A 230,686-nucleotide genomic window follows, 5' to 3' on the forward strand; every position below is an offset into this window, starting at 1 on the left:
TTGTCTCAGGATCAAGTAACCACATCCCGACTGTTCCTTGGGGGGCTAATGTATTTACCCGAGCTGTTTCCCCAACTTGCAGCACATTTTTACCCGATGTCTCAACAAAACCACCATCCCCACCCAACTGTCCACCCCGGGCCATAATCGTGCCATTAAAGACCGTGCTATTATCCGCCCAATTAATCACTGTGCCGCCATCCCCTTGGGTCAGCGCATCCGCTGTGATCACGGTGTTGTTGTCCACATACAGGTGTTGGGCATTCAAACTACTATCTAGGCGACCTGTACCTGCACTACCCCCTAGGTAATCCCCACCTCCCAGGATCGTGCCACCACCCGTTTCACCATCGGCTCTCAACTGGGCATTAATCATTGCTACATTTTGACCGAGGACATTGATCTGTCCGCCCATCCCCTCAGGATTCGAGACATCCATTGTGCCACTGGCAACGGTCGTTGCTCCGTCCACTGGCACATTCACCTTACTGGGGTCATGAACCAAACTAATCGAACCATCGGCATTGTGTACTACACTATTGACCCGTGGACGATCTTCTCCTCCAGTGATCAATCGCGGTAAATCCACCGCTTCAATCACCCCATCTTCCGGTATCCGATCCGCCGGAATCTCTAAACTAAGGATCATTCCCTCCTGGGAAATCCGTACCATGCCCGTTTCTGGAACCGCCTGAATTGTGATCCGTCCCCCCGGAGCCGATAGGGTTCCTGTATTGAACACCTGATGACCCATCAATGTTAAATTTTGCCCTGGGCCAACGGCTAAATTCCCTTCATTGACGATAATTCCCGTGCTTAAAAACTCAAACCTGGTGGGGTTCCCGACGAGGTTGGCGTAGTCATTAAACCCATTAATATCAAAAACGCCGCCGTCAAAATGTACTTGCTGAGCCGTTGAGGCATGGAATGCCGCTGGTACGTTTAACTGGGCGTTGGGGCCAAAGACAATTCCTGCCGGATTAAGGAGATAGAGATTGCTGTTACCTCCCATCACCTGAATCAGACCATTGATATAGCTGACATCGCCACCATTCACGCCCGCCAGGATATTTTGAACCTTGGAATTGGATAAAAAATTAGCAATCTGACCATCACTTAGACCAAATTGCTTAAAGAGATGAAATAAATTTTTGCCATCCCTGGAAAATGCACCACCGCCAATGTCAAACTGCTGACCATTTACGGTAACGGTTGTACCTGTACCCCCAACCGCTGGTGTAATCTGGGCGAGAACAGGGGAGGGAAGAAGGCAACCCAGAATAGCAACTGAAGGGAACCACCGACGAATTGTTTTGAGCATTTATTTAGGGAAAGGAACGGGAATACCCCCAAACATAACGATGAAATCCCTGGCTGTCAAGGATTTTTTACATTTCTTTTGGTTAATATTGATGGTTTACTAACTTACTCTCTGAAACCACTGCTCTAGGTCATTCATAGCCCTGAAATCTAGGAACACTTTTCCGAGTTAGATTGAGCCTAGGTACGCTAATACCTTAGAAAAATGTTGGGGTAAGGGGGCCTCAAATGTTAGCTCCTCCTCGCTGATGGGATGGATGAGCGTCAAGGTTTGGGCATGGAGTATTTGACCGGGTATTTTAACCCGTAGGCGTGGACTATGACCGTAGAGAGGATCGCCGACGATGGGCCACCCCATGTGGGCTGCATGGACGCGAATTTGGTGGGTCCGTCCAGTTTCTAGGCGAAAATGGATCAGGTGGTAGGGGGCAAAGGAGGCCTTAATCTGCCAGTGAGTCACGGCCGATCGCCCCTTTTCTGGGGGAACAACTGCCATTTTCTTGCGATCGCCGGGATGACGGCCAATGGCTAAATCAATTGTGCCCTGCTGAGTTTTAGGGGTTCCATAGACGACACCAAGGTACTGCCGCTGCATGGTTCGGGTTTTCAGTTGTCCCTGAAGATGGCCGAGGGCGCGATCTGTTTTAGCGACGACCATAACGCCCGTTGTATCTTTATCCAGGCGATGGACAATCCCTGGCCGCTGCACCCCGCCAATCCCCCCTAGATTAGGACAATGGGCCAATAAGCCGTGAACTAAAGTCCCTTGATAATGACCTGGGGCAGGATGAACTACTAAACCGGCGGGTTTATTCAAGACTAATAGCTGTTCATCTTCAAATAAGATATCCAGTTCCATGGTTTCGGGTGCAATATCCAGGGGGACGGCCGCTGGTACTATTAACGCTAGGCGATCGCCCCGTTGGAGAATGTGCTTTTTCGTTTGGCAAACTTGGTCATTAATCTGCACCTGCCCCTCACCAATGAGTTGCTGAAGCCGCGATCGCGACAAATCTGGACACTCAGCCGCCAGAAAGCGATCCAACCGCTGGCCTATGCCATCATGATTAATTTCAAAAAAACGAGAATTGCTCACCTTCAAAGATTTAAGTTCATTTTAAGTTTATGTAAGTTCGCCATGAATGAATTGGCATAGTATTTAATTATTTGACATTGACCCGATCCAGTTGCGATCGTAGGGCCGTAAAACCACCTCCGAGACCAATAATAATCGCTAACCCCCAAAGAACCTTGGGCAGTCCCACCCATGTTTCCGCTAAACCCGCTAAGGCTAAGGGAACCGTCAAGGCAATATTGACAAGGTTATTTTGCAAACCAAAGATTGTCCCCCGCTGATCTTCGGGAGTTAAGGTTTGTAGTGTCGTCTGCATGGGAATGGCAATTAGGGCGGCAAAGAAACCGAGGCCGGCAATTAAGCCTAAACTAGCCCCTAAAGAACTGTAGAACAGTCCCAGGGCTGTCAGCATGATCGCCATGCCAAAACAACCCACCAAGCTCCAGAACCGATAGGCTAACCGTTGACCCAGCAAATTAAGCAGGACAATACCCATCCCCATGCCCACCGCCCCCGCCGCCAGCAAAAAGCCAAATTGATCCGTATCTAGGGCGGGAATAATTTCTGCCAGTCGAATCAGTAAAACCGACAGGGCCGCCAACACCGAAAAGAGAACCACTAACTGGATTAAGGCATTACTGAGAAGGGGTTGCTTCTTGAGGAGACGAAAGCCAAGCCGTAGGTCTTTCCAAACCTGACCATAGGTGAGGGAGGGAAGGGGACATTGTTCTGATGCCGAGAGAAATTGCAATCCTAGGGCGGCTCCACCATAACTAGCGGCCACTAACATGGCTCCCCCCCCATCCCCCAGACGACTGGCCAGGGAGAGGAGGGGTTCTCCGGCCGCAAAGCCGACAATAACGGCTGCCATCATCGTTAAGGTATAGAGGGAATTGGCACTGAGCAACTGTCCCTTGGCCACTAATAACGGTATGGCTGACTGCTCCGCGGGGGAGAAAAACTGGGTGAGGGTGGAAATCCCGAAGGTGAGGGCCAAAAGCAAGACAAAGCCAACCATCTGCCCGGGCCAGAGCCAAATACTCAAGGGTAAAAGGGTGACAAAAACCGCCCGACCTAAATTCGTCCACACCAAGGTACGTTTTTTGGGCCAGCGATCGACGAATACCCCGGCCAAGGAACCAAACAGCACTGCTGGAATCGTAAAAACCACCATGATCGCAGAGACCCAAGGGCTAATACTTTGATGGGGAGGCTGAAAAAACTCCGTGGTCAGGGCAATGACGAGAACCAGATAAATTTTATCCGCCAGTTGGGAGAGAACCTGGCCCAGCCACAAAATAATAAAATTGCGATTTTGCCAGAGGGGGGGATCCTCCAGATCGGGCAAGGATGCAATCTCACTGGGACGCAGTTCTGGCTCAACGGTCATGGGGCAAACCAACGGAAATCTGGGATATGGGTGAAAAACAGACATCGAATAGGGGAGCGACCCGCAGCGGTTTTTCCAGGTGAAATTGAATATAGTGGCGCAAAACCTTCTCCAGGGCTAACCATACTGCCAAGGAGTAGGGGGGGCGCTGATCCAGAAAATCCTTTATTTCTAGGTTCTGGATGGTTCTCTGAGCTAACCACTGTCCTAGGCACACTTCCGCCACTGTGAGTTGAATATCCATGGACTGATAGGCCGTCCCCCCCCCGCGCTGATCTGGGCCATCCAGCAATCCCAGGGGGCCACCCGCCGCAAAACTAAAGCCCACACGCCAATCAATATCCGCTGTTTCTGTTTCTAGGGGACGACCCGTTTGCAGGCAAATATCCCATCGTGGGGCAATGCCCGTTAGCTCAAGGATCGAAAAGATTGCCCGCAACAGTATCGCTAGGGCATCTTCAGGAAAAACCTGCTCTAAATGGGCTAGGGTTTGGCAAATCAGGGTAAATAATTCCCCTTGGGGATGGTCACTGAGGGCTTGATAGAGGATCAGTTCCCCTAGGTATTGGCCCGCCGTTAGATTCGGGAGTTGCCGCATCAGTCCTGGATAGGAAGCGAGGGTTTCCGCTTGGGAAATTTTATCTAAACTGCGGCCTTCAATGACGAATAACTGGTTAACAACAAGTAAGGCGGTACGTCCCCCCAATTTGGATCGGGGTTTCCGACAGCCGGGGGCCACTAAACGGATCAGGCCCGCTTCCGGGGTGAGAATGGTCAATAAGCGGTCTGCTTCCCCTAGGGGCATAGATTTTAGGTTAATGCCCGTGGTTGTGTAGGTGCGGCCCATGGTGATGCAACATAGTTAAACGGGGAGTTAGTAGTCCGTTTCCTCTCTTTTCAGACTATCGCGGTTTTGGATGAGATCAATGCCTCGGGAGGTACCTAGGCGAGTTGCCCCGGCTGCAATTAATTCTAGGGCCTGTTGTGGGCTGCGAATGCCCCCCGATGCTTTAACACCAATGCGATCGCCCGCCACCGAGCGAAGTAACTGGACATCTTCTACCGTTGCGCCGCCCCGCCAACCCGTACTGGTTTTGAGAAAAGCAACCCCGGCATCTAAGCAAATTTCTGCGGCCAGTTTCTTTTCTGCCGTACTTAAGACCGATGTTTCTAAAATGGCCTTGACAGGAATGCCCGTTCCATCACAAATGGCGGCAATATCTTGATACACTGCTTCGCTATTCTCAGCTTTGAGCCAACCCAGATTAATCACCACATCAATTTCCGCCGCACCATGATCGACGGCTTCCTGGGCTTCGTAGAGTTTCGTGGCAGAACTATGGGCCCCTGTGGGAAAGCCAATGACCGTACAGACCTTGGTGGCTTTGTGGTGGAGAGTCTCAGCAGCAAACTTGACCCAGATGGGGGCAATGCAAACCAAGGGAAATTTCCACTGATCAGCTTCGGCACAGCACTGGGCGATCGCCGCTTCCGTGGCTAGGGGATCTAGCAGGGTATGTTCAATATAGGTTGCCAGGTCAATGCTGTCGAGATTCTTGGGACTCATAAATTCATTCTTCTGCGGAAATGTATAGTACACCCGTCAGGTGATTTGCTATTTGTCATCTTAGACAGATGTCGTCAAGATCGTAGTCCATGTTGGGGCTAAGGTGTACGATCTTCACAGATGCGATCGCGAATTTCCCGCGAGTCTTGTTGGGGAGGACGCAGGAGGTCACTAGAATGATGGCTAAAATTTAGATGCGTGGCCCCTGATTAAAATAGATAGGATAATCAGCAGCGATGATTTTGCGTGTACGAATAATATTTAGATCAGAAAGAGCACCGACGACTGGCCGTGTTTCGTCTCGGTGCTCTTAACTGGTTCGCTCCTCACACATTAAGAACCATAGCAGAATTGATCAGGTTTGTCATCATTCGTGATGGTTTTTATTATATTTTCTCAAAGTATTTCTAAAAAAGTCTGGTCAATGCGTATTGTTGCGTAACTGATGCCTTAAAACTTTCCCTTGAGCATTTCGGGGCAATTTCGGGAGGGGAATCCATTCCTTGGGGCAGTTATGGGGCGCGAGGCGTTGTTTGAGTTCCTGGGCAAGGAGATCGCCCGTAACCATTCCAGAATCTTGAACCGGTACATAATAGGCCGTGACCTGTTCTCCCCAATGGGGATGGGCCTGACCGCACACATAGACATCTTGAACCAGGCCCGTGTCATAGAGGGCCGCTTCGATCGCCTCTGGATAAATATTTTCCCCGCCACTAATGATTTTGCGACTTTGGCGGCCCACCAGATGTAATTGTCCCTGGAGGTCAAAATAGCCGAGATCGTCGGTGACAAACATAGGTTCAGAAAAGGGGTAGGGATAATAACCCCTCGTCAGGGAGGTTGAGGCAATGGCAAGGGTTCCAATGCCCGTCTCTGGGTCACCATCCAACACATAGATTTGGCCATGGGGTAAGACCCGGCCACAACTGCGATCGCCCCGGAGAAAATCTCCCCTTCCTTGGCAGGCGATCAATGCCGCAGTTTCCGTCATGCCATAACTGAGGCAGAGGGGGAAGTGGGCCGTGAATGCTGCCTCTAATAATCGCGGCCAAGGGGGTGCGCCACCAATAATAATGCTGTAACAATGTTGCAGCCATGGCCATAGCGGTGGCTTTTGTAATAACTGGTGAAGTTGGGTGGGCACTAGGGATAGGAAAAACGCAGAACCATCCAACGGAGTGAGATGATCTAGCTGGGCAATTCCCCCTGGCACTAAAATGACCTGGCCGCCCGTCCAGAGGGCCCGCAATATCTGCATTAAGCCACTCACATGGTATAGAGGCAAGACACAGATCGCGTTAAGAGGTTGATTCCCTGGAAAAAAGTGGGCTTGCATACCCGCGATCGCTGCCCCTAGGGTTGACCATTGGTGCATTGCAAAGCGAATTTGACCACTACTGCCGCCGGTGGGGATGTGGATCCCTGGCATTGAGGGGGGGCGATCTCCCAGAAGGATATTCACCTGTTGCCATTCTTGGTATTGCCAGTGGGGGTTTCCTAAAAATATGGGTCGATTTCCTAGGGCTGCCGCTAAGAATTGGGCCAGAAGGGAGATCGGGTCAGGGGGTGCGATCGCCAAGGATTGTCGAGATACTAGATCGCTTTCAGGGTTCAAATCATGGTTCAAAGCAGCTAATTTTTCCTGGATCAGAGCCTGCAACCATGGCGTTTGATTCATCAACTTGCCCCGGTCGTCTAAAACGAGTAACCAGTCGGCCCGGTTTCCTAAGCACTGGTATAACCTTTCAATCTCCCGATGGTTATCTGTTTCCGGTGGTTGATGACCGTGAGCCATGGCAAGGCTACCTCAGTCTAGGGTTGACTTCCACGGGTTTTGTTTTTAATGCCGGCTGCCATCCCCAAATACCCGCCAAGAGAACCCAAACAGGAAATAGATTGGTGATCTGATCTAGGGTGGGGCGATACATAATGATTCCACAAGCTGATTCTACAAGGGACGGCTGATTGAAGAATCTGAAAATATAGACAGATTTTAACTCAGGGTATAAAATTCGATTATTAATACCATATTCTATATTGCCTCTCTCTTTTTCCAGGAAATTTAAGTAAATTGATCATGTTTGATCCGGATACAATCCAATCCCGCGGCCATCTGCTGACGGAACAAATTAATCCCGCCAGTGTTAACTTAGATCAACTGTCATCCCTGGAATTGGTGGATCTCTTCAACCGGGAAGATGAAAAAGTCCTCGCGGCGATCGCCCAGGCCAGGGAATCGTTGGCCCTCGCCATTGATGGAACGGCTAAGAGACTGCGCCAAGGCGGGCGGTTATTCTACATTGGAGCCGGCACCAGCGGCCGCTTGGGGGTACTCGATGCCGCCGAATGTCCACCCACGTTCTGCTCTTCTCCAGAAATGGTGCAGGGAATTTTAGCCGGCGGTGCGGCAGCCCTAGTGAAAAGTTCGGAGGGGCTGGAAGATCTGCGCGGAGATGGTTCCCAGGCGATCGCCGAGTATGGGGTAACATCCCAGGATGTGGTGGTTGGCATTACCGCCGGAGGCACAACACCCTACGTCCAAGGAGCGTTGGAGACAGCCAAACAGGTTCAAGCTCTGACGATTTTTATGGCCTGTGTACCGCTAGAACAGGTGAGTTTAACCACCGTCGATATTGATATTCGCCTGCTGGTGGGCCCAGAACTCTTGACGGGTTCAACCCGATTAAAGGCAGGTACGGTCACAAAAATTGCCCTGAATATTCTTTCGACGGGCGTAATGGTCAAGTTGGGAAAGGTCTATGGCAACCGGATGATTGACGTGGCCGTGACCAATAGTAAACTGCTTGACCGGGCCCTACGCATGATTATGGATTTGACCGATCTATCCCGGCCCCAGGCCGCCGAGTTGCTCAATGCCAGTGGTCAGCGAGTCAAGTTAGCTCTTTTAATGCACTGGGCCGGTGTTGATGCCGCAGGGGGCGATCGTCTCTTGGCGGAACACCAGGGTCAATTACGTCCTGCCTTAGCTGCGATGCAACCGTGAAGAAACTTCATATCGCCATTTCCACCAATAATATCGAAGCAACCGTTGCTGACTATAGCAATCGCTTGGGGGAAGAGCCATGTTTGCTGATTCCAGGCCAATATGCCCTATGGAGAACGGAGAGCCTAAACCTTTCTATCCGCCAAAACGCTTCATCCAGTCCCGGAACCCTTAGACATCTGGGGTGGGAAGATCCGGCAGCAACTGAGTTCACCCAGGAGACTGATGTCAATGGTATTGTTTGGGAACGGTTCAATGCAGACCATCAAGCTCAGGAAATTAATGAGCTTTGGCCTGGGACGAGTTATTCCTGCAATTGATCAACAGTATCCAAGAAAGGGCCAACCTGGAAATCGCCACAGAATCAGCGGTGTGATCACCGTCCAGGTCACAGCATGAAAAACTGCAATCTTCCCAGATAAGTTCATGGGCAACTGAAAGAGTCCTTGTAGAAGCCACCGATCTAGGGGCATGACCCATACCCACATCAAGCAAATCCAGGCCAGGCCTAACCAAAAAATCAGCCAGCGATAGTTTGTATTAAAGCGTTCAAAAAAGTCAGTCACCACAAACTCATTCAGGCGATTTACCTCTCCCCCCTGATAATGCCCGCCGGTTTGGAGTACGGCTGATTCTAATTCTGGGGCCCTTGAACCAATGACAATGGCATTAATCTTAACGCGATGCTCTTTGGCTTCCGTGATAACCGCAGGATCAATGGCAGCTTCTCCGTCCGTGACTAAAAGTAATTCTCGGCAGCGATTGGGGACTTGGCGCAGTTGATCCGTTGCCGCCGCGATCGCCCCGGTGAGATTAGTGCCATCGGGGTCTACTTGGGGCAGAAGATCTGCACGGCTGAGGGCTTGATCAAGCTGGGATATCAATACATCGGGATTCGTATGAAATTGGGGCGTTAGGTAAACCACATTACGACCAAACCCATGAATCATGATGTAATTGGGCTGGCGTAGTACCTCATTATTTTTGAGAATATAGTCCTTGGCGGCGGTAACCTCTTGGGCGACAATCGTCCCCGGCTGATTAAAGGTATTGATATTATTGTTAAACGTGCTACCACTGAGATCAAGGGATAGGACAACGGCAACATTGGGACGGCCCAGGCCAACCACACTAAATAGCAGTGCCAAAATCAGGCAGCCCACCAATAGAATCAGGGGAATTTGAAAGTGGGGATCATGCCATAGCTGTCGCCGTCGCCCATGCATCAATTTAGGTTTCCAAGTATCAATGCCTATATCAAATCACAGGTGAGCAACCCCAGTCTAAATTTTTATTTATCAGGGACTAACGTTTCAGTCGTTACCGTTTGCGGCTCCGGCGGAGAGGGTTGAATCACATGGGGTAATCGGGCAGCTTTCATTCCCCGCTTAATCACCCGACTGGTTTCCTTAAATAACACAAAGAGAGGGAGTTGCCGACTTGCTCCCTCATTAAAGACATCCCGATGTTGGAGGGGCATATCCCAGCTATAGGCACGACTTAAAATAATTTGGATTTGCCGCCAGCGGCTCAATAATGCGGAAAACGTTTCCCCAGGACGATGGATCAGGATTAGAATTTCCACGTCAGTTTTCACCTTCCACTCTGGATCGCACATCAGGAAAACCAGATCACAGGGCAGGAGGAGAGATTTAACCTGCGATCGCTGGTTAGGAGCCGTTGCCGGTATTTGAATTTCGGCAATGGGCAGGGGAATACTGATTAAACTTTCCTGGGGACGACGCATACTCGGCATCATTTCCAAGTACGGTCGATACTGACGCAACAGATGGGTGGCTTGGGCCGAGTCACTGTAACGACTCAGAACCTCTTCGTATTGGTTGGGGGAGATGGCCATGGACGTTTAGGGTCGGGAAACGGCAGGACTATTCTTAAGATACCAACGCCACGGAATATCTTGCCCTTGTTTCAAGCCGATTCGCGTTGTTTGTACCAGTTCAAGGGAATTTTTGAGATGGGGAGGGCGCGGTTCTAGCCAAAGACCCGTTTCCGGCGCGAGGGGTTGGCCGGATAATTGGCGATCGATGCCCAATACACGACATAATTTACCCGGCCCGGCGGCCAAACGATGAAAATTCTTGGGGCTAATATCTTGGTTCAGGGGTGGGGTGAAAGGGTCTAGGGCCAGGGCGCGAATCAGGACAGCACTGGCAATACCGGCACGATCCGTCACAAGATTCAGACAGTGATGGATGCCATAAATTAAATAAACGTAGAGAAGTCCAGGGGAGCCAAACATGGGGGCATTGCGGCGGGTTTGACGTTGGTGGCCATGACAGGCGGGATCCCCTTGGACATAGGCTTCCGTTTCCACAATCATGCCCCGGTAGATCTGTCCATCGGAACGACGACGCACTAGGATGCAACCAATTAACTCTGGAGAAACGATCTCACAGGGCCGTGCTAACCAGGTGGAATCTAGATATTCCAAGCCAAGAATGTTAAAGGATAATCAGGAAAAATGGAGCGATCGGCATTCCCAGGGCAGCACTCAACCAACTGGTGAGTAGGGTCAACATAATTGAAATAAGAATAGATAGGCAAATGGATAGGAAAATATTCGGTAACAGTTGCCCTAGTCCGTCCAAGAATGGGTTACTCGGTGTCATTAAGCTGTGGCCATTATTGGTGCTTAAGACGGGGTTTGCATACATACATTGAGTCCTCGGGAATTTGGTTACCCATTATACCGATATTTCCATACCGGTATTCGTTGGACTGACGGCCACCGGCGATCGCCAATCTACCTGATGACAAGTATTCCCTTAAGATGGTAAATCAATATGATACTAATATTTGGGCAACTCTTTAGGCCATGACTAATCCTCCGTGGAAGTCCTTTCTGTTGAAACAAATGCCAGCGGCCATGGCTGCTGCTCTGGCTACGGGCATTGTTCTCGGATTAAAGGCTTTGACGGTTCTGGAACCCTTAGAGCTACGGGCCTACGATCAATGGAGTCGCTGGCGGCCCACGTCGGAGGAAGCAAAGCGAATTTTGGTGGTGGAGATCACCGAAGCAGATATTCAAGAACAAAAACAATGGCCCTTGCCCGATGGGGTGCTGATTCGAGCATTGGAGGCTCTGCGGCCCCACGAACCTATGGTGATCGGTATTGATTTGTTTCGGGATTTTTCCATTCCAGATATCTATGGAGCGGCCCCAGAGGCCAATGAGTTATCCCTAGCCCAGTACATGATGACCTATCCCGATTCAATTATTGTCTGTAAGGTGGGCCAGAGTAGTCAAGAGGATATTGCTCCCCCGTCAGGTCTGCTCAATGATCAGGTGGGTTTTGCGGATCTACCCCTTGATCCCGATGGTGTAGTGCGTCGCGCTCTGGTGATTCGGACCCCCAATCCTAATGCGCCCTGTGGTACACCCCAGTCCTTTGCCTTTGCCGCTGCCCAACGGGCCCTCAATTTGCCGGCGGAGTTTGATGCCAATGAACAGTTACGGATCAGTCGCACAAACTTTCCCCGAGTTCAACCCAATTCTGGCGGCTACCAGGGAATTGATGCACGGGGCTATCAGATTCTCATTACCTATCGTCCCCTAGAAACCATTGCAACCACCGTCACCCTAACAGATTTATTAGCAGGCAAGGTTTTACCATCTACCATTCGCGATCGGGTGGTGTTGATTGGCAATACAGCAACCAGTAGTAATGATAAGTTTCTGACTCCATTGAGTGATTCTCGTCAAGAAAATGACCTTGTTCCCGGAGTTGTCATCCATGCCACGATTGCCAGTGAAATTCTAGGGGCGGTGATTGGAAATCGGCCCCTAATTGGTTTTTGGGGTGAGGGTGCTATTCTCCTATGGATCTATGGCTGGTCCTTAGCGGGGGCCGTGATTGTTCTGAATTTTCGTCATCTGGGGGCGATCGCCGGCCTCCTGCCGCTGACACTGGTGGGTTTAGGAGCCGTAACCTTTGGACTTTTCCTACAATCGGCCTGGGTTCCAGTAGTTTCCCCAGGGCTAGGGGTCATCGGTGGCGCAACTCTAATTTTGGCCTATCGTGCCTTTGACAGAAAGAATGACGATAATGTGCCTCAACCTTTGCCTCAAGGGACTTCAACCCAACCTGTTGTGGGGGGAGAGAATAGTGATGCATCTTTTAGCCTGGTTCAAAAAAATACGGGTAGTCCAACTCTCTTTGGCCATCAGACCTATCAAACCCCCTCCCCCATAGATACCGATTCACCTGAATCATCCTTGGTCAATGGCACAGACACTGATTCCACCAAGCCAATTGCATTTACACCAACGGCACCAGAAACCTTCCTAGGAAATAGGGATCGCGAAGAACCGATCCGCCCGGCCCGCTTTAGACTGGAATCCCTGGACACCGTGCTCAAGATTGACCCAGAGACTGAAGCGAAAACGGCCGCTGATCCAGGACAAGGGGGTGAATCTTGGCAGTATGAGCAAACCGTACTTCCCAATTTAGAACCAACGCCAGAGCCACCAACAACTGATGTATATCATTCAACTCATTCAACAGATATAGGGCATGCAACAGATATTGTAGATATAAATGAGCAACGTTATCGCAATGCCCCCGCTTCAGATCAGATTTTGGGTGGACGGTACAAGGTTCTGAGTCAGCTAGGGGAGGGGGGATTTGGGCGTACCTATCTGGCGGAAGATCAACATTTCCCCCACCATCCGATTTGTGTGGTGAAGCAATTGGTACCATCCCGTTCCGATCCCCGCTTTTTAGAGTTGGCCCGTAATTTATTTCGCCGGGAAGCGGAAACCCTAGCCAAGGTGGGGCAACACCCGCTCATTCCCCAATTGCTGGCTTATTTTGAGGAAAACCAGGCATTTTTTCTAGTGCAGGAATACATCTGTGGTAAGTCCCTCAAAGAAGAATTTGAGCAACATGGAACCCTCAGTGAAGTCCAAGTGATCCGCCTCCTCAAAAATATCCTGGAAGTTTTAGTGTATGTCCATGGTCTCAATGTGATCCACCGAGATATTAAGCCTGCAAATATTATTCGTCGTCAAAGTGACCAGGAATTTGTCCTGATTGATTTTGGGGCGGTGCGCCACATTAAACCGGAAGATTTAGTCCGTAAGGATAAGTTTACGATTGGGATTGGAACCCGTGGCTATGCGCCCAATGAGCAGATGGCGGGACGGCCAAGCCTAGCCAGTGATATTTATTCCTTGGGTGTTGTCGCGATCGAGGCCCTGTCGGGTTTAGAGCCGTCAAAACTGAGTCATAGCAACAAAACAGGGGATATTATGTGGCAAACATCGCAGTCGTTACAACCTAAGCTTGTTGAAATTCTAAATACGATGGTGCATTACAATGCCACAAAGCGCTACCAGTCGGCCCAAGCTGTTTTGGATGATTTACTTGCCCTAGATGGCCAGTGATAGTTTCTCGATCCCGATGTTTGGCATATAATTACCCGGTCAAGCCTCAATGGCTCCGGCGTTGATCCAGCCATTGTTGCAGAATAATGGTGGCTGCCACCTGATCCACTAGGGCCTTATCCCTTCGGGGCGATCGCCGATTTTGACGCAGAATTTCTTCTGCCTGGTAGGAGGTTAACCGCTCATCCACATAGTCAATGGGTAGGCTCAAGCTCTCACCAATGCGACTGGCAAGTTTTTGCACCTGACGGGCTTGGGAGCCGATCTCCCCTTCCATGGTATAGGGTAAGCCCACCACTAGGATTTCCACCTGTCGTTCCTGGCAAAGCTCTTGCAATTGGGCTACATCTCGAACAAAGGTTTGCCGGTGCAGGGTGGTTAACCCCGTCGCCAATAAACCGAGGCGATCGCAGCCCGCAATACCAATTCGTTTCCGCCCCAAGTCTAGGCCTAAGGCCGAAACCATTTAGCCTTCAGCGGCCGGATAGACACAGATCCGTTTCCGGGTTTTACCAAAACGCTCAAAGGTGACAATCCCGTCAGCAATGGCAAAGAGGGTATCGTCACTACCACGGCCAACATTGACCCCAGGGTGAAACTTGGTTCCCCGCTGCCGCACTAAAATATTCCCTGCCCGCACCACTTGGCCACCAAACCGTTTAACGCCTAGCCGCTGGGCGTTTGAGTCCCGGCCGTTACGAGTACTACCGGTTCCTTTCTTATGAGCCATGGGTTATTCCTCCTCGGAAGTCGTTGTCGGGCTATCTACAGGTTCGCTGGTTGGGGTACTCACCTCACCAATGATTTTGCCGTTGACCGAAATGCCCGTAATTAACAAACGAGTTAGCTCTTGGCGATGCCCTTGCTTTTTACGGGTTTTCTTTTTCGGCCGCATTTTGTAGACGATCAGCTTGGGGCCACGGCGATGCTCTAGGACGGTTCCTTGAACCACTACCCCAGGGACGTAGGGCTGACCCACTTGAATACTGTCATCATTCAAAAGCAGCACTTGATCAATTTCTACGGTTTCATCAGTGTCATAGGGCAGGCGATCGACATCGTAAAACCGCCCTGGCTCAACCCGTAGTTGTTTGCCACATGTTTCAATAATTGCGTAAGCCATGAATCTTATTTTTTCTCCCTGCCGTAGAGGTGATGAGCCAAACTCACCTTTTCCAAACCTTTTCCGAGCAAAACCAGCAATTTACTATCATAGATAATCATTGAGGGTTTCGTCAAATCCTGGGCAACCCCTAAGCAAACATTGAGCTAAACCATGGTTGAGATTACATTTTTGCCCGATGATATTACAGTCATGGCTGAACCGGGAGAATCCTGGCTCAGGGTGGCTGAGCGGGCCGGTATTGATATTCCCACCGGTTGTCAAATGGGGAGTTGTGGAGCCTGTACAGTGGACATTGAGGAGTTAGGGGAAATTCGCACCTGTATTTCGGCGGTACCGGCCAATATTATGGCCTGTCGGGTTTATTTATTTGCGGATCCAACTTGGTAGGATTCAATCAGTTTAAGGAAGGGCCATGGCTAAAAATGTACTTGGGGGTGAGTTAAAACCCTGCTGTCTGGATCCCCTCACGGGTTTTTATCGGGACGGTTATTGCCAAACGGGAACCGAGGATCAGGGCCGTCATGTTATTTGTGCGGAAATGACCCCGGAGTTTTTGACCTATACCCGATCGCGGGGCAATGACTTAAGTACCCCGGTACCAGCGTTTAATTTTCCAGGATTGAAACCGGGCGATCGCTGGTGTCTGTGTGCCAGTCGTTGGCGAGAAGCCCAAGAGGCTGGGGTTGCGCCCCCCGTTAGTCTGGTGGGAACCAATATCACCGCCCTAGAGATGATTCCCTTTGCCCTGTTGCAGGAGTATAGTTTGTCTGATCTGTCCTAGGGTGTCGCAACATATCACAAATAGGTGCATCACAAATAGGCCATTGGATCCTGGGGATCCCCATTGATGCGTACCTCAAAGTGCAGATGGGGCCCCGTAGACAGTCCCGTGGAACCCACTTCAGCAATGACTTGGCCCTGCTGAACCGTTTGCCCCTCTTGAACCAGTAAACGACTGGCATGGGCATAGAGGGTCGTCATGCCCCCACCATGGTTAATAATGACCGTGTTACCGTAGCCCCCAGACCACCCTGAGAGAATGACCGTTCCGGCATCTGCTGCCCGAATCGGAGTTCCCGTATCTGCGCCAAAATCCGTGCCATTGTGCAAGCGGCGGGTTCCCAGGATCGGATGGGTGCGCCAGCCAAAATTACTGGTGATAGGCGCATTAATGGGATAACTCAGTCGTCCAAGACCGCGAATCAGGGGTGGGTCTTGGGGAACGTAGCCGAGACGATCCCGCAGCAGGTTGGAAATGGCAATATTATCGCGCTCTAGTTGTTGTTCGGCGGCTAAAAGGGCCTGGCGATCGCCCCGTAATTTGGTGACTAATCCCTCTTGGACATTGGCTTCACTGGCATAGGTGAGTTTTTGCTGCTCTAGGCTCTGGCGTAATTGACTGATTTGCTGTTTTTGAAATGAAATTTGTTGGTTTTGGCGATCGAGGCGATCGCGGGCTTGATTGAGTTGCTCTAACTGGGCTTGATCCGCCGCATAGACCTGGCGCAGCCGTTGACGGCGATCGAGAAATTCATTTAAGGTTTCACTGTCAAATAAAAATGCCCAGGTTTGATTCTGGCGATGGCGTTGTAGAAATTTCAGCCGTTCCTGGGTTGCATCCAGATTCGTTTGGTAGGTTGCTTCGGTTACTTGTTGTTCCTGTTCGAGGGCGGCTAAAATCTCTTCGGCTTCCTGGAGTCGTTGATTGACATCCGTGAGTTGGTCATCAGTAATGTCAATATTTTCCTGGAGACGATCGAGACGTTCCTGGGCCGCCTGCTCTAATCGCTCAATTTGTTGCCGTTGTTGTCCCACGCCGGTCTGGTATTCCTGAATGGTTTTTTGCCACTCCTGGAGATCTTCCATGGTGGGTTGCTGATTTTGTGGACTTTGTTGATTTTGCTGACTCAATACCGGCAGAATCACTCCTCCTAAACCCAGGCCAAGGGCCAATAGGAGAGCAAAAATACGATGGGCCCTGTAGACCCGGCGGAATCGGCGGCTCAACCACCTGAAAATCATTGTTACACCCGTTTGATGCCTACACGTTGATGCCTACACGTTGATGCCTACACGTTGATGCCTAGGCATTGATACCTAGAGAGGCTCGGGCGATCGCCCAGTCTTCTTGGGTGCGAATCACCAAGACCCGTACCTGGGACTCCCGAGAGCCAATATCCCCCTTTACGGGCCGCTTTTGATTCCTATCCATATCCAGTTGCAATCCCAGGAAGGATAAACCCGTGCAGACATCGACCCGCACCGTCGCAGCATTTTCCCCCACGCCAGCGGTAAACACGAGGGCATCGAGGCCCCCTAGGGCCGGGAGCAAGCTGGCAATCATACTGCGTAGGCGATAGATATACAGGTCATAGGCCAATTGGGCTTGGGGATTTCCCTGGGCGATCGCCGCCAAGACCTGACGCAGATCACTACTGACCCCGGAGACCCCTAGGAGGCCAGACTGGCGATTGAGGAGGTGATCCAGTTGGGTTTCACTGTAGCCCTGGCGCAAAAGGTAGAGCAAAATTCCCGGATCCACATCTCCACAACGGGTTCCCATCATCAAGCCGGCCGTTGGCGTAAAGCCCATGGTGGTATCAATGCAGGTTCCCCCCTTCACCGCCGCCAAGGAACAACCATTTCCCAGGTGACAGGTGATGAGCCGTAGATTTTGGTTGGAACCTCCCAGGAGTTGGCGGGCCCGTTCACTCACGTAGCTGTGACTAATGCCGTGGAAACCATAGCGTTGAATGCCTTCGCCGTAGAGGTGGTAGGGCAGGGCATAGGTCTGGGCCACGGCGGGCAGTTGGCGATGGAAGGCCGTATCAAAGACAGCCACCTGCGGGCAATCCGGTAGCCATGCTTCGATGATCTCAATCCCTTCCAGATTGGCGGGATTGTGGAGGGGTGCAAAGGCAGCAAATTGAGCGATCGCCCCCTTAACATCGGCATCAATGGCGGTGGGTTGGTGGTAGCGATCGCCGCCGTGAACGACCCGATGGCCAACCACATCAATGGCGGCGGGGTCGGGAATTACCGCCGTTTCCCCCTGCCACAGTGTTTCCAGGAGGATTTTAACAATGGTCGGGCGATCGCCTAGGGGAACAGTATGGGTAAACTCTACAGGGGCCTGGTCTACATCGGGCGTTGCCGTAACCTTCAATTCAGCGAGATCGCCAGTGTGGCCCCAATCAATGAATCCCTCCCAAAGGGGCTGGGGGGGCAGGAGTGGTAAATGCTCCCGATCCAGGCGGTACAGACAGGCTTTTTGACTACTAGAGCCAGCATTTAAGACCAGAACTGTGGCCACCCTTCACCTCCAGTTATTGAATCCAGCTATCCAAAATCATCCAAAATAGGCTTGGGCCCGATGGCTAAGAGCGGTCAAAATATTGCCACTGGCGGCCACATACCCTGACCAATGCTCCACATCACCACGATTGTAGTGGGGTAAGCTTTGATCCAGGTAAACCAATTGGCCCCCCGCCTCTTGAAGAATCAGATCCGGTGCGGCCAAATCCCAATCCTTGGGGGCTGACCGGCTGGGTACACCCAAGTAGACATCCCCTTCCCCTTGACAAATGGCGGCAATTTTACAGCCAATACTACCCATGGGAATGAGGGTGGGGCGGGGTAACTCCTGCATAAATGCCTGGAGGCGATCGCTGGTGTGGGTGCGACTAACTAAAATCCGCAGATCATCTAAAATATTTGCATCTGCATTTACTTCTACATCTACAGGAGGGGTTGGGGGAATGGACAACCGCTGTCGCCCCTGGGCCGTTTCCCGATAGGTTCCTTGGCCGACAATGGCCGTATAAAGGGCCTGCCGTTCTGGCCAGGCCACCACCGCTAAAATGGGCCGGTGTTGATGCACCAAGGCAATGTGAATGGCATAGTCCCCGGTGTGATGAATAAAATCCTGGGTTCCGTCTAGGGGATCAATCAACCATTGGTAAGGCTGGGGAATGGCTGGCCCTGGTTGGTAGGTTTCTTCCGTCAAATAGCCAAATTGTTCAGGGTCAAGTTCAGCCTCTAGGTTTTGCCGCAGAAAGGCATCCACGGTTCGATCCGCTGTTGTCACTGGGCCACCCTGTTTATCTTCAATGTCCAGGGCAATGTCACCCCGATAGTATTGGCGCAGGCGATCGCTGGCCTGCCACGCCAAAGGCCGCACCATTTCCAGTAATGCCTCTAGGTCGCTTGTGTCCAGAATTTTCAGGGGCATTTTAGAGTACCTGGGTGGGAATACCGGCTGGAATGGCTGCAATCAATTTCTTTGTATAGTCGGCCTGGGGATGGCGGTAGAGTTCTTCAGCGGCCGCTAATTCTTCAATTTTGCCTGCGTACATCACCATGATGCGATCGCCCATGAATTTCACCACACTCAAGTCATGGGAAATAAACAAATAGGTTAAATTAAATTCTGCCTGGAGTTCCTTCAAGAGGTTTAAGACCTGGGCCTGAACAGACACATCCAAGGCCGACACCGACTCATCACAGACAATTAACTGGGGTTGTAGGGCGAGGGCGCGGGCAATACACAATCGTTGCCGTTGTCCCCCGGAAAATTCATGGGGATACCGCCTCAAAATCTTTGGATCGAGCCCAACCCGTTCCAGCAAGTATTCCACCCGCTGAATATGCTGCTGTTTTGGGGTTTTCGGCTGATGAATTCGCAGCGGTTCCATCACCGCCTCGCCAATGGTCAAACGGGGATTTAGGGAACTGTAGGGATCCTGGAAAATAATTTGCATTTTTTGCCGGAACTGCCGCAGTTGTTGCCGAGACAGGCCGGTTATCCGTTCCCCTTGAAAGCGAACCTGACCCCCGCTACTGGGGATTAATTGCAGCACCGCCCGGCCCAAGGTGGTTTTACCACAGCCGGATTCCCCCACTAACCCTAGGGTTTCCCCCGGATAAATGTGAAACGAGACATCATTGACGGCGGCCACATAGCGTTTGGGCTGGCCCCAGGCTGACCGCACTGGATACAACACCCGCAGATGCTCTACCTCCACTAGGGGCGATCGCCGTTGCAGTTGGGCCAATCGTTCTTGCTGGTCATCCTCACTGACTTCCTCCACCGAGGGAGGCGAAGCCGCTGCATCCAGAAAATCGGCCACCGTGGGTAAAATCTTCAGCCGTTGATCAAGGCGGGGACGGCAGGCCAACAGACCGCGGGTATAGGGATGTCGGGGTTCACGAAAAATCTGGGAGACGCTTCCCGATTCGACGATCGCCCCTTGGTACATCACCGCCACCCGATCCGCCAGTTCCGCAATAATGCCTAGATCGTGGGTGACAAAAATTAGGGAGAGTTGGTATTTCTTTTGGAGATCGCTCAAAAGTCGTAAAATCGTTGCCTGAACGGTGACATCTAGGGCCGTTGTTGGTTCATCGGCCAAGAGGAGGGCCGGCTGGGTAGCCATGGCCATGGCAATCATCACCCGTTGAATTTGGCCACCGGATAATTGATGGGGATAGCGATCTAAAAAAGCCCGTTTAGTGTCATTGATCCCATGCTGAAGTTGCTCCGGACTGGGAGAGCTACCCCCATTTTCCTGTTGCCATTCCCGAATGTATTGCTCCGATAGGACATCATCCCTGGGAATCAGTTGCACATCCTGGAGGAGGGCGATCGCCTGGCGACGGGCCGCAGCCATGGAAAGGGATTGGTGCTGGCGTAGGGCTTCAATAATCTGAAATCCACAGGTATAGACTGGGTTGAGGGAACTCATCGGTTCTTGGAACACCATGCCAATCTGCGCCCCCCGCACCCCTTGCATCTCCTGGGCAGAGAGTTCCAAAAGATTGATTGGGTCAGATTCCGGCCGGGCCATGAATTCAATCCGGCCCCCCGTCACTTGCCCCGGAGCAGAAATCAACCCCATGACCGCCAAACAGGTGACGGACTTACCGGAACCGGATTCCCCAACAATTCCTAGGGTTTGGCCCCGCTCCACCTGAAAGGAAACCCGATCCACCGCTGTAGACTCGGCATCTCCCCGACCAAACCTTACCGACAGGTCTTGAACCGTGAGCACAACATCAGCCATGGGCAAAATTAACGCAACTGGGACAAAGCCATCGATAATGGTGACATAAACCGCAAAACTTAAGAATTCTGTACATTATTATGCTAAAGATTCGTTTATTATCAAGGGCAAACGACTGAATTGCTCCCTAAAAGAGATTATTACTGTAACCATAGATGAACATACCCCAATAATGTCATGCAAGATCGGCGTACCTCCAGCGATAATGACCAAACATTACACAATAGTCCCTTCTTCCAGGACTTGCCTGCGGGGGTTCTTGACTCTGCCCTAGCCCATGTTGTCACCCGTCAGCATCCGGCCAATCGAGTCATTTTGCTCGAAAATGATTGGGGTACATCCGTTTATTTTATTCTTAACGGTTGGGTCAAGATCCGCACCTACAATATTGACGGCAAAGAAGTGACCCTGAATATTCTTGGCAAAGGTGAACTCTTTGGGGAAATGGCTCCCCTTGAAGAAGTGCCTCGATCCACGGATGTGATTACCTTGACCCCCACCGTTGTTGCTAATATGCCCGCCACGGATTTCGTCCATTTAGTGAATACGGAACCCCAGGCCGGCATACGCTTAGCCAAACTTATGGCCCGACGACTCCGCCAACTCAATCGCCGCTTACGTCTGCGGGAATCCGATAGTACCTCCCGTGTCGCCGATATTTTGTTATTCCTGGCAGATGGTCAGGGTAAGCAGGGCCCCTCCGGTTTAGAAATTCCCAACTTACCCCACCGGGAACTCAGCAGCTTGAGTGGCATGGCCCGGGAAACGGTGACCCGTGTCCTTGGCAAATTAGAGAAAAAGGGGATGATTCGGCGGGATCAGGATAGTCTCTGCATTACGGATATCCGGGCCCTAGAAAATTTATTACTTTAGAAAAAAGTACGGTTTTACCCCTAGTCTGGGGGGAAAGGAACGGGCTATGGTCAAGCTATGGTCAAAAAAGCGGCGTTATAGCAACGGTATCAACGGTTGAAGACCTACGTCCCTTTCGGTGTTACTTCGCCATGGATGGTATCACTACCACCCTAAATTCTGCCTCTGGGCGATCGCCCCAGGGGAGTGATAATCATCGATCTTCGCAGCTTTTGTGGCAGTGGCAGGCGGGAGTCGCGGCATTAACGGATCTCCTGGATCGGACTGGGGGCCACAAGGGTTATATTCTCTCGGGCCCAACCGTCACGATGGAGCGGACTCATTTTTCCGTGGTTGTCCTCAGTCCCCAAAGCCATGGTCAGCGATACCTGCCCAGTTCCCCAGCGGATCATTTAACCTCAAACCGACTAAGTTCAAACCTAGAGATTATTGACGTTCCGCCTAAGACCCCGATTATTCAAATCCCCTTTTGCCTTGTTTTCAGCCAAGAGGTCTCCGTTCTCCTTCGGTTTGTGCCCCAGGAAGGATTACGGTTTTCCTTTGATCCGGCGGACTTGCAGGACTTTTGGCAGGGCCTAGAGGCAACCCTATTACCATCCCGTTCCCATACCCTCGCTCCCCTCACTGCCTGGATGGCCTCAACGGGTTCGGGCACTGGCTTGGGAGTACCAGATTACCGTTGGGTGAGCTATTTTGGCCAACGGCTACTGTACCATAGTCCATCCCCCACCCCCGTAACCACCGTGAAGGGGACCGCCCCCCGTTCTTCGCCGCCATCAACTGATCTAGATTTGCTTCAGGCCCTATCCCATGAAATTCAAACGCCCCTGGCCACGATTCATACCCTGACTCAATTGGTGTTACGTCAGCAAAATTTACCGGCGAAGGTTCACCATTATTTACAGATCATTGCCCAGGAATGCAGTGAGCAAATTACTCGCTTTCGTTTACTCCTGCGGGCCGCAGATATGATCGCCTCGAATCAGGGGGGCTGTCCAACTGCCCTGAGTGCCACATCCCTAGAGGATATTTTGGCCATGAGTGTTCCGCGCTGGCAAAAACAGGCGGCCCGTCGCCATCTCACCTTAACGATCCACTCTCCCCCATCCCTACCTGCGGTAATGAGTGATCCGAGTCATTTAGATCAGGTGCTGACGGGGCTGGTGGAATATTTTAGCCAAACCCTGCCGCCAGGCAGTGAACTACACCTGGAATTTAGTCTGGCGGGTTCCCAACTGAAACTGGAATTACGATCGCCCCAACCGGGTAAACCAGCTAAGTTAGCAAGTCTGGGGAAATTACTGCTCTTACATCCAGAAACGGGGCATTTGAGTCTGAACTTTACTGCCGCTAAACATCTCCTGGAAGCGGTGGGGGCCAAGTTGACGGTACGGGGCGATCGCCACCGGGGAGAAATCCTCACCCTCTATTTACCCTTGGGGATGGATTGATATTGCCGTGGGCGGCTGGCATTGGGGACAGTAATGGCTGGAGCGACCCCCGAGGCGGAGACGTTCAATGGGACTCTGGCATCGCCGACAGGGATTTCCCTTGCGTCCATAGACCCAGGCCTGACCGCTGTAGTGACCATTGACTCCCTCAGGACTGACGAAATTACGGATGGTTGTCCCACCAGCTTGAATTCCTTGGTCAAGAACGATGCAAATCTGTTGATGGAGGAGGGCTACCTCGGTCGTTGTCAGGGATGCTGCAATCCGCTGGGGATGAAGACCACTTAAAAATAATGATTCGTCGGCATAAATATTGCCCATCCCAGCAACAACTCCTTGGTCTAATAAGACCGTTTTGATGGGACGATGGGTAGATTTTAACTTTTGGTATAAATATTCACAGCTAAACCCGGGTTCTAGGGGTTCGGGGCCCAAACGGCTAAGGCCAGAGATAATATGTTCGGGGCGATCGCCGGGGGGAACCCACCACATTCGCCCAAAGGTGCGTTGATCCACAAAGCGAAGTTCATGGCCAGAGACAAAGAAAAGGCGAACCCGCGTATGGGTACAGGGGGGAGATGGTGCCGATAACCACAGGAGTTGACCGGACATCCGTAGATGCACCCCCAGGAAGCCACCGTTACTCAGTTGCCCTAAAAGATACTTGCCCCGTCGTTTCCAACCAGTCAGAGATTGCCCCGTCAATTCCGTCAAAAAGTCTAGGGAAGACACACCCCCAGCGATCGCACGAGCCAGAAGCACATCCCCACCAGTGATGCTCTGGTGCAGGGTAACGGCTTCTAGCCCGCGACGAACCGTTTCAACTTCCGGTAACTCTGGCACGCTCTTAGACGGAGGGTTACAGCCCTAGGGATTATTTACCCTTTTTCGGTGCTGCAACTTCTTGAATTTCATGGAGACCAAAGTTATTGGTATTGACTCCACCGGCGTTACCACTGAAGCCCGTATAGTTGACTTTTTCAAAACGAACGATCACCGGGTATTTGATTCCACTTTGATCAACCGAGGCAACAGTGCCTACTTCGTTGTACCAGTAAGATTCTGGACGTAGAATTTTTACTTTAGAACCGCGTTGCACCATGGATAAAGTCCTACATTGTTAGTTACGGCTAGGGTCTAGGTTACTATGTCTTTACGCCCAAGTGACCATTACTCCACAAAGGTTTACACAAGCAGGCAGACCATGGCGATCGCCCTAGAATGGATTGTTTTTCAAGGTAAATAAAGCTCCTCTTGTCAACCCCCTACTAAAATTCGCCGCTGTTAAAATTCAGCATTCCCAGGACTGCGGGGGAAGGGGATCACATCGCGAATATTTTCCATGCCGGTCATAAACTGCACCAATCGCTCAAAGCCCAAACCAAACCCCGCGTGGGGTACGGTTCCAAATCGGCGCAGGTCTAAGTACCACCAGTAGGCATCCAGTTCCAGCCCTTGGGCGGTGATCCGCTCCTCCAGACCCTCTAGCCGCTCTTCTCGCTGGGAGCCACCAATGATTTCGCCAATTTTAGGAGCGAGAACATCCATGGCCGCCACGGTTTTGCCATCGTCGTTTAAGCGCATATAAAAGGCTTTAATTTCGGCGGGGTAGTCACTGACAATGACGGGGCGTTGGCAATAGTCCTCCGCCAGATACCGCTCATGCTCGGACTGTAAATCTAACCCCCAGGCGACGGGAAACTCAAAGGAACGGTTACTCTTTTCCAGGAGGGCGATCGCCTCGGTGTAGGTCAACCGGGCAAATTCCTGATGAATGATTTGCTCGGCGGTGGCAAGGACGGTGCCATCAATCCGATCCTGGAAAAATTGCATATCCTCTGGGCAGCGATCGCAGACGTAGGCAAAAATATGCTTCAAAAATGCCTCCGCTAGATCCATATCCCCCTGAAGATTACAAAAGGCCATCTCCGGTTCCACCATCCAAAATTCCGCCAAGTGCCGCGACGTATTGGAATTTTCCGCCCGAAAGGTGGGGCCAAAGGTGTAGACATTACTAAAGGCAGTGGCCATGATTTCCGCTTCCAGTTGACCACTCACCGTCAGATAGGCGCGGCGGCCAAAAAAGTCTTGGCTAAAATCAATGTTCTGTTCCGGGGTACGCGGTGGGTTCTCCAAATCCAAATTGGTGACGGTAAAGAGTTCCCCCGCCCCTTCACAATCACTGGCGGTGACAACGGGGGTATGGATCCACAAAAAACCCCGCTCTTGAAAAAACTGATGAATTGCTGTGGCACAGGCATTTCGCACCCGCATCACCGCTCCAATGGTATTAGTGCGTCCCCGCAGATGGCCAATGGTGCGTAAAAATTCAAAACTGTGGCGTTTCTTTTGCAGGGGGTAGGTTTCTGTATCCGCTGTTCCCCAAATCTTCACCGTGGCCGCCCGTAGCTCAACCCGTTGATTTTTTCCCTGGGAAGCGACTAATTCCCCCTTAAATTCAACGGCAGTGCCCGTCGTCAATTGTTTGCTGAGGGGTTCATAGTCCGGTAAATCTGCGGAAAAGACCACCTGTAGCCCGGACAAGGACGAGCCATCATTTACCTCAACAAAGGAAAACTCCTTCAGGGATCGCTTGGTACGCACCCACCCTTTGACTTGGAGGCGATCTCCGGGGGTGCCATGGCGGAGAATTTCAATAATGGGGCGATGGATGGTCATGCTTGCACATTCGATAAAATAGACTCGTGAATCTATAATAATTAAAATTCATTATACAATGGAATAACTGTTCAATTACCTTTAGTCATGGGCTTGACTTAGAGCAGAGCAATTTTTCTGTTTGTAATTTTCCTTTATGTAATTAAAGTCATTAGGTTTTATTCTGTACTCTTCTGTATCACTGGCTGCGATGGATATTCTCATTGTTGAAGACGATCGCGACATTGCCCAACTTTTGCAAGATATTCTTGAAAACGATGGTTTTACGAGTTATGTTTGCCGTGACGGTTTCACTGCCCTGCGCTACAGCCAAGAGCAGCAGCCGGATTTAATTATTCTAGATTGGTTGATTCCCGGATTAGATGGCCTAGAACTCTGTGCCCGACTGCGCCAAAAACCCATAGGCAAGGAACCCTATATTTTGATGCTGACGGCCAAGGCGGAAGAAATTGATCTGGTCATTGGCCTATCTACTGGGGCCGATGACTACATTGTCAAACCCTTTAGTCCAAGGGAATTACTAGCACGGGTGCGGGCCCTGCTACGCCGGAGTTTACGCCACAATAGCCAGACCCAAGCCCACCATACCCCTAGTTTTACCATTGATATTGAGCAACGCCAGGCAACGCGCCATCTCCCCCATCAAGAACCGGAACCCCTGGATCTAACCACCCTGGAGTTTGACTTACTCAGTATTTTTGTGAGTGCCCCAGGGCGGGTATGGCAACGGGGACAACTCATTGAACGGGTTTGGGGGGATGATTACTTTGGAGACGATCGGGTGGTAGATACCCATATTGCCCGACTGCGTAAAAAAGTGGAATTGAACCCATCCCATCCCAGCTTTATTAAAACAGTGATTGGGGTAGGTTATAAGTTTGAAGACGGTTAAGCGTTTACCGTTCCCATTAGCCTGCGGTGATTGCCTTCAATGGTATGATAATAGAAAAGTCCATACACTCTCCCATTGATATATGCAAGTCAAGGATTTAACAGTTGAAGAGCTTAAGCTTTTGATCCAGGAGACTGTTGCCGAAACGCTTCATACTCTATTAGCTGACCCTGACGAGGGAAAGCAACTAAAACCAGAGGTGAAGCAACAACTGATAGCTTCTCTGAAAAGAACTCAAGCTGGAGAGCGGGGGGTTTCGGCTGAAGAAGTGGCAAGAAAACTTGGACTGGTTTGGCAATGAGCTATAGTGTTGAATTTACTCCGGAGGATCTGGATAGTTTAGGAGAGCTTACGCCAACTATTCAAGGGCGTATCTTGCGAAAAATTCGTTGGTTGTCCGAGAACTTTGATGATGTAACCCCTCAAGCCTTAAGTGCAGATTTGAGTGGACTTTTCAAACTCAGAGTCGTTGATTATCGAATTATTTACTCCTTTGGTACTGAAGTACAGATTATCACTATTCATAAGATTGGGCATCGTAGAGATGTCTATAAATTGAGAGGCTGATTTAAGCTTACTCCTACCTTGATCTACAATCCAATGCGTTTCACATTCTACAAATTATGTAAATCCAGCGATCTAATGGTTCTGTTAGACTTGGTAAAAGCTGACTGGGCAAAATAATGAAAAAGCTCAAGGGCTTTATAAACGCTGCATCAAGGCCCATTGAACCAAAATCAAAGCATACGAAATCTAGAACCAGCCAATCTGTCATACAAAAACAGTTTGTAGTTCGCAAGGACATTAGTCATTTACAGCACAAAGAGAGTGGTTAGAATAAGGAATTGGTTCAACAAGTAATTGAGATAGTAAATGCTCCGCAGCAATGGCAAACGCAAGGTAGTCAAGACGACCTCCGATCATAGTTCCAACCACGGAGCTAGCATCTGCTGAGTAGTCTGGCGTTTGTTCCACCCATCTATCTTTAGCACGTCCCTCCCCTTTAAAGTAATCAATAACGTGCTCACGCATATTTCTCAAGTCGATTATCTTTACTTTGTCAAAGCTATCAATTTTACTGAAGTCAACACGGGTGCATAATCCCAGTTCTTCAACCCATTTACGATATTCAATAAGTTTATGTGCTGCAATGACAAAGAAATGATCTTCAGAGTGAGAGTTATGTATTGCTTCTATGCGTTTTTTAAAGGGCCGCATAATCTCTTCAATGTCAAGTTTCTTTTTTGCTGCCGTCACTCTTTGTGCTTGTAAGACAACTGCACGAGTCCATTGAACTAAGCCTTCAAAAGCCATAAATTGCTCTTCATCTAGCGACATGATAGGTATTCGTGAACTCTGTGCCATGATTGCCAAACCTTTAATTGAAAATAAATCCGGTCTAACTAATAATTTACCAGAGTCGTAATCGGCACATCCGGTAATAGGTTGCGCCCATTGAGTTCCATCAGTTCCACAATAAAGGCAAACCCTGTCAACTCTCCCTCGGACTGTTGAATCAGTTGGGCGGCGGCAGCGGCGGTACCACCCGTGGCAATGAGGTCATCGACCACTAAGACCTTTCTGTCTGGTTGAACGGCATCTTGGTGCATTTCCAGGCGATCGCTACCATACTCCAGACTATATTCAACGGCATAGACGGGCGAACAAAGCTTACCGGGTTTCCGCAGGGGAATAAAACCGACACCCAGACGATAGGCCAGGGGAGCACCAAAGATAAACCCTCGGGATTCAATGCCAGCAATATAGTCGATTTTCTGACCTTGATAGCGATCGGCTAATTGATCAATCACATACCTTAGCCCCGCTTGATCTTGGAGCAGAGTGGTTAAATCCCGAAATAGGATTCCTGGCTTGGGAAAATCAGGTACATCACGAATCAGAGCTTTTAAGTCCATAGTAGCCTAAGGGGTATCGGAAGGTTGTCTGCAAAAATCCTACACTCTGACATCCTCTTCCAGCAACCCTAGCGGGGATGTGTTGTATGTGTTTGCTCTATTGTCCATAACAGTTCTGAATCTAGATTTTTGGAGATGCCCTTATGCTGATCATGCAGCTTGACTAAATGCTAACCGCCAGCAACCGGGGGAATAAAGACCACTCGATCCTGATCCTGAATAACACTATCCAAATCTGCAAATTCATCATTCACGGCTACTTTTATTTGATGCTCTAATAAATGAAACTGGTATTTTTCTGCCAAATAGCGATAAAGCTCCCGATAGCTCGTCAACTCTAGGGTTAGGTTTTCTGTGGTGATACCGGCTTGTTCTTGAAGGGCCGCAAAGTACTGCACTGTAATGGTTTTAGGGAAGGTGTTAGAGTTGGACATTTTCGTATTCTTGGGGGGTATTAATATTGGCAATGGATTGGGGGCGATCGCAGGGGATGAGATGGCAATTGGTCATTTGTAGAAGTTTGACGGGGCAATAGATGCCAGCGGCCACGGCTTTTTGAAATACATCTAGGGCTAGGGGAGTATAGATTCCACACAGGGCTTCGGGAAACCCTTTTTCTGGATTTTGGTAACAGGTGGCTACCACGTCTTCACGGTAATGGCTGAGGAGATATTCGATCAAGGGGCCATGAATATAGGCTAAATCACAGGCGACAATGAGCCAATTGACATCTGGATGAGTTTCCAGGGCCGTCAAAATACCGGCAATGGGGCCCACACTAGGATGGTGATCTACGAGGGTCGGTAAGGATTCTAGGGGCGTTCCCTGCCACTGCTGCGATCGCCCGGATAGATAGACCTGCTCGCAATATTGACTTAAAAGATCATAAATATACTGGCCATGGGGTTTGTCGTGGTAATCAATCAGGGCCTTATCCCGCTGCATTCGCCGACTCTCACCGCCGGTTAACACAAGTCCGTAGAGGGGCCGTTCCGCCTTCGTTTTTTTACCGCCACTTTTGGCCAGAAGTTTGGTTTCTTTAATCAAAATATCTGAAGACACCGCTTTACACATGTCGTAAATCGTCAGGGCGGCGATCGCGGCACCATGGAGAGCTTCCATTTCCACGCCGGTTTTCCCCTGGGTCTTCACTTCACAGCGAATCGTCACCACTAAAGGAGTCTCTTGCTGATCCGCTGACGGGTTTTCAATGGATGGATGCCCAATTTGAATCTCAAACTTACAGGAATCAATGGGCAGGGCATGGCAAAAGGGAATCATCTCCGAGGTTTTTTTCACAGCCATTGTGCCCGCAATAATCGCCGTTTGGCAGACGGGGCCTTTTTTTAGGTGGAGATCTTGCCCCTGGAGATAGGGACGCAAGGCTGCGGGTAGTTCAACTTGGGCCTGGGCCACAGCCCGGCGATCGCTGCTGGACTTGGCACTAATATCCACCATGGTGGGTTGGTGATGGTCATCAATGTGATTGAGCATTCCGGCGATCTAGGGTTTTCTAGCCTCCAATTTGATACATGGCATGGGGAACCTCTGAGGGTCTCAGGTAGGGTTTCATCTCCAGTAAGTCCCGATAGAGCCCCTGGCGGTGTGCGAGTGTCGTGTTTTTGAGGGAGCGGCCGTCAGTTTTCAGAAGACAGGCCCGCAGGATGCCATCAGCAGAGAGTCGCCAGCGGGAGCAGTGACCACAAAAGGGTTGGGATTCGGAGGCAATAAAGCCAATCCGGGCCCCGCAATCCGTGACAAAATTAAACGATGTTGAGTCCTCCGGCTGGGATAGGGGGGTGAGATGGTAGTGGGTTTTCAGGCACTTTAGTAACTCCTGGGCGGAAATAAAGCGGTCTCCCTGGGTTTCGCAGGCATAGCCAATCCGCATCAGTTCTAAGAATCGCACGTCAATATCGAGGGCTTTAGCATATTCGACAAACTCGCCAATTTCATGATCATTGATCCCCCGCATCACCACCATATTAATTTTGATCCTAAACCCCTGACTCCGGGCTTGGTGAATATGATCCTTGATTGTGTCTAGGCGATCGCCGTGGGTAATGCGCTGAAAATTATCGGGATTGAGGCTATCCAGACTAATATTGAGATGGTGAATCCCTAGCTGCCACAGGGCTTCCAAATAGCGATCCAGGAAAACCCCATTCGTGGTTAAGCCAATTTTTTTCAGGGGCAGTTGGGCTAATCTCGTGGCAATCTCTAAAAAATCCTGCCTGAGTAACGGCTCTCCCCCGGTCAGACGAATTTCTTCTAACCCCAACTCCACTAATTCTTGGGCAATGGCTTGGTACTCCTGAGGACGCAAATAACTGTCCTTGGCGATAAAGGTGGCATCCACAGGCATACAGTACTGGCAACGCAGATTACACTGATCCGTCAAGGAAATGCGTAGCTTGCGAATGCGGCGGCCGTGGGTATCAATGAGGGTAAGGGTCATGGCGATCGCCAGGGAAAAAATCGATAACAAGTGCCCGCCGGAAAATGGCAGGACTCCTTGGGAAGTTCCAGAAAGCCATCACTCTCTGCTAGGGCAATGAACTCCCCGGAATTTTTAATGGTCAGGGGTTGGGCCCTGATCACTGCGTCCTCACCATAGGTTAGTTTGACGGGCACAAAATAGGTCAGGTCTTTCCTAAAGATGACTTCTTCCTGAAGTTGAGCATAGATCACGGGGGTTTTTAACACATAGCGATGGAGGCAGACCAAACTAGAAACCGGATTGCCCGGTAATCCTAAAACCACGGTGTTGTATTGATGATCGATGCCAAACCAGAGGGGCTTACCCGGCCGTTGGCTGACCCCCTGAATATAGCGAGTTACCCCCGCCCCCTGCCACAGATCCGGTAAGTAATCAAATTTGCCCTTGGAGACACCGCCGGAATAGATTAACACATCATATTTTTGGCGATTTTCCTGGTAATGATCGATCATTCGTGGGCGATCGTCCATGAGATGATCTAGGTCAACACCATCATAGCCATGGCACCGCAGAGAAGCCTTCAGGGCATAGATATTCGATTTGCGCAGTTGGTGGGGTTGGGGCCTCTGGTGGGGGTCAATGAGTTCTTTGCCGGTAGAAATGAGTTTAATGCGTGGGTTCCGGGCACAGTTGAGACTGGCGTATCCCATGGATGCGGCAATTCCCCAGCGGGGGCCATTTAAGACCCTGTGAGACGGTAAGACCTCTGCCCTCAAGGGACAATCACTCCCCTGTAAGTGAATATTATCAAAGGCGTTTCGCTGCTGTTCTCCGACAATGCGGGCAATGCCTGAATCAATCTGGATCTCCTCATAGGGAATCACTAGATCAGCTCCCTTGGGCAAGGGGCATCCCGTCATTACTTCTAAGCAGGAATTAGGGCCCCCTAACTCTATCCTTGGCTCACCGGCCGCCACCACCCCGACAATGGCAAATTCCCGCTGGCCCCGTTCATAGGTAGACCAAGCTATGGCAATGCCGTCCATCATTACCCGGTGTACCGGCGGATAGGGGCGATCGGCAAAAATAGGCTCAGTGGTGGTCAAAGAGCTTAATTGCTCAATAGTCACTGGAACCTCACCCCAGTTGGGCCAATGGGTGTCAATCAGCTTGGCGGCATCCTCAACACTAATCAATCTTAGCCATCCTTGACTCTCTAGCCCTTTCTCCTAAGGATTAATTTTTGCTATCCCCAGTCCATTGAACATTTAGACAACACCAGTCTTGTTTTCGCCACACACTACCCACCTGCCAACCATGGGTTTCCAGGATTTCGGTGAGATCATTGGCTTGTTCTAACAGCAATCCACTAAAAATGGCCCAAGTATGGGGTTTGATAATACGACTTAAGTGGGGAATAATATCCCCAATCACATCTGCCAAAATATTACATAAAATGCCATCCACCGTCACCGGAATTTTTTCATGGCTACCCTGGCTCACAACTAATTGCTGGGCTGTAACTAAATTCAAGTCCCGACTTTTCAGGGTTGCCGTTACCGCTAAGGGATCCGTATCTACGGCATAGACTTTTTCCGCCCCCAACAAAATGGCTGCCACCGATAAAATGCCACTGCCACAGCCAATATCAGCGATCGCCACTGAACCCAGAGGTTCAAAGGTATCATCCAGTTGCATTTCCAGAGCTTCTAGGCACAATTGGGTCGTGGGATGGGTCCCGGTGCCAAAGGCCATGCCCGGATCCAATTTCAATAGTAATCGCTCCCCTAGGGGAGGTGGCTCCCGCCAATCGGGACAAATGATCAGGCGATCGCCCACATTAATGGGATGCCAGTAATCTTGCCAACTATGGGCCCAGTCCTCTTCCCTGACCAGTTGCCAACGGAGTTGGGGGCGCAAATAGCCCTGGGAGACCACATCCTGCTCAATCCAAACCCCTAGGGCGGCAATATCCAGCAGGGTCACTTGCTTTTGGGGAATATAGGCCTGCACGGATAGCTGCCCCTGATGCTGTTGACTTGCCGTTCCCTGACAGCCAAAATCCTGGAGCCGCCAGTAGACAATATCCTCCGCAGCGGCCTGGGTAATAACGGTGACTTCCCACCAGCGATTAATCAAGCCAGCCTGCCTAACAACGGATCCTAGAGATTAACAATGTAGGCATCACGAATTCCCTGCACCTTCGTAATTTCTGCCAGTAATCCTTCCGGGAGGGGATCATCCAAACTAATCACCATCACCGCATTACCCCGTACCATCTTCCGGCCCACCTGCATACTGGCAATGTTGACATTAAAGCTACCCAGGTTAGAGCCGATCTTGCCGATAATACCGGGCATATCGCGGTGCAGCGTCAGCAGCATGTGCCGGGTTGGGGAGACATTAATCGGAAAATCATCAATACTGGTAATCCGCAATTCATGCTCACCCAGTAGGGCACCCGTTACCGAACGGCTTTCTAGGGGCCCCTTGGCGATCAAACACAGGGAACCGGAATAATCCCGCTGGGAGGCATCCCGAGTTTCAATCACCCGAATACCGCGCTCCTTGGCTTCCAGACCCGCATTCACATAGTTGACCCGTTCCCGCAATGCCGGGGACAATAACCCTTTCAGGGCGGCAATGACAATGGGTTGGCTATCATTACTGGCCAGTTCTCCCTGGAGACGCACCTCCAAGGATTCAATCCGACCCCCCGCTAACTGCCCCACTAAATTGCCCAGGGTTTCCGCTAACTGCATATAGGGAGTCAGTTTTTCGAGAATATCGGGGCGGAGTCCGGGAATATTCACCGCCGATCGCGCCGGCAGTCCCAGCAGCACATCCCGAATTTGCTCTGCCACATCAATGGCCACATTGGCTTGAGCTTCCTCGGTGGAGGCCCCCAAATGGGGGGTGAGAATCGCTTCCATGCCTAGGGATCTTAAGGCAGATTCCCCCAGGGGTTCCTCTTCAAAAACATCTAGGGCTGCCCCGGCAATTTGTCCCTCTTTCAGGGCGGTGACGAGGGCCATTTCATCAATGATGCCGCCCCTGGCACAGTTAATAATGCGGGCGGTGGGCTTCATTTTAGCCAAAGTGTCGCCACTAATTAAATGCTGAGTTTCCGGGGTTTTAGGTAAGTGAAGGGTAATAAAGTCAGATTCGGAAAATAAGACATCTAGCTCCACTAAACGACAACCCAATTGATCGGCCCGCTCCGTGGACAAAAAGGGATCATAGGCTAATAATTTCATGCCCATAGCCCGGGCCACGGTGGCGACGTGGGAACCAATTTTTCCAAGGCCAATAATACCTAGGGTTTTTTTATAAATTTCTACGCCAGTGAACCGCTTCCGATCCCATTTGCCTGCTTTCATGGATTCGTTGGCATCAGGAATATGGCGGGCTAGGGACATCATCATGGCCAGGGTATGCTCCGCCGCAGCAATGGTATTTCCTTCGGGGGAGTTCACCACAATGATGCCCTTACGGGTGGCCGCCGGAACATCAATATTATCGACACCGACCCCAGCCCGACCAATGATCTTCAACTGATGGGCCGCCTCAATCACCTCTTGGGTTACTTTCGTACCTGACCGAATCATCAGGGCATCGTAGCCAGGAATCATAGCTGCCAATTCTGCCGGAGATAAGCCGGTATGAATATCAACCTGAGCAACCTGGGCTAATAAATCAATCCCCACCTGCTCAATAGGATCGGAAACAAGAACTTTTGGCATATTTTCTATTGCTAACCTAATTGCCCCAAAGTGAGATTGTAGCAAAAAAGGGAACCACTCCAAGACTAGGAAGGTTGCTCCTTGACGACGGCGGAGTCTCGGGGCTGATGGGGGCACTAATTCAGGTATCTTGGCCCATTCCTGCCCCAATTGTGGATTAGATCGGCAATTCGATACACTAGAGAGCGTAAGCCACCGATGAGCAAGGTTATGACTGAGGCCCCTATTATTCCCTTAATTGTTACCGCTGTTGCTAATTTTTTACAGATTTATCTCGTTATTCTATTGATTCGGGTATTACTGACCTGGTTTCCCAATGTGAATTGGTCGAATCCCCCCTTTAATATTCTCAGCCAGCTAACGGATCCCTACTTAAATATTTTTCGTGGACTGATTCCGCCCCTAGGGGGCCTAGATTTTTCCCCCATCATTGCCTTCCTGTTACTCCAATTCCTGGTGGGGGTTCTGGCTAGCTTTTCCGGTGGCAGTAGTTTCTTCTAGACCCTAGCCCCCCCAGTCCCATTGTCCCCTTCCGATGGCTGATTTTTTTAATACCTATGGCTTTTTGCTGGTCTCCATGACCTTGGGGGCGATGCTGGGCCTATCTCTGTATCTACCACTGATGGCGGGGCAACTCTCTTTGGCTAGTCCAGGATTCTATGCCTTGGGGGGCTATGTCGCTGCCATTATTTCGACGCGGGTTCCGACGACGGCGGGGGAACTCTATCCCCTGGGTTGGGTGATTCTGGAGGTCTTGCTGGCGGGGGCGTTGAGTGCCCTGTTGGGTCTGGGGCTGGGAATTCCGGTCTTGCGATTGCGGGGCATTTATCTGGCGATCGCCACGATTGCCTTTGGGGAAGTGCTGCGGGTTTTAGCCCTGAACTTAGAACTTACCGGGGGGGCGATCGGTATTTTTGGGATTCCCCAACCCTTTCGTCACTCTATCGAGTACCTCTGGCTATCCCTGCCCCTCCTCGTCCTGAGTATGGTGTTTTTATACCGCTTAGAAACGATGCGGGCCGGCCGAGCCATGGATGCGATTCGTACCGATGAATTAGCCGCCACCTGCCTTGGCATTAACCCCATGGTCTATAAGGTACTGGCGTTTACCTTGGGTGCTATTTTAGCGGGGATGGTGGGGGCCGTTAGTGCCCATTTTCTCAACACCTGGAATCCCCGCCAGGGAACCTTTGATGCCGGAATTCTCTATCTGACGGCGGTTCTCATTGGTGGCAACCGCACCTTTTTGGGCCCTGTCTTAGGCGGAATGATTTTTACCGCCTTACCAGAAGTCCTAAGGGCGATCGCCGATCAACCGGGTTTACCCCAGGGGCTCGCTAGTTTTTTTCGGGATGGCCGCCTGATTCTCTACGGTGTCTTGATTGTTCTCGGCAGCTTGTTTTTTCCCTATGGATTAGTACAGCGATCCACGGCGCGGAGATGGCTGGATACCCTGGTGCGTTTAAGTATCAGTTTCAGCAAAGGCCTGCTAAAGCTAGGCCGCTGGAAAGAGCAATAGGACTAATCCCTGCTGACCCACTAGGAGTTCCCGGAGCAGGGTGACAATGCCCACCCAAATAATGGGACTAATATCGACTCCCCCTAGGGGCGGAATCAGGCGACGGGTTGGGGCCAAAAAGGGTTCGGTGGCGATCGCTAGCCAACTCAGGGGAAATTGCTTGAGACTCACCTGGGGATACCAGGTTAAAATAATTCTCATAATAAAAAGAAAGGTCAGGGCCGAGAGGAGAATCCCTAGGCCAATGCTCACCAAAAGGGCAGGGGTCATATAGAAAACGTTACAATTCGTCTAACTTTTAGGATAGCTTATTGCCCTAAGGGAACCAAAAACGATTAAAATCTTAAATGTCGTAACGTTTTGAAACCTCGCCATGCTATCAACGCTATCAACCGGGATTTTACTCTTAACAGTTACACCTTCCCTCAAAGGCTTCTTCATTGGTTTAATTGCCGGGGCCGTTGTCCTCGGTTCTGCGGCGGTGGCACTTTTTCTCTTTAGTCAATTGGATAAAGTTCAACGCTCCTCCTAAGCTTTATTTGTTTTATTGATAGATGAAATCCCACCCTTGATCTGGGTTTGCGGGATTAATCTGGGTAAAATGCTAGAGAAATGTTGGCAACAGTCGTTAACATAGAGAAGGCTGTGGCTGACGGAGGCTATCAATGGTAGAGGGTCTAATCCACTTAAGTGGTGGACTAAATCATCCCCTGTTGGGGCAAATTGTCAACGTTGGTTTAGGGCCAGCGGGGATTATGGGTATTGGTTTAGCAGTGGGTGGAGCGGCTCTCTACTTCTTGCGATCGATGCGCCCAGAATTAGCACGGGATCATGACATTTTCTTCGCTGCGGTGTCGATTCTCTGCGGCGGCATTTTGTTCTTCCAGGGGTGGCGACTAGACCCCATTTTGCTATTTGGGCAGTTTTTGCTCACCGGATCAGCGGCGTTCTTTGCCGTAGAAAGTATTCGCCTTCGCAGTGTCGCTACGGAGCAGGCCCGTCGGAATACCCCGATTGTGGATGAGGATCGGCCCGTGAGTCGCACCTATACCTATCGGGCGGAACTCGAAGAACTTGAGCCCTACGATGACGAGGAAGAGGATGAGATTCCCCTAAGGCGCATTCGCGGTAGCCGTGATACCAGTCGCTCTCGCTACGCCGATGACTATGAACAGGAAGAACCCCCCGTGGGTCGCTTACCCTCCCGTCGCAATCCGCCACCGCGGCCGGAACGGCCAGAGCGGAGCCCATCTCCCCGCAGGTCTCGCCCCGCCCCCAGTACCTATGAGCCACCAGTCAGGGATGCGGATGTCCAGGATGAACCCTACCGTCCCCCCAGTCGCCGCAGTGTCCGCCCAAGCGATCGCCGCCCACCCAATCCAGGGAATCCACTGCCCACCCGCCCCGATCGCCCCACCGAACCCCCAGCAGCAAATCGCCCTCGGCGACGACGGCCCCGGCCCCGCCCAGAAGCATCCAACCAAAATGCCACGGATTACGTCCCCTACCAGCCCATTGATTCACCGGGAAATGATGAAATAGATAATTCCGACAATTTTGACGATAATAATTAACGTTCCAACAACAATAAAATAGTGAAGCCATGAAAGCCTACGGGTTGCTCCTCTGTCTGGGATTACTCATTCCTACCCCCGTTTTGGGCCAATCCCTGGGATCCGATGCCCTTTACCAGGCGATCGCTAATCAAGACTGGGCTAGGGCAATCCAAGTAGTGGATCAAATGATTCAGGCCAACCCAGGTCAGGCCAATGAACTCCGCCGCTATCGCCAGGAATTAATCCAACTCCAGCAGCGTCCCCCCAATGCCCAGCAACGGCCGACCCGTCCCTCAGCGCAAGTGGGTACTGCCCCGATTATTCGTCGCCAAAATGGAATTCCCGTCATTCGGGTATTATTTAATCAGCGACTTGCCTCGGAAATGATGGTGGACACCGGTGCAAGTATGACCGTTATTACGCGACCCCTTGCACGGGCCCTGGGTATCACCCCCGCCAATGTTGTAGATAATGCCGTTTTTAACACCGCCAATGGCCAGACAGTTATGCCGATTGTTTATGTGCGATCCCTGGATGTTGCTGGTCTGAACCAAACCATGATCCCGGTGGCGATCGCCGGCCCAGAATTATCCATGGGACTGCTGGGGCAGGATTTTTTACAGCAGTTTGATCTGAGTTTACGCCAAGATCACATTCAGTTTCATCGCCGCTCGTCGGGCAATTAGGCGTCACGTTTTGCCATTTGTAGAGGTACTATGCCATGCCGACCCTTCTGAAATGGACTATAGAGGCCTACCACCGCCTGATTGACCAGGAAGTGCTGGCTGAAAAAAAAGTCGAACTCTTAGACGGTGATATTGTCATAATGCCCCCGGAAAGTCCACTGCATAGTTACACCACCCGAAAAAGCACGGATTATCTCAGGCAAAAATTTCAGAACACGGCCCTCATCATTGAATCCCATCCCATCACCCTGAGTACGTCCGAACCAGAACCAGATATCACAGTTGCCATTCCACCTCAAGAACGATATAAAGAGCGACATCCCACCCCCAATGACATTTTCTGGATCATTGAAATCTCAAACGTTACCTTAGCTTATGACCTGAACGACAAAAAGCGCGTCTATGCTCAGGCCGGGATTTCTGAATATTGGGTGGTTGATCTAAATGCGCGTCAAGTTTTTATTTTCCGTGATCCGAGCCAGAGTGATTATCAAACTCAGCAAACTCTCTCCACAGGTGTCATTATTCCCCAGGCCTTCCCGAAGTTAGAGTTATCTATTTTAGAACTTTTTCACTGGTAGGTTAGAATTTGTTACACATCTGTCATCCTGGATGTTGATTTTCGTGCCCTTAGGCTTCAATGAGTACCCGTCCCTGGGGATAGGCAATACAGGTGAGAATAAAGCCCTCGGCCTGCTCATCCTCCTCCAGGGCTTCGGGATCAAAGTCCTCTAACTTGACATCCCCCTCTACTTTGCGTTTTTTGCAGGTTCCACAACTGCCCGAACGGCAACTGCTGCGGATTTTTACCCCCTCCTGCTCCGCTAACTCCAAAATGGAGAGGTCACCATCGGCCGTCACTTCCTTGCTGGACTTGGTAAAGACCACCACTAAACCACTATTTGTGGCCGGGGCTGGGGCATTGGCCACTGGGGCAGAAACCTCCATACCCTCGACGGCGGTATTCTCCCCAGAACTTGTCTCCCGATTCCCTAAAATACCCGCTAATCCATAGCCCGATCGGGGGGTTAAGGATGGTGTTGGTGTCACGACGGCCGAACCTGCCGGATTCCCTGGGGATGCACTGGCCGGTTTTGCAGGGGTGGATGGGGCCGGTTTCGGTTTTTTGCCACCAAAACTTTCCTCGTGGTACTGCTCCATGGGAAAATTCAGGCCTGCCAGCAGGGACTTGACCCCCGCCATAAACGGATTGGGGCCGCAAACATAGACGGTGCGATCGCGAAAATCAGGGGCAATGAGTTCCAGCATCGGGGCATTCAGGCGACCCGTCAGGCCGGCCCAGGATTGATGGTCTTGGCGACGACTCAGACTAATGGCTAACTTGAAGCGGGGCATCCGTTGACTGAGGGTTTCTAGTTCTTTCTGGTAAATAATATCTTCAGGGGTGCGGGCATTGTGGAAGAAAATAACATCACAGGGGGCTGCCGTATCGTAGAGCCAGCGAGTCATGGACATCATCGGCGTAATCCCACTTCCGGCGGAAATAAACAGTACCTTTTCCGACGGCTGATTCACGCAGGTAAACTTGCCCAGGGGGCCGCTTATATTGATCCAATCTCCCACGGATAGATTGTCGTGGAGCCAATTGGACACCAACCCAGGGGGCGACAGGGGCGCATCTTCGGGGGGAGGAACTCGTTTAACCGTAACTTCCAGAGTGTGCGGTCGGGACGGGGTGGAGGAAATGGAATAGGAGCGATTAATGGATTCGCCGCCAATCTCTAGGTCAAGGGTAATAAATTGCCCTGGTTTATAGTTAAAGAGAACCGGGGGTTCGGCAATAAAGCAAAAGGTTTTAACGTCAGCGGTTTCTTGAATAATGCGAGCGCAACAGAGTTTTATATCGCCTTTTTTCCAAGGGTTCAGGTTTTCCAAGTCCAAGAGTTCTACGGGCATGGGGGCCACAGCAGGTAAGACCGGATCTGTGTTCTCTAGGTGCAAGACAGTGGGCATACTCACCAAGGGAGATTGACTTTCTCCCTGGCTATTAGACTGCATCACCTCCAAGGAAAAGGAGGACAGTTCAATGCGATCGCCCACGGACAGGGGATAGGCCTGCTGGGGGGTTAGGGCCTGTTGCTTGATACGAGTGCCGGCCCGACTATTCAAATCAATGAACTGGTAGCGATCGCCCTGATAGATGATTTTGGCATGGAGGCGACTGACCTCAGTACTGGGGAGAATTAACTGGCAATCGGGCAGGCGACCAATTAAAAATTCCTGCTGGGGTAAATGGGCAACAATAATATCAATATCTTGATTGAGACTCGCGTCCTGATCATTTTTAAGCTTCAGTTTGAGCATACAGACCCTACGGCCAAAAGCATACCTCTACAGAATAAGCACAGATGATTTTTTCGTGTAAAATATATTTTTTATTTTGAACAATTGGAAATGATTAGAAACAGTCTCGCTCCCTTGGGCCCGTTTCCTTAGGCTTCTTTTTTTGCCGCCTGGGGGTGACGGTGTACCAAGGTTGTACTGGCTTGATCCACGGGCATTAAAACAATTTGATTAATATTCACATGGGCTGGACGGCTGGCACAAAACAAAATGGTCTCTGCCACATCCTGGGCCGTCAGTGGGGTCAAATTTTCGTAGACCTGAGCCGCCCGATCGCCATCCCCATGGAAGCGCACCTGGCTAAATTCCGTTTCCACCAGTCCCGGTTCAATGCCTGTCACCCGCAGGGGGGTACCCAGCAGATCTAATTTCAATCCGGTGGTTAGGGCCTGTACCGCCGCCTTGGTGGCACAGTAGACATGGCCGCGGGGATAGACCTGCAAACCAGCGATGGAGCCGACGTTAATAATATGGCCCCGCTGTTCTTTTAGCATTCCCGGTAGCAGGGCCCGGGTCACATAGAGAAGCCCCTTAATATTCGTGTCAATCATTTCTTCCCAATCTTCAAGACTGGCCTCAGGAAAGGGTTCTAACCCTCGGCTCAGTCCGGCATTGTTGATCAAAATATCAATGGTTGACCATTCTGGATCCAAGGTTTTCAGGACGTGATCCACTTGGGGGCGATCGCGCACATCTAGGGCCAAGCAATGACTAGAAACGCCATAGGTTGTCTCTAGGTGGGCTGCCAGGTGTTCTAGGCGTTCTAATCGACGGGCAACGAGGATCAGTCTGGCCCCAGCAGCCCCAAAGACTTCGGCACAGGCTTGGCCAATACCGCTACTGGCTCCGGTGATGAAAACCGTTGTATTCCTAACATCCATGCCTAACAGCCCAACCTTCCTAGCCCGTTCTCCCGCCAATGGGACAACCTGTTACTTGTAAGCCTTAATGCATTGATCTACCAGGGGTTGCACTTTATCCACATCTTGCCAGCCCAGGATTTCCGTGGCTTTCTTTTGCAGGTTTTTATAGGTACGGAAGAACTCGGAAATTTCCTCTAGGCGATGGGGGGCAACATCCGTCAGGGATTTAACCTGGCTATAGCGAGGATCATCAGCGGGAACACAGAGAATTTTTTCATCGCGATCGCCACTGTCAATCATTTCCAACATACCAATGGGGCGGGAGGCAATCACACAGCCTGGAAAGGTCGGCTCATCCATCATCACCAAACCATCTAGGGGATCCCCGTCATCCGCCAGGGTATTGGGAATAAAGCCATAGTCGAAGGGATAATTCACCGCCGAATACAGCACCCGATCCAGGATAAAGGCATTCATATCCTTGTCAAATTCATACTTATTGCGACTGCCGCCACAGATTTCCACCAGCACATTGATTAAACCAGGCTTGGGTTGGGCAGGAATGCGAGAAAGGTCTAGGCTCATAGTTAGGGATGGTTAATGATAAACAAAATGTATTTACAAGCATAGATCGCCCCTGGCCCCTCGGAGCGAGTTTATCTCGGCAAACCACTCCTGTGATATAAAATTATCGGACAATAAAAAATTTGAAATCGTTATAATTGACTCAAATTTTGCGATCGCCACCTACCCCTGGCTAACCCCAATGCAAGAACCCCATATTCCCACTGCCAGTGAAGACGTTCTGAGGTACGAGTACATCGAGAATGCTATTCGGGCCTATCAACGACAACTCACCTTTGACTTAGCCGTCAAACTAGGGGAGAACATTGGCTGGACACTGGATTCAGATCAAGGCAAGGGTTCCCATCAGTGCCTCAAAAAAAATGGCCAGACCGTTATCCTTTCCCAACCCAATGGTGATACCTACGTCATTGGTACCGCCCGCAGAATTCTTAAGCAGATTTTTCAGCCCCTCGTTGACAGTGGACAGTTGAAAACTCACCAACAAGAACAATTAGTGCAGGAAATTGAAGAGCACCTTGACGAAACCCTTACTTGGTTTAATGCGGAAGCCGTAGTTTCCTTACAAGATCTGCAAGAACGCTATGAAGAAACTATCAGCAATGTTGTTCCTAACCTGGAAGCGGCAGAAGCGTTAGTAGATGAACTTCAGGTCATCATTGAGCAAAAAGATCAACAACTAGCCCAATTAGCCCTTGATGTACAACGGGTTCAAACTGAGCAACAGGGTATGGAACTGACCCAGGAGAATCCTGACCTCACAGAGTTAGGCAATGAGTTAGGTGGAGGGGAGGCACTCCCTGAAAATGTGGATCTAGACCGTTTAATCAGTGACTTGGCGGGAGATCAATCCAGTGGCGATCTCCGGGATATTCAGGGTGGACTGAGCATTGATGAAGAAATTGCCCGGATCAGTGAACTGGCAGGGACAGAGGTTTTTAGCCGTAACCAGGAACTAGAGCAGCAAGTTCAGCAGCTAAATGCAGAAATTCAACGGCTACAGGGGGAACGCCAGGATGTCCAGACCCAACTAGACGCTGCCCAGAACCTCGTCCAAACGCTTCAGGAACAGGTTCAGAATCTGGAAACAACGGCGATCGCCCACGACCATTTGCAACAAGCCCATGGGGAACTCCTAGCTCAAGTTCAACAGTTACAGTCCCAAGAAGTCCATCGCCACGACCTGGAAGAACAGGTCTCCAACTTTGCCATGGAGCAGGCATCCCTTCAGGAGCAACTCACCACCCTTGAGCAGATCAATCAAACCCTGCGGGAACAGTTAGATCAGCAGCCTGATGCAGACGTAGAGCCAGAGGAATCAGAACAATTGCATGGGGCCTCAACAGCGGTGGAACAAGGGATTTCATGGGATAGTGATGATAATAGCGATGATGACGATACTAAGTCCCTCGTGAAATATCTCAGTAAACAGGTTGACTATCTCAATGATCAGGTGAAATATCTCAATGAACAGTTAGATGTCTCCCAGGCGGCGGTGAATCCCCTACAAGAGCGCATTGCCTCTCTCCAAGCCCAACTGGCAGAGGTTTCGACTGGTGAACAATCCTCCACAACGGATATACAGCAGGAACAACAACTCAATCGTCAACTGAAACGCCTGTCCCGCCGTCAAGAAAATGTCAACTGGATCGCCAGTATGGCCGCAGCGGTGGTGGTTGCCTTACCCATGGTTCCCTCCTGGGGGCGACCCTTGGCGGTGTTGGCTATTCCCGTTGCCGGGGCGATCGCTAAGCAATCCTCTAAAAAGTAGGGCAGTCAACAAAAAATAATCAAGCAATAAGCACCGTATTACTATCTGGGAGAGATCCCTTAGTCTTTCTCTGTTTCTCTATCCCTAGCTATTTGTGTTCAATATTGGTCATGTACTTTTTTTGTGGATTCGTATAAGCCTCTGGGTTTCAACTACATACAAATATCCAGCGGTATGGTCGCCTAGGGCATTGAGATATTTTGCCTATTTTGCCCCACTCTGTGTCCTCACCCCTGTTCTAGCCCAATCCCCTGAAACCTCAGCAATTTTTGAGCTAGAGGTAAATCGAGCTAGTCAAGGCGATGTGGTCGTGTACCTACGGGATGATGATATTTGGATTCCCTGGCAAGACCTTCTGGATGCGGGGTTAAAGGATTTTGGTGGAGAACGGGAGATCATTCAAGGGATTGAGCATGTGTCCCTCCAGTCCCTCGCCCCAGACATTACCTTTGAGCGGGATGATGTGGAGCTTGTTTTACGAGTTCGTTCTAGGGCAGATTTTTTAGGGGAAGATGTCTTTGATCTTGGGAGTCGGGTTGTCCCCGCTGGCATTATTTACAGTCAACCCCTCAGTGCCTATTTGAACTATGGGGTGCAATGGCAAGATTTTGAAACCTTAACAGCGGGTACGGAAGTTGCCCTTAGTTTTGGTGGCAATGCCCTCTACTCCGCCTTTAGCTTGGCGGGGGATGGGTCAATTAATCGCGGTATTAGCAATCTCACCCTGGATAACCGCCATAGTTTAACGAGCTTGGTCATTGGGGATACCCAGGTAAGTACGGACTTGCTGGGGGGGGGTGGCCTCCTGGGGGGCATTAGTTGGGGCCGCAATTTTGGTTTAAGCCCCTATCTGGTTCGCCAGCCTGCTTTTAATGTCAGTGGTGTGGCGGAAACGCCCTCCCAGGCAGAAATCTACGTCAATAATCGGCTCATTCGTACCCTAGATCGTCCCCCCCGGCCCCTTTCGCTTAGTCAATCTTCCCCAATCTGGCGGCTTTAATCGAGTACGAGTCATTGTCCGCGGGCTGGATGGCCAGGAGCAGGTCTTTGATTCCGGTTTTGTCCAGTTTTCCAGTTTACTGGAACCGGGCCTGTCGGAATTTAATGTCGCCCTTGGCTTTGAACGCCAAGGTTTGGGCCAGGATAGTTTTAGCTACGATAACGATTGGCGATTTTTAGCCTATTACCGTCGTGGTCTACTCAGTAACGTGACGGCGGGGGGACGCATTGAAGCGAGTTCTCAGGTGGTGAGTGGGGGGCTGACGGTTAGTACGGCCTTGCCGGTGGGCACGATTGATTTGGCCGGGGCCTTCAGTTCTGCCAATGGTGTGAATGGTTCGGCCGCCGCGATCGCCTACACCTATCCCGGTAATTTTCTCTCCTTTAGTGGGGGTCTGCGTCTCCAAAGTCCTGACTATGCCACCACCAGTTTAGACCCTGGCCGCGATCGCCCCCTATTGCAAAGTTTTGTTAGTGCCAGGGTTCCCCTGGGATCCCGAGCCTCCCTCAGTGGCCAGTACAACCTCACCAATCCTCGGGATCAGGGCATTAACAATCGCATTAGTATCCAAACTCAAATTCGTGTTGCCACCAATGTCAATCTCTTCCTCCAAGCCGCCCGTTCCCAATTTCGCCCCAACGATCCGGTGAATGAATTTTCCATTGGCTTAAATTATTTCCTGGGGAATAGTACCTCCCTTAATGCCGGCTGGCGACAACGGGGAGATGAGGGGGTTCCCACCCTATCGGTACAGCGTTCCTTGCCCCCTGGGGAAGGCTATGGCTACCGGGTTGAACTACAGCAACAAGCTACCCAAAGTCGGGCTGCTACATCCTTTTCCTACAATACGCCCTGGAGCCGGTATCAGTTGGGTTATACCCAGTCCGGGGATATTGGTTCCAATCTCATGGTTGCAGAAGGGGGAATTGTTGCCATTGGTGGTGAGGTCTATGCGACGCGGCCCGTACAGGGAAGTTTTGCCCTGATTCAAGTGCCCGATTCGCCTAATGTGCGGGGCTACCTGAGTAATCAAGAAATTGGCCGCACAAACCGCCGTGGAAATTTACTCATTCCCAGTCTCCTGCCCTATTTTGGCAATCAACTCAGTATTAATGACCAGGATATTGATCTTGATTTTGATGTGGGTGAAACCAGTCAACTCATCGCCCCCCCCTTTCGCGGCGGAGCCATTGCCCGATTTAATGTCCGCCGTGTTCAGAATATTATCGGTGCGATCGCCCTGGAAAAAGCCGGGGAAAAGATTATTCCTAGTTATGGTCAATTGATTATTCGGGTGGGCGATCGCCGCGAAGTCTCTCCCCTAACCCAAGCTGGAGAATTTTTCTTTGATAATATCGATCCGGGAACCTACACCGCCGAAGTCGCCTATCAAGAGGATATTTGTGTCTTTGAGATCACTATTCCCGCAAGTGATGAGCTATTTATTACGCTGGAACCCTTAGTCTGTTCTTTAGCGCAACCCTAATAGTTCCTTAAATGAATTTGTCACTGATGTTTCAACTGACTCCGATTATAAAGATTCATTGCCAAGGAAATGATTAAACTCAGGCTCAGGTATGTAACCATGAGCAGGAGCATTACTTCTAGGGCCCGGCCGGTTTGGTTATAGGTGGTCGAGGCAACGGCATAGAGATCGGGATAGCCCACGGCGATCGCCAAGCTAGAATTTTTAGCGAGATTAAGGTACTGATTCCCCAGGGGAGGGACAATGGAGCGCAGAGCTTGGGGCAAAATCACCAACCAGAGGGTTTGAGTAGGAGTTAATCCCAGGGATTGGGCCGCTTCTGACTGGCCCTTGGGCACACTCTGGATGCCACCGCGAATAATTTCGGCAATAAATGTTCCAGTATAGACCGACAGCCCCAACCACAGAGCCGAAAATTCTGGGGATAGATGGATTCCTCCGGGCAAGGTCATCCCCTGTTGATTTAAGGCAAATCCCAAGAAGGACTGGCCCGCCGCCGTAGAACTCAGGAAAACTCCAAAATACCAGAACAATAACTGCAACAGTAAGGGCATATTCCGCAGTAGTTCCACATAGACCAAGGCAATTTGCCGCAGCAGCCAATTACTGGATAGGCGGGCAATCCCAGCCACCAGTCCCAGAAGCGTGGCCAAGACGAGACCTGCCCCAATCACCCGTAGGGAATTGACAAACCCGACGAATAGGGCCCACCAGTAGCTTTGGGTGGGTCGATAGGGAATCACCGTTTCGCCAATGGCAAATCCCGCCTGATACTGGAGGAAACTAAAACTTGGCTGCAAACCCAACTGATCTAGATTAAAAGCCAGATTTTGTCCTAAAAAATAAATCAGTAATCCCACCCCGGCGACCCCTAGGGCCTGGCCTGTCCATTGCCAAAAGCGACGTTGACTCACCAGACCCCGTAGAAAATTAACCATGGCGAACGGGAACCTGATGCTGGGCTAGGTAGGCTTTAATTTGTTCAATACTTAATTGTCCGTAGTGGAGTAAGGAAGCTAAAAGAGCTGCTTGGGCCTGGCCGGTGGTGAGGGCTTGATGGATATGCTCACAGGTTCCCGCTCCCCCAGAGGCAATGACGGGAATCTGTACCTGCTCGGCGATCGCCCGTGTCAAGGCTAAGTCGTAACCGGCCTGGGTACCATCGGCATCCATACTGGTGACCAGCAGTTCCCCGGCCCCTCGCTGTTCCATTTCCAGGGCCCATTTCACCGCATCTAAACCCGTGGCTTCCCGCCCTCCCCGGACAAAGACCTCCCAGGTGGGATGGGTGGGGTCACTATCGGGGCGGCGACGGGCATCGATGGCCACCACAATACATTGCACCCCAAAGCGATCGCTGGCTTGATTGACCAAATTCGGTTCCCGCACCGCCGCCGAATTCAAACTGATTTTATCGGCTCCGGCCCGGAGTAGCTCTTTGATCTGAGCCAGGGATTGAATCCCACCCCCCACGGTCAGGGGAATAAACACCTGTTCCGCCGTGCGGTAGACCACATCTAAAATGATGCTCCGCTCCTCATGGGTGGCGGTAATGTCCAGAAAGACGAGTTCATCGGCCCCGGCCTGGTTATACACCTGGGCCAGTTCCACCGGATCTCCTGCATCCCGGAGATTGACAAAATTGACTCCCTTGACGACCCGGCCGGACTTCACATCTAAACAGGGCAGAATTCGCTTTGCCAGCATCGTTAATCGCGCCTCCCAATAGGCTTAATAGACTAATCGGCTTTGTCTTTGGTTGATTACTGCACCGTCACTCGCCGTCCGCCGCCACCAGAGACAAAAATAATGTCCCGTTCATTGGGCCAGGGTTCCCAACCCACATCAAAACCCTGGTTCCAACCAATGGATCGGGCAGTGCGAAAGCAATTAAAGCTATCGGGGCGAACAAAAAAGATCAGGGAATGGCGATTGGGGTCAAGCCGATTTAGGGTTTGCTGAAACTGGGAACGGGGTTGCTCTAAACGTTGAGAGGTTTCACCATCAATCGTACTCAGGGGGGTAAATTTAGTTTGGACAATGGGACTACCCTGATGGGTCAACACATCTAGATTGACCTGGTAATATCGGGTTCTTGTTTGAAAACCATTGATCTGGGCAAAGAGGGCCTGGGGACTTGTGAACGAATTGGCATCCAGGGAGCGAAAAAACGTCTGCACCTCTTCACTGGCTTGATCTTCGTCTAGGGGTGTGACCCGGTCTTCGCGGCATTCAAAAAAATGACTACTTTTGCTACTTTCCCGGGCGAGGGGAGTCCGCACTAGGGCTGGAGCAACGGCGGCGGTTAAGCTGGCAAACAAGCAGACAAAGATCATCACCCCCACCGTATTGGTCAGGACATCCATAAAGGAATCTAGATTTTGGGCCGGGGGCTTGACCCGGGGCCGCGATCGCTGGGGTTTCATAGGCCGGTGGCAGAGCGTCCCTGTTTGGGTAAACGCACAAAAACAAAATAGCTGAGGTACAGCACGTAGATAATCAGGGCAGCGGCAGCAAAAAAGCCGAGGGTTCCTGGTTTGGCATTCACATGGAGCAGTTCTTTGTAGCTGAGGGGAGCTTCTAACCACACTTGGCAGGCGGCGGTACTTACCTCATCGGGAATAAAGGCACAGCGGAGGTAAAAGGCTTGGCCGAGGGCAGCAAGGACGCAATAAAGGGTGACGGCCCACCGCCAGCTACTAAAGATTTGGCCGAGCAGATCTTTGCGATCGCTAATTTCTTCGTTCAAATCGGCCCAAAACCAGAGACTAATGGGAATGAGAACTAGGGCGGCAAACCCGGTCACGTAGGAGACGGGCCATTGGGGAATCATCAAATAAACTGTGATCACCAGGAGGCTGGCCACCCGCCAATAAATCACGAGCAAATGGGTGATGGCCGGCACATTTTGAATAACCGCCCAGAGTAAAAGAATTAAGGGCAGGACGACGGTAAAAACCACCGCTAACCGATAATCCATCCACACCAGCGATCGCAACAATTCCAAGGACATAGGACTCTGTAGCCTTTAGTAACGCAACTTGATCATGGACAAGAACAGTACCAAGAACAGTACAAAGGCTAGTCTAACCTAATCGACTCACCCCCTATCCCCTCAGTTTATGCCGATGATTCCTGACAAAGACCCTGGCCCGCTAGCCAACCTGTTGTCCAAGCACTCTGAAAGTTAAATCCGCCGGTAATTCCGTCAATATCTAGTACCTCGCCGGCCAAAAATAATCCGGGACAGGGGCGACTTTCCATCGTCTTAAAATTGACTTCCGAGAGTTTAATCCCGCCACAGGTGACGAATTCATCTTTGAAGACTCCCTTGCCCCGCAAATGAAACGTGCCCTTGGAGATGGCAGACACCAGTTGATTTAGGGCTGATTTAGGGAGATTGGCCCAGGTTAGGGTAGGGTCTAAACCCACCTGATGTAGCCAGTAGTGCCATAGCCGCTGGGGAACCTCAAGGGGACAATAATTGGCGATCGCCCGTTTGGGAGACTCCTTTCGAGCGTCTTGTAAACGTTGGCGAAGTTGCTCCAGCGGTAGGTGGGCAAGCCAGTTGATTTGAAGGGTGCCTTGATAACCGGCATCGTGGAGAACCCGCGCCCCCCAGGCGGAAAGTTTGAGAATTACCGGGCCACTCAATCCCCAGTGGGTGATTAGAATCGGCCCCGTTTGAATCAGGGGGGGAACTCCGGGCAGGGATAGTTGCACCCTAACGGAATCCAGGCCAATGCCAGCGAGGTTGTGGAGGTGGGGGTCTGGCACATTGAAGGTAAAGAGGGACGGAACTGGTGGCTCTAGGGTGTGGCCCAGGGATCGGGCAATGGCATACCCCTGGGGACTACTACCCGTTGCCAAAAGTAGGCGATCGCAGCCATAGACCTCTTGGGAACGCAGGATCACCCGAAACTGACCGTCTTGCCGCTCAACCCTTTGCACCGCCGACTTGGTCTGAACCCGAATCCCTAACCGTTGCGCTTCCGCCATGAGGCAATGAATGATTGTCCCCGAATCATTGGTGACAGGAAACATCCGGCCGTCGGCTTCAGTGTGTAAACGAACCCCCCGTTTTTTGTACCAAGCAATTGTATCTTGGGGCTGAAATCGACTAAATGCCCCGCGCAGAGCCTTTCCCCCCCGTGGATAATTCTGCACCAGCAGGGCCGGATCAAAGCAGTGATGAGTGACATTGCACCGCCCGCCCCCAGAAATACGCACTTTTGCCAAGACCTTGGGGGCCGCTTCCAATAGGGTAATCTGGCAATCTGCACAGGCTTCCCCACAGGCGATCGCCCCGAAAAAGCCCGCCGCACCACCGCCAATCACAATAACTTTTTGGGCCAATGCTTGGGGTACGGTTTGGTGTTGCTCCATGGTTTTATCCCCCATGTTTTTCTCCTAGGGGCCGCCAACCAAAACGCTTCAGATCAATACGCCCTTGGGGGTCAAATTCAATGCCTTCGGCTTCTAATCGCCACCGTTGCTGTTCATCGGTTCCATGGCGTTGGGGTGCGGTGGAAATCTTACCCTGGGCATTGATCACCCGATGCCAGGGAATATCCGAATCCAGGGCAACCTGATAGAGAGCATAGCCCACCTGACGAGCGTGATTAGGCAACCCCAATAAATGGGCAATTTGACCGTAGGTGGCTACAGACCCCGGTGGAATTTGCCGCACCAGTTGATAGATGTCCTGCCGGAGATTCATGGAGTTATGGGGATGACGTTAGGCCGAACCCTAGAACCCAGCCTTCAAGACCATCCTGGGTACGGATCCTTTGCCACTCCCCATCATCGCTTTGTTCCAGGAGAATCACCTCTTCGTCAAAACTCACCCCACCCAACGGTTCCCCACTCCGATCCGGGCGATCGCGGATGCGCAGACCTTCGCCATAGCTCACACGGGCAGTGGTATTGTCTGGTTCCGGTGAGGGTTCAGGAGATGGCTCCGGTTCTTCCGTATCTTCCCCCGCCTCAGTCGTTGCTTCTGGGGACTCCGCCATGGCTTGGGGAAAATCATTGGTAAATTCTGGTCGTTCCGGCGGTAGCAACAGACCCTGGGAAAAAATACCTAGGACACTGGCAAACAATAGCACCATGAGACCCAGCCCAAGGGTGGTACCAAGAAGCCATTGCAGGATACGGGATGATTTCATGACGGGTAGTGCGTGTAGGTGATGGGTTAGGAGCGTGGTGGCGACATTGAGGCGGCGCGAGAGGCTAGGCGAGCTTTCCCGGCCGCAGCCCACTCCTGGAGTAAATGAACATCCTCCCGAGCGGTTCGGGCCAGGGGCACAATTTCACTGGCGGCTTGAAGGAGATCCTCCGTCGTAAAGTCCCGATCTTGACTAAAGGCGAGGTGCATGGCCTCAATCAAACATTGTTCAATTTCTGCACCGGAAAAATCAATGGTTTCGTAGGCTAAGCGTTCCAGATCATACTGATTCAGGGTATGGGGGCGAACTCGGGAGATGTGAACCTCAAAAATGGCCCGTCGCTCCTCCTGATGGGGTAAACCCACGAAAAAAATCTCGTCAAATCGCCCTTTGCGAAGCATTTCCGGCGGCAGAGATTTAATGTTATTGGCTGTTGCCACGACAAAAACCGGCGATTGCTTCTCCGCCAGCCAGGTAATAAACGTACCAAATACACGGCTACTGGTGCCCGCATCGCCACGGCCATCCATTCCGGCAAAGGCTTTATCAATTTCATCAATCCAGAGAATACAAGGAGCTAAGGCTTCAGCAATTTGCAGCATTTGTCGTGTACGGGATTCTGATTCCCCCACCAAACCCGCAAATAAACGACCCACATCCAGACGCAGGAGGGGCAAGTGCCAATGGTGGGCAATTACTTTGGCTGTGAGGGATTTTCCCGTACCTTGAATGCCGACAAGCAGCAACCCCCGTGGATGGGGAAGACCGTACTGCCGCGCCCGCTCCGAAAAGGCTCCTCCCCGCCTCATCAGCCAATCTTTGAGGTTATCCAGTCCCCCCAGATCCGCAATGGATTCGGTGGCGGGATAAAAGTCAAGAATTTGGGTTTGCCGCAGGATTTGCCGCTTCTCCTCCAAAATTAAATCCACATCCTCGGGATAGAGGGAACCATGGCTGGCGATCGCCCGGCCTAAGACCCGACGAATCCGCTCTAGGGTCAATCCTTGGCAGGCCCGCACCACCTCATCGAGGGATTGGGGAGACAGGGGTTGACCGAGGCCTTGGCAAAGACGTTCCAGTTCTGCCCGAATATCGCTGCTGCTGGGTAAGGGAAACTCAACCACGGTGATCACGTCACTGAGATCTGCGGGAATGGCCACCTCTGGGGCCAATAAAATTAGATTTTTCGGCTGGGACTTGAGGAGGCGGGCTAAGTTTCGCAGCTTCCGCGAAATGGAGATGTCCTCCAAAAAACGGTGAAAGTCCCGCAGAATGATCAAGGCGGCGGCGGTGTGGGGAAGTTTTTCAATAAACTCTAGGGCTTGGAGGGGATTCCGTTTGGCCGTACCCCCATCATTGGGATTTCCTTGGTAGCCTTCCACAAAATCCCAGACATAGACGGCCCGATTGTTATAGGTTTCGGCAATGTGCTGTAAAACCCCCTCTAGTCGCTCTTCCTCGCGGCTGGGGATATACAGCAAGGGATAACGGGCCCGCAAAAGGAGTTCAAAGTCCTGGGAAAAACTCACCGCCCCCCCCTAATTTTTTTCAACGTTATTCGGTTCAAGGGCTTGGCGAAGTTGGGCCAGGGCGGCCCAGCGATCATCCCAGGATTCCGTGGGTGGGGTAATCGGTTCCGGCTTTAGTTGAATTCCGGGACAGGTGGCTTCACAGCGTTGGGGATGGGGCAAGGCTAAACACAACTGTTGGTAGAGCCAATCCGCTAGATCAAGGGTTCCTTGGGCATCGACTGCTTCCACCAGATCTCCGGCTAGACCATCCTGGGGGGCATCGGGTTCAGTGGCGGTGGCTAACCACAGGAGTTCTTCGGCATCGCAGAAGAGACGATGGTTATAGTTTTGCAGGCAGCGATCGCAGGTGAGGGTAATAATGGTCTTAACTTCGGTTTTAACCTGGATATAGGATTTCAGGTGAGTCACTTTTAGCCACCCCTGCACAGGGGTCAAGGTGGATAATTCACCCCAAGACTCCAGCACCGACCAAATATAGGTTTGATCCGGCAAGGAAAGCAGATCCGTAATGATCAGGGGATGGGCTGGGGCCACTACCCTCCCCCCTGATGAATAACGTATAACTCTTTTAGGAAACTGAGGCATTGCTTGGCATTCATGGCCGCTGGCTCAAAGGTGGCCGCTGGGGAATAGGTTAGGCGTAGGGTTCGCATCGTTTCCGAATCCATTTCCCCTAACTGCACTAACCGCATGGACCAGTTGGTAAAGATGCGGGAATCAATTTCGCAAAACTCAACAATTTCCGCACTGTGGTGGCGGGGATCCTGGAGAATGCGGCCATAGGTGTCACTGATACGGCGGCGATCGCCCTCTAGGGTTTGGACAAACATATTATTGCCAAAGCAGAGCATTCCGGTAATCCCATCCCGCAGGTTATTCGCCTCTGACTTGGCCATAATTTCCCGCAGATCTGGATAACTCAGGCCCTCTGTAGCAGAACTAAGGTATAGCAGACGATGGAGACTCATCGTGACTGATCCTCAATATCCAAAGAAAAAGTAATTAGAGATTAGAAACATTAAATATTTATTTCTGCCTAATTATCCCATAAAATCGAACACCACAAAGTAAGCGAGGCTGCCGCCGGTGTCTAAACGCCATTGACAAACTCGCTCATTTTTTAGATTTTGATTTTAGTTTAGGTGGTGTTTTAGGGATTGCCAGATGATCTCTTGATAACCCTTCTAGGCAACTCAGCTAGAACAGCCCCAGGGTCAGGGATTTATCCAGAGGGAATGCCGCACCCACACCTAACCATAGCGTCACCAAGGTGCCAAACATAAAGACCGCCATGGCAACGGGGCGACGGAAGGGATTTTGAAACTTATTGATATTTTCAATGAACGGAATCAAAATCAAACCGAGGGGAATGGCTCCATTCATCAAGACACCTAAAAGTTTATTGGGAACCACCCGGAAAATCTGGAATGTGGGATATAAATACCACTCGGGTAGGATTTCTAGGGGGGTAGCAAAGGGATTAGCAGGTTCACCAATCATGGCAGGATCCATAATCGCCAAGCCAATTACCAAGGCAATGGATCCCATAATGACCACGGGAAAAATATAGAGGAGGTCATTGGGCCAGGCAGGTTCGCCATAGTAGTTATGACCCATGCCTTTTTTCAGCTTCGCCTTTAGGGCGGGGTCACTGAGGTCAGGCTTTTTCAAAACTTTAGCCATAGATCAAAGGTTCTCCTTATACGAGGATCGGCCAAGGGGGGCAAAATGAGCAATTGGACAATGACTTGCCATGATTTAGAGGGGCCCGGAAATGCCCTGTTTCCGAATCATTAGGAAGTGCATCAGCATGAAGACCGCAATGGACCAGGGCAAAACAAAGGTGTGTAGGCTATAGAAGCGGGTTAGGGTTGCTTGACCCACGCTTTCGCCACCACGCATTAATTCCACCAAAGACTCACCCACTACCGGAATGGCTGCTGGAATACCTGAGACAATTTTGACCGCCCAGTAGCCCATCTGATCCCAGGGCAGAGAGTAGCCCGTTACGCCAAAACTGACGGTAATGACCGCTAGGACTACGCCCGTCACCCAGGTCAACTCCCGGGGCTTTTTGAAACCGCCGGTGAGATAAACCCGAAAAACGTGCAAAATCATCATCAGCACCATCATGCTGGCGGACCATTTATGGACGGAGCGAATTAACCAGCCAAAGTTGACATCATTCATGATGTACTGGACAGAGGTAAAGGCCTCGGCTACCGTGGGTTTGTAATAAAACGTCATCGCAAAACCAGTGGCAAACTGAACCAAAAAACAGGTCAGTGTAATCCCACCCAGGCAGTAAAAAATATTTACATGAGGAGGGACGTATTTGCTGGTCACATCATCGGCGAGGGCCTGTATTTCTAGGCGTTCCTCGAACCAATCGTAAACTTTATTCATAACGGGGATGAATCCTGAAAACCGCATCTTTCTTTGAAAAATGTAACACAGTCCTTCCTCGTCTTTCTATTTTTCTAAGAAACTGGAGCTTCCCAGACCATGACTTCGCCACTATTCCCCCCTGCGGCTAAATAATGACCCTGGGGATGCCAACTCAGGCAACTAAAGTGATCCGCTGCTCCCTCGAGAATTTGAATGGGTTCTTTGACATCCTGCCAGAGACAAATCCAGCCATCGGTGGCCGCAGATGCCAAAATTAGTTGATGGGGTTCAATGGCTAGGGCTTTGACACTGCCCTGATGGAGATCTAAAATTTGTGGTTCCCAGCCCTTGCGATCGCCGGTCAGTTGCCAGGTAATAATCCCTTCTTGAGAACTACTAATGAGGGTGGGGGCGGATTCCCCAGGTTGGAGGGGCAGCCAGTGGAGTTGGCGTACTTTTCCGGGAAAGCCTTGCATTTGCCAGGGGTAGGGATCCCCCCATTTCCAGACAAACAGGGTGTGATCCATATTGCTGGCGGCCAGGTATTCGCCGTCCCGTGACCAGGCTAGACCCACGCAGGCGGACATAAAACCCAGGTTTTGGGGATCCTGATCCCAATCTTCACCGGCCCAGACGCGAATGCCTTGATAGCCACCGACGGCCAGGGAATGTCCCGCTGGATGCCAGGCCAGGGCTAATACTGATGAGGCTTCAAAATTCACCGTGATTAAAATTTCGCCGGCGATCGCATCCCACAGTTGGACATAACGACCCAAACTAAAACTGACCACCGGAAGTTGGGGGTGCCAATGGAGTTGATCAATCCAGGGTTGCTCATAGTCCAGGGTGTAAAGGAGGGTTGGCTCTGGCTCCATGCCCCACACCAAGACCTGGCCGGATTGCCCCGCTGCGGCAATATAGTTTCCGTCTGCAGAGAATCCGAGGGTATCAATGGATTGATCATCTCCAGATCGCAGGAGGCGATGGTCTTGACCCTGGTTGCGGTAGAGAACCACTTCCCCGGAGGCGGCGGCGATGACTAGACTGTTGCCCTTGGGAGACCAGGCGATCGCCGTGATGTAGTCCCCTAATTGGGTTTGCCAAACCTTTGCCCAGGGCATCTTAGCTCAACCCTTCCGGCTGTTTGCTGTGCCAGGGGGTTGCCTGTTCGTAGGCGTAGGCCACATGAAAGAGAACATCTTCCCGGAGGGCGTTGCCAATCAATTGCAGGCCAATGGGTAGGCCCTCAGAATCGAAGCCACAGGGTAAACTCAACCCCGGTAAGCCCGCTAAATTCACAGGGATGGTCATTAAGTCTGAGAGATACATACTCAGGGGGTCGGCGGTTTTTTCCCCTGCTTTGAAGGCCGTTGTTGGACTGGTGGGGCACACTAATACATCCACCTCCTGGAAGGCGGTTTCAAAATCTTCCTTAATCAGAGTACGAACTTTTTGGGCCCGTAGGTAGTAGGCATCGTAGTACCCCGCTGAAAGGGCATAGGTGCCAATCATAATCCGCCGTTTTACCTCTGGGCCAAAGCCTTGGGCGCGGGTTTTGGTGTACATGTCTAGCAAACTATTGGCGGTGTCATCCCGATAGCCATAATTCACGCCGTCATACCGAGCTAAATTTGCTGAGGCTTCCGAGGGGGCAATGATGTAGTAGGTGGGCAGGCCGTAGGCAAAACGGGGACAGGAAATGGGATGGAGGGTTGCCCCTAGGTTTTCCAATTCCTTCAGGGCCAGATCCATCGCTGTGGCTACTGGGGCACTGAGGCCATCGCCAAGGGTTTCTTGAATCACGCCAATGCGAATCCCCTCTAGGCTAGGTTTGAGGTATTGGGTATAGTTGGGAACCGCTGCCTTGAGACTGGTGGCATCTTGGGGGTCATGGCCGGCGATCGCCCCCAAGAGGATAGCTGCATCGGTGACGGTGGTAGCGAGGGGACCAATTTGATCCAGGGATGAGGCGTAGGCCACTAAACCATAGCGAGAAACCAGTCCATAGGTGGGTTTGAGACCAACCACCCCACAGAAGGACGCGGGCTGACGAATGGATCCCCCCGTATCAGACCCCAGGGCGACGGCACATTCCCCGGCGGCTACTGCTGCGGCCGATCCCCCCGAAGAACCTCCCGGTACGCGATCGATGGCCCAGGGGTTGGCGGTGGAACCAAAGGCCGAGTTTTCGGTGGAACTGCCCATGGCAAATTCATCTAAGTTGGTTTTCCCCAGGGAGATCGTCCCTGCTTGTTGCAGTTTTTGGGTCACGGTGGATTCGTAGGGAGGGATAAAGTTTTCTAGGATCCGTGACGCACAGGTGGTTTTTACCCCTTGGGTACAGAGATTATCCTTGAGGGCAATGGGAATGCCTTCTAGGGGGCCGAGGGGTTCCCCAGCGGCAATTTTTTTATCAATGGCGGCAGCCTGTTCAAGGGCCCGATCGCCCGTGATCGTTAAAAAACTATGGAGGCGCGGCTCTAGGGCAGCAATGCGATCCAGATAGGCTTGGGTAATTTCAGTGGCGGAGCGTTCTTTGCCCGTAAGTTGACGATGTAACTCCTGAATCACTGACATGAAGACTACCCATCCTTATGAAAAATTTACGAAATTAATCTAACTAACCTTCTCACTAACCTAATGTATTATCCCTGGAAACCAGCGATCGCACCCGGGGAAATCCAACCCTCAGGAAAGATCGGTGTAGGTTTGGATAGCTTCGGCCCCTTTGGGTAACAGTCGTTCCACTTTGCGGATCTGGGTTTCATTACCGGTGGTGAAAATTAAAATATATTTACCCTGAAGCAATCGCTCTTGGTAGGGGGTTCCCGATCTCCCGGCAATGATCACCTTCAGACCGCCCCCCACCGTTAGGGAGCCGAGGCCACCAGCGATCGCCCCAAAGGCTCCGCCAATCACACTATTATCAATGGAACTTAGGCCCGGCACAATCGTTAATTGGGTAGCTTGGTTAAAGGCAAATCCGGCAAAGAAGCCAAAGGGAACCAGCCAAAGTAGCATCCGTTGCATATCTTGACGGGCCTGGGCAAAGGGATCCAAAATATCCACTTCGGCCCAGGTTTTATAGCCCGTGCCTAGGAGTGTTAGATTCTCTGGGGAAATCTCGGCCCGTTCTAGGTAGGTATAGGCGGTTTCAGCACTGATGCGATCGGGATAGGTAGCAACAAGATAATGGATCATAAATTCCTAGGCAGTCTTAAGTGACTCGAATTGTTCTAGATAAAATCGCTGGGTTGGACTAGCTTGCTGGTAAAAATAGTTTGCCACTGTTGATGGATTGGAAAATCTTGGCTAGGGGAGATCGCCCGAAACACACTTTCAGGGTTAAGAGATTCAAAGACATGATCTGACATTGTGGTGTCCCATCAATACTAAGAGAGCTTATCTAAAGGAGAGACGGATTTATTATCAGCATCAGGATAAAAATTTAGCTCCAGCTTTAGGGTTCCTTTCTGCCAGCCCGCTTTGTCAATGTGCATAACTTCAAATACTATGCCACGCATCAACAATTCAGCAAAGTTAGAATCACGGGCTAAGGCAAGAATAATATCTTTAGGGTGAAAGAGCTTCTGGGTAAAATATTGAGCAAGAACTTTATTAATTTCAACATTATCTTGATTTAAGCGAATCACTTCATCGGGCTGTAATGGGTTCATAGAAATCTGGGGGTTAAGGACTTATCATTTAATACTCCTTCGCCCTCTCTGGGAAGGGGTTTGGAGGTGAGAGCACATCCATATTGTAACGGGATTTTAGTCTTCCGTTAGAAATCATCTAGAGGAGAGCGAAACGACTCTGGATCAGCATCCTCAGCATCAGGGTAAAAATTAAACTCTAACTTAATGGTTCCTTTTTTCCAGCCAGCTTCATTCTGAAACATCACTTGACCGGGAATACCCGAAATTAAAGTATCGATTAATTCCTGGGGACAATTTCCGTTATAGCCGATTGAGTGCAATGCTTGTTGAGATAAGAAAGCTACATCACTGATAATTCTCATATCATTAGTAATTATCGAACGCAGTCTCTTGACATTTTCATCGGCATTATCAAGACGAACAACATCATCAGAACTAAGGGCATAATATTTTGGCTGGGGCATATTTACATCTCACTAGGAACTGGCAGAGCTAAGGGCATGCAAATCTGATTCTAAGATTTCTGGGAGTTTTTGGCGATCGCGTCCCAGAGCTTCCAAGCAGTGGTTAATATGGGTGACGGACTGATTATAGGTGGCGATTTTTTCATTGATTTTCTGCAATTCATTGGCATTCTTCTGGATACTTTCCTCCGCTTCCCGTTCAATGGTTTTGGCCACATTTTCCCGAGCCTGACCCGATTGCTGTAAGATTCCCTGGGAATGTTCCGCTGCCATCATTAAAAGCGGCTCATTAATTGTACTATTAATGGATTGACGAAAACTAACATGAATGGTTTTGGCTAATTTGTGTTCAAAATCCAGTTTCAAGAGTTCAAGTAGATCCTTTTCTGCCTCCTTCATACCCGTCAGATCATAATTGCGGCAGACTTTTCGTAGCACTTCTCGTAATCGGAAAATCCCAGTGTTTTCCTGATAAAAATCCTCTCGCTCTCGCACATAGCGATCGCACTCGATTGTAGCAATACCCGTCATCGCAATCACCCGCTCATAGCAGACCTGATCTAGTTTTTTGTGAATACCGCTATCATTGCCTAGGAGTCGATATAGGTCTCGATAATAGGACTGATCACCAATTTCTTTTTTGAGCCGAACAAAAAGATGCTGAATTAATTCTTCAGAGGCCTCGACTAAGGTTTTCTTAAGACCATTGGCTAGGTAATAAAAGGCCTCCGCCAAAATGCCCATCACGGGAACCACCGAATTACTACGATGGCTGGCTAACGCTTGCTGATACACCTCTTCAATGGAAAATTTATTGAGGAGTGCTTTTAATGCCTCAACCATTTTTTTGCACAGCCGCTCGTAATCTTTTTCTAGGAGAGTATCCTGAGAACCCATGGCCCGATTGAGGAAATCCTTAATGTGATCCGTAAATTGATCACTGGCTTCCTTCAGTTCATGGCTGACATTTTGAAGTTTAATTTCTTTGAGAGCCTCAACATCCGTGGGCTGATCCCGTAAATGACTCCAAGCGGGCAACAGGGTATCTTTAAGGCTAATACAAATGATTTGTAAATCTTCGGCAAGCTGATTTAATAGTTGGGGATACTTTTCTTCTTTGAGATAGCGAGTGATTCCATATCGAAAATCTTCAATACCACTGTCGCTAATCAAATGGCTAATGAGAGGTTTGTGATACTGATTGAGAATTCGCACATAATTTTCATCCTGAGTTTGATCGTTAAAAACTGCAACCTGAAATGTATCACCCGGTAATTTACCAGACTGGACACAATAACGATTAAACGCATCAACAAATTGATGGGTATCCTCCTGATTCGGCATCGCTCCAATACTTTTGGCAAAGATTGAATCTAGGCCATATCGATTTTCCGCATTTGTTTTAGCAACTAGACTGCCATAAAAACCCAATAAACCACTGGTGCGATAGACCCGCTCCGAATCATAAAATTGATCTTGAATAATTCCCTGAAGACGATGGCGAAGCTGGGGGTTGTACCACGTTTCATCAATGCGGTTAAAGACATAGAACACACGATCTCGGATGGTGACACTATTGTTGATTTTTTCCAGGAGTTGGGTTTCTTCACGGGTTAATTCCCCTGATTTTGCTACCTGAAAAACACAAACCACCGCCGATGTTTCCGGATTTTCAATACAGCGATAGGAGAGTTCAGCATGTTCCTTGACCGGAGCATCAATCCCCGGTGTATCAATTAACACATTTCCGCCCGCTAGAAGTGGATGGTGACAGTAGTACTCAATCTTTTTCAAAACCGCGCTATTGGCCCCTTGGCGAGCATACTCAGAGGCATCATTTAAGTGCTGGAAGTTGAGACTCTCCATGGCAAACACATTATTCCGGGTTTCATTAATCCGGGTTTCATTGGCTTTATAGCCCTCCAGGAGTAGCTTCAGGGCATTGGCCTGCTTGGCTTTCTCTGATTTATCCTTACCCCCTTCGTTTTGAATAATTGTGGTGGCGGCGGTGATCCCCTGTTGGATAGAGTCAGAATTTTTCAGGGTAACGTCACTGACCAAGGCTAACCGCTCTAGTAACATTCTGACCTGATATTGAATCTCCACCTGACTCATAAAGGTCAAAATTGCCCGTTCCTCCGTGGGTTCTGCGTAGGCAATACGGCATTCAGTTCCGGTGGCGTGACCTTCCGAACTGTAGAGCAACTCCCGCTCCAGTAGGGCATTGATCAGCATTGATTTGCCCGCACTAAAGGGGCCAGCAAAGACAATTTCAAAGGTGGGAGAAAGGGCCTTATTCAAGGATGTCTGCACTGGAGTGGTATCCAGCACTCTCAGCGACGGTTCCTGTTTCAGTAATTTTAGGAGAGCTGAAACATGATCTTGGAGGTTGGGGCAGGCTTGCTTAAGATCACTCATCAAAACTTACCAGGATTCATGGAAAGATTGTAACCCAATAAAACTGAGAAGCGATCAATGGGTTGCTTTTTATGACCCGTAGAGTCTTCCCGTCCCTAGCCACCATAGCGTAGATACTGCATAATGCCCCGGCCAATGGCTTCTGCCATCCGCGATCGCCAGGCAGGATTCTGAAAATTAGCTGCATCCTCGGCCCCGGTGACAAATCCTGTTTCCACGAGGGCTGAATCCATGGACGTATTCCGAATCACATAAAATCGGGCCGTTCGCACACCGCGATCGCGAATATTGATCGAGCTTAAAACACTATTTTGAATTGCCGAAGCCAACCGACTGGATCGGCCTGGGGCGAAATAGGTTTCAAATCCATTTACATCGGGGCGACTCATACTAATGGCATTGGCATGAATACTCACAAAGGCATTGGCCCGGGCCCGCGCGGCAATACTCACCCGTGGAGCCAAATCAATTTCCCGATCATCGGTGCGGGTCATAATCACCTGCACCCCTTGCTGTTGAAGATACTGGGCGACCTTATGACTAATATCTAAAACAATATCCTTTTCCCGAATACCGCCAATACCCACCGCCCCCGGATCTCGCCCACCATGGCCCGGATCAATGACCACCACATAACGACCACTGGGTACTGGGGTTGACCCTGGTGCTGGTGCGGCCGGCCGGGGCACATTAATTTGGGTGTTTGGACTCGTTGGACTTGGATTGGCTGCTACCGCTGCCCCCGATCGCTGTAAGGGCACAATAAACGACTCAGCATTGATGTGGCGGGGATTGAGGATCTGCACCCCTGGAGCCGGAGTTAATAAAATGGATACGGTTTGATCATCCTCTCGGCGAAATTCAACCTTAGATAGGGGACTACCAGCGGCAAGGCGGGGTTCTTGCACATTGCCCAACTGGGCCGATCTCAGCCGAATCCGATAGGCGCGTCCCTCCCAGCCCACACTATAAAATAGAGTGCGATCGCCTTGAATGAGTAGCTCACTCCCCCCCAAATCAATCCGTTGCACCGTTGCCCTAGGGGGTTGCCCGGCCGCAGGGGTTGGGGTTGTCGCGCTGGCGGTTTGGGCCGTACCGGTGGTGGTATTACGGGGCATCACCATAAATCCACCACTGACATCCGTATTCACTTGCCAGTCAGGACTTCGCCGATCCACATTCAATGTCAACACAACCCGAGGTGGCCGGCCCCGTTGCTCCCGCATCTCCGCCCTCACCCTTCCCATACTGAAACGAGTTAATTCCAGGCGACGGTTGGAAAGCCGGTTAGAAATATTGGCATTGTCTAAGGTGATTTCAATGCGCGTCGAATTGCGACGATTAATGGAGGCAACTTGAGGTTTTTCCCCATTGGTAGCAATAAAAATTCCCGTACTCTCGGCGCGCCAACTGAGGAGTTCCGTTGGGCCACTGCGAGTGGATGGGGTTTGGGTTGCCGGGGTGGGGGATGCCGCTTGAATCCGTTGGGGGGTCGGTAATTGCACCATCCAGTTATTGGCCGCAAAGCCACGAAACTGGACAGCGTTAGGATCAATGGTATAGCCCTCGGCATACTCCACCACAATCCGGGTCACTTGGGGATTAAACTGGGCTACTCGCACTTGGCGAATCGGGCCGTTGAAATTTTGATTAATTTGGGGCCGACCTAAAACCACCCCTGGTAGGTCAATGACGAGACGGGTTGGCCCATAAACCAGTTCAGCCCTTGGTTGAACCCCCGCTTCAGTGCGAATCTCAATTTGATTAGAGGTCGGATTCAGTCGCCAAAATTGGAGTCGAGATGCCTCTGCTGGCAGAATAATCAGGAACGCCCCTAAGGCACCCACCACCGCACCGAGGGCCGTTGCCATGACCGAAAATTGCCGTTGTTGAGCCATTCAATTCCTCCATGTGAGGGGGTAGGACAGGGAAAGGTTTTCCTGCTCTAGGACAGAGTATCTTAAGGGCTGATTCTAAAAAACCAAGGGTAGAGATCAAACCGAAGCAAACTAGGTTAGCTTACTCTAGCAGAGGTAGGTTCGGAAACTGGCACAGCCTATCGTTTAGGATTGCGAAATAGATGGGCGCAAGATTCATATTTTAGCTATTGATTTTAGACGGAGGGAGGGAACAAACAGTTTCCAGCCTGGACTTTTGCCAAGATCATCACAGCCCTCGGTGTCCCCGCCATGTCAGTGGGTTTATTGGTTCTAGCCCATAGGTTCATTGGTTTTAACCCATAAGTTAAACGTGAACAGAAAACGATTATTTTTCTAGACCTATACTGATATAGCTGAGATAGATGATTTACTTTCCCCAAATACCAAACCCCAATACCGAAGGAGTAGCACGTCCCATGGCCGACCTCACCCCCAATCCTAGTTTTAGTGTCACCATGCGGGTGGAAATTCCCCAACAGCCGGGAATGTTGGCCTCCGTACTGCGGGCGATCGCCGAAGTCAGGGGAGATTTAGGGGATATTAATCTGATTCAAAACGGCCGCAACAGTTTTATTCGGGACATTACCGTGGCGGCCTACAGTACAGAACATGCGGCGGAAATTATTCAAGTGGTCAAGGATAAAACCCCCGCCAAGGTACTAGATGTCTACGATCGCACCTTTCACCTCCATGAAGGGGGCAAAATCACCATTACCAGCAAACTCCCCCTCCAGGGTCAAGATGATCTAGCCATGGCCTATACCCCAGGGGTGGGTCGTATTTGTATGGCCATTGCCGAAGAGCCACCCCTCGTCCATCGTCTCACCATCAAAAGTCACACCGTCGCCATTGTCACCGATGGCAGTGCCGTCCTCGGTTTGGGAAATATTGGCCCGGAGGCGGCCCTACCCGTGATGGAAGGCAAGGCGATGCTCTTCCAAGAATTTGGTGGCTTAGATGCCTTTCCCATTTGCTTGGCCACCCAAGATGTGGATGAAATTGTGGCGACGGTAAAGCGTATTGCTCCGGTGTTTGGCGGTGTCAACCTAGAGGATATTAGTGCCCCCCGTTGTTTTGAAATTGAGGCTCGACTACAGCAGGAACTCGATATTCCCATTTTCCATGATGATCAACATGGTACGGCGATCGTCAGTTTGGCGGCTTTGATCAATGCTCTGAAAGTCGTTGGTAAATCCTTGGATACCATTCGCATTGTGATTAATGGGGCCGGGGCTGCCGGGGTGGCGATCTCTCGATTATTGCGAAAAGCCGGGGTGAAAACCATTTTCCTGTGTGACTCCAAGGGCATCGTCAGTCAAGATCGCCCCAATTTACCCCCCGGTAAAGCTGAATTTGCCGTACCGGATGCCGGAACCTTGGCAGATGCCCTCAAGGATGCCGATGTTTTTATGGGGGTTAGTGTCCCCGGTGTCCTCACCCTGGAAATGGTGCAATCGATGGCCAAGGATGCCATTGTATTTGCCATGGCCAACCCGATTCCCGAAATCCAGCCGGAACTCATCTATGATCATGTGGCTGTTTTAGCAACGGGCCGCAGTGACTATCCCAACCAAATTAATAATGTGCTGGCATTTCCCGGAGTCTTTAAGGGGGCCCTGGCCTGCCGTTCCCAAGCCATGACAACGACCATGTTTTTAGAGGCGGCCCAGGCGATCGCCGATCTCGTCTCCCCCCAAGACCTGAACCGTGATCATATTATTCCTTCGGTCTTCGATCGCCGAGTGGCCAATGTGGTTGCCTCCGCCGTCGAGCATTGTGCCCGTTCCCAGGGTTTAGCCCGTTGTTAATTAATTATGTAGGCTCACCTCCCATCTCTCATTTTACTTTTACGGTTCATAGGCTTGACTACGATGGGCGATCGCCACAACAAACACCTGAATCAACTCATCATCCACCGAATAGATCATCCTGTAGTCTCCGATACGATAGCGATAGTAGCCTGCGTAATCCCCTTTGAGAGCTTTGATGTTGGGATGAGATCGGGGAGTTTGCTCTAACTGTTGTAAACATCGGGTAATCTTCTTGGCTAAGGCTTTGTCAGCATTCACATAAACTTTTTGGGCATCGGGATGGAGAAAAACTTCATACATCGGAGCGAAGGGTTCTCCAACTGCTGTACTGGGTTTTAGAGGTTGTTTGATTTTGCTTAACACGCTCTAGCAAGCCAGGAATTGCCAGAAGTTCTTGAGTTGCAGCTTCACTTTCAGCATTTGCCAAGTAAGCCGCAAAATCAGCAAGCACCTGTAAGCGCTCTGGCGATAGTTGCTTGAGTGAGTCATTGAGTTGACGCTGTAACTCGGCTACAGATACCAAAATCGACGACTCCTCCTCTATTGGGGAATTATAATTATCCGTAGTATTCATTGCCTGTTTCACACTTTCAAGGGTTAATATCCATTCTGACATCCTCCCTAATGGTATAATCACTGGAATTTCTCAAACGTCATCATCCACACCAAGGAGTGTCCAGTCTTGCGCTACCTGTTCTCCTCGGAATCTGTTACAGAAGGGCATCCCGATAAAATCTGTGATCAGATCTCTGACACCATTCTGGATCATCTGCTCAGTCAAGACCCTTTCAGTCGTGTAGCAGCGGAAGTGGTCGTCAATACCGGCCTCGTTTTAATTACCGGGGAAATTACCACCAAGGCGATCGTAAATTATGTCGATATTGCCCGTGAAAAAATTGCCGAAATTGGCTATGTGGATGCGGAAAATGGCTTTGCCGCCAATAGCTGCTCCGTTTTAGTTGCTCTAGATGAGCAGTCTCCCGACATTGCCCAAGGGGTAAATACCGCCCAAGAAGCTCGCACCAATCTCAGTGAGGCAGAACTGGATCGCATTGGTGCTGGGGATCAGGGCATTATGTTTGGCTATGCCTGTAATGAAACTCCTGAGTTGATGCCCCTTCCCATTAGCCTATCCCACCGCATGGCCCGTAAATTAGCCGCCGTGCGGAAAACTGAGCAATTGCCCTACCTGCGGCCCGATGGCAAAACCCAGGTTACGGTCATCTATGAGGATGGCCGCCCCGTTGGCATTGATACGATTTTAATTTCCACCCAACATACCCCTGCCATCGGTGATATTACCGACGAGAAAGCCATCCAAGAAAGAATCAAGGCGGATCTCTGGGATAGTGTTGTCCAGCCTGTCTTTGCTGATTTAGCCGTTAAACCCGATGATCACACCCGCTTTTTAGTCAATCCCACGGGTAAGTTTGTCATTGGCGGCCCCCAAGGGGACTCTGGTTTAACGGGTCGTAAAATTATTGTGGATACCTATGGCGGCTATTCTCGCCACGGGGGTGGAGCCTTTTCCGGGAAGGACCCCACCAAGGTCGATCGCAGTGCCGCCTACATGGCCCGCTACATTGCTAAAAATATTGTGGCAGCAGGCCTGGCTGAAAAATGTGAAATCCAGTTCAGCTATGCCATTGGGGTTGCCCGCCCCGTTAGCCTGTTTGTGGATACCTTTGGAACGGGCAAGATTTCCAGCGATCGCCTACTAGAATTAGTCAAAGATCATTTTGAACTTCGTCCCGCTGGCATCATTCAGACCTTTGGCCTTCGCAATTTACCGGGAGAGCGCGGGGGGCGATTCTACCAAGACGTGGCGGCCTATGGCCACTTTGGTCGCTCGGATTTGGATCTCCCTTGGGAGCAAACCGATAAGGCAACCCTATTAAAAACCTCTGCCTAATCGAACCGTTAAGCGGCGCGGAAGCCTGGGTGTAGAAGCGTCAGCTTAACTATTTGTTACATAAAATTCTCTGTTGTACAATGAGTTGTACATATGGAGTTCTGTGCCTATGAATATTCTGAGCTATTCGGAAGTTCGCAGTCAGCTTGCTAAGACAATGGATAGGGTATGTGATGACCATGCCCCCATTGTTATTACTCGCAAGAATTCCCAATCGGTAGTGATGATGTCACTGGACGACTATCAAGCAATTCAGGAGACTGTGTACCTGCTTCGCAGCCCCAAGAATGCCCAACGGTTGATTGAGTCAATGGCAGAAATCAAATCCGGTGGAGGTACTGTACAGAAGCTTATTGAATGAAAATTGAATTTTCTGAGAACGCTTGGGAAGACTATTTGTATTGGCAAAAAACAGATAAGAGCGTACTAAAGCGCATCAATGGATTGATTCGAGATATTCAACGATCTCCCTTTGAAGGCATAGGAAAACCCGAGCCGCTAAAGTATACACTCTCTGGTTTTTGGTCTCGTCGAATTAATGACGAGCATCGCCTTGTATACTCCGTCGAAGATAATGTTCTTTGTATCGTTCAAGTTCGCTATCACTACTAATTAATTTTAATTTAATTTAAGAAATCCTCTATACAGTGACTTGCCCCGGCCTCCTTCAGTTCTAAAAAACTATGGGTTGTCAATACGCCCCAGCAAGCCATACCAGCATTACGGGCTGCTTGCACACCGGCGATCGCATCCTCAAAAACAAGACATTCCTGGGGTGAAACCCCCAAGCGTTCAGCAACCAGTTGATAGCATTGGGGGTCGGGCTTGCCCCGTTGGACATCGGTTTCCATCACCAGCGTATGAAAAAACTGCCGCAGATTTTGGCCGTCTAAAATTGCATCCATATTTTCTTTACAGGCCGATGTGCCTAGGCCAATTTTGTAACCTTCCCGTTGGGCCTGCTTCAAAAACTCAACTAATCCCGGCAATGGGGTAAGGCGATCTCGAATGAGTTCCCGAAAAACGGCCTCTTTCCCCTGGCCCCAGCGTTCTACCTCTGCGGCACTCACCGATCGCCCTAGCAGTTCGGGTAGCAGTTCACTATTTCGCTTCCCCCCCATGGTAGCCAATTGAGCTATATCAATTTCTGAATTGAGTTCGGGAGTTTGCTCCACATAGGTTTTCCAGGCCTGTATGTGGTAGGGCATCGTATGGCACAGCACCCCGTCCATATCAAAAATTAGGGCAGAGAGTCGCGATAGATTGTGGGCTTGAAATCGTTTTTCTAACAAGTTTTTCACCTTTCTAGGAAACATTAAGGGGCCGGTCAATTAAAGAACAAACCTAAACGTCAAGTTAATTCTAGGGCCAACATTTTTCTTGGTTTTAGGAACCTGATGCTCCCAATAATGCTGAGTTTCATCCAACATGAGAAGCAAACTACCATGGGCTAATTGCAGGGAGATTTTTGACGGATTAGGATCAATGGATTTGACTTTTCTAAGCATAAATGTTCGCATATTTCCTAAGCTAACTGAAGCAATAATCGGATTGTTGCCCAACTCTATCTCATTGTCACTATGCCATCCCATACTATCATTTCCATCTCGATATAAATTAATCAGTACACTGTTAAACGCGGTCTGGGCAATGGCTTCAACCTCATTTTTCAAGCCATAAAGGCAACGTGTCCAGGGGATGGGTTCCATCGTGATGCCAGAATAGGTGTAGCTTTTACCTGTATCTCCATACCAAGCACTGAGGCGCGGTACGTTCATTTTCTTGCCATAGATGCGGATAACGTCTTGTTGCCAAGGGGTTTCCTGCTCTAAGGTGCGATACAAATCATTGGCCCTTGTTGTCTCTATAAAATCGGGACAATATTGCACCGTACCCTGATCCTTTAGTACCTCATAGATCGTGTCTTGGGGAAAGATAGGTGTGATACACGGAGTCATAATTCAGCCTGAAAAACCTTAGCTGTCCCTTTTAACCATGAAATTTTAGCCATGAATTTCTCCCCTAGGGGCGATCTCTGGTTGGGACGAAACCAATATATGCTAAGTTTTATTACAGTTTGCCGATTCTTCCTAGTATTTACTGAGTTTTCTATGGACATTCCTGCTCCCCTTCAGCCGATCATTACCTTTGCCCACCCTGTCCTCATGTGGATTTTACTAGGGTTATCCCTCTACGCCATGTATCTGGGAATTCAATCTCGGCGGACTCGTACTGCCAGTGGCGACGAAAAGAAAACCCTCGTGCAAGGTAAATTTATTCTAAAGCACCATCAAATGGGTTCAATTCTATTGGCCTTGATGGTCTTGGGAACCATTGGTGGCATGGGAGCAACCTACATTAACAATGGCAAGCTCTTTTTTGGGCCCCATCTATTAGTCGGCTTAGGGATGACTGGGATTGTCGCTGTCTCCGCTAGTCTGACACCCCTGATGCAAAAGGGAAATGATATTGCCCGCTCCCTTCATATCGCCTTAAACGCCACCCTGGTGGGATTATTTGGCTGGCAAGCGGTGACTGGACTTCAGATTGTGCAGCGGATTCTTAATCCTAGTTAATTGAAGGACTTGGCATACTCTTCACGGATTCAGTGGATCTCTTCAACAATCTCATCTGTCCACTTTGTCGAGACAACATCAAGTACCCTGAAATTCCTGAATAGCGATCCTGGGGGTGAGGGTAACGTGATAGAGCCGTCTAAACCCTTCTTCCAGGGAGGGCGGTGTTTGGGTTAAGTCTTGATACATTTGTTCAATCACTGTTTCAGGAACCTGGCGATCGCGGGCGTGGTTCCACTGTTTGCAGGTCTCTAGATCCGTGAGAAGTTGCCAGCCGATCCAAGGCTCAGGGGTCAGGATTCTGACTTGACGGAGAAATTGGACGCGATAGCGGTGCTGAACATTGGTGGCATCATAAATAATTGTGAAACCCCGTTGGAGCGATCGCTGGATTTGGCCCAAGACTTCCGCTTCAATCTGTGGCCATGCCCCTTGATGCCGTGGGTCTCCGTACAATAGGCGACGAATATCATCCGTGGCAACAATAACAGCATCGGGGAGGTTAAGACACAGATAGTCAGCAAAGGTAGATTTACCACTGGCAGGGGGGCCAATTAAAAGATGGTGGGCCATCCCAACCCCGGTGTGGCGTTATTCAGCGCGGGGAAAGTCAATGCCGATAATCTTGGCATTTTCATCAAAAATCAAAATCATGCTGTCCGTGACTTTAGCAAACTCTAGGCTGACAGCCACAACATTGCCGTTTACCCTAGAGTCGAGGCGACGTTGAAAGTCACCTACCCGCTTCAAAAAGGCACGATTTTTCCGCATCAATACTCGGGGCGGATTTTCGCTCTGAGTGACGGGACCCAAATATTCCCACGCCTGGTCGTAATTAGCGGCAAACAGGTAATCAACAAAGGATTCGGCATTGGCTTGAAATTGTGCTGCAAGGGCCGGATCAATGGATTCCTCGGGCAAATCCTGGCTGAGGATCAATGGTTCGCGATCGCCTAAAGGAGACAGGGGCGATCGCTGTCCCGCCACAGCCTTGATATTCAGGCTAAAAAATCCAGACAGAAGGGCTAAACACAGTATGGGAGATACTGAAGATTTAGGAAATAGAACCATTGCTCTTAATCTCTTGGCTAAAAATATGTGATGTTAGTCTCTTAGGCTTAACGATACAGGGTGAACAGTGATCGGAAATCAAAGATCCGCGCCAACATTGACCAAATTGCATCTAAGCCACTCGGAGCCTTGGGTTTATTCCACCATGTTAGGCCACCGTAGAGCAATTGCACCAATTCTCGGCTGGCCTGATCATCCACTTCTAAAAAGCGTAAAAAGACGTGACACTGGCCATCAGTGGAACTAGAGCGAACAACCGCCGCTTGAACCTTAAAATTGCGCTCTAAGAACCAGAGTTTCCCTTGATCCTGTTTGCCCACGTAGCGGCCGGCGGTGAGAGTAAGGGCAGTTCCCGTTTCCGATAGATCCTGGGTATAGCCCCAGTAGGTTTGTCGTCCAATGCGTAGACAGCAGACGGTGCAAATGGGGAAGCGATCGCTCTGGCGACGTACAGGCTGATCAATGGCTGCTAAGATCGCCACCAAAGCAATCAAGAGATTGTAGGATGTCCATACCAACATCACCTCTAGACCCGTGCGTTCATACTCACCGGGGGGCCAAATCCCCAACCAGTAGCCTCCATAGCGGAGGAAGATACCGATGATTGAAGCCGCAACAAAAAAGACCCAGGGCCAGGTATAGGCAAGATTTAGACTTTTGTGATTCATGAGTGCCCCTTTCCGCGTTACCACACTGCCCAGTTTGGCAAAGGGATTTTTGAGAATGGCAATTAAATGCTTTATGGCTGGAAAGGCAAAGAGAACTTCGTAGACTTCTCCCCAAAGGCTAAAGAAACGACCTTTGGTTGCCCAGCTAAAGGTGGCAATATTGAGAAATGAGTAGGGAACCGCATAGTAGGCATATTCCCAAATGCCCGCAACGGTTAAGGAAACCCCTGTCACCATACTAATTAAGGGGCCAAAAACAAAGGCTACCCGAATAAAGGAATTGAAATTATAGAGCAGTAGAGACAGGTGGCAACTTTTTTGAAACCAGTTTAGGCGTGACCAAATGGGAATATCCTTACCGCAGTAATAGAGTTGCATATTCCCCTGAAGCCAACGCAGCCGTTGTTCTAAATAGTCTTGAAAGTTGCGAGGTGATTCCCCCATACTCAGAATTTCATTCAGGTAAATGAGGCGATACCCGTTGGTCTGCATCCGGGTTCCAGTTTGATAATCCTCCACAATACAGTCGGTGTAGTAGCCGCCACTGGCCTCAATATCTTTACGCCGTACCACGTAGGATGTGCCGCAGCAAATAATTGCATTTCCCGCATCTCTGCCCGGCTGAATAAAGCCAAAGAAATATTCCATATCCCCCGGCATCATAAAATCAATGCCCAAGTTCTGGGAATGGTAATCAGCATTATAAAAATGTTGGGGAGTCTGCACCATGGAAATATTTGGGTTCTGAAAAAAGCCGACGGTGCGGACTAAAAAGTTACGAAAGGGGACAAAATCTGAATCAAAAATAGCAATGAGTTCGCCCTGGGTCTGTTTGAGGGCATGGTTAAGATTTCCGGCTTTACGGTGTTCATTGTTGGGACGAGTAATATACTTGCATCCTAATTTTTGACTAAGTTTAGCGATTTCGGGGCGGCGGCCATCGTCGAGGACATAAATGGTTTTGTTGGGGTAGGCCATCGCTTGGCAACCCACAATCGTTCGCCGAACAATGTAGGCAGCTTCGTTATAGGTGGGAATTAAAACATCCACCGTGGGGCAATAGTCCCCCGAGAGAACCGCTTCCTGGTAGTAGTTGGCTTCTCGACTACGTTTTACGTCAGTGAGCCAACTGGTTTGAATCAGATACAAGCCATAAATTAAAAAGTAGAGAACTTCAAGTCCGTAGAAAATACTACTAAAACCGGCACTAAACCAATGGGCAAAGTTGAGGGTAGCCATGCCGCGCCAAAGAATATACCGTGCCCCTAGGAGAAATACAAACCAACGAACAATGAGCCGAGAAACATTATTGCTGGGGATAAAGTTAAGGGAAATAGCAATGGCGATCGTTGCCACTAGGGGTATCCAGAGACGTTCACTCTCTGCGTCAAAGTCCAGGAATTTGGGTAGGGGACGTAACTCATTGGGGTTAACTAAATGTACTGGAAAAAGAGTCGGCTGCCAGACGGTAGCCAGGAAAACCACCACCATGGTAATGATGCTAAAAATAAAAAATCCCCAGGCCCAGGCAGAAACCAGTTGGGGAGGAGATGATGATGGTTTCGCCATTGATCATTCCAGTTACTTATAGTTGCAATAACCAGCGGGCAAAGCTTAAATAAATAGCTACCCCCAACACATCCACCGCCGTTGTAATAAATGGGGCAGACATTAGGGCAGGGTCAAATTTCATTAGATTAAAGAGAAATGGTAAACTGGAACCCGCCACCGCAGCTAAAACAGCGATCGCAAACAAGCTGCCACCCACCGCAATGGACACTAACCAGTCCCCTTGTAAGAGATAGGCCCAGAGGGTGACAACAACGCCCAGGGCTGCCCCCAATAAAATGCCGGCCATGGCTTCCCGCCCAATAATCCGCCAGACTTGGGCCCCACGAATGTCTTCCGTACTCAGACCCCGAATTACCACCGTTGACGATTGGGCCCCCACATTACCGCCGGTATCAATCAATAGGGGAATAAAGGCGGCCAACGTCACCACTTGCTCTAACACATCTTCTTGGGCCCGGATCACCCCCGTGGTCAAGGTGTTGGTCAATAGAAGTACCGAGAGCCACACCACCCGCTTCCGGGCAACGGTAAATAAATTGGTACGAAAATAACCATCGCCACCGGACTGCACACCCCCTAGGGCATAAATATCTTCCGTGGCCTCATCTTCGAGGATGTCGATCACGTCATCAACGGTGACAATGCCCACGAGGCGTTGCTCGGAATCAACGACGGGAACGGAGAGAAAGTCATAGTGTTGGATGGTGCGGGCCACTTCCTCTTGGTCGGTGTCCGTATGCACCCAAATTACCTCCCGGGTCATGATGTCGCGAATGATGTCGGTGGGCTGGGCAACCAGTAAATTTCGTAGGGATAGGGTGCCGGATAGGTGGCGGGAGGCATCGGTGACGTAGAGGGTATAGATTGTTTCAATGGTAGTGGCAATCTGCCGAATCCGATCCAGGGCTTGGGCAACGGTCATCTCTTCCTTGAGGGAGACGTACTCCGGTGTCATAATCCGACCGGCAGTTTGAGATTTATACCCCAAGAGCAGGGCCGTTGCTTCCCGTTCCTGGGCACTCAGATGCTGCAAAAGCCGCCGCACAATTTTAGCGGGTAGTTCATCGAGGAGGCGCACCCGATCGTCGGGGGAAATGTGATCGAAAATTTCTAAAACATCGGGATGCTTAAAATCCTCTAGAAGAGCTTCTTGGACAGAGGGGTCAAGGTGTTCGTAAACATCGATGGCCTTGTCTTTTGGAAGGAGGCGAAACCCCACCACCTGTAATCGAGTGGGTAAGGACTCAATCACATCGGCAATATCCGCAGGCTGAACCGGAATCAGAATTGCCTTGGCGGCTTCGTAGTTAGATTGGGCTAAAAGGGCCTGTAATTGCGATCGCACCAGTTCTTGTAACTCTTCGCGATCGGGATTTAGGACACGGGTGGTCGAGGCATCCTCAAGCATAGGCGCACCGTAACGGATGAATGATGGGGACTAGCACCCTCAGCTTACCAGCAGGTTGAATATCCGCAAAGAATGGTTGAAAAATTTTTATCGGTTTTATCGACGGATATCAAACGTGACTTGGCCGGTATAGCCCACATAACAAAAGGCGTTTTTGTTAACTGATTCCCCAGGATCAAATTCAACTCGGATTTGACTTTGACGTGGGTAGTTTTCAGGAATAGGTAGGGCTTGAGCTTCCCCAGGGGTGAGGCGACCTAGACCAGAGCGAATGTGGCTAACGGTTCCCCGGAAATGTTGTCGATTCCCACCACCGTAGAGTTCAATGGTGGCTTTGGTTCCTGGTGCTAGTAATTTGATGTATTTCTCATCCACAAAGACATCGACCCAGCGGCGATCGCAATCTAGGACTTGCATAATTGGCTCACCCTGTTGGATGAACATACCGTTGCGGGCATTCGCCTCCCAAACAACCCCGGAGACGGGAGAATCAACCAAGGAGGTTTGTTGCTGCTGAAGTTCTTTTTCAGCCTGCAAAAGGCGGGTTTGTTGGGCCGCAATGGCTTCCTCGATACCGGCAATAACCGCTTCCTGTGCCCCAATTTGCATTTGTAATTCCTGTAGACGTAAGCGGGGATCATAGTTGCTGCGGGTATTCCGTAGGGTTAGTCCCCTTTGGGCAGCCTTGACTTCTGTTTTCAGGGCTTCCACCTTGCGGGCCAGGGAGTCCACAATGCGCTGCTGACTTCTGACTTGGGCCTGGCTTTGCTGAAGTTCGGTGAGGGCAGCATCAGCTTGGGCTTGGCTGACAACCCCTTGGGCGGCAAGGGAAGAAAAACGCTTGTTATTAATGGTAGCCAGACGTTGACGGGCTTGGGCATCTTCTAGCTTAGCCCGGGCTGATTGTAATTCTGCTTGGGCGGCGGCCACTTGGAGATTGCTTTCGATAATCTCAAGGTTACGTTGATTTTCAGCATCTCCCTGGGCCGAGGCTAGTACCCCTTGTAACTGTTGTAGTTTCGCCTGGGCTGCGGCAAGTTCTCCCCGTTGCCGTGCGATCTCCGATTCAATGGTTTGGGGGGTTTCTTCACTGGCACGATCATTCTCAATGACCGCTAAAGGGCCATCCTCGGGATCAATAAAATCGCCAACTCTTGTAATGAGATCAACAATGGTGCCATTTTCCGGGGCCCGCAGCGTTACGAGAACACCATTTACCACCGCATCCCGGCTGCGAACCACTGTCAGATGACGATGAAAAAAATCAGCCGTAAAGGCTAAAACCCCGATGCTGGCTGCCACGACAACCAAATTTGCCGCCACGGATCGCTTGACCCGTACTCGCTGCGGCTCAACACTGTTAGGTTCAAGGCGTTCTTGGGTTGTACTGGAAGTTGGCAGGTTTTTGGGTGAAGACATCGGCAGGGAATCGAGTTTTTGGGTTTTCACAATGTATAAACTCCTGACTTCATAGCCTAGGAAGATGACTGAGTAAGGAACCATCTATCTAGGACATTCGTCGCTTGCTTCCTATTTCGAGAATACCTGTGATTATTGTCACAGCACATCTGTATATTTACGGACATCGCGATCGCCTAGATAGATACATCTGCTCACAAGCGTGACTTAAAAGATCACACATAATGCTTGCCATGGGGTTTGCCGTGGCAGTCGTCAATCAAGGCCTAACTTTAACGCCCTGTGGTCATCCGCTTCAGAATATCCACAAAGCCCTTAACCTCATCCCGGAACATAAAGCCGGAGTAGGCTTCCATGCCATGTTCCCCTAAATCTAGGCCTTCCACCTCTTCCTCTGGGGAAACACGAATACCGATGGTGGAATTTAGGACAATCCAAACAATGGTACTAAACAGTACCGTAAAGCCACCAATGGCTAAAATACCCACGATTTGATACCAGAGTTGCTCAATGCCACCGCCGAGAAGTAACCCCCGCAAGGGGCCGGCCCCTTCACCGTAGAATCGACCGGGGCCATCGGCAAACAAACCCACCGCCAGGGTGCCCCAAACACCATTGACAAGGTGAACCGAAATGGCCCCCACGGGGTCATCAATTTTGAGACCATCAACAAAGATGACAGAGAAAACAATAATCACCCCGGCGATCGCCCCAATGAGGACGGAACTTTCGACACTAACGTAGGCACAGGGGGCCGTAATCGCCACGAGACCCGCCAGAACACCATTGATAATCATGGAGAGATCGGGTTTGGTGAAATAGAGGGTGGAAACCACCGTTGCCGTCACCGCACCAAAAGCGGCAGCCATATTGGTCGTCAGCGTAATGTGGGCGATCGCCATCGGATCCGCTTCCATGGTGGAGCCAGGATTAAAACCAAACCATCCCAGCCAAAGAATCAAACAACCGAGGGTGGCGATCGCAAAGTTATGGCCAGGAATCGCCATCGCCGAGCCATCTTCCATAAAGCGTCCCATCCGGGGCCCTAATAAGGCCGCCCCCATTAACGCCGCCCAGCCACCGACGGAATGCACCACCGTTGAGCCGGCAAAATCCCAAAAACCTAACTCAGCTAACCAGCCCCCACCCCAGACCCAATGCCCCGTCATCGGATAGGAAATACCAATCAAACACAAGCTAAAAAGGAAAAACGCATAAAACTTAATCCGCTCGGCCACGGCCCCAGAAACAATGGTGGCAGCGGTTCCGGCAAATACGAGCTGAAAGAAAAACTTGGCCGCAAGGGGCACAGCCGCCCAACTAATGGAGGTATAGACACCCACATAGTTATCGTCGGTGGCAGGGCTATTGTCAGCACCCGCCAGGAAAAAGCCACTGTAGCCCAAAAATCCATTCCCATCCCCAAACATGATGGCAAACCCGAGGATCCAAAAAGCAATGGAGGATAGGGCAAAGACAATCAGGTTTTTGGAGAGGAGATTGACGGCATTCTTGGAGCGGCAAAATCCCGTTTCCAGCATACAAAAGCCCGCATTCATAAAGAATACCAAGGCTCCGGCATAGAGAACCCATAGGGTGTTGAGGGCAACCTGTAAGTCCTCGGATATATCTTGAGCCGGGGCCTCTTGAGCAAGTACTGCCGTTCCCGACATCAACAAAATAATAGCCGCTAACCCGGCGATCGTTCGCAATCGCGGCGGTTGAGATAAAAAGCGTAGGGGAGAATACATGGGGGAACGATGATGACGGGGCACTATATCTTACCTCTTAAGCGTCTTGAGCCATCATCACAAAATCAGCTTAAAAAGATGTGTATCAATCACTACGAAACTAGAACCTAAGGCTGCCACCACCTACTGAAATAGCAATTACAAGGGAACCCAGGCTAAATTTATTCAAATATCACCTCCACACTCTTGCCCACACCACAAAAACTTTCGGCGGTTAATTCTTCAGGAACTTGATTAAAACTAACCTGAACTTCTAACTCATTTCGCACCAGATCCGGCGGCGGTACGGCCACATCTTCCCCAGCAACTACTTTCCCGGGGCCGCCACGAATAGAACGAACCTGCCCCGAAAATGAACGATTACTGCCATCTAAGAGGCGAATACTGGTGGGCTGACCCATCTCTAAACGGCTACTATCCCGCTCAGATACGAGGGCTGACACCCAACTATCTTGACAATCAATCACCTTGACAATCGGATCACCAGCGGCTAGGGCAATCCCTAGGGGGCCCGATTTATTGGCGATCGACCAAATCACACTCATCACGGGGATATTTATCGGGGCATACTGTTGCAGGGCAATTTGAGCATCAATATTTTCGATTTCCAGTTCCAGTTCTTTTATCAGAACCTCTGCCTCCTGCAACTCTAGTTCCAGGTCGATAATTTCTGTTTGCAAATCCAAAAGACGAATATCGGGAAAACTAAAGGTGCGGGCGGAGCTAAGTTGCAATCCTTCCCGGGAGGCGGCAAGGGCGGTCTGCTGTTGTTGGAGTTCCGCTTGCTTACTGGCCACAAATTCCTGGGCTTCTTTAGCCTTAGAGGCGGCCCCTTCTGCCAACTGGCGGGATACGGCCCCCGATTCCACTAAACTGGCATACCGTTCCGCATCAATTTCGGCAAAGGCGAGGTTTTCTTGGGCTTGACGCAGTTCCTTGAGGGTACGATTGGCGGCTTCTTGATGGTATCTAACCTCTAGGGCCAGTTGACTATTGGCCTGGGCCAGTAACACCGACTGCTGATTTTCGCGGCTGGCAATTTTACGGGCGATCCCTTGGCGTTGGGTTCGGGCCAAACTGAGGCGATTTTCTAAATTTTGGCGATCGGTTTCTAGCTCTGGATTGCGGATATTTTCAATCTGACCAATGGTTTGGCCTTCCATCACCCCTAAGCCGGGCTGCAAATCCATGAGGGTTAAGGTTCCCGGGATGGGGGCATAAAGATTGATCACGGTGGCATTAATATAGCCCACCCGACTCACCACATTGCGCCGCTGCCACCAAAGGGTATAAATAGCCAATCCAATTAAGCTAAGACCTAAGCCGACTCGAACCCAGCGAAAGGCCTGCCGTCGCAACTTTGCATCCTTGGGTTTAGTTGTTGTTAAAGACTCGGCGGGGGAAAGGGAAGATGAAGCGATCATACACAAAATTTAGGCACAACAGGATTTATAAGCTTCAAGGGTACAGGGATTTTAAATGTGCGTCAATTCAAAAAAAGCGTTTGTCCTACCTAATTTCACCCATTTCCGCTTAATTTCACTGTCCCCTTTTTCGAGACAAGGTCAACCTTAGCGTTGATCAATGGGCACATAGGTTTGACCATGATTGCCCGCGTAAATTTGGGTGGGACGATAGATGCGATTGGCTTCCAATTGTTCTTTCCAGTGGGCTAACCAACCCGCCACCCGGGCGATCGCAAACACGGGGGTAAATAAATCACTGGGAATGCCTAGGCGACGGTAAACCAAGCCAGAATAGAAATCAACATTGGGATAAATGCCCTTATGGCCCAGTTCATCACTGACCACCTTTTCCAGTTCTAGGGCAATATCGTAGTAGAGATCGCCACCAAACTTATCAAAGAGTTGCTCCGCCAGTTTTTGTAAAATCGTTGCTCGCGGATCCTTCACCTTGTAGACCCGGTGGCCAAAACCAGCAATCTTGGATTTATGCTGCAAGGATGTTTCCACGAATTCCCGCACCTTATCCACCGTGCCAATGGTTTCTAACATATTGATCACATCTTCATTGGCTCCACCATGGAGTGGCCCGGCCAAGGTTCCCACCGCTGAAGCAACCACCGCATAGGGATCCGTCAATGTTGAAGCCGTTACCCGCGCCGAAAATGTGGAGGCATTCATCGTATGTTCGGCATGGAGGGTCAAGCAGGTATCAAACACCCGGGCGGCAAAGGGATCTGGCTTTTGTTCATTCAGCATATAGAGAAAATTGGCCGCATAGTCCAAATCATCACAGGGCATGACCGGATCATTTCCCTTGCGAATCAGTTGGAAGGCTGCCACCATTGTCGGAATTTTGGCCAGAAGTCGTACTACCGCCGCTCGAATATAGTCAGGATCATCCAAGGCCCGCCGGGAGTAAAAGAGGCCCAGGGCTGCGGCTGAGGCTTGGAGGGCATCCATGGGGTGGCCACTTTCGGGAAAGCATTTCATCATATCCCGGATGCGATACTTCACCCGCCGATGGTAGGTAATGTCATGCTTAAAGGCCGCCAGTTCGTCAGCGGTGGGCCAGGTTCCCCAAATTAGCAGGTACGTCGTTTCTAGGAAAGAGCTTTTTTCCGCCAGTTCATCAATGGCAACGCCGCGATATTCCAGCACCCCCGCCACGCCATCAACATAACTAATGGCAGAATGGGCAGCGGGTATCCCGTCAAGACCGGGGCTAAAATCGCAAACAACCATTGAGTTCTCCCTATACTGGATGCGAATAGAAATGGTTAAACCGTAAAAATCTACATGAAACGTGTGTATAAATTCTAGAGCAGATGTTGCCCTTTGCTTTGTATGTTTTGCTGCACTCTTCTAGGCCGGGCCGTGGTTCCCTGTATCGCCTTCGAGGACATGGAGGCGAATCGATTGGCGATGCTCCTCGCTGCCCAGTTCAATTTGTAGTAAATCCCCGGAAAGGAGATCCAAGGATTCTAGGAGTCTTTGCAGATGGGGGGTACTGGCCCCAGATTCAACGTATAGCTGTTCACTGAGTTGCCCTACCCGTTTCCAGAGACCATGCAACCGGGCGATCGCCCCCTCCAATTGGGCCGCTTGATGAATTAAGTCTGCCGCCGTTTGTAACTGCCCCAATCGCTGGGCTTCCCCTAGGGCCTGCTCTAAATTGACCGCCGAACCCTGAAGGGCCTGAACCTGGGGGGCTGATTCCAAATACCGAGCCAAGTAGCGAGCCTCTGCCGTCACCTGTTTGAGGGTATCCACATTGGGGGAATTGACAATTTCTGCTTGCAAATGTCTCTGATGTTCGGCGGGAAGTTTTTCGAGTTCCTTGACAAAGGGAGCTATATAGCGGGGAGATAGACTGCGATCGCTGGCTTTTTCACGAATGACCTCTGGCAGTAAATCGGAGTGGAGGGCCGTCCATTCATCCTGGAGTTGTTTAACTTCGCGGTAGGTAATGCGATCGCCCTGTTGGGCCGCGTCTGTAATCAGGGTTTGTACTTGCGGATCTGCGGCGGCGGTTTCCATGAAGGCCCGCTTACTAAAGCGATCGATGGCTTCGGCCGGTAAATCCGTATCGGTGATCAGCTGATCGGCCCGATTGGCCAACTCAATAAGACTGTAGGCGCGGGTTTTGCTAATATCTTGATCCTGGAGCCAAGCCAAAAAGCCAGTTCCCTGATGTGCACCTTGGTGTTTCTCGCGATCGCGGACGGTGCGCAAAATTCGCCCCCGCCAGATTTCTGTTTGCAGGTCAAATCGTTCGCACACTTGCCAGGCCTGCTCTACCTTGGTTAGGAACACTTCCTCAGACACCTGAGTATCTTCAGGATGGGGCAGATCTAAGGGAAAATCCCCTCCCAGAGACAACCGTAGATCGGCATCACTGTCAGTCTGGGAAGAGATGGAATCAACTAAAGAATGGGTCATAGTTTGCCGAAGCAACAATCCAAAAAAGAAATCAAAAATTCAACTCAACTGAAAACCTAGAAATTAGGCTTTCGCACCTGCCGTGCCATGTCTAAGAAGCCCACCATATTGGCACCGGGCCGGCGACGGGCAAACTGAAAATAGGGCACAGTCGCCACGGGGGCAGCTTCTTTTACCGCTGGTTCCTTTGTTGCAGGTTGGGTAACGGCGGCCGCCACGGGTTCTTTTTTCTGGGCTGGAGCAGCTTTCTTCGTATCCTTCTCAACCACGGTTTCTACGGCCTGTTTGGGGCTGGCATGATCCGGTGTCGGCTCCATTTCCACAAAGAACTCACCCTTTTTACCAATTCCTACCAACTTGCCAAGACTGGCCAATAGCCCAAAGAGTCCAGCAAAAATCTTTTTTAACAAAACCATAATAGATAAACCTCCCAACGGTTCAGCGATGATTTCAAATAATCGGCCAACTATTTTCCGAGAATCCTAAGACCGTTGCCATCGAATCCCCAAGAAAACAAGACCAGGTCAGCATCCCCATTATCTAGGCTGGTGGGACGGGGAAGCAAGGGCAATGTATTCGATCAAATTCCCGCAAATTCCATCAAAACTGTTGATTCAAGGCCGCAACACACCGTTCACAGATCAATGGATGATCTGCTACTGTTCCCACCTGCTCCGAATAGTTCCAGCAGCGATCACATTTTTGGCCATCAGCATCAGTAACACCAATACCCAGGCTATCCGTTTGCTGGCAATGGCTGAGGGTATCGAGTTCCCTGGGATGATCAATCAAGACCACCTGGGAGGTTAAAAAGAGATAGCGCAATTCGTCTACGCCATTTCCCGCCAGACTGGGGGGATTCATTCCTTCGAGGACCTGACGCAGATCGGGGTCGGGGACATACAGAAGTAATTTAGCCTCCAGAGACGAACCGATCGCCTTTTCGCTGCGGGCCTGTTCAAGGACTTTATTGACTTCAGCCCGAAGGTTTCGCAGGGTTTGCCATTTTTTGCCGAGAGCCTCATCCCGCCAATGTTCGGGACAGGTAATCCAACCACTCTGAAAGACAGATAAATGGGGCGTTTCGTAGGGTAGGTGTTGCCAAATATCCTCCGCCAGATGACATAATACTGGGGCAATGGCCCGGGCGAGGTTTTCTAGGGCAAGGGCGAGAACGGTTTGACAACTGCGGCGGCGATCGCTAGTTTTGGCACTAATATAAAGGCGATCTTTGGCAATATCTAAATAAAAGTTAGACAGATCGAGGATACAAAAACTCGAAATCGTTTGGTAAAAGCGAAAGAACTGATAACTCTCAAAGGCCGCCGTAATGTCGGCAAACACCTCGGTCATCCGGTGCAGGAGATAGCGATCGAGTTCCGGGAGTTGGGCGTAGGGAATGGCATCTTGGCTGGGATTAAAATCATGGAGATTCCCCAATAAAAACCGGGCCGTATTGCGAATCTTGCGATAGGCATCCCCCAGTTGCTTAAGAATGGTTTTACCAATGGGCACATCCGTGGCATAGTCCACCGACGATACCCACAGCCGCAACACATCGGCCCCGTAGGCGGGATCCTGTTTTTGGTTTTTGCCCCCTTCAATGACATCCCGGGGATCCGTGACATTCCCCAGGGATTTACTCATTTTCCGGCCCTGTTCATCTAGGACAAAGCCGTGGGTCAGAACCGAGCGATAGGGGGCCTGCCCCTTTACCGCCACACTGGTGAGCAAACTGGATTGGAACCAGCCCCGGTGTTGATCCGACCCCTCTAGGTAGAGATCCGCCGGATAGCGATCGCCCCCTAGAACCGCTGCCCAGGAGGAACCAGAATCAAACCACACATCCATGGTATCCGTGCCCTTACGGTAGCGATCTCTCTGTTGACGGTAGGGTTCGGGTAATAATTCCGCCACCGAGAGTTCCCACCAAGCATCGGAGCCGCGATCGCCAATAATGGTTTGCACATGGGCAATGGTTTCCGGGGTTAAAAGGGGTTCATTAGTTTCAACATCATAAAAAACCGGAATGGGAACACCCCAACTGCGCTGCCGCGAGATGCACCAATCCGATCGCTCTGCCACCATACTGGTAATCCGATTTTCCCCTTGGGCCGGAATCCACTTCACCTGGGCGATCGCCCCTAGGGCCTGATCTCGAAAGCCCTCCACCGAGGCAAACCACTGCTCCGTTGCCCGAAAAATTGTCGGTTTTTTAGTGCGCCAATCGTAGGGATACTTATGGACATAGGGTTCTTCCTTCAGGAGACAGCCGACAGCTTCTAGGGCTTCAATCACCGCTTGGTTGCCTTCTTTTAGGACATTTAAACCCGCGAAGGGCCCCGCTTCCGCCGTAAATTTACCATCCCCATCCACCGGCGATAGGATCGGCAAGCCATAGCGTTGCCCCACACCGTAGTCTTCTAAACCGTGGCCAGGGGCGGTATGCACAAGACCCGTTCCTGAGTCCGTTGTCACATAATCGCCACCGATTAAAATCTCACTCTGGCGATCAAAGAGGGGATGGCGATAGACCGTATGCTCTAGGGCTGCACCGGCAACTTGGGCTTTGATTTTCAGAGGAATACCCAGTTTTTCACTGAGGGTATCGATTAACTCCGCCGCCACAATCCAATACTTAAACCGACCCAGGGGCTTCTCCAACTCCACCAGGGCATAGGTTAATCCTGGATTAATACTCACCCCCAGGTTCCCCGGAATCGTCCAGGGTGTGGTGGTCCAGATGGCAACCCCCAAGTGCCCTAACGTCTTTTGCCAGGTTTTCTTTTTTTGTAACTCCTTGGACAGGGCAATGACCTCAAAGGCGGCATAGAGACTGCGGGATGTGTGGCCCTCGGGGTATTCCAATTCCGCTTCCGCTAGGGCGGTCTTTGAACTGGGACTCCAATGGACGGGTTTCAGTCCCCGATAAATATAGCCCCGCAGAACCATTTCCCCAAAGACACCGATTTGGGCCGCCTCGTAATCTGTCCGCAGGGTGAGATAGGGGGCATCCCAGTGGCCCCAGACTCCATAGCGTTGAAAACTTTGGCGTTGCTCATCCACGGTCTTCAGGGCAAATTCCGCTGCTTTTTGCCGCAGACTCAGGGCATCTAGGCCCTTGCGCTGCTCTGGTTTCAAATTTTGCAAAACCTTTAGTTCAATGGGCAAACCATGGCAGTCCCAACCCGGACGGTAGAATACCTTACGTCCCTGAAGTAATTGATATTTATTAATAACATCCTTGAGGATTTTATTGAGGGCATGGCCAATGTGGAGCGAGCCGTTGGCGTAGGGGGGGCCATCGTGGAGAACAAAGGACGGCCCTGGGTTCTGGCGGGCTAGATTTTCGTAAACTTGGTTTTCCTGCCAAAATGCCTGAATCTCTGGTTCTCGCTGGGTGGCATTGGCCCGCATCCCAAACTGAGTTTGCGGCAAATTAACAGTATCTTTATAGGCGGCGGTTTCAGTCATGCAGTATTCAGTCGGATCAATACATAAAGTAAATGGGCAAATAATTTGGCAAAGGTCTTCTGGTTGCCCTTGCCCGTTGAGTCCAGAGTTGGCAGCAATTCATTATACCGAATAACCATCCGGGGCTAGTGGTTTCGTCGCTGCTAAATGACCGGCTAAATGATCGGGTTTCTTTGGGGGATCATCACTAAACTAGAGGAAAGGAAACAACCCTTCTCTCAACCTGAATCTGGATCATTACCTGCTATGGCTCCCACCCCCGTGACTGAACATACTTACCTCCCTGCTCAAACCTATCAGTGGCGAGACTGGGCGATCGCCTACCGTCAGAGTGGGGACGCGGGGCCCCCTGTGGTACTGATCCATGGGTTTGGTGCTTCCAGCCTCCATTGGCGGAAAAATTTGCCCGTTCTTGGTGCCACCTTTCAGGTCTATGCCCTTGATTTAATTGGTTTTGGTCAGTCCGCTAAACCCAATCCTGATAATTTTGCCTATACCTTTGATCATTGGGCCCAATTAGTTCTCGATTTTTGCCAAGACATTATTGGTGAACCCGTTTTTTTAGTGGGTAATTCCATTGGCTGTGTCGTTGCACTGCAAGCCGCAGTCACAGAACCTAACCGAGTTCGCGGACTGGCACTCCTCAACTGCTCCCTACGCCAACTCCATCACCGCAATCGCGAAAAACTGCCCTGGTATCAACAGTGGGGTGTGAATTTAGTCCAAAAATTTCTCGCCTACCCACCCTTGGGCCATCTCTTTTTTGCTTCCCTAGCTAAACCCAAGGCAATTCGCAAGATTCTCTGCCAGGCCTACGCCAGTGCTGATGCCGTCAGCGATGAATTGATTGACATTATCTATCAGCCGGCCCGAGACCCTGGAGCCGCCGATGTTTTCATTGCCTTCATCACCTACTCCGATGGCCCCCTACCGGAAGATTTGCTGGCCCAAATCACCTGTCCCACCCTCATTTTGTGGGGGGAAAAGGATCCCTGGGAAGACTACCGCGTCGGTCAAGAATGGGTTAAGTTTCCGGGGGTCAAGGAGTTTATTCTTCTGCCTGGTTTGGGGCATTGTCCCCAAGATCAAGACCCAGACGTAGTGAATACCTATTTGCAGACTTTTTTAGCGGATCTAGCACTTCGTTAATTGCTATAAAAATGAGAATACAAAAATAATTTTACGAGAAACAAAAATACAAGTAGAACTATGACAGTTCGTAAATCTACACTTTGTTTCCCCACGAACTGATTGCTCTCGTTACAGTAAGCGCAGGGAACTAGTTTTTCTGTTAATATCTTGTAATATTAAAACCATGAAAGCAACACACTGGTTGGGAATTGCACTACTGACAGGTTTCCTTGCGGGCCCTGAGATTCCAGCAACGGCTCAAATTACGCCAGCGGTAAACGGTACCGGCACGATCGTTAATTTTAACGGTCATCAGTACGACATTTCCGGTGGTGCAACCTCCAGTGATGGTCGCAATCTCTTCCATGTTCTCAAGGACTTTAATCTCAGCGATCAGCAAATTGCCAATTTCATGGCCAACCCGGGACTTTTTAATATTTTAACAGGGGTTAATGGTGGGCAGCCCTCTTACATTAATGGTCTGATTCAAATTACAGGGGGTTCCCCCAACCTCTATTTCCTTAATCCGGCCGGAATTGTGTTTGGGCCCAATGCCAGTTTAAATGTACCCGCCGCCTTCCATGCCTCAACGGCCCAGCGAGTCCACTTTGATGGTGGCATTTTTGATCTCAATGGGGTCAACGACTATGCCAATCTCCTCGGGAATCCCACAGGTTTTCAGTTTGCCAATACTGGAATTATCATCAATGAAGGAAATTTGTCTGTCCAGCCTGGTCAAAATCTGAGCCTAATGGGCCACCAGGTTCTGAATACGGGAACCCTCTCGGCCCCAGGTGGAAACGTTACGATTGTGGCCGTGCCTGAGACGGGCATGGTGCGGATTTCCCAGGAGGGGATGCTCCTGAGCTTAGAAATTCCCATGGATCGCATTCCCGAAGATGGGGTGATTCGGGCGACAGATCTACCGGCCCTAATAACGGGTGGGGGACAGCGTCCTCGCGTCAATAGCGTGATTCACCATGCCGATGGCTCCGTTAGCTTGATCCATGATCCGACCAAGGTGGCCATGAATCGGAATACGGCCTTAGTGGGCGGGGCGATCGATGTTTCTAGCGGTAGTGGCATGGGGGGAACAATTAATGTTCTCGGTAAAAATATTGGACTCATTAGTGCCAACCTAGATGCCTCCGGTATTTTGGGTGGTGGCACGATGTTGATTGGCGGTGACTATCTGGGGGGCAGTGCCGGAACCCAGCGGTTGGATGCTAGTTTCAATGCCCAGAACCTATTCATTAATCCGGGTAGTGTGATCAAGGCTGATGCCCTCACCCATGGAAATGGCGGAACCGTGATTGCCTGGGCCGATGGTAGTACCCAGTTCCATGGCTTAATTACGGCCCGAGGTGGCCCCCAAGGGGGGGATGGTGGTTTTGTGGAAACATCGGGTCGGCAGGCACTCAGCGTTACCGGCATGGTGGATACCTCTGCTCCCCAAGGGTTAACGGGAACCTGGCTCCTTGATCCCACGGATATTGAAATTGTACCTGGGACGGTGGGGCTTGTTGGTGGAGTTGTGGATGGTGTCTTTGAATTCAAGGAGCTTGGACTAGCTGCTAATGCGCAAGTTGGGGCTGAATCTATTCAAAATGCTCTCTTAACTAACAATGTCATCGTTACCACCCAAAGTGGCGGCCCGTCTCAGGGAAATATTGTCGTCAATGCACCGATTACTTCTGGCTCAGGTAATTTCCTTGAGTTATTGGCCAATAACAATATTGCGATTAATCAATCGATTAGTTTGCAAAATGGAAAACTAATTTTACATAGTTCGGGTACGGGCACAAATGTCACTCAAACGGCCAGTATCACTGCCAATGCCCTAGAGTTAATTGGTGCAGCTAATTTTAACTTGACCAATCCCCAAAATGCCGTCACCACTTTGAGTTCATCTTCAACGAATCCAATGAACTCCTTAGCCTTCGTTAATAACGTGCCGCTGATTATTTCCAATCTTCAAAGTACAGGCAATATTGATCTAACTTCAGGCACATTAACTCTTAATGGAGCAACCATTACGAGTCAATCCGGTGGAATCAGCTTTAACGGAAACACTACTCTTCAAGGGAATAATACGGTCAATGCCATCAATAACAATGTCATTTTTAATAATCTCCTGAATGGGCCCGGTAGCCTATCTCTTTCCGCTAGTAATGCTAACTTCGTGGGGGCGATCGGTTCGACTACCCCTGTGGTTAACCTGGGTTTAAGTATTAGTAATACAACGATTTTTAATAATACCGTTAACTCCCAAACCATTACGACCGGCTCTAGTGGCACAACTCAGATTCGCGGCAATATTGATACTAGCAATAACCAAATTTATAATAATGCTGTTGTTATCAATCCCGTAAATCCTGGTTCGCCCTTAACGATCAATGGTAATCAAATTAACTTCAACTCAACCCTCAACACGGGCAGTGGTACGATTGTCTTATCCTCCGGGGCGGGGGTGAATTTTAACGGCGGTGCCAATAGTGTTTCTGGTACGGGCGGTTTGATTTTTGGGGTGACGGGAATCGGTAACTTTAGTCAAAGCAACTTTACCCCCCTAGCCAATGGTTTTAGTTTTATTGGTGTAGGTGCACCCCAAGGGGTCAATATTACCAGTAATATTACGGTGCAGGATCCCCTAATTATTGGTTCCCTGGGTTCAATTAACACCAATGGCAATTCGATTACTGGGGTCGATAATGCCAGCATTACCCTGCGTAGTGTAACACCACAAACCTTTCAGCAGTTAACCACAGGCACACTTTCCCTGGCAAATTTGAACCAATTACCCATTGGTCAGGGCAGTATCATCGCTGGTAATATCTCCTCATCCGGTGGCTTTATCAATCTGGCAGGTCAAACGATCAGTGCGAATAATATTTTCACGAGTACTAATAATGCCCAAATTCGCCTAGTGTCTGACGATGCCATTAATACGGGTAATTTGACGTCTAATGGCGGGGCGATCGCTTTATTTTCAGCGTTTAGTAGTATTACAACGGGAAATATTTTTAGTGGCGGGGGTTTGGTTTACTTAGATTCCATCGGGGATATTACAACTGGAAATATATTCACCCGTGGCGGCAATATTGATATAGCTGCCTATGGTGGTGGAAACATAGCAACGGGGACCCTTGACACCTCAGGCAGTGGCGGAAATATTAGCTTATTCGGGCAAAATGTTTCTACTGGCAATATCAACACAAATGGCGGCACCTTCATCAGTCGTTCTGGTAATTTCACGCCATTGACCGGCGTTGCGGATATCGATCCCGTTGTCTCTGGCAATCTTTCCATTAGTAGTCTTTTTGAGGGTACTTCTTCCTCTGGAACCCAGGTTGGGAATTTAACCTTTGGAAGTTTAACCACAAATGGCGGTAATGTCTCTCTCACGGGCAATAATATTTTATTTGAATTTATTAATGCGGGTTCTGGAACGATCAATATCAATGCCGGGAATAGTTTACGAGCGACGGGTGGCTTTTTCCAAAATGGTATCTTTACTAGCTTGTTTGGTAGTTCAATTAATCTCTTTATCAACAGTGATACGCCCTTTTTAGTGGGTGATTCCAGTCAAAATGGAGCCGCTGGGGCCTTGTCTACGGGAACGACGACGATTGCCCCCACCAGTCCAACTAGCCCAATTACACTCTCGGGAGTCGTTCAACAGGATACAATCCGTTTTGAAAATCTTGGTCCTCAACTTGCCCAAGGCTGTACTGCCCAAGAATTGGATAATAACGAGTGCGCCCAGATTGAAACGGATTTAATTCCGATTCCACCCGTATCCAGAAGCCCATTCATCGATCCACTTCTCGCCACTGGGCCAGTTCTCTTTAATCCAACCTTTCTGTTGTCGCAGATTGATTTGGCCTTTGCCCAGGGTGATTTAGAACGGGCCCTATCCTTAATGGAGCAGCTTTCGGATCAGGAATTTAATAGTTACTTTGGTCGGGCCTTTTCTGAAGGAGCGATGAGCCTAGAGCGAGTGCAGCAAATCCTGGCATTAATTGCCGAACAAACTGGTCAAAAACCTGCCCTCATTTATGTTCTGTCCCGCCCACAACAGGTTGAGCTACTATTGGTGATGCCAGAAGGGGAGCCAATCCATCGCCCCATTCGCGGAGTAAGCCAAGTTGAACTGACCAGTGTTGTTCAAAGTTTTGCCAATCAGGTGCGAGATCCACGTCTGACCGAAACCACAAGTTATCTAGCTCCGGCCCAACAGCTTTATCAATGGCTGATTGGCCCCCTACGGGAAGACCTCGATGCCCAAGATATTAATACCCTGGTATTTTCTTTGGATGCGACAACCCGTGGTATCCCCATGGCTGCCCTCCATGATGGTCAGCAATTCCTGGTGGAAAATTTCAGTACAGGGTTAGTTCCCAGTATGAGCTTGATGGACCCACGCTATCGGGATATTCGTCAAGGACGTATTTTGGCGATGGGTGCGGAAGAATTTGTGGACCAGTCACCGTTGCCAGCGGTTCCCATTGAACTGGCCCAAATTACCCAGGATTTGGGGGGTGGGGTTGAATTTATCAATGAGCAATTTACAATTCCAAATTTGCAAGCAGAACGGCGGCGGCAATCCTTTAATGTCATTCATTTGGCAACCCACGGGGAGTTTAATCCGGGTTCCCCCGACGATTCGTTTATTGTCTTTTCTGATGGCCGGCTGACTTTGAATGATATGCCCAATTTGCGGCTGGATCGGTCTGATATTGAGCTTTTGACCCTGAGTGCCTGCCGGACAGCCGCAGGGGATAATAATGCGGAGCTAGGTTTTGCTGGGTTGGCGGTTCAATCGGGAATTAAGTCTGCCTTAGCCAGTCTGTGGTATGTGAGTGATGAAGGCACATTGGCTCTGATGACGGAGTTTTACCGGCAACTAAATACAGCACCCATCAAGGCGGAAGCTCTACGGCAAGCCCAGATCGGTATGATTAATGGCACGGTGCAAGTTCGGGATAATGAATTACAGTCTGTGCGGGGTGAGGCCGGTATTCCCTTGCCAGCCACAATTACCCGTGGTGTGAGCGATCGCACCTTAACTCATCCATATTACTGGGCGGCCTTTACAATGATTGGTAGTCCTTGGTAATTTTTAGACCCCTATGTTTCCCACCCACCGCCCCCGCCGCCTCCGCCAAACAGCCCAACTCCGCCGCATGGTTCGCGAAAATATTCTGACAACGGCGGATCTGATTTATCCTTTATTTGCGGTTCCCGGAGAGGCGATCGCCCAGGAAGTGAAATCCATGCCTGGGGTGTATCAGCTATCCATCGATAAAATCGTTGAAGAAGCCAAACAGGTTTACGACTTGGGCATTCCGGCGGTCATCTTATTTGGGATTCCCGATACCAAGGATACGGACGCTACGGGGGCCTGGCACGACTGCGGCATTGTCCAGCGGGCCGCCACGGCAATCAAAGAACAAATCTCGGATTTAGTGGTTATTGCCGACACCTGTTTGTGTGAATACACCGATCACGGCCATTGTGGTTATTTGGAGGTGGGAGACCTAAGCGGCCGCGTCCTCAATGATCCAACCCTAACGCTGCTGCAAAAAACAGCGGTGTCCCAAGCGAAGGCAGGGGCGGATATTATTGCCCCCTCTGGGATGATGGATGGCTTTGTCCAGGCAATTCGGGAGGGGTTGGATCAGGCCGGGTTTACGGATACCCCCATTTTGTCCTATGCCGCCAAATATGCCTCAGCCTACTATGGCCCCTTCCGGGATGCAGCGGAGTCTAGCCCCCAGTTTGGCGATCGCCGCACCTATCAGATGGATCCGGCCAATTCTCGGGAAGCCCTCAAGGAAATTGAACTGGATATTGCCGAAGGCGCCGATATGCTCATGGTTAAGCCCGCCCTCGCCTACATGGATGTCATCTGGCAAGTCAAAACTGCCTCTGATTTACCCGTAGCTGCCTATAATGTCTCCGGGGAATATTCCATGGTCAAAGCTGCCGCCCTCAATGGTTGGATTGATGAAGAAAAAGTCGTCCTGGAAACCCTGATGAGTTTCAAACGGGCTGGAGCCGACATGATTTTGACCTACCATGCCAAGGATGCAGCCCGCTGGCTGGCTGGGTCTTAACTTATCTTGAGTACATAAGTGATTTTTCTACAAGAATTAAAGCGATTGGGACTTTTAGATAGTCTCCATATAACGATCGCCCAGATTGGCTCTCGGAAACTTTCACTAAATGATGATCTAGGCTCCCAAGAATGGCAAATTTTTGCACCTAATTTAACGATCTATGGGTTTGATGCTGATGTCGATGCTTGTGAGGCCGCCAATCAAGACCTGCAAGAACGGGCTCCTAATTGGAACGAAATTCATCTGCCCATTGCCCTAGGAAGAGAAACAACAGAAGTAACTCTGTATGTTACCAAAAATCCTTTTTGTAGCTCCTTATATCCTCCTGATGAAAATTTTGTGAACCGCTTCCCTCGGGTTGGTCATCATTCCTCTCTAGACTTTACAGTTGAAATTGATGTTATGGCCCTAGACGACTTTCTCGATCAGGAAAAGATTAACTCAATTGATGTTCTAATCATTGATGTCCAGGGAGCTGACTTAGATGTTTTACAAGGCGGACAAAAAATTCTAGCTCAGAGCGTTGCTGCCATTCAAACTGAAATTGAGTTTAACTCCCTTTATATTGGTCAACCCTTATTTGCGGATGTGGATCAGTTTTTGAGAGCCAACGGGTTTAGCTTGTTTGATTTTAATCTTGCCTATAGACCACGCACCGAGGTTTTCTTACCACCGCCCTACCGCCGTGGACAATTATTATGGGGAGATGGCTACTATATTCGAGATTTAATCAAAGACGATTCCTCTAACTGGCTTACCCAAGATGGAAAAATTTTTAAACTAGCTTGTATTGCAGACTGTTGGGGATTTTCCGATTATGCCCTAGAACTTTATGCCTATATTCTCAAAAATTTTCCTGAGAGTTCTTTCGTTCAATTGGGAATGAAACAAGCAGTTATAGATTCCCTTTTAGCAATTCCAGATGTTACCGAAATGGGTATTGAATCTCTATCAATCTTAGAAGATATTTAAGACTATTAAAATAAAATTGATTCCAATACCAATATTTATGATTAACGCTGGCGATTCTGTTCCAGTAGAGCTTGGGCGCGGGGTTTATAAAGCAGGTAAAACAGGGACTCAATATAACGCATCATGTCTTCACGGTTTTCGTGGGATACATAATTCCAAAAGCCGTAGATTTTTGCCAGGGAAAGGAGTCGCGTTGTATGAATTTTCCAGGTGTAGGTACTGTAGACTCGCTCAATGGCCGCCTGGGAAATTTTCTGCCAGTAGTTTGTATCTTGCTGGCATTGATCAAAAAATGTGATGACGATTTGAGCCACTTCTTCCGGCAGCGTCGGGTTAATATAAAAACCATTGATTTGGTCTTGGATGATTGACCCTGACTGAAAAAAGTGGGCAAACTCCAAGAGTCGCCAATGAAGGAGAATGTCCAAATGAGCCAAAAACCAAGACGAACATTTACTGCCGAACAAAAAGCTGATTTTTCTGACCATAGGTCAGTAGCTGTGGCAATTGTGCAACAGTCAGGTAAGCCGATCAGCCACGTCGCCCAGGAAATGGGTTTGACAGAAATCATCGACGGAGCAAAATAACTCTTCTAGACTAAGCATAGGGCAAGCAGAGGGATGAGAATTTAGCACTTTCAGCCTATCTGTTCTGCCCCTCTCTTATCCCGAACTCACGTTATTCTAGAAACGGAATTTTTTGATCTCCATCAAAGCTATCGGGTACATCAATAAATAAAGGAGTCACTGTTTTGAAAGAATGGAAACGATCTCTGCGTATTAGCCTCAAGTACGCTAGGAGCCTGCTTTATGGCTACCCTTTTTTTTATGCTCATCAACAAACTCCCCATCGGTCACATCTTTACCCTCATTTATGGTGTGATTCCGTTACAGCCATTCCAAATCGTGGCAATCTAGAAATTCAGGAAAATCGTGTTTTAAACCTGCAACTGGCTACGAGCAAAATTCACCAACTTCAACTCAATTCCGGACAAATCTTCAGCTTCTGTAATTGCGTAGGTGACCCAACTTTAAGTAATGGGTTTAAGGCAGGCCCCGTGTTTGTGGGCGGTCAAGTGCAGACGGGAGTTGGTGGCGGATTATGTTTAATTGCTACCAACCTGTTTCATACGTTTTTGGTTTCAGGCTGCCAGATTCTGGAGCGACATTGTCACAGCATAGATGCTTACGGGAATGATCGCTTTTATCAGCTCGGACAAGATGCTTCGATCTCCTATGGCTATAAAGATTTGATCGTCCGGAATCACAGTGCTGTGGCACTACAGTTGCGATTACAAGTACTGCCAGAGACAGGTCAGGTGATCTCTAGCTTATGGGGGCAGTCTCCTTGTCCCTGGGAGGTGAAAGTTGACTCTATGATTTTGCAAGAGTTGTCATCTCCTTCAACTAACATTTCTGGTTGGATCGTTGAAACTCGACGATCTGTGTGCGATCAGACAGACAATTCAAGAGCAAGGGCTGGATCGAAAACCATGACTGAAGAACTTTTATGGCAACTTGATTACCGCGCCATTAGCGTTTATAAGCCCTGTACTGATAGCAGTTTGGAATCTACTGTTAAGCTCGATAAGATAATATGAGAAATATCTGTGAAGGTGAGTCCATCATTTATAGAAGTCAATGCTTGGAAAAGCCCGCTAACAAGTTGATGAAGCGGACTGTTGAGAGACTCTAGTGGGCACCTCGAAAAATTGCTCGATCTGCTATAAATAGAGGCTGAAATCATTGAAATCCCGTTTGCGATCGCCCCGAATTTTGAATTAATCGAGGTGCCCTCTAGAACCGACGACGATATTCAAAAAGTCCCAGGCTTTGGCCATCCGCGCCCAATTGAGTGCTGACTCCAAAATGTTCCGTAAACTGATACCCCAAATTCAGTCGGGTAGAGGTCTGAGGAGCCGTGAGTAATTGCAAGGCTGAAATTGAAAAGCGATCGGTCACTTGGAAGCCTAATTCAGCACCAACGGCGAGGACGGGAGACTCTTCCCGATCGCCCCGATTTGGGGGAACCAGTGCCGGAAAAATCCGAAAACTGGTTTGACTGCCCACGAGATTATCTAAGGCCGCCTGAACATTATTAAATAGTGCCGATGTGGCTAAATTCGCCAAAATCAGTTCCCCAGAGGCTTGGTTCTGTAGGGGGTTAAAACCACCACCCAGTAAGGATAAAATCTCCGCATTAGAGCGGGGTGGGCTGCTGGAAAGCTCAATCGCCGCCGGCAAGTTGGTTTGGAACTGACTGGCCCGGCCCTCCACTTGGGCAACAACCCGAATGGTATTCAATGACCCTAAAGACGTAGCGGTAACATCTCCAAATTCATTGAGACGATTTGTTCCAGTGGTGAACACCTCCGTCACCGTCGTCACTAAGTTGAGATTGAGTTCTGGATCAAGACCAAAGGCCGGATTAAAACGTACCGTATTGGGTCGATTGGGCATTAAAACAAATAGGCTCGTAAATAAGTTTAATTGGCCCCGGGTGAGGCGGATTTCTCCCTCGGGTTGCAGGGTTCTTAATGTGCCATTGAGGGTGAGACTTCCCTCCGCGGTTAGATTGAGAACTGGTGCGCGGGTAATATTGACATTTTGCCCTAGTAGAATCTGAAAACCATCAAACTCCGGCGGCTGAAATAAGCCATTACCATTCCTGTTTCCGTTTCCGTTTAGGGCTGGAACTGTACCATTGCCAGCTAAGGCTATACCGAGATCAAATTGGCCCTGGCTTAACCTGACCGTTCCAGAAATATCAGGGCTACGCAAGCTATCGGTAATCAGAATCGTGCCATTGACATCGCCGGTATAGACTTCCTTGGCTTGGAGGCGAATTTGATTCAAGCTCAGGGTTAGGGGGGTGTCTCGATCCGGATCATCGCTGCTGAGGGCAATCGCAAGGGGGAGTACACCGGCCATCTCAATTTGACCGGAACTAAACTGGCCCTGAACGCCTTCCACTCGTATGCGATCGCGATCGAAGCGAATCCGCGCACTCACATCCGTTAAGGGGGCATCCAGAGCAGGGGTAGAAAGGGTGGCCTGATCAATACTCAGAATCCCTTCCACAAGGGGCTGGCCAAGAGTTCCTTGTACCTGTACCTGAAGTTCTCCCTGGCCATCTACCCACTTCACTTCATCGGTGAGAAGGTTAACTAACCCCAACCCTTGATCCTTCACCTGCATCGTCAGCAGGAGGGAATCATCCTGGAGCGGGCCTGGACTAAAGGGAGCCTGGTAGGGAAATGAACCGGAAACAGTGACGGGATCCGGTGAATCAAACAGAGCTTGGCCCTGGAAGGCAACCCGATCTTGGCCATAGCTAAAGGTTGCATTTGCCTCCCTGACCGGGTGAGTATTGAGGGTTCCATCCTGGAGAGCTAATTGCCCTTCAAACTGGGGTCGTCCCAGGGCTCCGGTTAGGGTGGCCCGCAGATCTAAATTTCCCTCTAGATCAACATCAGGAAAGGGAATCAGACTGCGAAGGGTTCCCAGGGAAAAATCATCAATGGCAAGACGGGCGGAATGGGTTTGGCCAATGCGACCCTCGGCCTGAATCGTGCCGCCGCCAGCATCAATTTGAAAGGTGTTCAAGGTCAAGGTACGATCGCCAAAGCGGCCACTGGTAATGACGCGCTCAATGGGATACCGACCCCATTGCCAGGACTGACCCTGTAATTCAAAGCTAGTGACAAGACCCGTTCCTGGGTGATTCATTAAGGTGATTTGACCATTAAATTGGCCATTTAGGTCCTGCCAGCGGGGCAACCTCACCTCCTCTGCGGCGGCGATCGCCTCGGCTTGGAGCAATTGAACTTCAGAAAAGCGACGAATTTGACTCAGGAGGGGGGCTTGGGGGATGCCCACGGGTACAAGGTCTAGATCTGCCGCCGTGCCGTACACCGGTGGGTCTAATCCCGGTAGTCCCAGGAGATTCCCCAACGCGACCACATCATTGAGTTCACCGTTATCAATGACCAGTTGGGCCCGGCTCAGACCCCGATCTGGTTGGAGGCGTGCAGTGAGTTGGTAGCGACTCTCGTCCTTGGTTAATTCACTACTGGTTAGGTTAAAAGCTCCGTCGGCATAGTTAAAGGCGGCCTGGAGGCGATCGCCCCGCCAATTTCCCAGACCAGGCTCTTCAACCAAGAGGGTTCCCCTCAGGGTGGGGGTACGCCAATTCAATAGGGCATCGGCGGTCGCCATTCCAGCGGGAATCGCATACTTGGGTAGGTTGGGTAAGCGCACCTCAAGGCTTTCTAGGGGAAACTGGGCCACCTGAATGCGTAAATCCTCTCCCTGGCGTTGTCCCCGGGCAATGGCCTGATCTCGCTGGATTAAAAACCGTTCCGGCTCAAAATTAGCATCTAAGACCACCTGGAGGCGATCGCCCTGGCCGGCCAGGGCTAATTCCACCCCCTGGGTCTGGGAAAGGCTGACCGTACCGGCTAAATTTTGTGCAAAGTCAAAATCATTAATGCCAAAGTTAGTCAGACCCAACTGCCCTGTAAATTGCAGATCTCCCAGATTACCCGTGAGTTGTCCTTGAAAATTACTGGTTCCCGCCAGGGCCACTGGAATTGGCAGTTCGGGCAAGGGAAGGGATGTAAGGGGTAGCTCATCGGCCTGGAGCGTCAAATTCACACCAGCAATGGTCAAGTCGTCGAAATTGAGGCCAATGGTGCCCCGGGCCAAGATTGCCCCAGCCCGACCCTCTTGGAGACGGAGGGTTTGTCCATCCCATTGCAGTCGTGCATTCACCGGATCCGCTAGGGGAGTATTGACCAGTTGAATCTGGGCCGTTGCCAGGGTTGCAGCCGCCGAAAATTCATCTACGAAACCCGTCGCCCGGAATTGGCCCTGGAGTTGTCCCGGTAGGTCTGGATTAAACTGCCGCAGGGCCACATCTTCAGCATTCAGATTAAGTTGCCAGCGTCCTGCGACAACCTGCCCCTGGCCTCGCACCCGTCCCCCTAGGAGTTGACTGTCTAATTGCTGAAGTAATAGCCGCTCCTGATCAAAGACAATGGTACCAACGGTGGGGTACTGGGCCTGGGGAGCCTGAAAATCAAGCCGGCCCTGGAGCGTTTCCGGTTGGGCTATAAATCCGCTCAGTTCCAGTTGGGCGGCAACCGTGCCTAGGGTAATAGGGGCAGCCAGATCATAGCTACGGGCGATCGCATCGGCGGGTATCCCCGTCAAACGCACATTTCCCATGAGTTCTCCCATGGCATCAAGGCGGGCTTCACCGCGAATTTCACCCCCCGCCCGGGGTTGAATCAATAGGCTAGGAATCGTCAGTTGGCTGGTATCCCCCTGAAAGGCCACATCCAGGGTCTCCACCTCTAGGCGATCCAACTGCATCCGATTGGCATTGGTGATGCGGCCGCTAATGTTAGGTTCCAAAAGGGGGCCACGAATTTGTATATCATTGACCCGCACTTGCCCCAGTACCGGAATGGGTAACTCAAGCCCCCAATCTGAAAGGGTCTGGCCAATATCTAGGGGTGCAATTTGAGCCTTCAGATTCCAGCCCTGATCCAGATGGGCCGTTCCCGTTGCCTGCCAATTAACGCGGCCGACGGATCCACTTAAATTCCTAACCCGTAGGAGCGACTCTTGAAATTGGGCCTGGCCATTCACATTTCGTAGAGGTTGGGGGAGCATTTCGGCGGTGGCCCCTAGTCCCCTGAGCCACAGTTGTCCCTGGATATCTGCCCCAGAGTCAATGGGCAAGGGCGTACTCACATGGCCATCCAACTGCCCCTGCTGCACTTGCACCGTCTCCGGCAAAAAGCTATTCAGAATAACTAAATTGAGATCTTTCCCCCGCACTTGGGCGCGACCTTGGGTCTGAGCCTGATCCCAGTCTGCTTCTAATCGCCATGTGCCTCCCACCCCTAATCGTCCGTGAATATTAGCGCGAATTTGCTCCGTATCCGCCTCAATCTCAATGTTGCCCCGAATCTGCTCAAGCCGCTGGGGAGTTTGGCCGTAGGGATCAATGATTAGCTGGGCATCCTGGAGCCTGATGGTAACTAAACCGGCATCAATGGGGCCCGGATCCCCCTCAGGTAAGTTTAATTCAGTGCGAAACCAACGTCCCTCTTCATCTTCCACTAGAGTGAGTTGGGGTTCTTCCAAGGTAATTCCTAGGTCAAGGCGGCGACTCACCAAAACTTGCCAGAGGTTGAAGTTAACTTGAATACCATTAACAGAAACATTATCGGCTTCAAAGATGTCTTTGTCGTTTTCCTGGTAACGGTAGGTGGGAATCGTTGAGGGGCCAAAGCGAATTCCGTTTAAGCTCACCCGCTCCACGTCCCCCAATTCTACGGGGCGATCTAGGGTTTGTTCCAATTGTTGAGATAATTGGGGAGCTAATTCATCATGGATATAGATCCACAATCGCCATGTGCCACCTGCAATGACGGCGGAACTCGCTAAGAGACTTAACCAAAGAGACCGACGGGTTAGAATTTGCCGCAGGAATCTCCGTCCCGATCGTGGCTCGGAATTGGAGGGGTCTACCATAGGAATCTATCTCGCTCACACATCGCTCACATATATGCTATATGCCTAGTGGCACACCTAGCCTAGCGAATTTTGGCACAGGGTGGAACATGACTCTTTATTCCCCCTAGGGCGATCGCTGGGAATGTATGCAACTTTTAGGATCATATTCAAATATTCAAATTCTCCATGGGTCAGGTGCATCGTATGAAATGGCTGTACGGACTGTATATTGCGGCGGGGGTTGCCCTCTTTTTCAAAATGTTATTCATGCCGGATCAGGTCTTCGATGCGGATAATCGGGCGATCGTGGCGGCCATTGTCCAAGATAGTGGCATTCCCAATGCCCTTACGGGGATACTATTTCGCAATCGCCTCTATGACACTATTTTTGAAGTGTTGGTCTTCACCGTTGCCATTATGGGGGTACGGTATTTATTGGCCAATGAGAAACCCCTGAGCACGGTACATCAATTGCCCGATCAACCCTCCATTGTCCTGGCTCGCTTGGGGGCAACGATCGCCGCCATCGTCAGTATTGAACTGGCTCTGCGGGGGCACCTCAGTCCGGGGGGGGGGCTTTGCGGCGGGGGTGGCAGGGGGAACTGCCATTAGCTTGGTGGCTATTACCGCTGCACCGGAATGGATGGAGGCCCTTTATCAGCGATGGCGGGCCGGGACGGTGGAAAAAGTTTCAGTCTTAGTGTTTATTCTCTTGGCCTTCATGCCCCTGATCGGCCTGGAACTTCCCCAGGGGGAAATGGGCCGTCTTGTCAGTGGGGGGATCATCCCCTTGCTGAATGTTTTGGTGGCGGTGAAGGTGGCCCTTGGTTCCTGGGCTGCGATCTTGCTTTTTATCCGCTATCGTGGGCTATTGTGAATCCCCAGTGGAACTAGGGGCGATCGCCCGGCAGTAGGCCTGAACCTTGAGATCAATCCCGGTAATATCCGTGCCCACCACGACGGCAAAGGCTCCCAAATCCAAGGCTTTTCGGGCCATTTGCGGCGATGAGATGCCCCCTTCGCACAATACTGGCACCTTTAAGGTTTGCACTAGGGTCTCTAATAATTCCCAACCGGGGGGCGCGTAGGTCTGGGTTTCTGCGGTGTAACCATAGAGGGTCGTACCAACACAATCGGCTCCGGCGGCAACGGCTTCCTCCGCTGCTCCTAGGGTATCAATGTCCGCCATCACCGGCTTTTCTAGTTCGGTATGGATCCGTTCAATTAAGGACTTTAGGGGTTCGGGGCGCGATCGCAGCGTGGCATCGATGGCAATGATATCGGCTCCGGCTAAGGCCACGGCGGCGGCATCCCCAAATCGCGGCGTAATATATACGGGATAGTCGGCTAAAACCTGTTTCCATAGGCCAATGATCGGCAGGTGAGTCTGATTGCTCTGATGACGCTGTTGCCGCACTGCCTGGATATGGGCTGGCGTATTAATGCGGACACCAACGGCCCCTTGCCCGATCGCGGCGATCGCCATGGCAGCAATGATATTCGGTTCGGCCAGGGGCGATTCCGGTGGAGCCTGACAGGAAACAATCAAACCTCCCCGCAACTGGGGAAAAAATTTAGCCGTCAGATTTTGATTCATGGCATTTGTAACGTATTGTAAAGGAGATTAAGATTTAAGATAGAAGTGAGAACACCCTAATAACATATGCTGCATTCAAACCTGCCGGAACCCCAACTGTTGAAAATTCTTTTAGAACCCCTACTAGATGACTATCAATACTGGTTTAGTCGGGCTAATACCCTCCTGCGCACCGAGGTCATTCCCTTTTTAGGGGTTGAATCCCAGCAAGCCCTACTCCATCGGGTTGAAGAGGCCCAACGCAATGTCACCGCCGCCCAAAGTTTGTTTCAGGCCACGGATGGCCAAGTGGGGGTTGATACCGCAGTTCTAATGAACTGGCATAAATTAGTAACAGAGTGTTGGCAAATTGCGCATCAATATCGTTCTAGTAAATAATTTTTCCGTAAAATGAATGAGGCCACCCCGGCGATTATTCTAGATCATTGCCATTTAGCCCAGCGCTAAGCCCTGCCTACCCCACCCTAGCCCCTCGGAGGATGAGTTCAATGCTACAGTTTCTCTATATTGTTGCCTTTACCATTTTGGCTCTTTTAGCAATGGCTAACCTCATTCGTAATTTACTCACCCTAGGCATTGAAGCCCAGCGCAACTATGGCCAGCCCCGTTCGCCGATGCCCTCCGTTAGTCATCCTGAATTGCTCGATAGCCATGGAGATGTCATTGATGAACCCCTATTGGTGATGCGATCGCTGAGTGTGGATGATGCCCGAGCCCAGTTAGATGCCCTTTACGATGAGTCACCGGGTTATGGAGATGAATCTCGCGGCGAAGTTTAAGGCATGGGCCGGGTTAGCGCCCCTAAAACAATGGTTTCAAGTTGATCCCGATCGCCTAGCGGAAATTCTTAAGGAGGCGCGATCGCGGCTACCGACTACAGAAGTTTTACTCATTGGTAAACCCCAGGCGGGCAAAAGTTCGATCATTCGCGCCCTTACAGGTGCAGATCCTAACATTATTGGCCAGGGATTTCGTCCCCATACCACCCATACCCAGCGGTATCAATTTCCCACCGCTGACCTACCCCTTCTCACCTTTACCGATACGGTGGGCTTAGGGGAAACGGCCGCAGATACCACGGCGATCGTTGAGGAATTAGATCAACTCCTCACTGATAGCCAAAAAGCCCAGATCATTATCCTGACGATTAAGGTGAATGATTTTGCCACGGATCGCCTCTACCAGATTGCCCATCATCTCAAGGAAAAGCAGCCGCGTATTCCCATTCTTTTGGCCCTGACCTGCCTCCATGAACTCTATCCAGCAAATGTAGTCGATCATCCCCCCTATCCGCCAGAACTGGCCCAAGTTCAAACAGCCCTAGACAGCATCCAGAATCAGTTTGCCCCCCTAAGCTCCACCGCCATTCCCCTAGATTTCACCTTAGACGAAGATGGGTTTACCCCTGTTTTTTATGGTCTAGAGGCCCTTGGCTCATCCCTAGAAGCAGCCTTACCGGACGCAGAAGCTAAAGTCATTCATGATCTTCTCCAGCAAACGGATAGGGGGGATCAGTTGGGTTCCCTCTATCGCCAAGTGGGGCGACGGTATATTGCCCCCTTTGCTGTTATTGCCGCTACCTTAGCTGCCGTACCCTTACCCTTTGCCACAATGCCGGTGTTGATTGCGGTGCAGATGACCATGGTGGTGTTACTAGGGCAGTTGTATGGCCAAACCCTTTCTCCCTCCCAGGCAGGGGGAATTTTAACGACCATTGGCGGCGGTTTTATTGCCCGACTGGTGGGGCAACAACTGGTCAAGTTTATTCCTGGGTTTGGTTTGATTTTGTCAGCGTCTTGGTCTGCCGCCTATACCTGGGCCCTGGGGGAAGCAGCCTGTGTCTATTTCGGCGATTTAATGGGCGGCAAAACGCCGGATCCCGATCGCATCCGTCAAGTGTTAGATGAAACTTTTGTACAGGCTCAGCAGGAACTCCGTCAATGGACAACCACCGCAGTGAAGAAACCAGAATAACTATAATCCGAGGAAATTACGGATTTGTGCGACGGTTTGCTTTTGCTGCATTAACGACCCGCGACAAAGGGGATCAAGGGAGATACGCTTACCAGAATCCTGAATGACCAAAATTTCCGGAGAACCTTTAGGGGCAGAGGATGGTTTGAGCTCAATTGCCTGGATGTGATTCAGAGGATACTGGCTTAACTGTCGGCTGAATACCCCTTGATATCCCATCGTCAATGTTCCGAGGGACTGATCAAAATCCACGATTCCAACTTTGCTAAATCCAAGGATCCAAACAATCCCGATACTGGGAAAAAGTACCAAAAATATCCATCCCAGCCAACGATCATCCTGACGAGCAAACAGTTCAGCTTGTCCGGGTTCTTCTAAAAAGAGATTAATTTCTTGGGCTAAATTTTCATGCCACTCTCGAAATCCAGTATGGTCGCCGACATTAATAGAGCCATCACGGGTTTGCAATTTTGTTTGATAACCACGATTCACTCGTTCTGATCCTAGTTGCTCAACCCAAGCTCCTTCAATAATTGCCAAAGGAATCGTGCGACTCTGGCTTCCCCAAAGATGACTGTCCCTGAGGTGACATTCGCCGTCATTGGCCGAGGTACGATGACAGTCGAGTTCATTGGTTCCCATGACCATAAGAGGAATAGTCCCCCCTAGGATCAGGGCACATCCAAGTCCCCAGCTTAACCAGGGGCGATCGCGGAGGATCAGACGATGGGGACGGGAGGTAAAGCGAGCCACACATGCTCCTGCAAGGCAAATTAATATGTCCTAATAATATCCAGATCTGTCGTGATTTATATCAGAACTTAAATTAAGAAATTCACGGATCTTTTCAGCTATTAGGGCTTTGGGACGGCGGCCAGAACTATAATAACTTCGCAGGGGAATATAACCTCCAGAACGCATCACTAGGGCAACACGGTAGGTATCACCATCGGAACAGTCAGATGTTTGTACTATCACTGACGTTACATCCTTCAAGGCATACTTATTGACATCCTGATTCAGAAAACCCTTTTTGCGGATCAGCACGGTTCCTAGGGATTTATCAATCTCAATAATCAGTTTCTTGATACCAAATAAAAGAACCAGGAGTGAAATTCCCGGAACAAGGATCACAATGAGAATGCCAAGCCAAAAGTTATCTTCTTCTTCGTACAGTGTTGATCCAGAGCCAGCAATAAATTGATTAATACGGCGGGCTAAATCACGATGGTAGCCATAATTTGAGGTATAGATCCCACTAAAGGGAAATACCCCTTCTGTTGTCACTAATCGAACTTGGTAGGTTGTGGATCCCTCACTATCCGTACTGCTCTCGACGATCGCTTCTTGGATAGCCGCGAGGGGAATGCGCTTAATATCCCGTTTAATCAAGGTCATCCCCGACATTCGACAATCGCCACTTCCATCATTTTGGCGTTGACAGGTTAGCTCATATCGACCTAAAAAAAGAAGCGGAATAAATGCAGCAAAAATAAAAACCACCCAAATCACAATCAACGTCCAAGGTTGCTCTTCAATCACTAATCGACGATGGGACTCTTCAGTTACTTTCATGGTTAAGTCCTGATTAATTCTTGGTTAGGTGAAGTTTAATTTAATCGGGCGATCGCCCTCGGTATTTATGATCCGCTTGAATAGAATAGAGATGGGCATAGAGACCCTCTTGATGTAATAGGAATTCATGGGTTCCAACTTCTTTAATATAGCCCTGATCAAGGACGACAATTTGATCCGCATCCCGTACCGTACTAAGGCGGTGGGCAATGATAATCATTGTGCGAGTACCGGTAATTTCCTGGAGGGCCTGTTGAATTTCCAGCTCCGATTCGTAATCCAGGCTAGAAGTTGCTTCATCAAACACTAAAACATCGGGGTTAGCCATCAGAGCGCGGGCAATCCCTAACCGTTGCCGCTGCCCCCCAGAAAGGCGGACTCCCCGCTCGCCGACAATGGTTTGATAGCCCATGGGTAAAGAGGTAATAAATTCATCCACCCGGGCAATTTCACAGGCCCGAATCACGTCCCTAGGGTCTGCTTGGGGATTGGCATAGGTGAGATTATCCCACAGGGTACCGTTAAAAACATCCACTTCTTGGTGAACAATTGCCAGCCGTTGACGATAGGCGCGAATATTCAGGTCTTGAATATCCTGACCATCCATGAGAATGCGGCCTGTATCGGTGGAGAAATAACGGAAAAGGAGTTTAATGAGTGTGGATTTCCCCGATCCCGATCGCCCCACTAAGGCAATGGTTTGACAAGGCTCAATGAGAAGATTGATATCCTTAAGGATGGGGTTGCCGTCATGGTAGCTAAACTGAACATTTTGAAAGTGAATTTTACCCGTGAATTTTAGCTGCTGCGTGGCCGTCACCGTCAGGGATCCGCCATCTTGGCCGGTGGATACGTCCATAAATTCATGGAATCGCAAAATGGAGGCATAACGGCGGGCAAAGACTTCAGCCACTTGGCTAATGGGGGTAATTTCGGCATAGGCCATACTTGCCAAGGTATAAATGGTAATGAAATGGCCAATGGACATGCGCCCGGCGATCGTTATCGCCAAAGAAAATCCGAGCAGAATAAATAAACAAAACTGGACAAAGGTGGTCTGCCAAGTAATTAACCACACATAACCTCGGTGAATCCGATTGATCACCACATTGATTTCCCGATCCAGGCGTTTCCGTTGACGCTCTAGTTCCCTTGCTTCACTGGCAAAAGCTTTGACGGTTTTAATATTGGTGATAATTTCCGATGTGCGGCTTTCTGTGTTTTCAATGTAGCTATCGAGGATTTCTTCTTTTTGGATCAGGTAATGGAGCGATCGCAGGGTGAAGATTAAAATCAGACCAAAGGACATTAAAAGTCCTAGGGAAACGGGCCATTCTAGCCACCAGAGAATGACACCAATACCCAAAACTCGCACCAGCTTGGGAATTAACTGTCCGGCAATTTCTGGATAGCTCCAGGTATGATTTGATACCCCTTTCGATACCCGTGAGGCAATCCGCCCCGGATTATTCTCGTCATAAAACTCTAGGGGCAAGGTCAAGACTTTTTCGATGGCCTTGTAGCTGTAATCGCGGCGGGCTTTTAAGGCAATGAGCCAGTGATACCACACCCCCAGCCAGGGCTGCACCGGCGCACGCACAATCGTTGCCAGAAAAATAATACCGCCCAAAACCCCCAGATAAAGTCCTGGGGTCACACTCCAACCAGCAAAATTAGCAATGGTCTTTGCCAGCCATTCCACGGGAAAATCAAGGGACTGATCGGATAAGAGATTGAGGATTTGCCCGATCGCGTAGGGAACTAGGAGATCAACTAATTCAAATAAACTCGAGGCTGCAATACTGAGAATTGCCACCCAGCGATAGTCCCGGTAGTATCCCAAGATGTCCTTAAAGGTTGCCATAAAAACTCAAGAAAGTGAATTAAAGGTACAATGCGGGGCTTCCCGCCGATAAAGCTAAGTCCGACCAATCCTGCTCATCCTTGCCACGCCACACCAACTGCGGGTCTAAATCTCAGTTGCGCCGTTCATAGGCTACTTGAATGGAGGGTGTCAACCGCCTCCGACATCAGCACTCATACCCAGCAGTGGGAATATACTTAAAACTTAAGAATGGGGGGTTACTTCATGCTCAATAAACCGATGCAAAATATTGGCCATTAATACCGAGAGGGACACACCTGTTTTATTGGCAAGGGACTGTAGGGCCTGGAAATCATCTGTTGGCACTTGTAAATAAATCGACTCTGCATTGTGTGCTTGAGCATAGCCGCGATACCGCTCAATTTCTTCGGCTAAATTTGTAACCGACTGCCACTCGCCCGCTTCAACAGAGGTTAATAGGTCTTGTTCTTCTGCATCTAGCTCATACATCAGACGACTCTCCTTGATACTTATATTGATTAATTTCAAGCACGAAAATTCTCTGAAATGGATAGCGTTCCGGGTTGGGGTGTTCTCGAATATCCAAGATGGCATTATTCCGAATAGCTGCCAAAACGTGTTCAAACTCCACTCCCCTCTCAGCCTTAAGTTGTTCATTCTTCTCGGCACTCCAGCGAAAAATTTTATTCCTCAAATCGGGCATCTTAATTTCCGGTCATCAATGGGAATCCAACTCAGATGAAACAATGGCGACTAAAATTAGAACCTAAGTTAAGGGCCCGGTGTGATAGTTTCCCATCAAGTAAAGTAATGCCATGCGAATGGCAACCCCACTGGCTACCTGCTGGTTGATCAAGCTAAAGTGGGGATCATCCATTAGGTCTGAACTGATTTCAACCCCTCGATTTACGGGCCCAGGATGGAGGACTTTCACCTCTGGATGGCATTGTTTTAGGCGATCGCGGGTAAGGCCAAACTGTTGATGGTATTCCCGTAAACTGGGGATCAGATGCTGATCCATGCGCTCCCGTTGCAGGCGTAAGGTCATGACAATATTGGCCTTCTCTAGGGCTGGCTCTACCTGCCAATGGCGAGTGGCCCCATAGCAATCAAACTCCTTGGGCAGTAACGTCGGTGGAGCGGCTAAATGCACATCGGCTCCAGCAGCTTTGAGACTATACAAATTGGATCGGGCCACCCGGGAATGGCGAATATCTCCAACAATGGCCACTTTTTTGCCTTTTAAGGATTCACTGCGGGGGCGATCGCTGCCAAACCCTTGACAGAGGGTAAACAAATCCAACAGGGCTTGGGACGGATGTTCATGGCAACCATCTCCAGCATTGAGAACCCCCACATGGCCCCCCAGTCGGTCCATTTCCGCCGCAATGGTTTGGGGTACACCAGATTGCTGATGACGAATCACCATAAATTCGGCCCCCATCGCCCAAAAAGTCTTTGCCGTATCCAAAATGGTTTCCCCCTTCGTCAGAGCCGACGTTCCGGGAGCAAAGTTTAAAATATCTGCGGAAAGACGTTTAGCCGCTAGCTCAAAGCTATTGCGGGTGCGAGTAGAGCTTTCAAAAAATAGATTGGCCACCACCCGCGCCTGTAACGTAGGCACTTTTTTGGTGCGACGACTCAGAACTTCCTGAAAACTATGGGCCGTTTGCAGGACTATATCTAACTCTGCCACCGTAAAATCCCGCAGCGACAGGACATGGCGACGTTCCCAAGCAGCCGGTATCACAGGGCAGACCCTTCTTTATCACTGGCATCTTTACGACTGGCATGGTGGGCCATCAATTCCGCCGCGCCCATCTGTTCATAAATTTCAAAGGGTTGATGAATCCAAGGGTTATCCTCTAGGTAATCCCCATAGTAGTTGGGGGTAATTACGGAACTGGCCTTGCACCAGAGGACAGCAGTTCTTATCTCGGAAATATAAAATCCGTAGTGACGATCCAACCAAACCAGGGATCGCTCTAGGGTAATGCCGGAGTCAACTAAATCATCCACTAAAAGAATATGACTGCCCAAATTGGCGGTGGTCATGGTTAAATCCCGGCCAAAGGTAATAGAACCACGCACCCGATTACCGGGGCCACCGTAGGACGAGGCCGCTAAAATTGCCAGGGGTTGATTAAAGATGCGACTGAGGGTATCTCCTACCCGTAGCCCTCCCTTGGCCAGGCAGACAATTTGATTAAACTGCCACCCTGAGGAATGAATGGCGATCGCCAGCCGCTCAACGGCACAATAGTAATCTGTCCAATTAATAAATAATTCAGCCATAGCCAGCCAACTCAGATGATGGTCTAACGGAGCGAATTTCTCCCCTAGCACCCTACCCATCTTAGTCGTCACCAGACTTTAGTGGCTATACTGACGGGGGAAGAATGAAATTTCCATTTCTGAAATTATTTCAAATAATTTCCCACCCAGCTGTTGTTAGCTTTACCCAAGGAATCATACGTTTATGGATAGCCGCAACCCCATTGAACTATTGCAAAAAGGGTACTACACCACCCTAGGCGTTGCCACCTCTGTGGTTGAATCGGTTCAAGATCAAGAAAAACGTCAAGAGAACCTTGCCCAACTACGCCTAGATTTTAGTCAACTCGCTGAAATTTGGGCCGATAAGGGTAAGGTAACAGAAACGGAAGCCCGGAAATTTGTGGAAGTTGTCTTGGAACGCCCCGATGCTGCCTCCCCCTCTTCGGCTTCAACTTCTTCCCCTAGCCGGCGCATGATTGAAGATGACCTGATCAGCTTAACGGAGACCCTAGCAGCGATTCGCCAAGACCTAGAAGCAGAACAATCGGGGCAAAATTAGTCTATCGGACTAAAATCTATCAATTAATGTCTATCCGATTAATTGACTGTATGAAAGTCAATCATCATCGAACTTAATCGTTTTCCCAGCATTCCCGGCCAATTAAGTCACCGATGCGATCGCGGAGCATAAAATCACAACGCTCTAATTCCGACTCGATCATCGGCCATTCCCGGACGGGAACGAACTGGCAAAGGGTATAAATGGGCTGTTGCCGACTGACTAGACCCTTGGCCACCAAGTGGCGAGCCTCGTCTTGGACAAGTTCGATGGAGTATTGGATGGATTGAACCATATCATCCTCTTTTGGCGTTAAGCGGCCATATTTGGGACAGCTTCTGGAAAACGGTATTCCCTAATACTGAAATTATTCCAATTTTCCAGCTTATGGACTACCCGTAATCATAACAAATGTTTCATAGGTCAGGGAGGCTTGACATTTAGGGCACAATTTTAGAGAGACCCTCTCAGAAATCGAGGTGGGAAATGGAAGGGAGGAATGGCCCTCCTAGGGTGATTGAGCATTTCCTAAGCACTCCGATTGGGGGTAGGATGATCCTAATATCGAGGACCTAGAGTGTGACCGCAGAGTTTGTCCAGAGAGCTTTGGCTTCAGAGGATTTAGGCGATCGCCTAGATGGGATTAACCAACTGAGGCAACTCCCGCCGGAGGTGGCCTTTGAACTGATTCAACCGGCCGTGAATGATAGTCATCCTCGCATTCGCTATGGAGCCGTGAGTCAACTGGCTAACCTAGGTCGCTGTAATCCTACTCTAGCAGGAGAGCTTCTCCGCGATCGCCTCTTTAATGATGACGAAGTTGATGTGCGATCAGCGGCGGCGGATGCCATGGCGGCCCTACAACTCACCAATAGTCTGGCAGATTTACAATCCGTCTATGAAGATACCTCTGACTGGCTATTGCAGTTTAGTATTATTGCCGCCCTAGGGGCCCTAGGGGATCGGGCAGCCCTGCCCCTGCTCTATGAAGCCCTCAGTAGTGATCAGGAACTGGTCAAACTTGCGGCGATCGGCTCCCTGGGTGAATTGGGTTGTCACGAAAGTTTAGACCGCCTAGGGGACTATATCAATTATCCTGATTGGCAAATTCGCCATCGTTTAGCCATTGCCCTTGGACAAATCGGCGGCGATCGCGCCCGGAGTCTTTTAGAGCAAATGATCCAGGATCGCAGTGAAACCGTTGTGGATGCAGCCCAGAACAGCTTGAAAACCACGGCTGCCTAGGCGGTGAGGGATTATTTGAAGCGTGGATAACTTGAGATGATTAATGTCGACGGCGAGAACGCTTCATTCTGCTCATTGTGCCCTTGAACCTAGAAACTCCCCAATCGCTTAGGTAATGCACCATGGCAGCCACCTCTAGGCCCATAAATGCCGTCAGCCAATGGTAGGGATGACTCCGTAAAGACAGATCGATCCATGCTAGAACATCGCTCCATAGGAATTCTCCCCTAGGAAGTATATTCTCTTGGGCAACCCCCAGATGGGCGGACATTCGCTGGAGTGCAACTAAAAATAAAAATAAGACTCCTAACCAACAGCCACCATAGATAAGGCGCAGGACGGTACCAATGATCGGGCCATGGGAGAGGACAGAACGATGGGGAATCCATTGGCGATAGGGCCACCAAAGCCAACGCAAATAGCCCCAGCGTTGATAGGGTAGGGAATAGGTATCCAGGTCTGGACTTAAAAATAAGCCCCCCACCAAATAACTAATACCGGCGATCGCCCCCAGTTGCCATAGACGACTTAGGCAACCCACCGCTACTGCAATAATTGGACAGCCGATCCAGGTGAGGCGATCGTGGGTTTGACCACTGGGCATCCGCAATCGCTCCTTTCCTGATCCATCGGCCAAGATAACGCCGGAACGGCAAGAATCATACAGATTTTAGGAATGAGATGGGTTTTAAGGGCGAGATGGGCCCGGCTGACCCGAATTCGAGCGCGGCTTTAGGTGTTGGCGACCATTTTTAATCACCATTAGCATTTCATTAAATTGTCGCTCCATTTCCCCAAGAACCCGATCGGCGTAGTGATCCGCCTCCGTTTGCCGTTCATGGCATTCGGCCCGAGTTGCTTGCCGGAGTTGGGTCAGTTCTTTCTCACTGTTTTGGCGCAGGGCATTCACTTCCTCCATCACCCGCTTCCGCATCATATCCACCTCTTGTTGGACTTGGTGACGGATTTTTTGGGCTTCTAGTTCAGCCTGCTGGCGAATTCGCAGTTCATCGGCAATTTGGGCTGCCCGTTGTTCGGCGGATTTAATAATATCTTGGGCTTGTTTTTGAGCCTGGGCAATAATACTATCCTGGCGTTCAATAATCGTTTGGGCAGTTTGAACGCTTTTGGGAAAACTTTCCTCAATCTGGGCTAACTGGGCCAGGATGTCCTCTTCATTAATCAGTTTACGGCCCGTAAAAGGTACCTTTGTCCCCTCCAAAATCAATAGTTCTTCCAGCTTATGGACTTGCTCAAGGAGGGAAAGCTGCGCGGATGAGATAGGGGGAGAATTCATATCGAGAGAAGGTGTAAAGGAAGAAACATTTAATCGTTCAGTATTAGAGTAAAACATTTTTTAAATCCCTAGCGACAGTTGGTGGAACCAGATGATTAATCGTACCGCCAAAGCGAGCAATTTCTTTCACTAGACTACTGCTCAAGAAACTATACTCATTGGAGGTCGTTAGGAACACGGTCTCGACATCAGACCATAAACTTTTATTAGTATGGGACATCTGTAGCTCATACTCAAAATCAGACAAAACACGCAATCCGCGCAGCAGAACCTTAGCCCCTTGGGAGCGGGCATAGGTAACGGTTAGGCAATCAAAGGAATCAACCTCAACATTTGTCAACTCTACCGTAGCATCTTGAATTTGGGTCATGCGCTGTTCTACAGAAAAGAGGGGAGTTTTTTGGGGATTTCGAGACACCGCCACAATCACCTTGGCAAATAACCGGGAACCCCGCTGAATAATATCCAGATGGCCCAGGGTAATGGGGTCAAAGCTACCAGGGTAAATGGCGATCGTCATGGAGACCTGCGGGAAAAATGTTTATTTGCTACGACCCCTAAATGATCCAGAGGCCAGTAGCAAAAACCTGCCCGGCCAAGGACATAGGCCTCTGGTAAAAAGCCCCAGATATGGGAGTCATTACTATTATTGCGATTGTCTCCCATGACAAATAGGGAATCTTCAGGAATGGTGATCGCATCAAGTTCGTAGGTGGGTGGCTCTTGTACATAGGGTTCCTCTAAGGGCTGTCCATCCAGCCATACCTGGCCACTATGAACCTGTACCACCTGGCCGCCATGGGCAATGACCCGTTTAATTAATACCTGGTTGGGGCCATATCCCAAGGTTTGCAGTAGCGGTGGTGTCCGAAAAATGACAATATCCCCAGCATGGGGTGGATGAAAACGATAGGAAAGTTTCTCTACGACAATGCGATCGCCCGGCCAGAGGGTTGGCTCCATGGACTCCGAAGGAATATAGCGGGATTCTGCCACAAAAAGCCGCAGGGCAAAGGTAATCACCAGGGCAATGATTAACAGAAGAACATTCCCCCGCTGTTGCTGCCAAAGCTTTTGCCAAAGGGATGGCGAATCAGATGCACTGGGCACGGGTTCATTCATAGACTATTAATACAATCGCTCTAAAACATAATCCGTTAGGCGCGCAAGGGCTTGCCGCGACTCTGAGGCGGGTAATACCTCCAAGTGGGGAATGGCCCCATGGGCATAGTGACTGGCAAGGGCCCGAGATCGTTGAATGCCACTACTTTCATGGACAAGGGCAAGGGCCGTCTCAATATCCCCCTCTTCGCTAAACTCCCGTTCAATCAAGACATTCAAGTAGGGTTTTTCTTCTAGGGCAAACAACACCGGTGCCGTTAAATTACCATCCTGGAGATCGGAGCCTGCCGGTTTCCCTAGCTCATTGGTGGAGCGGGTAAAGTCTAAAATATCATCCACAATCTGAAAGGCTAATCCCAGATTACGGCCATAGTGATAAATATCCTGAATCCGCGCGGCCGGCAATCCACTTAACACCCCGGCGGCCTTGGCACTGTTGGCAATCAGAGAAGCTGTTTTGTAATAGGTCTTGTTAAGATAGGCCTCTAGGGTTAGGCTCGTATCAAACCGATTAAAGCCCTGCTGAATTTCTCCTTCAGCAAAGTCTTTGATCACTTGGGAGAGGAGCTTGACGACTTCTAGGTTGTCTAAATCCGCTAAATACCAAGAAGCCTGGGCAAATAAAAAGTCTCCGGCCTGAATGGCAACCCGATTGCCAAACAAACTATGAACCGTGGGCATACCCCGACGCAACTGGGATTGATCCACCACATCGTCATGGAACAGACTGGCGGTATGAATCATCTCCGTGATCTCAGCCAAGCGGCTGTGGCGGGGGGTAATCTCTTGGTTGGGCAGGGTCGCCCTAGACATCAGAAAGACAATGGCAGGGCGAATACGCTTCCCACTGGTGGAAAATAGATGCTCGGCGGCAGCGTAGAGAACCGGATGCTGAGCCCCAATTAAGCCTTTTAGGTTCTCAGTGAGTAACTGGAGATCAGCCTCAACGGGGGAAAATAAAGAAGTTACCGAGGTCATGGACGGGGTAGCCGCTAGGTTAGTTACGAAATTTTACATAATTCTAGTTGTATTCTAAGCGAAGCTCTCAAAGTTAGGTAAGGGCCGAACCGAATTCCGGCAATTTTTCAATCTTAAAACGAGAAAAAACCGCACCAGGAGTAGCATGGAGCAATTCTGAGAAACTTTCGGCTCATCTTTCGGCCTATGGAGGGAACTGGGCCGGATTATCCTTCGTCAGGAGACCCTGGAGTTCTACATGGAATTCTACATAAATTGTGAAAATAAGATTCATGCTAGTAGCACGGAAAGGAGATTTAGCGATGATAGGTCGATGGTTAGGACTTGCCCTATCCGGGGCGATCGCCGGCGGTTTGGGAATGACGATGTTGGGCATGGCCCGGCCAGGAATTGCCGCAGAGGACATTAATTTGGTTTTGGGGAGCGATCGCCAAGCCGGTATTGTTTTGCCCGTGGCGGATCTGCGCACTTTTGCGGAAACGGGGGTGGCTTCTTCTAAATTGCAGGCATTATTATCCTTTGCCTCCCCTGAACAGCAGACAAAATTTCGGCAGCTATTTACAACCGTTTTGCCCATTACTCCCCAAACCTTAGATCAAGGGATAGACAGTACCCAGGCGGATGAAATCTTGGGGACTATTGCCGCTGCGACATTTCGCCCGGATGAAGAGGGGATCGAAGCCCTAAAAGTTGCCGTAGAAAAAGCTGCTGATGCCAGTGAGGGCTTAACCTTGCTAACGCTGCTAGAAGCTTATCCTGCGGAACAACTGGATATTAGTATCGTGAAAATGCAAGAATTGATGGAAGCCCATCGTGATGTTATTCCTAATGATGTGCCCCAGGCTTCTGATTTCTAGCCCCTTTTCCTAAATAAACCTAGCCGCCCTCCATGAACCATGGTAAACCCGACCCCCACGTTAGCCGTCCCCGCAAACGCCGTGCCCATCTGATTTTTAATCCGGTGGCAGGCCAGGGAAATGCGGAAGCTCGGTTGTTTGTCTTGCAGGACATTCTCCATCCCCATTTTGACCTAACTATTGAGTTGACGGAACCGGATATTCCGGTGGAAGCCATGGCCCAAGAGGCGATCGCCCCTGGTGTGGATGCGATTTTTGCGGCGGGCGGTGATGGGACAATTTCCGGGGTAGCCCATGCCCTCATTGGCACATCCATACCCTTGGGGGTGATTCCCCTGGGAACGGCCAATGCCTTTGGTGCTGCCTTGGGAATTCCAGCAAATTTAGAAGCGGCCTGCCAGGTTGTAATTGAGGGACATCACCAGTGGGTGGATACGGCCTGCTGTAATGGACGTACCCTGATTTTATTAGCGGGGATTGGCTTTGAAGCCGAAATGGCCGAACGCGCCAGTCGCGAAGCAAAGGATCGCCTAGGGGCCCTGGCCTATCTTTGGGCGGGATTACAGCAGCTACAGGATCAGGAGGAATTTCAAGTCTCGTTTTGCCTCGATGGCCAAGGCAGTGACTTGATGGCTAAAGCAATTACTATTGCCAATGCGGCTCCTAGCACCTCAGTTCTGGCCCATGGAACCGGTAACGTGATTGCCGATGATGGACTCCTTGACATTACCATTGCCCATACGGAAAATCGTTTAGAAGCCTTTAATGCCCTATTACAGCTTTTTCGCAGTGCCCTGACTCAGATCCCCCCGGATCGCGAAAATATTATTGGCCTGCGGGGAAAACATCTAAAAATTGAGACGGATCCACCCCAAAAGGTTGTTCTGGATGGGGAAATGATTGGCACAACTCCCGTGGAAATTACCTGTGCCCCTAAGAGTTTGCGGGTTTTTGTGCCCTTAGTCCCTGAACAGGAATCTAACTTGCAAAAGTTACTTGAACTTGATCATGCGGAACCGGGGACTTGAACCCCGAAGTCCTTGCGGACACTAGAACCTGAATCTAGCGCGTCTACCAATTCCGCCAGTTCCGCAGTTCCTACAGCTTTAGTCAGCGATCTATGATTCTCTTACATTGGGGGGCGATCGTCAACGGACAGATTCTCAAAATTTGCCTCATACATTGACACTATGGGGGCGGGGAATGTCATAGCTGAGGAAATCTGCGGCTAACTTGGTTGCTGGAAAAATGGCGCGAGCTTCCTCTAGCAAGTTGTCTAGCCGGAGCGGATTCCCCGGTGCGTAACGGGGACTGAAATGGGTTAAAAAGAGCAGTTTGACTTGGGCTGCTAGGGCGACTTGGGCTGCCATGGTTGAGGTGGAATGGAGGCGTTGAAAGGCCAGTTCCGCATCCTGATGGGCAAAGGTTGACTCATGGATTAGTACCGTTGCCCCCTGGGAGAGTTCTACGGCGGAATCACAGTAAATGGTATCGGTGCAATAAACAAAACTTCGACCCGGTTGGGGTGGATCACAAAAGTCTGTGCCCTGAAATTTACGACCGTCCTTGAGGGTAATGGTTTTCCCCTGTTTGAGCTGCCCATAGAGGGGGCCGGGGGGAATGCCTAGGGACTGGGCTTTTTCGACATCAAATCGGCCGGGGCGATCGGCTTCACTGACCCGATAGCCAAAGGCGGGCACTCGATGGTGCAAGGGTTGGCAGTCCACCCGAAAATCACTATCGGCAAAAACCTGGCCCGGCTCGACGGTGTGTAGCTTTAGCTGATAGGGGAGCCGCATCTGCGACCAGCGTAGGCAATCCGTTATATAGCGATCGAGGGTGGGGGGGCCATAGATATCCATGGCGGACACGGTTCCTGCTAAACCACAGCTAGCGAGTAAGCCCATCAGGCCAAAAATGTGATCCCCATGCATGTGGGTGACAAAAATACGACGGATCTGGCTACTGCGAAGATCACTACGAAGTAACTGGTGTTGGGTTCCTTCGCCACAATCAAAGAGCCAGATTTCCTTCCGCTGGGGGAGGCGCAGGCCAATACTGGAGACATTCCGAGATCGGGTGGGTACTCCCGAACTGGTTCCTAAAAACGTAATTTCCAACCCCTAACTCCTTGACGGTGGCCAAAACTTGCCTACTGGCCTGATACCTGACTCGTGAACTTGCCATAATTTAATCATAGCCATACAAATCATGGCCCTATAGAGTTGGGTACACTGAATCCGTGTTTATGATTAGTTCAACGGCGATCGCTCCAGAAAAATTGAAATCGCTCCTAGTGGATACCCAGTCCGGCGGATTTGTCAGCTTTGAGGGGTGGGTTCGCAATCATAATCTGGGTCAGGCCGTGACCGCCTTAGACTATCAGGTATACGATGCCCTAGCTTATAAGGAAGGGTCAAAAATTATCGGCGAAGCATTGGCAAAATTTAATCTGTGCCACGCGATCGCCTGTCATCGCAGTGGCCACTTGGAACTGGGGGAGATTGCGGTTTGGGTGGGAACCACTGCCCATCATCGCCGCGGGGCATTTTTAGGCACGGAATATATTATTGATCAAATTAAAGTTCGTTTGCCCATCTGGAAAAAAGAGCATTATGTGGATCAGCCATCGGCTTGGGTCTATTGCCGTGAGCATCACTCGCATTTAAGTAATCATTAAAATTCCTTGAATTTCTGTGTTGTTGGGGGAAATCCCCAAAGTTTCGGGAAAATCATGGTCAAATTTTGGGCATAGGGGCCTACACTGTTGCGTATAGCGAGAAACAGATCGCTATACCTAGATTATTGTGGGGTAGTTACCCTGCCTGATTGGGTGTGAGGAAGGATCACTATGTTAAGTCAAGAGCGGCTTTCAGGCTCTCATGAGTGTGAGCGGGCCTGGGTTGAGGTGGATTTAGGTGCCCTAGCTGAAAATACACAGCAGATTAAGGGCTGGCTAGCTCCAGAAACAACATTAATGGCGGTCGTAAAGGCGGATGCTTACGGCCATGGGGCAATCACCGTGGCTCAAACGGTACTCAAGCACGGGGCCTCTAGTTTGGGGGTTGCCACTATTCCCGAAGGGATTGAATTACGGAAAGCGGGTATTGATGCCCCAATTTTGGTGCTAGGGGCGGTGACGATGCCAGCCCAAGTGCGGGCGATCGCCGATTGGCACCTGCAACCGACCCTATCGAGTGTCAAACAAGCCCTAGTTTTTAGTAACTATGCCGAAAACCTAGAGGCTCCCTTGGACGTGCATCTGATGATTGACACCGGCATGGCTCGCCTAGGCTGTCCTGCGGAAGAGGGCTTCCAGTTTATTGATTTTGTTCGCCGTGTGCCCAAGTTACGGATTGTCGGTCTTTATTCCCACTTTGCCGCCGCCGATGCCCCCAACCCCCAATTGATGTACCAACAACATCACTGTTTTGAAACCATTCTCAGGGAGGTACAACGGGCGAATATTGCCATTCCCCAACTCCATTTGGCTAACTCTGCGGCCACCCTCCGCGATCGCTCGGTTCATTACGATCAGGTACGGGTGGGTCTGGCTCTCTATGGCCTCTATCCGGCCCCCCATTTACGGGATATTGTGCCGTTGCGGCCGGTGCTTCAGGTGCGCTCCCGGATCACCCTGACAAAAGAGTTGAGGCCGGGGATGGGGGTGAGCTATGGCCATCAGTTTGTGGCCCGGAGATCGATGCGGATTGGTGTCCTCGGAATTGGCTATGCCGATGGTGTACCTCGTCTCCTGTCTAACCGCATGGAGGTTTTATTGCGGGGACAACGAGTCCGTCAGGTGGGGGCGATCACCATGGATCAAATGATGATTGATGTGAGTGATTTTCAGGATTTACAGGAAGGTGAGGTGGTAACGCTTCTGGGGGAGGACGGTCAAGAGCAAATTACTGCGGATACTTGGGCTGAGACCCTGGGAACCATTTCCTGGGAAATTCTCTGTGGATTCAAGAACCGCTTGCCTCGGATTCCCGTGGATCAAGGCTTTTATAACCAGCCCTATTAGGTTAAGCTATAGTTAAGAGAACGTTAACGACAGGGGGTAATACCTATGGATAAGCACGAGTTCCTGTATCCCCGGAGTACCTACTATGGCAAAGTTACGCCTGAGCAACTTATTTTTAATGCCAATTTGCAAGAGTTCTCTACGAAGGTTGGCTATATTTCTAGTCTAGAAACCAGTGGTAAGCTCAGTTCCCAGGATGCCTATCAGCAAATTAAGCACCTGTGGAAGGAACTAAAACAAAGCAAGAAAAATCTGTTGCCTAGTTAGGATCGACAGTCAAGTTAAGATTGGCAGTTAAGCCGGATGTCTTCCAGTAATGCTTGGCCACTCACCTCAAAACAAAAATGCTCTGCTGCCTGATGACTGGCGTTTTTGAAGGCTTTGATTTGTTCGGCCGTGAGGTCATTTAGTTTTTGGGCCAGGTCCTGGGGGGCAAAGGAGTCAGCCACAACCCCCAACTGATACTGATGGACAATTTTAGCCATTTCAGGGGATGGGCCAATGGCGATCGCCAGACGGGCTTGAATATACTCAAATAACTTATTAGGTAGGCAATAAATATAGTTAAGGATGTTTGAGTTAAGTAAGAAGATGCCAATATCGTACTCATTAATATGCTGGCAAATTTCTGGCATCGGTACTGGCTCTCGAAAGTGAATCCGGGGGTTATGGGCGGCCAGTTGCTTCAACTGCTCCAGATACCAGGGCTTAAAGGGAGTCAGAATAAAATCTAAGGTAAATCGTTCATCTAATCCATCTAAGACTTGAATCATATCCTCTAAGTTACGGGAGGGAATGGCTGCTCCATGGTGGACTAAGCGAATGCGATCGCCCTGGACAGGGGTGGGATATAAATGTTGGCGAAAGGGCGTATTCATCACCACTTTTGGCTCAATATTAAACTGTTTCTTATATTCCTGAGCTAGATGATCATTCACTGTCGTCATGGCCCTGATCTGGGGTAAATAGGTACGACATAGATAGGCTGCGTAGGGATGACGTAGCAATCGCCACGCTAAGCGATTACTGTATTCCTGGGGAGCAAACTCATGGGCATCCAGAAGAACAGGCTTCCCTTGGGCAATTTTTAAGGACAGGGGTAGGGTATTGACATCATTGGCAATGACTAGATGGTAGACCGGTGAGTTAGGATACCCCAGCTGCTCCAAGGCAGAGCGTACTGAGCGATCGCTCCAATACCAAGATTCATACTGGCGTAGGCTTAACCAAAGGGCCATCCTTAATTTATGAATCAGTTGCTGATCAAAGGGTGGAACCTGAATAAATTGCACATTAGGATGGGGCGATCGCCCAAACCCGACCACCGTTAGTTCGTAGCGATCGTGCAAAACCTGAATTTGTCGATAAACACGCGGATCCCGCCAGACCTCAGAAAACACTAAAATTAAAATTTTCATCGTAAACTCGGTAGTCTATTTTTGTAAATGGTGGAGAAAAACAAGCGACTTATGCCATTATCGCCTTCAAATGCAGTGTTTTATTGTAGTGCTGAGTAACGTTCCAAATCACTCCCTCATGGTTCTCTATCCCAGTCAATCAGTGGGGAGTACCAATGGGAAGAACCTCTGCTTTGATGTTCCCCGCCAGCTATAATGCCCTAGTATGCAGGCTTAATTATGGGCACTTAGCAGTTGCTGGCTTTCCTATAGGACAAAGGTTTAGCAGGGCAAGTTTTTAATTCTATAACTCAAATTAAAGTTAAGAATTTTGTATAGATTTATGACAATAGCAATAGTCGCCGAAAAAACACCCTTGGTTACCGATCCTTACGGTGTTGTACGAGTTGCGAAAACTCGCATCACTTTGGATACAGTGGTGACTGCTTTTCTTGAAGGGTGTACGCCAGAAGAAATAGGAGAGCAGTATCCATCTCTACAACTACCGGATGTCTACTTAGTCATCGGTTACTACCTCAGACACCGAGATGAAGTTGAGACATATCTTGCAGAACGTCAACGTCAGTCAGAAAAAAATCGGCGGGATGTTGAACAGCGTTTTAATCCCATCGGAATCCGTGAACGGTTATTAGCAAGAAGAATCTAAAACGTTTAAACCATTATGATTCGGTTTCTTGCTGATGAAAATTTTAACAATCAGATTGTCCGAGGCATTCTTCGTCAAAATTCGCAGATAGATATTGTGCGTGTTCAAGATGTGTGGTTATCAGGAGTTGATGACCCCAATGTTTTAGCATGGGCCGCACAAGAAGGACGTATTGTTCTTACTCATGATGTTGCCACGATGACAATTTTTGCTTATGAACGCCTTGAATCGGGTCTATCCATGCCTGGGTTGTTTGAAGTGAACCGTCGTGTCCCAGTAGGATTAGCAATTTAAGCTCCATGGTGAACTGTCTTCACCCATTTCAATCGCTTCGCCCGCACCGCCATTCGCACCGTCACACTACTTACCACCGGCAACCAATGGAACATATAGAGGGTTCCCATCAGGCTTGTCCAAAATAGGCGCAGGGGAGATAGTTTTTGCGATGACTCTTTCTGACTCTGGGCCAGCCCCTTCACCATGCCAATCAAGGAAATCGTTACCGAAAGACTGGTGAGGGGAATCAGCAGGGGGGGACGACTTCGCAAAATTGCCATTACAAAGTCCGGCACGGTAGCCGTGGGAATGGCGTATTTAATTAAAAACCAAAACAGGACATCCAGGCTTTTGCCGAGGCCAAGACGGTTTTGTAGTAAGGGCCGCCAATAATCTAAATAGCTTTGATAGCCCCCTTCTCCCCAGCGATTTCGTTGATGCCACAGGGCGATCTCCGTGGTTACACCCTCTTCCTTAACCCCTGGATCCATGAGCAGATCAATATCCCAGTGGTGTAAATGGAGTTTTAAGCTGAGATCCAAATCATCGGTAATCGTTTCTTCATTCCAACCCCCACATCGCTCCATCGCCTGTCGCCGCACAAACTGACCATTACCCCGCAGTTCTCCCATGCCAGCGATCGCAATTCGTTGTTGCTGATAGTAGGCATCCAAGGCCATTTCTGCATTTTGGCCTTCCGTATAAATATTTAGATCCGCATTACTGATGGTTTTGCGAACCTGAACCGCACCAATTTTAGGCTCCTGGAACCGTTTAATAACCTGCCGTAGCAGGTGGGGTTCAATGCGGGCATCGGCATCAAAGACACCAATAATATCTCCCTTAGCTAGGGGTAAGACTTGATTGAGGGCCCCGGACTTACCACCACCTGCTCCCGGCAAACGACGCAAGACTCGTAATTGAGGATAGGTCTTTTGCAGACCATCTAAAATATCGGGGGTGCGATCGCTACTATTATCATCTATGACCCAAACTTCATAACATTGGCGTGGATAATCCACCTGGCAAAGGTTTTCAACAAGGCGACCAATTACCGCTTCTTCATTTTTAGCCGCCACCATCAAGGAGACAAAGGGTAAATCCGTTACCTCACCCGTGCCCGCATCTGGCAATGCCCTAGGCCGCGCCCACCAATAACGGAGGGTTTGCAGACTCATCAATACCATTACGCCATAGACCAGCCAAATGCCCCCCGTCACCAAATGCAACAAAATAGTACTACCCCAGATCAGGGCCAGGGCCAAGGCAGCTTTTTGCCGTCGTCCCTCTGAACGGGGTTGCACCGAGGGGGAATCGGGTAGGTCAACCCACTCCGACAGTAGATCGTCCAGGGGATCCACTTCGCTGTAGAAATTGTTTTCGGGCCAGGAATTCTCCGGCATAGGTCACCTGATTGAGGAACCAATATTTATCAACACCCTTAAAAAAGCTAGGAATGAGGTAACACCAAACCGTACAACCTTCACAGACTGATAATCGTCCCTGGGAACGGCGGTATTCCTCCACCACTTCCGACTCTTTATAGAGATCGTAGAGACGACCATTAATCGGTACGCCCTTTTGGGCAAAATGGTAGCAGGGCAGTAACAACTCATCATTGGGAGAGATGGCAATTACTGCATCCACGGCTTTGCAGCGAGGATTTTCTGTGTTATTCCCACCCGCACGAATAAGGGCTAGGGCTGCCCTATTGTAACCAACATTGTTATACTTCTTGGCGTTTTCTTCAATACTATGGGCAATTTCTGGGGTGGGATTCTTCTTATTGTTATAGCTTTCGTAGGCCGTAAATGCAGGATTGAGCCAAATGCGTACCCCCAATTCCTGACCTAGTTCGGCTACTTCACCAATGCGCCCATAGTTTTGGGCTGTCACCGTATGGTTGAGTACCGGATATTCCCCCAAGTCTTTGGCAATCTTCACCGACTCCACCAAGGTATCAAAAATTTTAACGCCCCGAGAATAGTCGTGGGTATCCGCATCCGGGCCATCTAGGGAAAAATTCAGAAAATCCACTAGGCCTTGAATAGCTTGGGCACGGCGGGGATAGAGAATGGTGTTGGTGGTCATACTAGTGACAAAGCCAAGGTTCTTTGCCTCTTTGTAAATCTCAGGGGCATCGGCCCGGAGCAAGGGTTCACCACCGGTAAAGTCAACATACTTGACCCCCAGACGTCTCAAATCCCGTAGGTTCTGTTGAATGGCCGCAAAGTCCGCCTCTTTGCCTGGCTCTAGGGCCCAAATGTCACAAAAATGACAGCGGGCATTACACCGATAGGTGAGATAGTAGTTCGCAACGAGCGGAGCCATAGACGTTCAACCCTCAAAACTTGAAAACGGCTGGATCTTTTACGGATATTCGATTAGGAGGCAGTTGATGGGGTAAATCATAGATAAAAATCTAGGGGAATTAGGTTTTCTCCATGACCTTGCTCAACAGTTTAGAGCAAATTTCGGTCATCTTGGTAGGAATCTGAATTGCCATAGGAGCGAAGGGCAAACCAGAGATTAGAATTGAAGCAGTTAATTGGATTGAATGCGTTGAGGACTACTCCATGAATCCCCTGGATCAGCTACAACCGGCTAATCCCAAGGAGGCCAATATCTTTTCACCCTACATGAATGCATCGAAGCGGGCTATTTTGCCCCTAGGGATTGCACTCTACCGAAAAGGGAAATTAGAGGGACAGCGAGGCATTGAAGGCGGTGATAATGTCCCCTTTTTGGCCACTTGGAATATTGCGAATTTGCCAGCGGATTTATCCCGATGTACGGTTATGTTTGAGAATTCACCGGATCTGAGTTATGAGATATCGATGACCACATTTGAACTGGTGGATCACCTCATTGACGTGATTAGTAATTATAAAAAATATCGGGTGGCTGATTTTTCTAAGCCGTTCTATCGTAAGCTACTACGTTTAGAATGAAGAACCCTGTCCTAATCGTTTTCTTCAGGAGTGACTGCGACGGTGCCTAAACATTTACTCATTGGTTCAATGGCGGCCTACAGTGGTAAATCAGCAACTATTCTAGGCTTGGCTCAACAATTTCGCAGTCGTAACCTCAAAATTGCCTACGGAAAACCCTTGGGAACCTGTCAGCCGGAAGCAGAAACGGAAGAACTGGAGGCGGATGTCTGGTTTATTCGCCAGACCTTGGACTTGGCCCCAGCGGATCTACGGCCAACCCTACTGACCCTGAATGATCAAACCATTGGCGATCGCCTCCGGGGTGTGGATGGGGCAGACTATGGCCAAACTCTGATGGAATATCAGGGGTTGAATGGGGCGGATGTCGTTCTTCTGGAAGGGCCGGGAACCCTGGCGGAGGGCCGCCTTTTTGATTTGGATCTGGGGCAAATGGCTTCGGTCTTAGATGCCCAAGTGTTGCTGGTGATGCGCTACGAGTCCTCCTTAATTGTGGAGTCTTTGCTCCTAGCTCAATCGGAATTGGGCGATCGCCTCCTGGGGGTATTAATTAACGATATTCCAGTCGATAGTGCTGAGATGGTCGCTCAGGTTAAGAACTTCTTGGAAAGCCGGGGCATCCCCGTGTTGGGTCTTTTGCCCCGTAGTCAGTTGCTTCGCAGTGTCACCGTAGAAGAGTTAGTGCATCAGCTAAAAGCCGAAGTACTCTGTCGTCCCGATCGCTTGGATTTGCTTGTGGAAGAACTCACCATTGGCGCAATGAATGTGAGTGCGGCCCTGAAGTATTTCCGCAAGGGGAACAATATGGCCGTCATTACCGGGGGCGATCGCACCGATATTCAGTGGGCTGCCTTAGAAACTTCCACTCACTGTTTAATCTTGACCGGGCATTTACCCCCCACCCCAGCGGTCCTTAGTCGGGCAGAAGAATTAGAAATCCCCATTCTCTCGGTGGATCTGGACACCCTAACGACGGTAGAAATTGTGGATCATGCCTTTGGCCAGGTGCGTCTTCACGAAGCCGTTAAGGTCAACTGCATTGAACAACTCATTGCCAAGCATTTCGACTGCGATCGCCTTCTAGACAAATTGGGCCTGGTTACAGTTCAAGCCTAAGTTACATGCCTAAGTGAAACGTACGTTAAAAAAATTAAAGAAATTTGCCCGCCCTGTTAATTTTTTCTTAAAAGTGGGAACTCTACGACTAAGGCTAAGTCGTCTCGGATAGTAGAGAGAAAAGATGAAAGTATATCATGACAACAACCGACTTCTTTTGTCTCTTTTTCACCATAGATTAAGAAATCAAGGACTGACCCTCATCGAACTCCTAGTCGTCGTGATTATTATTGGCATTATTGCCGCCATTGCCCTGCCAGCAATGCTCAACCAAGCACGGCGGGCCCGAGAGGCAGAGGCCATGAACTACCTAGGGGCCATTAATCGTGCCCAGCAGGTCTATCGCCTAGAAAATGCCACCTTTGCGGGGGATATTACGGCACTTCGCATTAATGTTCCGACGAATACGCAAAACTACACCCTCACCTTTGAAGCACCAACGGCAACCCTTGCGGAAACCTCCGCCGTCCCTTCGGATCCTGAAGCACGGGCCTTCACAGGGTGTGCCAGGGCCGATACAGTGAACCCCTTGGCAAGTACCAATTCTGAAATTATTCGCGCTGATGACAGTACGGCCCTTCCTTGTCCCTAGCTGGTTTGTCCTAGGAAGGATATCGTTTAGCTTTCTTTTTTCTGAAATACCAAGACTACCTCACCATCATCCTTGTACAGGTATAACTGATCTTGATTTATTTCAAAGCGCGTAATTTGCCCTAGGGCTTGATAAAATTCTCCTTCGATTTTTTGGATTTGATCTAAGCAAGCCCGCTTGGTACTAGCCACTGCTGAAAAATTAAGCGTCATCTCTGATTGCTCAAAGGAACCCATATAGCGATTACAGCCACTAGACCCAAAAAAACGTTTTTCCTTTGCATCAAATTGAAGGTAGGGAGTATCCATCATGGCTGACTCCTGCGGCACGGATTCTGTTCCGACACGGACTAAACGCCAAGGTGTACTCAATAAGGTACCGGCGGGGGGCATGGAAGACCCATTGGCATTTTGGCGAGTGTTTACCCCCGTGGGGAGTAAATCGGGGATATCAGCATGGCGCAGGGTGTAGGTTATTCTGGTTGTGCCGGAGGGGCAGCAGAGGGGATCCGCTTCACCATAGCGGTTAAAGTCCGCCACAATTTCACTGGGGCTGATCACCCGAAAATCATTGAGGGAGCCATCGGTACGGGCATCCATTAATTCTGGAGACAGGGTTCCGGCATAGCGGCCCTCGGCATAGACAAACACTTGATAGCCCATGGGGCGGCACATCCCATCAAAACCCGAGGCTCCCAGAATCATTTGGATCCGATCCTCTTGGTGGCGATCGCCCACTAAATGCCAACCTTGCTTAGCGATCGCCTGTTCAGCAGTGGTGGCTGGTTGACGAATCACCGATTCACATTGCTCGATATTTTCGCCAGGGCCAGGTTTAGGCAGCGTTGGAAACGCGGTGGGAGTGGGCCGATTCCAGGGCATCAGGGGTTGATCCAACCAGGATGGGGAGGATAGCTGACTCATGGTGGGGTTGGGAGCCATGGCCATCAACAGGGGGGCTACTGCTAAGGGCACTAAAGGCAATTTAGTTCTTAGATTTGCTTGAAGAGTCTTTAGGAAGAAAACCATTGATCAGTCATCCATCAAAAATTATGTATTAAAACCCTTTATTTTTTCCAGGTTGGTTTACCCGAAAAGGGATCAGCCCCCTTCAAGACGAGATTGATGGTACTTAGGTTTCCTTTGGTTCAATCCATTGGCCATCCGCCTTAATTAAATTAATGAGTTCAATCACCCCCTGATCTTCGGGCACTTTTTTCACCTCGTCTCGACCGCGATAGAGGGAAATAAACCCCGGTTGTTTACCCACATAGCCATAGTCAGCATCGGCCATTTCGCCAGGGCCGTTGACAATACAGCCCATGACGGCAATATTTAAGCCCGTCAGATGACTGGTGGCTTCTCGCACCTTATGTAAAACCTCTTCCAGATTAAAGAGGGTGCGCCCACAGGAGGGACAGGCGACATACTCGACCATGGTGCGCCGCAAGCCCAGGGCCTGCAAAATACCGTAGCAAACGGGAATTTCTTTTTCAGGGGCTTCGGTGAGGGATACACGAATGGTATCGCCAATGCCTTCAGCCAAGAGGGTGCCAATGCCTGCCGTAGATTTAATCCGTCCGTATTCGCCATCCCCCGCTTCCGTTACCCCTAAATGTAAGGGATAGTCCATTCCCAGTGCCTCCATGCGCTTCACCATGAGCCGATTAGCGGCAATCATCACGGGTACACGGGAGGCTTTCAGGGAAATTTCTAAATGATAAAAACCAAAGGATTCACACATCCGAATAAATTCTAGGGCTGACTCTACCATGCCTTCGGGGGTGTCGCCGTAGGTAAAGAGCATCCGCTCGGCCAAGGAGCCATGGTTGACTCCAATGCGCATGGATTTGCCCTGATCTCGGAGGGACTCTACCAAGGGTTTGAGGGTTTCCCGGATTTTTTCACCAATTTCGTTAAATTCGGCTTGGGTATATTCGGTGCGATCGGCCTTGGGTTTTTCAAAGACATAGAGGCCGGGATTAATCCGCACGTTATCGACATAGTTGGCGACTTCTAGGGCAATTTTCATGCCATTGTGATGGACATCGGCGACTAGGGGAACAGGTTGATAGGTTTTGTAGAGGCGATCGCGGATTTCTTCCATGGCCTTGGCGTGGGCAAGACTGGGAACGGTGACACGGACAATTTCACAGCCAATTTCATGTAACCGGCGAATTGCGGCTACGGAGCCAGGAATATCTAGGGTATCTTCATTGATCATGGATTGGACTGCCACCGGATGACCACCGCCAATGGTCACGGAGCCAACGGGAACGGGGCGGGTCTGACGACGAATAATCCCTGTCTCAACGGGGGGGGGGAGAAGCCAGGACAGGATTGGGCAGCGTTTGCGTCATGATCTCACTTGCCTTTCAGTCTTGTGTCCTTTTTAGATTGCCACAAATTGGGACAAACCGGGGTTGATCTTAGGGTTTTTGAGCGAGTTGTCGATAAGCTTCAAACAGGGCGATCGCCACACTGGTAGAGAGGTTAAGACTGCGAACCCCGGTACTGGCCATGGGAATATAAACGGTTTGATCACAGTCCCCAAGGATGGTTTCCGGGATACCATCGGCTTCATTGCCAAAGATGAGCCAGTCCGTGGGTTGAAAGTTACAGTCCCAATAATTACAGTTGCTCTGAGGTTCAAAGGCAATCAAACGGCCGCCGCGATCGCCCACGAGGGTTTGAAAGGTCTGCCAGGAATCATGGCAGTGTAAATCCACATAGGGCCAATAGTCTAAACCGGCACGCTTCAAGTAGCGATCGCTCAGTTCAAAGCCCAAGGGTTCAATCAGGTGTAGGGGGGTTTGGGTTGCAGCACAGGTACGGGCAATATTACCGGTATTGGGGGGAATTTGGGGATAAACCAGGACAACTTGGGGCATAGGGAATTGAAAATTTTTCGTTGATATAATGAAGAAAGAGATTGCAAAACTGTGTTAAGCCTAAGTGATGGAGCGTCGATCAAGGCCAGAGCAAATGAAACATGGGTGAGAAATACTTAGAAGATTTTAGTTCATGGGTCAACCAAACAAGCCAACTGTTACGGGAACGGCGTTGGCAAGAGATCGATGTGCCAAATTTAATCGAAGAGGTTGAAGACTTGGGTAAAAGTGAACGACGGGGGATTGCTAGTCAACTCACTCGTCTTTTGCTCCATCTCCTCAAGTGGCAGTATCAACCTCAGCGTCGCTCCGATAGTTGGCTGGACTCCATCACTGATGCGCGTACCCAGATTGAATTAGCCATTGAAGATAGTCCTAGTTTAAGGAGTTATCCAGCAGACCAACTGGCAGAAACCTATCAGCGGGCACGTCGTCAAGCGGCTAAGCAAACAGGAATCGACGCTTCCGTGTTCCCAGAAACCTGCCCCTATCCCCTCGATGTAGTCTTGGACGCCGACTGGCTACCGGAGGGCTAACAATTTCAACAGGCCTGATTTACTTTGAGACGATAGACCGCAGAAACGGCCATACCAGCTAACTAAATCAAGCACATTAGGGTGATTATGAGTTTTGGCGGGGGCGAGGTAATAAATGCCCTAAACCAATGCCACTGAAATAAAGACTAATTAGTGCTCCCGCCAATAGTCCCTGGGTGATGGGATCAATGGAGGGGGTCAATACGGCGGCTAGGGCAACGGCAATAATGATCACATATCGCCACTGACTGAGCATTTGCTCAATGGAGACAATATTTAGGCTAATTAAAATGAGTTGCAAAATGGGGACTTGAAAGGCTAATCCGGTGACGAGTAACAACAATAAAATAAAGTCAAAATAGCGATCGATAGACCATAATTGCTCGACTACATCTGCCCCGTAACTAATGAAAAAGCCCAAGGCCGCTGGAGCTAATAGGCTATAGGCAAAGCCAATTCCTAACACAAATAGTAGGGACGAACCAAAGACGGCGGGGCCCAAAAGCTGCCGTTCCCGTCGGGTTAATCCAGGTAAAACAAAACGAATTCCCTGGTATAGCACCATGGGCATGGTCAGCAATAAACCACAATAGGCTGCGGCCTTGCAGGAGACAAAAAAGTATTCCCCCGGCCCCAGTTGCAGAAATTTTGCCCCATGGGCGGGTTGCTCTAGGAGAGTGATAATCCCTCTCACTTGGGTGAAGCACAGAATAATGGCGATCGCCGCCGTGGCCAAAACCACAAAAATGCGTTGGCGCAGTTCTTCCAGGTGATCCCATAGGGACATTTCCACCTCTCCCGGCAATAGATCATCAGCATGGATGTCCTCGGGGTTGGGTTCACCTTGCCCAGGGGTGAGATCATCCGCTGGCAGTTCAGAGCCGTTGAGGGGTTCTAGATCGGGCGATCGCGTCATGGGCTAGAAAATCTAAATCACGCCAGCGGGCAGGGGCGGAACGGCTTCACTCTCAAGGATGCGATCGATGAGTCCGTAGGCTTTGGCTTCATCAGGGGTCATGTAAAGTAACCGATCCATATCTCGGCTGATCCGTTCCGGAGTTTGGCCGGTATTTTTGGCCAAAATATCAATCATGGTTTTCTTGTTCGCTAAAACCTCTTGGGCCCGAATTTGAATGTCCGTGGCTTGACCCTGGGCGTAGCTCTTGGTTTGCTGAAGAACAATCGTGGCGTGGGGTAAACTGGCCCGACATCCCTGGGAGCCAGAGGAGAGGAGCAACGCAGCCATACCAATGGCCTGGCCAATACAAATGGTATGCACTGGCGGCTTAATGTATTGAATGGTGTCGCAGATGGCAAAGGCTTCCGTCTCAAAGCCAATGGGTTCACCATCGTAGCGAGATGTTCCCGTTGAATTGATGTAGATACGGATCGGTTTTTCCGGATCGTCATACTGCAAATAGAGCAATTGGGCGACAATCAACTCGGTAACGGACGCAACGAGGGGCATCCCCAGATAGACAATCCGCTCTTTGAGAAGTAATGAAGGTAAATCCGGTGGCGGCGTGCGATAGGCAGCATCACCATAGTAGGGGGCTTGAACAGCAGCGATCGGCAACCTCATAGCACACTCAGTAGGGGGTCAGTTGACTCAATATCTTTTTACTTTCTTTACTTTAGCAAGTTTTTCGCCTAGCTCAGAAGCGGTAGTTGCTCATCCGGGGGACGGTAGCCCAAATGGTGCCAGGCTTGGGGGGTGGCCATCCGACCTCGCGGGGTCCGTTGCACATAGCCCATCTGCATCAGGTAGGGTTCATAGACTTCTTCAATGGTTTGGCTATCTTCTCCCGTGGCGGCAGCTAGGGCATCGACCCCGACGGGCCCTCCCTGGTACGTTTCAATCATCACCGTCAAGAGGCGGCGATCTGTCCAGTCCAGTCCCCCTGGATCCACATGAAATAGTTCTAGGGCCTGCTCGGCGATCGCCACGGAAATTTCACCATTATGTTTGACGGCGGCGTAGTCCCGCACCCGTTTGAGTAAGCGATTGGCAATGCGGGGGGTTCCCCGACTCCGACGGGCAATTTCCAGGGCAGCGTCCGCCGTAATCGGGGTATCCAGAATCCCGGCGGTACGCAGAATAATCTGACTTAGTTCCTCTGGTTCATAGAAGCGTAATCGTTGGATTAAGCCAAAGCGATCGCGTAGGGGGGAAGTCAAAGCACCAGCGCGGGTTGTCGCCCCCACCAGCGTAAAGCGATTCAGGGATAGGCTACGACTGCGGGCACTCTGATGTTTACCAATGGTAATATCGATGCGAAAGTCTTCCATGGCCGGATAGAGTAATTCTTCCGTCATCCGGGAAAGGCGATGGATTTCATCAATGAATAAAATATCCCCCGGTTGCAGATTGACTAGGAGGCCGACAATATCCCGGGGCCGCTCTAGGGCAGGGGCACTGGCCACTTTGCAGTTGACCCCCATTTCCGCTGCCAAAATTAAGGCGATGGTGGTTTTACCAAGGCCAGGGGGGCCGTAGAGGAGCAGGTGATCTAGACATTCTTGGCGGGTTTGGGCGGCTTGAATGGCAATGTGCAGTACATCCTTCAAATCCCGTTGGCCAATGTAGTCACCCAGGGATTGGGGACGAATGGTTTCTTCATTCCGGGAGGGTGTATCCTCTGGCAGGGCTTGGGCCGAGAGCAGTGGAGTATCCTGCTTTTTGGGACTGGCTCCGTGATCTTTCGCCTTTTTTTGGGCGCGGTGGGGGCGATCGCCGGGGGGCTGATGGGACGAAACAATGGCCATAGAGGATTTTAACAGATTTTTTTAACAGATTTTTTGTGAGTGACGAGAAACTGAATCCTGTGAATAAACTTGAAGCCCCAACCTCGGATCATCCAGAAATGGAAAAAGTACCGTACTCTATAAAGCAGCTTGCGTAAGCAGTTTGCGGTTCATGATGCGTAGGGAGGCTCTGGAAGCAGCAATGTTATTGAACCTTAAGGATATTATTTTACTCTTGCATCCGATTTTAGCTTGTACCTTTGTCTTTCCGGTCATTGGCATTGTCAGTTATTTTGCCTGGCAAACCCGCCAGCGTCGCCTTCGAGAAGGTGCTGAGAGTAAAAAAATTCCGCCCACGGTCGGCCGGGAACATGTGCAACTGGGAAATCTCCTCACGGCAGGGGTGGTGGGCATTACCCTCGTTGCCTATGCCTATTCAGTGATTTTTGGCTTTCAGGGCTTTCTGATGCAGGCCAGTGAAGGAAACCTAGATTGGCTGCGGGTGGGCTTAGTGGCGTTGATGTTTGCGGTGACGATCGCCTCCTTGGTGTTTCTCTATCAAGCCCATAATCGAATTTGGCGGGGTGTATTTGCCACCCTAACCGGAATCGGTATTGTGGTGCTGGGATTTCAGCCCGGGGTATTTCGCCGCGATGATGAGTGGTATGTGTCCCATTTTTACTACGGCATTGTCGCCTCGTTGCTGATGATCTTTGCCCTGGCGATCGTCCAGGATATTTATCAAGATCGTACCCAAACCTGGCGGCGGGTGCATATTGCCCTGAATACTGTTGCCCTGATTCTGTTTCTTGGTCAAGGGATTACGGGAACCCGGGATTTACTGGAGATTCCCCTAAGTTGGCAAGCCCCCGCAATCTATCAATGTAATTTTGATTCCAATTCACCGGACTTCAAGACCTGCCCCTAACTATTTTCGGCGTAGCTGTTGGGTGAGAAGGCCCTGGGATGGACTAAACAAAAAAGCACATAGAAATAAACTAAAGGCGACAAGGACGATCGCCGCGCCAGAGGGAATATTGATGTAATAGCTCAAATACATTCCCATAATTGCGGCCAAGGAACCAATCATTGCTCCTAGGATCATCATTTGGTGGAGTTCTTTGACCAATAGGTAGGCGGTCATGCCGGGGGCCACTAGCATGGCAATGACTAATAAAACTCCCACGGTTTGCAGCGTTGCCACAACAGTTAAACTAATCCCGGTCACCATACTCAGGTAGTACCAGTGAACTGGTAAACCACTGGCTTGGGCCCCCACCGGATCGAAGGTGTAAAAAAGCAACTCTTTATAAAAGAGAAAAACCGCCGTCAGGATCAGCAGGGTAATTCCCAGGGTCAGGAGTAGGTCTTGGGGGGTAATACCGAGAATATTGCCAAAGAGAATGTGAATGAGATCTAGGCGATCGCCCCCCGGTAGTACCGTAACCAATGTGGTTCCCATCGCCAAAAAGGAGGCCAAAATCAAGGCCATCACCCCATCTATTTTGAGGCGAGATTGGGACTCTAGAAATGATAAGAGTGCTGCGCTCAATACCCCCGCCACTAAGGCTCCTAGGGATAGGGGCACATTCAAATACAATGCTACGGGTAAGCCTGCCAGGACAGAATGGGAAATCATATCCCCCATCATGCCCATTTGCTGAACAATCATATAACTACCGACAACGGCACAGAGAATGCCGAGCAGAACCCCCATCATCAGGGCTTGACGCATAAAGGCAAATTCTAGGGGTTCTAATACCCCCTGAACTAACCAAAAAAGGCTCTCCATGGCGATGGGTTAAGCTGCGGCCAAGGAGAAGGTTGAACCGTAGGCCTCCTGAAGATTTTGGGTGGTGATCACGTCGGTTTTGGCCCCCATGGCAATCAGACGCTTATTCAGGAGCAAAATGCGATCGTAGTAGTTGAGGCTCTCCCCTAGATCATGGTTAATCACGAGTAGGGTTTTGGCCTGGGCCTTCAGTTCCTGGAAAATATCAAAAATAATATCCTCGGTTTTGCGATCCACGCCCGTAAAGGGTTCGTCAAAAATCAAGAGATCGGCTTCTTTGGCTAGGGCTCGGGCAATGAATACCCGCTGCTGTTGGCCACCGGATAGTTCACCAATTTGGCGATCGCGCAGATGATACATCCCCACCCGCTCTAGGGCTGCCTTTACCGTTTGCTGTGATTGGACGCTAGTCCGCCGAAAGAGACCCGTTTGCACCGTCCGAGCCATCATCGCCACATTCCAAACCGTGATCGGATAATCCCAATCAATGTGCGATCGCTGGGGCACATAGGCCACCCGGCCTAACTGCTGTCCTAAAACTTTCCCTTGGAACATTGCCTTGCCCGCCACCGCACGAATGAGACCGAGCATGGCCTTGACCATCGTACTTTTCCCCGCACCATTGGGGCCAACCACCCCCACCAGTTCACCGGCGGGAACCTGATAGTTAATCTGCTCTAGGGCAGCAACACCACGATAACTGACGGATAATTCCTGAACCTGCAACATGGTAGGCAATCCTGAAAGGATAGTGAAGAAAAAATGAAATAAATATGAAATTCATCTTTAATCTACCATAAAGCCAAGATACCCAGCAGGATTCCAGGGGCACAAAATTGCAGCCGTAAAGATCGGCCAGTGAATCACCTTAAAGTAGCGAACCCCTAAAGGAAGGGCTGTTCTGTGGGCGAAGAATCTAATTGGGCCAACTCCTGCCAGACGACAGCCAGCATGGCATCTATCCCTTGGCCGCTGACGGCGGAAATGGCAAAAATCGGCAGCGCACTATGGGGGGCAATAGTTTCTTGGAGATGGCTAATCTGCTCGGGTTCGAGGGCATCAATTTTATTTAACACAATAATTTGGCGGCGATCGCCCAGGCCGTGGCCATAGGCCCGTAACTCCCCCTGAATCGTTTGATAGGCTCCTAACACATCCGCCGCCGTAGCATCAATCAAATGAATTAGTAAGCGGGTGCGCTCAATATGCCGGAGAAACTCATGGCCCAATCCCGTCCCTAGGTGGGCCCCCTCAATCAGGCCAGGAATATCCGCAAAGACAGTTCCATCCCCATTGGGGCGGCGGACAACCCCCAAGTTAGGAATTAATGTGGTGAAGGGATAGTCGGCAATCTTGGGTCGGGCCGCCGACAGAACCGAAATTAAGGTTGATTTTCCGGCATTGGGCAGGCCAATAATCCCCACTTCCGCCAGAAGTTTCAATTCTAGGCGCAGGGCGAAGGATTCTCCCTCTAACCCCGGCAGGGCATAATCTGGGGCCCGTTGACTATTGCTGAGGAAATGTTTATTCCCTAGGCCGCCTTTGCCCCCCTTGGCAACAACGAGGGTTTGCTCCGGTTTAACCAAATCCCCCAATAGTTCGCCGGTTTCCCCATTCCAGACCATCGTGCCGCAGGGAACCTCAATCAGGCGATCCTGACCATTGGCCCCCGTCCGATTACTGGGGCCGCCCCGTTGACCGTTTTCCGCCTTAAATAAATGGGCATAACGAAAGTCCAGCAGGGTTTGCAGATGACTCACGGCCTTGAGAATGACCGATCCGCCCCAGCCCCCATTGCCCCCTGAGGGGCCGCCCGCCGGTACATACTTCTCCCGCCGAAATGCGACAATGCCGTCGCCCCCATCCCCTGCTTTAACCTGAATTTCGACCTGATCAATGAATTGCATTCAAAGCTCTAGAAATGCTCTATTCCCAGATTAACCGGGAGATGGATGGAACCCTAATGGTTGTGGTGAGTGAGGAGTTGTTCTTCTAGGGCAGCAATTTGGTTGTAGGCGGCGGTGAGTTGGGCCGTGAGCCGTTGAATTTGCACCTCCGTACTCAAGTGGCGATCGCCATTCATGTGACGGTTTTGGCTATAGTCCTCATCCGCTAGAATATCCTTATGTTCCGGCGTTATCCCACGGGTATGATGTATGTAGTTGACTCCAAGACTAGTTCCATGGCTAGTTATGCCGTGACGCATACTTGATGGACTACCCGATGCACTAAACGAACCCTCCAATAGAGCTTGGGCGACTTTTTGATTTAGCTGATCCACAATCTGGTAGAGCGCATCAACCTTGCTACTCAGAACCAGTACTTGTTTGTGCAATAAATCCACGTCAGCTTCCTCAATATGATGCCTATGTAAGCTATGTTAGGAACTGACATCCTCTAAGTGGTTGAATTTCAACATATTTTAAGGATGGATGTACTTTTGTTAAGTTATTTCTAGTAAACAGTGATGGAGATTGAGGGGCATGGCAATTTCAACGAACCTCTTGGTTTTATTGGTCTACGGTGGTTTGGCAGGATTGTATCTGTTAGTGATGCCCCTCGGTGTTTATTTCTATCTAAAAAGCCGTTGGTATGTGGCTAGTTCCTTCGAGCGGGCTTTTATGTATTTTTTGCTATTGTTTTTCTTCCCCGGAATGGCGGCCCTTTCGCCCTTTTTGAATTTTCGTCCCCAACCCCGCTCCCTTGAGTTTTAGCGATCCATGCGTCGTGTAGATGTTATTTTCCTTGGCTTTGGTGTTTTTATTGCCGGTGGTTTGATTTACGCCCTATTGCGGCTACTGGGGGTAGAGGAGACAGCGGCGGGAATATGGAGTCAAGGAATTTTTATTGTGGGTGTTATGGTCTGGGTACTCAGCTATTTTGGTCGGGTGTTTACGGGCAAGATGACCTATAACCAGCAACTCACGGACTATGAAGATGCGGTGTTAGAAAAAAAACTAGCGGAAATGACACCAGAAGAATTGGAGCAACTGGCCGCAGAATTAAACGCAGATCCGGAAGAGAATTCACCCTAAACTGGAATCGCCTGAAAGAGGGCCTGGGCCTTATCCAAGGATTCTTGCCATTCCCGTTGGGGATCACTATCGGCAACAATTCCTGCCCCAACCTGGCCCCAGGTTAACTGGCGATCGCCCCGCACCAGCAATGTGCGAATCAAAATATTCAGGTCTAAATAGCCCCGCTGATCTAGGTAGCCACAGGAACCATAGAACAGGTTTCGGGGAAAGGGTTCCAATCCGGCCAAAATTTCCATACAGCGTACCTTGGGACATCCGGTGATCGTTCCCCCCGGAAAAACCGCCCCAATCACATCAATGCCATCCCACTGGCCCGCCCGTTGACCGCGCACATTACTGACGAGATGAATGACATGGCTGTAGTATTCCAAGGTCAAAAGCTCATCCACTGTCACCGTTCCCCAGGTGCAGACCCGGCCCAGATCATTGCGCTCTAGATCCACCAGCATAATGTGTTCAGCCCGTTCCTTGGGATTGGCTTGCAGCGTTGCAGCCAGGGCCTGATCCTCAGCGGGCGATCGCCCCCGGGGTCGGGTTCCGGCAATGGGCCGGGTTTGAATGGTGTCTCCCTGAACCTGTACCAACCGTTCTGGAGAGCAACTGACAATATAGCCCCAGGGGGTCTGCCAATAACTGGCGAAGGGGGAAGGATTAATCCGCTGCAACGTTTGATACAACTGCCAAGGATTCACCGGGCCATGGTGCTCAAACCGCACCGAAAGATTGCCCTGAAAAATATCCCCCGCCTGAATATAGCCTAGAATCTGCTGAACGGCTTTTTGATAATCATCGGGCTGCCAGCCAGCGGACAGGGTAATATGGGCGGGCATTCCCGTCGGTGAGATAGGGGAGTCAGGGATATAAACTCTATTTGGATAATTTTTTTGATCTTTTTGATGATCCTTGATTCCATCCTCATTAAAATTTTCCAGTCGCTGCTCAAGCTGATCCAGGCGATCGCCCCCACTGGCCGCTAAGTGGAGTTGATCCGCTTGGTGATCCAAAAGAGCAAAGGCGGCGGGTTCATACCAAAAGGCCACTGGAAAGGGAATGGGATCCTTGGCTAAAGGAGGTAGGGTTTCAATTTCCCAGGCCAATTCGTAACCAAACCACCCCAACCATCCCCCTAAAAAGGGAAGGTGCTGCAAGTGGGAGGGGGTGGCATCTGGGGACGGGGTCGTCAAACGCTGGCGAAGGGTAGGTAGGACATTACCCAGGGAGGGAGTCCAGGACTGGCCCGGGCGGGGAGAACCGGCGCAGAGGGAATAGCGGGCGTGGGTCTGAGGAATACCTGGGGGACTTTCCAGGAGAACGGCAATATCATCCCCTTGAAATAGGGCAGCAAATAGCTGGGAAGCCGTGCGATTCTGAAGCGGCAGCGATCGCCAGTACCAGGGAGCTAGGGGAGACATCTAGCCCAGGGTAAACCAGCGGGGCAAAATGACGCGCAGGAGCCAAAACGGAATAATTAAAAACAAGGCCCACCAATCCCGCGCCAAGAAACGAAATCGATGCCAGCGACTCTCGTACTCCCCAGAGGTGGTAAATCCCCGCACCTGCATGGCACAGGCCACCTGTTCCGCCCGCAGCAGTAGGTTTTCCAGTAGGCGTACCGCCAACATCATCCAAATGTTGATTGCTCCCCGAAAGCCGATTTTACGCCAATTAATCGCCCGGGTTCGCAATGACCGAATCAGATTTTGCACTTCTTCTAACACCAGGGGAATAAATCTCAGGGATAGGGTTAAGGTCAAGGCTAATTCAGTCACTGGCCAGCGGAATCGCCGCAGGGGATGCATCAAATTCGCTAGGGCCGCCGTAATTTCCTCCGGTGCAGTCGTCAAGAGATAGAGATGGGTGCTGTAAATCAAGGTAAACAATAGAGTACTTAATCGCACCCCCAGATCCAGGGATCGCCGGGTGATTTGGAGGTGAACCTCTTGCCATAGCACTTGGGACTGGAATTGCCAAAGAATGTAATTGTAATCCGTGGCGGGAATCTCTAGCTCTAGGGGCCGTCGGGGTTGGTAGGCGATCGCCAAGCCATCGGGCATTAAGGCCGTCATCCCTAGGATCAAGCTCGCTAAAATCAATAACCAGACCATTTGCCGTCGCCACACCCGCGCTGGAATACCGCCGATCCCCGTCAAAATCATCAGAAACAGGACGAGTAAAACCCGCCACACCCCATCCGCCAGTAGGGGAGTCAACAAAAAACTCATCAGCCATGCCATTTTCACCCGCGCATCCAAGCGATGCAGCCAGGTAATGGGATGTTCTAGGTAAAGCCCAAGGGGGAGCGATCGCAATAGATCCATGGATTCCTAGGAATCTTGTTCCAGTTGACGTTTTAGGGCCTCTAGCTCTGGGTCGTAGGCCACCGCTGCCTCTGGTAATTGGGCACTAGGGGTACTCAGTTGCTGCTTTAGGGCCGCCAATTCCGCCTCCGCACTGCCCCCGGATTCCAGTTCCGCAAATTTGGCCTCTAAACTATCCGTACTTAGCTCCGCTACCGCCTGGGATTGGGCTTCCATTTGTAAGACCTGATCTTCCATGCGCTCAAAGGCCGCCATTGAGGAATTGGTACCTACCTTGCCAATGGCCTGATTGATCTGCTCACTGGCCTTCGCTGCCCGGGCCCGGGCCACTAACATATCTTTTTTCGTTTTCGCTTCGGCAATTTTGCTCTCTAGGGCAATCATCTGGGTTTTCAGGGTTTTCACCTGGCCAAGGGATTGCTCCAGTTGGCCCTTCAGGGCTAGGGCGGCAGAGGTCGCCGTTTGTTTCCGATTCAGAGCCTCTAGGGCGAGGGCTTCATCCCCCTTTTGCAAGGCCAACTTCGCTCGACCTTCCCACTCATGGGCCTGTTTTTCATTTTGATTAAATTGCTGCTCTAGACGTTTTTGGGAGGCGATCGCCTGGGCCACCGCTTGCCGTAACTGCACCAAATTATCTTGCATCTCAATTAGGGTCTGATCCAAGATTTTTTCGGGGTCTTCCGCAGAACCGACTAGGGCATTGAGATAACTGCGAATCACTCGACTGATGCGATCAAAAAGTCCCACAGATCAGCCTCCTAAAGCCAAAAACAAAACCAGAACCATCAAAGGAACCAGTACCATTATGCACGATGTCTCTGACCATCATTGGCTAGAGACTAAACGCTGCTTAATACTTTCGGCCATGCGCTGGCCAAGATAGTCGGGGATCAGGTTGCCATTGGGGCCTAAAAGGTAGAGGAGGAGTCGAACCCGTCCTTGCCAGATCATGAAATTGGTATTGACCACCAGTAAATCTTCTTGCCAGAGAGCGTGCATCACCTTATAAAGTAAGCCGGGATGGTTGCCCGCTTCAATGAGGAGGGCAGGTAAATGGAATACCTGATCAATGAAAAAACTGGTACTAATGTCCGCTAATCCTTCCAGCCAGGTAAACTCCACCGCCAGCATCTCTTCAACTTCAAAATCACCGTTGAGGGTCTGGGTCAGGGCCCGACAGACACTATCCCGACGCTTTTTAGAGAGTAAATGTCCCCCCTCGGAGATAATCAGCTTGACAAAGACGAGCATGGGCGATCGCACATGGCCATAGAGGCTAATACTGTGGATGCCCAATTTGTAGGCCGCCATGACCCCAAACAGGTCACTCAGGAGAAAGGACTGATTGCGATGGGCAAAATAAAGGGCGGAATGATCCCCCTCCTGGCCCATTTGGATCACCGGTTGCTTGGTTTTGTGGATTTGATAGGCCAGCTTGAGGTTCTGAAGTTGAATCTCACGACTGACAAACTGCTCATAGAAATCGGGAAACGACCGGTTAAATCGCTTCAGCAGTTCAGGGTTCTGAAGTTGAAATTCGGAAACCATACTTTGATTGCGGGTATACTATTGCGTAGGCCAGCCTCTTTCTGGTTATTCCCCACCGATGGGGTTCACTAACCATCTCCAGCATACTTGCATGAGCTTCTGGAAATCGCTTTTTAATGGTCAAAGTTCATCGGCATCTGCGGTGACTGCCCCACCTCCCCCTTTGAATGGCAATGGCCAGGAGGGGGTAATTGAGACAAAGGTTTTTTTCAGCACCAATAAAGAAATTGATGTCTATGAACTCGAAGAACTCTGTGATGCGGTGGGTTGGTCTCGCCGGCCGATCCGCAAAGTCAAAAAGGCGATCGAACACAGTTTTATTGTGGTGTCGATGTGGGAACAGCGGGGCCAGTACCGTCGTTTAATTGGATTTTCCCGGGCTACCTCCGATCATGCCTTTAATGCCACCATTTGGGATGTGGTGGTGCATCCCGACTACCAGGGGCAGGGGTGGGGTAAATCCCTGATGCGGCAAATTATTAAGGAGCTTCGCAGCGAAGACATTAGTAATATCACCCTGTTTGCCGATCCCCATGTGGTAAATTTTTATCGAAATTTAGGGTTTCGTCCCGATCCCGAAGGAATTAAAGGAATGTTTTGGTACCCCAATTCCCGCTAGACCCTGGTTTCTTTCGCTTCAAGCTCCTTATCCTAATGTTCCTGAGTCTAATTTAATTCCCCTTAAATGTATCCTTGAGTACCGTGCGGGCCGCCAAGTGATTGCGGGTCGTGATAAGAATTTCTGCCTCCCGTTCTAAGCGGGCCTTGGTTGCTTGGAGTTCCAGAAGTTTTTGCTGCTCCATGGCCACCCCCCGAAAATTACTGGCAATCCAATAGGACAACTCTAGGGGACTGGTGGGCACATCGGCGGGAAGTTCAATGGCCTGCTCGGTTAATTTGGAGGATAAACGCACCACGTCATTGAGGAGTTGGCGAACCTCCTGGCCCAGGGGACGGAGATCGGTGGCAGTGGGTTCATCTTCGAGCCATTCCACTAGGCCGATACGATAGGGCTTTTCCCGCACATAGTCTAGGACGCGAAATCGTTGTTGCCCAAGGGAATCCACAATCATCCGGTCATCGGGTAGGCGTTCATAGCGCAAAATTTCGGCACAGCAGCCAATGGTGGCAGGTCGGCCCGTTTGCGGATCCCACATGAGGACACCAAAGCGGCGATCGCCCTCCAGGATGGTGTTCATCATAATCCGGTAGCGAAACTCAAAAATGTGGAGGGGCAGAGGTCGTCCGGGAAATAATACAACGTCGGGCAGAGGAAAAAGGGGTAATTCGCGCACAGCGATGGAAGAAAACGTCATGGTTGGGCAGCGGATAAGACTCAATACTTACTGTATCGCAATTTATCGCGGTAAAAGAGTCACAGTCCCCCTAGAATTCCTGGGGCCTTAGCCCTACACTGTGGGAATCATTAGCTATGAATAAAATTCCTGTGAATAGAATTCAATTCTGGAATTGGCGCGGCGATCTATTTGGTGGCCTATCGGCAGCGATTGTTGCCCTGCCCCTGGGGTTAGCCTTTGGTGTAAGTTCGGGAGCCGGGGCGATCGCTGGCCTCTACGGTTCCATCTTTGTCGGCTTTTTTGCGGCCCTGTTTGGCGGAACCCCCACCCAAGTCTCTGGGCCCACGGGGCCGATGACCGTTGTGATAACGACGGTAATCACCGCCTTAGTGGCCCGACACCCGGAGCATGGTTTAGCCATGGCCTTTACAGTGGTGATGCTGGGGGGACTCTTTCAGATTTTAATGGGATTCCTACGGCTGGGCCAGTACATTACATTGATGCCCTATACGGTGATCTCCGGCTTTATGTCCGGGATTGGCATCATTATTATTGTGATCCAATTGCCCCCCCTCTTGGGTTATGGAGCCAGTGGCGGCGTTGTGACTATTCTGGAAACGCTTCCCCAGTATTTGAGTCACCCCAATCTCATTGCCGTGGTGTTGGGCTTACTCACCCTGACGATTGTGGCGTTTACTCCCCCTAAGATCAATCGGCTGTTGCCGGCCCCCCTGATGGCCTTGATTTTAGTCACGCTGATATCCGTGGTGGCCTTTGGTCAAGCCGATTTACCGCGCATTGGTTCGATTCCCGTGGGTTTACCCCAGCCCAAACTCCCCACCTTTGAACTCAGTGAACTAAAGGACATGATTCGCTACGGGATCATGCTGGGTTTTCTCGGGGCCATTGACTCTCTGCTGACCTCCCTCGTCTCCGATAGTATTGCCCATACCCAACACGACTCGGACAAGGAACTCATCGGCCAGGGCATTGGTAACTGTGTCTCAGGTTTGATGGGGGGATTACCGGGGGCCGGGGCGACAATGCGAACGGTGATGAATATTCAAGCGGGGGGACGAACTCCCTTGGCGGGCATCATTCATGCGGTGGTTTTGGTCGCGGTCGTTTTTTTGGCGGGGCCACCCACCTCCCAAATTCCCCATGCGGTTCTGGCGGGACTTTTACTAAAGGTGGGGTTAGACATTATTGACTGGAGCTTTATTAAGCGGGCTCCCCGTCTGTCCCTCAAGGGGACCGGGATTATGTACTTGGTCTTGATCCTCACCGTGTTTGTGGATCTGATCGTTGCGGTGATTGTCGGGGCCTTTATTGCCAATCTACTCACCATTAAACGGCTGACGGAAATCCAGAGCGATCGGGTGCAAACGATCACGACATCAAATCAAGCCAGCCACCTGAGCCTAGCGGAACAGGAACTCTTTAACCGGGTTCCTGGGGAAATTCTATTGTTTCAGTTGGGGGGGCCCCTCAGTTTTGGGGCGGCAAAGACGATTACGAAACGGATGTCGATTCTCCACGATTACCGCATGTTGGTTCTAGATCTGAGTGACGTTCCCTCCATTGGTGTTACCGCAACTCTGGCGATCGAAGCGATGACCAAAGATGCTCTCAATCATCAGCGGCAGGTGTGGGTGGTGGTTTCTCCTGGGGCCGTGAAGCAACGGATTGCCAAGCTGGAACTGGAAACCTTGGCGGGAGTGTATTTTGTCGAGAGTCGGCTTCAAGCTCTAGAAGCAGCGGTCGCCAAACTAGATGCCCCAGACAAGTTTGACTACTTCCAAAGTTCCGGTGATCAGGGTAATGGCAGGGTATGATATTCATGCTGCTTATGACTGCCTCCCATGGCCCTGCGTCAGATTACCCGTCTTCTTCAGCCTAAGCTCGTCCTTAAGGATTCCATTCTTGCCCTGACTCCAGATATTTTGGAGTGTCATGGCTTAAAGGGACTGGTCTTAGATGTGGATGATACCCTGGTACCCTGCTGGGATCCGACGGTTTCCCCAGAGGTGGTGTCCTGGCTGAAAGAAACGAAAAAGAGTGTGAATCTTTGGCTGGTGAGTAACAATATTAGCCAGAGTCGAATTCGGGCGATCGCCGAGCAACTGGATCTTCCCTACCTAATGGGGGCTGGCAAGCCGTCCCGTCGTAAAGTCCGCCAAGCCGTAGAGGCGATGGAGTTGCCCGTAGAAAATATTGCCATGGTGGGCGATCGCCTGTTTACGGATGTGATTGCTGGAAATCGACTGGGATTATTTACAATTTTGGTGGAACCCATGGTGGGCGATCGCCCAGATTATCGGGTTTGGGGTCGATCCCTTGAGCTTTGGCTGTATCGGAATCTGACGAACCTCTTTCAAATGGACACCAAGATATGAGGGGCCCAGAAATCGTAAAGAGTTGCAAACATCTGTGAATTCTCCGCAAGAATCTTGATAAAACTTGTATTGGACTGCCGATTGAATTGCCTTTAAGAGTACCCCAATGAATATTGCTGTGATTGGTTTAAGCCACAAAACTGCCCCGGTGGATGTCCGGGAAAAACTAAGTGTCCCGGAAGAAGTACGGGAACGGGCCCTCAACCATCTCTGTGGCTACCCCCATATCCAAGAAGCCACCATTTTAAGTACCTGTAATCGCCTAGAAATTTATATTGTTACCTCAGATACCGATAGCGGTGTCCGGGAAATTAGTCAGTTTATGAGTGAGTGGGGCCAGGTTCCCCTGCGGCAATTGCGCCCCTACCTGTTCATTCTGCTCCATCAGGATGCGGTAATGCACCTGATGCGGGTGGCGGGGGGGTTGGATAGCTTGGTGATTGGCGAAGGACAAATTCTCTCCCAGGTGAAACGCTGTCATCAATTGGGGCAACAGTACAAGGCGATCGGCCCGATTTTGAATCGCCTATTTAAGGGATCCATTTCGGCGGGGAAACGGGTACGCACAGAAACCAGCATCGGTACAGGGGCAGTGTCCATTAGTTCGGCGGCGGTTGAACTGGCGGAGTTACGTTTACCGGATTTACACCGCTGTCGCATTGCCATTGTTGGGGCCGGCAAAATGTCTCGCCTGGTGGTGCAGCACCTCTTTGCCCGCGGCATTCAAGAGATTACAATTATTAATCGCTCCCTGGAACGGGCCCAGGAATTAGCCCAGCAGTTTGGGGAGGTTCGTTTTCACCTCCATACCATGCCCGATATGCTCTCCCAGGTCGCCCAGATGGATCTGGTCTTTACGGGAACAGCGGCAACCCATCCCCTTTTAGATCGGGATAACTTGGCCCCAGTGATCACGGGCGATCGCCCCCTAGCCATTATTGATATTGCCGTTCCCCGCAATGTCCATGGGAATGTGACGGAACTAGGGGCGGTGAGATTATTTAATGTGGATGATTTAGAGGCCGTCGTCGCCCAAAACCAGGAAGCACGCCGCCAATTGGCCATGGAAGCCGAAGCCCTTTTAGAAGAAGAATTAGGGACATTTTGCGCCTGGTGGCATGCCCTGGAAACCGTACCCACCATTCGTTGTTTGCGGGAAAAAATTGAATCCATTCGCACCCAAGAACTGGAAAAAGCCCTCTCTCGTCTAGGCACTGAATTTGGGGATAAGCATCAGGGGGTGATTGAGGCCATGACCCGAACGATTATCAATAAAATTCTCCATGAACCCACAGTCCAACTTCAGGCCCAACAGGATTTAGAAAGTCGTCAACGGGCCATGGCCACGCTGCAACAGTTGTTTAACCTCGAACCCATTGAAAGTTAAGCCCCATTATCCTGAATCCCCCGCTTATCCTAAATCCAATGTCTAACCCTCAAGATGCCTGATACCCAAGCTCCGGCGATGATTACCGCCGAAGGAGTGCAAAAGTGGTTTGGCCAGTTCCATGCCCTGCGGGGAGTGAGTCTCACCGTTGCCCAGGGTGAGGTCGTCGTCATTATGGGGCCCTCCGGTTCCGGTAAATCCACATTTATTCGTACCCTCAATGCCTTGGAAGACTTTCAACAGGGACAGATCACGATTGATTCTATTCCCTTGAATGATAATGTCCGCCATATTGATCAGGTACGGCGGGAAGTGGGGATGGTGTTTCAGCAGTTTAATTTATTTCCCCATTTAACCGTGCTGCAAAATATTACCCTGGCTCCTCGGTGGGTGCGGGGTTGGCCCCAGTCCAAACGGGATGAAATTGCCCTGCAATTACTCGAACGGGTCGGCATCCTTGAGCAGGCCCAAAAATATCCTGGTCAACTATCGGGGGGGCAACAACAACGGGTGGCGATCGCCCGGGCCCTGGCCATGCAGCCCAAGATTTTGTTGTTTGATGAACCCACCTCCGCCTTGGATCCAGAAATGGTGCGGGAAGTGTTAGACGTGATGCGATCCCTGGCTAACAGTGGCATTACCATGGTGGTCGTCACCCATGAAGTCGGCTTTGCCAAAGAAGTCGCCGATCGAATTGTTTTTATGGATCAGGGCCAGATTGTGGAAATTGCCAGCCCCGAAGAGTTTTTCCAGAATCCCCAGGAAGATCGCACTCGTCAGTTTCTTGCCCAGATTTTAAGTTAGCGAGTCTTAAATTTTTTAATTACTGGGCAAGAATAAGTAGCTGTCGGCGTAAATAATCCAAGGCCGTCAAAATACTCAGGTGGCGGATCCACGATCGCCCCCGTTGGGAATTAAAGCGACATTCATAGGTCTGCACGGAATCCTTGGGCGTGGCCAAACCAATATAGACCAGGCCCACTGGTTTTTCTAGGGTTGCGCCACCGGGGCCGGCAATACCCGTAATACTTAAGCCCCAATCCGTTGCCAAATGATTTTTTACCCCCTGGGCCATCTGGGTCGCCACGATCTCACTGACGGCCCCTGACTGCTCCAAATCCCCAGAGTTCACATTCAAGAGGCGGACTTTTACACTGTTGGCATAGGAAATCACCCCACCCATAAAATAATGGGAGCTACCGGGTAAACGGGTGAGCATTTCCCCTAGACCACCGCCGGTACAGGACTCCGCCACACTTAGGGTTTCCCCAGCGGCCAACAGCAACTCTCCCACCCGACTGGCCAAGGTATCCTCATCCGCCCCATAGCAGTCCAGTCCAGTGAGTTGCCGCAGTTGGGTTTCCACGGGATGAATGAGTTGCAGGGCCTCTGCCTCAGTTTTCGCCCGGGCTGTGATCCGCAGTCGTGCTTCCCCATTGCCCGCATAGGGGGCCACGGTTGGATTTTTTAAGGCTAATTGCTCTGACACCTTTTCAGCTAAGACCGATTCGGGAATACCCCAAAAACGCAACACCCGACTGTGGATGGTTTCTTGCCCCCATCCCTGTTGCCGCAGGTAGGGGATTGCCGTCTCCTGCCACATCTGCTTAATTTCTGCGGGAACCCCCGGAAATGTCATCAGGGTGAGGCCGGTGCGGGGTTGCCAAATCATTCCTGGGGCACTACCGGCAGGATTGGGTAAAATGTCTGCGCCGACGGGTAAAAGAGCTTGCTTGCGATTACTGGGACTAAAGCCACCGCGATGGGCATACTTTTGTTCTAGGTCGGCAATGATTTCTGGGCGTTCTGCTAGGGGAGCCTGGAAAAAATCCGCCAGGGCTTCGGTGGTCAAATCATCGGGCGTGGGCCCCAATCCGCCGGTGAAAATCAATAATCGGGAGCGATCGCAGGCGATGGCCACCGCTTTTTTGATGCGGGTGGGATTATCGCCCACCACCGTTTGATAGTAATGGGGAATACCGAGGCTGGCCAACTGCTGGGCTAGGTACTGGGCATTGCCATTGAGGATTTCCCCCAGAAGTAATTCCGTACCAATACAAATAATTTCTGCGCTTACGCTCATTCTTACTCACCTGGGGGCTGAACCCGTTTCCACACATACCAACAGGCAAAACAGAGTAACCCTGTTGCCCCCAAAAAATAACCCATGCCCCCTGGTAGTCCGGCCATGCCCATGGCAAAGCTGCCCACCCACAGGGTCAGGGTATAGATAAATAACACCGTAGATCGCTGGGATAGACCGGCCTGTAGGAGCCGATGGTGCAAATGACGCTTATCGGCGGTAAAAGGGGAGAGACCCTGGCGCAATCGATTCAGGATTACCGTAGAGGTATCAATAATGGGTACGGCTAAAATCATGAGGGGCGCAAGAATGGCCATGGTGGTATAGCCCTTCACCAACCCAACCACGCCAATGCCTGCCAAGGTAAACCCCATAAAATAGGCTCCCCCATCCCCCATGAAAATTCGCGCCGGATTAAAGTTATAGCGCAAAAATCCTAAGGCTCCCCCCGCCAAGGCCGCCGCCAACAGGGCCGCCTCCGGTTCGTCTAAAAACAAACAGACAAAAAACATGGAGATGGCCGCAATCCCAGAGACCCCCGCCGCCAAGCCATCCACCCCATCAATGAAATTAATGGCATTGGCCATGCCCACCAACCAAATTGAGGTGATGGGTAAACTGAGGGAGCCGAGATCAAACCCCCCCAGGAAGGGAATCGTCACAATGCGAATTTTGACCCCCACCCCCCAGACAATGGCAGCGACGGCGAATTGGGCAATCAGTCGCCCCAGGGCGGGTAAGGTAAACAGATCATCCGCCAAGCCAATCAGGAAAAAAGCCACTCCGCCTAAGGTGACACCCCAAATTTCATATTCCGAGTTTTGGGGCATCCCCGCAAACCCGCCCGCATTCCAAACTAAGAGCAAGGCGACAATATTGCCGGCAAAAATAGACACCCCCCCCAATCGCACCATGGGACGATTATGGATCTTGCGGGCATTGGGCTGATCAACGCAGCCGGTTTTCAGGCCTAACTCGTTGATTAGGGGGGTGAGCAGCAACACCACCGCACAGGCGGCAAGAAAGGCAATCAGATGGAAGTGCATCTAGGTGAGGTTAAGAATAATTAACCGAGGAATACCTATCAGGCTAACACTGGTTGGGAAATTTGGAGATGGGGATAGAGGGGAAATTTTTGGCAGAGTTGGGCAACTCGCTGGCGGCAGGTTTGGGCCACGGTTTCATCCTCTGGTTTCTGCAGGCGATCGCCAATAATATGGCCAATTTCCTGGAACTCGGCGGCCATCATGCCACGGGTTGTCATGGCCGGCGTACCCAAGCGCAGACCACTGGTGACAAAGGGAGAGGCTGGATCAAAGGGAATGGTGTTTTTGTTGGTCGTAATATTGATCTCGCCCATGAGTTGATCCGCCTGTTTGCCCGTCAAGCCCACCGATCGCAGGTCAATGAGTAGCAAATGATTATCACTGCCCCCTGATACGAGGCGCAGATCCCGATCCTGCAATGTCTGGGCTAGGGCTTGGCAGTTTTCGAGCACCTGGGCCGAATAGGCCGTAAATTCTGGTTTGAGGGCCTCACCAAAGGCCACCGCTTTAGCGGCAATGACGTGCTCTAGGGGCCCTCCCTGGGTTCCCGGAAACACGGCTTTATCCAGTTTTTTGCCCAGATCGGGATCACGGGTGAGAATGAGTCCCCCCCGCGGCCCCCGTAGGGTTTTATGGGTGGTTGTTGTCACCACATCACAGATGGGTACTGGGTTGGGATGATGCCCCGTGGCCACTAAGCCAGCAATATGGGCCATATCCGCCAACAGGTAGGCTCCCACTTCATCGGCGATCGCCCGAAACTGGTCAAAGTCAATGGTGCGAGGATAGGCGGAATAGCCACAAATGATTAATTTGGGTCGATGCTGCTGGGCCAGGGTGCGAATTTGGTCAAAATCTAGCCGCTCCGTCTCCGGGTCTACGCCATAGTGAACCACCTTAAACCACTTCCCTGAAACATTGACGGGGGATCCGTGGGTCAGGTGGCCGCCGTGGGAGAGATCCATCCCCAAAATGGTATCCCCTGGCTCTAGCAAGGCTAAAAATACGGCAAAATTCGCCTGGGCACCGGAGTGGGGTTGAACATTGGCATGGGCTGCCCCAAAAAGTTCCTTTGCCCGATCAATGGCCAGTTGCTCCACCTGATCAATGAACTCGCAGCCGCCATAGTAGCGTTTCCCTGGCAAACCTTCGGCGTACTTATTCGTAAGAACCGTACCCTGGGCCGCCATCACCGCCGCCGAGGTAAAATTTTCACTGGCAATGAGTTCTAGGTGTTGCTGCTGACGCTCCACTTCCCGCTGAACCATGGCAGCGACAAGGGGGTCGGTTTGAGAGAGCCAATCAAGGTGCATAGTGATCAGGTATTGGGTAAACAAGTTGCGCTGGTGTCGAACTATACCAGACTTCTCCCATCATACATGGGTCGTTGATTGAGAATGGTTGGGTTAAAATCTATCCGAAGGATTTAAACTGGTGATCAGAAACACACCCCAACGGTGATCCAACGTACAGCGGATTGCCAATCCTGTTCGCTATAATTGCCTATAGGCATCAGTACTGTTGAATTTATCTCGATTCAATATCTCTAACTGTTCCTCTGTTAGTTAAGGAAAAAGGATTATTTGCTATGGCTGGAATGCTCTCTCTGTTGATCAAGCGGCTGACAGTGGGCCTGTTTTTAGGGGCTGCCGCGGGTGTATTACCCATGCTCTTTGCTCAAGAAGCCAAAGCCCAAACAGCAAGAGCCGATCTTCCGATAAGTGCTACAGCGAAAAATAACTGTCTTGTAACAACTAAAACAGCGATCGCTTTTGGAAATTATGATCCAATTGTCGCCAACGCCACAACTGCTGCTAAAGCTAATGGCCAAATTACTGTCAAATGCTTACCCAATGCTCAAGTTGAAATTGCTCTAGGTGCAGGAGCGAACGGTGACGGAACAACTTGCTTGTCACGAGAAATGAATGGGCCAGATGATGACGCAAAGTTACCCTACAAACTCTATACCGATGCTGCTTTCACGACTGAATGGGGTTGCGGTGTAAACGCCATTGATCATACTCCTACCAACGCTAGACCAGTTCCTTTCACAGTTTATGGCGAAATTCCTGCGGGTAATGATCCGCTAATCGAAGCTGTTTTAGATACTCTGACTCCTGGGGCCTATAACGATACGGTTGTTGTAACCGTGACATTCTAGACTTAGTTCCGACATTGATCTCACCTTTAGTTCTTAGAACTCTAACAAAGCCAGGGATGCTTATACTGTGGGCATTCCTGGTTCTTGCTGGTCAATCAGTCTTTGCCCAGTCCCAAGAATTTTATTTAAGTGCGATTCAGGTTTTCCTCTCGCCCCGTCAGCGAACCACACTATTGACGATCAACAATACGGGAAGTGGTGCCATTGATTTTGAAATTAGTGCCGAGAAGTGGCAACAAACTGAGAATGGCATTGATCAACTATCCCCAGCGGATGGTGAGATCGTTGTTTTCCCCCTCATTTTGAATGTTCCACCCGGAGAAAGTCGTAATATCCGCATTGGTACGCGCCAACCTCCTAGTACGGTTGAGGGAACCTATCGATTGCTGGTCGCCGAGTTACCTGCCGCCGACATCCCGGAAACCCAAGCTACCGGGCCGCAACTGCGAATTATTAAACGCATGAGTTTACCCGTCTTTATTGAACCCCTTAATCCCATTGCCACGGCTGAGATTGTTAATACAAACATTCAAAATGGACAGCTAGGCTTCACGATCCGGAATACTGGCAATGTTCATATTCAGACCCTCAGTATTGCTTTGACCGGGCAAACGGCCGATGGGGAAATGTATTTTGAAAGGAACCTAGACTCAGTTTATGTCCTGGCAGAACGGGAGCGATCGTTTTCCCAGGTAGACCTCCCCCAAGCAGGCTGTGCCCAAGTCAGGCAAGTCACAATTCGTCTTGGCAGCCGCCGCCATCCCCTTTCGACCCAACTTCCCACACCCAATGGTATTTGTCGCTAGTCTTGAGAGTCAACCATCAACTAGAGTCCTCAATAAATGCGTCGCGACTCAATCTTTTATAAACTCTTTCAACAATTCCCAAACCTTCTTTTTCAACTCCTAGACCCACACCCTGAACACACAGCGGAGTATCAATTTGCTTCCGTTGAAATCAAAGAAACCAGCTTCACCATTGATGGCGTTTTTATTCCTCCTGAAAATCAATCCCCTGCGATCGTTTACTTTTGTGAGGTGCAATTTCAAAAAGACGAAACCCTCTATGAGCGTCTCTTTTGTGAGTCTTTGCTGTACTTCTATCGCCATCGCCCTCGATTTTCAGATTGGCAAGCGGTAATTATCTATCCCTCTCGCAAAACCGAACAGAGTGGCTATACCCCCTACGCAGATTTGGTGAATAGCTCCCGTGTTCACCGCATTTATCTTGATGAACTGCCCCACCCGGATCAACTCCCCCTAGCCCTAGCTCTCATGCGCTTAACCATTGTGGATACAGACCATGTGCCGGCGATCGCTCGGCAGATCCTTGGGCGAAGTCACCAGGAACCGGAACCCAGCCAAAAAGCGATAATAGACTTACTCACCACAATCCTCGTGTATAAATTCACCCATTTAAGTCGTCAGGAGATTAACCAAATGTTAGGACTCACGACAACCGCGCTCAAAAATACCCGTTTTTACCAAGAAGCCAAAGAAGAAGGGCGGGAAGAAGGAGAACTCATTGGTGAGCGCACCCTTATTTTTCGCCAACTCCACCGTCGCCTAGGAATCATCCCGACGGATCTGCACAACCAAATTGAGTCCCTTGCGATTCCCCAACTTGAAAATCTGGGTGATGCCCTCCTTGACTTCACCACCCTAGAAGACCTAAAAATCTGGCTAGAAAACCAAGATGGCTTAGGCTGATCGATGGATAGGTTAGTTTTTCTCAACAAATAAAATTCCAGATTAGTCATGATCTGTAACGATTTGTAAACTATAATAGAGGTTATTTTAATCGGTGGCCCAAGCCATCTTAAAGTTACCTAGAAGAGGTTAGGTCAATTCATGCGCGTTGCCATTGCTGGAGGGGGTCTAGCAGGTTTAGCCTGTGCCAAATATTTAGTGGATGCTGGCCATCAGCCCCTTCTGTTTGAACGGTCGGATGTTTTAGGGGGCTTAGTGGCGGCCCGAAAGGATGCCGATGGTGACTGGGTGGAAACGGGACTCCATGCTTTTTTTGGAGCTTACCCCAATATGCTGCAATTATTGGATGAGCTAAATATTAGCGATCGCCTCCAATGGAAACGCCACGCCCTGATTTTCAATCAGCCAGAGAAACCTGGGGTTCTATCATGGTTTGATGTCCCGGATATCCCTGCCCCCCTTAACGTTATTCTTTCCATCTTGCGAAATAACGACATGCTCACCTGGGAGCAAAAAATCCGTTTTGCCCTAGGACTTTGGCCGGCCATTCTCAGGGGTCAAAAATACGTTGAAGCAATGGATAAGTATAGCCTCCTTGAATGGTTAGAGCTTCAAGGGATTGATGCGCGGGTTAACTCCGATATTTTTATTGCCGCATCTAAGGCTCTTACCTTTATTAATCCCGATGAAGTATCGGCAACAATTCCCCTAACCGCCATGAATCGATTTTTGCGGGAACGCTACGGCTCAAAAATTGCTTTCCTAGATGGTTCCCCCCCAGAGCGATTATGTCAGCCCATTGTGGACTATGTGAACGAGCGGGGTGGTTCTGTGCAAACCCAATCGTCCCTAAAGGAGATTTTGCTCAATATCGATGGCACCGTCAAAGGGTTCCTCATGACAGGGTGTAATGGCGAACCAAGCTATACTGTCGAAGCTGATGCCTATGTCTGTGCCCTCTCCGTCGATGCCTTTAAGTTATTACGGCCTGAGGGCTGGCAGGATTTACCCTTTTTCCAGCAGCTTGATGAACTGGAAGGGGTGCCAGTGATCAATGTCCAAATTTGGTTCGATTGCAAGTTGCCGACGGTAGATCATTTACTCTTTTCCCGTTCCGATCTGTTGAGTGTCTATGCGGATATGAGTGAAACCTGTCAGGAATACCATGACCCCGATCGATCCATGCTGGAGTTGGTCTTAGCCCCAGCTCAGGACTGGATTGGCCGCAGTGACTCTGACATAATTGAGGCGACAATGGCAGAATTGGCCAAGCTATTCCCCGCTCATCTCCCCGAACCCGTTAAAGTACGAAAAACTGCGGTTGTCAAAACACCGCGATCGGTCTACAAGGCAACTCCAGGACGGCAGGCCTTTCGCCCCGATCAACGCACCCCCATCTCAAACTTTTTTCTATCGGGTAGCTATACAATGCAACCCTATTTGGGGAGTATGGAAGGGGCGGTACTTTCTGGTAAGCTGACAGCGCAGGCGATCGCCGCCCACTCCTCTGCCATCCCCCCTATGCCCTCTACTCAGACTGTCGCCAATGCTGCAACTGCCTAGAGCCGAGTACTTACCTCCCCTAGTCTCCCTAGAGGAAGCCTACGAACTTTGTCGGCAGGTCACGGCTAACTATGCCAAAACATTTTATCTAGGCACGCTCCTGATGCCCCCGGTGAAGCGACGGGCCATCTGGGCCATTTATGTGTGGTGTCGTCGTACCGATGAATTGGTAGATGGCCCCCAGGCAGCCCTGACTACGCCAGAAACCCTAGATGCCTGGGAGCAGCGTTTAGAGGCGATTTTTGCGGGTCGCCCTCAGGATGCCATGGACATGGCCCTAGTCGATACCCTGGAACAATTTCCCGTAGATATTCAACCCTTTCGGGATATGATTGCCGGTCAGCGCATGGATCTCTATCGGAGTCGCTACGAAACTTTTGCAGAGCTAAATCTTTACTGTTATCGAGTGGCAGGCACGGTCGGCCTGATGTCCTTAGCTGTCATGGGGGCCGAACCTTTTAGCGATCGCCTTCGTTCTCCCTGGGTCGATCCCTATGTTGCCCAAGGGAGTTTAGCAGATCAAGCTGTTGCCCTAGGCGTGGCCAACCAACTCACCAATATTTTGCGAGATGTGGGAGAAGATACACGGCGGGGTCGGATTTATTTACCCTTAGAAGACTTAGAGGCGTTTGGTTACTCCGAGGATGAACTCCTACGGGGTGTGATCAACGATCGCTGGCGCGAGTTAATGAAATTCCAGATTGAACGGGCCCGGCAATTCTATGTACAAGCTGAAGTGGGGGTGGCCTATTTACAGCGGAATGCCCGTTGGCCCGTCTGGTCGGCCCTAATGCTTTATCGAGAAATCCTAGAGGTGATTGAACATAACCACTATGACGTGTTTAATAAACGGGCTTATGTGTCTAATTTTAAGAAGGGTCTGTTGTTACCTTTATCTTGGGGTAAATCCCTATAATCACTATAAAATGTAAGTATGGGAAATCATTAGGTTTACAATAACCTTCTGGGTGACTAGCTCAATGGTAGAGCAGCGGACTCTTAATCCGGTGGTTCAGGGTTCGAGCCCCTGGTCACCCATCCCACGAAAAATCAAGCTTTGACCCCAGTTTGACAAAAGAGGGATAGCTTGTATTTCAGACTGTTGGGGATTTTCCGATTATGCCCTAGAACTTTATGCCTATATTCTCAAGAATTTTCCTGAGAGTTCTTTCGTTCAATTGGGAATGAAGCAAGCAGTTATAGATTCCCTTTTAGCAATTCCAGATGTTACCAAAATGGATATTGAATCTCTATCAATCTTAAAAGATATTTAAGACTGTTAAAATAAAATTGATTTCAATATCAATATTTATGATTAACGCTGGCGATGCTGTTCCAGTAGGGCTTGGGCGCGGGGTTTATAAAGCAGGTAAAACAGGGACTCAATATAACGCATCATGTCTTCACGGTTTTCGTGGGATACATAATTCCAAAAGCCGTAGATTTTTGCCAGGGAAAGGAGTCGCGTTGTATGAATTTTCCAGGTGTAGGTACTGTAGACCCGCTCAATGGCCGCCTGGGAAATTTTCTGCCAGTAGTTTGCATCTTGCTGGCATTGATCAAAAAATGTGATGACGATTTGAGCCACTTCTTCCGGCAGCGTCGGGTTAATATAAAAACCATTGGTTTTGTCTTGGATGATTTCTAAGGGCCCGCCAAAACGAGTGGCAAAGGTGGGCAGTCCACTCACCATGGCTTCCAAAATGGTTAAACCAAAGGCTTCAAATAGGGCCGGTTGCACAAAAACTCCGCGGCGATCGCCAATAATGCGATAAATTTCCCCAGAATCTGTTTTAGCAAGACGTACCCCTAACCAACGCACCTTACCGTGCAAATCGTACTCATGAATAATTTGATAGAGCTTTTCAATTTCACTGATTTCTTCGTGATCCGTGGAATCCTCTGTTCGCAGTTTACCCGCCACTAGGATTAAATTGCACCGCTCCTGTAAATCCTTACTTTGACCATAGGCCTGGGCTAATCCCGTTAGATTTTTAATCCGATCGAGGCGGGCCATGGAGAAGAGGGGCGGCTTACTAGTATCCTCTAGGTGGCCATAAACCTGGGCCGGATCCTCTAGGGTAAACAGTAATTCCTCTAGGCGTTGGCGATCGCCTTCAAGTCGCTCATCTTTGTTGTAGTAAGGGAAGTAAATACTTTCATTCACCCCCGGTGGCACCACATTAAACTTCGGGCTAAATAGCTCAATCCCACTCACCACATGGTACAGATCCGGCATCGTAAAGGACTTATAGGATTCATACTGGCCAATACTATCGGGGGTACCGACAATTTCTTGGTAGGTGCTGCTAATAATAAAACTCGCAGCATTCATGGCAATCAAATCTGCCGTAAATTGCAGGGAAAAATGGTACTGGTGCTCAATATCCTGCCAATACAGGTTACTAAACAGGTATTTTGACTTCTCCAGGGCATGGGCAATATTGCATTGGGTCACCTTCATCCGCCGGGCCAGCAAAAAAGCCACCAAGTTGCCATCGGAATAGTTCCCAATGATTAAATCAGGCACATGGCCAAATTCCGCCCGCAGTTCCCGTTCAGCATCAATGGCAAAGGTTTCCAGGTAGGGCCAAATTTCAAACCGGGAAATCCAATTTTCCGTAATCGTTGGATTAATATCCCGAAAGGGAACCCGTAAAATCCAGCTATCCGTCGTACCATAAATTTTTTCGAGGCGTTGGTGACACAGGGTTCCATCGGCATTGGGAATCAAGCGAGTGAGGACAATCACTTTGGGATGCACCGCTAAGGAATCCAACCCTGCCAAAATCAACTCATCCCGCAGTTGTTGCTCCAGACTCTTCACCTGATCCAGGATATAGACCACCTGCCCCCCCGTATCGGGACGACCCAGAACCCCCTCTTGGCCAAACCAACCGTGGGGAGAGACTAGGACAACCCGAAAAATCATCGGGATGCGGGAGACAAAGGCCTCCAATACCTGATGGTCGGGGGAGTCAATGAGTTGATCCAGCATTTCCAGGGTTTCGCGGACGCGATCGGCGGTATTTCCCCAGCCTGCTTCAAAGCCTAAGGCCTGAAGATCAAAACGAAAATCAGGATAGGGTTCATCCTTGGGGCGATCGCTGACAAAGGTGAGGGCCTGCTTCACCCGATCCGAGAGTTGGCGTTGGGTTTGGATCCGCTCATTAATCAGGAGTTGATAGCCGTTATAGCGATGCAAACGCAGAAAATCAAAAAGCTCTTCCTGCCACTGACGCGGATCTTGAAATAATTTACTGGACAGGTAGCGATTCAGGTAGGCAACCCCCTTGCCAATATTTTTAGAATCCCGGATGGCGGGGGAGTAATCATAAAAGGGATCCATGTCAATTTCAAAGACATCCCCCTCATTGGGGTGGTAGCGATTGACCAGGCGATCTCGCAGATCCAATAGATCCGAGACCGACATGGGCACAATCGTCATGTCTTCCAGGAGCCGATAGGCCTCTTCGTGGGCAATGCGGGGCCGAATTACTAGGCAAAGACTTTCCTTGTCAACAATAATTTCCTGGATACAGGAAACCAGTTTACCGAGATGGGATTGGCGAATAAATTGCTCAGAGATGTCATGGGTCTGACAATAGTCATTAAAGACCGTCAGGATTTCATTGCGGAGAAGATACTGTTTTTCGGAGGTACGCAACTGGCTAGCAAACTGACGGAGATTCGTGCGCTCAGAACTGTTTAAGACCGCTTCAATAAGCTGAGATGACATTGTAGAAAAAAATCCTATGGAACATCAGGGTGATTTTATTCATAGCATGGGGAGACAGACCCAGGAATTTCCAATGACCCGAAAACCCGTATCGTACTATGATAATTGAATGAGGTTTAATTTTTTGCTAAAAGTTATCCCTTGACGTAGCTCATCTCTCCTTCTTCGTTTCAACAATCCTCACTTGAACAAATAGGCCTATGTCTGCAACTATCATTTCTGCCACCCCAGGTATGGATGCGATTAAGCACGGACTACCCGTAACCATTATTACTGGGTTCTTGGGTAGCGGCAAAACCACCCTCCTCAACCATATCCTCACGAATCAAGAGGGGGTCAAGACCGCCGTATTGGTGAACGAGTTTGGCGAAATTGGCATTGATAATGAGCTATTGGTGACCTCCGATGATGACATGGTGGAACTCAACAATGGCTGTGTCTGTTGCACGATTAATAATGATTTGGTGAATGCCGTTTTTCGCGTTCTTGAACGGCCCGATAAAATTGATTATCTAGTGGTGGAAACGACCGGATTGGCGGATCCTCTCCCCGTAGCCCTCACCTTTTTAGGAACAGAATTACGGGATTTGACCCGCCTCGACTCCATTGTCACCGTCGTTGATGCCGAAAATTTTAGCCTAGACCTTTTTAATAGTGCTGCGGCCCAAAGCCAGATTGCCTACGGGGATATTATTTTGCTCAATAAGAGCGACTTAGTCAGCGATCGCCGCCTCGGAGAATTAGAGCAACGAATTAGGGAAACCCGTGAAGGGGCGCGGATCATTCGTACCGTCAACTCCCAAGTGCCCCTGCCATTGATCTTAAGTGTGGGCTTTTTCGAGAGCGATCGCTATTTTCAGCCCCAGGAGCATAGCCACAATTCCCCCAAGCATGAACACAACCATGGGCATGATCACCATGGGCATCATGATCATGACGATCACGATCACCATCATCACTCCAATCACCTAGAAAACGATGGCTTTAATTCCGTCTCCTTCCAAAGCGATCGCCCCTTTAATATTCGCAAATTTCAAAACTTTCTCGATCACCAATTACCGGAAGCTGTCTTTCGAGCCAAGGGCATTCTTTGGTTTACGGAAAGCCCCCGTCGCCATGTTTTTCACCTCAGTGGTAAACGCTTCAGTCTGGATGATGAAGATTGGAAAGGTGTGCCAAAAAATCAACTGGTCTTAATCGGCCAAGGTCTGGACGAAACAACCCTACTTTCCCAGATAAACGCTTGCCTGGAGGGAGAATCTTGACCTAGTTAATGATACAAAACGCTATTTGATTCAGATTTTGCAGCATATCGGAGGCCCCGTGAATGTCAAGGCATAGGCTTGTTTACCCTAGCGTATGCTTCCTTAGACATTTTTGATCGGCGGAAGGGACACATGGTACAGTTTCACATTCAACCAGATAGCGAAATTCCCGCTTCTACCCAGTTATTTAATCAAATTAGTTTTGCGATCGCTGCCCGCCAATTTCCCCCCGGTTATCGCCTACCCAGTACACGCCAATTGGCCATGCAAACGGGCCTCCACCGCAATACCATTAGTAAGGTTTATGAGCGACTAGAATCGGCGGGTCTAGTCATTCCCCAAGTGGGTTCCGGTATCTATGTCCGTGCCCTGGGCCAAGAAGAAAGTCGGCCGCGCCAACGACGTTCGGCGGTTGTTCCCGTCCATCGGGTCGTCCAGGATGGTCTAGATACCCTCTTGGGCATGGGCTACTCCCTGGGTCAAATTCGTGAACTCTTTTTAGCGGAAATTGATGCCCGTCAAAAAGCAGGGGTGCGGATCCTCGTCACCGTTCCCCGCCACGATCAAGGGGCCGGCGAATTAATTGTCCAGGAACTCCAGCAACTATTGCCCATTCCCGTAGAGCTGGTCTTTTTAGAAGAACTGGATACAATTCTCCAGCCGGATAGTGCGGCCACCCTGGTCACTGTCCGCTATTTTGCCAGCATGACGGAGGCGATTACCCGGGATAAGGGGGTGCGTCTGTTCTTTATTGATATTTATAGCTATCAACGGGAATTAGACGTGGTGCGCCAACTACCCAAGGGATCCTGCCTAGGCTTAGTGAGTCTTAGTTCTGGAACCCTGGGGGTAGCCGAGGTGATGATCCACAGTCTGCGGGGAGAGGATCTGCTCTTGGTCACGGCCCAGGTCAACGATGCCTATAAGCTCAATGCCCTAGTTCACCGCTCCCATACGATTATTAGCGATCGCGCCAGTGCGGAACGGGTGAAGGAGGCGATCGCCGCCGCCCGGGAAGATTTAATTCGGATTCCGCGTTTAATCTGTTGTGAAAGCTATATTGATAGTAACTCTGTGGATCTGCTCAAGCGGGAGTTGGGGCTAACAGAGGACCCTATTCAGGCAAAAAGTGTTGAGGTAAAGGCTTCATGAACCATTGGCGGCAACTGTTTTCCCGACTTGGCCTAGCGGTTTTAGCCATCGTCAGTGTTAGCAGTTGTAATGGGGATGCCCCCCCCGCCCCCGAAGGAGAAGGGCCCGCCATCATCGCTGGGGGAGAACGCCTCCAACTCCTCCGCGATCGCGGCCAACTGTTGTGCGGTGTCAGTGGCGAGTTGCCCGGATTTAGCTTTGTGGACAGCAATGGCAACTATGCGGGCATGGATGTGGATATTTGCCGGGCCGTTGCCGCTGCCGTCTTTGATGACCCCAATGCGGTGGAATATCGCAATCTCAATGCCAAGGAACGCTTCTTAGCCCTGCAAACCGGGGAAGTGGATATCCTCAGTCGCAATACCACCAACACCATGAGTCGTTCCACCAGCTTGGGGCTACGCTTTGCCCCCGTGGTTTTCTACGATGGTCAAGCGGTGATGGTCAAGCGGGACAGTGGCATCCAGGCGATCACCGACCTCAAGGATAAGTCCATCTGTATGCAAACCGGAACCACCACGGAGCAAAACTTCACAGATCAGATGCGGAAACTCAATTTGACCTTTACCCCCGTCATTTTTGAGGATGTGAATACCGTCTTTGCCGCCTACGCTGAGGGCCGTTGTGATGCCATCACCTCCGATCGCTCCCAACTGGTTTCCCGGCAGCAAGTCTTACCGGATCCTGCCAATCACGAGATTTTGGATCAAGTTCTCTCCAAGGAACCCCTCGCCCCTGCGGTAACAATTAATGACCCAACCTGGGGGAATCTCGTTGAATGGGTGATCTATGCCCTGATCAATGCCGAAGAATTGGGTATCACCCAGGCCAATGTCAATGAACAACGCCAGAGTCAGGATCCAACCATTCGCCGTTTTTTGGGGAGCGAAGGGGAACTCGGTCAGACCATCGGCCTCACCAATGATTTTGTGGTCAGAACCATTAAGCACGTCGGCAACTACGGCGAAATCTACGATCGCAATCTCGGTGAAGATACACCCCTCAAACTAGAGCGCGGTCAAAATAACCTCTGGACCCAAGGGGGATTGCTCTATTCGCCGCCATTCCGCTAAATTTCCTTGGATGGGTTGGCACTCTATAATAAAAATTAAAATAAATTAAAGTTGAAGTTGATGTTCAAAAGATTGACGTTCAAAAAGTTAACGTTCAAATTTTGAGCAATTCAAATTTTCAGCGAATCGATAGCTTCCGGCTCAAGGGGTTTCCATGGCAACCGACTCTAACACTAACACCTATACCACTGATGACGTTCAGCAAATCCTGAATCGGGCGATCGCCCAGCAATCCTATGCCAGCGAATTTTCCTGGCAAGACCTCCTGGATATTGGAGCCGAACTGGGCCTCACCCCAACGGATCTTCGTCAAGCAGAGCAGGATATCCAGGTTGAACAGGCCCTCACGCTGGAGCGAGAAAAGTTCGATCGCTTCCGCCAGAGACAGCTCTATGGCAAGGGGGGGCGTTATAGCATTATTGCCGCCGTCCTGATTGGGATTAATAGCCTGACCGGGTTTGGTGTCCCCTGGGCCATTTATATCAGTTTAATTCTTGCCCTCAAGCTGGGTCTAAGTGCCTGGCACATCTATCAACCCAAAGGGGAAGACTACGAGCGGGCCTTCCATCGCTGGTATCGTAACCATCAGGTGCGGGGTTGGCTAAGTTCCTGGACCCATCGACTGCTACAGCGCACCCTACCCCAATAGACTCCAGCGGCAGGACGTTAAACGCTAGACTAGGAACTATAACTGTAGACTGGCAGAGCAATGCGGTTGAGGACATCGATAATAGACGGGACAAAATTGTACCGAATACCCGGCCACGGGAAACACCACCATTGGCCCCAACGCCTAAGTCAACTCGCCCTCATCCTTGGGTTGTGCTTCGCTCCCCTATCCCCTGGTTTAGCCCAGTCGGGAAGTGATGCTAACGAGACGGTTGTTTCCTATAGCGAATTCTTGCAGGATTTACAGGATAAGAAGGTTACGAAAGTTGATCTCTACCAGGAGCAGCGGTTAGCAAAATTTCGCCTAGAAGGACAAAGTGAAAGCGATCCGCCCAAAGAAGTCTATCTCTTCGATCGCAATCCCGAACTCGTTGAATACCTGCGGCGCAGTGGCGTGAGTTTTACCGTTGTACCGGCGGGCAATGATCGAGCCGTTGTCGGCCTGATCTCTAACCTGATGCTGGGCTTTTTCATCCTGTTCATATTTTTAATGATTATTCGCCGCACCAGCAGTGGATCCGGTGGCCCCGGCCAAATTCTCAATTTTGGTAAGTCGCGGGCCCGGTTTCAAATCGAGGCGGAAACAGGAGTCACCTTTGGCGATGTGGCCGGCATTGAAGAAGCCAAGGAAGAGCTCCAAGAAGTCGTCACCTTCCTGAAAAATGCCGAAAAGTTTACGGCGGTAGGGGCGCGCATTCCCAAGGGAGTCTTGCTCATTGGCCCCCCTGGAACGGGTAAAACCCTCCTGGCCAAGGCGATCGCCGGCGAAGCTGGAGTCCCCTTCTTTTCCATCTCCGGTTCCGAGTTTGTGGAAATGTTTGTGGGGGTGGGGGCCTCGCGGGTGCGGGATCTCTTCAAAAAAGCAAAGGAAAGTGCCCCCTGCCTCGTCTTCATTGATGAAATTGACGCGGTGGGTCGGCAACGGGGTGCCGGCATTGGCGGTGGCAATGATGAACGGGAGCAAACCCTTAACCAACTACTGACGGAAATGGATGGCTTTGAGGGCAATACGGGCATTATTGTCATTGCGGCTACAAACCGGCCCGATGTATTGGATTCAGCCCTATTACGGCCAGGTCGGTTCGATCGCCAGATTACGGTGGACTTACCCTCCTATAAGGGTCGCCGCCAAATTTTAGATGTCCATGCCCGGGATAAAAAAGTCGCTGACGACGTTTCCCTGGACACCATTGCCCGTCGCACCCCTGGTTTTTCCGGTGCAGAACTGGCCAACCTCCTCAATGAAGCGGCCATTCTCACGGCGCGGCGGCACAAAAAGGCCATTACCACCCTGGAAATTGACGATGCCATCGATCGCGTCACCATTGGCTTGACCTTGACCCCCCTCCTGGACAGTAAGAAAAAATGGCTGATTGCCTACCATGAAGTGGGCCATGCCCTGTTAATGACCCTCCTGAAAAACAGCGATCCCCTCAACAAAGTGACGATTATTCCCCGCTCCGGTGGGGTGGGTGGTTTTGCCCAACAGGTATTTGATGAAGATCGGGTCGATAGCGGTCTCTATACCCGCGCCTGGCTCTTGGATCAAATCACGATTCTCTTAGGGGGGCGATCTGCGGAGGTAGAAGTTTTTGGGGATGCGGAAGTCACCATTGGTGCCAGTAGTGATCTGCGGGCCGTGGCCAACCTGGCTCGGGAAATGGTTACGCGCTATGGCATGTCCGATCTGGGCCATCTGGCCCTAGAAACCCCTGGCAATGAGGTCTTTTTAGGTCGGGATCTAATGCCGCGATCGGAATACTCCGAAGAGGTGGCAGTGCAGATCGATCGCCAAGTCCGCCAAATTGTTAGTCATTGCTATGACATTGCCCGCAAACTAATCCGTGATCATCGCCTACTCATGGACAAACTCGTTGATGTTCTCCTGGAGCAGGAAACCATTGAAGGGGATCAATTCCGGGAATTGGTACGCCAATACAGTGATCTGCCTGTGAAGGAACCCTCCTGGCATTCTCCGCCCGTTCCTACCCCCGCCCCCGTTGCCTATGATCTTTCCCATGGCCCTATCGCAGAATAGATCGCTGAATAGTCTGGCCCTCGGGGAAACGGCCATTGTCACCACCATTGACGGAGATAGGGCTTGGCAGCGGCGACTGGCGGCCCTAGGCATTGTGACCGGCCAAAAGATTAAACTGACGGGGCGGGCTAGTTTAGGGCAAACCTTAGCCCTGCGGGTGGGTCGGGTGACCGATGTGGCCCTACGTCCCCAGGATGCTGCCCACATTCTCGTTAACCCTATCACCCCGTTAGGAATAGAAGAACGAGTCGAAACCTGACCCTAGTAACCTTGGCTTTGCCATTCCCAAGAAAGGCACAAAAATTAACCTATCGTAGACGTAACCAATGCAAACCATCCAAAAAATTCAAACCCTTCAAGGTCGGGGACTTCCCCTGCGGGGCAACGATATTGACACCGATCGCATTATTCCGGCCCGGTATCTCCGCTGTGTCACCTTTGATGGCTTGGGAGATCATGTTTTTGCCGACGATCGCCATCAGGGCAATCATCCCTTTGATCAACCCCAGTACCAGGGAGCTAGAATCTTAGTGGTGAATGGGAATTTTGGCTGTGGCTCCAGTCGCGAACATGCTCCCCAGGCGATCGCCCGTTGGGGGATTCAAGCTATTTTGGGAGAGAGTTTTGCCGAAATTTTCCTGGGAAACTGTGTGGCCATGGGGATTCCCTGTTTGACGGGTGAGCCAGAGGCGATCGCGGCCTTGCAAACCACCCTAGAAACGGATCCCACCACTGAGATCATCGTTAATCTAGAGACCTTGACCGCCACCACTCCCCAGCAAACCCTTGCCCTGACGATGGCCGATGGGATCCGGCAAATGCTCATCAGTGGCCAATGGGATGCCTGCGGCCAACTCCTGGCCAATCAGACCGCCATTCAAACCACTGCGGCCACCCTCCCCTATATTGCTTGGTCCACAGCTCAGGTCTAGGATGAAGATTAAGAAAATCTATTCTTTGTCTGGCATGATGCCTTCAGATAAAGTTAGGCTGGTAACCTGTGATGGATGGTCTGGGGTATAGGTATATAACGTGTATTTAACCTGTTCAATCCCGTGGAAGGAAGCCGATATAGGAATCTATGGTGTACATTTGGCCATAGTTCAGCCTGTTGGCCAATGGTTGTTCATCTCCCCAAATAATCATCGCTATATTTCGTAGAGTCTGTCCCCATGTCCACCCTTGTCATTGTTGAATCACCCACCAAAGCCCGCACGATTCGTAAATTTTTGCCCTCGGATTATCGCGTCGAAGCCTCCATGGGCCATGTTCGGGATTTACCCCGCAGTGCCGCCGATATTCCCGCCAGCTACAAAGGGCAGGATTGGGCTAATTTGGGGGTGAATGTGGCCAATGGGTTTGAACCTCTTTATATTGTCCCTAAAGATAAACAAAAGGTCGTTAAGGAACTGAAGGAAGCCCTGCGTCAAGCGGACGAATTGCTGCTGGCCACGGATGAAGATCGGGAAGGGGAAAGTATTAGCTGGCACTTGCTCCAGTTACTAAACCCGAAAATTCCGGTGCGGCGGATGGTGTTCCATGAAATCACCAATGAGGCCATTCAAGCGGCCCTCACCAACTGTCGGCAGGTAAATCAACAACTGGTGCGGGCCCAGGAAACCCGGCGTATTTTGGATCGCCTCGTCGGCTATACCCTCTCTCCCCTGCTGTGGCGGAAAATTGCGCCCCACCTTTCTGCCGGGCGGGTACAGTCGGTGGCGGTACGATTGTTAGTGCAACGGGAGCGGGAACGGTTAGCGTTCCATAAGGGTCAGTTCTGGGATTTGAAGGCCACTTTAGATAAAGAAACGGTTCTTTTTCCAGCCCGCTTGGTGAGTGTGGCAGGGCAGCGGGTGGCCACGGGCAGTGATTTTGATGCCACCACGGGGCAAATTCGTTCCGGGCGATCGGTCTTGCTGTTAACGGAAGCCACGGCGACGGATCTGCGGAATCGCCTTGAGCAGGAAACCTGGACTGTTGCTGATCTAGAGGAGCGGCAGCAAAGCCGGAAAGCGGCCCCGCCCTTCACCACCTCCACACTGCAACAGGAGGCAAACCGGAAACTCCATCTCTCGGCCAAGGACACGATGCGCTTGGCCCAAAAGCTCTACGAAGAGGGCTATATCACCTATATGCGGACGGATTCGGTGCATTTATCGGATCAGGCGATCGCCGCAGCCCGCAGTTGTGTGGAAGCCAACTATGGTAAACCCTTTTTATCCCCCAAACCCAGACAGTTTACCACTAAGGCCAAGGGGGCCCAGGAGGCCCATGAAGCCATTCGTCCTGCGGGTAGTGAGTTCCGCATTCCCCAGGATACGGGTTTGGCCGGCCGGGAATTAGATCTCTATGATTTAATCTGGAAGCGTACCGTGGCCACCCAGATGGCCGATGCTCGCCTCACCTTAGTGAATGTACAGATCCAGGCGGCGGATGCCCTCTTTCGGGCCAGTGGTAAACGGATTGATTTTCCGGGGTTTTTCCGGGCCTATGTGGAAGGTTCCGATGATCCCGATGCGGCCCTAGAAAGTCAGGAGGTGATTTTACCCTACCTCCAACGGGGCGATCGCCTCGCCTGCCAAAATTTGGAAGCTCTCGGCCACGAAACCCAACCCCCCGCCCGCTATACCGAAGCCAGTTTAGTCAAAGCCCTAGAAAGTGAGGGTATTGGCCGACCCAGCACCTATGCCACGATTATCAGCACAATCCAGGATCGGGATTATGCAATGCGGCGTGGGAATGCCCTAGAGCCGACCTTTACGGCCTTTGCGGTGACGGGACTCCTAGAGAAAAACTTTCCCGATCTGGTAGATCCCGGCTTTACGGCTCGTATGGAGCAAACCTTAGATGATATTTCCACAGGAGGAGTGAAGTGGTTGCCCTACCTGGAGGAGTTTTATTTAGGGGCGCAGGGGCTAGAAACCCAGGTGAAGGAACGGGAAAAGACGATTGAATCTACGGAAGCCCGGGCCATTCATCTACCGGGTCTAGAGGGAGAGGTGGTCGTGGGTCGCTATGGCCCCTTCGTGGTGGTTCAAAATGGTGATGAGCCAGTGAAGGCCTCCCTACCCCAAGACTGTACACCGGGAACCCTCAATCCTGAACAAATTGAGCATCTGATTCGCCAAAAACTGGAGGGCCCGGATAAATTAGGCCTCCATCCCGATACCGGGGAGCCAATCTTTTTACTCACGGGTCGCTTTGGCCCCTACGTCCAATTAGGTGAAGCAACGACGGAGAATCCCAAGCCGAAACGGGCCTCCCTGCCCAAGGGGGTAAGTGCCGAAGAAGTGAATCTAGATCTGGCTGTCACGCTGCTCTCCCTACCCCGCACCCTAGGGGTACAGCCGGACACCGGTAAGCTGATTCAGGCCAATCAAGGTCGATTTGGCCCCTATGTTGTTCTGGATCCAGACGGTGAAAAGGAATATCGCTCCCTGAAGGCGGAGGATGATCTCTATACGATTAGTTTGGAGCGGGCCCTAGAACTACTTGCCCAGCCCAAGTCCAGCCGGGGGCGATCGAAAAAGCAAGCCCTACGGGTTTTGGGCAATCATCCCGAAGATGAGCAACCCATCCAAATCTTTGATGGCCCCTATGGCCCCTACGTCAATCATGGCAAAGTCAATGCCTCCCTGCCCGAGGGAACAACCGTAGAAAACATGACCTTGGAGCAGGCCCTACCCCTGTTGGCGGAAAAGGCTCCTAAGCGAAAAACAAGTCGTCAAACCAGTACCACGAAGAAAACCACGGCGAAAAAGTCCACAACTACCAAAAAAACAACCCGTAAAACCAGTTCCCGCAAAACCTCTTCCCCAAAGGATTCCACTAAAAAGACATGATGGAACCTCCCAGGCTGCATCTGCCATGAATCATTTGCCATGAATGCTGCCGCCCTTTTTCAGGCCGAAACCCATTTATTTACGATCGCCCGACCCCAACCCGATGCCCTGAAGATTATTTATGGTTTTCCCAATACCTACAGTGTGGGAATTACCAGCCTTGGCTATCAAGTGGTGTGGGCGATGTTGGCTCAGGACCCTGGCGTAGATGTGCGGCGACTATTTACGGATGTGCGGGAATCTTTACCCCGAAACCCAGACCTGCTGGGATTTTCCCTCTCCTGGGAGTTGGACTATGGCAATATTTTGACTCTACTGGAGCAATTAAAATTACCTCTCTGGGCCCGGGAGCGTCAAGGGGAGCATCCCTTGGTCTTTGGGGGTGGGCCAGTATTGACGGCTAATCCCGAACCCTATGCGGATTTTTTTGATGTGATTCTCCTAGGGGATGGGGAAGATCTACTTCAAAATTTCCTGGAGGCCTATCGCTCGGTACGGGGGACAGGTCGCCAAACCCAGTTGGATTCCTTAGCTCAAGTGCCCGGTCTCTATGTCCCCAGTTTGTATCAGGTTAGCTATCAGGAAAACACGGGGGCGATCGCCCGCATTGAGGCCATAAAACCAACAATCCCTGACCATATCATCAAGCAAACCTATCGGGGAAATACCCTAGCCACCTCAACCGTCGTCACTCCCCATGCGGCCTGGGAAAATATCTATATGGTGGAGGTGGTGCGCAGTTGTCCAGAAATGTGTCGCTTTTGTCTGGCAAGTTATCTGACCTTACCCTTTCGTAGTTCCAGTTTAGAGAGTTTAATCCCAGCGATCGCCCGTGGCCTAACCGTAACCCATCGGATTGGCCTATTGGGAGCCTCCGTCAGCCAACACCCTGAATTTGAGGCACTCCTCGATTACTTAGGCCAACCCCAATTTGCGGAAATGCGGCTGAGTTTAGCATCGGTACGCACCAATACTGTCACCCCCAAACTGACCACATTATTAACCCAGCGGGGAACCAAGTCACTGACGATCGCCATTGAAACCGGTTCAGAACGACTGCGCCAAGTCATTAATAAAAAATTAGATACTCAAGAAATTTTCCAAGCGGCAGCCAATGCCCGATCCGGCGGTCTTAAGGGCTTGAAATTCTATGGCATGGTGGGCATTCCTGGGGAAACCGATGGGGATGTCCAGGCTACGGTGGATCTATTTAGGGCCCTAAAAAAACAGGTTCCCGGTCTGCGCCTTACCCTGGGATGTAGTACCTTTGTGCCCAAGGCCCATACCCCTTTTCAATGGTTGGGGGTGAGGGCGATCGCTGAAAAACGGCTCAAATTTTTGAAAAAAGAATTGGGTCGCCTTGGGATTGATTTTCGACCCGAACCCTACGGTGATTCCCTGATTCAGGCCTTGCTGTCCCGGGGAGATCGTCGCCTAGGCCCTCTTCTTGAACGAGTCCGCTGTTATGGCCAGTCCCTTGGCAGTTATCGCCGCACCTTCAAAGAATTCAAGGGCAAACTGCCCACCATGGAGCATTATGTTCACTCCGATTGGCCGACTGGAGGCCAACTCCCCTGGGATCACCTGCAAGGGCCGTTATCCAATGCCACCCTAACTAAGCATTTAGAACTTGCCCAGGAAAACACCCATGATATATAGGCCTATTTCTTTGCTGATGGGAAAGTGCGCCTTCTGTGCATGGATGCTCATAGGGTCGTAGCTCTACCGAGCAAAGAAGGTCGTTGGATTTTTAGGGCCAGTGTTGTCGAGATAGCGTTTTCGATAATGGTCATATCGTGTGTCAATATCTAGGCCTCCGGAACCGAGATTCCCATCCCGTGACCAGTATTCCACCAGGGTATGACCCACGGCCCAGGCATCCTGCTCCAAGGGGGGGGGACAACGCAACAGCAGGGGCCAAATTCTGCCCAGATCTAGTTTGGGAGAGGCTAAACGATCGCTGAGGCTGGGGCGATCGCCCATGAGGGAAAAGAGTTCATAGGCCATCTGCATCTTACACAGCACCACGGGCGACTGTTCTAGGGGTAATTTTTCGGCGAGAAGCCAGGCCGCCGCAGGGGATCCCGTTAAGGCTGTGGATAAGAACTGCAATAGGGGGCCTTTGACCAAATCGGCAATTCCCTGGCCCGTTGCCATCAAGGCACTATAGCGATCGATGATCCGATAGGCTGCCGCAATTCGACCTTCGCGATCGCGGAGACAGCGGCCGAGACGGACTTGTTTGGCTGGATCAATCGTTGTAAACAGGGTTTGAATCAGGTCTAATTCCCCCCAAGGGGTTCGGTTTTGCTCTGTATCCCCAGTCACAATGGGTAAAATAATCGGATCAAAGGCTTGAAAACGTTCCTGGCGATAGGCGATCGCATCCCGAATCGACCGTTCCTTGGGCAGTTCACCCATTTCCCAATCGTAGGGGGGCGACCATTCCCGTAGGGGGCGAAGACGATCCACTTGACTCACTAAAATAATCACTGGCAAGTTGGCCGCCGTGGCTTGAACACGGGCCAAGACCTCTAAATCTGGCTCTAGGGCCGGGTCTAGAGCCGGCGTGACCAGGAGCAGGACATCACACTGGGGCAAAATCCGTTGCATTTGCTCCGGCAGGGCGGGGCCCTGAATTTGTTCATAGCCTGGGGTATCCCAGAGAATCATATCTTCGCCGGTTTCACTCTGCCAGCGATAGTCTTGAATCACGTCCGTACTGGGCAGGACATCCACCGCCGCTTGGGGGGTCTGAAAGAGGGTATTAATTAAACTACTTTTACCAGCTCCGGTACGGCCGACAATAAATAGATTGACGGGTTTGGCTTCCAACGATGCTAGGGGGCGGGCCTGTTCGAGGATTTCCCGTAGGGTTTGACTCTCCGAGGCATTCGGGGTCTTTTCCTCCAGGCTGGGGGGCTTTTTCTTGCGACCATAGAGGGCGATCGCCCGCAGCCCCAAGGCCTTTAAGATTTGCTCCCGCATAATTAGGCCCATGTTGGCAATGAGTTCCCGATTGGCCCGATTTTGGCTTTCCTGGGTCATGGTTTTGGTTGCCGCCACCGTTGGATTGGTGATCCACTGGGCCCAACTCCAGGCAATGAGTCCCCATCGGGCCGCTGGCGCGAGTTTTTGGGAGAGTTCATAGGCCCGTACCGCCTGGCCCACGGTCACTTGCCCCAATAATGGCGAGAGGGTTTGCATCCACCGATCCACATCGTCCACTGAATCGCGAATCAGGCCATAGGCCTGGGGGACATAGATCTGGAGGAGGGGCCGTTTCACATCGGGATAATAGACTTGGGCGATCGCCGTGACTAATTCCTGGGCCCGCTGCCAAAAGAGGGGCCAGTTCTCCCATGGCACAATATCCTGCCGCGCCGTTTCTAGGGATTGGCGCACCACCTCTAGGGCCCGTTGATCTAAACCAGTATTGGCGGCGGCATCGTTGACATTAGGGCTAGAGCCAGCCAGGGTAGCCCCATCCAAGAGAGTCTCACCCAGTTGTACCTGTGGTGCCTGTAACCAACGCAGGAGCAGCAACCGCCAGAGGAATAGCACTAGGACAATAATTGCCCAGACCCAATTTAAGCCCCAATCATGGATCTGGGAAAAGGCCGCTACTCCCAAAAAGCCAATGATACTGAGAATGGGCAGGCTTAAAACAATCCATTGCCAACGGGAGATCATGGCGAGTGACCCTCTAGTGACAATGGAGAGGAAAAGACATTATCTAACGAGCAATCCCCTAGTGGGTACTCACGCTCTCGGCAACCAAATTTTGCCATCCCAAATCCTCAAGGGCTTGATTTCGGCGCAGGGGACGAGTCACCAATTCCAAAATATCCCGGGCATTCCCAAATCCATGCATCTGGGCAAAGGTAAATTCCACCGACCACTTGGTACTGATCCCCCGGGCTTCTAGGGGATTTGCATGGGCCATACCGGTAATCACTAAATCGGGACGCAGTTCATTAATCCGCTGGAGTTGATTATAGTTATCCGGCTTTTCAATGATTTTTGGCAGGGGACTGTTCATCTCATGGCAGGTTTTGGTGAGCAGCTCTAATTCTGCGGCTTGATAGCGTTTATCCATGTAGGGGATGCCAATTTCTTGCACCGTCATGCCACAACGAATCAGGAAACGGGCCAAGGAAATCTCCAGGAGATTATCCCCCATAAAAAAGACGGATTTGCCACGGACTAAGGGTAAATAGTCCTCTAGGTTCTGCCAAATCTGGGCTTCCCGTTCCTCTAGACCCTGGGGTTCAATGCCCAAGACCGTACAGATCTTCTCGACCCAGGCCCGAGTACCATCGGGGCCAATGGGGAATGGGGCACCAATGAGCTTGCATTTCCGCCGCCGCATCAGCGTTGTGGCCGTTCGGCTCAGGAAGGGATTCACCCCCGCCACATAGTAGCCTTCTTCCAGAACCGGTAGTTCTGTATAGCGTTTTGCCGGCAACCAACCGGACACCTTAACCCCCTGTTTTTTCAGTTCTAGGGTGAGTTGGGTGACGACGGGATCGGGCAGGGAACCAAAGAGAACCAAGGGGGTGTGATTTTTATATTCTTCGGTTTCACCCGAAATATCTTCTTTTTTCTTGCCGAAGTTGAGGAGTTTTTGAATCGGGTTCCGTTCTTCTTCCTCTGATGCCACTACTTTCCGGGGGCAGCGATCGGCCATGGCCGCTAAGACCGTATCTTCCCCTTGGGTAAAGGCATAATCCAAGCCATTGGCCCGAGCAACGACAATGGGGATGCCAATTTCCGCTTCCAGTTTGGGGGCTAACCCTTCCAAGTCCATTTTGATAATTTCGGTGGTGCAGGTGCCAATCCAAACAATGACACTGGGGTTGCGATCGCGCTTGATTTGGTCACAGAGTCGTTTTAACTCGTTATAGTCATTGAGCTGGGCCGAAATATCCCCCTCTTCCAGTTCAGCCATGGCATAGCGGGGTTCGGCAAAGATCATTACGCCCATGGCATTTTGGAGGAAATAGCCACAGGTTTTCGTACCAATGACTAGGAAAAAGCTATCCTCAATTTTCTGATAGAGCCAGGCAACACAGCTAATCGGGCAAAAGGTATGATAATTTCCGGTTTCGCATTCAAAGTTGAGGGCTTGGGGTTCAGTTTGGGCGAGGCTCATGGGGCAGATCCTTATTTAGAACGCTAGTAAGACGAAGACTCAGTTCTGCGTTGGGCCGCTTCCTTGGCATTTTCGGCATGTTCTTCAGCACGATTACTGACGAAGGGTTTGGGGGGCAACAAACGCGATTCCGGGGTCAACAGGGGTGGGCTTTCTTGACGGGCGAGTTCATCGTCGGGATTAAAATTGAGGCCGAGGGCAGAAATGACGCGATCGGGATCATTACTCAATTCCACAATCACGGGTAGGGCATCAACTAAACGGGGTTCAAGAACACTTAATACGCCGAGAATAAAACTAGAGGTGGGACGACGCTGGCCGCGGTAGGTACTCCACAGGGCCAGGCGCACAATCCAATGACGATTTTCTTGGTAGTAGTCTAGCCATTTGGTTTTGACCGTATGGCGTAATTGTTCAGGATTCACGAAATACCTATGCAACTAAATGGGGTCAGTCCTGCATTTTAGTTGATCGTTGACGCTTCCCTCGTGCGGAACCCTACACCATCATTAAATCTGTTTCCGCTCTCACCGGGGCGGGTGCTGCATTCAGATAAAAGTCAGAGAGGAGGGAGAATAGGTCGCGATCGGGGGCATCCTTGGGCACGACACCTTCGGGTAAGGCGAGAACTTGGTCGGCAATATTCAGGTAGTAATCACAGACATACTCAAGGCTGGGGTCTGTTTCTGCCATCTCAAAGAGGGTTTTGCCCTTCACCCGTGAGACGCGAATATCTTCAATTAGGGGCAGGACTTCTAGGATCGGCATGGGCACGGCTTCGATGTATTTCTCAATCAAATCCCGCTTGCTGGTGCGATTGCCAATGAGACCGGCTAACCGCAGGGGATGGGTACGGGCTTTTTCGCGGACGGAGGCGGCAATCCGGTTGGCGGCAAACAGGGCATCAAAGCCATTGTCGGTGACAATCATGCAATAGTCGGCGTAGTTGAGGGGGGCGGCAAAACCACCACAGACCACATCTCCCAAGACATCAAAGAGGATGACATCGTATTCATCAAAGGCATTGAGTTCTTTGAGGAGCTTGACGGTTTCTCCTACCACATAGCCACCACAGCCAGCACCGGCGGGGGGGCCACCTGCTTCGACGCAATCCACACCGCCATAGCCCTTATAGATGACATCTTCGGGCCAGACATCTTCGTAGTGGTAGTCCTTTTCCTGAAGGGTATCAATGATCGTGGGAATGAGAAATCCGGTGAGGGTAAAGGTGCTGTCGTGTTTTGGGTCACAGCCAATTTGCAATACTTTTTTGCCCCGCCGTGCCAGAGCAACAGAGATATTGCAACTGGTGGTGGACTTACCAATTCCGCCTTTGCCGTAGACTGCCAGTTTCACAGTGAAAATCCTCGCTCTAGAAGTGACTCAAGCGTTAACTGAGTGACTCGGTGACCATATCTGCCATTATTAACGGGTTTCTACTGGCTTGGGGCGGGCAAATAAAAATATATTATTAAGATTAAATTTTCTGTGCGACTAAATTTTATTAATAGAGATAATTTTTAACTTTTAGTCTAACTGGTACATATATAAACTCTAAAAAAACTACTAGATTTATTTTATAGTCTTATTTTTATAAAGATAGTTACAAAACACAAAAATTACAAAAAAGTGATAAATAATCCATTTCAGCGATCGCCCCGCAAGTATCCATGGGTTTTCAGAAGAGATACCTTGCCTCTAGGGTGGATATTGGGGTGAATATTCTAGGTTGGGGATGGTCGGCCGGGATGGCTCCGAGTCCGGCTAGGCTGGTTTGTAAAAAATCATTAAATATAGGGGAAATATAGGGGTTTGTTGCACAAAAAAGACAAATAAAATCTGTAGGTACTATCTTCGTTGTTATTGGAAGGCTAAAATATAGGCAAGTTGCACAGTTACGCCAAGGGAAGAACAATGCGGGTTAATGTACTAGCTCAACTCAATGATCCGGGGTTGGTTGCGGGCCAGGGCGGTCAGCGGCAGGTATCCATTGCCCTAACGGCGAATCCCGAAGGGGTTGGAGATGGTGCCCCCCTTAATTTATGTCTAATTTTGGATCACAGTGGCTCCATGGCGGGTCAACCCCTAGAAACCGTGAAGCAGGCTGCAAAAACCCTGGTGGATCGTTTGGATGCCAGCGATCGCCTGTCGGTGGTTGCCTTTGACCATAAGGCAAAAACCCTGGTTCCCAATCAACTGGTGACGGATACCGCTGCCATTAAGGCTAAAATTTCTTCCTTAGAGGCCAATGGGGGGACGGCGATCGATTTGGGGATGAAATTAGGCATTGAGCAACTGGCGGAGGGTAAGAAAGGAACGATTTCCCAGGCCTTTTTATTAACAGATGGCGAAAATGAGCATGGGGATAACGATCGCTGTTTGTCCTTTGCCAAATTAGCGGCGAGTTACAATATCACCCTGAATAGTCTTGGGTTTGGCTATCACTGGAATCAGGATGTGCTAGAGCAAATTGCCGATGCCGGGGGTGGGCAACTAAGTTTTATTGAGTACCCAGAGCAGGCGGTGGTTGCCTTTACGGATTTACTCAAACGAGTTGAGTCCGTGGGTTTAACCAATGCCCATTTAGTGATGGAACTGGCTGATGGTGTCAAATTAGCGGACTATAAGCCCATTGCCCAGGTCGCGCCGGATACCATTGAGCTAGAGCATCAAGTAACCAATAACGGAACCTATAGTGTGCGGGTGGGGGATTTATTGGTGGATACCCCGCGCACCCTCCTAGTGAATCTCTATACCGATGCCCTGCCGGACGGGCCACAGGTTTTAGCCTATTTTCAGGTGTGCTACGATGACCCCGCCACCGGCAAAGTGGGCGTGGTTTCCGAACGGGTTCCCATTAGTATCCAAGTGAGTGCGGTTCACCAGCCCCAGGTAAATCCAGAGGTGCAAAAAAGCATTCTCACCCTGGCGAAATACCGGCAAACCCAAATTGCGGAAACGAAACTACAACAGGGCGATCGCACCGGGGCGGCTACCCTCCTCCAAAGTGCGGCCCAAACGGCCCGACAAATGGGAGATGAACAGGGGGCCACGGTTCTGCAAAAGTCAGCTACCCAACTCCAAAGTGGCAAAGATCTCAGTGAAGCCGATCGCAAAAAGACGCGGATGGTTTCTAAAACCATGTTGAGTGGGCCCACGTCTCAGTCACCGCCAACGCCCTAGCTTTCACACTCCTAGTTCTTGCGCCCCTAGCTCTCAGTGTCTTCGTTCTCAGCAATCAAATGATAACCATTAACCACGTAGCGATCGCGCCCCAAGTTTTTAGCTTTGTAGAGGGCATGATCGGCATCCTGAATACATTGGTCAAAATGAACGGAGAGATCAGGAAGACAGGTATGAATCCCGATACTGAGGGTGACAAATTCCGATACCGCTGATTGGGGATGGGGAATTTGTTGATCCGTAAGTAGGGCTTGGATACGTTCGGCCACAGTAATCGCTCCAGGGGAATCGGTGTGGCCTAAAATGACGGCAAATTCTTCGCCACCATAACGAGCAACTATATCCGTGGGCCGATGCACCGCACTCATTAGGGTTTGGGCAATGGTAATTAAGCAACTATCTCCCGCTTGGTGGCCGAGGGAGTCGTTATAGAGTTTGAAATAGTCAATATCAATCATCAGAAGACTGAGGGGATATTGCTCTCGACAGGCCCGTTCCCATTCTTGGAGAATACGGCTATCAAAGGCACGACGATTGTACACGCCGGTTAAGCCATCCACTAAACTCAGGTGTTCTAACTCGCGGTTGAGTTGCTGCATTTTTGCCTGGGCATCTTTCAGGAGGGTGATATTTTGAATTTGGACAATAAAGTAGAGGGGGCGATCGCCCTGATCTCGTACTAAAGCAATACTCAACATTCCCCAGATAATATGGCCTTGACAATGGATAAACCGTTTTTCAATGCTATAGGATGAAACTTCACCCGCCAAGAGTTGCTGTCGTTGGCCCCAATCGATCTCAATATCTTCGGGATGGGTAAACTCTGCAAAGGTCATGTTCATGAGTAGGGTGGCATCGTAGCCCAACAGGTTACAGAGGGCAGGATTAATTTCTAAAAAATTGCCATCTAAGGTGACAAGGGAATTACCTACGGGAGTAATACTAAAGTTTTGGCGAAATCGTTCTTCGCTTTCCCTGAGAACCTGTTGCATTTCGTACTTTTCGGTAATATCGCGGCCTTCGCAGAGGAGTCGTACCACCTCACCGGCTTCATTTTTAATGGGGCGAATGATGAAATCAATAATAGCTACCTGGCCTGAACCTTTATTTTCAACATCGTAACGAACAAGTTCCCCCTGGGCAGCCTGGGCGATCGCCTGCTGAAGTTGGCTTTGATTGTCCGGCGAGGTTTGCCACCAATAGGTTTCCCAGAAGGGTTTATTGATCACATCGGTTAGTTCAAGATTGGCAAATTCAAGGGCGGTAAGATTCACATCAATAACCGTACCATCGGTTTTTAGTAGGGCCGTAAATTGAAAGGCTTGATCAAAAAGGGCCCGCAGGGTGGCTTCTTTTTCCTGAAGGGTCTGCTGGATCAGTTTTTGCTCAGTAATATTAATAATCAGGCCACTAATACTAATGGGGCGATCATTCCTATCCTTTTTAACCCGACCTATATCCAAAAGCCAACGAGGAGTGCCATCGCAATGGATCATCCGATATTCACGCTTGAAGGGGGTACCAGTTTTGATCGAATGGTCGAGTTCGGTCATAACCCGATCGCGATCGTTGTCGTGAATTAATGCTGAATAGGCATCCAGATTTCTGGCAATGGAACCAGGTTCGTAGCCCAAGATAGCAAAATCAGAAATATCTGGCCAGCTCACCTCATTGGTGACTAAACTAATCTCCCACCAAAAGACATCCGTTGCTTCTAGGGCAAAACGTAACTTCTCTTCACTTTCTTGGAGGGCAATTTCTGCCACTTTGCGATCGCTAATATCTAAATTAATCCCACTCATACGGGTTGCTTTGCCGGTTGCATCCCGTTGCACGGTTCCGGTAGCCATCACCCAGCGCACCTGACCATCGGGGTGGAGAAAACGAAATTCCACCCTATAGGGGTGATTTTCTATCAGGGTTAAACGAATTTTCTCCGTCAGCCAATCCCGATCATCGGGGTGAACAAAGGAAAAAAATGTCTCTAGATTTTCTGGAAAACTACCGAAGGGGCGACCCACCATTTGGGCAAAATTAGCTGACCATTCAATGTCATTGGTGAGGATATTCCAATCCCACCAGTTCGTTGCCGTTGAGTCCAGGGCAAAACGCAATTGTTCTTCGCGGTGACGGAGGGACTGCTCAATGCGTTGTCGTTCCTGAATTTCCGCTTGCAGAGATTGGGTTCGCTGGAGAACCTTTTCTTGAATGATCTTTGTCATTTCCTTAAAGACGTGATCCAACTGGCGTAATTCGTCAATAAAGGGCAGGGGCGTCGGCTCAAGGGGTTCTCCGGCCGCCAGTTTCTGAGATTGTTTTTGGATGAGGCGAATCGGTCGCACAATTAATTTCACGAGTAATAGATTTAACAGCATCATCCCCCCAAAGACTGCTGCACAAATCAGTAGGGTAAAAACAAGATTCGCTCTAAGTTGATTTCTAAATTGAGCTTTGGGGACAATGGTAATAATCAACCAATCGATATTGGGCCGAAAGTAAAACCGTGCGATTTCAACGTAGTAGGGTTGACCCCCAATCTCCAAGGGTTGAACGACAGATTGCCCTGGCTTGGGCAGTGACTGACCGGAACTCTGGAAAAATCCTGGCAATAGGGTGGGTAGGGTGGCCACTACTGGATTGTCACTATCCTGTAAATAACGTCTCCGTAATGGGCGATCGCCACCGATGCCGCCTTCTTCCTCTAATTCTGCCTCTAAAATATAGGGTGATTCAGAAATGGAGGAACCAATCAATGCCCCATTGGTTTCTGTAACCAGAACGAGGCTATCATGCTCAAATTTTTCCTGCTCTAAAATCTGATTTAAGCGATTCAACGTGATACTAATGGCTACAAAACGGGAATTATTTGAGGATGATGAATTATCAAGGGATTGATAGGCCGTGATCATCACATCAGAATTTTTCCGATTCCTATAGGGCCGACTCCAGCTTGTCCCACTAGATGGGAAATGATTTGCATAGAATGGCCATTCCTGCAAGCTAAAGGATGAAACTGATCCTAGATTAGCAACTTCTTCTCCCTGCTGATCAATCTGAAATCGTTGGAGCACATTGGCTTGATTTGGATCTATACGCTGGACTTCAAACTGTTGCGGGTTTGTGGTTCGTCGTGTGATACGGAGAACGGCATCTGGCGGATTTACTACTCCGATGGCTTGAATATTTGCAAAGTTATCTAGTTCAGCTAAAAAAGTCTTTTTGAGAAGTTCAAAATTTAGATTATTGGCTAGATTATCATTAATAACAATAGAATGATTAATTTGATTAATTTTTTCAATGGATTCCAGTTCGGTTTGCAGATATTCTATAACATGATGACTGATTTCTGTCGTTAATTTGCTAACTAGTTTTTCCGTATTTTCACTGCTGGATTGATGACTTAAATAAGCAACAACACCAACAATGATCAACGTTTGAATTGCGAAGGGTACAGTTAAAATAACCCGTAGCGATCGCAGATTTACGGAGGAAAATTTTTCTCGCAAACCTGATCGATTCATAGGAGAAATATATTTACTTTTGATTATCTTTGTATCTTAGCACTCCCAAAAACTGTCAATGATTAAATTCCAGAAAATAATTGTTGTTGCAATTAAACAATCATTGAGTTGTTAAAGTCTTTCAGACGGTAATAATTGTGCATAAAAATAATTAAAACAAGACCGACTCGATCGCCGCCTTAAAGCCATTGACCTCCATAAATTGTAGAAGTTCTTGGGCCTTACTTTGTTCTTGGAAGGAACCCACCTGCAAGACGGGGCGATCGCCATAGCGGCTACGAAAGGCATCGGGCACGAGGGAGCGCAAAAGCTCTTGTTTGGGGTGATCATCCTCCCGCAGGTCTAATACCAGAACGCGAAAGCGGGGGCCACTGGCAACGGTGCTTTGGGGTGGCGGTGGCAATTGATTCATTTCCGGGCGATCGCCCACATCCCCCAAAGGAATCTCCCCATTGGGAACTGGAAAGGGATGATTCGGCTCTAGGCTCGGCATGGGGGTTGCTTGGGGAGGGGTGATAATAGCGACATCGGGAGGTGGAACCACAATGGGAATCGCCTCTGCTGCCCAAGTTTTCGGGATAGAAAATCCGCTCCAGAGACTACCCATCCAAAGCAAAGGAGAGAGGAATACAATGATACCCTTGGGGTGCGATCGCTGGCGGAGTCTCATGGTTGCCATCGTGGAAAAATAGTACGTTAGTAATGTTCTGAAGTTAATGTTCTGAATCAAGGGGCTGGGCTATGCAGGATTTAGGGACATTTCACCCAAAACAAGACGGTGATTCCCTAGGAATTGTTCATCGAATTTTAGATGCCAATCTGGATCGGGCCCGGGAAGGGTTGCGGGTGGTGGAAGAATGGTGTCGTTTAGGTTTAGAGCATTCTCAGTTAACGGCGGAATGTAAAGCTCTACGGCAAGAATTAGGGGGCTGGCATCGCCAAGAATTACGGGCAGCCCGGCAAACCAGCACCGATGTGGGTACGCACCTGAGTCATCCCCAGGAAGAGGAGCGATCGCACCTAGCCCAGCTACTTCAGGCCAATCTCTGTCGAGTTCAGGAAGCCCTGCGGGTCATTGAAGAATACGCCAAATTATCCACACCCCCCCTGGCGATCGCCGCCAAGTCCATGCGCTACCGGGTCTATATCCTTGAAAGCCAATTACTAGATCAGGCATTAGAACAGGCGATCGCGCCCCTGAATCCCCGCCTCAACCAACTTCGCCAGACTCCCCTGTATTTAGTCACATCCCCCCATGACCATTTAATTCAGATTGTGGAAGCGGCCCTAGAAGGGGGTCTGAAACTGGTGCAACACCGAGATAAAACCAATGACGATCAAACCCGCTTAGACCTAGGTCGGCGGCTACGCAAACTCTGCGATCGCCATGAGGCCCTTTTAATTGTGAATGACCGGGCGGATATTGCCCTCGGTGTTGAGGCCGATGGCGTTCATTTGGGCCAAACCGATATTTCCCTAGCCCTAGCCCGCCAGATTTTAGGGCCCCACCGCCTGATTGGCCGATCCACAACAAACCCAACGGAACTCAACCGAGCGATCTCAGAAGGAGCCGACTATATCGGAGTTGGCCCCGTCTATGCCACTCCCACCAAACCCGGAAAAGCCGCTGCCGGCCTCGACTATATTCGCTACGCCCTAGCTCAAACTCCCATACCTCAGTTTGCCATTGGTGGCATTGATCACACCAATCTCCAGGACGTCCTTGCTGCTGGGGCAAAACAGGTGGCCGTTGTTCGGGCCATTATGGAGGCATCAGACGTAAAAGTAGCCACCCAACAGTTGTTATATCAGTTGTAGCTAACGCTGAGGGAATACAAACGAAAGGTGATTCCACGAGTTACCATAGGGCAATATTAATAGATGCTTATTGTGCCATTTCTGCTGGTTAGCACCCCCCAATGTTATGCGTCAAGATGCTGAGGGCGAGGCTGGTTGCACCTTAACATTCCCCATCCACGACTAATTTCTCCCTGCAAGCGAGATCACTCCTATGGCGTACTGTCCCCCTAGTTTTCGGGATCAAAAATTCTCCACCAACCTGGGTCAGATGACCTACTACACCCCCAGTGAAGCCGTTTGGGGTTCCCTCCAGGATCGCCTACCCCTCATTTTCCTCCACAGCTTAGGGGGAGGATCCAGCCACTACGAATGGTCTAAGGTCTACCCGGCCTTTGCCGCTGATTATCGGGTGATTGCCCCCGATTTGATCGGTTGGGGCGCGTCGGATCATCCGGCCCATGCCTACCAAGTGAGTGACTACTGGCTGATGACGGCGGAAATCATTCGTCCCCTGGCCCAGCCAGTGGCGGTGGTAGCCTCATCTCTAATGGCGGGCATTGTGATTCGCTTGGCTATTCAACAACCCCAATTATTTCGGGCCCTGTGCCTCGTCTGTCCCACGGGTTTTAATGACTTTGGCAATGATGAAGGACGGGGACTGGCGGGTCAGTTTTTGGGTATTCCGGGACTGGATCAACTGGTCTACGGCCTCGGTGCGGCGAATGTTATAGCGGTGCGGAATTTTCTGGAGCAATTTATCTTTGCCGATGGCGATCGCCTCAGTCAGGAAACCGTCTCGGCCTATTTAGATTCCGCCCTGCAACCGGGGGCCAGTCACGCTGCCTTGGCCGCCCTACGGGGGGATCTATCCTTTGACTTGGCCCGCTATTTACCCCAATTAACGGTACCAACGGTCATTTTTTGGGGAGAAAAGGCGCAGTTGAGTCCCCTGGAGACGGGACAGCGATTACGTGACCTCAATCCCACCGCCCTCCGCAGTTTTCGCGTGATCCCCAATGCCGGTGTTTTACCCCACCTAGAAGTTCCCGAAGCTGTCCTTTATGGGATCAGCCATGATTTTTTGCCCTTATTGAATAATTAATCCAGGTATCCTAGAGATCACTATTCCTAATTCCTGTATATAACCCCCATGGCAGAAATTCAATTTATTCCCGGCACCAATGAAGAAATCGTCCCTGATGTGCGCCTCACCCGTGCCAAGGATGGCAATAGCGGTCAGGCCCTCTTCTATTTTGATAATCCCAAGATTGTTCAGGAAGGTAATCTTGAAATCACAGGGATGTATTTGGTCGATGAAGAAGGCGAACTCGTGACGCGGGATGTGAATGCAAAGTTTGTCAATGGCCAACCCACGGCCATTGAAGCCACCTACAATATCCGCAGTGCCGAGGACTGGGATCGCTTTATCCGGTTCATGGATCGCTATGCCGCCAGCCATGGATTGGGCTTTCAAAAATCCGATGATGCTACGGAGTCATAAAGCGTCATAAAATAGCCAACTCGGCTCCATGCATCCCCATCAATCCCTCTCAAAATCGTCCCTTGGCTTTCAAGAGAAGATACCGATCCACCAGTTGCTCACTCAGGCAGTCGGCGGGGGCATCTAGGACAAGGACACCCTGTTGCTTAATCCGGGCAAAGGCAAGCTGGCGTTGCTTCAGTAAGTCTAGGGCGATCGCCTGTTCGTAGAGGTGTTGTACTTGATCTCCCTTCGCTAGGTCGCGGGACTGGAGGGGTTGGTGGGCCAGGGCCTCAATTTGGCGATCGCGAAAGGCCACACAAAAGGGCAAAAATCGCGGACTGAGCCGGGCCATGGCCCCCAATAATTCATGGGAGGCCACATCATCGATAATTTCCGTGAGCATCACCACCAGGGCGCGGCGGGTATATTGGCCCAAAAGGGTGCTAACGGTACCAATGTAGTCGGACTCTTCCAGAACCGGCTCACAGTTATAAACTTGGCCCATAATTCGACCGAGGTGGGAATCTCCAGCTTGGGGGGCCACCCAGGTTTGTAACTTACTGTCAAAAATAGCGAGACCAACCCGATCGCCCCGCCGCAAACCCGTTAGGGCCAGGGCCAGGGCCGCATTCAGGGCCCAGTCAAATCGTTTTAATCCTGCCACTTGGGCCGTCATCAGGCGACCCCGATCCAAAAGAATAATCAGGGGTTGATCCCGTTCCGGCTCCATCACCCGCACCAAGGGGCGACCGCGGCGGGCCGTGGCTTTCCAGTCCATTAACCGTAGATCATCCCCAAGATTGTAGTCCCGCAGTTCGGCAAATTCCGTTCCCCCCAAGGCATGGCGACGGCGACGCAAACTGCCACTGGCCTCTAAGCTGAGGCGCACCGACAGCGATCGCAGGGCCATCAAATCGGGATAAACCTCTACATCGGTGGTCACGGGGGCAAACCAACCCCGCCACACTAAACCCAAGGGACTTTTGATGCGGACATCTAACCCAGCCCAGCTAAATTTTCCCCGCTGGGGTGGAACGACATGGTACGTCAAATGCACATCCGTATCTGCTTGATAGGCCAGGAAAAAGGTGGCTTGATCGGCGGTAAATCGGGGGGGATGGTGTTCCCATAGCTGAATCGTAGTGGCTCGAATGCCAAGGGGATGATCCGTGGCCCGCAGATGGAGATGGATCAGGTTCTGCCGACCAATGGATAAGCGTCCCTCACAGCGACGGCTAATCTGGACATTCCACTGCCGCGATCGCCCGAAATCAGCAATCAAAATCCCCAAAAGAATGACATCGTACAGCCCCATCAGGGCAATGCCCAGGAGTAATTGCCACCGCAGCAACAACCAACGCAAAATGTAGTCCCCTAAATCTGCGGCCGGTTCGGCAGGGATGGCCACAAAATCCGGTAATAAGTGGGTCAATACCGGAATCACCATGCCCACCCCCAACCAGGTATAGAATCGGGCCGTGGGAATCAAAAAGCCGCGAGGGTTGGCTTGAGTAGGAGTCGGCTGGCCGGAGGGGCGTGTTGTCCCAGTAGTAGATGGAGTGGTGGTGGTCATCGGGGGACGGGCACTTTGCCGAGGATGCTATTGATCACCTGCTCTAGGTTAGTGCCATCCAGTTGGGCCTCAGGCTTGAGGATTAAACGGTGTTGGAGCAGCGGCAAGGCAATATTTTTTATATCATCGGGAGTCACAAAATTTCGCCCATCTAACCAGGCTTGACTTTGACTAGCCCGCAACCAGCCTACGGCGGCCCGGGGGGAGGCCCCTAGGAGCAATTCTGGATGTTGGCGACTGGTTTGCACCAAGGCCAAGAGATAGTCCACCACCACATCTTCAATGGTAATTTGGCGAACCTCTTGGCGTGCTCCTAAAACCTGATCTACCGTAATCAGGGGTGTCAACTCTAATTTATCCAGTTCCCTGGCTTCAAACCCCGCCAAGGCATTATTCAGCATTTGCTTTTCGGCGGCGGCGGGGGGATAGTTCACCACCAGCTTGAGTAAAAATCGATCCAGTTGGGCTTCGGGTAAGGGATAGGTTCCCTCAAACTCTAGGGGGTTTTGGGTGGCGATCGTCCAGAAAAGGGGAGAAAGGGGCAGGGTATTGCCGTCCAGGGTTACCTGCCGTTCTTCCATGGCCTCCAAGAGGGCCGCCTGGGTCTTGGGTGGGGTGCGATTAATTTCATCCGCAAGGAGCACTTGGGTAAAAATGGGCCCTTTACGCAGCCGAAAACTGCGGCTATTAAAATCAAAAATACTGGTGCCTAAAATATCCGCAGGCAAGACATCCGGGGTGAGTTGGATGCGGCGAAAGTCGGCTTGGATCAACCGGGCCAAAAGTTTTACAATCAGGGTTTTGGCGGTTCCAGGCACCCCTTCTAAAATGACATGGCCCTCCGATAACAGGGCCACCAGCAGGCCGGTGACGATCGCCTCTTGACCCATGACAATTTGACTGAGACGCTGCTGTAGTTCAATAAATAGGTTTTTCAACGACGGCCTCGCACAACGGATTCTGCTTTGCCTAACCAGGCTAGCAACTCTTGGGGCCTCATAGGCTGGTTTTGATCCTTGGGTTGTAAAAGTTGCTGAAGGTCTTGGCCATCCCGACCGGTTTCTGCGGCCCATTGGCTCACCAGTTCCCCATCTTCGGGTAAATATCGCCCCAGACTAGAATCGGCGGTCATTCCCAAACCATAGGCCACATCATAGCGCAGGCGATCGCGCAGTTGGTTCAGAACAAAGTCTGTTTGCTCGGCTCGATGCAGAACCCCGGCCATGGCTTGAATATAGTCCAGGCTATTATTCACCTCTGGGGGAGAGGGTATCAGCAGAGGGCCAAAGCGATGGTTGTGCTGCCAGAGCAAAAAAAGGAAAATCAAAATTCCCTGGAAAAATATTCCTAGCCAGGGAGTTTGACTCAGATAATCAATGAAATCCTGGTAGGGCACATCCTCTGGAAGATCGCTGCTGTCCCGAATCCGGTAGCCATGGAGCCATTCATCAAACCAAATGGTTTTTGTCCTGGCCCCGGCCTGCTCCAGTAGATGGGCGACAAAGGCATAGTTCCCTAAGTCCGGTTGATTATAGGCATTGGCCACTAACCAGGGGTAGAGTACAAGGATGCGTCCCTGTTCAAGGGCAATAATCCTTCCCTGGGCATCCTCTAAGTAATAGGTGGTCTCAGCAGGGGTGGTGGGCGGGTGAGTATTGATAAACCGACGGCGGGTATTCACTTGCACAGGGCCCTGGTCAGTGGCAAAGCGTGGACTAAAGGGCCCCGCGGTCACTTTTCCACCCCAGGCCAATCGCAGTAAGGTATTGCCTTGTTCCAGCCAATCATTGGTGGGGCCATCAATGCTCAAAAGGTCGGGCAGGGTTTGGTTATTACCAATTTGGATGAAAACATCGCCGCCATCCCCCTCCAGATGGGTGTAATCTCGCTGCCAGCGTTTGACGTGAAAGCCCTGTTGGTTCAAATAGTCGAAAAATTCGCGGCTGCCCCAGGGGGAGCGATCGAAACTGGAGCCAGCCTTAGAGGACGGGGCCAAGGCTAAGAGCATCACCCCTAGGACAAGAATAACCGCGATCGCCCAGATCCACGGGGGTAGACCCCGCCGCCGTTGCAGACGATGGATGGGAGGAACGGTGGCCGTCATGGGGTGGGGGACAAATTGGGTTCAACGTGAAAGTAGGCGGCTTGGCAAGCTTGCAGGGTTTCTAGGGAAATCGGATTGCGACCATAATAGCTCAGGGTATGGGTTTGGAATAACTGATAAATTCCCTGCCGCACCTGGGGCGATCGCTGGCCCAGGGCCCATTGCACCTCCAAATCCCGTAGGTATTCCACATTCGTTGCCGAGGGTGTTGCCCGCAACCAACCCGCTTCCTCTAGGCGCACCAGCAGGGCCATGTATAGGGCCCGACAGGCACCAGCATAGTCTTCCTCCCCCTGAAGTTTTTGGGCTAATTCTAACCATTCCCGCACGGGCCGTGGCCGCTCTAGGGAATTGACCTGAACGGGATTGATCATCCGCTGTTGTTGCCGTTGCCACCACCGCCACAGGAGCCGCCCCAATATGTAAAGGCTGACTCCCATAACAACGAGAAAAAGCCAGCGGGCAACCCAGATCACGAGTTGATCTATCAACGTCCAATCTTGATCTTCACTGGCTGCGGGACTCTCAAATAGGCGATCTAGGAGGTAGGTGACCCCTTCATTACTCTGTTGCCAGAGGCGATCGAGATTCCAGCGGATCTGGTCGTAGAGATTCAAGGGGCCCCCTCCGGTGTATGGTTAGGCTTCGCTCTGCCGGACAAACAGTACCGGACATTCCGCATAAACCCGAACATAATCGGACGTGGATGTGCCCAGCAACCGATCTAAGTCCGGTAAACTGCGGGCAATGGAGGGTCGGCGATCGGGGGAACCAAGCAAGAGCAGATCCGCATTGGTTTCACTGGCAATACGGCAAATCTCTTCCCCCGGTTTACCGGAACTACTCAGGCATTGGTAGGCAATTCCCCGCTGCTTGGCCGCATTGGCCGCATTGGTGAGAACCGGATCCGCCTCTGCACTCGTTAACTCGGTGCGTCCTTTCAGTTCAGGATTGACATGGGCAAAAATTAGTTTTCCCCCCTTTAAGCCATCCATGAGGGAAAGGGCTAAATTTAGGCATATCTGCCCCGAAGCAGAAGGATCCAGGGCCACCATGACGCGATTAATTTTCTTAACAAAAAGATCATCCCGCACCAGCAACATCGGCCGGGGAGATAATTGAAACACATATTGGCTCACGGAATTGGCGAGGATTGATTGCAGCCGTTTTAAGCCCCGGGATCCCATGATGATCAAGTCGGTGTTGATTTCTTCCGCAACTTGGACAACGGTGTCTTTGGGATCCCCTTCCCTTAGCATGGTATTGACATTGGTGACGGGATCCAAATGGAGTCGCTCAACCGCCTGGGCCAGTAGTTTGACCCCTTCTTGGCGTTGGCTGACCATATCTTCGGCAATGACTTGGGGGGTAATGACATGCAAGACGGTGACCGCAGCCCGTTGAATTGCAGGCAGTTCCACTAGGGCCTTGAGCATCTGCTCGGATTGCCCAACCCCTGAATCTGCCAATAAAATGCTTTGAATCATAGGTTACCTCTTCTATGGAGCCAAAATAGGAATCACCCTATATCTTAGTTGGGTCTTGGGAACCCTAGCTGAGGAGTCCACAAAACTTTGCTATTGGATGACTTGATATTCCTAGGAGATAAAAATCCTTTAGAGAAACACGTCTAGCCAATCTAAATTTCCGCCACTGCCCGCTCAATCAGTCGCCGTGCCAGGGTTTGTACGCCAGTGTGATAGTAATAGTTGGTACTCATGTCTAGGAAAGCTCCGAGAAAATCTAGGTTTTCCTTGGATAGCTCCACAAAACTTTGCAGGTTGTTCACGACTTTTTCCGGGGTCAGGTTGCGAGAGGTAACAAAATCACCCATCCATCCCTTGACGGAGCCAAAACTCTGGGTCATAAAACTGAGTTGACCCGCCGGATTTCCCCCAGGAATCACTGAGGAAACGGCTTTGAAGGTGGGATTTTCCTGTAAATCTTGGGGTTTCATCTCCTGAAGGACATTCAGAGACTTAAGGATAAAGTCTGGGCCAAGGGGAATGAGGCCATCAAAACAGACGAGGGCCGCCATCCGCATCAGGGATTCACCGCCGTAGTCGCCTAGAGCCCGCAAAAAGTCACCGATACTATCCCCTGGAATGCCATTAATTTGACAGAAGGCGACAATCTCCACGACCAATTTAATCGTCAAATCAATGGACTGGGCCCGCTCCGGTTTGGGGGTGAGGCGATCGAGGAAGCCGAGGAAGGAAATTTTCTCCCCCACCTTGTTAGCGAAGGCCGCCGCCCCCAGCATGGCATCGGTTCTATCCACGGTTTCATAGAGCCACAGGGCCCGTTGGTAGCCTTGGGATTTATCGTTGAAAAGATGCACGGCCCGATTGCCAATTTGCTGCACGAGGGCTGGATCCGTTTCCATGGTGACGTGGCGAATGGTATTTTCAAAACCGACAATATTCTGCCATTGCCCTGGAACGGCAAAATCTAGGGCTTTGAGAGACATCACCGTTATACCGCCCGTGGGCAACTGATCGACAATCTTAAAAATGGCTTGACTCACGCTGGACTCCTTGGCAGTTTAGGGGGAAAGGGAAAGGGAGACACGGGGAGAATAAATGCTCAATTATTACTGGAGTTTGGATAATCCGGTTAGATCAAATTTTTCAATCCACTCTTGCCGATCGCCCGGGCCAAAACCGGGGTCACGGGAGAGAACTTTCACTTGGTAGCGATCGGAGACGAGAATGGCGGTTTGGGTGGCCCCAATTTCTAGGGCAGGATAGCCGGCGATCGCCATGGGGCTATTTTGAAATTTTTGGGCCGCCTCCGGCAAACTAATGGTGTCGGAGATGGAGAGCATGGCGAGATCTTTGCCATCTTTTTTCAGCTTGGCTTCCGCAAATCCTTTTTTCTCCTGGACATAAATGCGCTCGTAGCCGTCTCCGTCCGGTGGAAAGAACTTGTTAAATTCACTGCCTTGGGTGGCTTCACGGGACACGGCCGGTGTTGCTCCCCGTTGGGTACTTTCCTGCTGGGCCTGCTCAAAGGGGGATGGGGTCTGGGGGGCACAACCTGTCAGGAGGAGGAGCACCACTAAACAAAAACCAACTAAGGCGCGGGGCAAACGGATCACCGGCATTGTCCTCAACGTTGTATCAAAGTTTATTCTATATCCATTTGTTAGCTGGCTCCGACTACAGGCTGCGACGTACACAAAACTTACTTGTTAGAGTTTAGTGTCATATGGCTACTTCATTCTGTGGGTTCATCGATGCAACAGTCTTGATTGAATCGGAATTAGCACTGGCCTAAACTGTTAACCGAGCATTTATGCCAGTTCTATGAAATTTGAAATTTCTACTCCGCTTGGATTTACGGTTAGAACCTCTGAAGACTATTGGCAACGGTTGATTATCAAGCACCCTGATATTGAAAAGTTGGAGGATTTTGTTCAGTTAGCTCTTTCTGCTCCAGATCAGGTTCGACGTAGTAGCCGGGATGCAGGAGTATTATTATTTTATCGGGTACGGCGAGAAGAACGTTGGGTTGTTGCAGTGGCGCGGCGTTTAAATGAAGATGGGTTTTTAATCACCGCCTACCAAACTGATGCAATTAAGGAGGGGGAAACCGTGTGGCTCAAATAAAAATATTTTATGAACCAGAAACAGAGCTTTTAAGCGTATTTTGGCAAGTTCCAAGAAGAAACCAAATTGCCACTGAGCTTGGGGATGGGGTGATTTTGATCAAGGATGGGATGAGTGGAGAGCCAATTGGTTTAGAAGTACTGTCCTATCGTCCTGGGGACGACCGCATTGATGCTGTAAGTGTTGAGCTAGGACGAATGAGTTCGGTGCAGCCCGCCAGCTAAATCAGTATTAAGAGCTTCGAGGCCTGTTGAAAATTGATAAGATAAGCTTAATCTTAAGTCTTTCCATGGAGCTTGACTCTGCGAGATACCCCATACTGGTGGCTACGCAGTTTTTCTGCTGTATCTATGCTCTTCTATTCGCTCTTCTACTCTGCCGTTGTGATACCTGAATGACCCTGCTCCACGGTTGTTGGTTGGGGGGATCCAACCTGGGCGATCGCCCCCCTGGTCTATTTCTTTGGCATGAAACCTGGCGCAGTCAGGCAGAAACAGGAATGGTTTGGCAGGACAATCCGCCAGTGTATCCCCTAGCGATCGCGGATTTGGAACCCTGGGCGGATCTGCTTGATCCGATTGATCCGGTTGAGAAGTTTGACGCGAGTGAGATTGAACCTTTTACCGCAATCTTGGCTTTGCCAGGCTATCAAGATACTGAATCAGGGGTACTTTATCCCTTGCCTGCGGCTGCCCCCTCAGAGGATGATCTTTTCCCGGAGTCCGTGGCACTCTATCCATGGCAGGTTAAGGGTTGGTATTTGGCCCCGGAGATCGCCCTGAATTGGCTCACCCGTTTACCCCTAAGTCGCCATGGCTCTAATCGTCCAGAGATAGGGGGAGATCTACGATTTTGGGCCCATGTCAATCGTTGGCTCCTAGATTTACTCGTCCGTAGTAAGTTTTTACCCCGTCAGGAATCGGCAGACCCAAATTTTCTGGGGCTGACGTGGCAACCGTTATTAGACCGCACCGGCGATCGCCAACGCTTTAGAACCTTTGCCCGCACCTTGCCCGATGTGTGTCGCACTGTTCAAGAACCCATGCCTGCCGTCGCATTTCCTGGGGATGGAGCAGCGATTCTCTGGGATTTTTTGGTAACAACCCTGACCGCCCAAATTCATCGGAGTAGCCACAACCTAGAGATCGCCAAAACGGGCCTTGCCCCTGAACACAGCGCATGGCTCCAGCGTCTCATCCAACCATCCCCCCAGCTATCCCCGGTTCTCAAGGGTCTCCCATCTTCCCTAGCCCAATGGCAGCAACCTCTAGAAGGATCCCTGGATCTCCATCCTCACTGGCGGCTGTGCTTTCATTTACAACCTCCCGATACTAAAACCGGAAAACTCGATGCCACCTCCGATCAACCCTGGTTTCTCGCCTATGGTTTGCAATCGGAAGAACAGACCGATCATTATGTACCCGCCGAAAATATTTGGAATACGGCGGCGGAATCCATGGTCTATCAAGGATCCGTGATTCGTCGTCCCCAGGAAACCCTCCTGCGGGGGCTGGGTTTGGCCACCCGTCTGTATCCACTGCTAGAGTCTAGTTTGATCGAGCCTTGCCCTCGGGGCCAATGTCTAGAGCCAGGCCAGGTCTATGAATTTTTACGTTTAGTGAGTGGTCGCCTAGAAGATAGTGGCTTTGGCATGATTTTGCCGCCAGGCCTGAGTCGTCGTGGTCGCCGTCATCGTTTAGGGTTGACACTGCAAGCGCAGTTAACCCCCATGGGCCAGGAATCCATTGGTCTGAATGCGCTCCTGGATTTTCACTGGCAGCTCTCCCTAGGGGGGCAGGTACTTTCCCAGGATGATTTTCAAAAGCTGGTGAATCTCAATACCCCTTTAGTGGAAATTAATGGTCAGTGGCTAGAACTCCAACCCCAAGATATTAAGGCCGCCCAAACCTTTTTTGCCCAGCGCAGTCAGCAGCGGGGACTATCCCTGGGAGAGGCCCTACGCATTGCCACGGGAGATACCGTCACCTTGGAAAAACTGCCGGTGGTGGGCTTAGAGGCCAATGACGCTCTACAGGCCCTATTGGATGCCCTCACGGGAAAACAAACCCTGGAACCCATTGAGAACCCGCCGGGATTTATGGGGGAACTACGCCCCTACCAGGCCCGGGGAGTCAGTTGGCTGAGTTTTCTGGAGCGATGGCGGTTGGGAGCCTGTCTTGCCGATGACATGGGCCTAGGTAAAACGATTCAGTTGTTGGCCTTTTTACTCCATCTGAAGGCACAAAAGAATCTCAAGGCAGCAACCCTGCTCATTTGTCCCACCTCCGTATTAGGCAACTGGGAACGGGAAATTAAACGCTTTGCCCCGGAGTTTTCAACCCTTGTTCACCATGGCAGTGGGCGAGCTAAGGGGAAGAAGTTCCTGAAGGCGATCGCGGGTAAAGCCATTATCCTCACTAGCTATGCCCTAGTTCATCGGGATCTGAGTACCCTGGGCCAGGTGTCTTGGCAAAATTTGGTTTTGGATGAAGCCCAAAATATTAAAAATTCAGAAACCCAGCAGTCCCAAGCGGTGCGCCAACTGGATGCTCAGTTTCGCATTGCCCTAACCGGAACTCCCCTAGAAAATCGCCTTACGGAACTCTGGTCGATTATGGACTTTCTCCATCCGGGCTATTTGGGAAATCGAGCCTTTTTCCAGCGACGCTATGCCCTGCCCATTGAACGCTATGGAGATGCCACGTCGTTGCAGGCACTCAAAACCTACGTCCAGCCCTTTATTCTGCGCCGCCTGAAAACCGATCGGGAGATTATCCAAGACTTACCGGAAAAACAGGAAATGACGGTATTTTGTAGTCTCACCCCAGAGCAGGCGGCCCTCTATAAGGCGACGGTGGATCAGTCCTTGGCGGATATTGAAGCGAGTACGGGCATACAGCGGCGTGGCTTGGTTTTAGCCACCCTGACGAAACTAAAGCAAATCTGTAATCATCCCTCTCAATTCCTCAAAGAAAAGGACTTGACACCCAATCGGTCGGGAAAACTAAATCGTCTAGATGAAATGATCGCTGAATTACTAGACGTGGGCGATCGCGCCCTTATCTTTACTCAATTTGCGGAGATGGGCAAACTCTTGCAGGCGCACCTGAGCCAAACCCTGAACCAAGAGATTTTATTTTTGTATGGCAGCACCTCTAAAAATAAGCGAGAACAAATGATCGATCGCTTCCAACGGGATCCCCAAGCACCGGCCATTTTTATTTTGTCCCTGAAAGCTGGTGGCGTTGGCCTTAACCTAACCCGCGCTAACCATGTCTTTCACTTCGATCGCTGGTGGAATCCAGCCGTGGAAAACCAAGCCACCGATCGCGCCTTTCGCATTGGTCAGCATCGCAATGTGCAAGTCCATAAGTTCGTTTGTGCCGGAACCTTAGAGGAGCGCATCCATGAACAAATCGAACGTAAAAAAGCACTGTCTGAGCAGGTGGTCGGGGCCGGAGAGCAATGGCTCACGGAATTAGACTCAGATCAACTGCGACACCTACTTTTATTGGATCCGGGGGCCATTATCGAGACTGAGTGAACTTCACAGTCCCTAGGAAATATTTTACTCTAGAGAATATTTACCCTAGGGAATATTTTGAAAGCTATAGGAACCCGTATAGTTCGTCAATTGACCGAGTTCCGTTAAGGGACGGGAGCCGGAATACATCTGCTCATTAATTTCCCAGGTGGGATAGCCACGAATGGCCTTGGCTTGGCAAAGTTCGACTTGGGGATCCTTGCCGTTGGCATCACATTCAATGTAGGGAATTTGTTTCGCAGCTTCCTTACCAAAGAGTTGTTTTTGATCATGGCAATGGGAACACCAATAGGCCCCATACATCACTGCGCCGGTGTCGGTCAGATGGCGGGCGAGGGCAATTTCCGCAGGGCCCGAGGTGGTGGTTACGGGTGGGCCAGGGCCATCATCACTATCACTGGCCATTTTGCTGTTGTAAATGCCAAAGGTAAGGACGAGGGTGACAACGGCCATAATGATGCCCGTAAAAAAGAGTTGACCGCGATCGCCCCAATCCTTACCGAAAATGGTTAAGCCCAGCAATGCCAAACTAAAGGCAGCGGACATAAAGCAGTAGGGACAGGGAGCTTTAATGGCCGTGGCCAAAATATACATGAGATAGCCACTGAAGACGCTCATGCCCACGCCCCCCAGAAACAGGAGGAACCAGGTAGTTTCGTCTAACTTCAGCCGTAGTTCTTTTTGCTCAGGCTTCTGCACTGCCAGGGGAATCAGGGCCAGCCCCAAAATGCCTAGGTAGGACCCAAGACCAAACAGGGAGAGGGGTAAGCCAAAAATGGAGGCCCAAGGACTGGCCAAGACAATATCGCAACCTTCCGATGGGCAGGCCACATCCGTATTCGTGAAGCTGGCCACGGTGAGATAACCGGTCACAACCATACCAAGTCCAGCGATCGCGGCAATTAGGACACGAGACCAGCGATGGATCCAAGGGGTAGATCGACGACGAACCATGGGCTTAACTCCCGACTGTCAATGGGTGAACTTAAAAGGGAACTTCATCTAGTCCTGGATCATCGGCGGGGAGCGGCGGAGTTAAGGGAGCAGCGGTGGGGGTGGCCGGTGCAGGGGCAGGGATGGGGGTGGCAACGGGGCGTGGGGAAGCCGTTGGTGTGGTCGCAGATGCAGATTGAGTGGGGTGATCGACAATATCACCTTGAACCGCATAGATGCGGCTGGCATTGAGTTCTGCCCGTTTTTCCTTAAAGCCCTCGGGCCGATCAATGGTGTTCATACTGAGGCGACCTTCAATGATCAGGCGATCGCCGGTTTTACATTCATCTTGTATTTTTTGGGCCATCCCCCCCCAACCAATCACCCGTAAGGTATTGACAGGATCATCACTACGGAGACTGGCAAACTGAACCAGCATGGTTGTCACTGGGGTTTGTCCGTCTTGGGTATAACGTAATTCGGGCTGTTCGATAACCTCGGCCATGAGGACGCAGCTATTCATAGATCAAGCTTCCAGTTTCTCAAGGGCTAGTATACCAAACCCCCTCAGGCTTTGGCAGGGGCTTTGACAGGATCAAAAATTTTCCTGCATATCATTCTCCCTTAAATCAACTCCCTAACTCACTGTTGCAGGGCCCGTAAAAAGCGATTCAGACGGTTCCAAAAACTCCTTGTTCCTGCTTCTGAGGATTGCCCAGGGGTTTGCCCCATCAGACACCGCTCAATTTCTTCCCCACTGGGGCGATGGTCAAACTCCGACAAGCATTGAAATTGTTCCGTTGGGTCGCTGTGCCAGATTTGCCAGGGGGCCGGATAGGCCCGAAAAAGCACCGTGTCTTCGGCTAAGGGACGGAGATAATAGCAGGGTTCAAGGGTATTCAAAAAGCGTTCCCGCAGTTGTCGCCCGGCGTAACCAATGCCCACGATCGCCACGTCTTGGAGTTTGGGATTGAGGAGTACAAAGGGGCGATCGCCCGCCGTTAGACACATTTTTTCAATATCGGTGACTTCCACTGGGGTCGGTGCAATGATGACCACCGCCTGATCGGAGTCTTGCACGGGTTCGAGTAATTCACTGACACCGCGAATAGAGAAGGCCGTTTCGCCCCAATCCCGTCGGGCCAAGGCCGCGGCCCCAGCATCGGCGAAAAAAACCTTGAGATGTTCCCCCTGAGGAGCAAAAAGATCAAGGTATTGCCGAGCCATATCCATGACATTGAGATCCCCCAGGATAATCTCAATTTGGAGACGGTTATGGCCATCCTTGAGGGCTGCTTCGGTGGCTTCTTGGGCCTGACGAACGGCAGTATCTAGACTATCGGGGAGGGACATTCAAGAAATCCATAACGCAGAATTGCTTTTGATTAATCCTAACTAGTAGCGACTTGTGGGGCGACGGCCTGGTATAGAAACTCGGGCGCAAAATCAGCCCCATTCGGCCAAGCAACTGTTTCCAACTCAGGATCGACATAAGCTTGAGAAAAGGCGGCACTATCCTTCAGTGGCTCGAAAACAGGCCCCCATAGCTCACCTTCTAGATCAACGATGCCGGTCAAGCCATCATTGAACCTGAGCCAGAGGCGGTATCCTTTCAGTGGTTTTGCTTCTAAGACTTTTGGGATCATGACCTACTCCAACGGCTCGATTTTGTTCAATGGATGACGCAACTGCGCAAGCTCCCAGTCGGTCATGAGATCGGACGTATGAATCTGCCGCCATTCTTCAACGAGGCGTGCTGCCCGCGCCCCAAGATCACCATCCATAACCTCGCCAGTGTCAATTCGGATAGAAGCTTCCCTGCCGCCGTACTTCGCATGGAAGTGGGGTGGAGCATGTTCCTTATAGTACATGGCGATGATGATGCCAAAAAACCGGCTAATTTCCGGCACTTATGTCTCCGGTCATGTCCTGCACCTCAGTATACCTGGCGATATAGAACAAGACACTGAGGCGATGCAGCGCAGACCACCCCACCTTGAGAAACCACTGGCTTTATATCCTTTTCCCTTAAGCTGCAACGGGTAAAGTCAGCGATCGCCACAAATGCCGCCGACCCAGTTCCACATCTTCGGGGCGACAATGCCAATCGGGATGGGCCGTCATAATCAAACTATCCAGGGTCTCCCGATCAAAGAGATGCCAAACCGGTGCGCCATCAATTTCATCGGCAATGGCAAAACAATTGTCGGCAATGCAATGGATCTCTAGGGGATTCACAATCCGACCAACCTGCATCGACTGCCCTGGCTCAAGGGCGCGAAAGTCCTGAATGATTTCCTTGAGTTCTGAACGGCTTGTTACCAACACTCCAGGAATAAAGACCGACAACTGTCGATCCCCATTCACCCACAACCAGTAATGACGACTGGGATCAACACCTTCTAGCCATTGGTCGTCAGCATCAAGACGGTAGCGGGGACACAGGGGGAAGTGGCTCATGGGGCAACACCTTATAAAATTTCTATAAAAACTTTCAAAGGGATCCCAATCGGGGATCACTTCTTAAGTTTTCATAAGAACCCCTTATTTGATCAATCCAATTTAACAATACTTTACATCTGTCTTGACAATGCTTAATATTTTGTTGCAATACATCATCTGTCAGCAGCGGCTGGGTTCCCCTAGGGGTTGATATTGATCCTCTAGGAGTAGGCCGTATTCCAGGGCCTCAACAACGGCTTGATAGGAGGCCTCAATAATATTCACGGAGACCCCCACCGTAGTCCAGCGATCGCGACCGTTGCTAGATTCCACAAGCACACGGGTTTTGGCGGAGGTACCGGCTCTGCCATCCAGGATACGAACTTTGTAGTCCGTAAGATGAAACTGGGCAATCACCGGATAAAAGGGGATCAGGGCTTTGCGTAGGGCGGCATCGAGGGCGGAGACGGGGCCATTACCCTCGGCGGCGGTGAGCATCTCCTGACCATCGACGGTGAGCTTCACGGTGGCCAAGGATTGGCTGGACATCGTTTCATCCCAGGCGGCGGAATCGGTGCGACAAAACACATCAAACCCCTTGAGTTCAAAGCGCGATCGCCGTTGTTCCAGGGCTTCTCGAATCAGGAGTTCAAAACTGGCTTCCGCTGCCTCAAATTGATACCCTTCGTGTTCAAGGGTTTTTAGGCGGGCAAGAATTTCGCGGCTGAGGGGATGCTGGCGATCCAGATCTAAGCCAAAGCGGCGAGCTTTTTCCAAAACATTACTGATCCCAGCCTGTTCAGAAATGACAATGCGGCGACGGTTCCCCACCACGGCGGGATCAATATGCTCGTAGGTGCGGGGGTTGCGCTGGACGGCACTCACATGGATGCCACCCTTATGGGCAAAGGCAGATAGACCGACAAAGGGGGCGTGATCATCGGGGGCCAAATTGACCATTTCACTAATTAGGCGACTGGTTTCACTGAGACTGCCCAGTTGGGTCTCAGAAATGCAGTTATAGCCCAGTTTGACCTGAAGATTGGGGATGAGCGTACAAAGATTGGCGTTGCCACAGCGTTCCCCATAGCCATTAATGGTACCCTGAACCATCCGTGCCCCCGCTTGAACCGCCGCAAGGGCATTGGCCACCGCTGTTCCCGAATCATTATGGGTGTGGATACCTAAACAGTTGCCTTCCCCTAGGGCATCCTTTACCTCTTGGGCGATCGCCCCGACCCGATCGGGCAAGGTACCGCCATTGGTATCACAGAGAACTAACCATTCCGCCCCCGCCTCCCGGGCCGTTTTCAGGGTTTCCAGGGCATAGGCTGGGTTATCCCCATAGCCATCAAACCAATGCTCGGCATCGTAGATCACCCGTCGTCCTTGGCTACTCAGAAACTCAATCGTATCCGCAATCATGGCTAGATTTTCATCCAGGGTGGTCTTTAGCCCCTCGGTTACGTGCAAATCCCAGGATTTACCAAAAATAGTCACCCAACGAGTCCCGGCCGCCAAAATTGGCTCTAGCATTTTCTCCTCTGCGGCCCGGCGATGGGGGCGACGAGTGGCACAAAAAGCGACCACTTCGGCCTGGGTTAGGGGATTTTCCCTTAGATGCCAAAAAAACTGAACATCCTTGGGATTCGCACCGGGCCAGCCCCCTTCAATAAAGGGAATGCCCAGGTGATCCAATTGGCGAGCAATGCGGAGTTTATCGTCTAGGGATAGGGAAATACCTTCCCGCTGGGCCCCATCCCGCAGCGTGGTGTCATAAAGCCATAGGGGATCAGAAGTCATCGTGATGCCAGGAGGAGTGAAACTAGAAGTGAAAGAAATGGCAAGGGGAGATTAATTGCGGCGGGGTTCTTCGTAATCCGTAGCGTAGGTTTGCAGCAGAGAACTGACTTGCGAAAAGACTTCCTTGCCCGATTTTTGTCCGATTGCCGCCCGCTCTGGGTGAAATTCGGGACGAGCCATACTGTTCTCGATCGCTTCCCGAACCTGGGTTGTAATCAAATCCATTAATTCTTCTTCGGCCCGACGACGCTGATATTGGGCCCCTTCTTCGGTGGTGGCATAGAGGGGGGGGAGCCGGTTCAATGCATAGGCGGCAATATCCCCTAGATCGAGGGCGCAGTCCTGCTCGGCTTCAATGACGGCAATGCGGGTAATGGCCTCGGTGAGCACTAATTCTTCCATGACATTAATGAACTGCTTGCGGGGAACAGCCACCACTTGTCCTGTGAGTAAGGCTCCCATCAAACGATCTAGGGCCATGTATTCATTGACCGATAGTTCGGTGGCCTTATCACAAATACGGCCGACTTCCGCTTCTTGGGTTGGGGTCAAATACCCATTCCGTAAAGCCTGCTCAACAATGTCCTCAATGCCCATCGTCATCAGTACTACTCCAGCCACGACATCCGAGTTCTTGATATTTTCTATGGATATTCCTATCCTTAGGAAATCAAAAATATGCTACTACACTATACCGATTGTATGTTAAGGACGGTGTGGTCTAGTGATTAAATTATTAAAATACTGTGCCTATTCCCTAGGGCGATCGCAGCCACCATAGCAGTCCTGGCGTTGTCCAAACCATTCATAGCGATGATCGCGGATCAGACCATAGAGATAGTCTCCGCTAGGTTTGAGCCACGGTACGGCACGATACACCTGCATGAGGCCATCCCCAGCCGGTAATAAAGAGATAATTTTTTCGGCAGCATCACTTCCCTGCCAGCGATTTTCCGGATTCTCACCCTCTAGGATGATCATTCCCCCCTGACAATTCTCTGGGGTTATTTGCCAGCGTTCTAACTCCGCCTCCGCCTGCATTGGTACATAGGCAAACTGATTACTCTGATCCACCTGTTGCAATAGACGGACAAAGGTGACGCAGAGATTACAGAGACCATCATAGATAATCACGTAATTCATAAAGACTATTCTAGGGGGACTGGTTTAGGGGGATTGGGGATCTGGCTCCGATTCTGGCGGTTTCTTGCCAAAGCGTTCCCTGAAGTAGTCCTCGCCATCCTTCACTAAGATGTAGATGACAGGGACTAAAAAGAAACTCAAAAACGTTGCCGCAATCATGCCACCGGTAATGGCGGTTCCCAAGGAGTGACGGGATTTAGCCCCAGACCCCGTGGCAATCACCAAGGGAAAAACCCCTAAAATAAACGAGATTGCGGTCATGAGGATGGGGCGGAGTCGTTCCTCTGAGGCATTAATCACCGCTTTAACCGAGGATACACCCTTGGATTCTTTAATTTGATTGGCAAATTCTACGATCAGGATAGCGTTTTTACTGGCTAAACCAATCAGCATCACCATGGCAATTTGGCAGAACACGTCATTATCCAGTTGCCGCAGCCACTGAGCTGCTAACGCACCCATAATCGCCAAGGGGACAGACATAATGATAATGACCGGATCCACATAGCTTTCATACTGGGCTGATAGCACTAGGAACACGAAAACCAAGCCCAAGCCAAAGATTAAGGGAGCTTGTCCCCCTGATTTTGTCGCTTCTAGGGATCCACCGGTCCAGGCAAAACCCATGCCTTGGGGTAAGACCTCTTGGGCAAGTTTGGCCATGACGGCCATTGCCTGATTTTCACTGAGGTTGCCCACGTTTTGACCTGTAACTTCAGCGGAACGGAAGAGGTTGTGGTGGTAAACAATGGGCGGCCCGGTAATCTGCTGAACGGTGACGAGGTTGCTCAAGGGGATGAGATTACCATCAAGGGATCGCACGTAAATCTTATTAATGTCATCGGGATTAGAGCGAAACTGCTGATCCGCCTGAATTAAGACCCGCCAACTGCGATCAAAGAGGGTAAATTGGTTAACAAATACCGACCCCAAGTAGATCTGCATGGCATTGAAAACATCTTGGATACTGGTGTTCAAGGCTAAGGCACGGGTGCGATCGATGTTCACTAAAAGCTGGGGCGCATTATTGCTAAAGGGCGTACTCACCCGACTCAAGCCAGGGTTTTCATTGGCTTTTTCAATTAACTCCGTGACCGACTCCTCTAAGGTATTTAGCCCTAGGTTCTGTTGATCCATCACCTGCATATCAAAGCCACCTAGGCCACTTCCCCCTAGGTTGATGGTGGGCACATTGGAGGCAAAAACTATGGCACCAGTTTCTCCTGCGATCGCCTTTTGTACTTCCGGCAAAATTTGATCCAGGGTTGGCCGCTCTGACCAAGGTTTGAGGCTGGTGAAAATGATCCCCTTGTCTGAACCACTACCAAAGAAACTAAAGCCGGCGATCGCAAAGGTATCAATCACCGTCGGATTTTTGGCGATCGTATCGGCGGTATCAAAGACAATATCACTGGTATATTCCAGAGATACCCCCTGGGGCGACTGAATAATGGTAACAAAGTAGCCCTGATCTTCCTCCGGCACAAACCCCCCAGGTACGGCCCCAAAGAGCCAGTAGGTAAAGACAAGGAGTAGGGCAAAGATGCCCATAACCAGGGGCTTAAACCGAACGATCACATTTAGGTTACTTTCATACCCCCGCCGCATCCCATCCAAGAATTGATTGATCCAGCGGAATAAAAAGAAATCATTCCCCTCCTGGTTGCCTTGGCGCAGTAATAGGGCACAGAGGGGCGGCGTTAGGGTCAAGGCATTAAACGTAGATAGGGCAATAGAGAAAACAATGGTCAAGGCAAACTGCTGATAGAGTCGCCCGGTCACGCCCGGCATAAACGTTACAGGAATAAACACCGCCATCATCACCAAAGATGTGGCAATCAAGGCACCCGAGACCTCCTGCATTGATCGGGTAGCCGCCTCCATGGGCGTTAGATTTTCTTCCTCAATTAGGCGGGTGACATTTTCCACCACCACAATGGCATCATCCACCACCAATCCTGTTGCCAATACCAAACCAAACATGGTCAAGCTATTGATGGAAAAGTCAAAGACATCCATGAAGCCAAAGGTACCAATCAACGATACCGGGATCGTAATCGAGGGAATGATCGTGGTTCGCCAGTCTTGCAGAAATAGGAAAATGACTGCGATCACCAAAATAATGGCAATAATCAGGGTAATGACCACTTCCTTGATGGACTCCTGCACCGCATCAGTGGTGCTAAAGCCCACCTGCCACTTGACCCCCGCCGGAAAGGATTTCGCTAATTCCGCCATCTCTTGGGTGACTAAGTCGAAAATATCGAGGGCATTGGCTCCCGCCAACTGATAAATGCCAATGCCGATAGCGGGCTGACCATTGAACTCAAAATTAGTGGTGTAGCTCTGGGCACCCAACTCCGTTCGTCCCACATCCCGCACCCGGATTAAGGATCCATCTTCACCGCGCTGGATGACAATATCACCAAATTCTTGTTCGCTGGCTAAACGACTTTCCGCTTGAATGGAAAATTGAAACTGCTGACCCTGGGGGGCGGGGGGAGAGCCAATAATCCCTGCCCCCACTTGAATATTTTGATCAGCTAGGGCCCGCACCACATCATCCGCGGCCAAGCCCCGACTTGCCAGTTTATTGGGATCTAACCAGATCCGCATCGCATAGGTTCGTTGACCAAAAATGGTGACCTGCCCAATACCCTCTAACCGCTGGAGAGGCTGCACAATAAACAGTTGGGCATAATTGCTTAAGAAAAGGGAGTCATAATTTGATCCCTCGTCGGCATAGACGGCCAAGGCTGCCACAATTTGGGTGGTGGCTTTGCTGACCGTTACCCCAGTGCTAATAACTTCCGAGGGTAACTGGGAGGTGACAGAGGAGATCAGGTTATTCACATCAACGGCGGCAATATCCTGGTCATAGCCCTCTTCAAAGGTAATCACAATACCGCTATTGCCAAAACTGTCACTGGTGGAGTCAATGTAATTCATCCCTTGCACACCATTGATCTGGGTTTCCAGAATCGTGGTGACATTGGTTTCCACGGTAACTGCATCTGCCCCAGCATAATTGGCATTCACCTGAATCGTGGGGGGAGTCACGTTGGGATAATATTCCACAGCCAAGTTAGGTAAGCTGATCAACCCCACTAGGATGATCACCAAGGAGCAAACCGTCGCAAAAACGGGACGTTTAATAAAAAATTCGCTAATCATTATGCGCCACTAGGATTCAGGGTTAATGGGAGAACCGTCACGGAGGCGTTGAATACCGGAAACCACAATTTTTTCACCGGGGTTGAGTCCTCCCGTGACTTGATAGCTATTCCCTTGAATGGGCCCGATTTGAATGGCTTTTTGTCGAGCCACCGTTTTACCGTCGGAGTCACTTTCGGCGACAAAGACAAAGTTTTGCCCCGCCAGATTGGTCACGGCCGTCGTGGGTACGAGGAGTCCGGGGCGTTGATCCCAGATTACCCGTGCCTGAATTTGCTGATCGGCTCGGAGGCTATTATTGCTGTTATCGTAGAGTGCCTTAATTAAAACCGTTTGGGTGTTATTGGTGGTAATGGGGGCGATAAAGAATACTTGGCTACGGCCGGCAACGCTGCCATCGGCGGCCAATAGCTCAACCTCTGTTCCTGGGCGAATATTAGATCCCTGCTCAATGGGAATTTGAATGTACACCTCCAGGGGTTGATTTTCCGTCAGGGTCATCAGACTGGTCTGGGTTGTCACAAAGTCTCCGACCCTAGGTGGAATGTTACCGACTATGCCTGTGAAAGGAGCCGTTACCTGATACCAGTTCAGAAGCACCGCCTGGGCTTCAGTGTTGGCTTGGGCCTCTTGAAAGACTTTTTCCAGTTGAATAATGGTGGCCTGCTGGGCGCGAATATCGGCCTCCGTGGCCTGGAGATTGGCTTGGGCAGTGCGGAAGTTGAGAATAAAGGATTGGGCTTGCTCCTTGGAAACGGCCCCTTCTTCAAAGAGAACCGTATACCGTTCTGCCTGAACCCGATTGAACTCTAGGGTGGCTAGGTCGGCCCGCCGTTGTGCCTCTAGGGCGCGCAGTTCTGCTTGGGCATTTTGAACATTGGCTTGGGCAGATTGAATTCCAGCAAAGCTACCGGCAACGACGGCCTGTTGCTGGGATGGATCTATTAAGAGCAGGGGCTGACCTTCGGCAACGGTCTGACCACTGTCAACAAAGATTTGTACAATACGTCCTGAGACTTGGGGGAGCACTTGAATAGATCGCCGGGATTGGAGCGAGGCATTAAACGTCGAGGTTTGGGCCAGCATATCCGATTGAACTGCGGCAACTTTTACTCCGGCGGCGGGGGGGCCCTCCTGCTGGGGCGATCGCCCACAGGCTGCTGTTCCTAAAATAAGACAACCCACAAGCACCGAAGAGACAAAACTATGCTTAGCCATATAATTAATGCCTCTTAAACTCCAACACGCCTCTTAAGTTCCAACACACGCAACGAATGATTACGTTTGATATTAATCATCCACAGTGTAGCCTAGACTTGGCTAATTCGTTAGCAGCTTAGATTTTTGTTGCTTAATCTTAATCGATTGGCCATCAACTATAGAGACTCATTAGGTTCTTCAGGTTTGGAGGGTAGACGATTGAGGGCTTGGCGAAATCCTAGGGCAACCAATACATTGGCTAGGGTTAAAAAGGCTTCAGCCCCACCGTGGAGAGTATCCACATTGGCTAAGGATGTGTGGTACACCCCCTCTGCATAGATGCCGACAGGAATGGTAATGCCCACAAAGAGTAGGGTTGTATAAAACCCGACCAGAGCTAGCCGTGGCATCTGGGGGGTACGGCTGAGAAAGTAGAGAAACCCTAGATAGGGAAATAGGGATAGGGCAAATAGAAGATTCGTCGCCATGGGAATGGATCCCCCTAAAAATGCAATCAAACTATAGCTGAAATCACCAAAATTAAATGACGAGGGTTCCTTGACCGCGATAGTAAATCCCCTGGGGTGTCACCTCAAACCGATAGGGCAAGACCTCTAATCCTGCCTGAATGGCTTGGCGCAACAGTTGGCCGTAGGTGGGATCCGCACTGTCCCCTGGACTAAAGCGATCGCAGTCGCCCCGATTAATAAAGTAGAGCATACACACCCGTGCCTCGGATACCAATGCTTGCAGTTCTCGCAGATGTTTTTGTCCCCGTGTGGTCACGGTATCTGGAAAGAGTGCCAAATCCCCCTGGGCCCAGGTAGTGCTTTTAACTTCCACGTAGACAGGGCGTTTTTGGCCATTGTGATCGTGGAGCAGAAAATCAACACGACTCCGTTCTTGTCCGTAGAGAACTTCGCAGCGAATATCGACATACCCCGCCAACTCTGGCAAAATTCCATCCTTCAGGGCTGCGCCAATGACTCGATTGGGTTGCCCCGTATTCACCCCCACCCAGATCGGAGCTTCTCCGTCGCTGACATTAATCATTTCCCAGGTGTAGGCCAGCTTACGTTTGGGATTGGTGCTGTGGGACACCATCACCGGTTGGCCAAGGGTAGAAATTCCGGTCATGGGGCCGGTATTGGGGCAATGGGCCGTGATCATTTCGCCGCTTTCGAGTTCAATGTCGGCAAAGAATCGCTTATAACGCTGTTTGAGGTAGCCCCGTTGCAGAGGTGGATAGGGATAGTACCAGTCGGTTTTGGATATCATGAAAGCTTTGGAGTCATGGAATCTAAGTGTAGAGCAGGGGTAGAGCGTAAGATCACTGTAGAACAGGGCTTAAAACTTTGATCAAAATTTTTAAATCTATTGAATCTAGTAGATTAGACTTGCTATGATAACCAAGCGATCCATTGGGGTGTCGCCAAGTGGTAAGGCAGCGGGTTTTGGTCCCGCCATTCGGGGGTTCGAATCCTCCCGCCCCAGTTTAGTTCCTCTGATTAGTTACTTTGAGTTTGGTATCTTGCGTCTAGGGCAACGTGTTCCTTGACTGTTGCCAATATTATTCATGATTTTTAAGTGGTGTATGTAGCCATGTCCCCCTTACCCGGTACGTTGGCCCTTGATTTTGATGGGGTATTGTGCGATGGATTGCAGGAACAGTTTTTAGTCAGTTGGCAAGCCTATGGCCAGTTGTGGCCCACGTCTCAACCAGAACCGGAGGCGGGTTTAGCTCCCCTATTTTATCAATTACGGCCGGTGATTACCGTGGGTTGGGAAATGCCCATGTTACTGCGGGCAATCATGAAGGGTTTTACCCCCCAAGATATTTTCTCAAATTGGTCGGTTCTCTGCGATCGCCTCCTCCAGGATGAGGATCTCAACGCTAGGGATCTGGGGCAATTGGTGGATCACCTGCGCGATCGCTGGTTGGCTAGGGATGAACAGGGATGGCTGGGCCAGCATCGGTTTTATCCTGGGGTAATTCAGACCCTAGGGCGATGGTTGGGGGAAGGGCAGGCCCAGGACGGCTTTAAGACGGTAATTGTCACAACCAAGGAGACGCGGTTTGTGGTTGCCCTATTGCGCCATGCCGGAGTCGAGTTTCCCCCGGAGTTAATTTTTGGCAAGGATCGACAACAACCAAAGACCGTCATTTTGCAGCAGTTGCAACAGGTTGAGGCGACTCCCCTCTGGTTTGTGGAAGATCGCTTAGGTGCCTTAAAAAAAGTAGCCGCCCTACCAACCTTGGAGAACATCGAACTATTTTTAGCGAGTTGGGGATACAACACGGTGGGAGATCGCCAAGACGCAAGCCAAGATAAACGCATTCATCTGCTGGACTTAGAGCAATTTACCCAGGGGTCTCAGGGGTCTTATTGGGCCACTTGGCTGGGTTAATGACTTAATTAATGGTTCACCGGGGTTGGTTCATCTTCGGCATCCTCAAACTCAAGGGCAGTTCCATTTTTCTCCAGGGATTGGCGATGCTGTTGACTGGCCTCTAGACCCACGGCGATCGCATCCTTGAGGCGATCCAGGGTATCCTGCCAACTTTGCTGGGTGGATTCCGATAGTCGTTCGCGGTGAATCTGTAAGCTACTGGACACGTCTTCGAGGAGTTCCGGTAGGGCATCCGCTGATTTTTGCAGTAATTTACGAGTTTCTTTCCCCGATCTCGGTGCAATGAGTAAGCCCACAACGGTGCCGATCGCCCCCCCCGCCAAAAGACCACCCAGAAAAAATCCTGATCGCTGACTACTCATACCGTTTTTTTCTCCCTTTACGCCATGGTCGTTGGGGCCACCGTTGTCCCATCCAGCTTATCAAGCCTAGGAAGCGGATGACTTTTCGCTGTTGTTTGCCTAGTTCAGGTAAGGTTTGCCGCAGACCGGCCACGCCCTTTTGACCAATAATAATCGCCTCTGGGGCCCCACCTAGGATATCGTGGGTACTGCGTTCAACATCATCGAGGGTGTGAGCAACCCCCCGTAAAATCCGCCGCACTTGGATTAATTGCAGGGCCGTCCACAGGGCCGCTAGGGCAATGAGGATATTGGCAATAATCACAATCCGTACCATGGCGGAATCCAAGATAGGGGGGTCACTGGTTCATCTTTTCATAGATTGCGACGGAGGAGGGGGAGCTACGGGTGAGATAGTTAAAGACCCAGAACTTAAACCAAGAATCCATAAAGACGGGAACGGTGGCAATAAAGGCATTGATCGCTGTGTGATTTTCAACTAAGCCAAAGTGACGGTATAGGCCCCCCAGTACAACATCCCAACCTTCAGGGGAGTGGTATCCCACAAATAGGTCGGTAATGAGAATGATTAAAAATATTTTAGTGGCATCATTTAAGCCCAAAAAGGTGCGACTGATAAACTGGCGGACGACAATCAATTCCTTGCGGCCCAGGTAGACCAACAGGACAAAACTAGCAAGGCCCAAAAGATCCGCAAAAATATTTTTCAGCCCATCAAGGGTACGATAGCCCGCTTCCTGGAATAGCTCGGTTGCCCGTTCCCGCAGGAGTTCTTCTCGCTTTTCTGGTGCTAGGTTTGGGGTAATTCCCAGGAGTTGGGCAATTTCTAGGGAATCTTTGTAGTTGGAAAATTCATGGAGAAATTCTTCGCTGATCTCGGCATTGGCGACAATTTCAGCCGGATTGGGCGATCGGTTCCAGTAGGCATCCAGGAGTGGCTCAAAAATGAGATTTCGAGTTGTAATTTGAACGATGAGGGGGACAGCAACCAGCAAAATTAACCAGCGAATGGCAATGGTCTGTTGTTTTCGCAGGCTTCTGAGTTCCCGAACCATATCCTGCTCGTATTCTGGATTAAGCTCCCGCCGGATTTGGGCGGCTCGATCTAAAAAGGAGCCGAATAAGCGTTGACTATTTTGTTTTTGCCCCATGGGAATAATTTGACTGGATTTGCTGATGGGGTCTGTGATGATGACTGGTTCAGAGGAGGCAGCGGTGGGGACGGGGGTTGAAATGGCTGGGGGTGGGTCGATCTCAGGGGTGGGTTGGGGCTGCCGGTATTTGGCAATGACCATTTCAATGAGGCCCAGTTTGGCTAAAATTTCCGATTCATGGGGATCATTAGTCGTATTTTGAAGCCAGCCACTGAGCTTAAACTGATTGAGATTAAAGTGAATTTTGGTGAGTTGTTGTTCCACGCGGGATTGCAAGTAGTCAGAAACTGTTTGCCCCATCTGGGCATCGTAGGCCACGGGTTCACCGTTGAAGTATTTATCTTCAATCTCCTTAAGGGCGATCGCCCCCTGGTAGGCTTTTTCTAAAGCTCTCAGTTGCCATTGGCTGAACCAGCGATTCAACATACAGGTTTATTTTTCTTCTTGGGTTGCAAATATATTGCCATTTTCTCCTCCCCATTTTAGTGATTATCTATAAAACTTCCTCTTCGTTTTATAATCTCGATAATTTTTAGCACTCTTTTGCCGCCAGTCCTTGGCACTGCGAATGGCCAGCCACAGCAGCAGTAGGGCAATGAGTCCCCCTTGGGTGGGAGCTTTAATGGCAAACAAAATGAGTAAAATGCATAGTAAATCCTGGGCCACTACCAGCCATCGGGGTAGGCCCCTCAAGCGATAGAACCAGCCAATTTGTACCAGTTGCAAAACAAATGCGAGCAGACCACCAATAATACCAATGATCCAGGTAGGAGTCTCGGTCAACTCAGCCACGGTCATTCCTAAGATGGCACCCACAAAGGGACTACAGATGACCTGGACTAAAATAACGAGGCGGTGTCCCCACACATTTCGATCAATAAATAACTCTAAAAATGACCAGCCTGCAAGCACTCCCACAATCCAGTAGGGGGAAAATTGGGATAAAATTGGCACCTTGGACCAAAGGGTCTCGCCCTGCAAAAGCCCGATGAGCAAAAGGGGAAGTGCCAAACGTAATCCCCCCGCTGCGGATGCGGAGAGGATAGCCAGAACTTCCAACATAAATGATTGAGTCCCCCTAATTCCAATGTGGCCCCCGTCAAGTGGGTTACTCTGCCAAAGCCTCTTGATCCTTCACTATGGCCGCTAGGGTATTAAGTAAGCGATCGCAAATGTCCTGAGCTGCTTCCTCCGATTGAATCAATAATTCCAAATCAGCTTGGGCGTAAAAACGTTCCCGTTCCGCTGCCATCATCTCTAAATGTTCCAAGAGAGGCTTGTCCCGTAATAATGGGCGACTATGATCCTGGGCAAGGCGTTTAGAAAGGATCGGCGGTGGCACATTTAGCCAAACGACTACACCTTGCCGTAAATAACTCCAGTTCATTGAGTCTAGAACAATGCCTCCCCCTGTGGCCACCACTAAATGATGGTAACTGGAAGCTTCAGCGAGGACGTTACGCTCTAGCTCCCGAAAGTAGGCCTCGCCCTGCTCCCTGAAAATATCTGTAATTGATTTTTTAGTCAGTTCTTCAATGAGAGTATCCGTGTCGAGGAAACGATACCCCAGGGTATGGGCTAAACAGCGGCCCGTGGTGCTTTTTCCTGCCCCCATCATGCCCACTAGATAGAGGTTTGCACCTTTTAGATTAATTGTCATGGGAATAGATTTTAAATAAATATCCAGAGAAGACTGCCACTAAAAATATATTCAATAATATATTCAATGTAGTGCCATTAGGAAATATGACGTGCTCTAGGCCAACTCTTTACAGTACTCCAACCATCTCTAGCTGATGCAGCACTTGGGGGATCACTTCACACCAATGGAATCTTAATTTTAAGAGTTGCCTTCTAATCGCTTGATCCACTCAGCATCGATTTTGTCTGAGGATTCGAGTTCCTGCTCAATCAAATCCTTTTCGCTCGTGTAGGCTAAGTCACTCTCACTCACATAGTTTTCTCCAGCGTATTGTTTTGCTGCTGCTAACTTTTGCACTAAAGTTGGACTGGGCCGCTCTAAAACGATGGCGTGGCGTTGACGTTGGGTATTGCGATCGCGGATGCGGCTATTCACTCCCAGCAGCCAGTAATATCGACCCAAGGGAATGCCTAAGAAACCAATGCCATAGGCCAACAACAGCCAGAAAATAGACTGGACAAAGGCAACGAGTCCCCCTAATTCTGCGGCAATGGTTCCATCCCCTAAAAGGGACCAGAGCATTAATGCCCCAATGAAGTTTACAGTCCCTAGGGCGATCGCCGCCATCACTTGACCACTGCTCGCCTGACTAAATTTCCATTGTTTCTCTTCCAGAATCGTGGGAATACTCACGGCGTTTTTGCGCTTTTTGCGAGCCGTCACTTGCAATTCTGGGAAATGGTAAATAATGTCACCACTATCTGTAACCTGGGGTTGACCATTGAAGCGGCTAAGGACTGGAATCATAAAATCTTCATCGCCATTAGGATCATTGGGAAGGTCTAGGTAGGGGGCCAGTTGTTCTGCGGTCACCGCTCCTTGAAATTTAACAATGGCTTGGCCAATGATTTGCCAGCGTTCCTCTTCTAAATTTTCATTGGGATTACCATCTCCAAATAGGAATGAATAAATCCCCTCTAAGAAGTTAAGGTCATTCTCTGATTTTTCTGGGTTACGATTCCCTCGCTGGCCCCGATCCCGTTGCCCCTGGGCGCCGTAGGAGCGACGACGACCACCCCCAAAGAAGTACCAAAAATCTGGAAAGAAGAAAACGTTAAAACCACCTCCACCGGAGCGACCACCCCCGCCGCGATCATTCCCGCGTCCCCCTTGGGTTGTCATCGCAATCAGAATGGCGGCGATCGCCAGGAAAATCAAAACGATTGAGACTACTAGAAAAATACCAAAGGAAGCCCGGATAATATAGAACACCACATTCCATATCTCTTGCCAGGCCTCTTGGAGGCGCAATCGCAAATACTTCGCCCGTAAAATTCCTCGGAAATCCTGGGGCAACACGTAGGCAATATCCCCGGTTTCGGCCACCTGAAGGGTGCCCCCTACATCGGAGGCAAGGGCCAATAGCTCCTGTTCTGCCTGACGGACATTCATTCCGGCCCGGGCCGCCACATCACCCACGGTGACTCGATACCCCAGTTGTTCCACTGCTGTCATGACTGCTGCATCTAAGGCCATCAGTCCCTACTCCCTAACTGGCTCTACTTCGATGGTAGCGAGATTAGAACATAAATACCCCCTAGGTTTGGATGGGTTTACCGTTCTTGAGGCGGCCACCCCTATCGTCTAGCCCTAATTTGTTCACTCCCCTGGAGGGGTTCCCTAGGGCCCAGTTGGCTTAATCCAGCGGTGATCTGATCCAACAGTTGCTCAGGATGAATAGGCAGAGCTAACCAACCATCCACAGCCCCATACCCCTTGAAAGTTGTATTGTCTCGATCTAAATCAGCTAAATTAGTCATTAGGAATAGTTTGACTTGGGCAGGGCTACAGTATTGACGCAGACGAGTCATCACCTCTTGGGCATCACAACTGGCCAGGTGTTGGGTAATAATCACACCCTGGGGGGTTAATTCTAAAATTCGCTTGATTTCCGCATCCACCATCCAAATCACCTGATAGCCAGCTGCGGTCAAAATTTCGCAGATCAGGGTGGCATTTTCATCGTCATCGTCAATGAGTACCAACCGTCCCTCTGGGCTAGAGTGGGCTTCTTCTAGGATGGCCAGGGCCGTTCCTGGGACATCGACAGAACGAGTCTCCGTCCCTAAGGATTCCCGTGGCAGGCTCGGCAATGTCACGGTGAACAGCGTTCCCTTTCCCTCGGAAGAGGACACCCCAATGGTGCCCTGGTGTAACTCCACCATTTGCTTGGTCAGAGCTAATCCCAACCCCACCCCGGCATAGGTACGGCCGTAGGAGGTATCTAGTTGCTGAAATTTTTGAAACAGTAGGGGCTGAAGATGTTCGGGAATACCAATGCCGTTATCTTCAACTTGAAAAATGACCCCACTGTCATCACACCAAACCCGCAAAATCACCGTCCCCGTACTTGGGGTAAATTTAATGGCATTACTGAGGAGGTTCAGGAGAATTTGTTGGATGCGATGATAATCTCCCCAAAAGCGATCGCGGCTGGGTGAAATCAAAATTTGACTGCGTAATTCTATTCCATGGCTGCGGGACTGTTCTTGCAATAAACGAAGACATTGCTGGGACACTTGTGTGAGGGAAAATTCACTACAGTTGAGCCGAGCGCGGCCGGATTCCACCTGAGAGAGGTCTAAAATGCTGTTAATTAATTCCAGGAGGTGAGTGCCACTGTCATGGATGGTTTGCAGGTAATGGCGTTGTTTATCGGTTAAGGGCCCCAAGGACCACCGCAGTAGGGTGGCGGACATGCCAATGACGCAGGTGAGGGGGGTGCGGAGTTCATGACTCATGGTGGCGAGAAAGTCACTCTTCACCCGATGGGCAGACTGCATGGAAATGAGGGCTTCCCGCAGGGCCTGGGTGCGCTCCGTAACCCGCTGCTCTAGGATTGCTTTTTGGGCCTGGACTTCTGCGTATAACTGGGATTGATAAATGGCAATACTCAGGTGATTACTCAGGTGTTGTAGAAATTCCTGCTCCTGGGGCTGCCACTGCCGGGGGCGATCGCACTGATGGGCAATTAAGACCCCCCAAAGATCTCCCTGCACTAAGATTGGTACTACTAACCAGGCTTGAATTTTGAGTTTCTGGATCAAATTCCCTAGACAGGGGGAATGGCCGTAGTGGGCTTGCATATCCGCCACCGCAATCAAGTCCCCAGAGGCCAACCGCTGCCAGCAGGCCGCCTGGCGATCGCCCCAGCAATCATCTGTCAGGCCAAGTACCGATTCTATCTGGCCAGAACTGAGGGACTCGTAGGTAATCGTACCGGTATCTAGACCCGTAAACTGACCTAGGAGGAGGCGATCCACCTGAAGAAATTGGCGGATTCGATCAACGGCGGTTTTGAGGATATCCGGTAATTCCAGACTTTGGCGGATTTGGGTCGTGACTTGATGCAAGAGTTTTTCCCGCTCGACCCGTTGATCTAAGGCAGTGCGAACCATGGGTTGGCAGGAGGTAGAGTAGGTCGATAGATCCGTGGAGATTATATTTAATAACCTGAAGGTGACTTGGGCCTGGGCCGTCCCCTGGGAATGTTGATCTGTTTTAGCTAAAGCATTCTGGGCACTGTAGACCCACCTTTGTTGAGACTGCCCAGGGGTTGCCTGATCTAAACGGGCCAAAAAGTGGGCGATCGCCTCGGAGTCGAAGGTTAACTGTAGACGATAGACCCCCGCCAAGTCCGTTTCTTCACCTTGGAGGAGAACCCCTAAATCGGGCCGGATCAAGACCGTAAACCAAGGGGGCTGAAAGGAACCGAGATTAATATCATCTTGAGATAAAATGATACTCCCTGGAGTTGCCACGGACTGAGATGCCAACTCCATGGCAAATTGCTCGTAGACAATTGCCGGTAGCACCCGATCGAAGGTGGGGAGAGAAGGAGTCATAGGCGCAGAAAATAGCGTCAATACAAAGTCATTTGCGGTGGGTCGGTTGCGGAGTTCGTCGAAGCTATCCCACGATCTTTGTTGTAGCTTGTCACTCTCCCCTAGAAGCTAAATACACTAAATTACTTAATTATCCGAATTATCCGATGGGGAGAAGGCATCAAATTGTTAACAGTTCGATCCTAATGTTAGGAAATACCGATCAAAACTTAATGTTTATTCATCAATAGCTACAAATCATTCCAAGTCAGTCCTGCCAAATCCTTAGAGAACCCAATGCATCGAATTCTCAGTCCTGCCACTGCATCCCTAGACGATCACCCCCAGAGTGTTGTTTTTATTCAACAGGATCCCGCCCCCATTATTTGCCTGACCGCAGCGGATACAGATATTACCCTGATTGCCCAAGCCCTGCCCCATCTCCCCGAAAATTTTCCAGACCTACGTTTAGCTCATCTTCTCAGGCTCCAGCAGCAAATTGTCATTGATGACTACGCCGAACAGGTTTTAGCTAAGGCCCAGGTGATTTTAATTCGTCTATTGGGGGGGCGGGCCTATTGGCCTTACGGTCTAGAGGTTGTTCAAGAAATTGTTACAAACCAAAGGAGCCAGTTGATTGTCTTGCCGGGGGACGATCGCCCGGATTTGGAGTTAATGAGCTTGTCCACCTGCTCCCTGAAGTCGGTAGATATCCTGTGGCAGTATTTCCGAGAGGGCGGCGTTGCCAATATCATTGAGGGATTAAAATTTTTAGCCCAGATTGGCTGCGATCGCCCCGATCAAATTCAACCCCCTAGGTCTATTCCTCGCTTGGGAACATATCGAGAGCCAGAAATCCCAGCTCTTGATCAACCCCAGGTGGGCATTTTATTTTACCGGGCCCACTATTTGGCGGCCAATACCCAGGTGATTGAGGAGCTTTGCAGGGCCCTTGAAGAGCGGGGATTAGTGCCTCGCCCCCTTTTCGTTCAATCCCTTCAGGATCCAGATATTCAAACAGAAGTTTTGCAGCAATGGCAGGGCAAGATTGATCTCATTTTGAATACAACCGGGTTTTCCTTAGCCCGATTTAGTCAGGAGCAGCCCCAACTCGGATTTTGGCAGGCCTTGAATGTGCCCGTGTTGCAGGTGATTCTCAGTTCCAGTTCCCAGAGCCAGTGGCAAGGTCAATGGCAGGGCTTAACGCCGCGAGACCTGGCCATGAATGTGGTACTACCGGAGGTGGATGGTCGGATTATTACCCGGGCGGTGTCCTTTAAGACCCTGGAGCAGATCCATCCCCAATTGGAGACCCCCATTAGCTCCTATCAAACCCTGGGCGATCGCCGCGACTTTGTGGCAGATCTTGCCAAAAATTGGGTCAACCTGGGACAAAAACCTCCGCAGGAGCGACGGATTGCTCTAATTTTGGCCAACTATCCCTGCCGTGATGGCCGCATTGCCAATGGAGTGGGCCTGGATACACCGGCCAGTTGCATCGCAATTTTGAATGCCCTGAAGGCAGCGGGTTATCACCTAGGAGAAAGTAAAGACATACCCGTGGATGGCCAGGCTCTCATTGAGCGGCTGACGGCGCGGATCACCAATGACCCCGAATCAGCATCCCTGCGGCCGGTGGATCAGCAGTTGAGTTTGGCCGACTACCAGGCCTATTTTGAGGCCCTACCCGATGAAGTTAAAGGACAGGTGTTAGACCGCTGGCCTGCCCCCGATCGCCCCATTCCCATCTCTGGATTTTGCCTAGGGAATATCTTCATTGGTATTCAACCCTCTAGGGGCTACGATCAGGATCCCAGCTTGAATTACCATGCCCCGGACCTAGAGCCAACCCCCGCCTACTTGGGATTTTATGCCTGGGTGCGATCGCACTTTCGGGCCGATGCCCTAATTCACCTTGGCAAACACGGAAATTTAGAATGGCTCCCCGGTAAGAGTATTGCTCTCTCCCAGTCCTGTTTTCCAGAGGTGGCATTGGGGCCCCTACCCCATTTTTATCCCTTCATTGTCAATGATCCTGGGGAAGGCAGTCAGGCTAAACGTCGATCTCAGGCAGTTATTATTGATCATTTAACGCCCCCCCTCACCCGCGCCGAACTCTACGGCCCCCTGGAGCAGTTAAGCCATCTCATTGAAGAATATTACGAGGCCGAACAGTTGGATCCGCCCCGATTAGCTCCCCTGCGCCAGCGGATTGATACCCTGATCCGGGACATTCATTTAGATCAGGATCTGAAGCACCAGGGCGATCGCAGCTGGGCTGATTGGCTCACCACGACGGATGGCTATTTGTGTGAACTCCGGGATGCCCAAATCCGGGATGGGCTACATATTTTTGGTCAATGTCCCCAGGGCCGCCAACTGCGAGATCTGATTCTGGCGATCGCCCGTGGTCAACATAGCTATGATGCTGGTTTAATTCCAGCCTTAGCTCAAGATCAAGGTTTTAGGGATAACCCCCTCCATGGGGATCCCAGCCACCCCGCCCCGGATTCCCAATACCGGACGATTGGCCAATGGCAAGCTGCCTTAGAAATCCAGGCCCAGGAGATCATTGATCATCTTTTAGGGGGCAACGACGGGGAACTGGAGATGGGCCCAGCCAGCCAACGTTCCCTGGCATGGATCCAAACCCAGCTATTACCGGCCCTGCAACAAACCCACCAGGAAATTGACCATCTCTTAAGGGGGTTAGGGGGAGGCTATGTCCCCAGCGGCCCAGCGGGAGCCCCCAGTCGTGGTCGGCCCGATGTCTTACCCACCGGCAGGAATTTCTATGCCGTAGATCTACGCAGTGTCCCCACGGAAACCGCCTGGGACATTGGCCGCCATGCCGCTGAACGGGTGATTGAACGCTACTGCCAAGACGAAGGGGAGTACCCCCGATCCTTGGGGTTGTCCATCTGGGGAACCTCCACCATGCGGACAGGGGGGGATGATTTAGCTCAGGCCCTAGCCCTTCTGGGTGTGCAACCGGTTTGGGATGGCCCCTCACGTCGAGTCGTGGATCTGGATGTGATTCCCCTCTCCCTGTTGGGGCGACCCCGGGTGGATGTCACGTTGCGGATTTCCGGGTTTTTCCGGGATGCCTTTCCCAATTTAATTGAGCTATTTGATCATGCCGTCCACCTAGTTGCTAATCTAGCTGAACCCCCAGAGCAAAACCCCCTCGCGGCCCAAGTGGCAGAGGAGACACAAACCTGGCAGGATGCGGGACTGAGCCAAGAACAGGCCAGAGAGCGATCGCACTTTCGCATCTTTGGCTCCAAACCAGGGGCCTACGGAGCCGGATTACAGGGACTGATTGAGGGGCAAAACTGGCAGGATGACCAGGACTTAGCCCGTGCCTATATCAACTGGAGTAGTTATGCCTACCAGGGCCAGGGGATTGGCCATACGGCCCCCGAAGCCTTTCAACAGCGATTAGGACAAATTCAAATCGTTCTCCAGAACCAAGATAACCGCGAACACGATCTCCTGGATTCCGATGATTACTATCAGTTTCACGGGGGTCTCACCGCCGCCGTGCGATCTCTTCAGGGCCGGCAACCCCAGATCTATTTTGGCGATCATAGCCGCCCGGATCAGCCCCGCGTGCGCCACCTCCAGGAAGAACTGGCCCGGGTATATCGCTCCAGGGTCATTAATCCCAAATGGATTGCCGGAGTCATGGGCCATGGCTATAAAGGGGCCTTTGAAATGGCGGCAACCGTGGATTATCTCTTTGCCTATCAGGCTACCACTCGCTGTGTTTCAGAGGAGATGTTTAACTACATGATGAGCGGTATTGCCGATGCCTATGTATTAGATGAAGCGGTACAAGCTTTTGTGCGCCAACATAATCCCTGGGCCCTCCGGGATATGGCAGAGCGGCTCCTAGAGGCCCACCAACGGGGAATGTGGCAAGGAGATCAAAATCGACTGGCGGCCCTAAGGTCTCTGATTCTAGAGGCGGAAGGGGTGATTGAGCAGCGGGGCTAGGTTGAAAAATTAGGCTAGATTAAAAAATAACCACCATCCTTTGACTAAAATCTTCATACTTAGCAAAGAAAGGTCATACTTGAATTAGTTCCTTTCTATAAATATTCATTTTCGGGGAGTGGGCGGGTAAGGCCCGATGGCTGGTTATATTCTAATTTTGGCGGTTATTGTCCTGGGTGGGGCGATCGCAACCGTTGGCGACCGACTGGGTTCAAAGGTGGGTAAGGCCCGTTTGAGCCTGTTTAATTTGCGGCCGCGGCAAACTGCTGTGTTAATTACAATTTTGACGGGTAGTCTGATTTCCGCTGCCACCCTAGGGATACTCCTCGCCCTGAGCCAGGAATTACAGGATGCGGTGCTACGGATTGAATCGATCCGGGAGCAGCAGGAAACCGCCAAACAGGAACTGGAGGAAACCCGTGCAGAAAAAGCAGAAATCGAGGCAGAGTTGGCCCGTTCCCAAAATGATTTAGGGGATATTCGCCAGCGACTCCTACAAACCAATGAGGTGCTAGAGCGGGCCGTCAATCGTCAGTCCCTCACCCAGGAGCAACTGGATCAACTGCAAAGTCGCTATAGCCGGGCCCAGGCAGAACTAGAGGATTTCGAGGCCCAAAGCCGTACCCTGCAAGGGCAAATTCAGCGGCTACAACGGGAGCGGGATCAGGTGCAATCTAGGCTGCGGGGGGTTGCCGGGCAAAAAGAACAGCTAGAAGCGGCCATTAAGGTGGCCAAGGATCGCCTCAGTCAGGTGGAATCCCAAAAGCAGGCGTTGCAAGGAGAAATTAATCGCATTCAGACCCAACTGGATGAAGCGGATCAGCAGCAGCAACTCCTCTTGAGTCAGCAGCGCAGTCTACGGGAAGAAATTGCTGCCCTAGAGGCCAGTCGCCAACGCCTAGAAGAAAACGTCAATATTTTGCTCCTAGGGTTACGGCGGGGAACGATTACCATTCGAGCGGGTCAAATTCTTGCTTCGGGTTTACTCCAAAATATGGGCGATCGCCGCCAAGCCACCAGTGCCGTTGAAGAACTCCTGCGTCAAGCCCGCCGCAATGCCATTGTTCTCAACAATCCTCAACAAATTCAACCCACGGATCAGGTGGTACAAATTACCCAGCAGGATGTGGATCGGCTCGTGGATCAACTTGCTGATGGCCAATCCTATGTGGTGCGGATTTTAGCGGCAGCTAATTACCTACAGGGGGAAAGTAATGTTCTTGTGGTCCCCCAGGTTGCCCCCAATCAAGTGGTTTTTCAAGAGGGGGAAAATATTGCCAGTATTGCCCTGAATCCCTCAACTATGACCGATGATCAAATTCTCCAGCGGTTGGATCAACTCTTTACGGTGTCCAATCAGCGGGCGATCGCCTCAGGAATGCTGCCGGATCCCGTCACTGGTTCGGTGGGGTCATTTCGGCAGATTGAATTGATTAAGTTTGTCCTAGAACTAAAGGAACACCAAGGAAACATCGACATTAGTGCCATTGCCCCCCAGATTGTGTATACGTCGGGGCCCCTAGAGATTTCCCTGATTGCCCGACAAAATCAGCGAGTGATTCTCAGAAGTAGTTAAGGAGTTAAGGAGTCAAGGTTAATCTAACTCCAGAAAATAACGACATCCCTTTCTGGGGAACCTCTGATTTATTTCTGCGTCTTGGAATATCACGTGAGTAAACAAGCGGCTTTGGAGTCTGTGTTGTTTCCCTCCTGGGGTTTAGTTAGGTATGCGCTACCTAAATCGTTCTACCTCAGACGAGTTTTTGCCATTCATTTTTCCCTATCTAGTTAGTTAGTTAATTACTTTTGTTCGTTACTTTTGGAGTCACTCAGATGCAAGGTTTTCAATCTTGGTTCCATCGTCTTGCGACCATTTTTACCGTAGGTTTAACCAGTAGCAGTTTAGGGATTCCCTTTTTGCCCCTAACAGCCCAAGCCCAAACCAGTTCCTTTAATGATACCCAGGGGGTGTGGGCCCAGGCCTGTATTGATTCCCTCGCCAGTCGGAATATTATTAGTGGCTACCCCGATGGTACTTTCCGTCCCAATTCTCCCGTTACCCGGGCTGAGTTTGCGGCGATGGTTGGCAAGGCCTTTCCCAATGCCAATGCGGTGCGATCGCCGATGCAATTTAATGATGTTTCGAGTAATTTCTGGGCCTACAATGCCATTCAAAACGCAAACCGCACGGGCTTTTTAAGTGGCTACCCCGGTAATGTATTCCGGCCGAGTCAAAATATCCCCCGTGTACAGGCCATTGTTGCCCTCTCTAGCGGTTTACAATTTACACCGGCCCAGGCCATTGAAACCACCCTCAGCGATTTTAATGATGCTGCCGCCATTCCTGACTATGCGCGGTTTGGGGTTGCAGCGGCGACGGAAAAACAAGTGGTGGTCAACTATCCTAATGTGCGTCAACTCCAACCCAACCAATTGGCCAGCCGGGCCGATATTGCCGCCTTCCTCTGCCAGGCCACCAGTGGGGGAACCCAAGCCCTCATTCCCACCCAGTACATTGCCGGCTATTCCGCCCCTTCGGTGGTGAGTATTCCCGCCGGAACCCGGATTGCTATACGCTATCCTGATGCAGAACGCATTATTGTTGCTCCCAACGAAACGGTGCCGGTACGACTCTTGACCGCCAGTGATGTGGTCGATACCCAAGGGCGAATGCTCATTCCCGCTGGCAGCCCAGTCTATGGCCAAATTCAACCGGCCCAGGGTGGTTCCCAGTTTGTGGCTAGCTCCATTGTCGTCAATCAACAACAGCTTCCCTTCGCGGCCACATCTGGGGTGATCACGACGATCAAAAACACCAATGATCCAAATATTGCCAATGTGTTTCGGAATGCTGCCATTGGCTCTGCGGTGGCCGCTGGGATTTCCGGTTTGGCGGGGAATCAAACGATCACGGCCCAAAAAGTTCTCACGGGAGCCGTCACTGGGGCCGCCATTGAAACGAATATGGGCCGGCCCGCAGGGGCAATTGTCCGGGATAGCCTCATTGGTGCGGCGATCGCCACAGGTGTTTCTGCGGTCACGGGGGACAAAACCATTACCCCGGAAAAGGTGATTATTGGGGCTGGGGCCGGAGCCACCATTGGCGGGGCTATTAATCCGGCCGTTGAGCGGGTGGTGGTCATTGATCCAGCCATGGACTTGACCCTGACCCTGAATAATAGCCTGAATGTCAATCCCCAGTAGGTAGACCCAGCAGCGAACCTGTCCCTGTCCCTTCAATGACTTCGCCGATGGCATAGGACTGAATGTTTTGGCTGGCAAAGAGGGCGATCGCCCCCTGCACCTGATCTTCAGGAACCAGAACCACATAGCCAATGCCCATATTGAATGTGGCAAACATATCCACCCTAGAGACCTGACCCGCTTCAGCTAACCATGTAAAAATGGCTGGAGTGGGCCAGGCATCGGCAAACAGTTGTAGGGATTGGTTTGGGCCCAGGCAACGGGGCAGATTTTCCGGTAATCCCCCGCCGGTAATGTGGGCCATGCCATGGATGTCTAAGTTGGCTGCCTGGGCCGCCCGGATGGCAGAAACATAGATCATCGTCGGGGTGAGGAGACAATCCCCCAAGCTCATCCCCCCTAACAGGGGCGGGCAGTCAGACCAGTCGTAGGGGCGATCGCTGATGATTTTGCGGACAAGGCTAAAGCCATTACTATGCACACCATGACTTTCAAGTCCAAGGGCAATGTCCCCCAGTTGTACCTGTTGCCCGGTGAGTACCCGATCCTTTTCCACAACCCCCACGCAAAAACCGGCCAAGTCATAGACCCCTTTGTCATAAAAGCCGGGCATTTCCGCCGTTTCTCCCCCTAGGAGGGCGCACCCTGCCTGCTGACACCCCTGACTAATCCCCGCCACCACCTGGGTGAGTAGGTCAGAACTGAGCTTTCCACAGGCAAGATAATCTAGGAAAAATAGAGGCTCTGCCCCACAGGTGAGGACATCATTCACACACATGGCTACTAGATCAATGCCAATGGTATCGTGATGGTTGAGGGCCTGGGCCAGCTTCAGTTTAGTGCCAACCCCATCGGTTCCAGAGACTAAAAGGGGCTTTTTGTAGCCGGAGGGAAGATCACACAACCCGGCAAACCCTCCCAAGGAACTAACGACTTCAGGACGGTGGGTGGCATCAACAAGGCTGCGGATGCCCTGGACAAAGGCATGACCGGCGGCCACATCGACCCCCGCTTGGCGATAGTCCATCTTAAGCGTGCCCCATATTAAGAATGCTTCCTATTATTAAGACCAAGCCCCATATTAAGAAGAACCCCCATGTTAAGAACAACCCAGATCGGGGTAGGTCTCTTTCAGGTGGACGAGAAGGCCCTGGCAGGCATCGGTGAGGAGATCTAGCACCAGTTCAAAGCCATCCCGGCCGCCGTAGTAGGGATCGGGGACATCTTTCTGGGCGTGGGATTGGCAAAAGTCACAGATGAGATGAACTTTATCGCGATATTTGCCATCGGTATCTAGGCGGAGAATATCCTGGTAGTTTTCCCGATCCATGGCCAAAATCAGATCAAAGTTTTCAAAATCTGAGCCATGAAATTGACGGGCAAGGCTCTGAAGATGAATATCCCGTTGTCGAGCCGTCATCACCATGCGGGAGTCGGGAGGATCGCCAATGTGATAGTTACTGGTTCCGGCGGAGTCACAGTGAATGTGATCACTGAGGCCGGCTTTTTGGATCAGGTCTAACATGATGCCTTCGGCGGCGGGGGAACGACAAATGTTACCTAAACAGACAAATAAAAGTTTAATAGCCATGGATTTTAATTAGGGTGGGTGGGTGGGATCAACTGGCGCACTAGGGTCGCTAATTGTTCGGTACTATCGGGAACCGCCAGGGATCGGGCTTGATGGGCCATGGCCTTCAGTTTGGTGGGATTCCCTAACCAATCTAAAATTAATTTTTGCAGGCGATCGCCCGTTAGATCCCCTTGGGAGATCATTTCTGCGGCTCCGGCCTTCACCAAAACGTCCCCATTGTGACGTTGATGGTTTTCGGCGGCATAGGGATAGGGAATGAGCAACCCAGGAGTGCCAGTGAGGGTTAATTCCGTTAAGGCACTGGCGCCGGCCCGGCTAATGGCTAAATCTGCTCGTTGCAGTAGACCCGCCATATTGTCATAGAACGGCAACACAACATAGTGGGGATGACTGAGGCTGTGGGCATCGGGATCATTGGTTCCCGTCAGATGAACCACCCAGGCCCCCGTTTCTAGCCAATGGGGAATGGCTTCCCGTACTTTTTGATTGAGGGCAACCGCCCCTTGACTCCCTCCCATGACGACAATCAGCGGGCTATCTTCCGGAATGGCTAAATCAAGGGCTTGAGGCCCTAAAAACTCCGGCCGTACTGGGGTACCCGTGACCGCAATGGTTCTGCCCGTTTTTTTGTCCAAGTGTTGAACCGCCTCTGCCATGCCCACCGCCACTTGACTGCACCAAGGTGCGAGGGCCCGGGTCACCTTACCGGGAAGGGCATTGGATTCATGGAGGAGGGTGGGACAGCCGAGACTGCGGGCCGCCAAAATTCCTGGGGCGGCAATGTAGCCCCCCGTAGTAAAAACTCCTTGAATACCCTCTTGGCGGATCAGGGTTCGGGTTTTTTGGATTGCCCCCAAAAGTTGCCCTAGGGGCCGCAGTTGGGCAATGGGGTTACGCCCTTGAAAGCCCTGGAGGGGAACCTGGTGCAAGGGATAGATGCCCGGAACTAATTGGGTTTCGAGGCGATCGGGCACACCCAACCAGTGGATGTCATAATCCGGGAGTGCCTTGGCCACCGCAAGGGCTGGAAATAGATGGCCGCCAGTGCCACTGGCCGCAATCAAAAGCTTTGGACGAGCCATAGGGAAAAATTAGAGCATTGTTGATCAACTGACACTTGCTTGGGCCTTTTGCAAATTAGGGGCATTAATTTGAATCACCATGTCATCATCGCTGCGACTGGTCAAGGAACGAGTCACCTGACCCAAGACTAAGGGCTGGGATACACCGGGTTGGGGATGAATCACTGTGCGGGCAATAATGATCAGCTGATCTCGGCCCAGACCCAAGCGTCCAGGGGAAAATAAATCCGCGGCCGCCTGTTGTAATGTTGCCGTCAAACCCTCGGTGGTCAGATCCGGCGGAACTGTAATGACAGCCTGGGTGGCTCCATTATCATAAACGAGGGAAAACTTTGCTGCTCCAGGAATTTGGGTATGGGTGAGGGGAACCAGGCTAAGGGCAAATAGGCCCGCCGTCAAGACCCCCATAAAGCCCGTGACACCAACTAAACGAAAGCGAATGCCCCACTTGAAACCAAAGGCAATCACGGCTATCCCAGCCATGGTTAGGGTACCGATACCAACCCAACGGCTATAGGTCAGAAAATCTGTGGTGGAAAGCATTAATATTCGTCCTCGTTAGTGACAAAGCCACTGGCTTCATTGGTGGGAGATGGTTCTGTTTGCTCCAGGGCGGCCCGTAATGTATGCCAGGTCAATGTGGCACATTTAATCCGCACCGGAAACTGGGCAACCCCCTGCATTGCATTGAGCTTACGAAATTCTCGGGGAAACTCAAATTGTCCTTTCATCATGGTTTGAAACTGCTCAACCATTTTCAATGCCGTTGTAATCGTTTGTCCCTGCAAGGCATCTGCCATTAAATCCGCTGAGGCCATGGCGATCGCACAGCCTTCCCCTTCAAACTTGATCTGTTTAATGCGAGGCTCGGAGGTATCTGCACTCACTTCCAAACTCAGGGTTAGATCAATCGTATCCCCACAGGAGGGGTTATGGCCCCGTTGCTGACGATCTACCGGATCTGCCTGGCCCCGATGGCGTGGTTTTTTATAATGCTCTAGGATTACTTGCTGATATAGGTTGCGTAGGTTATCCAACGTCATTGATATTACTCAATTCGAGATCTATCAATCTCAATAGATGATCTATACCATTTTAGCTTAGGTGGGTTCAGGGAGGCGTTCATACTAAAGAGTCACTCCTAGACCGCTTGCAAGCTTTGGACAAAGAGCGTCAAGGTGGCGGCGATCGCCAACGCTATAAATCATCAGTATCAAACAGGGACAAATCTTGGGGATGAATAATTGTAATACCTGACATGCCTGCAAAATCACTTGGATTAAAGGTCAAGAGGTGTGTAATTCCATTGGCAAGAATGGCTGCAATAATACGAGCATCATGAGTACGTTTGCCCATGACTCTATGGGTTGTGACTAAATTCAGCCAAGTTGGAAAAAGTTGCGGAGATTCCTCCAAGGACGGAAAACGATCAAGAAGTTGGTCTATCGTGCTTCTGGTTTGTTCGACAGACCAGCCTAAGCCATTGACTTGAGGTGGTCTTGTGGCAACAGCCCAAAACTCAATAATTACTTGCGCCACAAGGAAGCATTCATCGGATTGCATGAGTAGAGGAGAAACTGCATCTGTTGCAAGCTTATGCTGTACGTCAGACGAATTGCAGAATCGCATGACAACATTAGTGTCAAGCACATATCCCGTCATTATTCGTAAATACTGTCACGGCTAAAGGCTTTGTCTGGTAGGCTTGGACTGCTTTTGGGAAGTTGTAAAACCCATTCACGAAATTCCCTAGCCCTGTCGGACGATGCTGCTCTTTGCCAAAGTGGTGCAGGCAAGGAAACTTCTCTAGACTGAAACTCAATCAAGGCTATGAAATCAGCAATTTTTTTAAGTTGATTATCATTTAGCTTGTCTAATTCTTTTTTCAGATTTTCTCGTAGCATAGGTAGATTTTGGGGAAATAGACATTACTCTATAGTAACCTATGGTCTTCTGCTCGTCTGGTTCATATCCTAGCCTCAACACAGTACAATCCATCACCCGTAATCTCCTAGAGGACTTGCAAGCTTTGGACAAAGAGCGTCAAGGTAGCAGCAGTACTAATACCAAACATGAGGGAGCGGCCCAGGGGAATGTTGGCAATATAACAAATCGAAAACAAAAACCGGGCCCCGATAAATGCAACCGCAGCGATCGCCGCCGTTTGGGTCTGCACCCCCGTCACCAGAGCCAAAAGAACTGCTGCGGCATAGGGCATAAAGGTTTCAAAGGAATTTTCATGGGCCCAAGTGGCCCGTTGGGCATAGGGGGGCAATTTATCAAATAGGGCGCGGGGAGCCGCCGGATCAAATCCAGCCTGAACTCGCCCGGCAACCACAAAGCAATAGGGAAAGTAAATCAGGATCGTAGCTACCAGCAAACTGCATCCCAGTAACCAAGACACATTTAAATCCATAGATCAACCTTAATAATGTTCTATTCTCCTTTCCTTGGGTGCGGGGATTCTAAGGCAGTACCAGGGGAGTCGTCACGTCCAACTCCTAAACTCCTGTTGCTGGATTGAGGTCAGGGCTAGGGGCCGCTTCCGCTAAATAATAGCCATTTCCATTGGTGCCGTTGAGACTATTTCCTTGACGTTGGCGATGCTCTTCAATTAAGCGGATTGTCCGAGTCACGTCTGCGGGCAAAATAACAACTAAACTGCCCTCAGGAGCCTGACTCAGGGCATGATTAATGGCCTCCACTTCGTCATGAATAATGGTGCAATCCGGTTGAACAGCATGGTGACTCACACCGCGCTGAATCCAATGGGCCGCATCCCCCCGGGGCCGGCCACGGGGATCATCATCTTCCTTGATTATGATCCAGTTAAAAATTGAGGCAGACAGTTCCCCCAGTTGTTCAAGATCCTGATCGCGGCGATCGCCCGGGCCACCAACTACACCAATCCGCTGACCGGGCCATTTCTGGACAAACTCACCCACGGCCGCATACCCGGCTGGATTATGGGCATAGTCTACCAAGGCACTGAAGGAACCCAGCTCTAACAAATTCATCCGACCGGGGGTTTGCTCCACCGAGGTGCGAAAAGTGGTCAGGGCTGCTCGAATATGCTCGATAGCAATTCCCTGGGCAAAGGTCGCTAAACTGGCGGCCAATGCGTTGGCAATCATGAAATTCGCCCGTCCCCCTAGCGTCACAGGCACATTCACTGCCTGCTCAATGCGCAGGGTCCAGTCCCCCTTCAAGATGGACAGATAGCCATTTTCGTAAACTGCGGCCAAACCACCCTGCTGAATATGCTGTTTAATCACCGGACTATTGGCATCCATGGAGAAATAGGCTACCTGGGCCTTCACCTGACGAGCCATGCCCGCCACGAGGGGATCATCGGCATTCAGCACCGCGTAGCCATTGGGCCAAGCAGACTCCACCACCACAGCTTTTAGATCCGCCAACTGCTCGATCGTGTCAATATCCCCCAAACCCAAGTGATCGGCCTGGACATTCAAGACCACCCCGACATCACAGTGATCAAAGCCTAGGCCAGAGCGGAGAATGCCCCCCCGGGCCGTCTCTAGCACCGCAATATCCACAGTGGGATCCCGGAGAATTAAATGGGCACTTTGGGGGCCAGTAGTATCCCCCTTCTCTACCAGATAGTCGCCAATGTAGATGCCATCGGTGGTGGTATAGCCTACATTCTGGCCCGTTTGCTTACAGATATGGGCAACGAGGCGGGTAGTAGTAGTTTTGCCGTTGGTTCCGGTAATGGAAAAAATGGGAATGCGGGGAGAGACTCCCGGCGGGAAAAGCATATTGAGAACCGGTTCGGCCACATTACGGGCAATGCCCTTACTGGGGTTGGTATGCATCCGAAACCCTGGGGCCGCATTCACTTCGACAATGACACCCCCCACCTCTGGCATCGGTTTGGAAATATCGGGACAAACGACATCAATCCCGGCAATATCTAGACCAATGACCTGGGCTGCCCGCTGGCAAATCCAACTATTCTGGGGATGAATTTCATCGGTGCGATCCACGGCAATGCCGCCCGTACTTAAATTGGCCGTGGCCCGGAGATAGCAAATTTCGCCATCCTTGAGAACCGTATCCAAGCTAAATCCTTGGCGATCTAATAATTCCCAGGTATCGTGATTGACTTCAATTCGGGTTAAAACGTTGGTGTGACCATCGCCTCGCTGGGGATCGGTATTGGTTAGATCAATCAGTTCTTGAATCGTGGAGTGACCATCTCCCAGGACATGGGCCGGAACCCGCTCTGCCACCGCAATAATTTTGCCGTTAATCACTAAGACACGGTAATCACGACCAGGGTAAAATCGCTCGACAATCACAGATTTAGAAACCGTGCTGGCAATTTCGTAGGCTTCTTCGGCCCGATCCCAGGTATCAATGTCAATGGTGATGCCACGACCATGGTTGCCATCTAGGGGCTTTATCACAATGGGATAGCCACCAATATCGGCGATCGCATTTTCCAGTTCATCTAGGTAGCGAATGGTTGTCCCCTTTGGAACGGGAATACCGGCATCGGCTAAGAGTTGTTTTGCCCCTTCCTTATCCCCCGCTAACTCAACGGCTAAAATTCCAGTGCGATCGCTGAGGGTTGCCTGCATCCGATGACTTTTTGAGCCATAGCCCAATTGAATAATAGAACGACTACTCAGTTCGCACCAGGGAATATGACGGGCTTCGGCTTCTTTGACAATGGCTTCGGTGCTGGGGCCGAGGGAGGCTTCTGCTTTCAGATCCCGTAAATCGCTAATGTCTTGGTCTAGCTCGTGCTGGGGGTAGGTTCCCGTATCAATAATGCTTTGACAGAGACGAACGGCGGCCCGACCAGCATAGCGACCGGCCTGATCCGTTTGGTATTCAAAGACCACCTGATAGATGCCAGGGGTGCCAGTTTCACGGGTACGCCCAAAACCCACGGGCATTCCCGCAAGTTCCTGAAGTTCTAGGGCGACATGCTCAATAATGTGGCCCAAATAGGTGCCTTCCCGCAAACGGGTCAAAAACCCTCCCTCATGGCCTAGGGAACAAAAGTGATCATACAAACTGGGTAGGACACGAATTAAGCCATCCACAAAACCGGGAATCTGATTCGAGGGACTATCCGCGAGGGTCTCTAAATCGAGGCGCATCACAATCAGCTTTTGCCGTCGGATGCTCCAATAGTTCGGCCCACGTAATGTTTGTAATTTGAGAATTTTCATAGTATGCCGATGAAATGGGAGGAGGGTGGATACACCATTTTCAGTGTCAGGGGGGATGGTTTGAGAAACTGTATTCTACTAGACAGTTTTGTGGAGAGCGCGATGGGTCAGCAAATTATAGCAGTCTCCATCACTCAGTATATGGACGCGCAGATTATAAATGCTTACGGGATCCG

228 protein-coding genes, 3 tRNA genes and 2 pseudogenes (2 of these 233 running past the window's edge) are annotated in these 230,686 nt (G+C 50.6%); 82 read left to right on the top strand and 151 right to left on the bottom strand.

What is annotated here, in order from left to right:
• The 7 genes and pseudogenes from L3556_RS09295 to L3556_RS09325 all read right to left on the bottom strand — a co-directional run.
• A protein-coding gene (locus L3556_RS09295) for a two-partner secretion domain-containing protein (protein ID WP_277866997.1) crosses the window boundary here: on the bottom strand, positions 1–1,321 show its 5' end (the start). 1,847 nt of this gene lie to the left of the window's left edge; 1,321 of the gene's 3,168 nt are visible here — the first part of the coding sequence; the start codon lies at positions 1,319–1,321; its stop codon lies beyond the left edge, outside the window.
• Between the two features lie 168 nt (positions 1,322–1,489).
• Entirely contained in the window at positions 1,490–2,416 is a 927-nt protein-coding gene (locus L3556_RS09300; protein WP_277866998.1) for an RluA family pseudouridine synthase, read from the bottom strand.
• 67 nt (positions 2,417–2,483) lie between these two features.
• A complete protein-coding gene (locus L3556_RS09305) occupies positions 2,484–3,785 on the bottom strand; it encodes an MFS transporter (protein WP_277866999.1) in 1,302 nt (433 codons plus the stop codon).
• Between the two features lie 121 nt (positions 3,786–3,906).
• Positions 3,907–4,632, bottom strand: a pseudogene (gene recO, locus L3556_RS09310) (DNA repair protein RecO); the annotation flags it as partial.
• Between the two features lie 27 nt (positions 4,633–4,659).
• Entirely contained in the window at positions 4,660–5,352 is a 693-nt protein-coding gene (gene deoC, locus L3556_RS09315; RefSeq protein WP_277867001.1) for a deoxyribose-phosphate aldolase, read from the bottom strand.
• A gap of 421 nt (positions 5,353–5,773) precedes the next feature.
• Positions 5,774–7,147: an AMP-binding protein gene (locus L3556_RS09320; protein ID WP_277867002.1), complete on the bottom strand. Its 1,374-nt coding sequence runs from the start codon at positions 7,145–7,147 to the stop codon at positions 5,774–5,776.
• A gap of 7 nt (positions 7,148–7,154) precedes the next feature.
• Positions 7,155–7,280 carry a hypothetical protein gene (locus L3556_RS09325; RefSeq protein ID WP_277867003.1) on the bottom strand — a complete coding sequence of 42 codons (126 nt, stop codon included), beginning with the start codon at positions 7,278–7,280 and terminating at the stop codon, positions 7,155–7,157.
• A 149-nt stretch (positions 7,281–7,429) separates the two neighbouring features.
• Here L3556_RS09325 and murQ point away from each other — a divergent pair, with 149 nt between their 5' ends.
• Positions 7,430–8,356: an N-acetylmuramic acid 6-phosphate etherase gene (murQ, locus tag L3556_RS09330; protein ID WP_277867004.1), complete on the top strand. Its 927-nt coding sequence runs from the start codon at positions 7,430–7,432 to the stop codon at positions 8,354–8,356.
• Positions 8,353–8,676: a VOC family protein gene (locus L3556_RS09335; RefSeq protein ID WP_277867005.1), complete on the top strand. Its 324-nt coding sequence runs from the start codon at positions 8,353–8,355 to the stop codon at positions 8,674–8,676. The genes murQ and L3556_RS09335 overlap by 4 nt, the downstream gene beginning before the upstream one ends.
• Here L3556_RS09335 and L3556_RS09340 read toward each other — a convergent pair whose 3' ends face one another.
• The 4 genes from L3556_RS09340 to L3556_RS09355 form a co-directional block, all read right to left on the bottom strand.
• Complete coding sequence (locus L3556_RS09340; RefSeq protein ID WP_277867006.1) at positions 8,677–9,585, bottom strand: vWA domain-containing protein; 909 nt, start codon at positions 9,583–9,585, stop codon at positions 8,677–8,679.
• Positions 9,586–9,647: 62 nt separating this feature from the next.
• Positions 9,648–10,214 (bottom strand): hypothetical protein, encoded by a 567-nt coding sequence (locus L3556_RS09345; protein ID WP_277867007.1) that lies wholly within the window; start codon positions 10,212–10,214, stop codon positions 9,648–9,650.
• A 6-nt stretch (positions 10,215–10,220) separates the two neighbouring features.
• Positions 10,221–10,808 carry a DNA-3-methyladenine glycosylase gene (locus L3556_RS09350; RefSeq protein ID WP_277867008.1) on the bottom strand — a complete coding sequence of 196 codons (588 nt, stop codon included), beginning with the start codon at positions 10,806–10,808 and terminating at the stop codon, positions 10,221–10,223.
• 10 nt (positions 10,809–10,818) lie between these two features.
• Positions 10,819–11,031 (bottom strand): hypothetical protein, encoded by a 213-nt coding sequence (locus L3556_RS09355; protein ID WP_277867009.1) that lies wholly within the window; start codon positions 11,029–11,031, stop codon positions 10,819–10,821.
• 161 nt (positions 11,032–11,192) lie between these two features.
• Between L3556_RS09355 and L3556_RS09360 the strand changes: the two genes are divergently transcribed.
• A complete protein-coding gene (locus L3556_RS09360; protein WP_277867010.1) occupies positions 11,193–13,763 on the top strand; it encodes a CHASE2 domain-containing serine/threonine-protein kinase in 2,571 nt (856 codons plus the stop codon).
• 46 nt (positions 13,764–13,809) lie between these two features.
• Here L3556_RS09360 and ruvX read toward each other — a convergent pair whose 3' ends face one another.
• The 3 genes from ruvX to rplU are packed head-to-tail and all read right to left on the bottom strand — an operon-like array spanning position 13,810 to position 14,886.
• On the bottom strand, positions 13,810–14,229 hold the full coding sequence (ruvX, locus tag L3556_RS09365; protein WP_277867011.1) for a Holliday junction resolvase RuvX: 420 nt from the start codon (positions 14,227–14,229) through the stop codon (positions 13,810–13,812).
• Positions 14,230–14,493 carry a 50S ribosomal protein L27 gene (gene rpmA / locus L3556_RS09370; RefSeq protein WP_277867012.1) on the bottom strand — a complete coding sequence of 88 codons (264 nt, stop codon included), beginning with the start codon at positions 14,491–14,493 and terminating at the stop codon, positions 14,230–14,232.
• 3 nt (positions 14,494–14,496) lie between these two features.
• Entirely contained in the window at positions 14,497–14,886 is a 390-nt protein-coding gene (gene rplU / locus L3556_RS09375) for a 50S ribosomal protein L21 (RefSeq protein WP_277867013.1), read from the bottom strand.
• Positions 14,887–15,039: 153 nt separating this feature from the next.
• Here rplU and L3556_RS09380 point away from each other — a divergent pair, with 153 nt between their 5' ends.
• Complete coding sequence (locus L3556_RS09380) at positions 15,040–15,276, top strand: 2Fe-2S iron-sulfur cluster-binding protein (RefSeq protein WP_277867014.1); 237 nt, start codon at positions 15,040–15,042, stop codon at positions 15,274–15,276.
• Positions 15,277–15,301: 25 nt separating this feature from the next.
• Positions 15,302–15,670, top strand: a complete 369-nt coding sequence (locus L3556_RS09385; protein ID WP_277867015.1) for a DUF2237 family protein — start codon at positions 15,302–15,304, stop codon at positions 15,668–15,670.
• Between the two features lie 29 nt (positions 15,671–15,699).
• Here the strand turns inward: L3556_RS09385 and L3556_RS09390 are convergent, their stop codons facing one another.
• From L3556_RS09390 to L3556_RS09405, 4 genes are all read right to left on the bottom strand, one after another.
• Positions 15,700–16,911 (bottom strand): M23 family metallopeptidase, encoded by a 1,212-nt coding sequence (locus L3556_RS09390; protein ID WP_277867016.1) that lies wholly within the window; start codon positions 16,909–16,911, stop codon positions 15,700–15,702.
• Between the two features lie 61 nt (positions 16,912–16,972).
• Positions 16,973–18,202, bottom strand: coding sequence for an acetate/propionate family kinase (locus L3556_RS09395; RefSeq protein WP_277867017.1), 1,230 nt, complete (start codon positions 18,200–18,202; stop codon positions 16,973–16,975).
• Between the two features lie 36 nt (positions 18,203–18,238).
• Positions 18,239–19,120 carry a 3'(2'),5'-bisphosphate nucleotidase CysQ family protein gene (locus L3556_RS09400; RefSeq protein ID WP_277867018.1) on the bottom strand — a complete coding sequence of 294 codons (882 nt, stop codon included), beginning with the start codon at positions 19,118–19,120 and terminating at the stop codon, positions 18,239–18,241.
• 1 nt (position 19,121) lies between these two features.
• Positions 19,122–20,951: an ABC transporter ATP-binding protein gene (locus tag L3556_RS09405; RefSeq protein WP_277867019.1), complete on the bottom strand. Its 1,830-nt coding sequence runs from the start codon at positions 20,949–20,951 to the stop codon at positions 19,122–19,124.
• A gap of 177 nt (positions 20,952–21,128) precedes the next feature.
• On the opposite strand from L3556_RS09405, the gene L3556_RS09410 reads away from it, so the two are divergent.
• Together L3556_RS09410 and L3556_RS09415 are read left to right on the top strand one after the other, a co-directional pair.
• Complete coding sequence (locus tag L3556_RS09410) at positions 21,129–21,824, top strand: Crp/Fnr family transcriptional regulator (protein ID WP_277867020.1); 696 nt, start codon at positions 21,129–21,131, stop codon at positions 21,822–21,824.
• A 131-nt stretch (positions 21,825–21,955) separates the two neighbouring features.
• Positions 21,956–23,275, top strand: a complete 1,320-nt coding sequence (locus tag L3556_RS09415; protein WP_277867021.1) for a sensor histidine kinase — start codon at positions 21,956–21,958, stop codon at positions 23,273–23,275.
• Here the strand turns inward: L3556_RS09415 and L3556_RS09420 are convergent.
• The 3 genes from L3556_RS09420 to asnS all read right to left on the bottom strand — a co-directional run bounded on the left by L3556_RS09420 (position 23,255) and on the right by asnS (position 25,954).
• Positions 23,255–24,118, bottom strand: coding sequence for a DNA-formamidopyrimidine glycosylase (locus L3556_RS09420; RefSeq protein ID WP_277867022.1), 864 nt, complete (start codon positions 24,116–24,118; stop codon positions 23,255–23,257). The genes L3556_RS09415 and L3556_RS09420 overlap by 21 nt on opposite strands.
• A gap of 31 nt (positions 24,119–24,149) precedes the next feature.
• A complete protein-coding gene (locus L3556_RS09425) occupies positions 24,150–24,377 on the bottom strand; it encodes a photosystem I reaction center subunit IV (RefSeq protein ID WP_277867023.1) in 228 nt (75 codons plus the stop codon).
• A 182-nt stretch (positions 24,378–24,559) separates the two neighbouring features.
• On the bottom strand, positions 24,560–25,954 hold the full coding sequence (gene asnS / locus L3556_RS09430) for an asparagine--tRNA ligase (protein ID WP_277867024.1): 1,395 nt from the start codon (positions 25,952–25,954) through the stop codon (positions 24,560–24,562).
• Between the two features lie 190 nt (positions 25,955–26,144).
• On the opposite strand from asnS, the gene L3556_RS09435 reads away from it, so the two are divergent.
• The 3 genes from L3556_RS09435 (at position 26,145) to L3556_RS09445 (ending at position 27,413) form a co-directional block, all read left to right on the top strand.
• Positions 26,145–26,846, top strand: coding sequence for a response regulator transcription factor (locus tag L3556_RS09435; protein WP_277867025.1), 702 nt, complete (start codon positions 26,145–26,147; stop codon positions 26,844–26,846).
• A gap of 82 nt (positions 26,847–26,928) precedes the next feature.
• Positions 26,929–27,147 (top strand): hypothetical protein, encoded by a 219-nt coding sequence (locus L3556_RS09440; protein ID WP_277867026.1) that lies wholly within the window; start codon positions 26,929–26,931, stop codon positions 27,145–27,147.
• The gene (locus L3556_RS09445; RefSeq protein ID WP_277867027.1) at positions 27,144–27,413 is read left to right on the top strand and encodes a type II toxin-antitoxin system RelE family toxin; all 270 of its coding nucleotides are present in this window, start codon (positions 27,144–27,146) and stop codon (positions 27,411–27,413) included. Before L3556_RS09440 ends, L3556_RS09445 begins: the two co-directional genes overlap by 4 nt.
• A 237-nt stretch (positions 27,414–27,650) precedes the next feature.
• Here the strand turns inward: L3556_RS09445 and L3556_RS09450 are convergent, their stop codons facing one another.
• From L3556_RS09450 to serA, 8 genes are all read right to left on the bottom strand, one after another.
• A complete protein-coding gene (locus L3556_RS09450; RefSeq protein ID WP_277867028.1) occupies positions 27,651–28,211 on the bottom strand; it encodes a hypothetical protein in 561 nt (186 codons plus the stop codon).
• A 38-nt stretch (positions 28,212–28,249) separates the two neighbouring features.
• Positions 28,250–28,762 carry an adenine phosphoribosyltransferase gene (locus L3556_RS09455; RefSeq protein ID WP_277867029.1) on the bottom strand — a complete coding sequence of 171 codons (513 nt, stop codon included), beginning with the start codon at positions 28,760–28,762 and terminating at the stop codon, positions 28,250–28,252.
• 170 nt (positions 28,763–28,932) lie between these two features.
• The gene (gene moaD / locus L3556_RS09460) at positions 28,933–29,196 is read right to left on the bottom strand and encodes a molybdopterin converting factor subunit 1 (RefSeq protein WP_277867030.1); all 264 of its coding nucleotides are present in this window, start codon (positions 29,194–29,196) and stop codon (positions 28,933–28,935) included.
• A complete protein-coding gene (gene moaC / locus L3556_RS09465) occupies positions 29,183–30,256 on the bottom strand; it encodes a cyclic pyranopterin monophosphate synthase MoaC (protein ID WP_277867031.1) in 1,074 nt (357 codons plus the stop codon). Before moaC ends, moaD begins: the two co-directional genes overlap by 14 nt.
• A 19-nt stretch (positions 30,257–30,275) precedes the next feature.
• Entirely contained in the window at positions 30,276–31,220 is a 945-nt protein-coding gene (moaA, locus tag L3556_RS09470; protein WP_338405736.1) for a GTP 3',8-cyclase MoaA, read from the bottom strand.
• Positions 31,217–32,398, bottom strand: a complete 1,182-nt coding sequence (locus L3556_RS09475) for a molybdopterin molybdotransferase MoeA (RefSeq protein ID WP_277867033.1) — start codon at positions 32,396–32,398, stop codon at positions 31,217–31,219. The genes moaA and L3556_RS09475 overlap by 4 nt, the downstream gene beginning before the upstream one ends.
• 40 nt (positions 32,399–32,438) lie before the next feature.
• Positions 32,439–33,341 (bottom strand): 50S ribosomal protein L11 methyltransferase, encoded by a 903-nt coding sequence (gene prmA / locus L3556_RS09480; RefSeq protein WP_277867034.1) that lies wholly within the window; start codon positions 33,339–33,341, stop codon positions 32,439–32,441.
• A 23-nt stretch (positions 33,342–33,364) separates the two neighbouring features.
• Positions 33,365–34,945, bottom strand: coding sequence for a phosphoglycerate dehydrogenase (serA, locus tag L3556_RS09485; protein WP_277867035.1), 1,581 nt, complete (start codon positions 34,943–34,945; stop codon positions 33,365–33,367).
• Between the two features lie 210 nt (positions 34,946–35,155).
• Here serA and L3556_RS09490 point away from each other — a divergent pair, with 210 nt between their 5' ends.
• Both L3556_RS09490 and L3556_RS09495 read left to right on the top strand, forming a co-directional pair.
• Positions 35,156–35,446 (top strand): YggT family protein, encoded by a 291-nt coding sequence (locus L3556_RS09490; RefSeq protein ID WP_277867036.1) that lies wholly within the window; start codon positions 35,156–35,158, stop codon positions 35,444–35,446.
• 34 nt (positions 35,447–35,480) lie between these two features.
• The gene (locus L3556_RS09495) at positions 35,481–36,464 is read left to right on the top strand and encodes a branched-chain amino acid ABC transporter permease (protein ID WP_277867037.1); all 984 of its coding nucleotides are present in this window, start codon (positions 35,481–35,483) and stop codon (positions 36,462–36,464) included.
• Here L3556_RS09495 and L3556_RS09500 read toward each other — a convergent pair.
• Positions 36,441–36,734: a YggT family protein gene (locus tag L3556_RS09500; RefSeq protein WP_277867038.1), complete on the bottom strand. Its 294-nt coding sequence runs from the start codon at positions 36,732–36,734 to the stop codon at positions 36,441–36,443. The genes L3556_RS09495 and L3556_RS09500 overlap by 24 nt on opposite strands.
• A 103-nt stretch (positions 36,735–36,837) precedes the next feature.
• Between L3556_RS09500 and L3556_RS09505 the strand changes: the two genes are divergently transcribed.
• The 4 genes from L3556_RS09505 (at position 36,838) to L3556_RS09520 (ending at position 39,287) form a co-directional block, all read left to right on the top strand.
• The gene (locus L3556_RS09505; protein WP_277867039.1) at positions 36,838–36,996 is read left to right on the top strand and encodes a photosystem II reaction center X protein; all 159 of its coding nucleotides are present in this window, start codon (positions 36,838–36,840) and stop codon (positions 36,994–36,996) included.
• Between the two features lie 133 nt (positions 36,997–37,129).
• The gene (locus L3556_RS09510; RefSeq protein WP_277867040.1) at positions 37,130–38,038 is read left to right on the top strand and encodes a Ycf66 family protein; all 909 of its coding nucleotides are present in this window, start codon (positions 37,130–37,132) and stop codon (positions 38,036–38,038) included.
• 29 nt (positions 38,039–38,067) lie between these two features.
• On the top strand, positions 38,068–38,706 hold the full coding sequence (locus L3556_RS09515) for a retropepsin-like aspartic protease family protein (RefSeq protein WP_277867041.1): 639 nt from the start codon (positions 38,068–38,070) through the stop codon (positions 38,704–38,706).
• A gap of 35 nt (positions 38,707–38,741) precedes the next feature.
• Entirely contained in the window at positions 38,742–39,287 is a 546-nt protein-coding gene (locus tag L3556_RS09520; RefSeq protein ID WP_277867042.1) for a Uma2 family endonuclease, read from the top strand.
• A 49-nt stretch (positions 39,288–39,336) separates the two neighbouring features.
• Here L3556_RS09520 and L3556_RS09525 read toward each other — a convergent pair whose 3' ends face one another.
• From L3556_RS09525 to L3556_RS09535, 3 genes are all read right to left on the bottom strand, one after another.
• Positions 39,337–41,031: a 2Fe-2S iron-sulfur cluster-binding protein gene (locus tag L3556_RS09525; RefSeq protein WP_277867043.1), complete on the bottom strand. Its 1,695-nt coding sequence runs from the start codon at positions 41,029–41,031 to the stop codon at positions 39,337–39,339.
• Between the two features lie 128 nt (positions 41,032–41,159).
• Positions 41,160–41,951 carry an SDR family oxidoreductase gene (locus L3556_RS09530; protein ID WP_277867044.1) on the bottom strand — a complete coding sequence of 264 codons (792 nt, stop codon included), beginning with the start codon at positions 41,949–41,951 and terminating at the stop codon, positions 41,160–41,162.
• Between the two features lie 51 nt (positions 41,952–42,002).
• Positions 42,003–42,518 carry an inorganic diphosphatase gene (locus L3556_RS09535; RefSeq protein ID WP_277867045.1) on the bottom strand — a complete coding sequence of 172 codons (516 nt, stop codon included), beginning with the start codon at positions 42,516–42,518 and terminating at the stop codon, positions 42,003–42,005.
• A gap of 181 nt (positions 42,519–42,699) precedes the next feature.
• On the opposite strand from L3556_RS09535, the gene L3556_RS09540 reads away from it, so the two are divergent.
• The 3 genes from L3556_RS09540 to L3556_RS09550 all read left to right on the top strand — a co-directional run bounded on the left by L3556_RS09540 (position 42,700) and on the right by L3556_RS09550 (position 46,775).
• Positions 42,700–44,289: a hypothetical protein gene (locus L3556_RS09540; RefSeq protein ID WP_277867046.1), complete on the top strand. Its 1,590-nt coding sequence runs from the start codon at positions 42,700–42,702 to the stop codon at positions 44,287–44,289.
• Positions 44,290–44,479: 190 nt separating this feature from the next.
• Positions 44,480–45,289: a fimbria/pilus outer membrane usher protein gene (locus L3556_RS09545; RefSeq protein WP_277867047.1), complete on the top strand. Its 810-nt coding sequence runs from the start codon at positions 44,480–44,482 to the stop codon at positions 45,287–45,289.
• Entirely contained in the window at positions 45,234–46,775 is a 1,542-nt protein-coding gene (locus tag L3556_RS09550) for a fimbria/pilus outer membrane usher protein (protein ID WP_277867634.1), read from the top strand. The genes L3556_RS09545 and L3556_RS09550 overlap by 56 nt, the downstream gene beginning before the upstream one ends.
• Positions 46,776–46,795: 20 nt before the next feature.
• Here L3556_RS09550 and L3556_RS09555 read toward each other — a convergent pair whose 3' ends face one another.
• The 20 genes from L3556_RS09555 to L3556_RS09650 form a co-directional block, all read right to left on the bottom strand.
• Positions 46,796–47,713, bottom strand: a complete 918-nt coding sequence (locus L3556_RS09555) for an amino acid ABC transporter permease (RefSeq protein ID WP_277867048.1) — start codon at positions 47,711–47,713, stop codon at positions 46,796–46,798.
• Entirely contained in the window at positions 47,706–48,482 is a 777-nt protein-coding gene (gene hisF / locus L3556_RS09560) for an imidazole glycerol phosphate synthase subunit HisF (RefSeq protein WP_277867049.1), read from the bottom strand. The genes L3556_RS09555 and hisF overlap by 8 nt, the downstream gene beginning before the upstream one ends.
• A 56-nt stretch (positions 48,483–48,538) precedes the next feature.
• Positions 48,539–49,201 (bottom strand): hypothetical protein, encoded by a 663-nt coding sequence (locus L3556_RS09565; RefSeq protein WP_277867050.1) that lies wholly within the window; start codon positions 49,199–49,201, stop codon positions 48,539–48,541.
• Complete coding sequence (locus L3556_RS09570; RefSeq protein ID WP_277867051.1) at positions 49,198–49,788, bottom strand: DUF3177 family protein; 591 nt, start codon at positions 49,786–49,788, stop codon at positions 49,198–49,200. Before L3556_RS09570 ends, L3556_RS09565 begins: the two co-directional genes overlap by 4 nt.
• A gap of 107 nt (positions 49,789–49,895) precedes the next feature.
• Entirely contained in the window at positions 49,896–51,176 is a 1,281-nt protein-coding gene (locus L3556_RS09575) for a BaiN/RdsA family NAD(P)/FAD-dependent oxidoreductase (RefSeq protein WP_277867052.1), read from the bottom strand.
• Positions 51,166–51,495, bottom strand: a complete 330-nt coding sequence (locus L3556_RS09580; protein WP_277867053.1) for an MGMT family protein — start codon at positions 51,493–51,495, stop codon at positions 51,166–51,168. The genes L3556_RS09575 and L3556_RS09580 overlap by 11 nt, the downstream gene beginning before the upstream one ends.
• Positions 51,496–51,499: 4 nt before the next feature.
• Positions 51,500–51,943 (bottom strand): SH3 domain-containing protein, encoded by a 444-nt coding sequence (locus L3556_RS09585; RefSeq protein ID WP_277867054.1) that lies wholly within the window; start codon positions 51,941–51,943, stop codon positions 51,500–51,502.
• 26 nt (positions 51,944–51,969) lie between these two features.
• Positions 51,970–53,472 carry an AAA family ATPase gene (locus tag L3556_RS09590; RefSeq protein WP_277867055.1) on the bottom strand — a complete coding sequence of 501 codons (1,503 nt, stop codon included), beginning with the start codon at positions 53,470–53,472 and terminating at the stop codon, positions 51,970–51,972.
• A 9-nt stretch (positions 53,473–53,481) separates the two neighbouring features.
• A complete protein-coding gene (locus tag L3556_RS09595) occupies positions 53,482–54,009 on the bottom strand; it encodes a YceD family protein (RefSeq protein ID WP_277867056.1) in 528 nt (175 codons plus the stop codon).
• The gene (locus L3556_RS09600; RefSeq protein WP_277867057.1) at positions 54,009–54,443 is read right to left on the bottom strand and encodes a BLUF domain-containing protein; all 435 of its coding nucleotides are present in this window, start codon (positions 54,441–54,443) and stop codon (positions 54,009–54,011) included. The genes L3556_RS09595 and L3556_RS09600 overlap by 1 nt, the downstream gene beginning before the upstream one ends.
• A 229-nt stretch (positions 54,444–54,672) precedes the next feature.
• Entirely contained in the window at positions 54,673–55,158 is a 486-nt protein-coding gene (gene petD, locus L3556_RS09605; protein ID WP_277867058.1) for a cytochrome b6-f complex subunit IV, read from the bottom strand.
• 75 nt (positions 55,159–55,233) lie between these two features.
• Positions 55,234–55,881, bottom strand: coding sequence for a cytochrome b6 (gene petB, locus L3556_RS09610; protein ID WP_277867059.1), 648 nt, complete (start codon positions 55,879–55,881; stop codon positions 55,234–55,236).
• 74 nt (positions 55,882–55,955) lie between these two features.
• Positions 55,956–56,984: a WD40 repeat domain-containing protein gene (locus tag L3556_RS09615; RefSeq protein ID WP_277867060.1), complete on the bottom strand. Its 1,029-nt coding sequence runs from the start codon at positions 56,982–56,984 to the stop codon at positions 55,956–55,958.
• Between the two features lies 1 nt (position 56,985).
• Positions 56,986–58,440, bottom strand: a complete 1,455-nt coding sequence (gene gatA / locus L3556_RS09620; RefSeq protein WP_277867061.1) for an Asp-tRNA(Asn)/Glu-tRNA(Gln) amidotransferase subunit GatA — start codon at positions 58,438–58,440, stop codon at positions 56,986–56,988.
• 111 nt (positions 58,441–58,551) lie between these two features.
• Positions 58,552–59,064 (bottom strand): hypothetical protein, encoded by a 513-nt coding sequence (locus tag L3556_RS09625; protein ID WP_277867062.1) that lies wholly within the window; start codon positions 59,062–59,064, stop codon positions 58,552–58,554.
• Positions 59,065–59,099: 35 nt separating this feature from the next.
• A complete protein-coding gene (locus L3556_RS09630) occupies positions 59,100–59,237 on the bottom strand; it encodes a hypothetical protein (protein ID WP_277867063.1) in 138 nt (45 codons plus the stop codon).
• Between the two features lie 18 nt (positions 59,238–59,255).
• Positions 59,256–59,540: a KGK domain-containing protein gene (locus tag L3556_RS09635; protein ID WP_277867064.1), complete on the bottom strand. Its 285-nt coding sequence runs from the start codon at positions 59,538–59,540 to the stop codon at positions 59,256–59,258.
• Between the two features lie 107 nt (positions 59,541–59,647).
• Positions 59,648–59,986, bottom strand: coding sequence for a KGK domain-containing protein (locus L3556_RS09640; RefSeq protein WP_277867065.1), 339 nt, complete (start codon positions 59,984–59,986; stop codon positions 59,648–59,650).
• A gap of 12 nt (positions 59,987–59,998) precedes the next feature.
• On the bottom strand, positions 59,999–62,404 hold the full coding sequence (locus L3556_RS09645; protein WP_277867066.1) for a dynamin family protein: 2,406 nt from the start codon (positions 62,402–62,404) through the stop codon (positions 59,999–60,001).
• A gap of 95 nt (positions 62,405–62,499) precedes the next feature.
• The gene (locus L3556_RS09650; RefSeq protein ID WP_277867067.1) at positions 62,500–64,302 is read right to left on the bottom strand and encodes an N-acetylmuramoyl-L-alanine amidase; all 1,803 of its coding nucleotides are present in this window, start codon (positions 64,300–64,302) and stop codon (positions 62,500–62,502) included.
• A gap of 458 nt (positions 64,303–64,760) precedes the next feature.
• Here L3556_RS09650 and L3556_RS09655 point away from each other — a divergent pair, with 458 nt between their 5' ends.
• A complete protein-coding gene (locus L3556_RS09655) occupies positions 64,761–66,152 on the top strand; it encodes an NAD-dependent malic enzyme (protein WP_277867068.1) in 1,392 nt (463 codons plus the stop codon).
• Between the two features lie 39 nt (positions 66,153–66,191).
• Here the strand turns inward: L3556_RS09655 and L3556_RS09660 are convergent, their stop codons facing one another.
• Positions 66,192–66,455: a type II toxin-antitoxin system RelE family toxin gene (locus L3556_RS09660; protein ID WP_277867069.1), complete on the bottom strand. Its 264-nt coding sequence runs from the start codon at positions 66,453–66,455 to the stop codon at positions 66,192–66,194.
• Positions 66,448–66,678, bottom strand: a complete 231-nt coding sequence (locus L3556_RS09665) for a hypothetical protein (protein ID WP_277867070.1) — start codon at positions 66,676–66,678, stop codon at positions 66,448–66,450. The genes L3556_RS09660 and L3556_RS09665 overlap by 8 nt, the downstream gene beginning before the upstream one ends.
• A gap of 159 nt (positions 66,679–66,837) precedes the next feature.
• Between L3556_RS09665 and metK the strand changes: the two genes are divergently transcribed.
• The 3 genes from metK (at position 66,838) to L3556_RS09680 (ending at position 68,679) form a co-directional block, all read left to right on the top strand.
• The gene (metK, locus tag L3556_RS09670; RefSeq protein ID WP_277867071.1) at positions 66,838–68,067 is read left to right on the top strand and encodes a methionine adenosyltransferase; all 1,230 of its coding nucleotides are present in this window, start codon (positions 66,838–66,840) and stop codon (positions 68,065–68,067) included.
• Between the two features lie 109 nt (positions 68,068–68,176).
• The gene (locus tag L3556_RS09675; protein WP_277867072.1) at positions 68,177–68,428 is read left to right on the top strand and encodes a type II toxin-antitoxin system Phd/YefM family antitoxin; all 252 of its coding nucleotides are present in this window, start codon (positions 68,177–68,179) and stop codon (positions 68,426–68,428) included.
• Positions 68,425–68,679, top strand: coding sequence for a Txe/YoeB family addiction module toxin (locus L3556_RS09680; protein ID WP_277867073.1), 255 nt, complete (start codon positions 68,425–68,427; stop codon positions 68,677–68,679). Before L3556_RS09675 ends, L3556_RS09680 begins: the two co-directional genes overlap by 4 nt.
• Before the next feature lie 11 nt (positions 68,680–68,690).
• On the opposite strand, the gene L3556_RS09685 is transcribed toward L3556_RS09680, so the two are convergent.
• Positions 68,691–69,368 (bottom strand): HAD family hydrolase, encoded by a 678-nt coding sequence (locus L3556_RS09685; protein ID WP_277867074.1) that lies wholly within the window; start codon positions 69,366–69,368, stop codon positions 68,691–68,693.
• A 30-nt stretch (positions 69,369–69,398) separates the two neighbouring features.
• Positions 69,399–69,956: an alpha-ketoglutarate-dependent dioxygenase AlkB family protein gene (locus tag L3556_RS09690; protein ID WP_277867075.1), complete on the bottom strand. Its 558-nt coding sequence runs from the start codon at positions 69,954–69,956 to the stop codon at positions 69,399–69,401.
• Positions 69,957–70,178: 222 nt separating this feature from the next.
• Here L3556_RS09690 and L3556_RS09695 point away from each other — a divergent pair, with 222 nt between their 5' ends.
• Positions 70,179–70,643, top strand: coding sequence for a DUF4079 domain-containing protein (locus tag L3556_RS09695; protein WP_277867076.1), 465 nt, complete (start codon positions 70,179–70,181; stop codon positions 70,641–70,643).
• 78 nt (positions 70,644–70,721) lie between these two features.
• On the opposite strand, the gene L3556_RS09700 is transcribed toward L3556_RS09695, so the two are convergent.
• The 11 genes from L3556_RS09700 to ileS form a co-directional block, all read right to left on the bottom strand.
• Positions 70,722–71,216: an ATP-binding protein gene (locus tag L3556_RS09700; RefSeq protein WP_277867077.1), complete on the bottom strand. Its 495-nt coding sequence runs from the start codon at positions 71,214–71,216 to the stop codon at positions 70,722–70,724.
• 18 nt (positions 71,217–71,234) lie between these two features.
• Positions 71,235–71,714 (bottom strand): hypothetical protein, encoded by a 480-nt coding sequence (locus L3556_RS09705; RefSeq protein WP_277867078.1) that lies wholly within the window; start codon positions 71,712–71,714, stop codon positions 71,235–71,237.
• A gap of 47 nt (positions 71,715–71,761) precedes the next feature.
• Positions 71,762–73,951 carry a glycosyltransferase gene (locus tag L3556_RS09710; RefSeq protein WP_277867079.1) on the bottom strand — a complete coding sequence of 730 codons (2,190 nt, stop codon included), beginning with the start codon at positions 73,949–73,951 and terminating at the stop codon, positions 71,762–71,764.
• 16 nt (positions 73,952–73,967) lie between these two features.
• Positions 73,968–75,362, bottom strand: a complete 1,395-nt coding sequence (gene mgtE / locus L3556_RS09715; protein WP_277867080.1) for a magnesium transporter — start codon at positions 75,360–75,362, stop codon at positions 73,968–73,970.
• 96 nt (positions 75,363–75,458) lie between these two features.
• Positions 75,459–76,811 (bottom strand): HlyD family secretion protein, encoded by a 1,353-nt coding sequence (locus L3556_RS09720; RefSeq protein WP_277867081.1) that lies wholly within the window; start codon positions 76,809–76,811, stop codon positions 75,459–75,461.
• A 242-nt stretch (positions 76,812–77,053) separates the two neighbouring features.
• Entirely contained in the window at positions 77,054–78,532 is a 1,479-nt protein-coding gene (locus tag L3556_RS09725) for an ammonium transporter (protein WP_277867635.1), read from the bottom strand.
• A gap of 161 nt (positions 78,533–78,693) precedes the next feature.
• Entirely contained in the window at positions 78,694–79,956 is a 1,263-nt protein-coding gene (locus L3556_RS09730; protein WP_277867082.1) for an HlyD family secretion protein, read from the bottom strand.
• A 147-nt stretch (positions 79,957–80,103) separates the two neighbouring features.
• Positions 80,104–81,240, bottom strand: a complete 1,137-nt coding sequence (locus L3556_RS09735; RefSeq protein ID WP_277867083.1) for a citrate synthase — start codon at positions 81,238–81,240, stop codon at positions 80,104–80,106.
• A 120-nt stretch (positions 81,241–81,360) separates the two neighbouring features.
• Complete coding sequence (locus tag L3556_RS09740) at positions 81,361–82,437, bottom strand: hypothetical protein (protein ID WP_277867084.1); 1,077 nt, start codon at positions 82,435–82,437, stop codon at positions 81,361–81,363.
• Between the two features lie 56 nt (positions 82,438–82,493).
• The gene (locus tag L3556_RS09745; protein WP_277867085.1) at positions 82,494–82,853 is read right to left on the bottom strand and encodes a hypothetical protein; all 360 of its coding nucleotides are present in this window, start codon (positions 82,851–82,853) and stop codon (positions 82,494–82,496) included.
• Between the two features lie 184 nt (positions 82,854–83,037).
• The gene (gene ileS, locus L3556_RS09750; protein WP_277867086.1) at positions 83,038–85,911 is read right to left on the bottom strand and encodes an isoleucine--tRNA ligase; all 2,874 of its coding nucleotides are present in this window, start codon (positions 85,909–85,911) and stop codon (positions 83,038–83,040) included.
• A gap of 246 nt (positions 85,912–86,157) precedes the next feature.
• Here ileS and L3556_RS09755 point away from each other — a divergent pair, with 246 nt between their 5' ends.
• From L3556_RS09755 to L3556_RS09770, 4 genes are all read left to right on the top strand, one after another.
• Positions 86,158–87,060, top strand: coding sequence for an alpha/beta fold hydrolase (locus tag L3556_RS09755; RefSeq protein ID WP_277867087.1), 903 nt, complete (start codon positions 86,158–86,160; stop codon positions 87,058–87,060).
• 166 nt (positions 87,061–87,226) lie between these two features.
• A complete protein-coding gene (locus L3556_RS09760) occupies positions 87,227–92,161 on the top strand; it encodes a CHAT domain-containing protein (protein WP_277867088.1) in 4,935 nt (1,644 codons plus the stop codon).
• 13 nt (positions 92,162–92,174) lie between these two features.
• Complete coding sequence (gene hemB, locus L3556_RS09765; protein WP_277867089.1) at positions 92,175–93,161, top strand: porphobilinogen synthase; 987 nt, start codon at positions 92,175–92,177, stop codon at positions 93,159–93,161.
• Positions 93,162–93,179: 18 nt separating this feature from the next.
• The gene (locus L3556_RS09770) at positions 93,180–94,136 is read left to right on the top strand and encodes an FkbM family methyltransferase (protein ID WP_277867090.1); all 957 of its coding nucleotides are present in this window, start codon (positions 93,180–93,182) and stop codon (positions 94,134–94,136) included.
• 41 nt (positions 94,137–94,177) lie between these two features.
• Here the strand turns inward: L3556_RS09770 and L3556_RS09775 are convergent, their stop codons facing one another.
• Complete coding sequence (locus L3556_RS09775; protein WP_277867091.1) at positions 94,178–94,564, bottom strand: hypothetical protein; 387 nt, start codon at positions 94,562–94,564, stop codon at positions 94,178–94,180.
• Between L3556_RS09775 and L3556_RS09780 the strand changes: the two genes are divergently transcribed.
• Both L3556_RS09780 and L3556_RS09785 read left to right on the top strand, forming a co-directional pair.
• Positions 94,565–94,723, top strand: coding sequence for a hypothetical protein (locus L3556_RS09780; protein ID WP_277867092.1), 159 nt, complete (start codon positions 94,565–94,567; stop codon positions 94,721–94,723). It abuts the gene before it with no gap.
• Between the two features lie 164 nt (positions 94,724–94,887).
• The gene (locus L3556_RS09785; RefSeq protein ID WP_277867093.1) at positions 94,888–95,736 is read left to right on the top strand and encodes a VanW family protein; all 849 of its coding nucleotides are present in this window, start codon (positions 94,888–94,890) and stop codon (positions 95,734–95,736) included.
• 196 nt (positions 95,737–95,932) lie between these two features.
• On the opposite strand, the gene L3556_RS09790 is transcribed toward L3556_RS09785, so the two are convergent.
• Positions 95,933–100,681 carry a translocation/assembly module TamB domain-containing protein gene (locus tag L3556_RS09790; protein ID WP_277867094.1) on the bottom strand — a complete coding sequence of 1,583 codons (4,749 nt, stop codon included), beginning with the start codon at positions 100,679–100,681 and terminating at the stop codon, positions 95,933–95,935.
• A 186-nt stretch (positions 100,682–100,867) separates the two neighbouring features.
• Here L3556_RS09790 and L3556_RS09795 point away from each other — a divergent pair.
• Positions 100,868–101,540 (top strand): annotated as a pseudogene (locus tag L3556_RS09795) (Na(+)/H(+) antiporter subunit B).
• On the opposite strand, the gene L3556_RS09800 reads toward L3556_RS09795, so the two are convergent.
• Positions 101,532–102,260, bottom strand: coding sequence for an N-acetylmannosamine-6-phosphate 2-epimerase (locus tag L3556_RS09800; RefSeq protein ID WP_277867095.1), 729 nt, complete (start codon positions 102,258–102,260; stop codon positions 101,532–101,534). The pseudogene L3556_RS09795 and the gene L3556_RS09800 overlap by 9 nt on opposite strands.
• Before the next feature lie 66 nt (positions 102,261–102,326).
• Between L3556_RS09800 and L3556_RS09805 the strand changes: the two genes are divergently transcribed.
• The 3 genes from L3556_RS09805 to L3556_RS09815 all read left to right on the top strand — a co-directional run bounded on the left by L3556_RS09805 (position 102,327) and on the right by L3556_RS09815 (position 104,234).
• Complete coding sequence (locus L3556_RS09805; RefSeq protein WP_277867096.1) at positions 102,327–102,638, top strand: DUF2605 domain-containing protein; 312 nt, start codon at positions 102,327–102,329, stop codon at positions 102,636–102,638.
• A gap of 101 nt (positions 102,639–102,739) precedes the next feature.
• Positions 102,740–103,039, top strand: coding sequence for a DUF2973 domain-containing protein (locus L3556_RS09810; RefSeq protein WP_338405720.1), 300 nt, complete (start codon positions 102,740–102,742; stop codon positions 103,037–103,039).
• Entirely contained in the window at positions 103,011–104,234 is a 1,224-nt protein-coding gene (locus L3556_RS09815; protein WP_277867097.1) for a GTPase family protein, read from the top strand. The genes L3556_RS09810 and L3556_RS09815 overlap by 29 nt, the downstream gene beginning before the upstream one ends.
• Here the strand turns inward: L3556_RS09815 and L3556_RS09820 are convergent, their stop codons facing one another.
• The 7 genes from L3556_RS09820 to L3556_RS09850 all read right to left on the bottom strand — a co-directional run bounded on the left by L3556_RS09820 (position 104,235) and on the right by L3556_RS09850 (position 109,950).
• Positions 104,235–104,987, bottom strand: a complete 753-nt coding sequence (locus tag L3556_RS09820) for a hypothetical protein (RefSeq protein WP_277867098.1) — start codon at positions 104,985–104,987, stop codon at positions 104,235–104,237.
• A 30-nt stretch (positions 104,988–105,017) separates the two neighbouring features.
• A complete protein-coding gene (locus L3556_RS09825) occupies positions 105,018–105,809 on the bottom strand; it encodes a hypothetical protein (protein WP_277867099.1) in 792 nt (263 codons plus the stop codon).
• A gap of 40 nt (positions 105,810–105,849) precedes the next feature.
• A complete protein-coding gene (locus L3556_RS09830; protein WP_277867100.1) occupies positions 105,850–107,673 on the bottom strand; it encodes an ABC transporter ATP-binding protein in 1,824 nt (607 codons plus the stop codon).
• A 204-nt stretch (positions 107,674–107,877) separates the two neighbouring features.
• On the bottom strand, positions 107,878–108,144 hold the full coding sequence (locus L3556_RS09835) for a hypothetical protein (RefSeq protein ID WP_277867101.1): 267 nt from the start codon (positions 108,142–108,144) through the stop codon (positions 107,878–107,880).
• Positions 108,137–108,358 (bottom strand): hypothetical protein, encoded by a 222-nt coding sequence (locus L3556_RS09840; RefSeq protein WP_277867102.1) that lies wholly within the window; start codon positions 108,356–108,358, stop codon positions 108,137–108,139. Before L3556_RS09840 ends, L3556_RS09835 begins: the two co-directional genes overlap by 8 nt.
• A 63-nt stretch (positions 108,359–108,421) precedes the next feature.
• Entirely contained in the window at positions 108,422–109,402 is a 981-nt protein-coding gene (locus tag L3556_RS09845) for an aspartate carbamoyltransferase catalytic subunit (RefSeq protein WP_277867637.1), read from the bottom strand.
• Positions 109,402–109,950, bottom strand: a complete 549-nt coding sequence (locus L3556_RS09850) for a phosphoribosyltransferase (RefSeq protein ID WP_277867103.1) — start codon at positions 109,948–109,950, stop codon at positions 109,402–109,404. Before L3556_RS09850 ends, L3556_RS09845 begins: the two co-directional genes overlap by 1 nt.
• 184 nt (positions 109,951–110,134) lie before the next feature.
• Here L3556_RS09850 and L3556_RS09855 point away from each other — a divergent pair, with 184 nt between their 5' ends.
• Positions 110,135–110,491 (top strand): hypothetical protein, encoded by a 357-nt coding sequence (locus L3556_RS09855; RefSeq protein ID WP_277867104.1) that lies wholly within the window; start codon positions 110,135–110,137, stop codon positions 110,489–110,491.
• 73 nt (positions 110,492–110,564) lie between these two features.
• On the opposite strand, the gene L3556_RS09860 is transcribed toward L3556_RS09855, so the two are convergent.
• Positions 110,565–110,786, bottom strand: coding sequence for a DUF4327 family protein (locus tag L3556_RS09860; RefSeq protein ID WP_277867105.1), 222 nt, complete (start codon positions 110,784–110,786; stop codon positions 110,565–110,567).
• A gap of 284 nt (positions 110,787–111,070) precedes the next feature.
• Between L3556_RS09860 and L3556_RS09865 the strand changes: the two genes are divergently transcribed.
• A complete protein-coding gene (locus tag L3556_RS09865) occupies positions 111,071–111,736 on the top strand; it encodes a HEAT repeat domain-containing protein (RefSeq protein WP_277867106.1) in 666 nt (221 codons plus the stop codon).
• A gap of 40 nt (positions 111,737–111,776) precedes the next feature.
• Here the strand turns inward: L3556_RS09865 and L3556_RS09870 are convergent, their stop codons facing one another.
• The 5 genes from L3556_RS09870 to sds all read right to left on the bottom strand — a co-directional run bounded on the left by L3556_RS09870 (position 111,777) and on the right by sds (position 115,133).
• Complete coding sequence (locus L3556_RS09870; RefSeq protein ID WP_277867107.1) at positions 111,777–112,340, bottom strand: metal-binding protein; 564 nt, start codon at positions 112,338–112,340, stop codon at positions 111,777–111,779.
• Between the two features lie 84 nt (positions 112,341–112,424).
• Positions 112,425–113,090: an ATP synthase F0 subunit B gene (locus L3556_RS09875; protein WP_277867108.1), complete on the bottom strand. Its 666-nt coding sequence runs from the start codon at positions 113,088–113,090 to the stop codon at positions 112,425–112,427.
• Positions 113,077–113,553, bottom strand: coding sequence for a pantetheine-phosphate adenylyltransferase (gene coaD, locus L3556_RS09880; protein ID WP_277867109.1), 477 nt, complete (start codon positions 113,551–113,553; stop codon positions 113,077–113,079). The genes L3556_RS09875 and coaD overlap by 14 nt, the downstream gene beginning before the upstream one ends.
• Entirely contained in the window at positions 113,550–114,155 is a 606-nt protein-coding gene (lepB, locus tag L3556_RS09885) for a signal peptidase I (RefSeq protein ID WP_277867110.1), read from the bottom strand. The genes coaD and lepB overlap by 4 nt, the downstream gene beginning before the upstream one ends.
• Positions 114,156–114,161: 6 nt before the next feature.
• Positions 114,162–115,133 carry a solanesyl diphosphate synthase gene (sds, locus tag L3556_RS09890; protein ID WP_277867111.1) on the bottom strand — a complete coding sequence of 324 codons (972 nt, stop codon included), beginning with the start codon at positions 115,131–115,133 and terminating at the stop codon, positions 114,162–114,164.
• A 302-nt stretch (positions 115,134–115,435) separates the two neighbouring features.
• On the opposite strand from sds, the gene L3556_RS09895 reads away from it, so the two are divergent.
• The gene (locus L3556_RS09895) at positions 115,436–115,990 is read left to right on the top strand and encodes an alpha/beta hydrolase (protein WP_277867112.1); all 555 of its coding nucleotides are present in this window, start codon (positions 115,436–115,438) and stop codon (positions 115,988–115,990) included.
• A 32-nt stretch (positions 115,991–116,022) separates the two neighbouring features.
• Entirely contained in the window at positions 116,023–117,018 is a 996-nt protein-coding gene (locus L3556_RS09900) for a YegS/Rv2252/BmrU family lipid kinase (protein WP_277867113.1), read from the top strand.
• On the opposite strand, the gene L3556_RS09905 is transcribed toward L3556_RS09900, so the two are convergent.
• Positions 117,000–117,083, bottom strand: a tRNA-Leu gene (locus L3556_RS09905). The two genes, L3556_RS09900 and L3556_RS09905, sit on opposite strands and share 19 nt — an antisense overlap.
• A gap of 82 nt (positions 117,084–117,165) precedes the next feature.
• A complete protein-coding gene (locus tag L3556_RS09910) occupies positions 117,166–118,110 on the bottom strand; it encodes a ribonuclease Z (RefSeq protein WP_277867114.1) in 945 nt (314 codons plus the stop codon).
• Between the two features lie 128 nt (positions 118,111–118,238).
• Between L3556_RS09910 and L3556_RS09915 the strand changes: the two genes are divergently transcribed.
• From L3556_RS09915 to L3556_RS09925, 3 genes are all read left to right on the top strand, one after another.
• A complete protein-coding gene (locus L3556_RS09915; protein WP_277867115.1) occupies positions 118,239–118,670 on the top strand; it encodes a molybdopterin synthase catalytic subunit in 432 nt (143 codons plus the stop codon).
• Positions 118,671–118,841: 171 nt separating this feature from the next.
• Positions 118,842–120,017 carry an alanine racemase gene (alr, locus tag L3556_RS09920; protein ID WP_277867116.1) on the top strand — a complete coding sequence of 392 codons (1,176 nt, stop codon included), beginning with the start codon at positions 118,842–118,844 and terminating at the stop codon, positions 120,015–120,017.
• 45 nt (positions 120,018–120,062) lie between these two features.
• On the top strand, positions 120,063–120,284 hold the full coding sequence (locus tag L3556_RS09925) for a DUF7219 family protein (RefSeq protein ID WP_277867117.1): 222 nt from the start codon (positions 120,063–120,065) through the stop codon (positions 120,282–120,284).
• A gap of 14 nt (positions 120,285–120,298) precedes the next feature.
• Here the strand turns inward: L3556_RS09925 and L3556_RS09930 are convergent, their stop codons facing one another.
• Entirely contained in the window at positions 120,299–121,435 is a 1,137-nt protein-coding gene (locus tag L3556_RS09930; RefSeq protein WP_277867118.1) for a glycosyltransferase family protein, read from the bottom strand.
• A 322-nt stretch (positions 121,436–121,757) separates the two neighbouring features.
• Between L3556_RS09930 and L3556_RS09935 the strand changes: the two genes are divergently transcribed.
• Positions 121,758–122,081, top strand: a complete 324-nt coding sequence (locus tag L3556_RS09935) for a DUF433 domain-containing protein (RefSeq protein ID WP_277867119.1) — start codon at positions 121,758–121,760, stop codon at positions 122,079–122,081.
• Between the two features lie 15 nt (positions 122,082–122,096).
• Entirely contained in the window at positions 122,097–122,375 is a 279-nt protein-coding gene (locus L3556_RS09940; RefSeq protein ID WP_277867120.1) for a DUF5615 family PIN-like protein, read from the top strand.
• Here the strand turns inward: L3556_RS09940 and L3556_RS09945 are convergent.
• Both L3556_RS09945 and L3556_RS09950 read right to left on the bottom strand, forming a co-directional pair.
• Entirely contained in the window at positions 122,372–123,760 is a 1,389-nt protein-coding gene (locus L3556_RS09945) for a glycosyltransferase family 2 protein (RefSeq protein WP_277867121.1), read from the bottom strand. The genes L3556_RS09940 and L3556_RS09945 overlap by 4 nt on opposite strands.
• Positions 123,681–124,688 carry a radical SAM protein gene (locus L3556_RS09950; RefSeq protein ID WP_277867122.1) on the bottom strand — a complete coding sequence of 336 codons (1,008 nt, stop codon included), beginning with the start codon at positions 124,686–124,688 and terminating at the stop codon, positions 123,681–123,683. The genes L3556_RS09945 and L3556_RS09950 overlap by 80 nt, the downstream gene beginning before the upstream one ends.
• Before the next feature lie 245 nt (positions 124,689–124,933).
• Here L3556_RS09950 and ebsA point away from each other — a divergent pair, with 245 nt between their 5' ends.
• From ebsA to L3556_RS09965, 3 genes are all read left to right on the top strand, one after another.
• Entirely contained in the window at positions 124,934–125,308 is a 375-nt protein-coding gene (gene ebsA, locus L3556_RS09955) for a type IV pilus biogenesis protein EbsA (protein ID WP_277867123.1), read from the top strand.
• A gap of 42 nt (positions 125,309–125,350) precedes the next feature.
• Positions 125,351–126,424, top strand: coding sequence for a phosphotransacetylase family protein (locus tag L3556_RS09960; protein ID WP_277867124.1), 1,074 nt, complete (start codon positions 125,351–125,353; stop codon positions 126,422–126,424).
• Between the two features lie 124 nt (positions 126,425–126,548).
• A complete protein-coding gene (locus tag L3556_RS09965; RefSeq protein WP_277867125.1) occupies positions 126,549–127,016 on the top strand; it encodes a type IV pilin-like G/H family protein in 468 nt (155 codons plus the stop codon).
• 26 nt (positions 127,017–127,042) lie between these two features.
• Here L3556_RS09965 and L3556_RS09970 read toward each other — a convergent pair whose 3' ends face one another.
• The 3 genes from L3556_RS09970 to L3556_RS09980 form a co-directional block, all read right to left on the bottom strand.
• Entirely contained in the window at positions 127,043–127,990 is a 948-nt protein-coding gene (locus L3556_RS09970; protein WP_277867126.1) for an META domain-containing protein, read from the bottom strand.
• Between the two features lie 157 nt (positions 127,991–128,147).
• Positions 128,148–129,356, bottom strand: coding sequence for a (E)-4-hydroxy-3-methylbut-2-enyl-diphosphate synthase (gene ispG, locus L3556_RS09975; protein ID WP_277867638.1), 1,209 nt, complete (start codon positions 129,354–129,356; stop codon positions 128,148–128,150).
• 88 nt (positions 129,357–129,444) lie between these two features.
• The gene (locus L3556_RS09980; protein WP_277867127.1) at positions 129,445–129,906 is read right to left on the bottom strand and encodes a tRNA (cytidine(34)-2'-O)-methyltransferase; all 462 of its coding nucleotides are present in this window, start codon (positions 129,904–129,906) and stop codon (positions 129,445–129,447) included.
• Positions 129,907–130,007: 101 nt separating this feature from the next.
• Here L3556_RS09980 and L3556_RS09985 point away from each other — a divergent pair, with 101 nt between their 5' ends.
• Entirely contained in the window at positions 130,008–130,442 is a 435-nt protein-coding gene (locus tag L3556_RS09985) for a DUF29 domain-containing protein (protein WP_277867128.1), read from the top strand.
• A gap of 85 nt (positions 130,443–130,527) precedes the next feature.
• Here the strand turns inward: L3556_RS09985 and tatC are convergent, their stop codons facing one another.
• From tatC to ruvB, 3 genes are all read right to left on the bottom strand, one after another.
• Positions 130,528–131,229, bottom strand: coding sequence for a twin-arginine translocase subunit TatC (gene tatC / locus L3556_RS09990; RefSeq protein WP_277867639.1), 702 nt, complete (start codon positions 131,227–131,229; stop codon positions 130,528–130,530).
• A gap of 141 nt (positions 131,230–131,370) precedes the next feature.
• The gene (locus L3556_RS09995) at positions 131,371–132,024 is read right to left on the bottom strand and encodes an ATP-dependent Clp protease proteolytic subunit (protein ID WP_277867129.1); all 654 of its coding nucleotides are present in this window, start codon (positions 132,022–132,024) and stop codon (positions 131,371–131,373) included.
• A 68-nt stretch (positions 132,025–132,092) separates the two neighbouring features.
• On the bottom strand, positions 132,093–133,208 hold the full coding sequence (ruvB, locus tag L3556_RS10000; protein WP_277867130.1) for a Holliday junction branch migration DNA helicase RuvB: 1,116 nt from the start codon (positions 133,206–133,208) through the stop codon (positions 132,093–132,095).
• 181 nt (positions 133,209–133,389) lie between these two features.
• On the opposite strand from ruvB, the gene L3556_RS10005 reads away from it, so the two are divergent.
• On the top strand, positions 133,390–134,115 hold the full coding sequence (locus L3556_RS10005; protein ID WP_277867131.1) for a DUF4079 domain-containing protein: 726 nt from the start codon (positions 133,390–133,392) through the stop codon (positions 134,113–134,115).
• Here the strand turns inward: L3556_RS10005 and L3556_RS10010 are convergent, their stop codons facing one another.
• The 4 genes from L3556_RS10010 to L3556_RS10025 all read right to left on the bottom strand — a co-directional run bounded on the left by L3556_RS10010 (position 134,116) and on the right by L3556_RS10025 (position 137,323).
• Positions 134,116–134,979 carry a metal ABC transporter permease gene (locus tag L3556_RS10010; RefSeq protein WP_277867132.1) on the bottom strand — a complete coding sequence of 288 codons (864 nt, stop codon included), beginning with the start codon at positions 134,977–134,979 and terminating at the stop codon, positions 134,116–134,118.
• Between the two features lie 9 nt (positions 134,980–134,988).
• Positions 134,989–135,708 (bottom strand): metal ABC transporter ATP-binding protein, encoded by a 720-nt coding sequence (locus L3556_RS10015; protein WP_277867133.1) that lies wholly within the window; start codon positions 135,706–135,708, stop codon positions 134,989–134,991.
• 155 nt (positions 135,709–135,863) lie between these two features.
• Entirely contained in the window at positions 135,864–136,886 is a 1,023-nt protein-coding gene (gene obgE / locus L3556_RS10020; RefSeq protein ID WP_277867134.1) for a GTPase ObgE, read from the bottom strand.
• Positions 136,887–136,939: 53 nt separating this feature from the next.
• Complete coding sequence (locus tag L3556_RS10025) at positions 136,940–137,323, bottom strand: hypothetical protein (RefSeq protein WP_277867135.1); 384 nt, start codon at positions 137,321–137,323, stop codon at positions 136,940–136,942.
• Between the two features lie 139 nt (positions 137,324–137,462).
• Between L3556_RS10025 and ndhL the strand changes: the two genes are divergently transcribed.
• Both ndhL and L3556_RS10035 read left to right on the top strand, forming a co-directional pair.
• On the top strand, positions 137,463–137,693 hold the full coding sequence (gene ndhL / locus L3556_RS10030; RefSeq protein WP_277867136.1) for an NAD(P)H-quinone oxidoreductase subunit L: 231 nt from the start codon (positions 137,463–137,465) through the stop codon (positions 137,691–137,693).
• A gap of 6 nt (positions 137,694–137,699) precedes the next feature.
• Positions 137,700–138,014, top strand: coding sequence for a DUF3007 family protein (locus tag L3556_RS10035; RefSeq protein WP_277867137.1), 315 nt, complete (start codon positions 137,700–137,702; stop codon positions 138,012–138,014).
• Here L3556_RS10035 and L3556_RS10040 read toward each other — a convergent pair.
• From L3556_RS10040 to L3556_RS10055, 4 genes are all read right to left on the bottom strand, one after another.
• Positions 138,011–139,429, bottom strand: a complete 1,419-nt coding sequence (locus tag L3556_RS10040) for an anthranilate synthase component I (protein ID WP_277867138.1) — start codon at positions 139,427–139,429, stop codon at positions 138,011–138,013. The genes L3556_RS10035 and L3556_RS10040 overlap by 4 nt on opposite strands.
• Positions 139,430–140,335, bottom strand: a complete 906-nt coding sequence (locus tag L3556_RS10045; RefSeq protein WP_277867139.1) for an energy-coupling factor transporter transmembrane component T family protein — start codon at positions 140,333–140,335, stop codon at positions 139,430–139,432. It abuts the gene before it with no gap.
• Positions 140,336–140,341: 6 nt separating this feature from the next.
• A complete protein-coding gene (locus L3556_RS10050) occupies positions 140,342–141,082 on the bottom strand; it encodes a PspA/IM30 family protein (RefSeq protein WP_277867140.1) in 741 nt (246 codons plus the stop codon).
• Positions 141,083–141,160: 78 nt separating this feature from the next.
• The gene (locus L3556_RS10055) at positions 141,161–141,883 is read right to left on the bottom strand and encodes a hypothetical protein (RefSeq protein ID WP_277867141.1); all 723 of its coding nucleotides are present in this window, start codon (positions 141,881–141,883) and stop codon (positions 141,161–141,163) included.
• 91 nt (positions 141,884–141,974) lie between these two features.
• Here L3556_RS10055 and L3556_RS10060 point away from each other — a divergent pair, with 91 nt between their 5' ends.
• Positions 141,975–142,502 (top strand): GNAT family N-acetyltransferase, encoded by a 528-nt coding sequence (locus L3556_RS10060; protein ID WP_277867142.1) that lies wholly within the window; start codon positions 141,975–141,977, stop codon positions 142,500–142,502.
• 52 nt (positions 142,503–142,554) lie between these two features.
• On the opposite strand, the gene L3556_RS10065 is transcribed toward L3556_RS10060, so the two are convergent.
• Positions 142,555–143,199: an LON peptidase substrate-binding domain-containing protein gene (locus tag L3556_RS10065; protein WP_277867143.1), complete on the bottom strand. Its 645-nt coding sequence runs from the start codon at positions 143,197–143,199 to the stop codon at positions 142,555–142,557.
• Between the two features lie 116 nt (positions 143,200–143,315).
• Between L3556_RS10065 and L3556_RS10070 the strand changes: the two genes are divergently transcribed.
• From L3556_RS10070 to L3556_RS10085, 4 genes are all read left to right on the top strand, one after another.
• Positions 143,316–145,016, top strand: a complete 1,701-nt coding sequence (locus L3556_RS10070) for a SulP family inorganic anion transporter (protein WP_277867144.1) — start codon at positions 143,316–143,318, stop codon at positions 145,014–145,016.
• A gap of 27 nt (positions 145,017–145,043) precedes the next feature.
• Positions 145,044–145,577, top strand: coding sequence for a YqeG family HAD IIIA-type phosphatase (locus L3556_RS10075; RefSeq protein ID WP_277867145.1), 534 nt, complete (start codon positions 145,044–145,046; stop codon positions 145,575–145,577).
• Positions 145,578–145,683: 106 nt separating this feature from the next.
• Positions 145,684–146,964, top strand: coding sequence for a glutamyl-tRNA reductase (locus L3556_RS10080; protein WP_277867146.1), 1,281 nt, complete (start codon positions 145,684–145,686; stop codon positions 146,962–146,964).
• A gap of 54 nt (positions 146,965–147,018) precedes the next feature.
• Entirely contained in the window at positions 147,019–147,768 is a 750-nt protein-coding gene (locus L3556_RS10085) for an amino acid ABC transporter ATP-binding protein (RefSeq protein WP_277867147.1), read from the top strand.
• 19 nt (positions 147,769–147,787) lie between these two features.
• Here L3556_RS10085 and L3556_RS10090 read toward each other — a convergent pair whose 3' ends face one another.
• From L3556_RS10090 to glyA, 3 genes are read right to left on the bottom strand one after another with little or no spacing between them, the layout of a single operon-like run.
• Entirely contained in the window at positions 147,788–149,047 is a 1,260-nt protein-coding gene (locus tag L3556_RS10090; RefSeq protein ID WP_277867148.1) for a competence/damage-inducible protein A, read from the bottom strand.
• A gap of 2 nt (positions 149,048–149,049) precedes the next feature.
• Entirely contained in the window at positions 149,050–150,093 is a 1,044-nt protein-coding gene (locus tag L3556_RS10095; RefSeq protein WP_277867149.1) for a glycosyltransferase family 4 protein, read from the bottom strand.
• 38 nt (positions 150,094–150,131) lie between these two features.
• Positions 150,132–151,406: a serine hydroxymethyltransferase gene (glyA, locus tag L3556_RS10100; protein WP_277867150.1), complete on the bottom strand. Its 1,275-nt coding sequence runs from the start codon at positions 151,404–151,406 to the stop codon at positions 150,132–150,134.
• Between the two features lie 275 nt (positions 151,407–151,681).
• Here glyA and L3556_RS10105 point away from each other — a divergent pair, with 275 nt between their 5' ends.
• The 6 genes from L3556_RS10105 to L3556_RS10130 all read left to right on the top strand — a co-directional run bounded on the left by L3556_RS10105 (position 151,682) and on the right by L3556_RS10130 (position 156,564).
• Positions 151,682–152,254, top strand: coding sequence for a Csu type fimbrial protein (locus L3556_RS10105; RefSeq protein WP_277867151.1), 573 nt, complete (start codon positions 151,682–151,684; stop codon positions 152,252–152,254).
• Between the two features lie 56 nt (positions 152,255–152,310).
• A complete protein-coding gene (locus L3556_RS10110) occupies positions 152,311–153,060 on the top strand; it encodes a fimbrial biogenesis chaperone (protein ID WP_277867152.1) in 750 nt (249 codons plus the stop codon).
• Between the two features lie 36 nt (positions 153,061–153,096).
• On the top strand, positions 153,097–153,963 hold the full coding sequence (locus L3556_RS10115) for an Rpn family recombination-promoting nuclease/putative transposase (protein ID WP_277867153.1): 867 nt from the start codon (positions 153,097–153,099) through the stop codon (positions 153,961–153,963).
• 141 nt (positions 153,964–154,104) lie between these two features.
• Complete coding sequence (gene pds, locus L3556_RS10120) at positions 154,105–155,526, top strand: 15-cis-phytoene desaturase (protein WP_277867154.1); 1,422 nt, start codon at positions 154,105–154,107, stop codon at positions 155,524–155,526.
• The gene (locus L3556_RS10125) at positions 155,510–156,442 is read left to right on the top strand and encodes a phytoene synthase (protein WP_277867155.1); all 933 of its coding nucleotides are present in this window, start codon (positions 155,510–155,512) and stop codon (positions 156,440–156,442) included. Before pds ends, L3556_RS10125 begins: the two co-directional genes overlap by 17 nt.
• Before the next feature lie 50 nt (positions 156,443–156,492).
• Positions 156,493–156,564 (top strand) — tRNA-Lys (locus tag L3556_RS10130).
• Positions 156,565–156,841: 277 nt separating this feature from the next.
• Here the strand turns inward: L3556_RS10130 and L3556_RS10135 are convergent.
• Positions 156,842–159,265 carry a sucrose synthase gene (locus tag L3556_RS10135; RefSeq protein WP_277867156.1) on the bottom strand — a complete coding sequence of 808 codons (2,424 nt, stop codon included), beginning with the start codon at positions 159,263–159,265 and terminating at the stop codon, positions 156,842–156,844.
• 200 nt (positions 159,266–159,465) lie between these two features.
• Between L3556_RS10135 and L3556_RS10140 the strand changes: the two genes are divergently transcribed.
• From L3556_RS10140 to L3556_RS10180, 9 genes are all read left to right on the top strand, one after another.
• Positions 159,466–160,530: a CobW family GTP-binding protein gene (locus tag L3556_RS10140; protein ID WP_277867157.1), complete on the top strand. Its 1,065-nt coding sequence runs from the start codon at positions 159,466–159,468 to the stop codon at positions 160,528–160,530.
• A 78-nt stretch (positions 160,531–160,608) separates the two neighbouring features.
• The gene (locus L3556_RS10145) at positions 160,609–161,682 is read left to right on the top strand and encodes a GntR family transcriptional regulator (protein WP_338405721.1); all 1,074 of its coding nucleotides are present in this window, start codon (positions 160,609–160,611) and stop codon (positions 161,680–161,682) included.
• Positions 161,679–162,755: an amino acid ABC transporter substrate-binding protein gene (locus L3556_RS10150; protein ID WP_277867158.1), complete on the top strand. Its 1,077-nt coding sequence runs from the start codon at positions 161,679–161,681 to the stop codon at positions 162,753–162,755. Before L3556_RS10145 ends, L3556_RS10150 begins: the two co-directional genes overlap by 4 nt.
• Positions 162,756–162,909: 154 nt before the next feature.
• A complete protein-coding gene (locus L3556_RS10155; protein WP_277867159.1) occupies positions 162,910–163,404 on the top strand; it encodes a 2TM domain-containing protein in 495 nt (164 codons plus the stop codon).
• Positions 163,405–163,509: 105 nt separating this feature from the next.
• Positions 163,510–165,462 carry an ATP-dependent zinc metalloprotease FtsH gene (gene ftsH / locus L3556_RS10160; protein WP_422110779.1) on the top strand — a complete coding sequence of 651 codons (1,953 nt, stop codon included), beginning with the start codon at positions 163,510–163,512 and terminating at the stop codon, positions 165,460–165,462.
• Positions 165,443–165,721, top strand: a complete 279-nt coding sequence (locus L3556_RS10165) for a FeoA family protein (protein WP_277867160.1) — start codon at positions 165,443–165,445, stop codon at positions 165,719–165,721. The genes ftsH and L3556_RS10165 overlap by 20 nt, the downstream gene beginning before the upstream one ends.
• A 76-nt stretch (positions 165,722–165,797) precedes the next feature.
• Positions 165,798–166,394 carry a 3-isopropylmalate dehydratase small subunit gene (gene leuD, locus L3556_RS10170; RefSeq protein WP_277867642.1) on the top strand — a complete coding sequence of 199 codons (597 nt, stop codon included), beginning with the start codon at positions 165,798–165,800 and terminating at the stop codon, positions 166,392–166,394.
• A gap of 240 nt (positions 166,395–166,634) precedes the next feature.
• Positions 166,635–169,304 carry a type I DNA topoisomerase gene (gene topA / locus L3556_RS10175; RefSeq protein ID WP_277867161.1) on the top strand — a complete coding sequence of 890 codons (2,670 nt, stop codon included), beginning with the start codon at positions 166,635–166,637 and terminating at the stop codon, positions 169,302–169,304.
• A 39-nt stretch (positions 169,305–169,343) separates the two neighbouring features.
• Complete coding sequence (locus tag L3556_RS10180; RefSeq protein ID WP_277867162.1) at positions 169,344–170,963, top strand: B12-binding domain-containing radical SAM protein; 1,620 nt, start codon at positions 169,344–169,346, stop codon at positions 170,961–170,963.
• Positions 170,964–171,026: 63 nt separating this feature from the next.
• On the opposite strand, the gene L3556_RS10185 is transcribed toward L3556_RS10180, so the two are convergent.
• From L3556_RS10185 to bchL, 4 genes are all read right to left on the bottom strand, one after another.
• Complete coding sequence (locus tag L3556_RS10185; protein WP_277867163.1) at positions 171,027–172,997, bottom strand: GTPase family protein; 1,971 nt, start codon at positions 172,995–172,997, stop codon at positions 171,027–171,029.
• A gap of 58 nt (positions 172,998–173,055) precedes the next feature.
• Positions 173,056–174,459 carry a ferredoxin:protochlorophyllide reductase (ATP-dependent) subunit N gene (locus L3556_RS10190; RefSeq protein WP_277867164.1) on the bottom strand — a complete coding sequence of 468 codons (1,404 nt, stop codon included), beginning with the start codon at positions 174,457–174,459 and terminating at the stop codon, positions 173,056–173,058.
• Positions 174,460–174,482: 23 nt separating this feature from the next.
• Complete coding sequence (locus L3556_RS10195) at positions 174,483–174,884, bottom strand: DUF5331 domain-containing protein (RefSeq protein ID WP_277867165.1); 402 nt, start codon at positions 174,882–174,884, stop codon at positions 174,483–174,485.
• 73 nt (positions 174,885–174,957) lie between these two features.
• The gene (gene bchL, locus L3556_RS10200; RefSeq protein ID WP_277867166.1) at positions 174,958–175,815 is read right to left on the bottom strand and encodes a ferredoxin:protochlorophyllide reductase (ATP-dependent) iron-sulfur ATP-binding protein; all 858 of its coding nucleotides are present in this window, start codon (positions 175,813–175,815) and stop codon (positions 174,958–174,960) included.
• Positions 175,816–176,373: 558 nt separating this feature from the next.
• On the opposite strand from bchL, the gene L3556_RS10205 reads away from it, so the two are divergent.
• Positions 176,374–177,642: a vWA domain-containing protein gene (locus L3556_RS10205; RefSeq protein ID WP_277867167.1), complete on the top strand. Its 1,269-nt coding sequence runs from the start codon at positions 176,374–176,376 to the stop codon at positions 177,640–177,642.
• A gap of 26 nt (positions 177,643–177,668) precedes the next feature.
• Here L3556_RS10205 and L3556_RS10210 read toward each other — a convergent pair whose 3' ends face one another.
• A complete protein-coding gene (locus L3556_RS10210) occupies positions 177,669–181,163 on the bottom strand; it encodes a PAS domain S-box protein (protein WP_277867168.1) in 3,495 nt (1,164 codons plus the stop codon).
• Positions 181,164–181,314: 151 nt separating this feature from the next.
• Positions 181,315–181,842: a hypothetical protein gene (locus L3556_RS10215; protein ID WP_277867169.1), complete on the bottom strand. Its 528-nt coding sequence runs from the start codon at positions 181,840–181,842 to the stop codon at positions 181,315–181,317.
• 62 nt (positions 181,843–181,904) lie between these two features.
• On the opposite strand from L3556_RS10215, the gene L3556_RS10220 reads away from it, so the two are divergent.
• The 3 genes from L3556_RS10220 (at position 181,905) to psb28 (ending at position 184,464) form a co-directional block, all read left to right on the top strand.
• Positions 181,905–182,981 carry a thiamine phosphate synthase gene (locus tag L3556_RS10220; RefSeq protein WP_277867170.1) on the top strand — a complete coding sequence of 359 codons (1,077 nt, stop codon included), beginning with the start codon at positions 181,905–181,907 and terminating at the stop codon, positions 182,979–182,981.
• Positions 182,982–183,174: 193 nt separating this feature from the next.
• Positions 183,175–184,065 carry an alpha/beta fold hydrolase gene (locus L3556_RS10225; protein WP_277867171.1) on the top strand — a complete coding sequence of 297 codons (891 nt, stop codon included), beginning with the start codon at positions 183,175–183,177 and terminating at the stop codon, positions 184,063–184,065.
• A 48-nt stretch (positions 184,066–184,113) separates the two neighbouring features.
• Positions 184,114–184,464: a photosystem II reaction center protein Psb28 gene (psb28, locus tag L3556_RS10230; protein ID WP_277867172.1), complete on the top strand. Its 351-nt coding sequence runs from the start codon at positions 184,114–184,116 to the stop codon at positions 184,462–184,464.
• 49 nt (positions 184,465–184,513) lie between these two features.
• Here the strand turns inward: psb28 and L3556_RS10235 are convergent, their stop codons facing one another.
• The 7 genes from L3556_RS10235 to L3556_RS10265 form a co-directional block, all read right to left on the bottom strand.
• The gene (locus L3556_RS10235; RefSeq protein ID WP_277867173.1) at positions 184,514–186,019 is read right to left on the bottom strand and encodes a DUF58 domain-containing protein; all 1,506 of its coding nucleotides are present in this window, start codon (positions 186,017–186,019) and stop codon (positions 184,514–184,516) included.
• Entirely contained in the window at positions 186,016–186,957 is a 942-nt protein-coding gene (locus tag L3556_RS10240) for an AAA family ATPase (RefSeq protein WP_277867174.1), read from the bottom strand. Before L3556_RS10240 ends, L3556_RS10235 begins: the two co-directional genes overlap by 4 nt.
• On the bottom strand, positions 186,954–188,123 hold the full coding sequence (locus L3556_RS10245) for a DUF4350 domain-containing protein (RefSeq protein ID WP_277867175.1): 1,170 nt from the start codon (positions 188,121–188,123) through the stop codon (positions 186,954–186,956). Before L3556_RS10245 ends, L3556_RS10240 begins: the two co-directional genes overlap by 4 nt.
• Positions 188,120–188,740 carry a DUF4129 domain-containing protein gene (locus tag L3556_RS10250; RefSeq protein WP_277867176.1) on the bottom strand — a complete coding sequence of 207 codons (621 nt, stop codon included), beginning with the start codon at positions 188,738–188,740 and terminating at the stop codon, positions 188,120–188,122. The genes L3556_RS10245 and L3556_RS10250 overlap by 4 nt, the downstream gene beginning before the upstream one ends.
• Before the next feature lie 21 nt (positions 188,741–188,761).
• On the bottom strand, positions 188,762–189,610 hold the full coding sequence (locus tag L3556_RS10255; protein ID WP_277867177.1) for a universal stress protein: 849 nt from the start codon (positions 189,608–189,610) through the stop codon (positions 188,762–188,764).
• A gap of 152 nt (positions 189,611–189,762) precedes the next feature.
• Positions 189,763–190,650 carry a hypothetical protein gene (locus tag L3556_RS10260; protein WP_277867178.1) on the bottom strand — a complete coding sequence of 296 codons (888 nt, stop codon included), beginning with the start codon at positions 190,648–190,650 and terminating at the stop codon, positions 189,763–189,765.
• A 66-nt stretch (positions 190,651–190,716) separates the two neighbouring features.
• Entirely contained in the window at positions 190,717–191,229 is a 513-nt protein-coding gene (locus L3556_RS10265) for a hypothetical protein (RefSeq protein WP_277867179.1), read from the bottom strand.
• Between the two features lie 202 nt (positions 191,230–191,431).
• Here L3556_RS10265 and L3556_RS10270 point away from each other — a divergent pair, with 202 nt between their 5' ends.
• The 3 genes from L3556_RS10270 to L3556_RS10280 all read left to right on the top strand — a co-directional run bounded on the left by L3556_RS10270 (position 191,432) and on the right by L3556_RS10280 (position 195,278).
• On the top strand, positions 191,432–191,734 hold the full coding sequence (locus L3556_RS10270) for a hypothetical protein (RefSeq protein ID WP_277867180.1): 303 nt from the start codon (positions 191,432–191,434) through the stop codon (positions 191,732–191,734).
• Complete coding sequence (locus tag L3556_RS10275) at positions 191,722–191,958, top strand: hypothetical protein (protein WP_277867181.1); 237 nt, start codon at positions 191,722–191,724, stop codon at positions 191,956–191,958. Before L3556_RS10270 ends, L3556_RS10275 begins: the two co-directional genes overlap by 13 nt.
• A gap of 170 nt (positions 191,959–192,128) precedes the next feature.
• Positions 192,129–195,278 (top strand): DEAD/DEAH box helicase, encoded by a 3,150-nt coding sequence (locus L3556_RS10280; RefSeq protein ID WP_277867182.1) that lies wholly within the window; start codon positions 192,129–192,131, stop codon positions 195,276–195,278.
• A 45-nt stretch (positions 195,279–195,323) separates the two neighbouring features.
• Here the strand turns inward: L3556_RS10280 and L3556_RS10285 are convergent, their stop codons facing one another.
• From L3556_RS10285 to sfsA, 13 genes are all read right to left on the bottom strand, one after another.
• Positions 195,324–196,232, bottom strand: a complete 909-nt coding sequence (locus L3556_RS10285; protein WP_277867183.1) for a vitamin K epoxide reductase family protein — start codon at positions 196,230–196,232, stop codon at positions 195,324–195,326.
• Between the two features lie 31 nt (positions 196,233–196,263).
• Positions 196,264–196,734 (bottom strand): single-stranded DNA-binding protein, encoded by a 471-nt coding sequence (locus tag L3556_RS10290; RefSeq protein WP_277867184.1) that lies wholly within the window; start codon positions 196,732–196,734, stop codon positions 196,264–196,266.
• 119 nt (positions 196,735–196,853) lie between these two features.
• Entirely contained in the window at positions 196,854–197,564 is a 711-nt protein-coding gene (locus tag L3556_RS10295; protein WP_277867185.1) for a DUF1995 family protein, read from the bottom strand.
• A 38-nt stretch (positions 197,565–197,602) separates the two neighbouring features.
• Entirely contained in the window at positions 197,603–197,857 is a 255-nt protein-coding gene (locus tag L3556_RS10300; protein WP_277867186.1) for a DUF2442 domain-containing protein, read from the bottom strand.
• 3 nt (positions 197,858–197,860) lie between these two features.
• The gene (locus tag L3556_RS10305; RefSeq protein ID WP_277867187.1) at positions 197,861–198,121 is read right to left on the bottom strand and encodes a DUF4160 domain-containing protein; all 261 of its coding nucleotides are present in this window, start codon (positions 198,119–198,121) and stop codon (positions 197,861–197,863) included.
• 118 nt (positions 198,122–198,239) lie between these two features.
• On the bottom strand, positions 198,240–198,671 hold the full coding sequence (locus tag L3556_RS10310; RefSeq protein ID WP_277867188.1) for a hypothetical protein: 432 nt from the start codon (positions 198,669–198,671) through the stop codon (positions 198,240–198,242).
• A gap of 162 nt (positions 198,672–198,833) precedes the next feature.
• A complete protein-coding gene (gene cimA / locus L3556_RS10315) occupies positions 198,834–200,456 on the bottom strand; it encodes a citramalate synthase (RefSeq protein WP_277867189.1) in 1,623 nt (540 codons plus the stop codon).
• A gap of 51 nt (positions 200,457–200,507) precedes the next feature.
• Complete coding sequence (locus tag L3556_RS10320; protein WP_338405722.1) at positions 200,508–201,059, bottom strand: late competence development ComFB family protein; 552 nt, start codon at positions 201,057–201,059, stop codon at positions 200,508–200,510.
• 147 nt (positions 201,060–201,206) lie between these two features.
• Positions 201,207–201,599 (bottom strand): thiol-disulfide oxidoreductase DCC family protein, encoded by a 393-nt coding sequence (locus L3556_RS10325; RefSeq protein ID WP_277867190.1) that lies wholly within the window; start codon positions 201,597–201,599, stop codon positions 201,207–201,209.
• A 24-nt stretch (positions 201,600–201,623) separates the two neighbouring features.
• Positions 201,624–204,773 carry an efflux RND transporter permease subunit gene (locus tag L3556_RS10330; protein ID WP_277867191.1) on the bottom strand — a complete coding sequence of 1,050 codons (3,150 nt, stop codon included), beginning with the start codon at positions 204,771–204,773 and terminating at the stop codon, positions 201,624–201,626.
• A gap of 9 nt (positions 204,774–204,782) precedes the next feature.
• Positions 204,783–205,991, bottom strand: coding sequence for an efflux RND transporter periplasmic adaptor subunit (locus L3556_RS10335; protein ID WP_277867192.1), 1,209 nt, complete (start codon positions 205,989–205,991; stop codon positions 204,783–204,785).
• 158 nt (positions 205,992–206,149) lie between these two features.
• Positions 206,150–206,461, bottom strand: a complete 312-nt coding sequence (locus L3556_RS10340) for a DUF3593 domain-containing protein (RefSeq protein ID WP_277867193.1) — start codon at positions 206,459–206,461, stop codon at positions 206,150–206,152.
• 52 nt (positions 206,462–206,513) lie between these two features.
• Entirely contained in the window at positions 206,514–207,251 is a 738-nt protein-coding gene (sfsA, locus tag L3556_RS10345) for a DNA/RNA nuclease SfsA (protein WP_277867194.1), read from the bottom strand.
• 144 nt (positions 207,252–207,395) lie between these two features.
• On the opposite strand from sfsA, the gene L3556_RS10350 reads away from it, so the two are divergent.
• Together L3556_RS10350 and L3556_RS10355 are read left to right on the top strand one after the other, a co-directional pair.
• Positions 207,396–207,467 (top strand) — tRNA-Gln (locus L3556_RS10350).
• Positions 207,468–207,575: 108 nt separating this feature from the next.
• Positions 207,576–208,382: an HAD family hydrolase gene (locus L3556_RS10355; RefSeq protein ID WP_277867195.1), complete on the top strand. Its 807-nt coding sequence runs from the start codon at positions 207,576–207,578 to the stop codon at positions 208,380–208,382.
• 8 nt (positions 208,383–208,390) lie between these two features.
• On the opposite strand, the gene L3556_RS10360 is transcribed toward L3556_RS10355, so the two are convergent.
• From L3556_RS10360 to L3556_RS10390, 7 genes are all read right to left on the bottom strand, one after another.
• Positions 208,391–208,747, bottom strand: a complete 357-nt coding sequence (locus L3556_RS10360; protein ID WP_277867196.1) for a YtxH domain-containing protein — start codon at positions 208,745–208,747, stop codon at positions 208,391–208,393.
• Positions 208,740–209,063: a hypothetical protein gene (locus L3556_RS10365; RefSeq protein WP_277867197.1), complete on the bottom strand. Its 324-nt coding sequence runs from the start codon at positions 209,061–209,063 to the stop codon at positions 208,740–208,742. Before L3556_RS10365 ends, L3556_RS10360 begins: the two co-directional genes overlap by 8 nt.
• A 22-nt stretch (positions 209,064–209,085) precedes the next feature.
• On the bottom strand, positions 209,086–210,327 hold the full coding sequence (locus tag L3556_RS10370; protein ID WP_277867198.1) for a hypothetical protein: 1,242 nt from the start codon (positions 210,325–210,327) through the stop codon (positions 209,086–209,088).
• A 63-nt stretch (positions 210,328–210,390) separates the two neighbouring features.
• Positions 210,391–210,963 (bottom strand): DUF4126 domain-containing protein, encoded by a 573-nt coding sequence (locus tag L3556_RS10375; RefSeq protein WP_277867199.1) that lies wholly within the window; start codon positions 210,961–210,963, stop codon positions 210,391–210,393.
• A 46-nt stretch (positions 210,964–211,009) separates the two neighbouring features.
• Positions 211,010–211,561 carry a shikimate kinase gene (locus tag L3556_RS10380; RefSeq protein WP_277867200.1) on the bottom strand — a complete coding sequence of 184 codons (552 nt, stop codon included), beginning with the start codon at positions 211,559–211,561 and terminating at the stop codon, positions 211,010–211,012.
• 180 nt (positions 211,562–211,741) lie between these two features.
• Entirely contained in the window at positions 211,742–213,079 is a 1,338-nt protein-coding gene (locus L3556_RS10385; protein WP_277867201.1) for a hypothetical protein, read from the bottom strand.
• Positions 213,080–213,180: 101 nt separating this feature from the next.
• Positions 213,181–215,448: a hybrid sensor histidine kinase/response regulator gene (locus L3556_RS10390; RefSeq protein WP_277867202.1), complete on the bottom strand. Its 2,268-nt coding sequence runs from the start codon at positions 215,446–215,448 to the stop codon at positions 213,181–213,183.
• 276 nt (positions 215,449–215,724) lie between these two features.
• Here L3556_RS10390 and cobN point away from each other — a divergent pair, with 276 nt between their 5' ends.
• The 3 genes from cobN (at position 215,725) to L3556_RS10405 (ending at position 222,630) form a co-directional block, all read left to right on the top strand.
• A complete protein-coding gene (gene cobN / locus L3556_RS10395) occupies positions 215,725–219,426 on the top strand; it encodes a cobaltochelatase subunit CobN (RefSeq protein WP_277867203.1) in 3,702 nt (1,233 codons plus the stop codon).
• 136 nt (positions 219,427–219,562) lie between these two features.
• The gene (locus L3556_RS10400) at positions 219,563–221,002 is read left to right on the top strand and encodes a DUF3084 domain-containing protein (protein ID WP_277867204.1); all 1,440 of its coding nucleotides are present in this window, start codon (positions 219,563–219,565) and stop codon (positions 221,000–221,002) included.
• Between the two features lie 257 nt (positions 221,003–221,259).
• Entirely contained in the window at positions 221,260–222,630 is a 1,371-nt protein-coding gene (locus tag L3556_RS10405) for an S-layer homology domain-containing protein (protein WP_277867205.1), read from the top strand.
• On the opposite strand, the gene purM is transcribed toward L3556_RS10405, so the two are convergent.
• The 10 genes from purM to L3556_RS10455 all read right to left on the bottom strand — a co-directional run.
• Positions 222,617–223,657 carry a phosphoribosylformylglycinamidine cyclo-ligase gene (purM, locus tag L3556_RS10410; RefSeq protein WP_277867206.1) on the bottom strand — a complete coding sequence of 347 codons (1,041 nt, stop codon included), beginning with the start codon at positions 223,655–223,657 and terminating at the stop codon, positions 222,617–222,619. The genes L3556_RS10405 and purM overlap by 14 nt on opposite strands.
• Before the next feature lie 72 nt (positions 223,658–223,729).
• Complete coding sequence (locus L3556_RS10415; protein ID WP_479682447.1) at positions 223,730–224,215, bottom strand: low molecular weight protein-tyrosine-phosphatase; 486 nt, start codon at positions 224,213–224,215, stop codon at positions 223,730–223,732.
• 11 nt (positions 224,216–224,226) lie between these two features.
• Positions 224,227–225,306 (bottom strand): undecaprenyldiphospho-muramoylpentapeptide beta-N-acetylglucosaminyltransferase, encoded by a 1,080-nt coding sequence (murG, locus tag L3556_RS10420; protein ID WP_277867208.1) that lies wholly within the window; start codon positions 225,304–225,306, stop codon positions 224,227–224,229.
• 24 nt (positions 225,307–225,330) lie between these two features.
• Positions 225,331–225,849 (bottom strand): Ycf51 family protein, encoded by a 519-nt coding sequence (locus L3556_RS10425; protein ID WP_277867209.1) that lies wholly within the window; start codon positions 225,847–225,849, stop codon positions 225,331–225,333.
• Positions 225,849–226,349, bottom strand: a complete 501-nt coding sequence (gene sufU / locus L3556_RS10430; protein WP_277867210.1) for a Fe-S cluster assembly sulfur transfer protein SufU — start codon at positions 226,347–226,349, stop codon at positions 225,849–225,851. The genes L3556_RS10425 and sufU overlap by 1 nt, the downstream gene beginning before the upstream one ends.
• A gap of 154 nt (positions 226,350–226,503) precedes the next feature.
• The gene (locus tag L3556_RS10435; RefSeq protein WP_277867211.1) at positions 226,504–226,968 is read right to left on the bottom strand and encodes a type II toxin-antitoxin system VapC family toxin; all 465 of its coding nucleotides are present in this window, start codon (positions 226,966–226,968) and stop codon (positions 226,504–226,506) included.
• On the bottom strand, positions 226,968–227,210 hold the full coding sequence (locus tag L3556_RS10440) for a hypothetical protein (RefSeq protein ID WP_277867212.1): 243 nt from the start codon (positions 227,208–227,210) through the stop codon (positions 226,968–226,970). Before L3556_RS10440 ends, L3556_RS10435 begins: the two co-directional genes overlap by 1 nt.
• A gap of 107 nt (positions 227,211–227,317) precedes the next feature.
• Complete coding sequence (locus tag L3556_RS10445; protein ID WP_277867213.1) at positions 227,318–227,722, bottom strand: MAPEG family protein; 405 nt, start codon at positions 227,720–227,722, stop codon at positions 227,318–227,320.
• 85 nt (positions 227,723–227,807) lie between these two features.
• Positions 227,808–230,510: a cyanophycin synthetase gene (cphA, locus tag L3556_RS10450; RefSeq protein ID WP_277867214.1), complete on the bottom strand. Its 2,703-nt coding sequence runs from the start codon at positions 230,508–230,510 to the stop codon at positions 227,808–227,810.
• Between the two features lie 78 nt (positions 230,511–230,588).
• Positions 230,589–230,686, bottom strand: partial view of a cyanophycinase gene (locus L3556_RS10455; protein ID WP_277867215.1) — the end only. It continues 751 nt past the right edge of the window; the window shows 98 of its 849 coding nt (coding positions 752–849); the start codon falls outside the window, past its right edge; its stop codon occupies positions 230,589–230,591.

This window comes from Candidatus Synechococcus calcipolaris G9 (genome assembly GCF_029582805.1).
GTDB classification, from domain to species: domain Bacteria; phylum Cyanobacteriota; class Cyanobacteriia; order Thermosynechococcales; family Thermosynechococcaceae; genus Synechococcus_F; species Synechococcus_F calcipolaris.

Coding starts and splice junctions, on each gene's coding strand:
- L3556_RS09305 (WP_277866999.1), bottom strand. CDS start 3,785: ATGACCGTTGAGCCAGAACTGCGTCCCAGTGAGATTGCATCCTTGCCC.
- deoC (WP_277867001.1), bottom strand. CDS start 5,352: ATGAGTCCCAAGAATCTCGACAGCATTGACCTGGCAACCTATATTGAA.
- L3556_RS09320 (WP_277867002.1), bottom strand. CDS start 7,147: ATGGCTCACGGTCATCAACCACCGGAAACAGATAACCATCGGGAGATT.
- L3556_RS09325 (WP_277867003.1), bottom strand. CDS start 7,280: ATGTATCGCCCCACCCTAGATCAGATCACCAATCTATTTCCTGTTTGG.
- murQ (WP_277867004.1), top strand. CDS start 7,430: ATGTTTGATCCGGATACAATCCAATCCCGCGGCCATCTGCTGACGGAA.
- L3556_RS09345 (WP_277867007.1), bottom strand. CDS start 10,214: ATGGCCATCTCCCCCAACCAATACGAAGAGGTTCTGAGTCGTTACAGT.
- L3556_RS09355 (WP_277867009.1), bottom strand. CDS start 11,031: ATGTATGCAAACCCCGTCTTAAGCACCAATAATGGCCACAGCTTAATG.
- L3556_RS09360 (WP_277867010.1), top strand. CDS start 11,193: ATGACTAATCCTCCGTGGAAGTCCTTTCTGTTGAAACAAATGCCAGCG.
- ruvX (WP_277867011.1), bottom strand. CDS start 14,229: ATGGTTTCGGCCTTAGGCCTAGACTTGGGGCGGAAACGAATTGGTATT.
- rpmA (WP_277867012.1), bottom strand. CDS start 14,493: ATGGCTCATAAGAAAGGAACCGGTAGTACTCGTAACGGCCGGGACTCA.
- rplU (WP_277867013.1), bottom strand. CDS start 14,886: ATGGCTTACGCAATTATTGAAACATGTGGCAAACAACTACGGGTTGAG.
- L3556_RS09380 (WP_277867014.1), top strand. CDS start 15,040: ATGGTTGAGATTACATTTTTGCCCGATGATATTACAGTCATGGCTGAA.
- L3556_RS09385 (WP_277867015.1), top strand. CDS start 15,302: ATGGCTAAAAATGTACTTGGGGGTGAGTTAAAACCCTGCTGTCTGGAT.
- L3556_RS09390 (WP_277867016.1), bottom strand. CDS start 16,911: ATGATTTTCAGGTGGTTGAGCCGCCGATTCCGCCGGGTCTACAGGGCC.
- L3556_RS09400 (WP_277867018.1), bottom strand. CDS start 19,120: ATGCCCCTGAAAATTCTGGACACAAGCGACCTAGAGGCATTACTGGAA.
- L3556_RS09405 (WP_277867019.1), bottom strand. CDS start 20,951: ATGGCTGATGTTGTGCTCACGGTTCAAGACCTGTCGGTAAGGTTTGGT.
- L3556_RS09410 (WP_277867020.1), top strand. CDS start 21,129: ATGCAAGATCGGCGTACCTCCAGCGATAATGACCAAACATTACACAAT.
- L3556_RS09415 (WP_277867021.1), top strand. CDS start 21,956: ATGGATGGTATCACTACCACCCTAAATTCTGCCTCTGGGCGATCGCCC.
- L3556_RS09425 (WP_277867023.1), bottom strand. CDS start 24,377: ATGGTGCAACGCGGTTCTAAAGTAAAAATTCTACGTCCAGAATCTTAC.
- asnS (WP_277867024.1), bottom strand. CDS start 25,954: ATGACCATCCATCGCCCCATTATTGAAATTCTCCGCCATGGCACCCCC.
- L3556_RS09435 (WP_277867025.1), top strand. CDS start 26,145: ATGGATATTCTCATTGTTGAAGACGATCGCGACATTGCCCAACTTTTG.
- L3556_RS09440 (WP_277867026.1), top strand. CDS start 26,929: ATGCAAGTCAAGGATTTAACAGTTGAAGAGCTTAAGCTTTTGATCCAG.
- L3556_RS09445 (WP_277867027.1), top strand. CDS start 27,144: ATGAGCTATAGTGTTGAATTTACTCCGGAGGATCTGGATAGTTTAGGA.
- L3556_RS09450 (WP_277867028.1), bottom strand. CDS start 28,211: ATGGCACAGAGTTCACGAATACCTATCATGTCGCTAGATGAAGAGCAA.
- L3556_RS09455 (WP_277867029.1), bottom strand. CDS start 28,762: ATGGACTTAAAAGCTCTGATTCGTGATGTACCTGATTTTCCCAAGCCA.
- moaD (WP_277867030.1), bottom strand. CDS start 29,196: ATGTCCAACTCTAACACCTTCCCTAAAACCATTACAGTGCAGTACTTT.
- moaC (WP_277867031.1), bottom strand. CDS start 30,256: ATGCTCAATCACATTGATGACCATCACCAACCCACCATGGTGGATATT.
- moaA (WP_338405736.1), bottom strand. CDS start 31,220: ATGACCCTTACCCTCATTGATACCCACGGCCGCCGCATTCGCAAGCTA.
- serA (WP_277867035.1), bottom strand. CDS start 34,945: ATGCCAAAAGTTCTTGTTTCCGATCCTATTGAGCAGGTGGGGATTGAT.
- L3556_RS09490 (WP_277867036.1), top strand. CDS start 35,156: ATGACTGAGGCCCCTATTATTCCCTTAATTGTTACCGCTGTTGCTAAT.
- L3556_RS09495 (WP_277867037.1), top strand. CDS start 35,481: ATGGCTGATTTTTTTAATACCTATGGCTTTTTGCTGGTCTCCATGACC.
- L3556_RS09500 (WP_277867038.1), bottom strand. CDS start 36,734: ATGACCCCTGCCCTTTTGGTGAGCATTGGCCTAGGGATTCTCCTCTCG.
- L3556_RS09505 (WP_277867039.1), top strand. CDS start 36,838: ATGCTATCAACGCTATCAACCGGGATTTTACTCTTAACAGTTACACCT.
- L3556_RS09510 (WP_277867040.1), top strand. CDS start 37,130: ATGGTAGAGGGTCTAATCCACTTAAGTGGTGGACTAAATCATCCCCTG.
- L3556_RS09515 (WP_277867041.1), top strand. CDS start 38,068: ATGAAAGCCTACGGGTTGCTCCTCTGTCTGGGATTACTCATTCCTACC.
- L3556_RS09520 (WP_277867042.1), top strand. CDS start 38,742: ATGCCGACCCTTCTGAAATGGACTATAGAGGCCTACCACCGCCTGATT.
- L3556_RS09525 (WP_277867043.1), bottom strand. CDS start 41,031: ATGCTCAAACTGAAGCTTAAAAATGATCAGGACGCGAGTCTCAATCAA.
- L3556_RS09530 (WP_277867044.1), bottom strand. CDS start 41,951: ATGGATGTTAGGAATACAACGGTTTTCATCACCGGAGCCAGTAGCGGT.
- L3556_RS09535 (WP_277867045.1), bottom strand. CDS start 42,518: ATGAGCCTAGACCTTTCTCGCATTCCTGCCCAACCCAAGCCTGGTTTA.
- L3556_RS09540 (WP_277867046.1), top strand. CDS start 42,700: ATGCAAGAACCCCATATTCCCACTGCCAGTGAAGACGTTCTGAGGTAC.
- L3556_RS09555 (WP_277867048.1), bottom strand. CDS start 47,713: ATGGTTAATTTTCTACGGGGTCTGGTGAGTCAACGTCGCTTTTGGCAA.
- hisF (WP_277867049.1), bottom strand. CDS start 48,482: ATGCTGGCAAAGCGAATTCTGCCCTGTTTAGATGTGAAGTCCGGCCGG.
- L3556_RS09565 (WP_277867050.1), bottom strand. CDS start 49,201: ATGAAACCCCAGCGATCGCGGCCCCGGGTCAAGCCCCCGGCCCAAAAT.
- L3556_RS09570 (WP_277867051.1), bottom strand. CDS start 49,788: ATGTCCTTGGAATTGTTGCGATCGCTGGTGTGGATGGATTATCGGTTA.
- L3556_RS09575 (WP_277867052.1), bottom strand. CDS start 51,176: ATGGGGGATAAAACCATGGAGCAACACCAAACCGTACCCCAAGCATTG.
- L3556_RS09580 (WP_277867053.1), bottom strand. CDS start 51,495: ATGAATCTCCGGCAGGACATCTATCAACTGGTGCGGCAAATTCCACCG.
- L3556_RS09585 (WP_277867054.1), bottom strand. CDS start 51,943: ATGAAATCATCCCGTATCCTGCAATGGCTTCTTGGTACCACCCTTGGG.
- L3556_RS09600 (WP_277867057.1), bottom strand. CDS start 54,443: ATGAGTCTCCATCGTCTGCTATACCTTAGTTCTGCTACAGAGGGCCTG.
- petD (WP_277867058.1), bottom strand. CDS start 55,158: ATGGCTAAAGTTTTGAAAAAGCCTGACCTCAGTGACCCCGCCCTAAAG.
- petB (WP_277867059.1), bottom strand. CDS start 55,881: ATGAATAAAGTTTACGATTGGTTCGAGGAACGCCTAGAAATACAGGCC.
- L3556_RS09615 (WP_277867060.1), bottom strand. CDS start 56,984: ATGCCCTGGGCAAAGGTTTGGCAAACCCAATTAGGGGACTACATCACG.
- gatA (WP_277867061.1), bottom strand. CDS start 58,440: ATGTCAGTGATTCAGGAGTTACATCGTCAACTTACGGGCAAAGAACGC.
- L3556_RS09625 (WP_277867062.1), bottom strand. CDS start 59,064: ATGATCCATTATCTTGTTGCTACCTATCCCGATCGCATCAGTGCTGAA.
- L3556_RS09630 (WP_277867063.1), bottom strand. CDS start 59,237: ATGTCAGATCATGTCTTTGAATCTCTTAACCCTGAAAGTGTGTTTCGG.
- L3556_RS09635 (WP_277867064.1), bottom strand. CDS start 59,540: ATGAACCCATTACAGCCCGATGAAGTGATTCGCTTAAATCAAGATAAT.
- L3556_RS09640 (WP_277867065.1), bottom strand. CDS start 59,986: ATGCCCCAGCCAAAATATTATGCCCTTAGTTCTGATGATGTTGTTCGT.
- L3556_RS09645 (WP_277867066.1), bottom strand. CDS start 62,404: ATGAGTGATCTTAAGCAAGCCTGCCCCAACCTCCAAGATCATGTTTCA.
- L3556_RS09650 (WP_277867067.1), bottom strand. CDS start 64,302: ATGGCTCAACAACGGCAATTTTCGGTCATGGCAACGGCCCTCGGTGCG.
- L3556_RS09655 (WP_277867068.1), top strand. CDS start 64,761: ATGGCCGACCTCACCCCCAATCCTAGTTTTAGTGTCACCATGCGGGTG.
- L3556_RS09660 (WP_277867069.1), bottom strand. CDS start 66,455: ATGTATGAAGTTTTTCTCCATCCCGATGCCCAAAAAGTTTATGTGAAT.
- L3556_RS09675 (WP_277867072.1), top strand. CDS start 68,177: ATGAATATTCTGAGCTATTCGGAAGTTCGCAGTCAGCTTGCTAAGACA.
- L3556_RS09680 (WP_277867073.1), top strand. CDS start 68,425: ATGAAAATTGAATTTTCTGAGAACGCTTGGGAAGACTATTTGTATTGG.
- L3556_RS09695 (WP_277867076.1), top strand. CDS start 70,179: ATGGACATTCCTGCTCCCCTTCAGCCGATCATTACCTTTGCCCACCCT.
- L3556_RS09700 (WP_277867077.1), bottom strand. CDS start 71,216: ATGGCCCACCATCTTTTAATTGGCCCCCCTGCCAGTGGTAAATCTACC.
- L3556_RS09705 (WP_277867078.1), bottom strand. CDS start 71,714: ATGGTTCTATTTCCTAAATCTTCAGTATCTCCCATACTGTGTTTAGCC.
- L3556_RS09710 (WP_277867079.1), bottom strand. CDS start 73,951: ATGGCGAAACCATCATCATCTCCTCCCCAACTGGTTTCTGCCTGGGCC.
- mgtE (WP_277867080.1), bottom strand. CDS start 75,362: ATGCTTGAGGATGCCTCGACCACCCGTGTCCTAAATCCCGATCGCGAA.
- L3556_RS09725 (WP_277867635.1), bottom strand. CDS start 78,532: ATGTATTCTCCCCTACGCTTTTTATCTCAACCGCCGCGATTGCGAACG.
- L3556_RS09730 (WP_277867082.1), bottom strand. CDS start 79,956: ATGATCGCTTCATCTTCCCTTTCCCCCGCCGAGTCTTTAACAACAACT.
- L3556_RS09735 (WP_277867083.1), bottom strand. CDS start 81,240: ATGGTTGTTTGCGATTTTAGCCCCGGTCTTGACGGGATACCCGCTGCC.
- L3556_RS09740 (WP_277867084.1), bottom strand. CDS start 82,437: ATGACCCATTCTTTAGTTGATTCCATCTCTTCCCAGACTGACAGTGAT.
- L3556_RS09745 (WP_277867085.1), bottom strand. CDS start 82,853: ATGGTTTTGTTAAAAAAGATTTTTGCTGGACTCTTTGGGCTATTGGCC.
- ileS (WP_277867086.1), bottom strand. CDS start 85,911: ATGACTGAAACCGCCGCCTATAAAGATACTGTTAATTTGCCGCAAACT.
- L3556_RS09755 (WP_277867087.1), top strand. CDS start 86,158: ATGGCTCCCACCCCCGTGACTGAACATACTTACCTCCCTGCTCAAACC.
- L3556_RS09760 (WP_277867088.1), top strand. CDS start 87,227: ATGAAAGCAACACACTGGTTGGGAATTGCACTACTGACAGGTTTCCTT.
- hemB (WP_277867089.1), top strand. CDS start 92,175: ATGTTTCCCACCCACCGCCCCCGCCGCCTCCGCCAAACAGCCCAACTC.
- L3556_RS09780 (WP_277867092.1), top strand. CDS start 94,565: ATGAGCCAAAAACCAAGACGAACATTTACTGCCGAACAAAAAGCTGAT.
- L3556_RS09790 (WP_277867094.1), bottom strand. CDS start 100,681: ATGGTAGACCCCTCCAATTCCGAGCCACGATCGGGACGGAGATTCCTG.
- L3556_RS09800 (WP_277867095.1), bottom strand. CDS start 102,260: ATGAATCAAAATCTGACGGCTAAATTTTTTCCCCAGTTGCGGGGAGGT.
- L3556_RS09805 (WP_277867096.1), top strand. CDS start 102,327: ATGCTGCATTCAAACCTGCCGGAACCCCAACTGTTGAAAATTCTTTTA.
- L3556_RS09810 (WP_338405720.1), top strand. CDS start 102,740: ATGAGTTCAATGCTACAGTTTCTCTATATTGTTGCCTTTACCATTTTG.
- L3556_RS09815 (WP_277867097.1), top strand. CDS start 103,011: ATGGAGATGAATCTCGCGGCGAAGTTTAAGGCATGGGCCGGGTTAGCG.
- L3556_RS09825 (WP_277867099.1), bottom strand. CDS start 105,809: ATGAAAGTAACTGAAGAGTCCCATCGTCGATTAGTGATTGAAGAGCAA.
- L3556_RS09830 (WP_277867100.1), bottom strand. CDS start 107,673: ATGGCAACCTTTAAGGACATCTTGGGATACTACCGGGACTATCGCTGG.
- L3556_RS09835 (WP_277867101.1), bottom strand. CDS start 108,144: ATGTATGAGCTAGATGCAGAAGAACAAGACCTATTAACCTCTGTTGAA.
- L3556_RS09840 (WP_277867102.1), bottom strand. CDS start 108,358: ATGCCCGATTTGAGGAATAAAATTTTTCGCTGGAGTGCCGAGAAGAAT.
- L3556_RS09850 (WP_277867103.1), bottom strand. CDS start 109,950: ATGGCTGAATTATTTATTAATTGGACAGATTACTATTGTGCCGTTGAG.
- L3556_RS09855 (WP_277867104.1), top strand. CDS start 110,135: ATGGATAGCCGCAACCCCATTGAACTATTGCAAAAAGGGTACTACACC.
- L3556_RS09860 (WP_277867105.1), bottom strand. CDS start 110,786: ATGGTTCAATCCATCCAATACTCCATCGAACTTGTCCAAGACGAGGCT.
- L3556_RS09870 (WP_277867107.1), bottom strand. CDS start 112,340: ATGCCCAGTGGTCAAACCCACGATCGCCTCACCTGGATCGGCTGTCCA.
- L3556_RS09875 (WP_277867108.1), bottom strand. CDS start 113,090: ATGTTTTACTCTAATACTGAACGATTAAATGTTTCTTCCTTTACACCT.
- coaD (WP_277867109.1), bottom strand. CDS start 113,553: ATGACGATCGCCATTTACCCTGGTAGCTTTGACCCCATTACCCTGGGC.
- lepB (WP_277867110.1), bottom strand. CDS start 114,155: ATGAATGAACCCGTGCCCAGTGCATCTGATTCGCCATCCCTTTGGCAA.
- sds (WP_277867111.1), bottom strand. CDS start 115,133: ATGACCTCGGTAACTTCTTTATTTTCCCCCGTTGAGGCTGATCTCCAG.
- L3556_RS09895 (WP_277867112.1), top strand. CDS start 115,436: ATGATAGGTCGATGGTTAGGACTTGCCCTATCCGGGGCGATCGCCGGC.
- L3556_RS09900 (WP_277867113.1), top strand. CDS start 116,023: ATGAACCATGGTAAACCCGACCCCCACGTTAGCCGTCCCCGCAAACGC.
- L3556_RS09915 (WP_277867115.1), top strand. CDS start 118,239: ATGATTAGTTCAACGGCGATCGCTCCAGAAAAATTGAAATCGCTCCTA.
- alr (WP_277867116.1), top strand. CDS start 118,842: ATGTTAAGTCAAGAGCGGCTTTCAGGCTCTCATGAGTGTGAGCGGGCC.
- L3556_RS09925 (WP_277867117.1), top strand. CDS start 120,063: ATGGATAAGCACGAGTTCCTGTATCCCCGGAGTACCTACTATGGCAAA.
- L3556_RS09930 (WP_277867118.1), bottom strand. CDS start 121,435: ATGAAAATTTTAATTTTAGTGTTTTCTGAGGTCTGGCGGGATCCGCGT.
- L3556_RS09935 (WP_277867119.1), top strand. CDS start 121,758: ATGACAATAGCAATAGTCGCCGAAAAAACACCCTTGGTTACCGATCCT.
- L3556_RS09940 (WP_277867120.1), top strand. CDS start 122,097: ATGATTCGGTTTCTTGCTGATGAAAATTTTAACAATCAGATTGTCCGA.
- L3556_RS09945 (WP_277867121.1), bottom strand. CDS start 123,760: ATGCCGGAGAATTCCTGGCCCGAAAACAATTTCTACAGCGAAGTGGAT.
- L3556_RS09950 (WP_277867122.1), bottom strand. CDS start 124,688: ATGGCTCCGCTCGTTGCGAACTACTATCTCACCTATCGGTGTAATGCC.
- ebsA (WP_277867123.1), top strand. CDS start 124,934: ATGAATCCCCTGGATCAGCTACAACCGGCTAATCCCAAGGAGGCCAAT.
- L3556_RS09965 (WP_277867125.1), top strand. CDS start 126,549: ATGAAAGTATATCATGACAACAACCGACTTCTTTTGTCTCTTTTTCAC.
- L3556_RS09980 (WP_277867127.1), bottom strand. CDS start 129,906: ATGCCCCAAGTTGTCCTGGTTTATCCCCAAATTCCCCCCAATACCGGT.
- L3556_RS09985 (WP_277867128.1), top strand. CDS start 130,008: ATGGGTGAGAAATACTTAGAAGATTTTAGTTCATGGGTCAACCAAACA.
- tatC (WP_277867639.1), bottom strand. CDS start 131,229: ATGTCCCTATGGGATCACCTGGAAGAACTGCGCCAACGCATTTTTGTG.
- L3556_RS09995 (WP_277867129.1), bottom strand. CDS start 132,024: ATGAGGTTGCCGATCGCTGCTGTTCAAGCCCCCTACTATGGTGATGCT.
- ruvB (WP_277867130.1), bottom strand. CDS start 133,208: ATGGCCATTGTTTCGTCCCATCAGCCCCCCGGCGATCGCCCCCACCGC.
- L3556_RS10005 (WP_277867131.1), top strand. CDS start 133,390: ATGTTATTGAACCTTAAGGATATTATTTTACTCTTGCATCCGATTTTA.
- L3556_RS10010 (WP_277867132.1), bottom strand. CDS start 134,979: ATGGAGAGCCTTTTTTGGTTAGTTCAGGGGGTATTAGAACCCCTAGAA.
- L3556_RS10015 (WP_277867133.1), bottom strand. CDS start 135,708: ATGTTGCAGGTTCAGGAATTATCCGTCAGTTATCGTGGTGTTGCTGCC.
- obgE (WP_277867134.1), bottom strand. CDS start 136,886: ATGCAATTCATTGATCAGGTCGAAATTCAGGTTAAAGCAGGGGATGGG.
- ndhL (WP_277867136.1), top strand. CDS start 137,463: ATGGCAATTTCAACGAACCTCTTGGTTTTATTGGTCTACGGTGGTTTG.
- L3556_RS10035 (WP_277867137.1), top strand. CDS start 137,700: ATGCGTCGTGTAGATGTTATTTTCCTTGGCTTTGGTGTTTTTATTGCC.
- L3556_RS10040 (WP_277867138.1), bottom strand. CDS start 139,429: ATGTCTCCCCTAGCTCCCTGGTACTGGCGATCGCTGCCGCTTCAGAAT.
- L3556_RS10045 (WP_277867139.1), bottom strand. CDS start 140,335: ATGGATCTATTGCGATCGCTCCCCCTTGGGCTTTACCTAGAACATCCC.
- L3556_RS10055 (WP_277867141.1), bottom strand. CDS start 141,883: ATGGTTTCCGAATTTCAACTTCAGAACCCTGAACTGCTGAAGCGATTT.
- L3556_RS10060 (WP_277867142.1), top strand. CDS start 141,975: ATGAGCTTCTGGAAATCGCTTTTTAATGGTCAAAGTTCATCGGCATCT.
- L3556_RS10065 (WP_277867143.1), bottom strand. CDS start 143,199: ATGACGTTTTCTTCCATCGCTGTGCGCGAATTACCCCTTTTTCCTCTG.
- L3556_RS10070 (WP_277867144.1), top strand. CDS start 143,316: ATGAATAAAATTCCTGTGAATAGAATTCAATTCTGGAATTGGCGCGGC.
- L3556_RS10075 (WP_277867145.1), top strand. CDS start 145,044: ATGGCCCTGCGTCAGATTACCCGTCTTCTTCAGCCTAAGCTCGTCCTT.
- L3556_RS10080 (WP_277867146.1), top strand. CDS start 145,684: ATGAATATTGCTGTGATTGGTTTAAGCCACAAAACTGCCCCGGTGGAT.
- L3556_RS10085 (WP_277867147.1), top strand. CDS start 147,019: ATGCCTGATACCCAAGCTCCGGCGATGATTACCGCCGAAGGAGTGCAA.
- L3556_RS10090 (WP_277867148.1), bottom strand. CDS start 149,047: ATGAGCGTAAGCGCAGAAATTATTTGTATTGGTACGGAATTACTTCTG.
- L3556_RS10095 (WP_277867149.1), bottom strand. CDS start 150,093: ATGCACTTCCATCTGATTGCCTTTCTTGCCGCCTGTGCGGTGGTGTTG.
- glyA (WP_277867150.1), bottom strand. CDS start 151,406: ATGCACCTTGATTGGCTCTCTCAAACCGACCCCCTTGTCGCTGCCATG.
- L3556_RS10105 (WP_277867151.1), top strand. CDS start 151,682: ATGGCTGGAATGCTCTCTCTGTTGATCAAGCGGCTGACAGTGGGCCTG.
- L3556_RS10110 (WP_277867152.1), top strand. CDS start 152,311: ATGCTTATACTGTGGGCATTCCTGGTTCTTGCTGGTCAATCAGTCTTT.
- L3556_RS10115 (WP_277867153.1), top strand. CDS start 153,097: ATGCGTCGCGACTCAATCTTTTATAAACTCTTTCAACAATTCCCAAAC.
- pds (WP_277867154.1), top strand. CDS start 154,105: ATGCGCGTTGCCATTGCTGGAGGGGGTCTAGCAGGTTTAGCCTGTGCC.
- L3556_RS10125 (WP_277867155.1), top strand. CDS start 155,510: ATGCTGCAACTGCCTAGAGCCGAGTACTTACCTCCCCTAGTCTCCCTA.
- L3556_RS10135 (WP_277867156.1), bottom strand. CDS start 159,265: ATGTCATCTCAGCTTATTGAAGCGGTCTTAAACAGTTCTGAGCGCACG.
- L3556_RS10140 (WP_277867157.1), top strand. CDS start 159,466: ATGTCTGCAACTATCATTTCTGCCACCCCAGGTATGGATGCGATTAAG.
- L3556_RS10150 (WP_277867158.1), top strand. CDS start 161,679: ATGAACCATTGGCGGCAACTGTTTTCCCGACTTGGCCTAGCGGTTTTA.
- L3556_RS10155 (WP_277867159.1), top strand. CDS start 162,910: ATGGCAACCGACTCTAACACTAACACCTATACCACTGATGACGTTCAG.
- L3556_RS10165 (WP_277867160.1), top strand. CDS start 165,443: ATGGCCCTATCGCAGAATAGATCGCTGAATAGTCTGGCCCTCGGGGAA.
- topA (WP_277867161.1), top strand. CDS start 166,635: ATGTCCACCCTTGTCATTGTTGAATCACCCACCAAAGCCCGCACGATT.
- L3556_RS10180 (WP_277867162.1), top strand. CDS start 169,344: ATGAATGCTGCCGCCCTTTTTCAGGCCGAAACCCATTTATTTACGATC.
- L3556_RS10185 (WP_277867163.1), bottom strand. CDS start 172,997: ATGATCTCCCGTTGGCAATGGATTGTTTTAAGCCTGCCCATTCTCAGT.
- L3556_RS10190 (WP_277867164.1), bottom strand. CDS start 174,459: ATGAGCCTCGCCCAAACTGAACCCCAAGCCCTCAACTTTGAATGCGAA.
- L3556_RS10205 (WP_277867167.1), top strand. CDS start 176,374: ATGCGGGTTAATGTACTAGCTCAACTCAATGATCCGGGGTTGGTTGCG.
- L3556_RS10210 (WP_277867168.1), bottom strand. CDS start 181,163: ATGAATCGATCAGGTTTGCGAGAAAAATTTTCCTCCGTAAATCTGCGA.
- L3556_RS10215 (WP_277867169.1), bottom strand. CDS start 181,842: ATGGCAACCATGAGACTCCGCCAGCGATCGCACCCCAAGGGTATCATT.
- L3556_RS10220 (WP_277867170.1), top strand. CDS start 181,905: ATGCAGGATTTAGGGACATTTCACCCAAAACAAGACGGTGATTCCCTA.
- L3556_RS10225 (WP_277867171.1), top strand. CDS start 183,175: ATGGCGTACTGTCCCCCTAGTTTTCGGGATCAAAAATTCTCCACCAAC.
- psb28 (WP_277867172.1), top strand. CDS start 184,114: ATGGCAGAAATTCAATTTATTCCCGGCACCAATGAAGAAATCGTCCCT.
- L3556_RS10235 (WP_277867173.1), bottom strand. CDS start 186,019: ATGACCACCACCACTCCATCTACTACTGGGACAACACGCCCCTCCGGC.
- L3556_RS10245 (WP_277867175.1), bottom strand. CDS start 188,123: ATGACGGCCACCGTTCCTCCCATCCATCGTCTGCAACGGCGGCGGGGT.
- L3556_RS10255 (WP_277867177.1), bottom strand. CDS start 189,610: ATGATTCAAAGCATTTTATTGGCAGATTCAGGGGTTGGGCAATCCGAG.
- L3556_RS10265 (WP_277867179.1), bottom strand. CDS start 191,229: ATGCCGGTGATCCGTTTGCCCCGCGCCTTAGTTGGTTTTTGTTTAGTG.
- L3556_RS10270 (WP_277867180.1), top strand. CDS start 191,432: ATGAAATTTGAAATTTCTACTCCGCTTGGATTTACGGTTAGAACCTCT.
- L3556_RS10280 (WP_277867182.1), top strand. CDS start 192,129: ATGACCCTGCTCCACGGTTGTTGGTTGGGGGGATCCAACCTGGGCGAT.
- L3556_RS10285 (WP_277867183.1), bottom strand. CDS start 196,232: ATGGTTCGTCGTCGATCTACCCCTTGGATCCATCGCTGGTCTCGTGTC.
- L3556_RS10290 (WP_277867184.1), bottom strand. CDS start 196,734: ATGAATAGCTGCGTCCTCATGGCCGAGGTTATCGAACAGCCCGAATTA.
- L3556_RS10295 (WP_277867185.1), bottom strand. CDS start 197,564: ATGTCCCTCCCCGATAGTCTAGATACTGCCGTTCGTCAGGCCCAAGAA.
- L3556_RS10300 (WP_277867186.1), bottom strand. CDS start 197,857: ATGATCCCAAAAGTCTTAGAAGCAAAACCACTGAAAGGATACCGCCTC.
- L3556_RS10310 (WP_277867188.1), bottom strand. CDS start 198,671: ATGAGCCACTTCCCCCTGTGTCCCCGCTACCGTCTTGATGCTGACGAC.
- cimA (WP_277867189.1), bottom strand. CDS start 200,456: ATGACTTCTGATCCCCTATGGCTTTATGACACCACGCTGCGGGATGGG.
- L3556_RS10320 (WP_338405722.1), bottom strand. CDS start 201,059: ATGACGATGGGCATTGAGGACATTGTTGAGCAGGCTTTACGGAATGGG.
- L3556_RS10325 (WP_277867190.1), bottom strand. CDS start 201,599: ATGAATTACGTGATTATCTATGATGGTCTCTGTAATCTCTGCGTCACC.
- L3556_RS10330 (WP_277867191.1), bottom strand. CDS start 204,773: ATGATTAGCGAATTTTTTATTAAACGTCCCGTTTTTGCGACGGTTTGC.
- L3556_RS10335 (WP_277867192.1), bottom strand. CDS start 205,991: ATGGCTAAGCATAGTTTTGTCTCTTCGGTGCTTGTGGGTTGTCTTATT.
- L3556_RS10340 (WP_277867193.1), bottom strand. CDS start 206,461: ATGGCGACGAATCTTCTATTTGCCCTATCCCTATTTCCCTATCTAGGG.
- sfsA (WP_277867194.1), bottom strand. CDS start 207,251: ATGATATCCAAAACCGACTGGTACTATCCCTATCCACCTCTGCAACGG.
- L3556_RS10355 (WP_277867195.1), top strand. CDS start 207,576: ATGTCCCCCTTACCCGGTACGTTGGCCCTTGATTTTGATGGGGTATTG.
- L3556_RS10360 (WP_277867196.1), bottom strand. CDS start 208,747: ATGAGTAGTCAGCGATCAGGATTTTTTCTGGGTGGTCTTTTGGCGGGG.
- L3556_RS10365 (WP_277867197.1), bottom strand. CDS start 209,063: ATGGTACGGATTGTGATTATTGCCAATATCCTCATTGCCCTAGCGGCC.
- L3556_RS10370 (WP_277867198.1), bottom strand. CDS start 210,327: ATGTTGAATCGCTGGTTCAGCCAATGGCAACTGAGAGCTTTAGAAAAA.
- L3556_RS10375 (WP_277867199.1), bottom strand. CDS start 210,963: ATGTTGGAAGTTCTGGCTATCCTCTCCGCATCCGCAGCGGGGGGATTA.
- L3556_RS10380 (WP_277867200.1), bottom strand. CDS start 211,561: ATGACAATTAATCTAAAAGGTGCAAACCTCTATCTAGTGGGCATGATG.
- L3556_RS10385 (WP_277867201.1), bottom strand. CDS start 213,079: ATGGCCTTAGATGCAGCAGTCATGACAGCAGTGGAACAACTGGGGTAT.
- L3556_RS10390 (WP_277867202.1), bottom strand. CDS start 215,448: ATGACTCCTTCTCTCCCCACCTTCGATCGGGTGCTACCGGCAATTGTC.
- cobN (WP_277867203.1), top strand. CDS start 215,725: ATGCATCGAATTCTCAGTCCTGCCACTGCATCCCTAGACGATCACCCC.
- L3556_RS10400 (WP_277867204.1), top strand. CDS start 219,563: ATGGCTGGTTATATTCTAATTTTGGCGGTTATTGTCCTGGGTGGGGCG.
- L3556_RS10405 (WP_277867205.1), top strand. CDS start 221,260: ATGCAAGGTTTTCAATCTTGGTTCCATCGTCTTGCGACCATTTTTACC.
- purM (WP_277867206.1), bottom strand. CDS start 223,657: ATGGACTATCGCCAAGCGGGGGTCGATGTGGCCGCCGGTCATGCCTTT.
- murG (WP_277867208.1), bottom strand. CDS start 225,306: ATGGCTCGTCCAAAGCTTTTGATTGCGGCCAGTGGCACTGGCGGCCAT.
- L3556_RS10425 (WP_277867209.1), bottom strand. CDS start 225,849: ATGCTTTCCACCACAGATTTTCTGACCTATAGCCGTTGGGTTGGTATC.
- sufU (WP_277867210.1), bottom strand. CDS start 226,349: ATGACGTTGGATAACCTACGCAACCTATATCAGCAAGTAATCCTAGAG.
- L3556_RS10435 (WP_277867211.1), bottom strand. CDS start 226,968: ATGACGGGATATGTGCTTGACACTAATGTTGTCATGCGATTCTGCAAT.
- L3556_RS10440 (WP_277867212.1), bottom strand. CDS start 227,210: ATGCTACGAGAAAATCTGAAAAAAGAATTAGACAAGCTAAATGATAAT.
- L3556_RS10445 (WP_277867213.1), bottom strand. CDS start 227,722: ATGGATTTAAATGTGTCTTGGTTACTGGGATGCAGTTTGCTGGTAGCT.
- cphA (WP_277867214.1), bottom strand. CDS start 230,510: ATGAAAATTCTCAAATTACAAACATTACGTGGGCCGAACTATTGGAGC.